This is a genomic window from Kaistella montana (assembly GCF_024436175.1).
GTDB lineage: Bacteria > Bacteroidota > Bacteroidia > Flavobacteriales > Weeksellaceae > Kaistella > Kaistella montana.
Genome location: NZ_JANFQP010000002.1, coordinates 115,344 through 346,029, shown reverse-complemented (window position 1 = coordinate 346,029; position 230,686 = coordinate 115,344). Strand labels below are relative to the sequence as shown.

General features: G+C 37.3%; 210 protein-coding genes, 2 tRNA genes and 1 other RNA gene (2 of these 213 only partly in view). 114 read left to right on the top strand and 99 right to left on the bottom strand.

Annotation, left to right across the window (positions count from 1 at the left end; translation table 11 throughout):
• A protein-coding gene (lon, locus tag NOV28_RS07760) for an endopeptidase La (protein WP_255929400.1) crosses the window boundary here: on the bottom strand, nucleotides 1-1,941 show its 5' portion. 465 nt of this gene lie to the left of the window's left edge; only the first 1,941 of its 2,406 coding nucleotides appear in the window; its start codon is at nucleotides 1,939-1,941; the stop codon falls past the left edge of the window.
• Nucleotides 1,942-2,178: 237 nt separating this feature from the next.
• On the opposite strand from lon, the gene NOV28_RS07755 reads away from it, so the two are divergent.
• The 10 genes from NOV28_RS07755 (at nucleotide 2,179) to serS (ending at nucleotide 13,616) form a co-directional block, all read left to right on the top strand.
• Nucleotides 2,179-4,326, top strand: a complete 2,148-nt coding sequence (locus NOV28_RS07755; protein ID WP_255929398.1) for a peptidylprolyl isomerase — start codon at nucleotides 2,179-2,181, stop codon at nucleotides 4,324-4,326.
• 132 nt (nucleotides 4,327-4,458) lie between these two features.
• Complete coding sequence (locus NOV28_RS07750; RefSeq protein ID WP_255929396.1) at nucleotides 4,459-5,409, top strand: MlaD family protein; 951 nt, start codon at nucleotides 4,459-4,461, stop codon at nucleotides 5,407-5,409.
• Between the two features lie 19 nt (nucleotides 5,410-5,428).
• On the top strand, nucleotides 5,429-6,760 hold the full coding sequence (locus tag NOV28_RS07745) for a 4Fe-4S dicluster domain-containing protein (RefSeq protein ID WP_255929394.1): 1,332 nt from the start codon (nucleotides 5,429-5,431) through the stop codon (nucleotides 6,758-6,760).
• Between the two features lie 69 nt (nucleotides 6,761-6,829).
• On the top strand, nucleotides 6,830-7,615 hold the full coding sequence (locus tag NOV28_RS07740; protein ID WP_255929392.1) for a (Fe-S)-binding protein: 786 nt from the start codon (nucleotides 6,830-6,832) through the stop codon (nucleotides 7,613-7,615).
• Between the two features lie 45 nt (nucleotides 7,616-7,660).
• Nucleotides 7,661-8,788: a hypothetical protein gene (locus NOV28_RS07735; RefSeq protein ID WP_255929390.1), complete on the top strand. Its 1,128-nt coding sequence runs from the start codon at nucleotides 7,661-7,663 to the stop codon at nucleotides 8,786-8,788.
• A 22-nt stretch (nucleotides 8,789-8,810) separates the two neighbouring features.
• Complete coding sequence (locus NOV28_RS07730; RefSeq protein ID WP_255929388.1) at nucleotides 8,811-9,302, top strand: hypothetical protein; 492 nt, start codon at nucleotides 8,811-8,813, stop codon at nucleotides 9,300-9,302.
• 44 nt (nucleotides 9,303-9,346) lie between these two features.
• Complete coding sequence (locus NOV28_RS07725; protein ID WP_255929386.1) at nucleotides 9,347-10,477, top strand: glycosyltransferase; 1,131 nt, start codon at nucleotides 9,347-9,349, stop codon at nucleotides 10,475-10,477.
• Nucleotides 10,478-11,755 (top strand): MATE family efflux transporter, encoded by a 1,278-nt coding sequence (locus NOV28_RS07720; RefSeq protein WP_255929384.1) that lies wholly within the window; start codon nucleotides 10,478-10,480, stop codon nucleotides 11,753-11,755. It begins immediately after the preceding gene.
• Nucleotides 11,756-11,770: 15 nt separating this feature from the next.
• Nucleotides 11,771-12,268, top strand: coding sequence for a hypothetical protein (locus NOV28_RS07715; protein ID WP_255929382.1), 498 nt, complete (start codon nucleotides 11,771-11,773; stop codon nucleotides 12,266-12,268).
• A gap of 79 nt (nucleotides 12,269-12,347) precedes the next feature.
• The gene (gene serS / locus NOV28_RS07710) at nucleotides 12,348-13,616 is read left to right on the top strand and encodes a serine--tRNA ligase (protein WP_255929380.1); all 1,269 of its coding nucleotides are present in this window, start codon (nucleotides 12,348-12,350) and stop codon (nucleotides 13,614-13,616) included.
• A 48-nt stretch (nucleotides 13,617-13,664) separates the two neighbouring features.
• Here the strand turns inward: serS and NOV28_RS07705 are convergent, their stop codons facing one another.
• From NOV28_RS07705 to NOV28_RS07665, 9 genes are all read right to left on the bottom strand, one after another.
• Nucleotides 13,665-14,453 (bottom strand): hypothetical protein, encoded by a 789-nt coding sequence (locus NOV28_RS07705; protein ID WP_255929378.1) that lies wholly within the window; start codon nucleotides 14,451-14,453, stop codon nucleotides 13,665-13,667.
• Nucleotides 14,454-14,531: 78 nt separating this feature from the next.
• Entirely contained in the window at nucleotides 14,532-15,275 is a 744-nt protein-coding gene (locus NOV28_RS07700) for a sulfite exporter TauE/SafE family protein (protein ID WP_255929376.1), read from the bottom strand.
• Nucleotides 15,266-15,721, bottom strand: coding sequence for a FixH family protein (locus NOV28_RS07695; protein WP_255929374.1), 456 nt, complete (start codon nucleotides 15,719-15,721; stop codon nucleotides 15,266-15,268). Before NOV28_RS07695 ends, NOV28_RS07700 begins: the two co-directional genes overlap by 10 nt.
• Nucleotides 15,722-15,725: 4 nt before the next feature.
• A complete protein-coding gene (ccoG, locus tag NOV28_RS07690; protein ID WP_255929372.1) occupies nucleotides 15,726-17,174 on the bottom strand; it encodes a cytochrome c oxidase accessory protein CcoG in 1,449 nt (482 codons plus the stop codon).
• Between the two features lie 96 nt (nucleotides 17,175-17,270).
• Nucleotides 17,271-18,149 (bottom strand): c-type cytochrome, encoded by an 879-nt coding sequence (locus NOV28_RS07685; protein ID WP_255929370.1) that lies wholly within the window; start codon nucleotides 18,147-18,149, stop codon nucleotides 17,271-17,273.
• Between the two features lie 19 nt (nucleotides 18,150-18,168).
• Nucleotides 18,169-18,363 carry a cbb3-type cytochrome c oxidase subunit 3 gene (locus NOV28_RS07680; RefSeq protein WP_255929368.1) on the bottom strand — a complete coding sequence of 65 codons (195 nt, stop codon included), beginning with the start codon at nucleotides 18,361-18,363 and terminating at the stop codon, nucleotides 18,169-18,171.
• Between the two features lie 18 nt (nucleotides 18,364-18,381).
• On the bottom strand, nucleotides 18,382-20,661 hold the full coding sequence (ccoN, locus tag NOV28_RS07675) for a cytochrome-c oxidase, cbb3-type subunit I (RefSeq protein ID WP_255929366.1): 2,280 nt from the start codon (nucleotides 20,659-20,661) through the stop codon (nucleotides 18,382-18,384).
• A gap of 31 nt (nucleotides 20,662-20,692) precedes the next feature.
• Nucleotides 20,693-20,869, bottom strand: a complete 177-nt coding sequence (gene ccoS, locus NOV28_RS07670) for a cbb3-type cytochrome oxidase assembly protein CcoS (protein ID WP_255929364.1) — start codon at nucleotides 20,867-20,869, stop codon at nucleotides 20,693-20,695.
• Nucleotides 20,870-20,984: 115 nt separating this feature from the next.
• A complete protein-coding gene (locus tag NOV28_RS07665; RefSeq protein ID WP_255929362.1) occupies nucleotides 20,985-23,375 on the bottom strand; it encodes a heavy metal translocating P-type ATPase in 2,391 nt (796 codons plus the stop codon).
• A 91-nt stretch (nucleotides 23,376-23,466) separates the two neighbouring features.
• On the opposite strand from NOV28_RS07665, the gene NOV28_RS07660 reads away from it, so the two are divergent.
• From NOV28_RS07660 to NOV28_RS07650, 3 genes are read left to right on the top strand one after another with little or no spacing between them, the layout of a single operon-like run.
• Nucleotides 23,467-24,183: a Crp/Fnr family transcriptional regulator gene (locus NOV28_RS07660; RefSeq protein WP_255929360.1), complete on the top strand. Its 717-nt coding sequence runs from the start codon at nucleotides 23,467-23,469 to the stop codon at nucleotides 24,181-24,183.
• A gap of 37 nt (nucleotides 24,184-24,220) precedes the next feature.
• Nucleotides 24,221-25,036 (top strand): 3-methyl-2-oxobutanoate hydroxymethyltransferase, encoded by an 816-nt coding sequence (panB, locus tag NOV28_RS07655; RefSeq protein WP_255929358.1) that lies wholly within the window; start codon nucleotides 24,221-24,223, stop codon nucleotides 25,034-25,036.
• The gene (locus NOV28_RS07650) at nucleotides 25,037-25,366 is read left to right on the top strand and encodes a hypothetical protein (protein WP_255929356.1); all 330 of its coding nucleotides are present in this window, start codon (nucleotides 25,037-25,039) and stop codon (nucleotides 25,364-25,366) included.
• A gap of 3 nt (nucleotides 25,367-25,369) precedes the next feature.
• Here NOV28_RS07650 and NOV28_RS07645 read toward each other — a convergent pair whose 3' ends face one another.
• The 7 genes from NOV28_RS07645 to NOV28_RS07615 form a co-directional block, all read right to left on the bottom strand.
• Nucleotides 25,370-25,828, bottom strand: a complete 459-nt coding sequence (locus NOV28_RS07645; RefSeq protein WP_255929354.1) for a heme-binding domain-containing protein — start codon at nucleotides 25,826-25,828, stop codon at nucleotides 25,370-25,372.
• Nucleotides 25,828-27,516, bottom strand: coding sequence for an Ig-like domain-containing domain (locus NOV28_RS07640; RefSeq protein WP_255929352.1), 1,689 nt, complete (start codon nucleotides 27,514-27,516; stop codon nucleotides 25,828-25,830). The genes NOV28_RS07645 and NOV28_RS07640 overlap by 1 nt, the downstream gene beginning before the upstream one ends.
• 28 nt (nucleotides 27,517-27,544) lie before the next feature.
• Nucleotides 27,545-28,825 carry a serine hydrolase domain-containing protein gene (locus NOV28_RS07635; protein WP_255929349.1) on the bottom strand — a complete coding sequence of 427 codons (1,281 nt, stop codon included), beginning with the start codon at nucleotides 28,823-28,825 and terminating at the stop codon, nucleotides 27,545-27,547.
• Between the two features lie 88 nt (nucleotides 28,826-28,913).
• Nucleotides 28,914-29,843, bottom strand: a complete 930-nt coding sequence (locus NOV28_RS07630) for a 2-hydroxyacid dehydrogenase (protein WP_255929347.1) — start codon at nucleotides 29,841-29,843, stop codon at nucleotides 28,914-28,916.
• A gap of 1 nt (nucleotide 29,844) precedes the next feature.
• Nucleotides 29,845-30,360 carry an acyl-CoA thioesterase gene (locus NOV28_RS07625; protein WP_255929345.1) on the bottom strand — a complete coding sequence of 172 codons (516 nt, stop codon included), beginning with the start codon at nucleotides 30,358-30,360 and terminating at the stop codon, nucleotides 29,845-29,847.
• Nucleotides 30,327-31,094, bottom strand: a complete 768-nt coding sequence (locus NOV28_RS07620; RefSeq protein ID WP_255929343.1) for an HU domain-containing protein — start codon at nucleotides 31,092-31,094, stop codon at nucleotides 30,327-30,329. Before NOV28_RS07620 ends, NOV28_RS07625 begins: the two co-directional genes overlap by 34 nt.
• 310 nt (nucleotides 31,095-31,404) lie before the next feature.
• Nucleotides 31,405-31,836: a hypothetical protein gene (locus NOV28_RS07615; protein WP_255929341.1), complete on the bottom strand. Its 432-nt coding sequence runs from the start codon at nucleotides 31,834-31,836 to the stop codon at nucleotides 31,405-31,407.
• A gap of 2 nt (nucleotides 31,837-31,838) precedes the next feature.
• On the opposite strand from NOV28_RS07615, the gene NOV28_RS07610 reads away from it, so the two are divergent.
• On the top strand, nucleotides 31,839-32,030 hold the full coding sequence (locus NOV28_RS07610; protein ID WP_255929339.1) for a hypothetical protein: 192 nt from the start codon (nucleotides 31,839-31,841) through the stop codon (nucleotides 32,028-32,030).
• Nucleotides 32,031-32,223: 193 nt separating this feature from the next.
• Here the strand turns inward: NOV28_RS07610 and NOV28_RS07605 are convergent, their stop codons facing one another.
• The 5 genes from NOV28_RS07605 to NOV28_RS07585 form a co-directional block, all read right to left on the bottom strand.
• Nucleotides 32,224-32,520: a S41 family peptidase gene (locus NOV28_RS07605; RefSeq protein ID WP_369413219.1), complete on the bottom strand. Its 297-nt coding sequence runs from the start codon at nucleotides 32,518-32,520 to the stop codon at nucleotides 32,224-32,226.
• Between the two features lie 53 nt (nucleotides 32,521-32,573).
• Nucleotides 32,574-32,714 (bottom strand): hypothetical protein, encoded by a 141-nt coding sequence (locus NOV28_RS07600; RefSeq protein WP_255929337.1) that lies wholly within the window; start codon nucleotides 32,712-32,714, stop codon nucleotides 32,574-32,576.
• Between the two features lie 560 nt (nucleotides 32,715-33,274).
• Complete coding sequence (locus tag NOV28_RS07595) at nucleotides 33,275-35,386, bottom strand: TonB-dependent receptor (RefSeq protein WP_255929335.1); 2,112 nt, start codon at nucleotides 35,384-35,386, stop codon at nucleotides 33,275-33,277.
• A 223-nt stretch (nucleotides 35,387-35,609) separates the two neighbouring features.
• Nucleotides 35,610-36,353 carry a WG repeat-containing protein gene (locus NOV28_RS07590; RefSeq protein WP_255929333.1) on the bottom strand — a complete coding sequence of 248 codons (744 nt, stop codon included), beginning with the start codon at nucleotides 36,351-36,353 and terminating at the stop codon, nucleotides 35,610-35,612.
• 38 nt (nucleotides 36,354-36,391) lie between these two features.
• Nucleotides 36,392-36,763, bottom strand: coding sequence for a DUF2752 domain-containing protein (locus tag NOV28_RS07585; RefSeq protein WP_255929331.1), 372 nt, complete (start codon nucleotides 36,761-36,763; stop codon nucleotides 36,392-36,394).
• 195 nt (nucleotides 36,764-36,958) lie between these two features.
• Here NOV28_RS07585 and NOV28_RS07580 point away from each other — a divergent pair, with 195 nt between their 5' ends.
• Entirely contained in the window at nucleotides 36,959-39,235 is a 2,277-nt protein-coding gene (locus NOV28_RS07580; RefSeq protein WP_255929329.1) for an aconitate hydratase, read from the top strand.
• A 54-nt stretch (nucleotides 39,236-39,289) separates the two neighbouring features.
• On the opposite strand, the gene NOV28_RS07575 is transcribed toward NOV28_RS07580, so the two are convergent.
• From NOV28_RS07575 to NOV28_RS07550, 6 genes are all read right to left on the bottom strand, one after another.
• Nucleotides 39,290-39,991, bottom strand: a complete 702-nt coding sequence (locus NOV28_RS07575) for an RluA family pseudouridine synthase (protein WP_255929327.1) — start codon at nucleotides 39,989-39,991, stop codon at nucleotides 39,290-39,292.
• A 69-nt stretch (nucleotides 39,992-40,060) separates the two neighbouring features.
• On the bottom strand, nucleotides 40,061-40,570 hold the full coding sequence (locus tag NOV28_RS07570) for an NUDIX hydrolase (protein ID WP_255929325.1): 510 nt from the start codon (nucleotides 40,568-40,570) through the stop codon (nucleotides 40,061-40,063).
• Entirely contained in the window at nucleotides 40,571-41,476 is a 906-nt protein-coding gene (gene xerD, locus NOV28_RS07565) for a site-specific tyrosine recombinase XerD (RefSeq protein WP_255929323.1), read from the bottom strand.
• Between the two features lie 23 nt (nucleotides 41,477-41,499).
• The gene (locus tag NOV28_RS07560) at nucleotides 41,500-41,922 is read right to left on the bottom strand and encodes a deoxycytidylate deaminase (RefSeq protein ID WP_255929321.1); all 423 of its coding nucleotides are present in this window, start codon (nucleotides 41,920-41,922) and stop codon (nucleotides 41,500-41,502) included.
• A 29-nt stretch (nucleotides 41,923-41,951) separates the two neighbouring features.
• Complete coding sequence (locus NOV28_RS07555; protein WP_255929319.1) at nucleotides 41,952-42,719, bottom strand: enoyl-CoA hydratase/isomerase family protein; 768 nt, start codon at nucleotides 42,717-42,719, stop codon at nucleotides 41,952-41,954.
• A gap of 110 nt (nucleotides 42,720-42,829) precedes the next feature.
• The gene (locus tag NOV28_RS07550) at nucleotides 42,830-44,329 is read right to left on the bottom strand and encodes a catalase (RefSeq protein ID WP_255929317.1); all 1,500 of its coding nucleotides are present in this window, start codon (nucleotides 44,327-44,329) and stop codon (nucleotides 42,830-42,832) included.
• 109 nt (nucleotides 44,330-44,438) lie between these two features.
• On the opposite strand from NOV28_RS07550, the gene NOV28_RS07545 reads away from it, so the two are divergent.
• From NOV28_RS07545 to NOV28_RS07520, 6 genes are all read left to right on the top strand, one after another.
• Nucleotides 44,439-45,383: a hydrogen peroxide-inducible genes activator gene (locus NOV28_RS07545; RefSeq protein ID WP_255929315.1), complete on the top strand. Its 945-nt coding sequence runs from the start codon at nucleotides 44,439-44,441 to the stop codon at nucleotides 45,381-45,383.
• Between the two features lie 189 nt (nucleotides 45,384-45,572).
• Nucleotides 45,573-46,853: a methionine adenosyltransferase gene (gene metK, locus NOV28_RS07540; RefSeq protein WP_255929313.1), complete on the top strand. Its 1,281-nt coding sequence runs from the start codon at nucleotides 45,573-45,575 to the stop codon at nucleotides 46,851-46,853.
• 82 nt (nucleotides 46,854-46,935) lie between these two features.
• The gene (locus NOV28_RS07535) at nucleotides 46,936-47,424 is read left to right on the top strand and encodes a hypothetical protein (protein ID WP_255929311.1); all 489 of its coding nucleotides are present in this window, start codon (nucleotides 46,936-46,938) and stop codon (nucleotides 47,422-47,424) included.
• Nucleotides 47,425-47,600: 176 nt separating this feature from the next.
• A complete protein-coding gene (locus NOV28_RS07530; RefSeq protein WP_255929309.1) occupies nucleotides 47,601-48,194 on the top strand; it encodes an RNA polymerase sigma factor in 594 nt (197 codons plus the stop codon).
• Nucleotides 48,195-48,240: 46 nt separating this feature from the next.
• Nucleotides 48,241-48,375 (top strand): hypothetical protein, encoded by a 135-nt coding sequence (locus NOV28_RS07525; RefSeq protein ID WP_255929307.1) that lies wholly within the window; start codon nucleotides 48,241-48,243, stop codon nucleotides 48,373-48,375.
• Nucleotides 48,376-48,401: 26 nt separating this feature from the next.
• Entirely contained in the window at nucleotides 48,402-49,097 is a 696-nt protein-coding gene (locus NOV28_RS07520) for a YjjG family noncanonical pyrimidine nucleotidase (protein WP_255929305.1), read from the top strand.
• 83 nt (nucleotides 49,098-49,180) lie between these two features.
• Here NOV28_RS07520 and trpS read toward each other — a convergent pair whose 3' ends face one another.
• The 5 genes from trpS to ileS all read right to left on the bottom strand — a co-directional run bounded on the left by trpS (nucleotide 49,181) and on the right by ileS (nucleotide 55,123).
• Nucleotides 49,181-50,149 (bottom strand): tryptophan--tRNA ligase, encoded by a 969-nt coding sequence (gene trpS, locus NOV28_RS07515; RefSeq protein WP_255929303.1) that lies wholly within the window; start codon nucleotides 50,147-50,149, stop codon nucleotides 49,181-49,183.
• Between the two features lie 121 nt (nucleotides 50,150-50,270).
• On the bottom strand, nucleotides 50,271-50,909 hold the full coding sequence (locus tag NOV28_RS07510; protein ID WP_255929301.1) for a lipoprotein signal peptidase: 639 nt from the start codon (nucleotides 50,907-50,909) through the stop codon (nucleotides 50,271-50,273).
• A complete protein-coding gene (locus tag NOV28_RS07505) occupies nucleotides 50,909-51,109 on the bottom strand; it encodes a DUF2683 family protein (RefSeq protein WP_255929299.1) in 201 nt (66 codons plus the stop codon). Before NOV28_RS07505 ends, NOV28_RS07510 begins: the two co-directional genes overlap by 1 nt.
• 93 nt (nucleotides 51,110-51,202) lie before the next feature.
• Nucleotides 51,203-51,583 (bottom strand): TraR/DksA family transcriptional regulator, encoded by a 381-nt coding sequence (locus NOV28_RS07500; protein ID WP_255929297.1) that lies wholly within the window; start codon nucleotides 51,581-51,583, stop codon nucleotides 51,203-51,205.
• Between the two features lie 66 nt (nucleotides 51,584-51,649).
• Nucleotides 51,650-55,123 carry an isoleucine--tRNA ligase gene (ileS, locus tag NOV28_RS07495; RefSeq protein ID WP_255929295.1) on the bottom strand — a complete coding sequence of 1,158 codons (3,474 nt, stop codon included), beginning with the start codon at nucleotides 55,121-55,123 and terminating at the stop codon, nucleotides 51,650-51,652.
• Between the two features lie 179 nt (nucleotides 55,124-55,302).
• Between ileS and topA the strand changes: the two genes are divergently transcribed.
• The 12 genes from topA to NOV28_RS07435 all read left to right on the top strand — a co-directional run bounded on the left by topA (nucleotide 55,303) and on the right by NOV28_RS07435 (nucleotide 67,613).
• A complete protein-coding gene (topA, locus tag NOV28_RS07490; RefSeq protein WP_255929285.1) occupies nucleotides 55,303-57,846 on the top strand; it encodes a type I DNA topoisomerase in 2,544 nt (847 codons plus the stop codon).
• A gap of 130 nt (nucleotides 57,847-57,976) precedes the next feature.
• Nucleotides 57,977-59,053 carry a formimidoylglutamase gene (locus tag NOV28_RS07485; RefSeq protein ID WP_255929283.1) on the top strand — a complete coding sequence of 359 codons (1,077 nt, stop codon included), beginning with the start codon at nucleotides 57,977-57,979 and terminating at the stop codon, nucleotides 59,051-59,053.
• A gap of 182 nt (nucleotides 59,054-59,235) precedes the next feature.
• Nucleotides 59,236-60,147 carry a type IX secretion system protein PorG gene (gene porG, locus NOV28_RS07480; RefSeq protein WP_255929281.1) on the top strand — a complete coding sequence of 304 codons (912 nt, stop codon included), beginning with the start codon at nucleotides 59,236-59,238 and terminating at the stop codon, nucleotides 60,145-60,147.
• A gap of 1 nt (nucleotide 60,148) precedes the next feature.
• Nucleotides 60,149-60,901 (top strand): undecaprenyl pyrophosphate synthase, encoded by a 753-nt coding sequence (uppS, locus tag NOV28_RS07475; RefSeq protein ID WP_255929279.1) that lies wholly within the window; start codon nucleotides 60,149-60,151, stop codon nucleotides 60,899-60,901.
• A 24-nt stretch (nucleotides 60,902-60,925) separates the two neighbouring features.
• The gene (gene bamA, locus NOV28_RS07470) at nucleotides 60,926-63,463 is read left to right on the top strand and encodes an outer membrane protein assembly factor BamA (RefSeq protein ID WP_255929277.1); all 2,538 of its coding nucleotides are present in this window, start codon (nucleotides 60,926-60,928) and stop codon (nucleotides 63,461-63,463) included.
• Nucleotides 63,464-63,473: 10 nt separating this feature from the next.
• On the top strand, nucleotides 63,474-64,112 hold the full coding sequence (locus NOV28_RS07465; protein ID WP_255929275.1) for an OmpH/Skp family outer membrane protein: 639 nt from the start codon (nucleotides 63,474-63,476) through the stop codon (nucleotides 64,110-64,112).
• Nucleotides 64,113-64,151: 39 nt separating this feature from the next.
• A complete protein-coding gene (locus NOV28_RS07460; protein WP_255929273.1) occupies nucleotides 64,152-64,646 on the top strand; it encodes an OmpH/Skp family outer membrane protein in 495 nt (164 codons plus the stop codon).
• A gap of 60 nt (nucleotides 64,647-64,706) precedes the next feature.
• Entirely contained in the window at nucleotides 64,707-65,195 is a 489-nt protein-coding gene (locus NOV28_RS07455; RefSeq protein WP_255929271.1) for an acyl-CoA thioesterase, read from the top strand.
• Nucleotides 65,195-66,058, top strand: coding sequence for a dTDP-4-dehydrorhamnose reductase (gene rfbD, locus NOV28_RS07450; protein ID WP_255930381.1), 864 nt, complete (start codon nucleotides 65,195-65,197; stop codon nucleotides 66,056-66,058). The genes NOV28_RS07455 and rfbD overlap by 1 nt, the downstream gene beginning before the upstream one ends.
• Complete coding sequence (locus NOV28_RS07445) at nucleotides 66,055-66,735, top strand: hypothetical protein (RefSeq protein ID WP_255929269.1); 681 nt, start codon at nucleotides 66,055-66,057, stop codon at nucleotides 66,733-66,735. Before rfbD ends, NOV28_RS07445 begins: the two co-directional genes overlap by 4 nt.
• Before the next feature lie 45 nt (nucleotides 66,736-66,780).
• The gene (gene bshB1, locus NOV28_RS07440; RefSeq protein WP_255929267.1) at nucleotides 66,781-67,503 is read left to right on the top strand and encodes a bacillithiol biosynthesis deacetylase BshB1; all 723 of its coding nucleotides are present in this window, start codon (nucleotides 66,781-66,783) and stop codon (nucleotides 67,501-67,503) included.
• Between the two features lie 34 nt (nucleotides 67,504-67,537).
• Nucleotides 67,538-67,613, top strand: a tRNA-His gene (locus NOV28_RS07435).
• A 136-nt stretch (nucleotides 67,614-67,749) separates the two neighbouring features.
• Here the strand turns inward: NOV28_RS07435 and NOV28_RS07430 are convergent.
• Nucleotides 67,750-68,085, bottom strand: coding sequence for a DUF3276 family protein (locus tag NOV28_RS07430; protein ID WP_255929265.1), 336 nt, complete (start codon nucleotides 68,083-68,085; stop codon nucleotides 67,750-67,752).
• Between the two features lie 134 nt (nucleotides 68,086-68,219).
• Nucleotides 68,220-69,863: an ABC transporter ATP-binding protein gene (locus tag NOV28_RS07425; RefSeq protein WP_255929263.1), complete on the bottom strand. Its 1,644-nt coding sequence runs from the start codon at nucleotides 69,861-69,863 to the stop codon at nucleotides 68,220-68,222.
• A 158-nt stretch (nucleotides 69,864-70,021) separates the two neighbouring features.
• Between NOV28_RS07425 and nusB the strand changes: the two genes are divergently transcribed.
• From nusB to yajC, 3 genes are read left to right on the top strand one after another with little or no spacing between them, the layout of a single operon-like run.
• Nucleotides 70,022-70,927, top strand: coding sequence for a transcription antitermination factor NusB (gene nusB / locus NOV28_RS07420; RefSeq protein ID WP_255929261.1), 906 nt, complete (start codon nucleotides 70,022-70,024; stop codon nucleotides 70,925-70,927).
• A 10-nt stretch (nucleotides 70,928-70,937) separates the two neighbouring features.
• Nucleotides 70,938-71,411: a DUF1573 domain-containing protein gene (locus NOV28_RS07415; protein ID WP_255929259.1), complete on the top strand. Its 474-nt coding sequence runs from the start codon at nucleotides 70,938-70,940 to the stop codon at nucleotides 71,409-71,411.
• 19 nt (nucleotides 71,412-71,430) lie between these two features.
• A complete protein-coding gene (gene yajC, locus NOV28_RS07410) occupies nucleotides 71,431-71,763 on the top strand; it encodes a preprotein translocase subunit YajC (protein WP_123249527.1) in 333 nt (110 codons plus the stop codon).
• 55 nt (nucleotides 71,764-71,818) lie between these two features.
• On the opposite strand, the gene NOV28_RS07405 is transcribed toward yajC, so the two are convergent.
• The 4 genes from NOV28_RS07405 to NOV28_RS07390 all read right to left on the bottom strand — a co-directional run bounded on the left by NOV28_RS07405 (nucleotide 71,819) and on the right by NOV28_RS07390 (nucleotide 77,784).
• Complete coding sequence (locus tag NOV28_RS07405; protein WP_255929255.1) at nucleotides 71,819-73,507, bottom strand: putative transporter; 1,689 nt, start codon at nucleotides 73,505-73,507, stop codon at nucleotides 71,819-71,821.
• A 79-nt stretch (nucleotides 73,508-73,586) separates the two neighbouring features.
• Nucleotides 73,587-74,867 (bottom strand): DUF2851 family protein, encoded by a 1,281-nt coding sequence (locus NOV28_RS07400; protein WP_255929245.1) that lies wholly within the window; start codon nucleotides 74,865-74,867, stop codon nucleotides 73,587-73,589.
• A gap of 25 nt (nucleotides 74,868-74,892) precedes the next feature.
• Nucleotides 74,893-76,050 carry an N-acetyl-alpha-D-glucosaminyl L-malate synthase BshA gene (bshA, locus tag NOV28_RS07395; RefSeq protein WP_255929243.1) on the bottom strand — a complete coding sequence of 386 codons (1,158 nt, stop codon included), beginning with the start codon at nucleotides 76,048-76,050 and terminating at the stop codon, nucleotides 74,893-74,895.
• 6 nt (nucleotides 76,051-76,056) lie between these two features.
• On the bottom strand, nucleotides 76,057-77,784 hold the full coding sequence (locus tag NOV28_RS07390) for a glycoside hydrolase family 3 protein (RefSeq protein WP_255929241.1): 1,728 nt from the start codon (nucleotides 77,782-77,784) through the stop codon (nucleotides 76,057-76,059).
• 105 nt (nucleotides 77,785-77,889) lie between these two features.
• On the opposite strand from NOV28_RS07390, the gene NOV28_RS07385 reads away from it, so the two are divergent.
• Entirely contained in the window at nucleotides 77,890-78,393 is a 504-nt protein-coding gene (locus NOV28_RS07385) for a hypothetical protein (protein ID WP_255929239.1), read from the top strand.
• Between the two features lie 142 nt (nucleotides 78,394-78,535).
• Nucleotides 78,536-79,243 carry a purine-nucleoside phosphorylase gene (gene deoD, locus NOV28_RS07380; protein ID WP_255929237.1) on the top strand — a complete coding sequence of 236 codons (708 nt, stop codon included), beginning with the start codon at nucleotides 78,536-78,538 and terminating at the stop codon, nucleotides 79,241-79,243.
• Between the two features lie 39 nt (nucleotides 79,244-79,282).
• Here the strand turns inward: deoD and ribA are convergent, their stop codons facing one another.
• From ribA to NOV28_RS07335, 9 genes are all read right to left on the bottom strand, one after another.
• Nucleotides 79,283-79,897 (bottom strand): GTP cyclohydrolase II, encoded by a 615-nt coding sequence (gene ribA / locus NOV28_RS07375; RefSeq protein ID WP_255929235.1) that lies wholly within the window; start codon nucleotides 79,895-79,897, stop codon nucleotides 79,283-79,285.
• 7 nt (nucleotides 79,898-79,904) lie between these two features.
• Nucleotides 79,905-80,375: a hypothetical protein gene (locus tag NOV28_RS07370; protein ID WP_255929233.1), complete on the bottom strand. Its 471-nt coding sequence runs from the start codon at nucleotides 80,373-80,375 to the stop codon at nucleotides 79,905-79,907.
• Complete coding sequence (locus tag NOV28_RS07365) at nucleotides 80,356-80,982, bottom strand: DUF4254 domain-containing protein (protein WP_255930379.1); 627 nt, start codon at nucleotides 80,980-80,982, stop codon at nucleotides 80,356-80,358. Before NOV28_RS07365 ends, NOV28_RS07370 begins: the two co-directional genes overlap by 20 nt.
• 12 nt (nucleotides 80,983-80,994) lie before the next feature.
• Nucleotides 80,995-81,198 (bottom strand): Sec-independent protein translocase subunit TatA/TatB, encoded by a 204-nt coding sequence (locus NOV28_RS07360; RefSeq protein WP_255929231.1) that lies wholly within the window; start codon nucleotides 81,196-81,198, stop codon nucleotides 80,995-80,997.
• 34 nt (nucleotides 81,199-81,232) lie between these two features.
• Nucleotides 81,233-82,816, bottom strand: a complete 1,584-nt coding sequence (locus tag NOV28_RS07355) for a murein hydrolase activator EnvC family protein (protein ID WP_255929229.1) — start codon at nucleotides 82,814-82,816, stop codon at nucleotides 81,233-81,235.
• Entirely contained in the window at nucleotides 82,813-83,607 is a 795-nt protein-coding gene (lolB1, locus tag NOV28_RS07350; protein WP_255929227.1) for a lipoprotein insertase outer membrane protein LolB1, read from the bottom strand. Before lolB1 ends, NOV28_RS07355 begins: the two co-directional genes overlap by 4 nt.
• Nucleotides 83,608-83,698: 91 nt before the next feature.
• Complete coding sequence (locus tag NOV28_RS07345; protein ID WP_255929225.1) at nucleotides 83,699-84,727, bottom strand: sugar phosphate nucleotidyltransferase; 1,029 nt, start codon at nucleotides 84,725-84,727, stop codon at nucleotides 83,699-83,701.
• A gap of 40 nt (nucleotides 84,728-84,767) precedes the next feature.
• A complete protein-coding gene (gene dut, locus NOV28_RS07340) occupies nucleotides 84,768-85,199 on the bottom strand; it encodes a dUTP diphosphatase (RefSeq protein ID WP_255929223.1) in 432 nt (143 codons plus the stop codon).
• 6 nt (nucleotides 85,200-85,205) lie between these two features.
• Nucleotides 85,206-86,624, bottom strand: a complete 1,419-nt coding sequence (locus NOV28_RS07335) for an oligosaccharide flippase family protein (RefSeq protein WP_255929221.1) — start codon at nucleotides 86,622-86,624, stop codon at nucleotides 85,206-85,208.
• 125 nt (nucleotides 86,625-86,749) lie between these two features.
• Between NOV28_RS07335 and NOV28_RS07330 the strand changes: the two genes are divergently transcribed.
• On the top strand, nucleotides 86,750-88,087 hold the full coding sequence (locus NOV28_RS07330; protein ID WP_255929219.1) for a dihydroorotase: 1,338 nt from the start codon (nucleotides 86,750-86,752) through the stop codon (nucleotides 88,085-88,087).
• Between the two features lie 101 nt (nucleotides 88,088-88,188).
• Nucleotides 88,189-89,070: an SDR family oxidoreductase gene (locus NOV28_RS07325; RefSeq protein WP_255929217.1), complete on the top strand. Its 882-nt coding sequence runs from the start codon at nucleotides 88,189-88,191 to the stop codon at nucleotides 89,068-89,070.
• A gap of 539 nt (nucleotides 89,071-89,609) precedes the next feature.
• Here the strand turns inward: NOV28_RS07325 and NOV28_RS07320 are convergent.
• A tRNA-Gln gene (locus tag NOV28_RS07320) sits at nucleotides 89,610-89,680 on the bottom strand.
• 149 nt (nucleotides 89,681-89,829) lie between these two features.
• On the opposite strand from NOV28_RS07320, the gene recA reads away from it, so the two are divergent.
• Nucleotides 89,830-90,831 carry a recombinase RecA gene (gene recA / locus NOV28_RS07315; RefSeq protein WP_255929215.1) on the top strand — a complete coding sequence of 334 codons (1,002 nt, stop codon included), beginning with the start codon at nucleotides 89,830-89,832 and terminating at the stop codon, nucleotides 90,829-90,831.
• 140 nt (nucleotides 90,832-90,971) lie between these two features.
• Nucleotides 90,972-92,864, top strand: a complete 1,893-nt coding sequence (gene htpG, locus NOV28_RS07310; protein ID WP_255929213.1) for a molecular chaperone HtpG — start codon at nucleotides 90,972-90,974, stop codon at nucleotides 92,862-92,864.
• A 55-nt stretch (nucleotides 92,865-92,919) separates the two neighbouring features.
• Here the strand turns inward: htpG and NOV28_RS07305 are convergent, their stop codons facing one another.
• From NOV28_RS07305 to NOV28_RS07255, 11 genes are all read right to left on the bottom strand, one after another.
• The gene (locus NOV28_RS07305) at nucleotides 92,920-93,225 is read right to left on the bottom strand and encodes an MGMT family protein (protein WP_255929211.1); all 306 of its coding nucleotides are present in this window, start codon (nucleotides 93,223-93,225) and stop codon (nucleotides 92,920-92,922) included.
• Between the two features lie 10 nt (nucleotides 93,226-93,235).
• Entirely contained in the window at nucleotides 93,236-94,468 is a 1,233-nt protein-coding gene (locus NOV28_RS07300) for an S-adenosylmethionine:tRNA ribosyltransferase-isomerase (protein ID WP_255929209.1), read from the bottom strand.
• A gap of 154 nt (nucleotides 94,469-94,622) precedes the next feature.
• Complete coding sequence (locus NOV28_RS07295) at nucleotides 94,623-97,028, bottom strand: S9 family peptidase (RefSeq protein ID WP_255929207.1); 2,406 nt, start codon at nucleotides 97,026-97,028, stop codon at nucleotides 94,623-94,625.
• 662 nt (nucleotides 97,029-97,690) lie between these two features.
• Nucleotides 97,691-98,665, bottom strand: coding sequence for a deoxyhypusine synthase family protein (locus tag NOV28_RS07290; RefSeq protein ID WP_255929204.1), 975 nt, complete (start codon nucleotides 98,663-98,665; stop codon nucleotides 97,691-97,693).
• 147 nt (nucleotides 98,666-98,812) lie between these two features.
• Nucleotides 98,813-99,193, bottom strand: coding sequence for a GreA/GreB family elongation factor (locus tag NOV28_RS07285; protein WP_255929202.1), 381 nt, complete (start codon nucleotides 99,191-99,193; stop codon nucleotides 98,813-98,815).
• Nucleotides 99,194-99,590: 397 nt separating this feature from the next.
• Entirely contained in the window at nucleotides 99,591-99,983 is a 393-nt protein-coding gene (gene arfB, locus NOV28_RS07280) for an alternative ribosome rescue aminoacyl-tRNA hydrolase ArfB (protein WP_255929200.1), read from the bottom strand.
• Nucleotides 99,984-100,001: 18 nt separating this feature from the next.
• Nucleotides 100,002-101,042, bottom strand: coding sequence for an AMP-binding protein (locus tag NOV28_RS07275; RefSeq protein ID WP_255929198.1), 1,041 nt, complete (start codon nucleotides 101,040-101,042; stop codon nucleotides 100,002-100,004).
• On the bottom strand, nucleotides 101,042-102,820 hold the full coding sequence (gene argS / locus NOV28_RS07270) for an arginine--tRNA ligase (protein ID WP_255929196.1): 1,779 nt from the start codon (nucleotides 102,818-102,820) through the stop codon (nucleotides 101,042-101,044). The genes NOV28_RS07275 and argS overlap by 1 nt, the downstream gene beginning before the upstream one ends.
• 83 nt (nucleotides 102,821-102,903) lie before the next feature.
• Nucleotides 102,904-103,401: a DUF4251 domain-containing protein gene (locus tag NOV28_RS07265; RefSeq protein ID WP_255929193.1), complete on the bottom strand. Its 498-nt coding sequence runs from the start codon at nucleotides 103,399-103,401 to the stop codon at nucleotides 102,904-102,906.
• 72 nt (nucleotides 103,402-103,473) lie between these two features.
• On the bottom strand, nucleotides 103,474-104,925 hold the full coding sequence (locus NOV28_RS07260; RefSeq protein WP_255929191.1) for a SusD/RagB family nutrient-binding outer membrane lipoprotein: 1,452 nt from the start codon (nucleotides 104,923-104,925) through the stop codon (nucleotides 103,474-103,476).
• Nucleotides 104,926-104,934: 9 nt separating this feature from the next.
• A complete protein-coding gene (locus NOV28_RS07255; protein ID WP_255929189.1) occupies nucleotides 104,935-107,895 on the bottom strand; it encodes a SusC/RagA family TonB-linked outer membrane protein in 2,961 nt (986 codons plus the stop codon).
• Between the two features lie 507 nt (nucleotides 107,896-108,402).
• Between NOV28_RS07255 and rnhB the strand changes: the two genes are divergently transcribed.
• Nucleotides 108,403-109,002 (top strand): ribonuclease HII, encoded by a 600-nt coding sequence (gene rnhB, locus NOV28_RS07250; RefSeq protein ID WP_255929181.1) that lies wholly within the window; start codon nucleotides 108,403-108,405, stop codon nucleotides 109,000-109,002.
• A gap of 389 nt (nucleotides 109,003-109,391) precedes the next feature.
• On the opposite strand, the gene NOV28_RS07245 is transcribed toward rnhB, so the two are convergent.
• The 3 genes from NOV28_RS07245 to pyrG form a co-directional block, all read right to left on the bottom strand.
• Nucleotides 109,392-110,132: a hypothetical protein gene (locus tag NOV28_RS07245; protein ID WP_255929179.1), complete on the bottom strand. Its 741-nt coding sequence runs from the start codon at nucleotides 110,130-110,132 to the stop codon at nucleotides 109,392-109,394.
• Nucleotides 110,133-110,419: 287 nt separating this feature from the next.
• On the bottom strand, nucleotides 110,420-112,237 hold the full coding sequence (gene yidC, locus NOV28_RS07240; protein WP_255929178.1) for a membrane protein insertase YidC: 1,818 nt from the start codon (nucleotides 112,235-112,237) through the stop codon (nucleotides 110,420-110,422).
• 165 nt (nucleotides 112,238-112,402) lie between these two features.
• The gene (pyrG, locus tag NOV28_RS07235) at nucleotides 112,403-114,010 is read right to left on the bottom strand and encodes a CTP synthase (RefSeq protein ID WP_255929176.1); all 1,608 of its coding nucleotides are present in this window, start codon (nucleotides 114,008-114,010) and stop codon (nucleotides 112,403-112,405) included.
• A gap of 317 nt (nucleotides 114,011-114,327) precedes the next feature.
• Here pyrG and radA point away from each other — a divergent pair, with 317 nt between their 5' ends.
• The 3 genes from radA to NOV28_RS07220 all read left to right on the top strand — a co-directional run bounded on the left by radA (nucleotide 114,328) and on the right by NOV28_RS07220 (nucleotide 116,786).
• A complete protein-coding gene (gene radA, locus NOV28_RS07230; RefSeq protein ID WP_255929174.1) occupies nucleotides 114,328-115,674 on the top strand; it encodes a DNA repair protein RadA in 1,347 nt (448 codons plus the stop codon).
• A 116-nt stretch (nucleotides 115,675-115,790) separates the two neighbouring features.
• Entirely contained in the window at nucleotides 115,791-116,144 is a 354-nt protein-coding gene (locus NOV28_RS07225; RefSeq protein WP_255929171.1) for a four helix bundle protein, read from the top strand.
• Nucleotides 116,145-116,207: 63 nt separating this feature from the next.
• Nucleotides 116,208-116,786 carry an acyl carrier protein phosphodiesterase gene (locus NOV28_RS07220; protein ID WP_255929169.1) on the top strand — a complete coding sequence of 193 codons (579 nt, stop codon included), beginning with the start codon at nucleotides 116,208-116,210 and terminating at the stop codon, nucleotides 116,784-116,786.
• On the opposite strand, the gene NOV28_RS07215 is transcribed toward NOV28_RS07220, so the two are convergent.
• The 3 genes from NOV28_RS07215 to NOV28_RS07205 all read right to left on the bottom strand — a co-directional run bounded on the left by NOV28_RS07215 (nucleotide 116,783) and on the right by NOV28_RS07205 (nucleotide 117,815).
• Nucleotides 116,783-117,298, bottom strand: a complete 516-nt coding sequence (locus NOV28_RS07215) for a DUF6702 family protein (RefSeq protein ID WP_255929167.1) — start codon at nucleotides 117,296-117,298, stop codon at nucleotides 116,783-116,785. The genes NOV28_RS07220 and NOV28_RS07215 overlap by 4 nt on opposite strands.
• 62 nt (nucleotides 117,299-117,360) lie before the next feature.
• The gene (locus tag NOV28_RS07210) at nucleotides 117,361-117,597 is read right to left on the bottom strand and encodes a hypothetical protein (protein WP_255929165.1); all 237 of its coding nucleotides are present in this window, start codon (nucleotides 117,595-117,597) and stop codon (nucleotides 117,361-117,363) included.
• Nucleotides 117,573-117,815 (bottom strand): hypothetical protein, encoded by a 243-nt coding sequence (locus tag NOV28_RS07205; RefSeq protein WP_255929163.1) that lies wholly within the window; start codon nucleotides 117,813-117,815, stop codon nucleotides 117,573-117,575. Before NOV28_RS07205 ends, NOV28_RS07210 begins: the two co-directional genes overlap by 25 nt.
• 66 nt (nucleotides 117,816-117,881) lie before the next feature.
• Between NOV28_RS07205 and NOV28_RS07200 the strand changes: the two genes are divergently transcribed.
• The 4 genes from NOV28_RS07200 (at nucleotide 117,882) to groL (ending at nucleotide 123,080) form a co-directional block, all read left to right on the top strand.
• Nucleotides 117,882-118,460, top strand: a complete 579-nt coding sequence (locus NOV28_RS07200; RefSeq protein ID WP_255929161.1) for a HupE/UreJ family protein — start codon at nucleotides 117,882-117,884, stop codon at nucleotides 118,458-118,460.
• 82 nt (nucleotides 118,461-118,542) lie between these two features.
• On the top strand, nucleotides 118,543-120,915 hold the full coding sequence (locus NOV28_RS07195) for a M1 family metallopeptidase (protein WP_255929159.1): 2,373 nt from the start codon (nucleotides 118,543-118,545) through the stop codon (nucleotides 120,913-120,915).
• Between the two features lie 157 nt (nucleotides 120,916-121,072).
• Entirely contained in the window at nucleotides 121,073-121,351 is a 279-nt protein-coding gene (locus NOV28_RS07190) for a co-chaperone GroES (RefSeq protein WP_255929157.1), read from the top strand.
• A 103-nt stretch (nucleotides 121,352-121,454) separates the two neighbouring features.
• Nucleotides 121,455-123,080 carry a chaperonin GroEL gene (gene groL, locus NOV28_RS07185; RefSeq protein ID WP_255929155.1) on the top strand — a complete coding sequence of 542 codons (1,626 nt, stop codon included), beginning with the start codon at nucleotides 121,455-121,457 and terminating at the stop codon, nucleotides 123,078-123,080.
• 401 nt (nucleotides 123,081-123,481) lie between these two features.
• Here groL and pyk read toward each other — a convergent pair whose 3' ends face one another.
• The 9 genes from pyk to NOV28_RS07140 form a co-directional block, all read right to left on the bottom strand.
• Nucleotides 123,482-124,927, bottom strand: a complete 1,446-nt coding sequence (gene pyk, locus NOV28_RS07180; protein ID WP_255929153.1) for a pyruvate kinase — start codon at nucleotides 124,925-124,927, stop codon at nucleotides 123,482-123,484.
• Nucleotides 124,920-125,393 carry an IPExxxVDY family protein gene (locus NOV28_RS07175; protein WP_255929151.1) on the bottom strand — a complete coding sequence of 158 codons (474 nt, stop codon included), beginning with the start codon at nucleotides 125,391-125,393 and terminating at the stop codon, nucleotides 124,920-124,922. Before NOV28_RS07175 ends, pyk begins: the two co-directional genes overlap by 8 nt.
• Nucleotides 125,368-126,129, bottom strand: a complete 762-nt coding sequence (gene rnc, locus NOV28_RS07170) for a ribonuclease III (protein WP_255929149.1) — start codon at nucleotides 126,127-126,129, stop codon at nucleotides 125,368-125,370. Before rnc ends, NOV28_RS07175 begins: the two co-directional genes overlap by 26 nt.
• Before the next feature lie 12 nt (nucleotides 126,130-126,141).
• The gene (gene fabF / locus NOV28_RS07165) at nucleotides 126,142-127,386 is read right to left on the bottom strand and encodes a beta-ketoacyl-ACP synthase II (protein WP_255929147.1); all 1,245 of its coding nucleotides are present in this window, start codon (nucleotides 127,384-127,386) and stop codon (nucleotides 126,142-126,144) included.
• Nucleotides 127,387-127,415: 29 nt separating this feature from the next.
• Entirely contained in the window at nucleotides 127,416-127,655 is a 240-nt protein-coding gene (locus NOV28_RS07160; protein WP_015807007.1) for an acyl carrier protein, read from the bottom strand.
• Between the two features lie 264 nt (nucleotides 127,656-127,919).
• Nucleotides 127,920-128,834 (bottom strand): formimidoylglutamase, encoded by a 915-nt coding sequence (gene hutG, locus NOV28_RS07155; RefSeq protein WP_255929141.1) that lies wholly within the window; start codon nucleotides 128,832-128,834, stop codon nucleotides 127,920-127,922.
• A gap of 40 nt (nucleotides 128,835-128,874) precedes the next feature.
• Nucleotides 128,875-129,828, bottom strand: a complete 954-nt coding sequence (gene paaA, locus NOV28_RS07150; RefSeq protein ID WP_255929139.1) for a 1,2-phenylacetyl-CoA epoxidase subunit PaaA — start codon at nucleotides 129,826-129,828, stop codon at nucleotides 128,875-128,877.
• Nucleotides 129,829-129,867: 39 nt separating this feature from the next.
• Complete coding sequence (locus tag NOV28_RS07145; protein ID WP_255929137.1) at nucleotides 129,868-130,125, bottom strand: hypothetical protein; 258 nt, start codon at nucleotides 130,123-130,125, stop codon at nucleotides 129,868-129,870.
• 32 nt (nucleotides 130,126-130,157) lie between these two features.
• Nucleotides 130,158-131,246, bottom strand: a complete 1,089-nt coding sequence (locus NOV28_RS07140) for an FAD-binding oxidoreductase (protein WP_255929135.1) — start codon at nucleotides 131,244-131,246, stop codon at nucleotides 130,158-130,160.
• Nucleotides 131,247-131,599: 353 nt separating this feature from the next.
• Here NOV28_RS07140 and clpB point away from each other — a divergent pair, with 353 nt between their 5' ends.
• Both clpB and NOV28_RS07130 read left to right on the top strand, forming a co-directional pair.
• Nucleotides 131,600-134,191: an ATP-dependent chaperone ClpB gene (gene clpB, locus NOV28_RS07135; RefSeq protein WP_255929133.1), complete on the top strand. Its 2,592-nt coding sequence runs from the start codon at nucleotides 131,600-131,602 to the stop codon at nucleotides 134,189-134,191.
• A 313-nt stretch (nucleotides 134,192-134,504) separates the two neighbouring features.
• Nucleotides 134,505-135,500 carry a zinc metalloprotease gene (locus NOV28_RS07130; RefSeq protein ID WP_255929130.1) on the top strand — a complete coding sequence of 332 codons (996 nt, stop codon included), beginning with the start codon at nucleotides 134,505-134,507 and terminating at the stop codon, nucleotides 135,498-135,500.
• Between the two features lie 320 nt (nucleotides 135,501-135,820).
• Here NOV28_RS07130 and NOV28_RS07125 read toward each other — a convergent pair whose 3' ends face one another.
• A complete protein-coding gene (locus tag NOV28_RS07125) occupies nucleotides 135,821-136,651 on the bottom strand; it encodes an endonuclease/exonuclease/phosphatase family protein (RefSeq protein ID WP_255929128.1) in 831 nt (276 codons plus the stop codon).
• A gap of 143 nt (nucleotides 136,652-136,794) precedes the next feature.
• On the opposite strand from NOV28_RS07125, the gene NOV28_RS07120 reads away from it, so the two are divergent.
• The 6 genes from NOV28_RS07120 (at nucleotide 136,795) to sucC (ending at nucleotide 142,305) form a co-directional block, all read left to right on the top strand.
• Nucleotides 136,795-138,717 (top strand): ABC-F family ATP-binding cassette domain-containing protein, encoded by a 1,923-nt coding sequence (locus tag NOV28_RS07120; RefSeq protein WP_255929126.1) that lies wholly within the window; start codon nucleotides 136,795-136,797, stop codon nucleotides 138,715-138,717.
• A gap of 137 nt (nucleotides 138,718-138,854) precedes the next feature.
• Entirely contained in the window at nucleotides 138,855-140,183 is a 1,329-nt protein-coding gene (locus tag NOV28_RS07115) for a hydroxymethylglutaryl-CoA reductase, degradative (protein ID WP_255929116.1), read from the top strand.
• 7 nt (nucleotides 140,184-140,190) lie between these two features.
• Nucleotides 140,191-140,361, top strand: a complete 171-nt coding sequence (locus NOV28_RS07110; protein ID WP_255929114.1) for a hypothetical protein — start codon at nucleotides 140,191-140,193, stop codon at nucleotides 140,359-140,361.
• Between the two features lies 1 nt (nucleotide 140,362).
• Nucleotides 140,363-140,749 (top strand): DUF423 domain-containing protein, encoded by a 387-nt coding sequence (locus tag NOV28_RS07105; protein WP_255929112.1) that lies wholly within the window; start codon nucleotides 140,363-140,365, stop codon nucleotides 140,747-140,749.
• Nucleotides 140,750-140,763: 14 nt separating this feature from the next.
• The gene (locus NOV28_RS07100) at nucleotides 140,764-141,024 is read left to right on the top strand and encodes a zinc ribbon domain-containing protein (RefSeq protein WP_255929110.1); all 261 of its coding nucleotides are present in this window, start codon (nucleotides 140,764-140,766) and stop codon (nucleotides 141,022-141,024) included.
• An 84-nt stretch (nucleotides 141,025-141,108) separates the two neighbouring features.
• On the top strand, nucleotides 141,109-142,305 hold the full coding sequence (gene sucC / locus NOV28_RS07095; RefSeq protein WP_255929108.1) for an ADP-forming succinate--CoA ligase subunit beta: 1,197 nt from the start codon (nucleotides 141,109-141,111) through the stop codon (nucleotides 142,303-142,305).
• 52 nt (nucleotides 142,306-142,357) lie between these two features.
• On the opposite strand, the gene NOV28_RS07090 is transcribed toward sucC, so the two are convergent.
• Entirely contained in the window at nucleotides 142,358-143,221 is an 864-nt protein-coding gene (locus NOV28_RS07090; protein ID WP_255929106.1) for a mechanosensitive ion channel family protein, read from the bottom strand.
• An 89-nt stretch (nucleotides 143,222-143,310) separates the two neighbouring features.
• Between NOV28_RS07090 and rnpB the strand changes: the two genes are divergently transcribed.
• Nucleotides 143,311-143,637: RNase P RNA component class A (gene rnpB, locus NOV28_RS07085), an RNA gene on the top strand.
• Between the two features lie 14 nt (nucleotides 143,638-143,651).
• Here the strand turns inward: rnpB and NOV28_RS07080 are convergent.
• Nucleotides 143,652-144,521, bottom strand: a complete 870-nt coding sequence (locus tag NOV28_RS07080) for a polyphosphate kinase 2 family protein (RefSeq protein ID WP_255929104.1) — start codon at nucleotides 144,519-144,521, stop codon at nucleotides 143,652-143,654.
• 73 nt (nucleotides 144,522-144,594) lie between these two features.
• Nucleotides 144,595-145,044, bottom strand: a complete 450-nt coding sequence (locus NOV28_RS07075; protein WP_255929095.1) for a DUF1573 domain-containing protein — start codon at nucleotides 145,042-145,044, stop codon at nucleotides 144,595-144,597.
• A gap of 124 nt (nucleotides 145,045-145,168) precedes the next feature.
• Between NOV28_RS07075 and NOV28_RS07070 the strand changes: the two genes are divergently transcribed.
• From NOV28_RS07070 to NOV28_RS07040, 7 genes are all read left to right on the top strand, one after another.
• The gene (locus NOV28_RS07070; RefSeq protein ID WP_255929093.1) at nucleotides 145,169-147,787 is read left to right on the top strand and encodes a valine--tRNA ligase; all 2,619 of its coding nucleotides are present in this window, start codon (nucleotides 145,169-145,171) and stop codon (nucleotides 147,785-147,787) included.
• Nucleotides 147,788-147,811: 24 nt separating this feature from the next.
• A complete protein-coding gene (locus NOV28_RS07065; protein ID WP_255929085.1) occupies nucleotides 147,812-148,450 on the top strand; it encodes a DUF4241 domain-containing protein in 639 nt (212 codons plus the stop codon).
• Nucleotides 148,451-148,562: 112 nt separating this feature from the next.
• Entirely contained in the window at nucleotides 148,563-149,459 is an 897-nt protein-coding gene (locus NOV28_RS07060) for a ribokinase (protein WP_255929083.1), read from the top strand.
• A gap of 101 nt (nucleotides 149,460-149,560) precedes the next feature.
• The gene (locus NOV28_RS07055) at nucleotides 149,561-150,412 is read left to right on the top strand and encodes an alpha/beta hydrolase family protein (RefSeq protein ID WP_255929081.1); all 852 of its coding nucleotides are present in this window, start codon (nucleotides 149,561-149,563) and stop codon (nucleotides 150,410-150,412) included.
• Between the two features lie 80 nt (nucleotides 150,413-150,492).
• On the top strand, nucleotides 150,493-151,062 hold the full coding sequence (locus tag NOV28_RS07050; protein WP_255929078.1) for a cob(I)yrinic acid a,c-diamide adenosyltransferase: 570 nt from the start codon (nucleotides 150,493-150,495) through the stop codon (nucleotides 151,060-151,062).
• A gap of 5 nt (nucleotides 151,063-151,067) precedes the next feature.
• Nucleotides 151,068-151,685: a thiamine diphosphokinase gene (locus tag NOV28_RS07045; protein WP_255929076.1), complete on the top strand. Its 618-nt coding sequence runs from the start codon at nucleotides 151,068-151,070 to the stop codon at nucleotides 151,683-151,685.
• A gap of 137 nt (nucleotides 151,686-151,822) precedes the next feature.
• Nucleotides 151,823-153,214 carry a type III PLP-dependent enzyme domain-containing protein gene (locus NOV28_RS07040; protein ID WP_255929073.1) on the top strand — a complete coding sequence of 464 codons (1,392 nt, stop codon included), beginning with the start codon at nucleotides 151,823-151,825 and terminating at the stop codon, nucleotides 153,212-153,214.
• Nucleotides 153,215-153,277: 63 nt separating this feature from the next.
• Here NOV28_RS07040 and NOV28_RS07035 read toward each other — a convergent pair whose 3' ends face one another.
• Nucleotides 153,278-153,937 (bottom strand): HAD family hydrolase, encoded by a 660-nt coding sequence (locus NOV28_RS07035; protein WP_255929071.1) that lies wholly within the window; start codon nucleotides 153,935-153,937, stop codon nucleotides 153,278-153,280.
• Nucleotides 153,938-154,060: 123 nt separating this feature from the next.
• Between NOV28_RS07035 and speB the strand changes: the two genes are divergently transcribed.
• Nucleotides 154,061-154,912: an agmatinase gene (speB, locus tag NOV28_RS07030; protein ID WP_255929068.1), complete on the top strand. Its 852-nt coding sequence runs from the start codon at nucleotides 154,061-154,063 to the stop codon at nucleotides 154,910-154,912.
• A 126-nt stretch (nucleotides 154,913-155,038) separates the two neighbouring features.
• Here the strand turns inward: speB and NOV28_RS07025 are convergent, their stop codons facing one another.
• Complete coding sequence (locus NOV28_RS07025) at nucleotides 155,039-156,895, bottom strand: CocE/NonD family hydrolase (RefSeq protein WP_255929066.1); 1,857 nt, start codon at nucleotides 156,893-156,895, stop codon at nucleotides 155,039-155,041.
• A gap of 64 nt (nucleotides 156,896-156,959) precedes the next feature.
• Here NOV28_RS07025 and NOV28_RS07020 point away from each other — a divergent pair, with 64 nt between their 5' ends.
• From NOV28_RS07020 to brnQ, 5 genes are all read left to right on the top strand, one after another.
• Entirely contained in the window at nucleotides 156,960-157,571 is a 612-nt protein-coding gene (locus tag NOV28_RS07020) for an alpha-ketoglutarate-dependent dioxygenase AlkB family protein (RefSeq protein ID WP_255929064.1), read from the top strand.
• Between the two features lie 171 nt (nucleotides 157,572-157,742).
• Entirely contained in the window at nucleotides 157,743-158,222 is a 480-nt protein-coding gene (locus tag NOV28_RS07015; protein ID WP_255929062.1) for a BON domain-containing protein, read from the top strand.
• 6 nt (nucleotides 158,223-158,228) lie between these two features.
• Nucleotides 158,229-158,648 (top strand): SH3 domain-containing protein, encoded by a 420-nt coding sequence (locus tag NOV28_RS07010; protein WP_255929060.1) that lies wholly within the window; start codon nucleotides 158,229-158,231, stop codon nucleotides 158,646-158,648.
• 351 nt (nucleotides 158,649-158,999) lie between these two features.
• The gene (locus NOV28_RS07005) at nucleotides 159,000-160,250 is read left to right on the top strand and encodes a dicarboxylate/amino acid:cation symporter (RefSeq protein WP_255929058.1); all 1,251 of its coding nucleotides are present in this window, start codon (nucleotides 159,000-159,002) and stop codon (nucleotides 160,248-160,250) included.
• Nucleotides 160,251-160,312: 62 nt separating this feature from the next.
• Entirely contained in the window at nucleotides 160,313-161,629 is a 1,317-nt protein-coding gene (brnQ, locus tag NOV28_RS07000) for a branched-chain amino acid transport system II carrier protein (RefSeq protein ID WP_255929047.1), read from the top strand.
• Nucleotides 161,630-161,706: 77 nt separating this feature from the next.
• Here brnQ and aqpZ read toward each other — a convergent pair whose 3' ends face one another.
• A complete protein-coding gene (aqpZ, locus tag NOV28_RS06995) occupies nucleotides 161,707-162,429 on the bottom strand; it encodes an aquaporin Z (RefSeq protein ID WP_255929045.1) in 723 nt (240 codons plus the stop codon).
• Nucleotides 162,430-162,722: 293 nt separating this feature from the next.
• Between aqpZ and NOV28_RS06990 the strand changes: the two genes are divergently transcribed.
• The 9 genes from NOV28_RS06990 (at nucleotide 162,723) to NOV28_RS06950 (ending at nucleotide 173,156) form a co-directional block, all read left to right on the top strand.
• Nucleotides 162,723-163,826 (top strand): Mrp/NBP35 family ATP-binding protein, encoded by a 1,104-nt coding sequence (locus NOV28_RS06990; RefSeq protein WP_255929043.1) that lies wholly within the window; start codon nucleotides 162,723-162,725, stop codon nucleotides 163,824-163,826.
• Nucleotides 163,827-163,877: 51 nt separating this feature from the next.
• On the top strand, nucleotides 163,878-164,108 hold the full coding sequence (locus tag NOV28_RS06985) for a NifU family protein (RefSeq protein WP_255929034.1): 231 nt from the start codon (nucleotides 163,878-163,880) through the stop codon (nucleotides 164,106-164,108).
• Nucleotides 164,109-164,298: 190 nt separating this feature from the next.
• Nucleotides 164,299-165,159: a BadF/BadG/BcrA/BcrD ATPase family protein gene (locus NOV28_RS06980; protein WP_255929031.1), complete on the top strand. Its 861-nt coding sequence runs from the start codon at nucleotides 164,299-164,301 to the stop codon at nucleotides 165,157-165,159.
• A 60-nt stretch (nucleotides 165,160-165,219) separates the two neighbouring features.
• On the top strand, nucleotides 165,220-167,511 hold the full coding sequence (locus NOV28_RS06975; protein ID WP_255929029.1) for an NADP-dependent malic enzyme: 2,292 nt from the start codon (nucleotides 165,220-165,222) through the stop codon (nucleotides 167,509-167,511).
• 623 nt (nucleotides 167,512-168,134) lie between these two features.
• Nucleotides 168,135-169,352 (top strand): site-specific integrase, encoded by a 1,218-nt coding sequence (locus tag NOV28_RS06970; protein ID WP_255929027.1) that lies wholly within the window; start codon nucleotides 168,135-168,137, stop codon nucleotides 169,350-169,352.
• A 249-nt stretch (nucleotides 169,353-169,601) separates the two neighbouring features.
• Nucleotides 169,602-169,928, top strand: coding sequence for a hypothetical protein (locus tag NOV28_RS06965; protein WP_255929025.1), 327 nt, complete (start codon nucleotides 169,602-169,604; stop codon nucleotides 169,926-169,928).
• A gap of 144 nt (nucleotides 169,929-170,072) precedes the next feature.
• Nucleotides 170,073-170,510, top strand: a complete 438-nt coding sequence (locus NOV28_RS06960; RefSeq protein WP_255929023.1) for a hypothetical protein — start codon at nucleotides 170,073-170,075, stop codon at nucleotides 170,508-170,510.
• 89 nt (nucleotides 170,511-170,599) lie between these two features.
• Complete coding sequence (locus NOV28_RS06955; RefSeq protein ID WP_255929021.1) at nucleotides 170,600-170,881, top strand: helix-turn-helix domain-containing protein; 282 nt, start codon at nucleotides 170,600-170,602, stop codon at nucleotides 170,879-170,881.
• Nucleotides 170,882-170,975: 94 nt separating this feature from the next.
• Complete coding sequence (locus tag NOV28_RS06950) at nucleotides 170,976-173,156, top strand: VapE domain-containing protein (RefSeq protein ID WP_255929019.1); 2,181 nt, start codon at nucleotides 170,976-170,978, stop codon at nucleotides 173,154-173,156.
• 34 nt (nucleotides 173,157-173,190) lie between these two features.
• Here NOV28_RS06950 and NOV28_RS06945 read toward each other — a convergent pair whose 3' ends face one another.
• Entirely contained in the window at nucleotides 173,191-173,373 is a 183-nt protein-coding gene (locus tag NOV28_RS06945; protein ID WP_255929017.1) for a transporter associated domain-containing protein, read from the bottom strand.
• On the bottom strand, nucleotides 173,374-174,450 hold the full coding sequence (locus NOV28_RS06940; protein ID WP_255929015.1) for a hemolysin family protein: 1,077 nt from the start codon (nucleotides 174,448-174,450) through the stop codon (nucleotides 173,374-173,376).
• 232 nt (nucleotides 174,451-174,682) lie between these two features.
• Here NOV28_RS06940 and NOV28_RS06935 point away from each other — a divergent pair, with 232 nt between their 5' ends.
• From NOV28_RS06935 to NOV28_RS06890, 10 genes are all read left to right on the top strand, one after another.
• Nucleotides 174,683-175,588 (top strand): universal stress protein, encoded by a 906-nt coding sequence (locus tag NOV28_RS06935; protein ID WP_255929013.1) that lies wholly within the window; start codon nucleotides 174,683-174,685, stop codon nucleotides 175,586-175,588.
• Between the two features lie 15 nt (nucleotides 175,589-175,603).
• A complete protein-coding gene (locus tag NOV28_RS06930) occupies nucleotides 175,604-176,065 on the top strand; it encodes a GNAT family N-acetyltransferase (RefSeq protein WP_255929011.1) in 462 nt (153 codons plus the stop codon).
• The gene (locus NOV28_RS06925; RefSeq protein ID WP_255929009.1) at nucleotides 176,043-177,167 is read left to right on the top strand and encodes an alanine racemase; all 1,125 of its coding nucleotides are present in this window, start codon (nucleotides 176,043-176,045) and stop codon (nucleotides 177,165-177,167) included. Before NOV28_RS06930 ends, NOV28_RS06925 begins: the two co-directional genes overlap by 23 nt.
• Nucleotides 177,168-177,278: 111 nt before the next feature.
• Nucleotides 177,279-178,160, top strand: coding sequence for a helix-turn-helix domain-containing protein (locus NOV28_RS06920; RefSeq protein WP_255929007.1), 882 nt, complete (start codon nucleotides 177,279-177,281; stop codon nucleotides 178,158-178,160).
• Between the two features lie 83 nt (nucleotides 178,161-178,243).
• A complete protein-coding gene (locus tag NOV28_RS06915; RefSeq protein WP_255929005.1) occupies nucleotides 178,244-179,953 on the top strand; it encodes a carbon-nitrogen hydrolase family protein in 1,710 nt (569 codons plus the stop codon).
• On the top strand, nucleotides 179,934-181,673 hold the full coding sequence (locus NOV28_RS06910) for an APC family permease (protein WP_255929003.1): 1,740 nt from the start codon (nucleotides 179,934-179,936) through the stop codon (nucleotides 181,671-181,673). The genes NOV28_RS06915 and NOV28_RS06910 overlap by 20 nt, the downstream gene beginning before the upstream one ends.
• A 5-nt stretch (nucleotides 181,674-181,678) precedes the next feature.
• Nucleotides 181,679-182,509: a mechanosensitive ion channel family protein gene (locus NOV28_RS06905; protein ID WP_255929001.1), complete on the top strand. Its 831-nt coding sequence runs from the start codon at nucleotides 181,679-181,681 to the stop codon at nucleotides 182,507-182,509.
• 30 nt (nucleotides 182,510-182,539) lie between these two features.
• Complete coding sequence (locus tag NOV28_RS06900) at nucleotides 182,540-183,385, top strand: mechanosensitive ion channel family protein (protein ID WP_255928999.1); 846 nt, start codon at nucleotides 182,540-182,542, stop codon at nucleotides 183,383-183,385.
• 33 nt (nucleotides 183,386-183,418) lie between these two features.
• Entirely contained in the window at nucleotides 183,419-184,699 is a 1,281-nt protein-coding gene (locus tag NOV28_RS06895) for a DUF389 domain-containing protein (protein WP_255928997.1), read from the top strand.
• Entirely contained in the window at nucleotides 184,699-185,940 is a 1,242-nt protein-coding gene (locus tag NOV28_RS06890; RefSeq protein WP_255928995.1) for a cation:proton antiporter, read from the top strand. The genes NOV28_RS06895 and NOV28_RS06890 overlap by 1 nt, the downstream gene beginning before the upstream one ends.
• A 48-nt stretch (nucleotides 185,941-185,988) precedes the next feature.
• Here the strand turns inward: NOV28_RS06890 and NOV28_RS06885 are convergent, their stop codons facing one another.
• From NOV28_RS06885 to NOV28_RS06870, 4 genes are all read right to left on the bottom strand, one after another.
• A complete protein-coding gene (locus tag NOV28_RS06885) occupies nucleotides 185,989-186,738 on the bottom strand; it encodes a COG4705 family protein (protein ID WP_255928993.1) in 750 nt (249 codons plus the stop codon).
• Nucleotides 186,739-186,805: 67 nt separating this feature from the next.
• Nucleotides 186,806-187,252 (bottom strand): PepSY-like domain-containing protein, encoded by a 447-nt coding sequence (locus NOV28_RS06880; protein WP_255928991.1) that lies wholly within the window; start codon nucleotides 187,250-187,252, stop codon nucleotides 186,806-186,808.
• A 129-nt stretch (nucleotides 187,253-187,381) separates the two neighbouring features.
• Nucleotides 187,382-188,626 carry a sensor histidine kinase gene (locus NOV28_RS06875; protein ID WP_255928989.1) on the bottom strand — a complete coding sequence of 415 codons (1,245 nt, stop codon included), beginning with the start codon at nucleotides 188,624-188,626 and terminating at the stop codon, nucleotides 187,382-187,384.
• On the bottom strand, nucleotides 188,623-189,297 hold the full coding sequence (locus tag NOV28_RS06870; RefSeq protein WP_255928987.1) for a response regulator transcription factor: 675 nt from the start codon (nucleotides 189,295-189,297) through the stop codon (nucleotides 188,623-188,625). The genes NOV28_RS06875 and NOV28_RS06870 overlap by 4 nt, the downstream gene beginning before the upstream one ends.
• Before the next feature lie 431 nt (nucleotides 189,298-189,728).
• Between NOV28_RS06870 and NOV28_RS06865 the strand changes: the two genes are divergently transcribed.
• From NOV28_RS06865 to NOV28_RS06840, 6 genes are all read left to right on the top strand, one after another.
• On the top strand, nucleotides 189,729-192,626 hold the full coding sequence (locus NOV28_RS06865; RefSeq protein ID WP_255928985.1) for an Eco57I restriction-modification methylase domain-containing protein: 2,898 nt from the start codon (nucleotides 189,729-189,731) through the stop codon (nucleotides 192,624-192,626).
• A gap of 14 nt (nucleotides 192,627-192,640) precedes the next feature.
• Nucleotides 192,641-193,672 carry a DUF6414 family protein gene (locus tag NOV28_RS06860; RefSeq protein WP_255928983.1) on the top strand — a complete coding sequence of 344 codons (1,032 nt, stop codon included), beginning with the start codon at nucleotides 192,641-192,643 and terminating at the stop codon, nucleotides 193,670-193,672.
• Between the two features lie 32 nt (nucleotides 193,673-193,704).
• A complete protein-coding gene (locus tag NOV28_RS06855; protein ID WP_255928981.1) occupies nucleotides 193,705-194,586 on the top strand; it encodes a hypothetical protein in 882 nt (293 codons plus the stop codon).
• Between the two features lie 32 nt (nucleotides 194,587-194,618).
• Nucleotides 194,619-194,972: an STAS-like domain-containing protein gene (locus tag NOV28_RS06850; RefSeq protein ID WP_255928979.1), complete on the top strand. Its 354-nt coding sequence runs from the start codon at nucleotides 194,619-194,621 to the stop codon at nucleotides 194,970-194,972.
• Nucleotides 194,932-195,498 carry a PIN domain-containing protein gene (locus tag NOV28_RS06845; protein WP_255928977.1) on the top strand — a complete coding sequence of 189 codons (567 nt, stop codon included), beginning with the start codon at nucleotides 194,932-194,934 and terminating at the stop codon, nucleotides 195,496-195,498. Before NOV28_RS06850 ends, NOV28_RS06845 begins: the two co-directional genes overlap by 41 nt.
• A gap of 1,139 nt (nucleotides 195,499-196,637) precedes the next feature.
• Nucleotides 196,638-197,063 (top strand): DUF6943 family protein, encoded by a 426-nt coding sequence (locus tag NOV28_RS06840; protein ID WP_255928975.1) that lies wholly within the window; start codon nucleotides 196,638-196,640, stop codon nucleotides 197,061-197,063.
• A 258-nt stretch (nucleotides 197,064-197,321) separates the two neighbouring features.
• Here the strand turns inward: NOV28_RS06840 and NOV28_RS06835 are convergent, their stop codons facing one another.
• The 4 genes from NOV28_RS06835 to NOV28_RS06820 form a co-directional block, all read right to left on the bottom strand.
• Complete coding sequence (locus NOV28_RS06835) at nucleotides 197,322-197,594, bottom strand: hypothetical protein (protein ID WP_255928973.1); 273 nt, start codon at nucleotides 197,592-197,594, stop codon at nucleotides 197,322-197,324.
• A 13-nt stretch (nucleotides 197,595-197,607) separates the two neighbouring features.
• The gene (locus tag NOV28_RS06830; RefSeq protein ID WP_209389773.1) at nucleotides 197,608-197,871 is read right to left on the bottom strand and encodes a hypothetical protein; all 264 of its coding nucleotides are present in this window, start codon (nucleotides 197,869-197,871) and stop codon (nucleotides 197,608-197,610) included.
• A gap of 12 nt (nucleotides 197,872-197,883) precedes the next feature.
• The gene (locus NOV28_RS06825; protein ID WP_255928969.1) at nucleotides 197,884-198,336 is read right to left on the bottom strand and encodes a DUF5675 family protein; all 453 of its coding nucleotides are present in this window, start codon (nucleotides 198,334-198,336) and stop codon (nucleotides 197,884-197,886) included.
• Nucleotides 198,337-198,404: 68 nt separating this feature from the next.
• Nucleotides 198,405-199,208 carry a hypothetical protein gene (locus tag NOV28_RS06820; RefSeq protein ID WP_255928967.1) on the bottom strand — a complete coding sequence of 268 codons (804 nt, stop codon included), beginning with the start codon at nucleotides 199,206-199,208 and terminating at the stop codon, nucleotides 198,405-198,407.
• Nucleotides 199,209-199,316: 108 nt separating this feature from the next.
• Here NOV28_RS06820 and NOV28_RS06815 point away from each other — a divergent pair, with 108 nt between their 5' ends.
• The gene (locus tag NOV28_RS06815) at nucleotides 199,317-199,874 is read left to right on the top strand and encodes a thermonuclease family protein (RefSeq protein WP_255928965.1); all 558 of its coding nucleotides are present in this window, start codon (nucleotides 199,317-199,319) and stop codon (nucleotides 199,872-199,874) included.
• A gap of 115 nt (nucleotides 199,875-199,989) precedes the next feature.
• Nucleotides 199,990-200,583 carry an LIM domain-containing protein gene (locus tag NOV28_RS06810; RefSeq protein WP_255928963.1) on the top strand — a complete coding sequence of 198 codons (594 nt, stop codon included), beginning with the start codon at nucleotides 199,990-199,992 and terminating at the stop codon, nucleotides 200,581-200,583.
• A gap of 194 nt (nucleotides 200,584-200,777) precedes the next feature.
• Here NOV28_RS06810 and NOV28_RS06805 read toward each other — a convergent pair.
• A protein-coding gene (locus NOV28_RS06805) for an IS3 family transposase (protein ID WP_380265301.1) occupies nucleotides 200,778-202,138 on the bottom strand; the annotation gives its coding sequence in 2 pieces (ribosomal slippage) (nucleotides 200,778-201,797 and nucleotides 201,800-202,138; 1,359 coding nt in all).
• Nucleotides 202,139-202,595: 457 nt separating this feature from the next.
• Between NOV28_RS06805 and NOV28_RS06800 the strand changes: the two genes are divergently transcribed.
• Nucleotides 202,596-203,420 (top strand): carboxypeptidase-like regulatory domain-containing protein, encoded by an 825-nt coding sequence (locus NOV28_RS06800; protein WP_255928961.1) that lies wholly within the window; start codon nucleotides 202,596-202,598, stop codon nucleotides 203,418-203,420.
• A gap of 153 nt (nucleotides 203,421-203,573) precedes the next feature.
• On the opposite strand, the gene NOV28_RS06795 is transcribed toward NOV28_RS06800, so the two are convergent.
• The 5 genes from NOV28_RS06795 to NOV28_RS06775 form a co-directional block, all read right to left on the bottom strand.
• On the bottom strand, nucleotides 203,574-204,485 hold the full coding sequence (locus tag NOV28_RS06795) for a hypothetical protein (RefSeq protein WP_255928959.1): 912 nt from the start codon (nucleotides 204,483-204,485) through the stop codon (nucleotides 203,574-203,576).
• 86 nt (nucleotides 204,486-204,571) lie between these two features.
• Nucleotides 204,572-205,111 carry a helix-turn-helix domain-containing protein gene (locus NOV28_RS06790; RefSeq protein WP_255928957.1) on the bottom strand — a complete coding sequence of 180 codons (540 nt, stop codon included), beginning with the start codon at nucleotides 205,109-205,111 and terminating at the stop codon, nucleotides 204,572-204,574.
• A gap of 525 nt (nucleotides 205,112-205,636) precedes the next feature.
• Nucleotides 205,637-206,110: a hypothetical protein gene (locus NOV28_RS06785; protein ID WP_255928955.1), complete on the bottom strand. Its 474-nt coding sequence runs from the start codon at nucleotides 206,108-206,110 to the stop codon at nucleotides 205,637-205,639.
• 361 nt (nucleotides 206,111-206,471) lie between these two features.
• Nucleotides 206,472-206,681 (bottom strand): hypothetical protein, encoded by a 210-nt coding sequence (locus NOV28_RS06780; protein ID WP_255928953.1) that lies wholly within the window; start codon nucleotides 206,679-206,681, stop codon nucleotides 206,472-206,474.
• A gap of 186 nt (nucleotides 206,682-206,867) precedes the next feature.
• On the bottom strand, nucleotides 206,868-207,656 hold the full coding sequence (locus NOV28_RS06775) for a response regulator transcription factor (protein WP_255928951.1): 789 nt from the start codon (nucleotides 207,654-207,656) through the stop codon (nucleotides 206,868-206,870).
• Nucleotides 207,657-207,809: 153 nt separating this feature from the next.
• Between NOV28_RS06775 and NOV28_RS06770 the strand changes: the two genes are divergently transcribed.
• From NOV28_RS06770 to NOV28_RS06705, 14 genes are all read left to right on the top strand, one after another.
• Nucleotides 207,810-208,112, top strand: coding sequence for a hypothetical protein (locus NOV28_RS06770; RefSeq protein WP_255928949.1), 303 nt, complete (start codon nucleotides 207,810-207,812; stop codon nucleotides 208,110-208,112).
• A complete protein-coding gene (locus NOV28_RS06765) occupies nucleotides 208,109-208,693 on the top strand; it encodes a hypothetical protein (RefSeq protein WP_255928947.1) in 585 nt (194 codons plus the stop codon). Before NOV28_RS06770 ends, NOV28_RS06765 begins: the two co-directional genes overlap by 4 nt.
• Nucleotides 208,694-208,850: 157 nt before the next feature.
• Nucleotides 208,851-209,435: a toxin-antitoxin system YwqK family antitoxin gene (locus NOV28_RS06760; RefSeq protein WP_255928945.1), complete on the top strand. Its 585-nt coding sequence runs from the start codon at nucleotides 208,851-208,853 to the stop codon at nucleotides 209,433-209,435.
• Between the two features lie 483 nt (nucleotides 209,436-209,918).
• Complete coding sequence (locus NOV28_RS06755; protein WP_255928943.1) at nucleotides 209,919-210,122, top strand: hypothetical protein; 204 nt, start codon at nucleotides 209,919-209,921, stop codon at nucleotides 210,120-210,122.
• Nucleotides 210,123-211,237: 1,115 nt separating this feature from the next.
• On the top strand, nucleotides 211,238-211,822 hold the full coding sequence (ruvA, locus tag NOV28_RS06750) for a Holliday junction branch migration protein RuvA (protein WP_255928941.1): 585 nt from the start codon (nucleotides 211,238-211,240) through the stop codon (nucleotides 211,820-211,822).
• Between the two features lie 3 nt (nucleotides 211,823-211,825).
• Nucleotides 211,826-218,893, top strand: a complete 7,068-nt coding sequence (sov, locus tag NOV28_RS06745; RefSeq protein WP_305119999.1) for a T9SS outer membrane translocon Sov/SprA — start codon at nucleotides 211,826-211,828, stop codon at nucleotides 218,891-218,893.
• A gap of 120 nt (nucleotides 218,894-219,013) precedes the next feature.
• Nucleotides 219,014-219,679 carry a GTP cyclohydrolase I FolE gene (gene folE, locus NOV28_RS06740; protein ID WP_255928939.1) on the top strand — a complete coding sequence of 222 codons (666 nt, stop codon included), beginning with the start codon at nucleotides 219,014-219,016 and terminating at the stop codon, nucleotides 219,677-219,679.
• Nucleotides 219,680-219,760: 81 nt separating this feature from the next.
• Nucleotides 219,761-221,227: a cysteine--tRNA ligase gene (gene cysS / locus NOV28_RS06735; protein ID WP_255928937.1), complete on the top strand. Its 1,467-nt coding sequence runs from the start codon at nucleotides 219,761-219,763 to the stop codon at nucleotides 221,225-221,227.
• Nucleotides 221,228-221,419: 192 nt separating this feature from the next.
• Nucleotides 221,420-224,077, top strand: coding sequence for a 4-alpha-glucanotransferase (locus NOV28_RS06730; RefSeq protein ID WP_255928935.1), 2,658 nt, complete (start codon nucleotides 221,420-221,422; stop codon nucleotides 224,075-224,077).
• 282 nt (nucleotides 224,078-224,359) lie between these two features.
• Nucleotides 224,360-225,298 carry a hypothetical protein gene (locus NOV28_RS06725; protein WP_255928933.1) on the top strand — a complete coding sequence of 313 codons (939 nt, stop codon included), beginning with the start codon at nucleotides 224,360-224,362 and terminating at the stop codon, nucleotides 225,296-225,298.
• A gap of 112 nt (nucleotides 225,299-225,410) precedes the next feature.
• On the top strand, nucleotides 225,411-225,911 hold the full coding sequence (locus NOV28_RS06720; protein WP_255928931.1) for a hypothetical protein: 501 nt from the start codon (nucleotides 225,411-225,413) through the stop codon (nucleotides 225,909-225,911).
• Nucleotides 225,912-226,018: 107 nt separating this feature from the next.
• Complete coding sequence (locus NOV28_RS06715) at nucleotides 226,019-226,999, top strand: glycosyltransferase family protein (protein ID WP_255928929.1); 981 nt, start codon at nucleotides 226,019-226,021, stop codon at nucleotides 226,997-226,999.
• A gap of 93 nt (nucleotides 227,000-227,092) precedes the next feature.
• The gene (locus NOV28_RS06710) at nucleotides 227,093-227,500 is read left to right on the top strand and encodes a DUF4890 domain-containing protein (protein WP_255928927.1); all 408 of its coding nucleotides are present in this window, start codon (nucleotides 227,093-227,095) and stop codon (nucleotides 227,498-227,500) included.
• 99 nt (nucleotides 227,501-227,599) lie between these two features.
• Nucleotides 227,600-228,109 (top strand): ferritin, encoded by a 510-nt coding sequence (locus NOV28_RS06705; protein WP_255928924.1) that lies wholly within the window; start codon nucleotides 227,600-227,602, stop codon nucleotides 228,107-228,109.
• A 53-nt stretch (nucleotides 228,110-228,162) separates the two neighbouring features.
• Here the strand turns inward: NOV28_RS06705 and NOV28_RS06700 are convergent, their stop codons facing one another.
• Nucleotides 228,163-230,686, bottom strand: partial view of a UvrD-helicase domain-containing protein gene (locus NOV28_RS06700; RefSeq protein WP_255928922.1) — the 3' portion only. The gene runs 629 nt beyond the window's last position; 2,524 of the gene's 3,153 nt are visible here — the last part of the coding sequence; its start codon lies off the right edge, out of view; the stop codon is at nucleotides 228,163-228,165.

Here is a 230,686-nt window from a genome sequence, read left to right as displayed (position 1 = left end):
TTCACTTAGAATACTTTCGATAAAAAGAATATCTCCACCAACTTGAGTCCATGCCAAACCGGTTACTACACCGGGAACGCCGGTGATTTCGGATAAACTTTTTGGTCTCGGAACACCCAAAATTTCATCAATTTTATCTATAGTGATTTTCGGATTGTATTCATTTTCCAAAGCAGTTTGCAAAGCCACCCATCTCGCGACGGAAGCAATTTGCTTTTCCAAACCGCGCACGCCACTTTCGGAGGTGTGGGCATCAATAATATGTTTCAGTTCTGGATTTCCGAGTTTGAAAGATTTTGTGTCAAGTCCGTTTTCTTCCTGTTGTTTTTTAATCAAATGCCTTTTGGCAATTTCTACTTTTTCTTCCAAAGTATAACCAGCTATTTCAATGATTTCCATTCGATCCAGCAAAGGTCTTTGTACGGTTGAAAGCGAGTTTGCAGTTGCGATAAACATTACTTTAGAAAGATCGTAACCCATCTCCAAGAAATTGTCGTAGAACGAATTATTCTGTTCAGGATCGAGAACTTCGAGCAATGCGGAACTTGGATCTCCGTGAATTCCCTGTCCGATTTTATCAATTTCATCCAAAACAATCACCGGATTGGAGGTGCCGGCTTTTTTTATGGATTGCAAAATTCTACCCGCCATCGCTCCGATATAAGTTTTTCTGTGTCCTCGGATTTCGGATTCATCATGCAAACCACCTAAAGAAACTCTTACATATTTTCTCCCAAGTGCGTCTGCAACGGATTTTCCGAGTGAAGTTTTACCAACTCCCGGAGGACCTACCAAACATAAAATTGGAGATTTCATGTTGTTTTTGAGTTTCAGAACAGCCATGTGTTCTAAAATTCTTTTCTTAATATCTTCTAATCCAAAATGTGCTTTGTCGAGAACTTTTTCGGCTTTACTAATGTCGAAAATGTCTTTCGAATAAGATTCCCAAGGAAGTTCGGTGAAAAAATCGAGGTAATTTCGCTGAACATTATAGTCGGGCGAATTCGGATTTTGTCGCTGAAGGCGGTTGATTTCTTTTTGGAAATGATTTTCGACTTCTTCGCTCCAATTTAATTTTTTTGCTTTTTGCAAAAGTTCTTCAACATCGGATTCTGGTCCGCCGCCAAGTTCTTCCTGAATGGCGCGCATTTGCTGGTTTAGGAAATATTCTCTTTGGCTTTTGTCCAGTTCTCGATTGGTTTTCTGATGAATTTGGTTGCGAAGTTCCAGTTTTCTGAAATCATTATGCATCAGTTCGTAGCATTTCTGCGCGCGATTCATCAAGTGTTTTTCTTCCAGAAGTTTTTGCTTTTCTGCGGGAGAAAAATTCGCATTTGTGCAGATAAAGTTGAGCAAATCTTCGTTGTCGCTCATGTTTTTGATGGCGAAATTTGCTGCATTTGGGATATTTGGATCCAAATCCACAATTTTTAAAGCTAAATCTTTAATGTTTTCTAAAAGCGCAGCATATTCTTCAGTTTTTTTAGAATTAACCTCTTTAAGTTTGGAGATTTCCGCTTTAAAATAAGGTTTGGATTCAGTGAATTTTTTAACGGTAAATCTCTGGAATCCACGAGTAATTGCTGTGACATTACCTTCAGGAAGTTTAATGATTTTGATAATCTTTGCTAAAGTACCGGTTTTGTACAGATCATTCTCTGTAGGATTTTCAATGCTTGAATTATTCTGGCTGATAATCCCGATCAATTCATTGTTTTTCTGGGCATCTTCCAAGAGTTTTATCGATTTTTCGCGGCCTGCAGTGATGGGAATAACCACTTTTGGGAACATCACCATATTTCTTACCGGTAAAATCGGGAAAATTTTTTGTTCTGTATTCTGGGAGGCTTCCATCACATCAGCGATATTTATTTCCTCAGCTACAATACTGAAACCATCATCCATCATTTCATCAAAATTGAGGTCGTCAAATTCTGTCATAATATTAGTAAATGACAAATTGTCATTTTATTTTAATCGATTAATAAGCAAATTAAAAGTTTTGCTCTGAAACTCCCTAAAATAATTAGGTGCATGTAATTTCACAAGCATTGTGCCATTAGATAATTTGGACAAAATTTCCTTTTTTGGTAAAAATTATTTTTAAAAGGATTAATTTTTTTCTTAATCTGTTAAAAATGTGTATTTTCGCACACTGATAAAAATTATATAAATAAAATGGCAGTTTTAGGACAGATTAGAAACAGACCTTGGCTTTTGATGGGAATTATCGCATTGGCGATGTTGGCTTTCGTAGTAAATCCAGATAGTTTAGAGAAGCTGTTTGGTGCAAATCCAGGTGTTTTCGGAAAAGTAAATGGAGAAGAAATTTCAAAAGAAGATTTTGATGATCAACTTTTCATGCTTCAGCAACAGGCTCAACAACAAGGCCAACCAACCAAAGGTTTGGAAGAGCAAGCTTGGCAAATGTTGGTGCAATCCAAATTAATCAAACAACAGTTTGAAAAAATGGGTCTTACATTGACTGATGAAATGTTCTGGAATCAGCTTCAGTATGATCCTATGTTTGCACAAAATCCTGATAACTTTGATGCTAAAGGCAATTTTAAAAGTCAGGAAATAAAAAAACAAATCGAAGAACTGAAAAACAGCGGAAATGTGGAAATGTATAACAATTGGTTGAAAACAAAAAAATCAATTGAATACAGAATGATGGCGAGACAGCTTTTTGCAAACGTTTCTACCGGAATTACCGTGAGCAAAAAAGAAGCGGAGGAAATGATGAAGCAAAGAGATCAGCTTGCTAATATCGATTATGTAAAAGTTGATTATAACGCTTACGCACAGAAAAATCCAATAAAAGTTTCTACACAGGATTTGGAAAATTATATCAAAGCACACCCGATCATGTTCAAAAGAGATGCGAGCAGAAACATAGGTGTTGTATATTTCCCAGCTGCAGCAAGCGCGACTGACGATGCTGCGACTCTTGCAGAAATCAACAAACTTTATGCACAAGGAACCGAAATGAGTGGAGGAAAAGAAAATTTCCAAAACACAGCTAACGATTCAATGTTTGTGGCGTTAAATTCGGATATGCCTTTCAATCCTCAGTATTTTTCTGCAAACCAACTTCCTGCAGGAATTAAAGACAAAGTAGCAACGGCAAGTCCTGGAACAACTTTCGGACCTTATAAAGAACAAAATTTCTATGTTGTTTCTAAATTATTAGACAAAAAAACTTCAGATTCTACGCTTTCAAAACATATTTTGATTGCTTACAAAGGAGCTGAGCGTTCTACCGCAACCAGAACTCAAGCTGAAGCGAAAAAAATCGCAGAAGATTTATTGGCTCAAATCAAAGCAAATCCAGCAAAATTTGCTGAAGGTTTAAAACTTTCTGACGAACCCAACGCAGTAGAAAGAAACGGAAGTGTAGGTTGGACAACTCCTGAAACTCCTTTCGCTCCAGGATATTTACAGTTCCTTGCTTCTAACGCAAAAGGGACTACAGGAATAGCAGAAACGCCTTTCGGTTATCATATCATCAATATTGAAGATAAAAAATCGGGAGCGATGACTTATAAAATTGCCAACCTTGTGAAAGCAATTAAAGCATCCGACAAGACAGAAAATGAAGTTTATACAAAAGCAACCAAATTCATTCAGCAAGTACAAGGAAAATCCTTTAATGATTTTGCTAATGTCGCTAAGAAAAACAACTATCAATTCTTCAATCCGAAAGAAGTTGGCCGTTTCCAAGGACAATTGCCAGGTTTAGGAACTGATAAAGATGAAGAAATCATCGCTTGGGCTTTTGACAAAAAACGTAAAAAAGGAGATACTGATATTTTCACTGTAGACGGAACTGGTGACAGAGTCATTGTATATCTAAATGGAGTACAAGATGCAGGAACTGCCGATGCAGAAGCGGTAAGAGAGCAAATTGAACCGATGGTGATGAATAAATTAATCGCTAAACAAATTTCAGATAAAATCGTTGCTGCGAAAGCTACTTCACTAGATCAAATTGCGAAATTGTTTTCAACTGGGAAACAATCTGCACAAGTGAATATGTTGAGCCCACAACTTGCGGGAGCTATGGAACCTAAAGTTGCCGGAGCAGCATTCGGTGTTGCAAAAGGAAAACTTTCGAATCCTGTAGAAGGTGCAACCGGAGTTTATGTTTTGGTGAAAAAATCTGAAACTATCAATAAACAACAGGGAGACATTAAACAAATTGCTCAATCTATTGCTGGTCAAAACGCACAACAATTTGGTCAGGCTTTACTGAAAAGTCTTCAGGATAACGCCAAAATCAAAGACTACCGAATTGAAGTTTACAATAAGGCAGCACAACAGTAATTCATTTACTTAATCAATTATACCAAAAAGCGACCTCAAAACGGGTCGCTTTTTGGTATCTATAAGCAGAGGCACAGAAATTGTGTTTCATTAAAATGTATTATATTTGTTCATTAAAAAAAATAAAGCAGAGTGAAGTTCTCAAAAGAAATAAAAGCAGGATTAATCGCACTTTTGGCGATCGTAGGGTTTGTAGTTTTATTCCAATTTATGAAAGGCAAAAGCCTTTTTACTACCGATAATATATTTTATGCAAAATTTGACAATGTAGAAGGTTTGGAAGCTTCTAATCCATTGTCAATCAACGGTTTAAAAGTTGGTCAAGTAGATCAGATTATTCCTGTTACCGAAAAAGATGGTAAAATCCATTTTGTCGTAAAGGTTACTGTTGACGATAATTTTGAATTTGCAAAAAAATCAACTCTCGAAATTTTCGAGCCGGGATTAATGTCAGGAAAACAAATGCGTGTGAATCTCGCTTATGGTGGGGAAATGGCAAAAGATGGTGATACTTTAGCAGGCGCTTTCACCTTATCGATGATGAATAATATCTCTTCTCAAGTAGGTCCGGTTAAAGATCAATTGCAAGTTGTTTTAAAACGTGTAGATTCTCTAACCAATAATGCAAATCAGATCTTAAATGATCAAAACAAAGCTGAAATAAGAGCTTTGCTACTAAATCTCAACCGAACTGTAGCCTCTTTCGAAGGAACATCTCGACAAACTAATGCTTTGCTAGCTAACAATGATCCACGTGTTCAGAAAGTTCTCGATAATGCCAATTTAGCAACAATTAGTGCTAAAACCACGATTGATAAATACGGAAAGGTTGCAGAACAAGTGGATGTACAAAAGCTGAATAATACTATTGATAAGCTCAGTTTGACTGCAGACAAATTAAATGGTGTTATTTCCGGCATACAGAATGGCGAAGGATCGCTTGGTAAATTGACAAAAGATGAAGAACTTTACAGAAATCTAAACGAATCCTCACAAAATTTGAATAAATTGATTCTTGATTTAAAAGAAAACCCGAAGAGATACCTCAATTTCTCAGTTTTTGGGAAAAACAATTCCAACTAAAGACTAAAAACCTTTCAATATGCAATATATTGACAATATCATCTTCCTTATTGCCCTCATCGCAGGTTTTGGACTTTTTTTTAAAAGTTTAAAAGAAATTTACCGCAACATCAAACTCGGAAGAGCCATCGACCGTACTGATAATCCGTCCGAAAGATGGAAAACCATGGGAAAAGTTGCGCTCGGACAGAGCAAAATGACAAAACGCCCAATTGCAGGGTTTTTACACATTTTGGTTTATGTGGGTTTTGTGATCATTAATATTGAATTATTAGAAATTATTGTCGACGGAATTTTCGGTACACACCGTTTTCTTTCCTCTATTTTAGGACATTCTTTATACGCAGTTTTCACTTCAATTTTGGAAGTTTTAGCACTTTTAGTTGTGTTTGCTGTTGTTGTGTTTTTTATTCGAAGAAATTTCTATGGCGTGAAAAGACTCAATATGAAAGAGCTTTTCGGTTGGCCAAAAAATGACGCAAACTGGATTTTGATTATCGAATTTGCCTTAATGATGGCTTTCTTTAAAATGAATGCTGCCGATTGGGTTCTTCAACAAAGAGGTGTTCTTGCTGAACACGGAAGTTTCCCGATTTCATCAAATATTTTAGGTCCAATTTTCGAAAATTTCAGCGATAATACTTTACTTTTTACTGAAAGAGCAGCTTGGTGGTTTCACTTTATCGGAATTCTTTTCTTCATGAATTACCTTTATTATTCGAAACATTTGCACATTATTTTAGCTTTTCCAAATACTTGGTTTGCTAATTTAAAACCAAAAGGGCAGTTTAATAATCTGGATTCTGTGACCAAAGAAATTAAGTTGATGATGGATCCCAACGCCGATCCTTATGCCACTCCTGCAGAAGCCGATCCGAACGCTGTCCCCGATAAATTCGGAGCTGATGATATTTTTGATTTGAATCAGGTTCAGTTGCTGAATGCTTATTCTTGCACCGAATGCGGAAGATGTACAGCGGTTTGTCCGGCAAATATTACAGGTAAAAAACTTTCTCCAAGAAAAATCATGATGGCGACCCGCGATAGAATTGAAGAGGTAGGCAAAAACATCAATAAGAACGGAAAATATGTAGATGATGGCAAAAAATTGCTTGATAATCATATCTCCAGAGAAGAACTTTGGGCGTGTACAACTTGTAATGCATGTGTAGAAGCTTGTCCGGTTTTGATCGATCCGTTATCGATTATTTTTGAAATGCGCAGATTCTTGGTGATGGAACAGTCTTCAGCTCCGCAGGAATTAAACCTGATGATGACCAATATTGAAAACAATGCTGCACCATGGCAATACAACCAATCCGATAGATTAAATTGGGCAAAAGAGAATTAATGTAACAATGTAAAAATATAACAATGTAACAACTATTGCTAGACTGGTACATCGTTAAATTATTAAATTATGGATTTCACAATAAAAACAATGGCAGAATATGCTGCCGAAGGAAAAGCACCAGAAGTTTTATTTTTCGTTGGTTGCGCAGGAAGTTTTGATGATAGAGCAAAGAAAATCACCAAAGCATTCTGCAAAATTTTAAATAAAGTAGGGGTGGAGTTTGCTGTTCTTGGGCAAGAGGAATCCTGCAACGGTGATCCTGCAAAACGTGCCGGAAACGAGTTCATTTTCCAAATGATGGCGCTTACCAATATCGAAATCATGAATGCTTATGAGGTGAAAAGAATCGTAACTTCGTGTCCGCATTGTTTCAATATTATTAAAAATGAATATCCAAGTTTAGGTGGTAAATATGAAGTGATGCACCACACCCAATTCCTTAAAAAATTGATGGAAGAAGGTAGATTAAAAATCGAAGGTGGCAGTTTTAAAGGTAAAAAAATCACTTTCCACGATCCTTGCTATCTCGGAAGAGGCAATGGCGAATATGAAGCACCAAGAATGCTCCTCGAAAAATTGGATGCAGAATTGGTAGAAATGAAGCGTTGTAAATCCAACGGACTTTGTTGTGGAGCAGGTGGAGCGCAGATGTTCAAAGAACCCGAAAAAGGCAATAAAGATATCAACGTAGAACGTACCGAAGAAGCATTAACTGAAAGTCCTAACATCATCGCAACTGGTTGCCCATTCTGCAACACCATGATGACCGATGGAGTGAAACATTTCAACAAAAACAATGAAGTTGCTGTAAAAGATATTGTGGAACTACTTACGGAAGCTGAGGATTTGTAAGGTTGTACTCACTTTTGGAATAAAAACATTTACAATTACTCAAACGTGAACATAAAGTACATTGTATCTTATCTGTTTCTCTTTGTACTCGGCGTTTTAACGTTTTCTTGTTACCAAAACAGAGTTTACGATTGGGATATGCCTGGTTATTTGGGGAGTATTTATACTTGGGATTACCCGAAAAACCCCGAATATGTTCATGAATTGGTTTATAGTTCAATAAAAAAAGAAGCGTCTCCAGAAGAATATCATGATATCATTGCTTATAATGAAGCCAATAAGGTTTTCGAGAAAAACTATAAAGCTTTTAGTGAGCAATTGCCTTATTATCAAATCAAAATAGGATACAATACGGTTGTTTATTTTTTCTATAAATTAGGGGTTTCTGGGCCCCACGCAGTGTTTTTACTCAATATTTTTTCTTTCTTTTTTTGTGGAGTTCTGCTCTTTTATTTATTTCGTTATTTCTTTCCGAAAAATCAGCTTTTAGCAGCGTTTTTGAGCCTTTTTTTGATGTGGTTTCCGGCTGTGAGAAGTATGGCAGAGAACCCAACACCAGATATTTTTCTATTGGTTTTCATGCTTTTATTTGTCATCAATGTTATCCAAAATAGAAATCAGGTTTGGAGATATATTTTTTTGCTTTGTTGCGTTTTAATTCGGCCAGATTTTATTTTATTCGCTCTTACTTACCTTTTCGTGGCTTTCGTGTATGATTATTTGAAACAAGATAAAAAAATAGGATTCCATTTTGTTGTACAAGGTTTTTTATTAATAATGATTTACTTTTTTATCATAAAATTTTATCATTATCCGGGTTGGAAAGATGTGTTTTATGACACTTTTATTTACAGACGACCAATAATTTCCGCTCAAAAAGCAGAGTTTACTTTCGCGGAATATCGTGATTTCATTATTCTGAAATTAATCAATTTTAAAAAAGTTACCCTTATTTCACTCTTCCTTTTAGGAGCGATTTTTTATTTTTCAAAAGATTTGTGGATAAGGATTTTTGCAACATTGATTTTTGTAAATATTTACATTAAGTTTATATTTTTTCCACAAGGCGGAACTTTAAGGTTTTTTATTGGGTTTGTGATGATTCTATTTATTGTTTTCTTATATGCGATGAGCAAAAAATCTGAAGAAAACAAACTCAAGAAAATTGCGTAATTTTATCCTTTAAAAAAAAAGAATGAAAATAGAAGAATCAAATATAGTAGAAACCAGTGATTATAGAGTAATTATTTACCCTGCATCACGACCTTTCACTCCGAAAGAAAGCAAAATAATCACCGAAAAATTATACGATTTTCTTGCGACTTGGGCAGCACACGGAAAACCACTTTCTTCATCTTTTAAAATTGAAAAAAATCAATTTATCGTAATTTGTGTTGACGAAGAAAAAGAAGCCGCTTCTGGATGCAGTATTGATGCTTTAGGACAAGTAATGAGAGAATTGGATTCGGAATTTGAATTGGGATTATTTGATAGAATGAAAGCCAGTTTCGTTGAAAATGGTGAAATTAAGACTATGAAATTACAAGATTTCCGAAAAGGCTTAAAAGAAAAAACAATTTCCACCGATATTGAAGTGTTCGACTTTTCGAAGAATTCTTATGTGGCATTTTTAAGCGATTTTCTATTACCATTACACCGGAGCTGGGCGGGAATTTATATTGATTAGTTAGAATTATCATAAAAATTTTTCAACGAATCAAATGAAGACTTATGTCAAAAATTCTATTTCTTACTTCTTCGCATCGGTTTGATGATGACAGAATATTTTTTCACCAAGCGAAAGAGCTTCTAAAACAAGGTTTTTCGATAAAAATATGCAGTCTAAGTGCGGAGTTTTCCGGTGAAAAAGAAGGAATCCAAATCGAATCTTTTTCCATCCTCGAAACTTCGATTCAGAATAAAATTCAAACATTTAAGAAGGTTATAAATTCATTTGATCCGGATCTAATAATATGCTCAGAACCGATTGCGGTAATTGCAACAAAAGATTTCGCGAAAAGGAAAAACATTCATGTAGTTTATGATATTACTGAGTGGTATCCTTCGATGAGGATGGTAGAAAGATTTTCTTTCCCGATGAATTTGGTGCACGCGGTGAAGTTTTTTTTAGTACAATTGTATGCCGGATTTTTGAGTTCTCATTATATTTTTGGTGAGGAAACCAAGAAGTTTCCGTTGGCTTATTTTTTTCCTTTCAAAAAGAAATTAATTTCTCCTTATTATCCTGATGATGTTTATATTCATCAGAATATCAAAAAGTTAGATCCGAATAAAATTACACTTTGCTATACCGGACAATTTTCTGAAGAAAAAGGAATTGGAAATTTCTTCGAAGTAATTGATAGTTTAAGTGAAAAAAAGACGGAATTAGAGATTTCAATTTTGTTAGTTGGTGGTGCTAGAAAGGAAAAAGACGAACAATATTTCCAGAAACTCTTATCAAAATATCAATTTCCGAACATTACCATTACAAAGTCAACTTCTTTTGAAAGTTTCACGTCATCGTATGCTGATGCTGATATTTGTTTTGATTTAAGAAGTTTAAATTTCGAGAATCATCACTGTCTTCCCATCAAGATTTTTTATTATATCGCATCTGGAAAACCGGTGATTTATACTGATTTGAAGGCCACTAGAATACACATGGATGTTTCTAAATTTGGGCATTTAGTTGATCCAAAAGATGCAAACGCCATTTCGGATTATATTATAAAATATATAGAAAATCCTGAGATTTATTCTACTCACGCACATCAAGCAAGAGTGGAATATGAGAAGAGATATAATTGGAATGCGATAAAAAATGATTTTGTAGATTTCATTAAAAAGGCAATTAAATAAATGAAGCAATATGCGGTTTTGAAGACTTTTTTGTCTCGCCTTTTTATTCTGTTGCTTAATTTCGGTTTGGTGATTTACAGCACCAATATGTGGGGCAGCGAAGGAAAAGGAGTGATTTCTATTGTCGTAGCCGACCTTACCATCATCAGTTTTTTTGCTAATATTTTCGTTGGAAGCAGCGTTTCTTACTTTGCTTCAAAATACAAAACCGAAGAAATTCTGCCATTTGCTTATTTATGGTCAATCGTTATTGGGCTTTTGGTTCCGATTATTATTGGATTTTATCATACCATTGAATATTCCAATTATTTAATAGCTCTCAGTGTTTTGTCGTCGCTTTTAGCTACGAATGTCAATTTATTTGTAGGGCAAAAAAACATCCAACTTTTCAATATATACACAGTTTTACAGCAGGTTTGCCATGTTTTATTCATCATTATCATTGTCTATTTCGTCAAAATAACTTCTGTTGACGCGTATTTTATTGGACAAATTATCTGTTTCGGTGTTTTATTTTTGGCAAGTACCATACAGGTTCTGAAGAAATGTAACATTTCGCAGATTAAATTTTCCAAGGAAGTTCGCAATAAATTATTTGATTATGGTTGGAAATCACAGCTGAGCGCTTTTCTTCAATTTCTGAATTACCGGCTTTCGTTTTATTTTCTTGAGTTTTTCAAAGGAATGACCAGTGTGGGAATTTTTTCAGTCGGGATTGCATTGTCAGAAGCAATTTGGATGGTTAGCAGAAGCCTTTCCATCGTGCTTTATGCAGATTTGGTTAATAATGATAATCACAATGAAGCCATCGAAAAAACAAAAGTAAATCTGAAAATCAGCTTTTTAATTACATTATTATTTTTAGTAATTATTCTTTTGATTCCGGCTAGTGTTTTTTCTTTTATTTTTGGTAAAGATTTTACTCAAACTAAAGAAATTATGATTCTTCTTTCACCGGGAATTTTGGCTATTGCTGTAAGTAATATTATTGGATATTATTTTGCGGGAATTAATAAACTGAAAATTTTGAATATTAAATCTTTGGTTGGGCTGGTTTTTACGATTGTTGCTTCGTTTTATGTAATTCCAAGATGGGGAATTCGAGGAGCATGTATTGTTACAACGATTTCTTATTGTTTATCTTCAGGACTTTTATTTTGGCGGTTTTATCAGATAACAGAGTTTCATTTTATTGATTTTTTGTTCTCTAAAAAAGAAATTAATTTACTTTTCAATCATTTTTTTAAAACCAATTCTAGTACTAAGCTCTCAAAATAATTTACCTTTGTCTTCATGAAAAATTTTTTTTTCTTATCTGTAGTTGCTTTTTTTGCGTTTCTTTCTTGTCGGAGCGACGATGTCGAAGTGCAGCAAATTGATCAGATTATTCAGCTTTATATTGATTCTGCGGGACAAGATATGTTGAATACCAATCTGAAAAATGGCTATACCAACATCAAAATGAATGATGTGTACGGAATTACCGATAGTGCACCGGTGAGTTTTAACCAGAAAAAAGACACGGATACAATAAATTATATCGAATATTTAGCCGGTGCAAAGAGAATTGCTATTGATTCTACGGCTTCTAATAAAATTTACGAGTCTAAAATTGCTTTGTCGATGACAAAAAAAATCAACGATTCTGTCAATTATTCAATAAATGACACGATGGTTGTGCAGTATAATTCCTCGCCACAGCTTTTTCAGGTGGCCAAAGTTTGGTACAACGGTGAACTTAAATTTACCAAAGTACAAGATCAGCCGAACATCGTAAAAATCGTGAAATAATCACTAAATTTGTGCTCAATCGATAATTAGGTCATCCGACCGGTTATTAAAATCATAATCATCCAATTTTCAACCCGATATGTTACAGGTTAATTTTTTGCGCGAAAACAAAGAACGCGTTTTGCAAGGTTTACAGAAAAGAAATTTCAAACAATTAGATTTGGTTGATGAAGCCATTTCTACCGATGACGAAAGAAAAAAAATCCAGTTCGAGCTCGATCAAAACTTGGCCGAGATGAACAAAATTTCGAAAGAAATTGGAATTCTCATGAAAGAAGGAACAAAAGAAGAAGCCGAAGTCGCGAAATCTAAAACCGCAGCATTCAAAGAAAATTCGCAAAACCTTCAACAGAAACTAAAAGAATCGGAGACCAAACTTCAGGATATTTTATACTTAATTCCCAATATTCCTTACGAAAAAGTAGTTGCAGGAACTTCTGCGGATGACAACGAAATCGTTTACCAATCTCATGATGTGGAAGGTTTGGGAGAAGGTGCAATTCCGCATTGGGAACTTGCAAAAAAATACAATTTAATTGACTTTGAACTCGGTGTGAAAATTGCCGGAGCAGGTTTCCCTGTTTATTTTGGGAAAGGAGCAAGACTGCAGAGATCTTTGGTGCAATATTTTTTAGATAAAAATACCGATGCCGGTTATTTGGAAGTGAATCCGCCTCATGTAGTGAACGAAGCTTCAGGTTACGGAACAGGGCAACTTCCTGATAAAGAAGGGCAAATGTATTTCGTGAACGAAGATAATTTATATTTAATTCCAACGGCTGAGGTTCCGGTAACCAATTTGTACCGTGATGTTTTGTTGGATGAGAAAGATTTACCAATAAAAAATACCGCATTTTCACAATGTTACCGAAGAGAAGCTGGAAGCTACGGCGCTCATGTTCGTGGTTTGAACCGTTTGCATCAATTCGAAAAAGTGGAAATCGTACGTTTGGAAAAACCTGAAAATTCCTATGCAGCTTTGGAAGAAATGGTGGAACATGTAAAATCAATTTTGATTGATTTAGAATTGCCATTTAGAATTTTGAGACTTTGTGGCGGCGATATGGGATTCACTTCAGCGATGACTTACGATTTTGAAGTGTGGAGTGCAGCACAAGAAAAATGGTTGGAAGTTTCTTCTGTTACCAATTTTGAAACTTTCCAAGCAAATCGTTTGAAATGCCGTTTCAAAAGAGAAGGAAAAACCCAGTTGGTTCATACTCTGAATGGTTCTGCGATGGCTTTACCGAGAATTATGGCAGCACTTTTGGAAAATAACCAAACTGAAAACGGAATTCGTATTCCTGAAAAAATTGCTGCTTATACCAGATTTGAGTTAATTGATTAACTTACTGAATGAAGAATTAAAAAAGCCGCCAAAACAGGTGGCTTTTCCTTATTCGGTAGTAATGATGATTTTCTTGTCTTTATAAGTAAGATTTTTTCCATTATCCAACAACTCATTGCTTCTTACATTGATTTGGATTGTTTTATCATCGATCTGTTTTACAAAATCATGTTTTCCAACAATTGATTTTATGGGCTTCTGAAATTTTAAAGTATTCGTAAGATTCATATTAAACATTTTCATCATCCCAATCATCCCTTGTGTCATTTGTTTGCCATACGCAGCTATAGAATCGCTTTTCGTTTTTGGTGCAGAGTCTTGGGAGTTTGCAGTGTTTTTACTTATCTCATTTAAAAATTCAGTAGCGTTCAGCTTTTCAGTATCAATGGTTAGAATATTGCCGTTCCAATTTGCAAAATTCTGAAGAGGAAGGCTTTTTAGTTGTTTGCTTTGCGAAAGAAGAGAAGCTATTTCACCGGGCAATAGTTTGTCATATTTCAATGAAAGTCCATATACTTCTCCTTTATCTTTATTAAGCTTCAGAAAAAGTTTTTTCAACACTTTTGCAGAGTCTTGGTTTACAGTAATTTTTCCTGTTTTCTGTAGATCGTATAGGCTTTTCCAATCTGTGGTAAGACTACTTAGTTCCTTAGAATTTTGTAATATTTGGGTTTTATCGCCCATCGTATTCATCATTCCCAGCATTGCTTGATCCAATAAAATATTAGATTCCATACTGGTGGCTGCGTCTTTATAATAAGTAGTTTCAGTATTTACGGAACATGATTGTATTGTCCCAATTGCGACTGCACATAACCAAACCTTAATTGTGTTCATATTTGTTGTTTTGAATTCTTTTTGTGGTATTTAAGATTCAAAACTGAGACCAAAGTTAAACTTTAAAAAAAGGTTGTTTTAATGACAGGTCGCATGATTTCCTTGCTGATGATCTTTAGAATTATTGTGAATAACCTGCAAAGCTTCTTTTTTAGGAGAAACATAAGGAATTCCTATTTCCAAACCGCGAAGGATGAAAAGTCCACCCAAAATAATCATCATTACCGGAACAAATTTTAAAATTTTGATTCTGAATGCGGTAGTCATCAAATTTCCAAGAAGAACAACGGAAAACATGAAAGGTAAAGTTCCCAAGCCAAAAAGCGCCATGAAAACTGAACTTTGCCAAATTCCACCTGCTGCCAAACTTGCTGTCAAAGCCATATAAACCATTCCACAAGGTAAAAATCCATTGAGAATTCCGGTGGTGAAACGAGATCGGTAATCGGCTTTTTGAAGGAGTTTGCCTAAATTCATTTTTACAGTAAAAAGAAATTTAGAGAGAAAAGGAATTTTGGAGGCAAAATCTTTTCCACCAAAAGAAAAAATCGCCATCAAAATCAATAAAACTCCAACGATAATGGTTAAATATTGCTGAAAGCCAGCCATCTGAAAACCTTGTCCTACGATTCCTAATATCGCTCCTAGAAAGGCATAAGTTGCAATTCTCCCGAACTGATAAGTAAGATTTTGGAGGTAATAATTGGTAGCTTGTTTTTTGGTTAATCCCATTGAAAGTGCTATAGGACCGCACATTCCGATACAATGAAATCCGGATGCGAAACCTAAACCTAATGCCGAAATGATGAGAGCTATTTCCATTGAACGTCGTAATCGAGTTGGTAAGGTTTTTTGTTTTCCTTCCAAGTTAATTTTAAGGTGTATGAACCTGCTGAAAGCACTTTCGATGGAATTACAAATTGTTTATTCGCATCCAAAATGAGTTCCTTTTTCACATCAAGATTTCCATCGTCGGTACGAAATAGCGTGAAATTCACTTTAGAATCATCTACGCTAATATTTTGAGGAAATACGATTTTTATACCGTTTTTATCTTGGCTGTAACTCGGTTTTTGCGACAATGATGTAGCGTTATTTTTAGCATCGATTACTTGTTGATAGGTGAGCTCATCTTGATAATAATCATCAGAAATGAGTTCGGAATTCTTCATTCCATTCGAATAAACGAAGATTAAAAAAAGAATAAATATGATGAAAGAACCGAGCGCTATTGCAACACCGTGTCCCCAATTGAGTTTTTTTAGCATTTGATTAAAATTGTAATTTAAATGGACCTTCAAAATAAGTTTCGAAGGAATCAAGAAGTTCGCCTTTTTGGTTGTAAACTCCGATTTTTACATTTTGTTTTGATAGCTTCATTTCCTTTTCCGGAAAGCTGATGTTTACCGTTCCCTTAGTCATCTGATCTTTTTTCAAAGTGATTTTATCGGTATCGCTTAAAGTTACTTTTCCATGGGTCGGTTCCATAATTTTGATGGTTACTACCTGGTCTTTGTTGGATTTATTAAGGAAAGTGTAATTGTAGGTATTGGTAATTTGTCCGTCGCGTACAAAGTAGGAAGAACCAGCAGGTTTGATGAATTTCGCTTCCATTGTACCGCGATTACTGAGCAGGAATCCTAAGAAACCAAGCATAAGCAGTAAAACAACAGAGTATGCCTTCATTCTACCGGTAAATTTGAAAGGAACTTCTTTTTCGATTTCGTCTTCGGTAGCGTATCGAATTAAACCTTTTGGTAAGCCAACCTTCACCATTACTTCATCACAAGCATCGATACAGGCAGTACAATTCACACACTCGAGTTGTTGTCCGTTTCGGATATCGATTCCTGTTGGACAAACTACGACGCATTGGTTACAGTCGATACAGTCGCCTTTTCCTTCTGCTTTTCTATCTTCACCTTTTCTCCATTTAGAACGATTTTCTCCTCTTTTGAAATCGTAATATACGTTGATGGTTTGTTTATCGATTAACACTCCTTGTAGTCTTCCGTAAGGACAAACTAAGGTACAAACTTGCTCTCTGAACCAAGCAAAAGTAAAATAGAAAGCCGCAGTAAAGACAATCATCACTAGAAAGCTGGTGAAATTGTTGAAAGGACCTTCCTGAATCATGTTGAAAACTTCTTGGTATCCAACAATATACATAAACATCCAGTGAGTGATGATTAATGAAATGATGATGAAAATAGACCATTTCAAGGATCGTTTCCAGATTTTCTCTGAATTCCATTCTTGTCGGTCGAGTTTCATTTGTTTGTTTCGGTCTCCTTCAATTAAATAATCTATTTTTCGAAAGATCATTTCAAGGAAAATAGTTTGCGGACAAATCCATCCACAGAAAATTCTTCCAAAAACTACCGTAAATAAAATGATAAAGACGATTGAAGTAATTGCTCCTAAAGCTAAAATAAAGAAATCTTGAGGGTAAAAAGGTTGCCCAAAAATGAAAAACTGTCTTTCGACCACATTGATAAGAAGTAGGGGATTACCATTGATTTTCAAAAAAGGAATTACGAAAAACAATGCTAGAAGAAAATAAGCTACTAAAGTTCGATAATTGGTGTATTTACCACTTGGCTTTCTAGGAAAAACCCATTTTCTTTTCCCTGCATTATCCATAGTTCCTACCGAATCTCTGAAAGTTTCGGGATCTACTACCTGTCCTTGTCCGCCTCTAAAATTTTGATCTTCTGCCATTGTTATTTATTTTTTAAATAAAAAAACATAATTCGTTATTTTATTTTACAAAAATAACGAATTATGTTTTCAAAAGCTATTGTTTTATACGATTACTTACTTTTCCCAATTGGCAGGTGTGCCTTGTGGTGCTGCACCGCCTTCAGCTGGAGTAATAGGTTTTTGTTCTTGGTTGATATGATATACATATGCAGCTACGTTCTGGATGTCGAAACCGGTAAGAACTCCGTTTTTACCCCATGCTTGCATGGTTGGGTTGTTTTGACTTCCATTTTCAACCATGTGGAAAACATTTTTGAAAAGTGTTTTTTCTGGTTGATTGATCCAGGTGTTATCAGTTAAATTAGGTCCGATTCCTCCTTTCCCACCGTCTCCGTGGCAAGATACACAGTTGGTTTTGAAAACCTCTTCTCCGGCTGCAATATTATCAGGAGAATATACCGCATTATCAATGGTTGGTGGCGGAGTATTTTTCATATATTCTGCAATACTTGCTGTTTGCGCTTTGTACTCTTCATCATACTCTGGAGTTTGGTGAGCAAAATCGGTGAAAGCATAAGAAAGCATATAAACGAGACAATACGAAACCCCGAACCAGAATAGACCAAGCCACCATTTTGGCAATTGGTTATCTAGCTCCATAATTCCGTCGAAACCATGATCGATAAGTAGATCTTTTTCTTCTGTTGCTGATTGTTTTTTGAAGGCGCTTTCGTAAAGGCTTTTAAAGTAAGGCACTTTTTTAAATGCTAAATATGCCTTTTTTTCTTCCTCTGAAAGTGCTTTGAACTTTGCATTTTCAATTAAATCTCCAATTGAATTGTGAATGAGAGCAATAATTCCTGCGATTACTGCTGTCCCCCAAAAGTAAGGAGAGGTAAGAAAAGAGGCATTTTGAACGAACATGTAAAATACAATGTATAGAATACAGAGTATTATAAGTAGGGTAATGTATACCGGCGTTCTTTGTTTCATTTTTAGGTTAATTTAAAAATTAAAATTTTTTGTCTTCAGTAATGTCATCTTGCAAAGGCGCGTTTGCTTCCTCATCATAATGTCTTTTCGGACGGGTAAAAACATAATAGACAATACCCAAAAAGAAGACAAGGAAAAATAACATGGCTACGGTTTGTAAGAAACCAACATTTTCACTGTTTCCGAGGATGTCTTTTATGTTTTGAGGAATCATTGAATACGATTATTAAGATTAATTGTTACTAGCTGTTTTTATTTCAGTGGTTTTGATATCTGTTCCTAATCTTTGCAGATAAGCGATAAGCGCGACAATTTCTTTTTTCTCTAGAGGAGTAAAGTTTGCTCCTTCGTCCGCTTTTCTTTTTTCGTAAGCTACTTTTACATCGGCAGCTTCAGAATAGATTTGCTTTACGATATGTGCAGCTTGGTTATCTGCCCACTGATTAGCCGTATCAATTTGAGCTTTGGTATATGGTACATCGAAAGTATTTTTCATCAATTCGAGTTTAGATACCATTTTACTTCTGTCCAAATCATTAGCAATTAACCAAGGATAACGTGGCATGATAGAACCTGCAGAGGTTACTCTAGGGTTCAGCATGTGTTTATAATGCCAAGAACTTGGGTTTTTACCACCTTCTCTGTGCAAATCCGGACCGGTTCTTTTAGATCCCCAAAGGAATGGTCTATCGTAGATAAATTCGCCAGCTTTGGAATACTGTCCGTTTTTACCGTTGAATCTTACTACTTCATCACGGAAAGGTCTTATCATTTGGCTATGACAAGCGTTACAGCCTTCTCTGATATATAAATCTCTACCTTCTAATTCCAGCGGTGAATATGGTTTTACTGCTGCAATTGTCGGTACATTTTCTTTAATAAGTAGGGTAGGTACAATTTCAATAAATCCACCAATTGCTACTGCTACGAATGATAATACTGTTAATAAAAGTGGAGTTCTTTCCAACCAAAGGTGGAAACCTTCGCCTTCTTTTCTTTTCTTGGTTACATCAGCAAGTGCTGGAGCTTCTGCAGGTACTTCTTTTTGGAAAGATCCGCTTCTTACTGTAGCAATTACGTTTACAACCATTAAAATAGCTCCGGAAATATAAAGCACACCACCTACAAATCTCATTTGGTAATAAGGAATAATTGCAGTTACAGTATCCAACCAGTTTTTGTAAACTAAAGTTCCATCTGGGTTAAATTGTTTCCACATCAACCCTTGGGTGAATCCGGAGATATAAAGAGGAACGGCATAGAAAATAACACCCAATGTTCCTAACCAGAAATGCCAGTTAGCCAATTTTACAGACCAAAGTTTGGTTCTCCAAAGGATTGGCAATAAATAATAGATCATACCAAAAGTCATGAATCCGTTCCATCCTAATGCTCCGATATGAACGTGACCAATAACCCAATCGGTATAGTGACCAATTTTATTTAATGTTTTAGTTGCCAATAATGGCCCTTCAAATGTAGCCATACCGTAACAAGTTACCGCTACTACAAAGAATTTAAGTACAGGATTTTCTCTTACTTTATCCCATGCACCTCTTAAGGTAAGAAGTCCATTCAACATTCCACCCCAAGATGGAGCGATTAGCATGATAGAGAATCCTGTAGCCAATGCCTGTGCCCAACCTGGTACCGCAGTATATTGCAAGTGGTGTGGACCAGCCCAAATATAAACAAAGATTAATGACCAGAAGTGGATAATTGATAATTTATAAGAAAATACTGGTCTGTCAGCTGCTTTTGGTAAGAAATAATACATCAAACCAAGGATTGGCGTTGTCAATACAAACGCAACCGCATTATGACCATACCACCATTGTACTAAAGCATCTTTTACCCCTGCATAAGCTGAATAAGATTTCCAACCTGTGAAAGATAAAGGAACTTCTAAGTTATTGAAAATATGCAACATTGCTACTGCTACCCAAGTTCCTAAATAGAACCAAATGGCAACATAAAGGTGACGAACTCTTCTAATAGCAATCGTTCCGATCATATTGATACCAAAAATCACCCAAATTACCGTGATTAAAATATCAATAGGCCATTCATGTTCTGCATATTCTTTGGAAGTGTTGATTCCCATTAAGAAAGTGATTACTACTGCAACAATCATCAGTTGCCATCCCCAGAAATGAATCCAAGAAAGGGTATCGCTCCACATTCTTGTTTTTAATAATCTCTGCATTGAATAGTATGCACCGGCAAAAAAACCATTGGCTACAAACGCGAAAATTACCGCACTGGTGTGAAGCATTCGGATTCTTCCAAAACCAAAGGCACCATGTGTGTTAATCAATCCTTGAAGATTACCGCTCTGCAAACTTTTGATGGTGGCATCATCTGTCCCAAAGAAAAATTCAGGAAGTTCCGGATAGAAAAGCATTAATGCCGCAGTAAGACCCAATAAGAAACCTACAAGTCCGAAAACTATGGTTGCATAGAGAAACGCCCGCACAATGCTGTTGTCATAACTAAATTTTTGTGTTTCCATATAAACTAATCACTTTTTTCTGCTATATTTTTTATTTTTTGTCCTCTTTTTCTGGCTCATCCTGTATGATCTCGGAATCCAATAGAATTCTCACTGCAGGAGATTCATCATCTTCAAACTGACCTCTTTTTGCATTGACAATAAAAATGATCAAAAAGATAACAGCTAAGGTCACGCTGCAAAGAATCATTAAATATAAGATGTCCATTTTTATGCAAAATTAACGTTTAAAACGCCCCCAAATTTAGCGAAAAATAATGATAATAATCATTAAATGTTAAATTTAGTTAATTTAAAACATTTCTAAATAAAATTTACCTATTTTACTTCCTGATTTTGAAATACTTGGTGCTTCTTGCCCAAGTCGAAACGGATGTGAACGCAACAACACTGATCGAGCTTATCGGCATCAATATCGCGGCAAATAGAGGTGACATGTGACCACTGATCGCAAATCCCAATCCGATAATGTTGTACATGAAACTAATTCCAAAGGTAATTTTCACAATCGTCATCGCATCTTTAGAAAACAGCAAATATTTTTTTAAATCTGTCAGTTTTTCGCCTGCCATAATCACATCCGATGAAGGGGTGAAAGAATTGGTGTCATCAGCAATCGCAATTCCTACGTTGCTTTGTTTCAGCGCTCCCGCATCATTTAATCCGTCACCCAGCATCATTACCTTTTGTTGGTGATCCTGAAGTTTTTTGATGTAATTGAGTTTATCTTCCGGACTTTGATTGAAAGCCATGCCTGAAACATTAGGAATCATTGCTCTTAGTTGGTTTTCCTCAGAAGAATTGTCGCCACTTAAAATATGAACTTGGTAATGATCGAGGGTTGTAAATAATGAATTTAAATTGTTGCGGTATTCATTTTTAAAAACATATTTTCCTAAAAATTCGTCATTTTTGCTGATGTAAACGGCAGTTTCAAGGTTTTCGGAATTTTGTCCGATCAGTTTTGCTGATCCTATTTTGTAGTGATGGCCTCGAACAGTGGCTTCATAACCTTTACCAGGAATTTCCCGGAAGGTTTCAATAGGAAAATATTCATCATTTACTTCCAAAAATTCATAAATCGATTTCGATAATGGATGATTGGAGTTTTTAAATAAACTTTTAATATTTTTTAAGTCAAATTCCTGAATTTCAGAACCTTCAAATTTGATATTCGATTTTTTATGATGAGTAATCGTTCCGGTTTTATCGAAAACCAGAGTGTCGATTTTCGAGAGTTTTTCAATCGTGAGAGTGTCTTTTACATAGAATTTATTTCTTCCCAAAATTCGCATCACATGCCCAAAAGTAAACGGAGCCGAAAGCGCTAAAGCACAAGGACAGGCAATGATGAGAATCGCTGCAACTACCTGAAACATCTTTTCGAAATCAATTCTTCCCCAATAAATTCCGGCAACTAAAGTGATTCCTAAAATAATGAAAGTAAAATATTTAGAGATTTCATTGGTCAATGTGTCTAGTCCGGTTTCATGTTTTTTGAAAGCTTCTTTGTTCCAAAGTTGGGTCAGATAACTTTGATTAACCGTTTTGATGACTTCGAGTTCCAGAACAGATCCTAGTTGTTTTCCACCAGCAAAGATTTTATCGCCAGGCTTTTTCGGGATTGATGCACTTTCACCAGTGATAAAACTGTTGTCGATATTGCCTTCACCATTAATCAAAATACCATCAACAGGAATGATTTCCTGATTTCTTACCATAATTCTATCACCAATTTTCAGTTCGGAGAGCAAAATATTTTCTTGTTTACCATCGAAATCGACTTTGGTTACGGCAATCGGGTAAAAAGATTTGTAATCTCTGTCGTAGGCCAGTGCGCTATAAGTTCGTTTTTGGAAAACTTTTCCGAGCAACATAAAAAATAAAAGTCCGCATAAAGTATCGAAATATCCTGCTCCATAATCCGTGAGAGCCTCATAAATACTGCGTCCGTAGAGCATGATAATTCCCAATACAATCGGTACATCAATGTTGACGATTTTATTTTTCAGGCCATACCAAGCAGATTTGAAATAATCTGAAGCTGAATAAAATACTACTGGAGTTGCTAAAAGAAACATGATGAATCGGAACAGATTTTTGTAAGTTTCCATCCAATAATCAGTGGTTCCGGACCATTGACTTGTATATTCAGGCAAACTGAAAAACATCCCATTGCCGAAAGCGAAACCAGCGATTGCCAATTTGATGAGCAAAGTTTTATCAAGAAATTCTTCCTTTTTATCGGCAGTTTCTAGGTTTACAACAGGTTTATAACCTAAATTGGTAAGGAATTTGGCGAGTTCGCTCAATTTCAGTTCTTCGTGATTGAAAGAAATCTGCACGTTTTTTCGGGTAAAATTGACCTGAGAATAATTGATATTTCGGTTGATGGTATGCAGGCTTTCTAATAGCCAAATGCAGGAAGAGCAATGAATCACCGGAATTTTGAAGGTGACCAAACTGGTTTTTCCTTCAGAGAAATCGGTTACAGTGCTGAAAACCTCTGGAGAATCTAGGTAATCGAATTGTGAGGTGTGCTCGTCATCGGGGCGAATTCCTGAACGTTTATTGAGCTCGTAGAAATTACTTAAATTATTGATATTCAGTATTTCGTATACCGATTTGCACCCGTTGCAACAGAAGATTTTATCATCAAATGCAATGCGCTCTTTCTCAATATCCTGGCCACAATGAAAACAGTTTTCAGACACTTTCCTTAAAATTTGACTTGCAAAATTATGATAAATAAATTTGTGACTGGGTTTTAAAAACCCTATTTTTGCTGATAAATGTCATAAAAACATGTCTTTACGAAAACAAACACTTATTGAGGAAAGCTTACGGGAAATTTTCAGCGAAGATTCTTTCAAAGAAATGCTCTCTCCCGAAGATTATGCTACATACCTCTCAGCCAAACAAGTTCTGAAATTTCATAAAGGTGAAACCATCTTCGAGGATGGGGGAACACCAAGTGGAGTTTATTTTTTAAGCAAGGGAACTGCAAAGCTATCAAAACAAGGAGTTTATGGTAAAGAGCAAATCCTCCGTTTCATCAAAGAAGGAGATTTGATTGGCTATAGATCATTGCTTTGTGGGGAAGATTTCCAAGCGAAAGCAGAAGCGATGACCGAAGTAGAAGCTAAGTTTTTACCGTCTTCTATCTTTCTCCATTTGTTGGAAGTGGCGCCCAAACTCTCTTTTGTTATGCTACAGAAAATCGCTTTCGAATTGGGAGAATCTTCGAATACCGTTACTTTTCTTGCACAAAAAACCGTTCGAGAAAGACTTGCGGAAATCTTATTGTTATTGGAGCAGAAATTAGGGACAGATCCTGAAGGCTTCATCAAAATCTCTTTAACACGCGAAGAAATTGCCAACATCATCGGTACAGCTACCGAAAGCGCAATCCGCCTGATTTCTGAGTTTAAACAAGATGAATTGATCGAGGTAGAGGGAAGAAACATTAAAATCTTAAACCACGAAAAGCTCATTAAATTAGGTCATGTTACTTTATTATAAAAGTAACTTTTTTATTAATTGCTTATACCACAACAATATGTCTGTACATTCTGAAATAAAAAAAATCACCACCGAAACTTTGCGAAAAATGAAATTCGACAAAGAAAAAATCACAATGCTCACAGCATATGATTATACCACAGCAAGAATGGTGGATGCAGGTGGTGTAGATTCTATCCTGATTGGAGATTCTGCTGCAAATGTGATGGCGGGTCACGAAACTACTTTGCCTATTACCCTTGATCAAATGATTTATCATACCCAATGTGTGGTTCGAGGCGTAGAAAGAGCACTGATTGTTGCAGATTTACCATTTGGTTCCTATCAAAGCAATTCTGAGAAAGCTTTGGAATCTGCAGTGAGAATGATGAAAGAAGGTGGTGCTCATGCCATCAAAATTGAAGGTGGACTAGAGATTCAAAAATCCATTAAGAAGATCGTTAATGCCGGAATTCCTGTGATGGGGCATTTGGGTTTAACTCCGCAATCTATTTATCAATTCGGAACCTATAAAGTGAGAGCCAAAGAAGATGCAGAAGCTGAAAAATTGCTCTCTGATGCCAAGCTTTTAGAAGAACTTGGGTGTTTTGCTTTGGTTTTAGAGAAAATTCCTGCCGAGTTGGCGAAGAAAGTTTCTGAAAGCATTTCTATTCCTACCATCGGAATTGGAGCTGGGCCAGATTGTGACGGACAAGTGCTTGTATACCACGATATGGTGGGGATGAATCAAGGTTTCTCTCCGAAATTTTTAAGAAGATATCTCGATTTATACACCGAAATTACAGGTGCCGTTTCTCAATATGTAAAAGATGTGAAAGCCATCGATTTTCCTAACAAAACTGAAAGCTACTAAATGAATACCAATACCCAAACCATACAAGGAATACTTTCTATCGCGGCATTACTTTGCCTGATCGTAGGTTTTTTCAATCTTTTCTCCCCGGAAATTAATAATTTGCTTTACAACAAAATATTTTATGTTTTGATTGGAGCGAGTTTCTTTTTGCAGGCTCCAACTTTGGTGAACAAAAATTTCGTTTATCCGATGTATGCTGCAGCAGCGATATGTGTTATCGGTGCCTTTTTACCTCAAGATTCCCAGTTTTCTGGGCTTAAAACGATTGGACTTTTTGCCGGAGTAATTCTGTCGATTTTCAACAGACCAAGACAGGTAAGAAAGTAAGAATCAGTATTTTCCGGATTTCAAGATTCCTTCAAAATAATCTACAAGCAAAACTCGTTCTGCCTTGGTGAGATTTGCTTCCGGATGTTGTGAAATATAGCCGGGAAAAGGCATTGAATAATCTTTCACAGAACGTGCACTGTTTTCCAGCATGTTCTTCTTTAAATCTTGATTGAATTTTCCCCATTCAGAAAAATTCAAATGTTCTCGCCCTTCATTGATGTGGTGCTGAATTGACCATGAAATTGGCGCAACATATGCATATTTTGGATAAACTGTCTCGTTGCTATGGCAATCGTAGCAGGCTTTTTCTAAGATTTGCTCTACATTTTTAGGTGTGTTAAAAACCACCACGAAATTCTCTTTCTGATTGATGGGTTTTAAGGTTCTGTCCACCGGAATGAACTGAATTAATGCGAGAATGATCAACGACCAATAAACAATTTTCTTGAAGGTTTTCATTAAGGTTTACTTGGATTTTGGGGAGTTGTCATAGGTTTTTCTGTGGATTCTTCTGTTGGAATTTTAGATTTTTCCTCAGTTTTTTTCAAATCCCAAGTTTCGCGTACTTCCCATAACGGACGGATTTCTACCGGTTTTTCAAATACGAAAACATCTTCCGCAAATTCTAATTTTCCGAAATCTGCTGAATCCCAAATTCCGTTTTCGTTATTATCAACTAAAATCCGTAGTTTATATTTTCCGGGTTTTAAGGAATTTAATGTTAAAACATTCTCTTTTCCATATCTGGAATAAGCTATATTACCGTTTTCGCTCAGCATTTGAAGCCAGAATCTTTGTGCCGGAGCATTGTTGATGGTCAATAGAAATGTTCCGTAATTTTCAATTTTATCTACCTCAAAATCAAATCGATAAGATTTTCCGATGGTCTCATAGAAAGATGAAACGGTTTCTTTCGGAACGGTTAATGAATATTTTTTTCCTTCTTTAAAATTGGATTTAATGTGGATTTCATAAGGATTATTCTCAGAAATTTTTGCCGTAAATTCCTGTTGAATACTATCCGAAGCCAGCGACCATTTCTCTGGTTGAATTTGATCAATAAAATAATTGGAACTAATCACAAAATCCTGATTGGGCGGCAGCAAATTTCCTTTCGAATTCGAAATCGACATTTCATTTTTCACGTTATAGCGATAGAAAACAGAAACGGTATCTTGTTTTTTGCCATCATCATAGCTGAACTTCAAGTTTTCACTATTTTCATTGCCGAGGTTTTGTTTTTTAGCATCAAACCAAATGTTAATTGAATCCGATTTTGGCGAATGAGTAACTTTGTAATCTTTCAGTTTCTCATTTAATGAAAGAACTTTTACGCTTTCAGGATTGCCTTCGAAAGTCATCAGAATTCCGCCCGCAGTTTCTTTCATTTCGGTATATTTCTGCTCTTTTCGAGACGGATAAAGATTGATTTTAAGACCGGAAATATTTTGATCTAAAGTCACTTTTTCCTTTAAAAACCCTATTTTTTCTTTTCCTGAATCGAATACAGAATTGGAATTGACATCTTCAAAAGCGACTACATGGTAATTTCCAGGTGACAAATAATTCAGTTCGAAATAGCCATCAGGATCAGCTTTGGTGATGTAGTAAGGCTTCTGGCGATAATCCATTGTGTCTTTTTCTTGGTAAAGTCCAACAACCAAGTTCGATTCTTCCGATTTCTTTTCTTTATCTTCAAATAAACTTTTTATTTCCCCACTGATATATAAATCATTGATTTCTTCCCCGGTGGAAAAAGCGAAATTATAGTATTGAAGAGGGTTTCCTTCGTTATTATCTACAATCGCGTTTCCGAAATTGAAATTATACGTGGTGTTGGCTTGCAAAGTATCTTCCCACTTAATCAGCAAATATTTATTGGCCATTCCGGAAGGAATTACTTTGGTCATTTTCTTCAGCGGTGGCGAAATAATCAATTGTTTGTTGATGTCTTTCAGCGTGATATATTCGTCAAAATCGATGCGCAATTCTTTGATGTCACGCGGTACATTTACACGGGTTGTGTCAATATTGGAGCCGACTACTTTTGGGGGAATTGAATCTTTTGCACCTCCAACCGGCGAACCAACTCGCGCGCAGGAAAGCAGAATAAAATTGATAATGAAAAGAAAACACAATTTCTTCATTGAAATGTTTTGAGCAAAATTAAGAAAATTATTCGCTGTACGACTCATTATTAGTGCTTAGCGAATCTTTAGTGCTCTGAATTTTCCAAGTTTCCGTGTCATTCACGATTTTCTGGAATTTTTCTTTCTCTACAGGGAAATTTTCAAACAGCCCGGAAAGCGCCAACGAAGTGTAAACACGGTTCGAATATTTGTTCCCAATCGCGATAATCGTAACATTCGATTTCAGCAAATGCGCAAAAACAGAATTCGTTCCGTGCCACCAACCGTTATGATAAGTGAGTTTTTCGTTATTGTCGAAAACTTTCATTCGGAAACCGAGTCCGTAGTTGTTCACGCCCGGTTTTTCGTTGCTATGTGGTTCGAAAACCATGTTTTTTAAATCTTTACGAAGGAAGTTTTCAGCGAACATTCCTTTAGAAAAATTCAGCAAATCTCTCGGTGTGGTAAATACATTTTTGTCTCCGTAAATCAAATCGAGGCGGTCATAAGGATAAACGCTCGGACCTCTTTGGTAAAAGGATTTCGCAGATCTTTCCATGTCTTTTTGCTGGAGAATATAGGTGTTTTTCATCTTCAACGGACGGAAAACAATTTGCTGCATCGCCTCCGGAAATGGAGTTTTTGTAATTTTTTCTATAATTAAAGCCAACAATGCGTAATTGGTGTTGCAATACATAAAACCAGTATTGGTCGGTCTTGCAAGTTCCGGCTGATAACGAATCAGAAGATTCAGTACATCCTGATTGGTGATGTATTTTTTGGTAAGTTCTGCAGGTTGTGGTTGAATTTTTTCAATGAAATATTCATATTTCGGCAAACCACTTCTTTGCGAAAGCAGGGTGAAAACCGTCACTTCCGGATATGGGAATTTCGGGAAGAATTTAGTCAATGGATCATTCAGATTTAGTTTTCCGGCTTCCACTAACTTCATCGTAGCCATCGCAGTAATCGATTTCGAAATGGAAGCGACGTGAAGTGCAACAGTGTCATTGATCGGTTCTTGCTGGTTGTCTTGCGCAAAACCGCGGTAGCTTTCGTAGAGAATTTGGTCGCCTTTTGCAACTAAAAATCCGCCCCACAAATCGCCTTTTTCCCAGACTTTTTTGTAGTAATCATCAATCACCGAAACGATTGAATCTTTGTTTTTGAGGCGATTGTCTTTATTTTTGAAAACATCATCCAAATCGACGTTTCCGTAGTTGGGCAATGTGGTTTTTTGTTGGATTTCTGTGGAATTTTCTTTTTTACATGAAATAAGAGAACAGCCAAGAATAAACAGGAAAAGTAAGTTGCGGGATAAATTCATCGATACATTTTATGGAAAAAAAATCTCCGCAAGATAAGGGATTTTGCTAAAATTTTAGAGCGGAAAACTCATAAAGAATTGTTAAGAATTACGAAAATTGGGCAAGTATCTTATCTACAATTATTTGCGCCAGTTTTTCTTTGCTTTGTACAGTCCATCCGGCGATATGTGGCGTTACGATGGCGTTTTCCGATTGCAAAAGGTATTCTAAATCTTCGTTTTTAGCATCGAGATTTTCGAAAGAAGGTTTCTCAAATTCCAAAACATCGAGGCAAGCCGCTTTTATTTTCCCGGATTTCATTGCTTCAACCAAATCTTTAGTATTCACATTTTCACCTCGCGCGGTATTGACGAAATAGAAGTTTTTCTTCATTCCTGAAATCAGTTTTGTATTGAAAATATAACGCGTTTCGGGAGTGATTGGAAGGTGCAGACTCAAAATATCGGCTTCTTCCTGAAGTTGTTCCAATGAAACTTGAGTTGCAAACTCGTCGGAAAGATTGGGTAAAATATCGTGGAAAATTACCTGCACACCAAAACCTGAAAGTCTTTTCGCTACGGCTTTTCCCATATTTCCGTAGCCGATGATGCCGAAGGTTTTCCCCAGAAGTTCGTCGCCACGGTTTTCTTCGCGTTTCCAGATACCATTTTTCACTTCGTTGGAAGCGATGAACAATCGATTCATTAAAATCAGAAGCATTCCCAGAACGTGTTCCGCAACGGAATCACGGTTTCCTTCGGGCGAGCTGATCAATGAAATCCCCGATTTGGTAGCAAATTCTCCATCAATATTTTCCATTCCGGCGCCTACTCGGGCAATGAATTTCAAGTTCTTGCCGTGTTCGATGAAGTTGCGGTCAATCGGGATTCTGCTGCGGAGAATAATGCCGTCGTACGCATCTATTTTTTTTAAAACTTCATCGTAAGACGAGCTGAAATCATCATCAATATGGAAACCTTTGGCAGAAAGCTGTTCGGTAATCAGCGGATGATTTTTATCCAGTTGAAGGATTTTCATTTTATTCTGAAAATAGTTTTTTCAATTCGATGGACTCTGAAGGTTTCATTCTTCCGGAAAGGATTAATGAAAGTTCTTTTCTTCGCATAGCCGCATCAAATCGTAGTTTTTCTTCTTCCGTTTCGGGTTCTATTTTAGGAATTGGGATAGGGCGGTTGAATTCATCTACCGCTACAAAAGTGTAAATCCCTTCGTTCGTATGCGTTTTTGTTTGATTAATGGGATCATCCAACCACACATCTACATAAATTTCCATTGAGGTTGAAAATGCGCGGGAAACCTTGGATTCCAACACCACAATTCCGCCTTCCGGAATCGGATGATTGAACGAAACATGGTTTACAGAAGCGGTTACCACACGTCTTTCGCAGTGTCTAGCTGCTGAGATCGACGCGCAACGGTCCATTCTTGCGAGCAGTTCGCCACCAAAAAGATTTCTGAGAGAGTTCGTTTCGTTGGGTAAAACGATATTCGTCATGATGGTTAATGATTCCGACGCTTTTTTGATTTTTTCCATTTAGAATTATATTTTTTTTTCGAACTCCATTTTTTTACTGGAGCGATGGTGGTTGCGATTGAATCTGATTTTATAGTGTCTAAAGCCAAATTTTTGGCAACGACTGAATTGGTTTTTGCTGAATCTTTCTTTGCTTTTTTTGCGGTGGTTTTGCCAAATCCGTTTCCGAAAGATTTTTCACCGAAAATAGTTTCCGGTTGCGCAATTCCAAGGTAGGTGATAGCGCCGATTCCCAATAGAATCGGGACGAGCCAGAAAACAGTTTTGCTGAAACGGTAAGGTTTTGCAGCATTTCTTGCACTTTCTATCGGTTGTGGATTCTTGATTTGGGAAAGATTAATTTCTTCCAAACCATAAAAATCCGGAGATAAATTTTCGGTTCTTTCACCGGTGAAATGCAGTTTGCTGTCATCAAGGAAGAATATTCCTATATTTTCAATCGCGATTTTTCCGTCTTTTTCAAGGGTAGAATTCCAGAAATTGGTTAGTTTTTTGACTTCAATTTCGGCTTCTATTCGGGAAAGACTGCTTTGTTGAGCGACAATATCTACAAGATTGCTATCTTTTTCAGAGAGTTCTGTGCGGAAAGCAACTTCTTTTCCCGGCGGTAGAATATGACCACTTTCGTTGTCCACTGCTGCATTGGAGTTCTTTAAATAGAAAACCCCAAAACCCGGAATATTCACCTGGCCTTGTTTGTTGAGAAACTCGAGAATGAGAGCGGAAAAATTCATATTTCGCAAATTTATGTTTTTTGAGCGATTTAATCAAAAATAAAAAGACTGCTTCCGGAAAAGCAGTCGTTATCGCGATAAAATATAGTCTTTCATTTGCTTACGGAATTTCTACCACAAGACATTACTTATACTTTCCTTTGACATTCCTTTGCCTGCTTTTTTAAACTGACTAAATCTTGCTCACATTGGGTTTGTAGATTTTTCTCTCAGCATTCTTAATTTACTTAATTCCTAATTGTTTTATGCTTTTGCAAATTATTTTGATAGAATGGTAGTTGTGCAAAAGCTACCTCTGTTACCTGTAGCATCATTTGGGTGCATTTATTGTGAATTTTTCTGTAATATTTTTATCAATATTGATTAAACCCCTAAAGTAACATCTCCCACCTCCCTTTGGTTGAAACAAATTTTTTTCAAAATTCTCATTCATTTTGCAATTCAGATTTACAAATATCATTTTGTCTCCTCTTATTTTTAAACCGACGTAATTTCTATAATAACTTTCATATTCAATTTTAGGAGATAGATCCGATTTAAATATGGAATCAGCACGTTTTAAATCATCTACAGTCGGAGTAAAACGCAGTGATGAATTCAATGAGTCATAATCAATATAGACCTCACTTTCCTTATTAAAAACATATTGTCTTTCAGAAATTCTATTTTGAGCAAAAATGATATTGGAAATCAGCATGATACAAAATGATATTTTTAAATTCACAGCTTTTTTTAATTTCATTTATGTCGAAATCTTTGTTTAGTATTTTTGCTAATGGCTTAGCAGCTTTGCGAAGTCCAAGCAATGGTTTTGTTTTTATCAAAGATAATAAATTTATTATTTGGCTTAAAGTTAGAAGATTTTGCAACGATGAATTCTTCTTTATCATCAAAAAAAGACCGCTTCCGAAAAAGCAGTCTGTAATGATGAAGTAAAGGTTTTAATTTGCTTTCGCCGAACCTTCGGTTTCTTGTCTTGAAAACAAAACGATCAGAGGCAAAGATCAATCGAGCGAAGGTAAAGGTTAGTTATCAACTCTAATCTTTTTATTCATTTGCGATTAATTCGATTGCTTTTTCTAAAAGTTCGTCTCTTCCCTCTCTAATTCCTTTTATAGTTGGTTTTACTTCAATATCGGGGACAATTCCAACTCTTTGAGTTTCCGTTTGGATAATAAACTCCTATTCCCGATATCATAGTTCGAAGTCCGCCAGGAAGCAAAATAGTCGAAACGTTTCCATCAGCTCCCGCAGTTGTACTTCCAATTATTGTTGTATTTTCTCCCGCTCTAAAAGCCATTGCAGTATATTCTGCTTGACTTTGCGACAACTCGTTAACCAAAACGATTAGCTTTCCTGTGTAGGTCTTTCCTTGGTTTGGTATTTCTATATTTTTAGTGAACGTGAATTCACCTGGGTTTTCCATATTACCATTAGTGAACTTTACAAATGGGGTTGATGTAGAAACAAAATAAGAACCTAAACCACAACAAACCAACCATCAGCAAGCATCATTTCATCTTTTTGACTTTCAAAACCTAAATTGTATTTGTCAACCTTCTGGGCTTGACAGTACAACGAGATAATTGCTAGAAGTACTACCAATAGTGTTTTGTTCATTGTTTGTTTTTTTAACTTGCATCACTCAAATATATGCATCTTTCCTAAACCTCAAAACCATTTGTGCCGAAAATGACTTTTTGTGCCGGAAACAACCTTTTTTGCCGAAAAAGACTGTTTTTGCCGTTAGGAGGTTAGTGCCTTTATGGTGGGCTAGGACTGGGCTTTGCCTAGGCTTTACCTAGGCTTTACCTAGGGGAATACTAGGCATGGGAAAAAGCGCTTTTGTACTAAATCAACCATCTATTTTATACGCTATCTTTTCGTCACTATTTAAGAAAGTCTCCATCCAAAAATAACCTTATTCACATCCACAGCGCACCTAATAGGCACTGAACTCGCACTGAAAGGATATAGAAACGCACTGAAATACTCACCTTTTCAATACCAAAATGGAAAATTTCGGAAACTTTCAGTTATTCTTGCGCCTAATAAATTCTTGTTTTTTAAGATAGAAACAATCAAATATAGCACACCTAACTACAGAAGACGAAGCTTTCTTCGTAAACAAAAAAGACCGCTTCCGAAAAAGCAGCCTTTAATGAGGAATATATCAATTCTTATTGAAATTTAATGCTCATTCCAAACATAAAATTCATTCCCGCTTGCGAGAAATAAACCGGTCCGTCGTACACATAGCCGTTATTCACATATTTCTTATTGAAAATATTATTCAGCAAGAATTTAAAATCCACTTCGGTATTTTTGAGGTTTAAAGTGTATTTGGCATTAAAATCTGTCAAGAAATAATCCTTCAATTGTAAATTTTCATTGTTCGTGTTGTCCAAAAACTGGCTTCCAACATATTGATTTTGAACTCCTAAGCTTAGTTTTTTATTGGGATTGTAATTCAACAAAACATTTCCAATCACGTTCGGCGAAAAAGAAATCGGTGTATCTCCCAGATTTACAATTCCTTCGGAAGTTTCGTTCTTGAAGTTCTTGTTTTCGTTTTGGCTTAAAGTCAAATTCCCAGAAAGATTTACTTTTTCAGAAATTGGAACAAGAGCGCCCAATTCCACGCCCATTCGGTAACTTTTCCCAGAATTCACGCGAATAAATTCCCCGATATTATTGATCTGCCCGTTCAAAACCAGTTGATTCACATAATTCATATAATATAGGTTCCCGGTAAAGGATACTTTCCCGACCTTTTTCTCTATTCCAGCTTCGAAATCGTAGAGCTTTTCGGCTTCTGTTTCTGGGTTGGCGAAGAGATCGTCGCGGTTGGGTTCTCGATGTGCAATGGCTGCGGAAATAAAGATTTTCCCTGCCGGAATTTTATAATTAATTCCTGCTTTTGGGTTAAAGAAAGTCCATTTCTTATCGATACTGGCGCCTTCATCATCGCCTTGTTGCAAGATTTTGGTGTCGTAGGTGATGTTTCTGAGTTGCAAATCTCCGAAAAACTCGAAACGGTTTTTGGTAACGATGAACTTCGCAAAACCCGCTACTTCATTTTTCACAGAGCGGTTTCTGTAATATTCGTGTTCATCGATTTCCGGGTAAACAACTCCGGTCACATTCCCAAAATGTCTTCCATAGTATTGATTTCCAACCAAACCAAAATTCAAATCAAGATTATCAAATTTGCCATATAAAGTTGAAACTACGCCATAGAAATCGTTATCCAACCATTTTTTTCGGATGAAGTCACTTTTTTTAATTTCCGTTCCGTTTTCGAAAATATTGGGAAGGTTGTATTTTGAAAATTTGGCGTCTTGCTTGTAGTTTTCATAATAACCTTTTCCTTGGGTGTAGTGGAACGTAGTTTCTAGATTCCAACGGTCATCCAGACCTTGTTCCCACAAAAGTTGATAGTGATTTTGTCGGTAATTATCGGTTTCGTTGTCGTAAAATTCAACAATATTTTCCCAGTTGGCATCATAAATAGCACCGGAATAATTGAATTTTGGGTTGGTTTCCCAAGTCGCTTTGTCGATGCCGTTCCACGCTTGGTAGGTTTTTTCTTTTCCACCAAAAGCCATTACCCGAAGTCTTGTTTTTCCCTCTTCAAAAAGCGCAGTTAAATTATAAGAGTCTAAATCCGAAAACGCACGGTCGATATAACCATCGGAATGAATCTTAGTGTATCGTCCCATCAATGACAGTCGATCTTTCCAGAATTTTCCCGAACCGATCTCCGCGGAATATTTGTAAGTGTTACACGATCCGTAACTGTTATCCGATTTCACATAAAATTTCTTCTCCGGATTCTTGGAAATCACATTCACACTCGCTCCAAAAGCAGAAACTCCATTCGAAGAAGTTCCCACACCGCGTTGAATGATGATTTGTGAAGCCGAACTGGTTAAATCCGGAACGTCCACGAAAAAAGTTCCCTGCGATTCCGAATCGTTGTACGGAACGCCGTTCATCATCACATTAATTCCGTTTCCGCCCACACCACGAATCCTAAAACCGGTGTATCCAACACCATTTCCGGCATCTGAAGTGGAAATAACCGAAGTTTGGTTTTTCAGCAAAATGGGTAAATCCTGACCGAGGTTTTTGTTCTCTAAATCTTTTTCTACGTTGATGATTTCTTTGGAAACAGGTAGTCTTTTTGTGAAATTCACACTTTCGATTTGGTGAACTTTCAAGGTGTCTTGCGAACTTTGTGCAAGGTAAAAAGAACCAGCGAACAGTCCTAAAAAAATAAATCCTTTCATTCTTTTAATTTTGAAGATTAATTGAATAAAAGGGGGAGATAAATTAATGTAACAATTGGGTCAATGTAACAGTGTACCAATCATTGGTCAACTGTTATATTTTCACATTGCTACATTTGCAACGCGTCCCTAAACAGCATTACCTGTTCCAGGTTCATTGGGTATAATCTCAGCTTTTTACAGCACCCCTTTAATTTCAGTGGCGAAAATACAAAATATTTAATTAATATGCTTTATTATTGATATCAATATAAAAATAATTTTTTCCGTCTTTGGTCACTTCGAATAACCGAGCGAGTTTCCAACTGAAATTTCGTTTGATATCGCTGTATTCAAAAGGAATGATGGTTTTGTTGTTCACATCAATCACCCCGAATTGATTATTCTTTACCGCGATAATCATTGGTTTTTTCAAATCGTCACCTTCCATAATGTGGAGGTAATCGTATTGCGGATAAATCGAGAATTGTCGGTAATCTCCGGGGTTTTCAAACTTTGAATCTTCAATAATTCCATAGTAATTGTTGAGGATATAGGCGTGGAAAAGTTGGGTAACGAACGGTAAATTACACTTTCCCAAGTCGCTGTCTTTGAATTGATAAACACGTTTTCCGCCCATGTCTATTCTGAAATCCAAATTGTTGATTCGAACCGATGCGTATTTGCTAGAACCGTATTTTCTAACTTTTTCGTTGGGAGAATTCAGCAGGTTGCAATCTTCGGTAAAAAAGCCAACATTGCTGTATTGATGAGGTATTATCACTTTCCCTTTTTGATTGATGAAACCATATTTTCCATTGGTTTTTTGAGGAATCAACGCGGGAATTGAATCATTAATCTTTATAAGATCCGGATTGGGTTTTACTGAAACCTTTTTTTTAACCGTTGTTTTTTTTGCAACGTTTTGTTTTTGTGCCGATAAAATAAGTGCGATACTGATGAGAATCAAACTTAAAACTTTCTTCATGATTTTCTTTTTGCAAACTTAAAGCCAAAAATAAGCTTTTAAATATTTCTATAAACGGAAAACACCACCGCGATGCCCAAAAGAATGAGGATTGCCTTCGGATGAAAGAGGAATTTCCGAGTTTTAGGAAATCGATCACTCAATGGTTGGGTATTCAATGCAATTGCCGAAATGAGGTACGGAATCGAAGCTACAAACAGGGCATTGTACTCGAATGCTTTCCTGAAATTCAAATGTAATAACTCATGAATCGCGCGCTGCGAACCACATCCGGGACAAAGATATCCGGTGAAGTAATGAATCGGACACTTCAAAAAATAGCTGCTGTTTTGAGGATTAAAGCTATAATAAACCACGCCCAAACCAATGAAAATTAGAACAAATATTGCTAATTTTAAATGCTTTTTCATCATCATGAGTGTTGTTCTTTATTCGTAAAAACCTTCGTTTTCAGTTATTTTAATTGATTTTTTTTCTAAAAATAATAAAAAATAGATTGTAAGCATCATATTTATATTAAATCTAAATGATTTTAGTCATCTTTAAATTTAAAATTTCGTATTTTTGAACTCCTTAATTTTTCAATTAAAAAAAAATATACGAATATGACTTTTGACATTGATATGATCAGAAAAGTGTATGAGCGTTACCCAGAAAGAGTTGCGAAAGCTCGTGAAGTAGTGGGGAAACCTCTTACATTATCAGAAAAAATTCTTTACACTCACCTTTGGGAAGGGAATGCTACCCAAAGTTACGAAAGAGGAAACTCTTATGTAGATTTTGCTCCGGATCGTGTGGCGATGCAGGATGCAACTGCCCAAATGGCGCTTCTACAGTTCATGCAAGCTGGTAAATCCAAAGTAGCGGTTCCTTCTACTGCTCACGCGGATCACCTTATTCAAGCGAGAGTAGGTGCTGAAGCGGATTTGCAAGAAGGTATCAACAAAAACTCTGAGGTATTCAATTTCTTAAGTTCAGTTTGTGATAAATACGGAATCGGTTTCTGGAAACCAGGAGCAGGGATTATTCACCAAGTGGTTTTAGAAAACTATGCTTTCCCTGGAGGAATGATGATCGGTACCGATTCTCACACTGTAAACGCAGGTGGATTAGGAATGGTAGCTATCGGTGTTGGTGGTGCTGATGCTGTTGACGTAATGGCAGGAATGGCATGGGAACTTAAAATGCCTAAACTAATCGGGGTAAAATTAACAGGTAAGCTCAACGGATGGACTTCTGCAAAAGATGTCATCTTGAAAGTTGCTGGAATCTTAACCGTAAAAGGTGGAACAGGATGCATCGTTGAATATTTCGGTGAAGGTGCTCAAAACCTTTCTGCTACAGGAAAAGGAACTATCTGTAACATGGGTGCAGAAATCGGTGCTACTACTTCTACTTTCGGATATGATGATTCGATGAGAAGATATTTGGCAGCTACCGGAAGACAAGATGTTGTAGATGCAGCTGATAAAATCGCAGAACATTTAACAGGAGATGCAGAAGTTTATGCAAATCCAGAACAATATTTCGATCAAGTTATTGAGATTAATTTAGATGAATTGGCGCCTCACTTAAACGGTCCTTTCACCCCAGATTTGGCGACTCCGGTTTCTGAATTCAGAGCAAAAGCTGAAGCAAACGGATGGCCACTTGATGTAGAATGGGCGTTGATCGGTTCTTGTACCAACTCTTCTTATGAAGATCTTTCAAGAGCAGCTTCTATCGTAGAAGATGCTGTTGCTAAAGGTGTAAAACCAAAAGCAATCTTAGGAATCAACCCTGGTTCTGAGCAAGTTAAATTCACTGCAGAAAGAGATGGTTTCTTAGATTCATTCAGAAAATTCGAATCTGCAAGAATCTTTACCAACGCTTGTGGACCATGTATCGGACAGTGGGATAGAGAAGGTGCTGACAAAGGCGAGAAAAACTCCATCATCCACTCTTTCAACAGAAACTTCGCAAAAAGAGCTGATGGTAACCCAAATACTCACGCTTTCGTAGCTTCACCTGAAATGGTTGCTGCTGTTGCAATTTCTGGTCGATTAGATTTTAACCCAATTACAGATACTTTAACCAACCAAAACGGTGAACAAATCAAATTGGATGAACCGAAAGGATCTGAACTTCCTGCTAAAGGATTTGCAGTTGATGATAACGGTTACCAAGCACCATCAGAAGATGGTTCTGGAGTTCAGGTAGTTGTTAATCCTGATTCGGATAGACTTCAGTTGTTGGAGCCTTTCCAACCTTGGGACGGGAAAAATATTTCTGGGGCTAAAGTTTTGATTAAAGCTTTCGGAAAATGTACTACTGACCATATTTCTATGGCAGGTCCTTGGTTGAAATACAGAGGTCACCTTGATAATATTTCAAACAACATGTTGATCGGAGCTGTAAATGCTTACAACATGGAAACCAACAAAGTGAAAAATGAATTAACCGGAGAATACGGCGAAGTTCCTGCAGTAGCAAGAGCGTACAAAGCAGCCGGAGTTCCTTCCATCGTTGTGGGTGACCAAAATTATGGTGAAGGTTCTTCAAGAGAACATGCGGCAATGGAGCCAAGACATCTTGGAGTAAAAGCAGTTTTAGTGAAATCTTTCGCAAGAATCCACGAAACCAACTTGAAGAAACAAGGGATGTTAGGTCTTACCTTCGTTAATGCTGAAGAATATGACAAAATCCGTGAGGATGATACGGTAAACTTCTTAGATTTAGATCAGTTTGCACCAGCTCGTCCATTGCAATTGGAATTTGTTCATGCTGATGGAACCAAAGATATCATCTTGGCAAATCATACTTATAATGAGCAACAAATCGGTTGGTTCAAAGCAGGTTCTGCTCTGAATTTGATCGCTGAAGAAGCTAGAAAGAATGCGTAATTCTTTTTAATATCAAAAAAAAACCGTTCAAGAAATTGAGCGGTTTTTTTATTTTTAAGAATTTTCACAGGCTTTCCACACCGCATCATTTTGCGGTACAGGAGCTGTGATTTCTAAGTTTTCCTTCGTTACAGGATGTATGAATTCCAACTTTCTTGCATGAAGATGAATTCCACCATCGGGATTGGATCGGGCAGCTCCGTATTTTAAATCGCCTTTTATCGGTGTGCCTATTTTAGACAGTTGAGCGCGAATTTGATGATGTCTTCCCGTTTCGAGATCGATTTCCAGAAGTTGAAAATTATCGAGAACTTTAATGATTTGGTAATTGAGGATTGACTCTTTTGCGTTATCTGTTGGTTTAATGAAAACCGTTGCCTTGTTGGTTTTCTCGTTTTTTTGAAGATAATGTACGAGTCTTTGGCTCTGCGGAATCATTTCTTTTGCAACAACAGCCCAATATGTTTTCTTGATTTCGCGGTTTTTCACCATTTGCGTAAGTCTCGTCAAAGCTTTCGAAGTTTTCGCATAAATCACCAATCCAGAAGTCGGTCGGTCGATTCGGTGAACCAATCCTAGGAAAACATTTCCAGGTTTTTGGTCTCTTTTTTTAATGAAATCTTTGATCAGATCGAGTAGTGAGGCATCACCGGTTTTGTCGCCTTGTACGAGCTGGCCGGCTTTTTTGTTGATGATTAATAGATGATTGTCTTCAAAAACAATTTGTTGATCGAGATTATTTTCAGATTCGCGCATGTGTGAATTTTCGAATTCCAAAATTACAATAAAAAAAGGGAATTAAAATTCGTGGCGATTTAGGGTAAATTACTTCAAATATTTTTCTAAAAATATCTTTTGAGAATCAAATGCGATATCTTCCAAATTGATATTTTCCTTTTTAAGCCAAACTGCTTCTGAGATTTCAGAAGTTTCTAGATTTACTTCGAATTTTTCACCAACTTGATATTCGTAAAATAGGTCTAAAGTATTGTAAAGAATGTTTTTATACTCGTAAATGTTGGGTAAAGAAGCCAAATATTTCAACTGGGAAATATCAACTTTAAGTTTCATTTCCTCAAAAAGTTCTCGTACACAAGTTTCCTCGGCGCTTTCTTTCGGATCCACAAATCCGCCCGCTAAATCGAGTTTTCCTTTCTTTGGATCTTGGTTTCTGCGCGTGAAAAGGATTTCATCGTCCCATTTTATCAGCACAGCAACTGCACCTGCAACATTATGAAAAAGCACATAATCGCATTCGGAGCAGTTCCATTTTTTTTCGCCGTCCCATTTTAGGCTTTGTTGCCCGCATTTTGGACAGAATTTAAGGTCTTTCATTTAAACTTTATTTCTCGGATGAAAATTGAGAATCACATCCCGAAGTTCTTCGTTTTTCAGATGCGTATAAATTTCGGTGGTTGTAATGCTGGAATGTCCAAGCATTTCCTGAATATAACGTAAATCCGCTCCATTTTGTAATAGATGTGTCGCAAATGAGTGTCGAAAAGTATGTGGTGAGATCTTTTTGTTTATGCCTGCTTTTTCGGTAAGTTCTTTAATGATGATGAAGACAATCACCCGCGACATGGCTGATCCGCGGCTGTTGAGGAAGAGGATATCTTCACATTTTTTATTGATTTTATATTTCGAACGAACTTCGTTGATGTAATCTTTGATCAGGTGGGCAGTGTAATTTGCCAGAGGAACAAAACGGGATTTGTCGCCTTTTCCGTCTACCTTCAGATAAGATTCTTTGAAATTGATATTCGAAATTTTAAGGTCGATTAATTCGGATACACGTAAGCCGCAACCATACAAAACTTCGATCATGCATTGGTTTCTTCTGCCCAAATCGCTAGAAAGATCTATTGCTTTGATGATTCTGTTTACATCATCGAAACTTAAAGTATCCGGAAGATAAAGCCCAAGTTTAGGTCCTTCTATCAGTGTTGCGGGATTATCGGCGCGCACCTCGTCGTCTAAAAGGTATTTGAAAAAAGCTTTGATCGAAGAAATCCAACGGGCTTGAGAGCGTTCACTGAATTTTTGCTTGGAAAGCTGAAAAATATATTCCTGAATATTTTCGTAAGTAATCTCAAGCGGACCGGTATTTTCGAGTTCGAATTCGCTGTAATCACGAAGTTTCCGGACATCCCGAAGATAGGCATCCAATGTGTTTTCTGAAAAATTTCTTTCAAACCTTAGAAAGTTTTCAAAATCTTTAATTTTTTCATCCCAGGTCATTGTGTTATGGTGTTTTAGTTTTTTTATAAATTTTCTTTTGAAATTTTTAAAATTTCAATACCATGGTTTTTTAAAAAATCAATACCATCATTATCGGAATAATCATCCATAAAAACGACTTTTTTAATGCCCGCTTGCAAGACCAATTTGCTACATTCTTTGCACGGAGAAAGCGTAAGATAAAGGGTTGCATCCTTTGCAGATTGGGTAGAACCGGCTAATTTTAGGATCGCATTGGCTTCGGCATGCAAGACAAACCAATGGGTTTTTCCGGCACCATCTTCGCAGCAGTTTTCAAAACCGGAAGGTGTGCCGTTGTATCCGTCGGAAATAATCATTCGATCTTTCACAATCAGTGCACCCACTTTTTTGCGTTCACAATACGATAGTTTAGCCCATTCCAAGGCCATTTTCAGATAGGCTTTATCAAATTTTGTAGATTCCAAATTGTGTTTTCTAAAGATTATTTATTTAATTAAAAAGAAGGTTTTCTTTTTTCTAAAAATGCGGCTACCCCTTCTTTTTTGTCCTCCATTTCAAATAATTCTCCGAAAGATTTTATTTCAGTTTCAAAACCATTTTCATTCTCAGATTGATTCACTGCAGCAATCGCTTTAGCAATTCCTAAAGGTGAATTTTGTGAAATCAAAGTGGCTAATTCCTTGGTTTTTGGTAAAAGCTCTTCTAAACTAAAAACCTCGTTTACAAGCCCAATCTCTTTTGCTCTTTGTGACGGAATCATTTTAGCGGAGAAAATTAACTCATTGGCAAGACCTTTTCCGACTAATTTTGGTAATCTTTGGGTGCCGCCATAACCTGGAATTAATCCTAAAGTAACTTCTGGCAATCCCAATCGTGCATTTTCTGATGCGTATCGGATGTGGCAAGCCATCGCAAGCTCTAAACCACCACCAAGTGCAAAACCATTTACAGCTGCAATGACTGGTTTGGAAAGGTTTTCGATTTTATTAAACAAAATATTTTGCCCATTTCTTGCGAGTTCTTCAGCAGCGGCAGTTCCGAAATCTGAGAATTCTTTGATGTCGGCACCCGCTACGAAAGATTTTTCTCCACTTCCTGTAAGAATGATAGCTCGAATATTTGTGTCTGCTTCTAATTCAGAAAACGCATCGCTTAATTCCTGAATGGTTTGCGAATTAAGTGCATTAAGGCTTTGTGGGCGGTTGATAGTGATGGTTGCGACTTTGCTGTCGGTTTCTATGATAATCGTGTTGTAATTCATAATGTTTGTGAAAATTCTTTTCTGAATGTGCAAATTAGCATTTTTTTCTTTAAAAGTAAAAAAGGAGAAATCCTGATGATTTCTCCAGATAAAATAAGGAATGCTGAGGTTTATGAATCACCGTTTTTGCTATGATTCATCATGTTCATATCGATATTCACTTGTAGTCCCATCGCTACTTTCATTCCGAGTTCAATATTGGCTCTGAAAAAATGGCAAAGTTGTCGGTTGATGATTTCATCTCTTTTAGGACCACTGATTCCTTTCATTGCTCCGATAATATTTGAAACCAAATTTTCGCGATCCTGAGGATTCATAGCTTTGGTGTACAATAATCCGGGTTGGGTGTAGTGATCGTCATCGTTTTCGTTTCGGTTGAAATGAGCGACTGATGAGTTATCTAAATCATATTCGAAACTCTTGTAAGCCGAATCTGGTTTGATTTCATCGAAGCTATTTGGATAATAGTTGGGTGCATCTTTATAAATGCTCGAGTCTGCCATGAAACCATCTCTTTGATAATTATTTACCGCAAACGGGCAACGATTTACTTCGAGTTGATGTGAATTTACGCCAACTCTATATCGGTGAGCATCGGGATAGGAGAATAATCTTCCTTGTAACATTTTGTCGGGTGAAAAACTAATTCCGTTGATCAAATTGCTTGGTGAAAAAGTAGATTGTTCCACATGAGCAAAATAATTATTTGGAATTTTGTTGAGTTCCATTTCGCCCACTTCTATCAATGGAAATTCGTCTTGAAACCAAACTTTCGTCACATCAAAAGGATTCCAACGGAATTCTTTGGCTTGTTCTTCGGTCATCACTTGGATATACATCGTCCATTTCGGGAAGTCGCCGTTTTCGATGGCATTTACCAAATCTTCTTGTGCGAAATCGGGGTTTTCACCTTTCATTTTCACTGCTTCATCATTGGTGAAATTTTTAATTTGTTGCTGTGTTTTGAAATGGAATTTTACCCAAACTCTTTCGTTTTCAGTATTAATCATGGAGAAAGTATGGGATCCAAAACCATGCATGTGTCTATATCCATAAGGTGTTCCACGGTCCGACATTAGAATAAGAACTTGGTGAAGCGATTCCGGATTTAAACTCCAGAAATCCCACATCATGGTTGCGCTTTTCAGGTTGGTTTTCGGTACTCTTTTTTGGGTATGAATAAAATCTGGGAATTTTTTAGCGTCTTTAATGAAAAAAACTGGCGTGTTATTTCCAACAAGATCCCAATTTCCGTCTTCGGTATAGAATTTTAAGGCAAAACCTCGTGGATCTCTTTCCGTATCTGCGCTTCCTTTTTCGCCACCAACTGTTGAGAATCGGGCAAACATTTTACACTGGTTTCCCACTTTAGAAAATAATTTTGCTTTTGTGTATTTAGAAATATCGTGTGTAACGGTAAATTTTCCGTAAGCACCGCTTCCTTTGGCGTGAACTATTCTTTCTGGGATTCTTTCGCGTACGAAATGCGCCAAATTTTCTTGTAAAATAAAATCTTGTAGTAAAACTGGGCCTCTTGCTCCCACGGTTTGGGAATCTTCGTGTTCGAAATAAGGGGCGCCGGAACTGGAGGTAAGTTTTTTAGAGTCCATGAGTCTGTATTTAGGTTAACAAATTTATGAAATTCCCCACAGGAATCTCTTGTTTTTTGGTTAAATTAAGGAAAACATAAGTATCTTTGTAATAGATAAAATTAATCAGATGAACATTCAGCAATTAGAATATCTTATCGCAGTTGATAAATATAAACATTTCGGTAAGGCAGCACAGGCCTGCTTTATTACTCAGCCCACGCTCAGCGCAATGATCCAGAAGTTTGAAGATGAGTTGGATGTGAAGGTTTTTGATCGTACTACTCACCCTATTCGTACCACTGATGTTGGTATTCAGATCATCGAAGAATCCAAAAGAGTGATTGATGCTGTGAATGAACTGAAAAATAAAGCCAACCTTCTTAATAATGTTTTGGCCGGAAAATTAAACCTCGGAATCATCCCAACGATTTCAAGTTTTATTCTCCCTTCAGAAATTTTTGATTTCTTAAAACTTAACCCTAAAATTGAGTTGAATGTAAAAGAAATGACTACCGACAGCATCATCAAAGCATTGAAATCTGGTGAGCTGGACGCAGGAATTATCGCTACTCCTTACGATGCAGCAGGCGAATTTTACCAACAGCATCTTTTTAATGAAGAATTGATGATTTATTCGTCGGAAGATTTGAAGAAAGATTCTTTCGTAGTTCCGGAAGATATTGACAGCAATAAAGTTTGGTTACTCGAGGAAGGAAACTGTTTGAGAACCCAGTTCGAGAACATTTGCATGCTCAAAGAAAACTCATTGAAACCTAAAAACCTTGATTTTTTGGCTTCCAATATCAATACTTTAATTCAAATGGTAGATAAAGTGGGCGGAATTACCATTCTTCCAGAGTTGGCGATTCCCCAATTATCGGATGAACAGAAATCTAAAATTGTCAGATTCCGAAAGCCATTTCCTTTTAGAGAAATCAGTTTGATTTATTACAAACCTACCTATAAACAGAAAATTTTGGATGAAATGACGCAGTCTATTCAAAATTCACTTCATGCAAAACTCAGTTATAACAAAAATCCGGAGGATTTTGTTAGTGTAAAACCTCAATAGGTTTATTCCATGAAATAAATTTTGCGGTTCAACAAATACTCTTTAAATTTGCAGACGAATAATTTCATGAGGAAAAATTTGAACTGATTGCAACCTCCATAAAAAATGCTAAAACAGAATTTCTATTTTAGTTTCTTTTGTAATCACTTCCTATTTTCTTTATTTTTTAATTAATAAAATACAAAAGAAATGTCATATTTATTTACGTCTGAATCCGTTTCGGAAGGACATCCTGATAAAGTAGCAGATCAGATTTCTGATGCTCTAATCGATAATTTTCTAGCCTACGATCCCAAATCGAAAGTTGCTTGCGAAACATTGGTAACAACCGGACAAGTGGTTTTGGCGGGAGAAGTAAAATCGGAAGCTTATCTTGACGTACAGGATATCGCCAGAAAAGTAATCAACGAAATTGGCTATACCAAAGGCGAATATATGTTCAATGGTGATTCTTGTGGAGTAATTTCCGCTATTCATGAGCAGTCACCGGATATCAACCAAGGTGTTGACAGAGCTGGTGAAAATGCAGATTTCGAAACGAAAGCCAACGCGCAAGGTGCAGGAGATCAAGGTATGATGTTCGGATATGCCACCAACGAAACTGAAAATTATATGCCGCTTGCATTGGATTTGGCACATACTATTTTACGAGAACTTTCAGCACTTAGAAGAGCAGGGGATGCGATACCTTATCTTCGTCCCGATGCAAAATCACAGGTTACCATTGAGTATTCTGATGATCACAAGCCAATCAGAATAGATTCTATTGTGGTTTCTACTCAACATGATGATTTCGGAAGCGAAGATACGATGCTTGCCAAAATTAAAAAAGATATCATCGAAATTCTTATTCCGAAAGTGAAAGCTGCTCAAAAATTAGAAATACAGGAGCTTTTCAATGATCAAATTAAATATCATATCAATCCGACCGGTAAATTTGTAATCGGCGGACCTCACGGTGATACAGGTTTGACAGGAAGAAAAATCATCGTAGATACTTACGGAGGAAAAGGAGCTCATGGTGGAGGTGCATTTTCAGGGAAAGATCCATCGAAAGTAGATAGAAGTGCGGCATACGCAACTAGACATATCGCTAAGAATTTAGTTGCTGCAGGAGTTGCAGATGAGGTTTTGGTACAGGTTTCTTACGCAATTGGTGTGGCGGAACCTTGTGGACTTTTTATTAATACTTACGGGACTTCCAAAGTGGGAATTTCTGATGGAGATTTAGCAAAAAGAGTCCAAAAATTATTTGATTTAAGACCTTATGCAATCGAGCAGAACTTAAAATTGAGAAATCCAATTTACCAGGAAACCGCTGCTTATGGCCACATGGGAAGAGATTATTATGTTGGAAGCAAAACTTTTAATAAAGGAAAAAGCAACGAACTTAAGATTGATAATTTAGAATTTTTCACTTGGGAAAAACTCGACAAAGTTGAGGAAATCAAAAAAGAATTCGGAATATAATTTTTTTAAAAATATTTAAACTGCTTTATCCAAAACGATAAAGCAGTTTTTTTTAACTTTACCGCAGCGATAAATGGAACTTATGAAGAAAATTTTGGTTTTTTCAATTTTAATGATGATTCTTTCGACAACTTCAGCGAAAGCACAAATGACGGTGCATAAAATGATTCATGCCGGATATGTTTACCAAAACCAAAGCTTCGGAGAAATTGGTGGAAGACTGCTTTTTTTGAATAATGATGATATGATTTACCGTTTAGGAGCATCTGCATTGATGGGAGTTGCTAACAGCGATTTTGCAATCATGCCGAAAGTTCAAGGGGATATTTTGATCAATTTTGAAAGAAATGTAGATCTTTATCACTCTTATTACTTCCTTGCAGGTGCGGAAATCACTACCAAATACGCAGCTCCTAAGATCGGAGCCTCCTTATTCGGAATTATCGATCTTACCGGCGGATACGCTTTTCCTATTGACCAATCGGGTATTAATGGGAAAGAATTGAAAGGATTGAATTTCAATTTCACCATCAATTTGCCATTAGTCATGTTACATGATTTATTGAAATAGGTAGTTTTCAGTAAATATTTCAATCTTTTTGATAAAGTATTAACTTTTTTACTATTTTTACAATCCTTTACAAAACCAGAATTATCAAACAAAACTCTACTTCTTATTCTCCACCAAAATTGTAAAAACCTGATTATAACAATTGGGAATAAAGTTTAGGTAAAAACAGAAGAGTTATGAATTATAAAACTGATAGCTGGTTGATCACGGAATATCGGGAGGGAAACGAAAGAGCCCTCCATGTATTGATTGAAAGACACCAAAAAGATCTTTTTTCTTTTATCTATTATAAATTAATGGATGAAGATTTGGCCAACGATATTTTCCAGGATACTTTCATGAAAATTATCATTACCCTGAAAGAAGGCCGCTACAACGAAGAAGGCAAATTTATTCTCTGGGCTAAAAGAATTGCTCATAATCTCATCATCGATCACTTCCGTCTGAAATCGAAGCACATTAAAGTTTCTGAAACTTCTTATGATTATGAAGAATATTCGATTTTCGACCTTATTGCAGGGAAAGAAGAAAACATCGAAGAAAAAATGGTGAGTCAACAAATTGAAAGTGATCTGATGAAAATGCTCGTTTACCTTCCTGAAAACCAACAAGAAGTCATCAGATTAAGGTTTTTCGATGGACTTAGTTTTAAGGAAATTGCCGATCAAACTAATACCAGCATCAACACAACACTAGGAAGAGTAAGATATGCTCTAATCAACTTAAGAAAAATAATGGATGAACATAAGATTATTTTAACAAGATCATAATATTTTAAATAAACTTTCGTTTTTAGGGAAATAACTTTTTTCGCCTATGAAAAAAAATGACATTTTAAACGAAAAACTTTTGAAACCAAAAAAACAAACCATCGATTTCTTATTGAGTTACTCTAAAAGTATGGCGGTTTTGAAAACCAAAACCAAAAATCAAATTGTTTCCAAGAACTAATCTTAATTTACTTAAATTTGTGCTGTATGAAAATTCAGCACATTTTTTTTGATCTCGACAATACCCTTTGGGATCACCGCCGCAATGCCTATCTTACCCTAAAAGATATTTTCGCAAGAAAAAACGTAAGCGATAAATACAACCTCAATTTCGAAGATTTTCACCGAGAGTATTTCACTATTAATGAAAGACTTTGGGAGCAAATTCGAGACGGAGAAATCGATAAAGAATACCTCAGAAAACATCGATTCTACGATTCTTTCCTGTTTTTTGGGATTGATGATTTTGAATTGGCGCAACTTTTTGAAGACAATTTCCTCGATGAAATCCTCAATTACAATGATCTTGTAGAAGGTGCATTCGATTTGTTAGAATATCTTTTGGGGAAAAATTATCAACTTCATATTCTTTCTAATGGTTTCAAAGAAGTTACCGCCCGAAAATGTGAACTTTCCGGCATTCAAAATTATTTTAAAACCATCACCAGTGCCGATGAAATTAATGTTCGAAAACCTCACCCAGAAGTTTACGAATACGCTTTGAACAAAGCCGGTGCGAAAAAAGAAGAAAGCATGATGATCGGCGACGATTGGATTGCGGACGTCGAAGGTGGAAAATCTTTCGGTTTGAAGGTTGTTTTCTTTGATGTTTTTAATGATAATTACCAAGCAGAAGAGGTGGAAGTCATCAAAAAATTATCCGAACTCAAAGATTTATTATAAAAACAAAAACCCTTTCAGAATCAATGTTCGAAAGGGTTTTTAATTCGTGAAATTCGAAAAAATTCGCGTAATTCGTATAGAAATTACATGCCTAGACTTTCTCTTGCTTTTTTCAAAGTATCTGAAGCAATTTTTCTAGTTTTTTCAGCGCCTTGCTGCAGTTTTTCTTCAAGTTCGTTCAGGTTATTCATGTAATAACTGAAGAGTTCTCTTTCCTTTGCGTATTTGGTGAGAATTAAGCTTAAAAGTTCATTTTTAGCATGTCCGTAACCAAAATTTCCGACAAGATATTTTTGTCTTAAAACTTCGGTTTCTTCAGGACTTGCGATCAGTTCATACAAAGCAAAAACTTTGTCGGTTTCAGGATCTTTTGGCTCTTCCAAAGATTTGGAATCGGTTTCAATTCCCATTACCTGTTTTTTTAGTTCTTTTTCCGGAAGGAAAATATTGATGATGTTCCCTCTCGATTTGCTCATTTTATTGCCATCGGTTCCGGGAACGTATTTCGTGTCTTCTTGCAGCTCGGCTTTCGGCAACACGAAAACTTCTCCCATTTGGTGATTAAATCTCGCTCCCATATCTCTCGCCATTTCCAAATGTTGGAGTTGGTCTTTTCCTACGGGAACAATTTCCGCATCATAAAGCAAAATATCTGCAGCCATCAGAACCGGATAAGTGAAAAGTCCGGCATTCACATCCTCCAAACGATCGGCTTTATCTTTAAATGAATGCGCCAAAGTAAGTCTTTGATAAGGGAAAAAACACGAAAGATACCAAGAAAGTTCGCAAACTTCCGGAATGTCGCTTTGACGGTAGAAATAGGTTTTTTCAGTATCTAAACCACAAGCAAGCCACGCTGCAGCGATTTCGTAAGTGTTTTTCTTTAGTTCTTCTGCATTTTTTATTTGGGTTAAAGAATGCATGTTGGCGATGAACAAAAACGATTCGTTTTCAGATTGTTTGGAGAGTTCTATTGCAGGGATAATTGCTCCCAAAAGGTTTCCCAAATGTGGTGTTCCTGTTGCCTGTATTCCGGTAAGTATTCTTGACATGTTGTGTATTTCAGGGATAAATTTCTGTTAATTGGTTTTCATTAAAAAACTCAACAAAAATAGGGAATTAAAAAACTCCAGACAATTGGCTGAAGTTTCAAATATTGGTGAATGATTTTATTTAAAGTTCAAATCCGTCAGGGAAAGCTTTCTTTCTGAAAATAAGTAAAAGCAAAGCGCCTACTGTAATTGCAGAATCTGCAACATTGAAAATGTATTTGAAAAACTCGATATGTTTACCACCGATCAGTGGCCAACTTTCCGGTACATTCCAATTTACAAGCGGAAAATGCAGCATATCAACTACGCAACCTTTCATGAAAGTAGAGTAACCGTTGCCGAATTCCACCACTTTCGAAACGCCGCCGTAATCAATCCATCTTCCTACACTTTCGTCGAAAACGGTTCCGCTGTCGAAAATCATTCCGTAGAACATTCCGTCAATCAGATTCCCGATAGCGCCGGCGAAAATTATTGCCATAGGAATGATGAGGTAGTTGGAAGCGCCTTCTTTCAACCATTTTATGAAGAGATAAACCATTCCGCCGATTAAAAATATCCTTACAATCACAAGGAAATATTTCCCGATCAATCCACCGAAATGAAATCCGTAAGCCATTCCCGGATTTTCTACGAAAGTCAGTTTAAAACCAGGGAAAACATCCACACTTTCACCCAATTGGAAATGGGTTTTGATGTAGAATTTGGAGATCTGATCGATTAATAAGATGATTAAAGTGATGAATGCTATTTTCTTCATTACAAATCCGTCTTTGGTTTTTCTTTAAAATTTCTCGCAGGTTTCGATTCTTTTCTCGGAGCGGCTTTCGGGTCTTGCTTTGGAGCAGTTTTGGTATTTCTGGTATGAAATTTTTCAAATCGGATTCCCATTTCCTTCAGCGTACTTTTCAGTGCGTTGAGCTCCATTTGATTTTTTGGGTGAACTACTAATGATTCCATTTTTCAGTTTTTATGACATATAAAATGTACAAGGTACAATGTTCTTTGAAAAACATGGCGCCTTGCACAATTTAGTGGGTACGATGTACAATATTATCTTTGTAAATTCTTTGCTTCAATGCTTAATGTTGCGTGAGGAACCGCTCTCAATCTATCTTTTCCGATTAGTTTTCCGGTTACTCTGCAGATTCCGTAAGTTTTATTTTCGATGCGGATTAGCGCATTTTTTAGGTCGCGGACAAACTTTTCTTGTCTTCCTGCTAAAATGGCGTTTTGTTCTTTGCTCAATGTTTCTGCACCTTCCTCAAACGCTTTGAAGGTAGGCGAAGTATCATCAGTCCCATTATTTTGGTCGTTGATAAAACTTTCTCGGATCAGCATTAAATCTCTTTCTGCTTTTTCTATTTTTTGCTGAATAAGTTCTTTGAACTCTTTCAAATCTTCGTCACTATAACGTTGTCTTTCGTCTGCCATAATTTTAATGTGTTTATTGGAGGATCATATTGCGCTATTTTCATCACGCCATCACATTTTACCCCGTCATATTTTATTAATATTTATTTTGAATTTTTCATCATCGATTTCAATTTCGTCAAAAATCGATAGTGAATTTACAATTTCTATTTTATCTGACAATACTTCTTCCGAAATATATGCATTATTGTTAATAAGTTCTGTTTCGAAAGGAGAATTTGCCTCTATTTCAATGGAAATTCTGTCGGTTAAATCGAAATTCTTGTCTTTTCTTAAATTCTGAATTCGGTTGATGAATTCTCTTGCGATTCCTTCAGCTTTCAGTTCGGCAGTTATTGTCAAATCTAATGCCACAGTCATTTTTCCTTCGTTGGCAACTGTCCATCCCGGAATATCTTTGGTGAAGATTTCTACATCATCTGTCGTGATTTCGTAACCTTGAATGGTTATTTTTCCTTCTTTTTCTAAAGTAGAAATTTGCGCTGAATCCAAATTGGAAATTTCCGCACCAACGGTTTTCATGTCTTTTCCGAGTCGGGAACCTAAAGTTTTGAAATTCGGTTTAATTTGTTTTACGATCAAGTGCGAAGCTTCATCAGCATTGATGAGAACGAGTTCTTTTACGTTTACTTCTTGTTTAATCAATTCAGAAACCGCCAAAATTTGAGTTTCCGTTTTCGCATCCAAAACAGGAATCATCACTTTTTGCAATGGTTGACGAACTTTGATGTTTTCTTTCTTTCTTAAAGAGAACACCATCGAAGTGATTTGTTGTGCCAAATGCGTTTTTTCTACCAAATCTTGATCGATTAAACTTTCATCAGCAATCGGGAAATTGGTTAAATGCACAGATTCTGCCGCATCTTTCCCTGTAATTTTGTTTAAATCTTGGAAAAGTTGATCCATGAAAAACGGAGCAATCGGCGCCGAAATTTTCGCAATTGTTTCAAGGCAAGTATATAAAGTTTGGTAAGCCGAAATTTTATCATCAGTATATTCGCCTTTCCAGAAGCGTCTTCTGCAAAGTCTTACATACCAATTGCTTAAGTTATCGTTCACGAAATTATTGATCGCTCTTGCTACTTTCGTCGGTTCGTAATCATTGTAAAATTCAGTAACTTCTTTTACCAAAAGATTGAGTTCAGAAAGAATCCAACGGTCGATTTCCGGGCGGTTCTCAACTTCTTTTTCCGAATAATTAAATCCGTCAACGTTCGCATAAAGCGCGAAAAACGAATACGTGTTGTATAAAGTTCCGAAGAATTTTCTTCTCACTTCATCGATTCCTTCCACATCGAATTTCAGGTTTTCCCAAGGATTAGCGTTCGAAATCATGTACCAACGCGTTGCATCAGGACCATATTTTTCTATAGTGGTGAACGGATCCACGGCATTTCCTAAACGTTTGGACATTTTCTGTCCGTTTTTGTCCAAAACCAAACCGTTCGACATCACATTTTTATAAGCTACAGAATCGAAAACTGCAGTTCCAATCGCGTGAAGCGTGTAAAACCAACCTCTTGTTTGGTCAACTCCTTCCGCAATAAAATCGGCCGGGAAGGCTTTTTTGTTGTCGATAAGTTCCTTGTTTTCAAACGGATAATGCAATTGCGCATAAGGCATTGAACCAGAATCGAACCAAACATCGATTAGATCAGATTCGCGTTTCATTGCTTTTCCTGAATCTGAAACCAAAGTAATTTCATCCACAATATTTTTATGCAAATCAATTTTCGCATAATTTTCTTTGGACATATTTCCGATTTCGAATCCTTCAAAAGGATTTTTGCTCATCAAACCTGCGGAAATCGATTTTTCAATTTCTTTCATCAATTCTTCTACAGATCCAATGATTTTTTCTTCTTTTAAATCCTCGCTACGCCAAATTGGCAACGGAATTCCCCAATATCTTGAACGGGAAAGATTCCAGTCATTCACGTTTTCCAACCAATTTGCAAATCTTCCTTCTCCGGTAGATTTTGGTTTCCAATTGATGGTTTCGTTGAGTTCTACCAAACGGTTTTTCACCGCGGTCATCTTCACAAACCAAGAATCCAAAGGATAATACAAAACTGGTTTATCGGTTCTCCAGCAATGTGGGTAGCTGTGAACGTATTTTTCAACCTTAAATGCTTTGTTTTCGGTTTTTAAAAGGATTGCGAGTTCCACATCCCAAGATTTTTCGGGAGCGGTTCCGGCGTCGTAATATTCATTTTTGATGTATTTTCCGGCAAATAATTCCGGTGTGTTCCCTCCTGTAATGAATTTTCCTTGCAGATCAACCAACGGAACGAGATTGTCGTTTTCGTCTTTGATGAGCATTGGCGAAATTCCATTTTCCTTGGCAACACGCGCATCGTCTGCACCAAAAGTTGGAGCGATGTGTACAATTCCGGTTCCGTCTTCGGTGGTTACGAAATCTCCGATAATTACTTTGAAAGCATTTTCAGGATTTTCCGCCGGTAAAAACCACGGAATCAATTGCTCGTATTCAGTTCCGGCAAGATCCTCCCCGGTGAATTCGGCTAAGATTTGATATGGAATAACTTTGGATTCCGAAGTGTAATTTTGGAAATCTTCATCCGTCCCCAATGCATATTTTTTACCAAAATTTTTCTGCAAAAGAACTTTCGCAAGAATAATAGTAATCGGCTCGAAAGTGTATTGATTAAAGGTTTTTACCAAAACATATTCAATATCTCGTCCAACTGCCAAAGCAGTGTTGGAAGGTAAAGTCCAAGGAGTTGTGGTCCATGCTAAAATGTGAATTGGTTGTTGGTTTTCCTGATCAAATTCTGCCCAATGAAGTGCGCCGCCACAAGTAGCACCGGCAATTTCATCAGTATTGATGCTTCCGCTTTTCAGTTTTTCGTTTAAAGCGTTTGATAATTTTTTCACTTTAAACTGCGCAACAACAGTGGTGTCGGAAACATCGCGATAGGTTCCCGGTTGGTTGAGTTCGTGGGAGCTCAAACCGGTTCCTGCAGCGGGAGAATAAGGCTGGATAGTGTACCCTTTGTACAATAATTTTTTGTCGTAAAGTTGCTTCAGAAGCCACCAAACGGTTTCCATATATTTTGGTTCGTAGGTAATATAAGGATCGTCGAGATCTACCCAATAACCAATTTTTTCAGTTAAATCATTCCAAACATCGGTGTAGCGCATGACCGCATTTCTACAAGCTTGGTTATAATCTTCCACCGAAATTTTCTTTCCAATATCTTCTTTGGTGATTCCCAATTCTTTCTCAACGCCCAATTCTATTGGTAAACCGTGAGTGTCCCAACCTGCTTTTCGGAAAACTTGTTTTCCGTTTTGAGTTTGGTATCTGCAGAAAATATCTTTCAGCGCTCTCGCCATCACGTGGTGAATTCCCGGCATTCCGTTGGCGGAAGGCGGTCCTTCGTAGAAAACGTATTCCGGTTTTCCGGCGCGCGTTTCCACGGATTTTTTAAAGGTTTCGTGCTCATTCCAGAATTTTGAAACCTGGTCGGCAACAGCGGTAAGGTCTAGATTTTTATATTCGTTAAACTTCTTCATTGTCAGTCGGTTCAATAAGAGTTGTCCTAATTATTTAAGTTTGCGAATATAATGAATTTTAAAGAAAAAACAGGAAGAATAACAGGAGGAATATACAAAAAACGGCTTCATGAAAAACCTAAAACTTTAGCAAAATTCTATTATAACTAAAAATTCCTACTTTTGCAAAAATTTTCTTGATGTCAAAAAATTTAGTTATCGTCGAATCTCCGGCAAAAGCAAAGACCATCCAAAAGTATTTAGGTAAAGATTTTGAAGTGAAATCCAGCTTCGGACACATCCGAGATTTACCTAAAAAAGGAATGGGAATCGACTTGGCCACTTTCACTCCGGATTATGAAGTTTCTGCTGATAAAAAGAAATTGGTTTCCGAACTGAAAGCAGCAGTGAAAAAAGCCGATATGGTATGGCTCGCTTCCGATGAGGACCGCGAAGGAGAGGCAATTGCATGGCATCTTGCTCAAGAATTAAAACTTAAAGAAGAGAATACCAAAAGAATCGTTTTCCACGAAATTACCAAAAATGCCATCTTAAAAGCCGTTGAAAATCCAAGAAAAATCGACCAGAATTTAGTGGATGCTCAGCAAGCGAGAAGAATTTTGGATCGAGTTGTAGGTTTCGAAATGTCGCCGGTTCTTTGGAAAAAAGTGAAAACCGGACTTTCCGCAGGTCGTGTACAATCAGTTGCGGTACGTTTGGTGGTAGAACGTGAGCTGGAAATCAGAGCGTTCGAACCTAAATCGAGTTTTAAAGTTGATGGTGTTTTCTTAAATGAAAATCAACAGGAAATTGCCGCAAAACTGAAAAAAGATTTTGCTAAAGAAAACGAAGCGGAAGATTTTCTTACGCAATCTCAAAATACAGAATTCAAAGTTCTGAATGTAGAAAAAAAGCCCGGAACTCGTTCTGCTTCAGCGCCTTTTACGACTTCTACTTTGCAACAGGAAGCGAGTAATCGCCTCGGATACGGAGTGACCACTACAATGCGTGTTGCGCAAAGATTGTACGAAGAAGGATACATTACTTATATGAGAACCGATTCCGTGAACCTTTCTCAGGAAGCGATCAACGCTGCGAAATCTCATATTGTTACGGAATTCGGTGATGAATATTCAAACCCACGAAATTTCACCACGAAATCTGCATCTGCACAGGAAGCTCACGAGGCGATTCGTCCGACTGATTTTTCAGTGAAAAGAATTGGAGATGAACAACTTAATAAATTATATCAATTAATTTATAAAAGAACTTTGGCAAGTCAAATGGCGAATGCCAAAATTGAAAAAACCGTCATTGAAATCGGAAATCCTAAACTTCCACAGCATTTTGAAGCGCAAGGTGAAGTAATTGTTTTCGATGGTTTCCTTAAAGTTTACGGAATTGCCAAAACCGAGGATGACGATGAAGAAAACAACGAAAAACTTTTGCCGAAAGTAACAATTGGTGAAGTTTTAAATTATAAAAAAATCGAAGCCACAGAAAAATTCACCAAACCTTCCGCTCGATATACCGAAGCCGGATTGGTGAAAAAACTGGAGGAATTGGGAATTGGACGACCTTCAACTTATGCGCCGACCATTCAGACGATTCAGAACCGCGAATATGTGGATAAAAAAGAAATTCAGCCGCAGGAAAGAGAAATCATGAAGATTTCTTTGAGTAAAAGCGGTGTGAAAAAACAAGTTGTAGTAGAAAAATTTGGAGGCGATAAAAATAAATTTGTTCCAACCGATATTGGCGAAGTGGTGAATGAATTTTTAACCCAAAATTTTGCAGAAATTTTAGATTACGGATTTACGGCCAAAGTAGAGCAAGATTTTGATGATATTGCTAACGGTTCCGAAAAATGGAAAGAAGTTTTGCAAGGTTTTTACAAGGATTTCCACCCGAAAATTGAAGATGTAGAAGAAAATGCAGAACGCGCCAATGGTGAAAGAATATTAGGAGTAGATCCAAAAACAGGTAAAAATGTGCTCGCCAGAATTGGAAGATTCGGTCCGATGGTACAAATTGGAGAGCAAGATGATGAGGAAAAACCGATTTTCGCAAGTTTGATGACATCTCAAAATATCGCGACCATTACTTTGGAAGAAGCTTTGGAGTTGTTTAAAGTTCCGTTTGATTTAAAGGAATTCGAAGGACAGCCGGTTTCTGTGGGAGTCGGAAGATTCGGACCTTATGTGAAATGGGGTGATACTTTCATCAGTATTCCTAGAGGCGAAGAACCGCTTTCGATTACTCAAGAAAGAGCAGAAGAAATCATTAATGAGAAGAAAATTGCGGATGCTCCAATTGCCACTTACAAAGGCGAACCTGTAACAAAAGGAACCGGTAGATTTGGGCCGTTCATTAAATATCAGTCGCTTTTCATCAATGTTCCTAAGCGTTACGATTTCGATAATTTGTCGCAAAACGACATCAACGAACTCATCGATGCAAAGTTGGAAAAAGAAGCCAACCGCTACATTCAGCAATGGGAAAAAGAAAAAATTTCTATTGAAAATGGGCGATGGGGACCTTTCATCAAATTCGGGAAAGCGATGTTTAAAATTCCAAAAAACAAGAAAGATGAAAAATATACCGCCGAAGAACTTGCTGAAGTAAGTTTAGATGAAGTGAAAAAATGGATTTCGGCTCAGGATAAAAATGCTTTCAAAGAAAAACCGAAAAAAGCTGCTGCTAAGAAAGTTACAGCCAAAAAAACGGTTGCGAAGAAGAAATAATTAGGGTGAACTTTTTTACTAAGTAGGAAAAGGAATTAATATTTACCTCATAGCACAGCCTTTTGGTTGTGCTTTTTTTGTTACTTTTGTTACTTTCGCATCTTAACTAGTACAAACCTCTTTTTCAAATATGAACATAGAAGATATAATGATCCCTCCTAAAGAAATCAAAACTGAAAATTGGCAACTCGGCAACCTCATTTCCCACGAAATTAAAGAAAATGGGATTGTGCTTATTTTTTGTTCAGATTATCGAGGAGTAAAAAACGGAAACGCCGAAATCCAAGATTTTGCTAACATCAGAAAAGAGTTGTACAAGCTTTCCAAGCTCGATTTTGATGTTCCGGTTTGTGATTTTGGCGACCTTGTTTCGGGGCGTTCACATCAGGATACGCACTATGTTTTGCAGGAATTGCTTTCGACTTGTCATTACAAAAATGCAATTCCCGTTATCATCGGTGGAAGCAACGACCTTTCCTTTTCGCTGTTTTCTGCTTTAAATTTTCATCAGAAAAACATTAATTATACTCAGATTTCGAATATCATTTCTTTGATTAATGAAGGTGAGAATATTTCAGATCTGAATTTCTTGTCTAAAATTTTAAGTTCTAAAAATTTCAGCATTAAAAATTATCACCATCTCGGTTATCAAAAGCATTTGAACGAATTGGATTCGGTGAAATTGATGAAAGAAGTAGAGTTTGAAATCATCCGACTTGCCGAAATGATGAATTCTACCGAGAAAACGGAACCTTTTTTCCGTCGTGCGGATTTGGTGACGGTAAATTGCGATGCGGTGGAAAGTATCGGTGATGGTTTTTCTATAAATCCTCAAGTAAATGGGCTGAATAAAAGGGAAATTTGCGCTTACATGAAAGAAATTGGCCTGAGCGAAAACCTAAAATCAGTCGGGATTTTTAATTTCAATGTGTATTCGCAAGAGTTTTTGAATCACCAACTTCTGGCGCAAATGATTTGGCATTTAATTGAAGGTATCAATATTCAGAAATCGCATCCAAAAGAGCGACAATTTGAAACATTTTGGGTAATGATTGATGATGGCGAATATGCGTTTCAGCGAGATAGTTTCAGCGGATTATGGTATTTCGGTGAAGGAGATAATCTCCAAAATCTCATTCCGTGTTCTCGATTAGAATACGAAGAAGCAAAACGCGGCCGACTCGATAGGCGTTTTATGAAAAATTGATTGTATTTAATGAGTTGAGCTTTTCTGTTTATTATCTTTTTTGTATGATTGAGTTTGGATTTTATTTAGAAATGCCAATAATTTAATTTATTAGATAAAAAAATTATGCTTTTTTGAGGGTATTTAACTAAAAATTAAGAATTTCCTTAAAGCAAAAATGTTTTATATTTGCAAAATTATATATGAATATTGATGTTCAGTCATTCATGCAGAAAAAGATTATTTATTGTCTATTTACTCTGTTTTTGATGTCGGTTTCCTTCAAGGGACAACGACACGAAATAGGGGTGAAATTTGGGATGAGTAATTTAGTTGGAGATATTGGAAGAACTAATTATATTTTGCAAAAACCATTCCGAAATAGGTCCGATTATGGAATTCCGTTCTACGGAGGAGTTTTGTACCGGATGAATTTTAATCCTTATCAAACGATAAGGTTTAATCTTGGTTATAGCCATATTCAGTTTGCGGACGGGGGTGCAAAAGAGCAATACCGAAGAAACAGAAAATTGTCGGGAACCAACTCAGTGTTCGAAGCAGATGTAATTTTTGAATACAACTTTTTTCCAGTAAATGATGAACAGAAAAACCTATTGAGTCCTTATGTTTTCGGTGGTGTAGGAGCAATGTTGATGAATGTTGAAAAATTAGTTGTAGTACATGATTTTAATAGATTTGGTGGAAATGCAATTGCACCGACCAATAATCAAGATTTTGTAACTACTCCAACATATGAAAACGGTAATAAAATGACCATGGCTATTCCGTTTGGGGCAGGTTTGAAGTATAAATTCAATTACAATTGGGCGCTGTTTGGAGAAATCATGTTCAGACCTACATTCTCTGATTCTGTGGATTATAGCGTGATTGATGATAAAAATGTGAAAGTAACTTATAATAAAGAGATACCGGTGGCGGGAGGAACCAAATCGATTTTGCAGGAAAGCCCTTATTTGCAGGTTGCAGAGCAAAGAGTAGCAGATTTCTTACAAAACCGACAAATCGGAAATATCAACTCGAAGGATTGGGTAAACTCAGTGACACTGGGACTTTCCTATTCATTCGGAAGACCACCTTGTTATTGTGAACAGTAAAATGCAGTCGTTTAAAGATAAATTAAATCAGGAAAAGCTCCCAAAACATGTAGCAATAATCATGGATGGGAACGGAAGATGGGCAAAATCCCGAGGTGAAAAACGCACTTTCGGTCACAAACACGCCATCAAAGCAGTGCGTGATGTGGTAAACGCGTGTAATGAAATCAATATTCCTTATCTTACCCTTTATACTTTTTCTTCAGAAAACTGGAACAGACCTCAGGAAGAAGTCGGCACTTTGATGAGCCTGATTTCCGAGACATTATTGCTGGAAGCTGAAGATATTTTTTCTAAAGGTTTGAGGATGCATGTAATCGGTGATATCGAAAAATTACCACCGTTGGTACAAGAGCAGATGATGCATCTGGTTGATATTACCAAGGATAACAAAAGAGGAAATCTGATCTTAGCATTAAGTTACGGCTCCCAACATGAAATCCTTAACGCGGTAAAGCAAATCAGTCATAAAGTAAAAACCGGCGAGCTGAAAGAAGAGGAAATTACAGAAAAGGTTTTTGAAAATCACTTATACACAAAGGATTTGCCACCAGTAGATTTATTGGTAAGAACCAGTGGAGAAGTAAGAATAAGCAACTTTCTGCTTTGGCAGATTGCTTATGCAGAATTGCAGTTTTTAGATATCTTATGGCCCGATTTCGGAAAAGAAGATTTCTTCGAATGCATCTACAATTATCAAAACAAAGAAAGAAGATTCGGTAAAACAAGCGAGCAGCTTGACGAACATTTATAAAAAGAAAAGTTAGCAAGATAAAAAATGAAGTTTAAATTCTTACCCATCATCATGTTTGTGGCTTCGGCACATTTCTATGGTCAAATCACTCCCGAGCAACCTACAAAGGATAATAATCCGGTATACGCTCAAAACGAAGCAGGAACCTATATCTTAAAAGATATTGTGGTAGATGGCGTAAAAAAATATACACCAGCGCAAATCCTTCGTTTTACCGGCCTTAATAAAAATGAAAGCGTAGAAATACCTGGACAAAAAATAAGCAATGCCATCAAAAAACTTTGGGAAACTCAATCTTTTTCGGAAGTGGAGGTTTACGTTCAAAGTATTGAAGGTGATCAAGTTATATTGAGATTTAATCTACAAGATCTCAAAGATTTAGGCGAAGTAAAATTTACAGGAAAAGGAATAGGAAAGTCGAAAAGCGAAAAACTCGCTAAAGACAACGGCTTGAAACCAGGAACCAAAATTACCCAAAACCTGATTTCTACCTTAAAAACCAATATTCCGAAAGAATATATCAAAAAAGGGTTTGCTGATGCTAAAGTGACCATTCAGGACAAAGTGAACGCTAAAGATCCGGAATTGGTTGACTGGACGATCAATGTAGAGAAAGGGAAAAAAGTGAAAATCAGCCATATCGAATTTGAAGGAAATGAGAATGTTTCCGACAGTAAACTTCGAAATAAGGCTTTTAAAGACACCAAACAAAAAAGATTTGGTATCAAAGGAATTTTGAAACCTTCCAAATTTATCCAAGAAAAATATGAGGAAGACAAAGGTAATTTGATCAATTATTACCGTTCTTTAGGTTTTAGAGATGCGCAAATCGTATCCGATTCTGTATGGAGAAACCCTAAGAATCAATATGAAATCAATGTAAAACTTAACGAAGGGAAAAAATATTACATTGGTGATGTCAATTTCCTAGGTAATACAGCGTTTTCAACAGATTATTTGCAAAAAGTTTTAGGATATAAAACCGGCGACATCTACGACGCAGTCGGTTTCAACAAAAAAGTTGGTGAAGATGGCGGTAAAGAAGACGATTCCGACATCAAATCAATTTATATGAACAATGGTTACTTGTTCTCCAACGTGACTCCAATTGAAAAATCGGTTGAAGGCGATTCAATCAATTTGGAAATCCGTATCAACGAAGGTGAAAAAGCAACTTGGAACAGAGTAACTTGGAGCGGAAACACTACGACTCATGACCACGTAATTCTGCGTTCATTAAGAACAAAACCAGGAAGTTTATTTGCTAAAAGTGATATTAAGAGAACTTATTTCGATTTGGCAGGAATGCAATTCTTCGATCCACAACAAGTTGGACAAAATTTAACTCCAAATCCACAAGATAATACCGTTGATATTCATTGGACTTTGGTGGAAAAAGGTTCTTCACAAGTGCAGCTTCAAGCAGGTTATGGTGGAGGTTCTTTCATCGGAACTTTGGGACTTACTTTCAACAACTTCTCTTTGAGAAATTTCTTGAAATTTAAAGATTTCAAACCTGTTCCACAAGGTGATGGGCAAACCTTCTCCATTCAAGCACAAGCAGGACAATATTATCAAAATTATGGGATTTCATTCACCGAGCCATGGTTGTTCGGAACAAGACCTACCGCACTTTCGGTTGGGGTGAACCAATCTTTGGTTAGATATACCGATCAATATGGTGCCACACAAAAATTGAATATTTTCTCCGCAAGTGTTGGTTTAAATAGATTATTGAGATGGCCAGATGATTATTTCTCGCTTTATACTGGAATCCAGTACCAGAGCTACGATTTTAGCAATTATCCGTTCCAGTTTGGTAATACAACGGAGTACAATGGTTCGGCAAAGAACTTTAGTTTTAATGTAGGCTTAAGCAGAAATTCTGCTGGTTTAGATCCTATTTTCCCAACTCAAGGTTCAAACTTGGAAGCTTCAGTGAAGTTTACACCGCCATATTCATTGTTTAGTGATAAGGACTATTCCAGCATGACAGCCATTGAGAAATACAAATGGTTGGAATTCTATAAAGTGAAATTAAAAGCGGATGTTTACAATACGATTGTAGGAAAACTAGTGCTTAGAAACACTGCCGAAATGGGCTTCCTCAATGGTTATAACAAAGAATTGGGAGCACCGCCTTTCGAAAGATTTTACGTAGGTGGAACCGGACTTATGGGTGGAAGATATGACGGACGTGAATTAGTGCCACTTAGAGGTTACGAAAACTCCTCATCTGCTGGTGGTGAAATCGATGACGTTACGCCTTATGGTGGAGCAACTATCTACAACCGTTTTGCAATGGAGCTTCGTTATCCAATTTCTATGAACCAAACTGCTAAAATTTATGCACTTTCTTTCTTGGAAGGAGGGAATGCATGGAATTCCTTTGGAAGTTACAATCCTTTCCAATTGAAACGTTCAGCTGGTGTAGGGATTAGAGTTTACATGGGAGCATTTGGATTAATTGGTTTTGATTTTGCTTATGGATTCGATAAAACAATCCAAGGAACAGAACCAGCAGGTTGGAAAACGCACTTCTTGATGAATCAATCTTTATAAAAGTAAAAAAATGAAACAGATTAAATTATTCGCGGCACTTTTCATTTTGTTTTCAGGCTTTATCAATGCCCAGAAAATCGGAGTGGTGGATACGAATTATATTCTCAGCAAGCTTCCTCAGTACAAAGATGCTGAAGACCGCCTGAATGAGCAAATCAATAATTGGCAAACCGAAATCCAGACTTTGCAAACGGAGCTTGATAAAAAGAAAGCACTTCTGGAAAACGAACGCGTACTTTTAATCGGTGATCAATTGAAGCAAAGACAAAAAGAAGTTGACGATCTTGACAAGAAAATCAAAGGAATGGTGAATAACCGTTTTGGTTCGATGGGAGAACTCAATAATGCAAGAGCAAATCTCACCAAACCTTTTCAGGATCAAATTTGGAATGCAATAAAAACTGTTTCAGAGAAAAATAGTTTAGGCATCATTCTTGATAAAAGTAACAACATCAGTGTAATTTTTCTTGAAAAAAGATATGACTATACAGATAAAGTATTAGATTTGTTGCTGAAAAATTCAGGCAAAAAAACAACGGAGCAACCAGCCAAATCTTCAAATAACGCAAGAGACGAAAGGGACCGAAAGCTGAAAAATGCACAAATAAAAAAAGAGGCTCCGGCCGAGATGAGAAACAAAACAAATTAAATTTAAAACAACAACAAAAATTATTCAATTATTCCTATTATGAAAAAATTAAGCGTATTATTTGCAGCAGTAATGATGTTTGTAACCGTCGGAACGGTTAGTGCACAGAAAGTTGCATCTATGGATTATGAAGCAGTTTTATCTGCTATGCCAGAAACTAAAAAAATGACCACAGATCTAGATACTTTCAGTAAAACTAAAGGTGATGAACTAAACAAACAAGCAGAAGCTTTCCAAAAAGAAGTTCAACAATACCAAGCTGAAGGCGCAAAATTAACTGAAGCTCAAAGAACAGCTAAAGAAGGTGAATTGCAAAAAAAACAACAAAACTTGCAACAACTTCAGCAAACTGCTCAAAAAGATTTAGCTGAGAAAAGAGATGCTGCTGTAAAACCAATTATCGAAAAACTAAACAACGCAGTGAATAAAGTGGCTAAAGCAAACGGTTTCGATTTTATCATCGATTCTACAGCATTGATTTACAAAGCTGGTCCGGATGCAACTCCATTAGTTAAAAAAGAATTAGGACTTTAAAATCCTTTTCATATAACCTAAACCATCCTCTATTCGGGATGGTTTTTTTAATTTTGTAAGATGCAAAAAGAACTTTCATCCATAGAAAAAGTAAGATTCAGTGACTGCGACCCGATTGGGCATCTCAACAATGTGAAATATCTCGAATACATGTTGAATGCAAGGGAAGATCATGTAGAAAGCGGATATGGTTTTACCTATGAAGAATACACCAAACGAACCGGATGTACCTGGGTAACCATACAAAACGAAATCGCCTATCTGAAAGAAGTACGATACAATGCAAAAGTGATTATTTCCAGCAAAACGATTGATTTGGGCGACCGACTTTCGAAAGTGGAAATCCTCATGAAAAGCGAAGACGGGAAAACCATTCACAGTGTGCTTTGGCTTACAGTAATTTATTTCAACATGAAAACCCGCTCCTCCGAATCGCATCCGGAAGATACCAAAGCGCTTTTCCAGAAATTTTTGGTAAATTTAGAGGAGAAAGATTTCCAAAGCAGAGTCGCAAACCTCAGAAAACAAAATAAAGCAGCATCAAAATGATAAAGAAAATACTCGTCATCGGTGGAAACGGACAATTAGGAAACTGTTTCAGAAAGTTGGCACCGGATTTTGAATTGGAATTTGAATTTAATTTCACCGATTCTTCAACCATCGATATTACCAACGAAGATCAGGTTTCTGAGTTTTTTAATGACTATAAACCAGATTTTTGCATCAATGCTTCGGCTTACACCGCGGTTGATTTGGCAGAATCTGAACCCGAAAAAGCGTATGCGGTAAATGCAGACGGTGTTGCCAATTTAGCACAGTCTTGCAAGGAAAATAATGCAGTACTCATTCATATTTCCACTGATTATGTTTTCGACGGTGAAAGCAATATTTCATATTCAGAAGATAATTTCACCAATCCACAAGGTGTTTACGGAGCTTCAAAATTGAAAGGTGAAGAACTCGCACTCGACATTCATCCAAAAACGATTGTAGTTCGCACATCTTGGTTGTATTCAGAGTTTAATAAAAATTTCGTGAAAACCATGCTCAATTTGTTCTCAACCAAAGACGAATTGGGAATAGTGGCAGATCAGTTTGGGCAACCAACCAATGCTAACGATTTGGCGGAAGCGGTAATGAAAATCATCAAAACCGAACCGAAAACTTATGGAGTTTACCATTTTTCCAACTATCCGGAAACGAGTTGGTTTGGTTTTGCCGAGAAAATTGCTGAATTTTCAGGTTCTTCCATTAAATTGAATGCGATTGCTACAAAACAATTTCCAACGCCCGCAAAAAGGCCTAAAAGAAGCACAATGGCTTTAGATAAAATTGAAAAAAACTACGGAATCGAACCCAAACATTGGGAAAATTCATTGCAAGAATGTATCGAAATTCTTAAAAACTCATGAAAAAAACAATAGCAATTTTAACGATCATTTTTAGTCAAATTCTTTTTGGCCAAAATGTAATTCTTAATAAAGTGGTGAAAACCCATTCCAATTCTGATAAGTTTTTTTATAAAATAAATCCGAAATCTACTAACTCAGAATACCTCGCTGAGATTGAAATTCAAGGCTTTTCGGATGATGATGCAAAAGTTTTCGGAATGATTTATAAAAAAGCCAAAGAAGTAGGTGCCAACGCATTTTCTTACCAACCTTTCGAAACCATCGAAGAAGTTGGAACGCAAAAATTAGATCCGGTACATTATAAATTGAATTTGTATTATGTAAATCCTGAAAATTTTCCCAAGGAAAATAATGTGGTTTATTTCTTTGCATCGCCTTTTAAAAAACAAAACATCGCTCTGAATAATGAAAGTTTTGTTTTTGAGCCGAGAACTTTTACCAAAAAAACACTCAATTTAGGAGAAACTTATACTGTTTCTACTAAAAAACTTTTGGGATCTTCTATCAAACTTTCTGGGCAAGAGAATCAGCCGGTTCAGTATTTTCAATTTTCAACTTTTTCGGTAAATTCAAATCCTTACGGAACCGCCGGAATCAATCTGAAATCCGGTGATATCACGAAGCTTGAGCGTTCTTATGCTGATTTTTTAGCAACAATTTACCAACCGCTTCAGTAATCGTTTTATTTAAATTAAAAAATTCAATTTTCGTATCTTTGCATCATGAAAAAAGTAGATGTTTTAGCAATAGGAGCGCATCCCGATGACGTAGAATTGGGTTGTGGCGGAACTTTGGCTAAACTTATTTCCGAAGGAAAAAAAGTAGCTATTGTAGATCTTACTCAAGGCGAACTCGGAACTCGCGGAACCAATTTTACCCGTGCCGAAGAAGCAGCCGAAGCTTCGAAAATTTTAGGAATTTCATTTCGTGAAAACCTGAAAATGAAAGATGGTTTTCTCCAAAATTCAGAAGAATATCAGATGCAAATCGTGAAAATGATTCGCAAATATCAACCGGAAATTGTGCTTTCAAATGCCATCGACGATCGTCATCCTGATCATGCTAAAGCTTCTAAATTGGTTTCCGATGCTTGTTTTCTTTCCGGTTTGGTGAAAATAGAAACCGTCTCGGAAGGTGAAAACCAACAAACTTGGCGTCCAAAACATATTTTCAACTACATTCAATGGAAGAATATCACTCCGGATTTTGTGGTAGATGTAACCGATTTTATGCAGAAAAAAATTGATGCTTGCTTGGCTTATAAAACGCAATTTTACGATCCGAAATCAACGGAACCAATGACTCCCATTGCAACGAAGGATTTCTTGGAAAGTCTTACTTACCGCGCCCAGGATTTGGGAAGATTGTCCGGAGTGGACTTTGCAGAGGGCTTTACAACAGAAAAATTAATTGCACTGAAAAATTTTGACGGAATAATTTTGTAATTTCTCGAAAAGCTTTATATTTGCAACCTCAAACGGTGATTGTAGCTCAGTTGGTTAGAGCGCCGGATTGTGGTTCCGGAGGTCGGGGGTTCGAGACCCCTCATTCACCCACTTTAAAACGCATTGATTATCAATGCGTTTTTCTTTTTTTACGAAATAGGAAACTCTATCTCCTCTATTTTTATGAGATTTTTGATGACTTAAATAAAAAAAAAGCACCCGACATTGGGTGCTTTTGTGATTTATTTAAACTTCGTCGTCCGATTCTATTGTAAAAGATTTGCTTTTGAAATCTTTATCGTGTCTTTCAGAGATCACGTCTTCGCCTTTTTGACTGATGATAAAGTCTGTAGATTCTTTAAACATTTCTTCAAAACTCTTGAAATCTTCTTTATAAAGATAAATTTTATGCTTTTCGAAAGTCGCTTCACCGTTTTCGCCAAAGTTTTTTTTGCTCTCGGTGATCGTAAGATAGTAATCTCCTGCTTTGGTCTCGCGCACATCAAAGAAATATGTTCTTCTTCCTGCTTTTAACACCTTTGTGAAAATTTCGTTTTCATGGCGTTCCTTGTAATCACTCATTTGTATATATTTTTTGAAATCTTAGTGTAACAAATATAAAAGATTTCTTTTAAATGCAAAATAAATTTTTATCTTTTTCTTATGAAAATTGTATTATCAATAACGATTTTACAATTTTAAGCCGAGATTTCATTTTATATATCGGTGAGATTCAGGATTTTATCAGCGCGTTTTGCGCTGCTTTCGCGATGGGTAATGATGATCGAGCTGCTTTTCTGGATTTCATTTTCGATATTTTGAAGGATATTTTCCTCGGTTTCGGTATCTAAAGCTGAAAGTGAGTCATCAAAAATAAGAATCTTCGGCTCCTTAATCAAAGCTCTGGCAATGCAAATTCTTTGTTTTTGCCCGCCGGAAAGCATCACCCCTCGTTCGCCAACCAAGGTTTTGTATTGGTCTTTAAATTCGACAATATTTTTATGAACATCTGCTTTTTTTGCAAATTCTTCAACCAATTTTAAGGAAGGTTTGTCGATCGCGAAACCGATGTTATTCTCGATCGTATCCGAGAAAAGGAAACTTTCCTGAGGAATATAGCCAATGTGTTTTCTGTAATTTTCTAAGTTGTGATCTTTCAGATTTTTCCCATCAATAAGGATTTCGCCTTCTGTAGGATCAATCAATCGGCAGAGCAAAAGAGCGATGGTGGATTTTCCGCTTCCGGTTTTTCCCATGATTGCGAGCGATTTTCCTGTTTCAATTTTGAAACTTAAATTATCAAGAGCTTTAATTCCGGTATTTGGATAAACATAAGAAACGTTGCGGAACTCGATTTCACCGTAAATAGGATAGTTTTCGTGATTGGTATTGATGATATCGGTTTTCATGTCCAAAAACTCATTAATTCTCGCCATCGAAGCTTCCGCACGTTGATTCACCGAAGTTACCCAACCGACCATTGAAAATGGCCAAATTAAAATATTAATGTAAAGAAAGAAATCCGCGATTTTCCCTACTGAAAGTTCGTTGTTCATGTATTTTTGTCCACCAATAAAGAGGATTACAACATTAAGCAGACCAATTACAAAAAGGATGATGGTGAAGAAATAGGCTTCAGTTTTCGCTAAATCCAAGGCTTTGTCTTGATAATCTTTTACTTTAATGCCATAATTTTTCTCAATATATTTTTCTTTAGCAAAAAACTTTACCACCCGAATTCCCGAAAAACTGTCTTGTACGAAAGTTGAAATCGCGGATTGGCTTTTTTGCATAATTTTCGATTTCTGATTGATAATTGAGCTTACCTTATAAATTACAAATGAAAGTATAGGAAGCGGAAGCAGCGACCACAAAGTCATCGAAACATCCGTTTTCAGCATATAAATACTAGTGATGATGAGTAGAATCAGGAGATTCACCACATACATAACGCCGGGTCCCAGATACATTCTCACCGCTACTACATCTTCGCTCAAGCGGTTCATCAAGTCGCCGATGGTGGTTTTTTTGAAGTCGGTAAGCGATAATTCTTGGTAATGATTGTAAATTTTATTTTTCAGTTCATACTCGATTCTTCGGGAAGCTACAATGATGGTTTGGCGCATCATAAACGTAAAAAAACCCGTCAGTAATGAGGAAACAACGATAATCGCTACATAAAATAAAACCTGTTTATTAAAGCCTAAATTGGTGGTTTTTGATATTTCATCAACCGATTTTCCTACAAACTGAACTTTGTAAATGCTAAAAAAATTACTGGCTATGATGAAAAGAAAACCCCAAAACAAGAGTGTTTTGTGTTTCCAGAAATAGGGGTTCAAGGTTTTTAGTGCATTCATATTGGGCTTTCTACATTACTTTTTCGGAACAAGCGAGTTCGGATACAAAAGTAATAAATTGCGAACGGATTCTTTGTATTTAATTCATCAGAATATAAGTTGTAAGGGAAGAGTTTGCAAAAAAATACTATCTTTGCACCCATATAAAGCTCTTTGAAATGTTAGGAAGAAGACAAATTCGTGAAAAAGTTGTAGAATCAGTATATTCTTATTATCAAAATCCTATAAAATTTGATGTTTTAGAGAAAAATATGTTTTCCGAAATCGAGAAGATATATCATCTTTACATTTATCAACTCAATTTTTTGGTTGCACTGAAACATTTGGCAGAAAAACAAATTGAAATTGGGAAAAATAAGTATATCAAAACGGAAGACAACATCAACCCCAACCAAAAATTTATTAATAATCAGGTTCTGAATAAAATTGAGGAAAACACTGAAAGACTTTCTTTCACCTCGAAACATCAGGAATTGAAATGGGAGCTTCATGATGACTTGCTGGTAAAAACTTTCCAAAGGATGACTGCCGGAAAAAGATATCAGGATTTCATGAAAGAAGAAGGATATTCCTTCGAAGAAGACCAAAAATTCATTGGGAAATTATTCCTCCGTTATATCGCTGAAAATGAAGATTTTCATGAGCATTTGGAAGAAAAAGAAATGAGCTGGGCAGATGATTTCCATATTTCTAATTCGATGATTCAGAAAACCATTGGTTTTTTCAAAGAAAATGAGCCAAGTCATACTTTAATTAAAATGATTAAAGATGAAGCTGATAGCGAATTTGCTCAGAAATTACTCAAGCAAACCCTAAATCATTGGGAAGAATCCGAAAAGAAACTCAAGGATAAACTTGAAAACTGGGATCTTGAAAGGGTTTCTTTAATGGACAAAATCATTTTGATTATTGCCATCAGCGAACTCGATTATTTTCCACTTACTCCGGCTCGAGTAGTTATCAATGAATATATCGAAATATCCAAAGTATTTTCTACGGATCGTTCCAACATATTTATCAATGGGATTTTAGATAAATACACCAAAGAATTGAACAGAAATTAATAAAATATTTATGAAAAATTTAGTAAAAATATTACCGCTTGTAGCTGTATTAGGAATTACTTCTTGCAAGAAAGATCAAAAAGCAGATCAATTAATCGTTGAAGATCAAACTGCCGCCGCAGCTGCAGCTCCAACTCAGGAAGATTTGGTGAAAGAAGCTCAGGCAAAACCTTTAACTACAGTTGCTCTTTCTGAATCTGATTTCGAATTCGGAAAAATTAAAAAAGGAGAACATGTAGAACATGTTTATGAAGTGACCAACACTGGTACCAATCCTTTAATTATTTCTCAGGTAAAACCAGGTTGCGGTTGCACGGTTCCAGATTACACCAAAGATCCAATTTTACCAGGACAAAAAGGTCAAATCACTTTGAAATTCGATTCTTCTAATTTCGATGGATTAGTAAACAAGCAAGCTGAAGTATATGCCAATGTAGAAAAAGCTCCAATTGTGTTGACTTTCTCGGCAGATATTCAGCGATAATTTTTTAAGCAAAACAAATATGATTACAATATTTTTACAGGCAGCTGCTTCTCCGGAAGGTTCAATGATGCCTACAATGATCATGATGGGACTGATGTTCGTCGGATTTTATTTTCTGATGATTCGTCCACAAATGAAAAAAGCAAAACAAGAAAAGAGTTTTCAAGAAACTTTAAAAGTAGGAAGCAGAGTAGTAACCACCTCAGGAATGCACGGCAGAATCGCACAAATTCAAGAAGATGGTGTGGTAATCGAAACGCTTTCAGGAAAGTTGAAGTTCGAAAAAGCTGCAATTTCAAGAGAATTTACACAACAACGTTTCCCGGATTCAGCGCCGGACGACAAAAAATAATTCTTTGAATTTAAAATAGAAAAGCAACCAGAAATGGTTGCTTTTTTTGTTTAAATTAACTGAAAATTAGAATCAAAAGACTGGCCACAAAAATTCTGAAAATCGTCACCAATGGATAAACCTGTGCATAACTTTGAATAGGAATGTCAGAATCTAAATAGTTGGTACTGAACGATAGTGCAGCCGGATCGGTATAACTTCCGCTCATGATTCCTGCAAGTTGCAAATAATTGATTTTCATAAAGAAACGTCCGATAATCACCATGAAAATAAGCGGAATAAAAGTAATTGCAGAACCAAAAAACATCCAGTTCCAGCCGTTGTACTGAATAAAATTTTCGTAAAAACCGTCGCCGGCGTGGATTCCGACTGCGGCAAAAAACAAACAAATTCCAAAGTCTTTCATGAAATAAATCGCTCCATTATTGATATACGAATGAATGAAAGAAATTCCGCCGTATCTCGATATCAAAAGTGCTACGATAAGCGGACCTGCTGCAAATCCTAGTTTGATAGGAACGGGTAAACTAGGAACCACAATAGGAATGGAACCCAAAATAATTCCCAAAAGCAATCCTCCGAAAAGTGATAGAAAATCGGGTTCAAGGAGTTTTTTCTCGGAATTTCCGATGATTTTTTCAACTTCTTCGATCGCTTCCAAAGAACCAATTACCCTTAATTTATCGCCATAAAAAAGCTCCAACGAAGGACGCGGCAATATTTCCCTACCTGCCCGAAAAACGCGGGTAACTTTCAAATCATAAGTGTTGTATAAATCGAGTTGCGAAAGTTTTTTATGAATGGCAGAAGGTTTGGTAACGAAAATGTTTTTCTGATGAATATGCGAATCGGTTTCGATAAATAGATCGGTTGAAGGACGTCCGATTTTAGCAATAAATTCATCCAAATCGCTTTCTAAACCTACAATCATCAATACATCTCTGTCCTGAACATGAGTGTCTAAAGTTGGCGATTGTACCGCTTCGCTGCCGCTGTGTTTCAAGCGGGAAACTACGATGTCGCGACCGAATTCTTTAATGATTTGATGCAAAGTTTTTCCGAAATATTCAGGATTCGTCACCCGCATTTTTTTATGAATTAAAGGCAACTCTCGATTAATTTTTGATTTCCTGAATTTTTTCATTTCATCTTCAGGATCTATTTTCAACAATAATTTAGAAAGAATAATCGCGCTGATAATCCCGAAAACGCCCAATGGATAAGTAATCGCGTAGCCAATTGCCGGATCGTTGAAATCCCGGTCGGGAAAGGTGTTTTTAATCTCTTCAATCGTATTTTTAGCAGCTCCTAAACCCGGGGTGTTGGTCACGGAACCACTCATGATTCCTACTAAATCTTCAATTTTTAATCCGGTAAATTTGAAAAGAATAATCGTAATAATTCCACCGAAAAGAACGGTAGAAACCGCAAGAAGATTGAATTTTAAACCTTCATTTCTAAACGAGGAAAAGAACGAAGGACCAACTTGTAAACCAATGCCATAAACGAAAATAATCAAACCAAAATCTCGGATGAAATCTAAAATTCCGGGTTGTATTCGGTAGCCAAAATGCCCCATCAACAAACCGGTAAACATCACGGCTGAAACACCGAAAGTTATTTTGCCCAACTTTATTCGCCCAAAGAAAATCCCGGCTCCAATGGCAAGCATAATCGCAACGATAGATTGGGTGACATTCGGATTTTCAATGGGTAGGAGAAGCGTTTTTAACCAGTCGAACATATCATTTATTTTATACAAAATTATTACTAAATTTCTCGATAAACAGAGGTGTTGAAGTGAAGTTTATCACATTTTAAATTTATTTAATATCATCGGATTCCGCTTTCAGAAGTTGAAATCCGATTCCGCAATTTAAGCAGTTTTTCCTTTCACAAAAATTCTTGTGATGATACAGCATTGCTTGGCTTTCGAGTGCGTTTTCGATCTTGATGTTAAAAGATTTCCAACCATCGACAATGGAGTTTTTTTCTGCTGGAATCGTTCGGTAAAACTCAAGAATTTCATCGGCTATACCTTCGTCGAAATGCTTGTGATAGGTGTATTTTAAAGGTAAAACGGCATTGAGCAAAATAATATTTTTGAAATCTTCTGTCAAAAATTTCTCACCGGAAACGGAAGATGTTTTCCCAAAATTGAAACGAGTGTTCCAATATTCGCTGGCTTTTACGGGCTTAAAAACCGCATTGATTTCTTTGCTATTTTTTGCAGAAATCAGTTTTGAGAAAAGATTTTGATTCAGATGATACAATGAAGCGAGTTGCGAAAGACGAATTGTAGGAAAATTCGGAGGCCGAAGTCGTGAAAATTTAGGAAAACTGCGAAGATCGGAAAGTGTAAATTTTGACTTCAGAAAATCGAATTCGCGTTTCCATAATTTTGTTTGTTCATCTTCCGGATTTTCCAGCCAGCCGCACATTCCGAAAAAAAGAGCTTCCAACTGAAGCGGATTTTGACGGATCTTGTTGATGATAGAAAAGTCGATATTTTCCGCCAATTGACGAAAAATTGGAGCGTTTACTTTCAATCCAAAAGCGTAAGACAAATTTTGAAAAAGAACAGCTTCGTAATTGTTTTTGTTAATTTGCAGCGAATCTTCTATTTCAACAGATTTTTCATTAAGCTTTTTCAGAAGCGTTTCTTCTGCAAAATAAAACGGAATTTTTTCAGGTGAAATGAGCGCTTCACACGGAATAAATTGGTTTTCTTTCAGCAAAGCTTCATATTTCCACAGCAAATTTTCATCAATGTAGTCCTTTAAAACCAGAGTGGGAATATTTTTTTTATTAAGTTCTTCAACTTCCACATCATGCATGAAAACGACATGTAGAATAAGATTTTCAAACTCGGGATTTCCAGAGTGTTGGTGGAAAATGTAGTCGGAAGATTTTACATGAAGTTCAATATTTCCTGCTAAAACTAAATCTTTGGTTTTAATTTTCCCACACAAAAAGTCCGGCCCAGAATTGAAATTCCAAGTTCCGAAATCGAGAATTTCCAAAGGGTTTCCTTCCACATCTTTGAAATCAAAATTCTTGAAAATCTTGAAATTCCAAAGATATTGAAGGAGCTTTTCGTTCATGATTTATGGAAATTTTGACAGGAACTTATTCTAGAACATCAACTTTCTGTTTGTTTTTAAACTCAAGAAGTGTTTCTTGATACATATGTTCGTAGATAGGCAAAATATTTTTTAAATCGAATTTAATGGCTTGTTGCTTGGCATTAATTTTCATCTGAGCGAGCAGTTTTTCATCACCCAACAACTTTATCGTGTAATTACTCATGGCTTCTACATTCCCGATTTCAGCCAAGTAACCGGTTTCTCCCTGAATGTTAACTTCCGGGATTCCACCTGCGTTTGAACTGATTACCGGAGTGTTTGCTGCCATCGCTTCCAACGCTGCCAAACCGAAACTTTCTTGCTCGGAAGGAAGCAAAAAGACATCTGAAAGTTGAAGAATTTTGTACAAATCGTTCACCTTTCCTAAAAGCCTGATTTCACCAATCAAATCAGGATTTTCTTCCAAAAACTGATTGATTTTTTCCATATCTGGACCTTCGCCGATAATCACCAGTTTGGATTTTATTTTTTTATTGACATTTTTAAAAATCTGCAAAACATCTTCAACTCGTTTTACCGGACGAAGATTGGAAACATGAATTAGAATTTTTTCATCAGCATTTGCAAATTGTTTTCTTTCGCAATTCATGCACTCATCAAACTCCGAATTATCAATAAAATTGGTGATGACTTGTATTTCCTTTTTTATATTGAAAAATTGCAGTGTGTCTTTTTTTAAACTTTCAGAAACAGAAGTAATCGTATCTGATTGATTGATAGAGAATTCTACCGCATGTTTGTAACTTGGATGTTGACCAACTAGTGTAATGTCGGTTCCGTGAAGCGTGGTGACCAATGGAATATCTTTGCCTTCTTCTTTCAACATTTGTTTTGCTGTAAAAGCCGCATAAGCGTAAGGAATCGCGTAATGAGCATGCAAAATATCGAGTTTGTATAAATTGACAACCCTATAAATCATGGATGAAAGTGCAATATCATACGGCTGATACTGGAAAAGCGGATAGGTTTGCACATTTACTTTATGGAAAAAAATATTTGGATTGGTAATATCGAGCCGGGCCGGAAGTGCAGAACTAATAAAATGCACTTCGTAACCTTTGTTGGCGAGCGACATTCCTAATTCTGTGGCAACAATTCCACTACCACCGTAGGTTGGATAGCACAGGATTCCTATTTTCATTGGTTTTTATTTAATTTTTTTATGAGATTGAGTTTCTGCTGAAAAATTCAGGTCGATTCCTGCTCCAGCTTTAAGTTGATTGTTCACCAAAACGGGCAATCTGCCCAAAATTGGCGTCTTTCCACTGAGGGAATTTGCAGTTGCTTTCATCGAATCATCGTTGTTTTCATAAGCGACCAAAACGGTAGAAATGTTTGCAATATCAAGATCTTTTAAAGCATAAGCCGAACCAAAAATATTGAGAATGATTTTTTGATTTTTACTTAATTCTGCCAAAATTTTCTTGCTATTTTCTGAGATTTTATAAGGTTTATACGCGGTTGAATTGTCTTTATGTAAACCTACAATTATCTTGGAATTTGCAGGGATTGTAGCAATTTCAGTAGCTTTTTTTACAATAACGGTTGTATTTAAATTCAATTGATTGGCGAAAGTTTCATACGGAGCTTCTTCCAATGGAACATAATAATAAGTCTCTTTGCAATTTAACGGAAGCAGTTTTTGCTCATCTTTAATTAGTGTTAAAGCGTTGCTGTAAAGCTTTTGAACGAGTTTTTGATGAGATTCGTTATTGAGATCGTCGTTGATATTTTCCGGATTTCGAGGTTGATATTCATACAATCCCAAGAAATATTTGGTCAAAAGAATTTTTTTCACGCTTTCTTCCACGCGGTTTTGCGAGATTTCTTTATTATCAATTGCCAACTGAATCAATCGTTTTCCTTCTTTCACGCCATCAGAAAAAAGCATGATGTCATTTCCTGCTTTGAAGGCGAGTGCGTCCAATTCTCCCGGTTTATAGCGTTTTGCAACAGCGCCCATGTTCAGTGCATCGGTGATGATTAAACCTTTATAGCCCAATTTTTCTTTTAAAAGTCCGGTTATGATATTTTTGGAAACCGAAGCAGGAATCCCTTTGCCTTTTTCTAACGCAGGAACGTATAAATGAGCAACCATCACGCCACCAATTCCTTTATCCATCAATGCTTTGAACGGAGCAAGTTCCACGGAATTGAGTCGATTGAGATCGTGGGAAACCACCGGCAAATCGAGATGAGAATCGGTATTGGTATCGCCGTGTCCGGGAAAATGTTTGATCGCCGCTAAAATTTTATTGTCTTGCAACCCATTGGAATAGGCTAAAGCAGAATTAACCACATTTTGTACTTCTGAGCCGAAGCTTCTGTTCCCAATAATGGGATTTTCCGGATTCGTATTCACATCAACAACCGGTGCGAAATCCCAATTGATGCCCATTCTTTTGCAGTCTTCCGCGACTTTTGCAGACATTTCTTTAATTAAATTTTTATCTTGAATGGCTCCTAAAGTCATCGCCCATGGAAATTTATGTGCCGTAGCAATTCTTTGGAAAAGGCCCCATTCCGCATCCATTCCGATCATTAAAGGAACTTTTGCGGTTTTCTGAAATTCATTGACGAGATTAATTTCTCTCGCGGCATCGTCTTGCATCAAAATCAAACCTCCGATTTTCTCGTTGGTTACGATATTTCTTACATTATTGATGTAATCTTCGCCTTTGTTGGTATAAAGCGCGACGATGAACAATTGTCCCAGTTTTTCGTCTTGTGACAGGGAATTATAAGTGTTGTTTACCCATTCGTTGGCTTTTTTCAAGTCTTCAGTGCTGAGATTTTTCGGTTGGTACTGAGCTGAGATTTTTAAAGAAAAAACCAAAATTATGATGCAGGTGATTTTACTTTTTATATTTTTCATTATCTAAACTATGATGTAGAACAAAAATACAATTTTTAAAACTTACGTTTTTAAATTTATTGGCATACATATTGAGATATTTAAAATAATTTAAAATTAAATAAAATGAAAAAGTATTTTACAATATTGCTTTTGGCAATTTTCGGATTTGTAGTAGTAAGCTGTGATGATAACAGAAATGACAATGTAGTTGGTGATGGCGACACCTATTCAGTGATGAAAGATGTTACCGGAACTTTGAGCAGTGGAAATAACTATACACTTTCTCAAGGAATTAATATTGCAAGCAGCGATGTGGTGCTTGTTTATCGTAATGTCAACTCAAATACTTCTGAATCTGCAGTTTGGCAACTTCTTCCAAAAACCGAGTATTTATCCGGAGGTAGAGAATTGGATTACAATTTCCTTTTTGACGCTGCGAATGTAGAAATCTATACCGAAGCTAACTTTGATCAAGCCACTTTTACCAGTGCAGAAGCGAATACGTATTTGAATAATCAAAGATTCCGAATTGTTTTGGTTCCAGCTTCGACAGGCAAAAACGCAAATGTTAACTATAATGATTACCAAAGTGTAATTAAATATTACAATATTCCGGATCGAGATTAAGAAATATCTTTAGCAAACGAATAAGCCACCTTTTGGTGGTTTTTTTATGATTTATCTTCTAAACTTGTAAATATATGGTTCGAAAATTTCGGGTTTGTAGAGAATTTCTTACTTTTAAAATTCAATTCAAAAAACAAAAATTATGAGTGTTCATATTGCAGCGAAAAAAGGAGAAATTGCTAAAACGGTACTGCAACCTGGTGATCCTTTGCGAGCAAAATATATTGCCGATAACTTTCTGAATGACGTAAAGTTGGTGAGCCAGACGAGAAATATTTTCTATTATACAGGTCTTTATAAAGGCAAAGAAATTTCGGTAGGTGCGAGTGGAATGGGAATTCCGAGTATTGGGATTTATTCTTTTGAATTGTACACCGAATACGAAGTGGATACCATCATCAGAATAGGGACTTGTGGCGCTTACACAACCGATTTGAAACTTTTCGATCTGCTGAATGTTGAAAATTCTGCGAGTGAATCTACTTATGCGAAATTCGCGTGGGGAATTGAAGAAGAGTTGCTAAAAAGCCAAGGGAATGTTTTCGAAACTATTAATCAAACTGCCAAAAATCTATCATTGAATCTTCAACCAACCAATATTCATACAAGTGATATTTTTTATAGAAAAGACGAAAAAATTCCTGCGATTGCAACCAAATACAATTGTTCGGCAGTGGAAATGGAGGCTTTTGCATTGTTTGCCAATGCACAGCATTTTGGGAAAAACGCGGCAACAATTCTTACCGTATCAGATATAATCCCAACGAGAGAGCAAATCTCGGCTGATCAAAGAGAAAAAGCATTGAAACCGATGATCGAATTGGCTTTAGAAACTGCTTTTCAGTTATAATAATTGAATTTTTAATAAACAAAAACCTCTTTGAAAAAATCAAAGCGGTTTTTTATTTTGGGATGTTTCGTCAGTTAATAGATGACCGAAATAATCTTTCTTTACTTTCAGATAGCTTTCGCTTTCTTTCGTAGCGGTCATTTGCAAAGGGATGCGTTTATTTAAAATGATATTGCTGTTTTCTACAATTTTCATTTTTTCAGGGTTGTTGGTGAGCAGATTTACTTCTTTCACGTCCAACATTTTTAGGATTTCAATTGCTGCAGCAAAATCTCGATCATCAGCGGGAAGTCCTAGTTTCAAATTGGCTTCTACAGTGTCGAAACCTTTTTCTTGCAAAGCGTAAGCTTTTAGTTTATTGATGATTCCGATATTTCTTCCTTCTTGTCTTAGGTAAATGATGATTCCGCCATTTTCGTGCATGAATTTCATTGCAGCATCCAGTTGCTGTCCGCATTCGCATTTTTTTGAATGAAAAACTTCACCGGTAATACATTCTGAATGGAAACGAACGTTGATGGGTTTTGTGAAATCAGTGTTTTCGGCGATAATCGCCATGTGTGGCATCCAGTCGCTTTCTTCTTCAGAAAATGCAATCATCCGAAAATTCCCGTATTCTGTGGGAACATTGGCCTCTGCTTGAATTTTTAACATGGAAATATTAGTTTTTTATAATAATAGTAGTAGAATCCTGAGGAATGTTACCGTGGATAAAGGTCATATTGGTTTTTATTCTCACCAAATATCTGTTCAAAACCTCGTCTTCATCTTTATTTAAGTATTTTCTTAATTTCTGAAGTTTCTTATATGACTTTTCGAACTTTCTGTGAGATGCGGATAGGTTCGTCAAATTATAGGATTGCATTGCAAAAATATATTCTTTAAGATTGAATTTAAGCAAAGAAACTTCGGAATTCACAGCGTCGTTTCTAAATTTAGGGAAAGAACTTATTAAATTGGTGATTTCAGAAGAATATACAATGAGCTGTTTTTTTTGATCAAAAGAGTAAGATGGACTCTGTTCGTTTATAGCCGAAACGTTATCACCTATCGGTGAAAGATTTATTTTCTCTACTGAACAGGAACTAATTAGGAATAATAATAAAATGAAACTAAAGTTTAGTTTGGTCATTTCTCACATTTTGATATAAAATCGGATTAAGGCTTTCATCATTATACATTTTCATTTGTTTGTAAACTTTCATCTTCATTTTACCGTTTTCTATATCATAAAGCAATTGGTCTATCGCTTCAAAAAGATCTTCTTTCTGCTCTAGTAGCACATTGAGCTTTGCAGTACATGCTGTTCTATGCTCTTCACTAGCTGATTCTCTATGAGCTTCTAAAAACATGTGATATACTTTAAGAGACAAAATTGAAAGGCGATCTATTGCCCAAGCTGGTGTTTCGCTATTAATCCTTGCATCCGAAGCGGGAACAATATTTTGATATTTTTGTAAAAACCAACTGTCGATAAACTCCACTAAATCAGTTCTTTGCTGGTTAGAAGAATCTATTCTGCGTTTTAGTTTCAATGCCTCGGTGGGATCTATATTTTCATCTCGAATTATATCCTCTAAATGCCATTGAACGGTATCAATCCAATTCTTAGCATACAAAAGTCGTTCCAAACTGTCCTTTTGGAAGGGGTTATTTATCGGTGTATCTACATGATCAGCGATATGATAATCGTTGATAGATTGGTTGAAAATCTCCCAAGCATTTTTCGAAAAACTCATCATTCCAAAGATTTATTGCGCAGAATTGGAATTGTTTTTTGTGTCTTCGGATGGTTTTTTGTCCTCTTCCTTTACCGCATCTTTAAATTCTTTAATTCCGGAACCTAAACCTCTCATCATTTCTGGGATTTTTTTTCCTCCAAAAAGAATTAATAAGATTACGGCAACGATTAACAAATGTTGCCAGGAAAGAGCCATTATCGTAAGTGTGTTCATGTTCTAAATTTTGTGCAAAGTTAATTTATATTTTTCAATTTACCCAACCCATAGGATCTACCGGATTGGTGCCGTTCCAAATCTGGAAATCGAGGGTGTAAGTGCCATCGAAATCTGCTCCAACGGTTCCGATAGAAGTTCCCGCAGACACTTGTTGATTAGCCGATACCATCGTGTTGGCTAAGTTGGCATAGATTGTAAAATAGTCACCGTGTTTCACAAAAACCATTTTGGATCCATCTCCTGATGCAACCACTCTCGAAACTGTTCCTGGAGCTACGCATTTCGCAACGGTTCCTTTTGCAACGGCAATTTTTATCCCGTTATTTTCTTCGATAATATTTTTGAAAACAGGGTGTGGTTGTCTCCCGAATCGGTGGGTGATGGTTCCGTAAGCAGGCATTCCCATTTTTCCGCGGTTGGCGGCGAAGTTGTTTCCAACGGTGCTCGTCACACCATAATTGGTCATTGCTTTGGTTTCGGCTGCCTTTTTATCTGCTTCGTTTTTTTTGGTAAGTGATGCTTCTGCGGCTTTTGCATTGGCAGCTTTATCTGCTGCTACTTTTGCATTTGCAGCTGCAATTTCAGCTTCCTTGGCCGCAGCTAGTCTTCGGCTTTCAGCTTTTTCGGCTTCCGCAGCTCTTTTCGCATCTTCGTTTTTCTTAGCGTCTGCAGCAGCGGCAATTTTAGATTTTTCAGCTTCTTCTGCAGCTTTTCTATCTGCGATATCCTTCAGCCTTTTGGCTTCTTCATCAGCACGCTTCTTTTCTAATGCTAATGCTTCTAACCTTGCTTTATTTTCTGCTTCAATTCTTGCTTTTTCTCTTTCAGCAGCAATTTTTGCCAGCCGAATTTTTTCGGCTTCCGCTTTTTTACGTTCTTCTTCTTTTGCTTTAGCAATTCTTATTTCTTCAGCAATAATGGAACGAATTTGTCCTTCTAGTTTCTTAGATTCTGTTTGTTTTTGCTTGAGTTCAACGGTGAGTTGAGCTTCGTTTTTCTTAAACTCTTGAAGAAGGAATTCTTTCTGTTTTTTTTCAGCTTCTATGGTGAGCAAGTCTTTTTGCTGATTGGTAAGGATGGTTTGTTTGTCCTTTACTGATTTTTGTTTTAGACTGATATTTTGGAGCAGTTTTTTTGCTGCATCAGAAATTTCTGCCGCTTTTTTGTCTTGGTAATCAGAATAATCTTTTAAATATTGTACTCTTCGCAAAGCTTCTCCCAAATTTTTGGAAGATAAAATAAAGGTTACTTTATTTTGTACGCCTTTGTTTTTATAAGCTTTTACTAAAACCTCTGCGTAGTTTTTTCTTAAAACGGCTAATTCGCGGTTTTGTCTGTTGATTTCTAATTGACGAAGATAGATGTCATCTTCAATGAGGCGTTTTTCTTTTTGAGTATTGGTATAAACTTTTTCGCGCAGTTGGATTTTCTTTTGTACTTCGGTGAGGTAAGCTACTGAAAGTTTTGATTGCTGCTGGGTTTTAGCCAAATTTGCGTTGATCGAGGCAATCTGTTTTTTAAGTTCAGCATTTTGCTTTTGAAGTTGTTCCTTTTTCTGGGAAAATACCATCCCGAACAAAAAAAGTCCTATTAAAAAGCTTAGTTTCTTAATCATTTGATCTCTGTTTTCGTATAATTATTGGGAACGGAATACGGAGTATCCATTTTCGAACTTTCAAATTTCGTGTTTTCAAGTAGAATTTGACTTGTTTTTGAACCTTTTATAATTATTTTAACATTTTTTGGGAATCTTGTTCCTTCAACATCAACCCAATCAGAATAGGTAAGTTCCAAGTTGTCGGAAGTTTTTATATTCTTTAAATTGACTTTGGATAAATCGAAATCATTGGTGTAATCCATCGAAACGGCATATTCTGAAACCTTTCCTTCATTGGTGAACTTTAGGTTTTTAGATGAACTTAAGTTGTAGCCCTGCATATTTTTCGTCAAAACAAAATCTTTTTCATTGACCGGAATAAAAGTTTTTCCTGTCAATAAATTTTGCAATGAATGATAATCAATGAAATTAACGTTGAGTAAATTATTTAGGTAAGAAAAATCCGATTCAATATAGGTTTTGTTCCATTTTTCATAGCCTTTTATTCCTTCAGGAGTGGCGATTCCACGTCCAACATTCAAGAAAACTGCAATCATATTCATCCAAACTTTTTGCCCATTTTCGATATAAATAGTTGCATCCAAAGTGGGGATGAAACTTCCTGTTTCCACATTTACTTTGGAATTGATTTTTACTTGTTCAAACTTTGGTTTTTCAGTTATTTTATTGAAAAACGCAGCATTGGAAGAGATTGGAGTTGTTGTGCTTGTCGGTTGGTTAAGAACAGTTTTGGTTTTACAAGAAACCATAAATATTGCACTTAGTAAGACTATTATGTATTTTTTCATTTTAAAATTTTACTTGAAACTTTGCAATATTAACGCCAAACCACACAAATTGTTTTGTGTGGTTTGTTCGGTAATTGTATTATTGCTGTTTTTAATAGCTTTCGTTTTTCGATAAGAAATCGAGAACAGAGTAATCTCCCAAAGAAATTTCGCGCGCAACTCCGAAGTATTGTGCAGAATTTCCGATCATGGAATTGCTCAAATTTCCGTGGTCAATTAAGGTGTTTTCCTGAATTAATGAATTGTCGATATTCGAATTGATAATTTTTGTATTATTTCCCAAAGACACGCAAGGTCCAATTTTGGAATTATAAATTTCAACATTTTCACCAATAAAACATGGTGGAATAATCATGCAATTTTCAATTTTTGCAGAAGCAGGATAATTGGAAACATTGTCTTTTTCGTAGTTGAGAACTTTTCCGTTGGTTTCTACGGTGGCATTTTTGTTTCCGCAATCCATCCAATCATCTACTTTTCCAAGCGAGAATTTTGCTCCTTTCTGACGAAGATTTTCTAAAGCGGTAGTCAATTGATATTCACCACCAACTTTGATGTCATTTTCCATGATATAATTGATTTCCGACATCAATTTTTCGGCAGAATTGAAGTAATAAATCCCAATAATCGCCAAGTCGGAAACAAAAGTTTTTGGTTTTTCAACAAAATCAGTGATGAAACCATAATCATCCAATTTAACCACACCAAATGCGGACGGATCTTCTACTTTTTTCACCCAAATTACGCCATCAGAATTTTTATCTAAAATAAAATCAGCTTTAAATAAAGTATCGGCAAATGCGACTACAACATCTCCTTGCATGGAAGCTTCTGCACATTTGATCGCGTGAGCAGTCCCTAGAGGTTCGTCTTGAACATACACACTTCCTTTTGCACCGAGCTTTTCAGCAATTTGAATCAAAGATTCTTCTACTTCCGGCCCGAAATCACCAATAATGAAAGCGATTTCATCAATTTTTTCACCGGCTACTTTCGCAATATCTTCTACCAATCGTTGTACAATGGGTTTTCCAGCGATAGGAATTAGCGGTTTTGGAACGGTGAGCGTGTGAGGTCTTAATCTGGAGCCTCTTCCGGCCATAGGAACTATAATTTTCATACGAATGTTTTTTACTACTTATATTAATATTGTGTGGTTTTTATTTTGAGGTGCTTCCGAATCCACCAGCACCGCGATCTGTTTCGGTAAGTTGTTGAGCTTCATCCCAAATGGCAGTTTCGTGTTTTGCAATCACCATTTGAGCGATTCTGTCGCCATCATTGATCACAAACTCGTCGGTTGACAAATTTACTAAAATAACTCCTATTTCACCTCGGTAATCAGCGTCAATTGTTCCGGGAGAATTCAATACGGTAATTCCGTTTTTTAAGGCGAGGCCGCTTCTTGGGCGTACCTGTGCTTCAAAACCTTCTGGAAGTTCCAAGAATAATCCAGTTGGAATCAGTTTTCTTTCAAGGCTTTTTAAAACAATGGATTCTTCAATATTGGCATACAAATCCATTCCGGCAGAAAGTGCGGTTTGGTATTTCGGCAAAGGATGTCGAGATTGGTTGATGATCTTTATTTTCATTAAATTTTATCTTTTGATTTTGTTTAAAACAAATTTTCTTTCGCTGTAAAGAATTATTCCCGTAAAGATGAGAAATAATAAATTCCCGATCCAAAAATTTGCATTAAATAATTCATAAGAAATATAACTGAAAACCGTCAAAAGTACCAAACAAAGCGAAATATTCTTGATTCGATAAGGTATCGGATAATATTTTTGACCAAGAAAATAAGACAAAACCATCATCGTAAAATAAGCAGCTAAAGTAGTCCATGCCGAAACCATAAAACCGAATTTTTTCAATAAAACCAAGTTTAAAACAATGGTAATCAGCGCTCCTGTCCATGAAATTACGGTGCCGATTTTCGTTCGGTCCGTCACTTTATACCAAGTGGAAAGGTTGTAATAAATCCCGAAACACAAATTTGCAATCACGATAATTGGGATAATATCAATCGCGGTCCAGTACGATTTATTGGGGATGAAAAGCGTTTTGAGCCACGAAATATTGGCAATAATTCCCATCGCAACAATCGAAGCGAAAAAAGTAAAATATTCGGTTACTTTGGCGTAAGTGATTTTGGCGTTCTCATTTTGCATTTGTTTAAAGAAAAATGGCTCAATCCCCATTCGGTAAGCGGTGACGAAAAGTGTCATCAAAACAGCAAGTTTGTAGCAACCGCCATAAGCTCCGGCGTCGCCTTCGTCTATGAAATAATATTGAATCGCTTTGTCGAAATTTTCATTCACCATAAATGCAAATCCGGCAACCATAATCGGCCACGAATAAGAAATCATCCTCACAAAAAGGTCTTTTACAAACTGAAATTTAACCTTAAAAATGATCGGTAAAAGCATTAAAACGCCCAAAAAACTGCCCATCAAATTACTCCAAAACGGGTAAGAAACTTTCTCGTTCATTCCCAATTTCTTGGAGAATTCTGCCGGAATCCATAAAAAAAGCAACACCACAATAACGGTTTGTGCCAAAGATTGCAGCACGCGGATGAGTGAATATTTGATAGGTTTATTGTGGTAACGAAGCCACGCAAATGGAATTACGCAAATCGTATCGAAAAATGCAATCCACGCAAACCATCGGATGAATTCGGGGTTTTTGTTGTAACCCATCGCATCAGCAAGTGGTTGATTGAAAAGCAAACAGAGCGCCAAAAACAACGTGGAAGTTCCTGCCAGAAACCAAAACGATGTGTTGAAAGTTTTATCTTTATTTTCTTCTTCCGCCGAAAAACGGAAAAATGCGGTTTCAAATCCGAAAGTTAAAATGATATTCACAAACGAAATGAGTGCATACAAATTGGTAAACTGTGCAAATTCATCCTTGTTGATGTGATGAATGTACAGCGGATTCAGAATGAAAATAATAATTCTGGGTAAAATGGCGCCAATTCCGTAGATAATGGTTTCGTTCAGAAGTTTTTTCAAAACAAAGTTTATTTTCTGCAAATGTAATTAATTAGATTTGAGATTGAAAAATTTGGTTTTAAGTATTAATTTTGTGAAAATTCAATTCTGCACTTCAAATTTTCCCTTTTATAAATTTCAATGCCATGAAAATCCTTATTAAAAATGCCAAAATCGTCAATGAAAATCAAATTTTTGAAAGCGATTTGCTGATCGAAAACGATATCTTTTCCAAAATCGAGAAAAATATTTCCGATGAAGGTGTTGAAAAAATAATTGATGCTTCCGGAAAGTATATTTTACCCGGAATCATCGATGATCAGGTGCATTTTCGTGAACCGGGTTTGACGCATAAAGGCGATATTGAAAGTGAATCCAGAGCTGCAGTTGCAGGTGGTGTGACGAGTTTTATCGAGCAGCCGAATACCGTTCCGAATGCCGTTACCCAAGAACTTCTGGAGGATAAATACAAAATCGCTTCCGAGAAATCTTTCGCAAATTATTCATTTATGATGGGCGGAACGAATGATAATTTGGAAGAAGTTTTAAAAACAAATCCTCGAAATGTGGCCGGAATTAAGCTTTTTCTTGGTTCTTCAACTGGAAATATGCTCGTTGATAATCCTGAAACTTTAGAAAATATTTTTAGCAAAACCAAAATGCTCATCGCCGTTCATTGCGAAGATGAAGCGACAATAAAAGCCAACACAGAAAAATATAAAGCCGAATTTGGCGACGATATTCCGATGAAGTTTCACCATTTAATTCGAAGTGAAGAAGCTTGCTATATTTCATCTTCAAAAGCGGTGGAACTTGCGGAAAAAACTGGAGCGCGACTGCATGTTTTTCATCTTTCAACGGCGAAAGAAACTTCGCTTTTCCGAAACGATATTCCTTTAAAAGATAAAAAAATCACAGCGGAAGTTTGCGTTCATCACCTCACTTTCACGGATTCGGATTATGAAACGAAAGGAACTTTAATTAAATGGAATCCGGCGGTGAAAACGCAAAAAGATAAAGATGGACTTTGGGAAGCGCTTTTGGATGATCGAATTGATGTGATTGCCACCGATCACGCGCCACACACTTTGGAAGAAAAACAAAATGTGTATACCAAAGCGCCTTCTGGTGGACCTTTGGTGCAACATTCTTTGCAAGTAATGCTCGAGAATTTTAAAAATAATAGAATTTCTCTGGAAAAAATCGTGGAGAAAATGTGTCATAATCCCGCAATTCTATTTCAAATCGAGAAACGTGGGTTTATTAAAGAAGGTTTTAAGGCAGATTTAGTTTTGGTTGATTTGAATGAAACTTACACGGTCTCCAAAGAAAATTTGCTTTACAAATGTGGTTGGAGTCCGCTGGAAGGAACAACTTTCCACTCCAAAATTACCCACACTTTTGTCAATGGAAATCTGGCTTTCGAGAACGGAAAAGTTGTTGAAAAGAAACATGGAGAAAGATTGCTTTTTGATAGAAAATAGAAACTATTTTGGTGGAAATTCCACAATATCCTGTATTTTCCGCATAGCAATTCCTATTTTCCGCTCATAAATTTGTTTAAATTTACCAAAAAACCAACAATATGAATCTTTATACCCAACCAATGCTCAAAGAAGGAGCTTTAAAAGATAAAGTAGCAATAGTAACCGGCGGCGGAAGCGGTCTTGGCAAGGCGATGACTAAATATTTCCTCCAACTCGGAGCCAAGGTGGTCATCACTTCTCGAAATATTGAAAAACTACAAACTACCGCGAAAGAATTGGAAGATGAAACAGGCGGAAAAGTTCTTTGCGTAGCTTGTGATGTCCGAAATTGGGACGAAGTGGAAGCGATGAAAGAAGCCGCGATCAAAGAATTTGGGCAAATTGATATTTTGCTGAACAATGCTGCGGGAAATTTCATTTCTCCAACCGAAAGATTGACGCACTCGGCATTTGATTCTATTTTGGATATTGTTTTAAAAGGAACAAAAAATTGCACCTTATCCATCGGTAAATATTGGATTGATCAAAAAATCCCAGGAACGGTTTTAAATATTGTCACGACTTATGCGTGGACGGGTTCTGCTTATGTAGTTCCTTCCGCTTGCGCAAAAGCCGGAGTTTTGGCAATGACCAGAAGTTTAGCCGTAGAATGGGCAAAATATGGAATTCGTTTTAATGCCATCGCGCCGGGACCTTTCCCTACAAAAGGTGCGTGGGATCGTTTGTTGCCTGGAAACTTGCAGGAAAAATTCGATATGAGGAAAAAAGTTCCATTAAGAAGAGTGGGTGAACATCAGGAATTGGCCAATCTTGCCGCTTACTTAGTTTCCGATTATTCCGCATACATGAACGGAGAAGTAGTCACCATCGATGGTGGCGAATGGCTTCAAGGAGCGGGAGAATTCAATATGCTCGAAGAAATTCCTCAAGAAATGTGGGACATGCTCGAAGCGATGATTAAAGCAAAGAAATCGAGTTGAGAATTGGATTGAAGTAAGATTTTGTTAGCAAAAATTTCTAATTAATTGCTGAAACTTAAATATTTGAACCGCTGTAAATCTAGATTTATAGCGGTTTTTTTTGTTTTTGTATTTGGGCTTTATGAAGGAAAATTTACCCAAATCCGAGGTTATTTCGCTATTATTTTAGGAAAATAGTATATTTATACTTTTAAAATTATAATAAATTAAACACTCACACTGAAATTAAAACAATAAATGAAATTCTTAATTATTTTATTTTCGTTTGTATTGTTTTTAAAAGATAAACAATCAAAAGTATTTATTTGTAAAGGGAAAAGTAGCGAGAGGTACCATCTTAAAAAATCGTGTAGAGGTTTAAGTAATTGCTCAACAGATATCTACTCAGTCAGCATTGTTGAAGCAAGAGAAATAGGGAGAACATTATGTAAATGGGAAGATTAATAAAGTGATTTTTAAGTCTTTTTGTTTTAAAAAGACTAACTGTGTCCTAAAATAAAAAAAACGCCCTGAAAATCAGAGCGTTAATTAAAAAAATGTAGACCCACAGGGATTCGAACCCCGACAGGCGGTACCAAAAACCGAAGTGCTACCGTTACACCATGGGTCTGTCCTTATTTTGGTGGTGCAAATCTAAAAAATATTTTCTTATCGAGCAAAACTTTTTTAAAAATAATTTTAAATATTTTCAATTTTTCATTTTCCCTTTGGCTTTTATAATATTTTAATTCCGTATTTTTGGACAAATAATTTTTACACATGAGCAGTATTGACGATAAGAAAAAAGCACTCGCATTGGTGCTGGAAAAACTAGATAAAACCTACGGAAAAGGAACCGTAATGACTTTGGGAGATGCTTCTGTGGATACTTCCATTGAAGTGATTCCTTCCGGTTCTTTGGGTCTCGACCTTGCTTTGGGCGTGGGTGGTTATCCAAGAGGAAGAGTAATCGAAATCTACGGACCGGAATCTTCTGGTAAAACAACTTTAACCCTGCACGCTATTGCAGAAGCTCAAAAAACGGGCGGTATTGCAGCATTCATCGATGCGGAACACGCTTTCGACAGACATTATGCTTCGAAATTGGGAATCAATTTGGATGATTTAATCATTTCCCAACCGGATAACGGGGAACAGGCTTTGGAAATCGCGGATAATTTAATCCGTTCCGGAGCTGTCGATATCGTAGTAATCGACTCTGTGGCTGCATTGACTCCAAAAGCTGAAATCGAAGGCGAAATGGGAGATTCCAAAATGGGATTGCACGCAAGATTGATGTCTCAAGCTTTAAGAAAATTAACCGCGACTATTTCTAAAACTAAATGTACCGTGATTTTCATTAACCAATTAAGAGAAAAAATCGGGGTAATGTTCGGAAATCCGGAAACTACAACCGGTGGAAATGCGCTTAAATTCTACGCTTCTGTGAGAATCGATATCAGAAAAGCCAGTGCGCCGATCAAAACCGGTGACGAAGCTGTTGGTAGCCGCGTGAAAGTGAAAATCGTGAAAAATAAAGTGGCTCCTCCATTTAAAATGGCGGAATTCGATATCATGTATGGTGAAGGTGTTTCGAAAGTAGGAGAGATTTTGGATATGGCGGTAGAAACCGGAGTGGTGAAGAAAAGCGGCTCTTGGTTCAGCTATGAAGATACCAAACTCGGACAAGGTCGCGATGCAGTTCGCGATATGTTGAAAGACAATCCGGAACTTGCCGATGAACTGGAAGCGAAAATTAAAGAAGCTTTGCTTAATAAATAATCGACCCAAAATAGGATCAAAGGCAGCCATAGTGTTGCCTTTTTTTATATCTGAATTTCATGAAAAATGCCAAATTGTCATTGAATGAATGATGGTATTTTTTTTGAAAAAATCTTTTCAAAATTTAAATCTAAAAAATTATGACTACAGGAAAAATTAATGTTTCGGTAGAGAATATTTTTCCGCTGATCAAGAAGTTTTTGTATAGCGACCACGAAATATTCCTCCGCGAGCTGATCTCCAACGCAACCGATGCTACTTTGAAATTGAAACACTTAACCAATATCGGGGAAGCCAAAGTAGATTACGGAAACCCAAAAATTGAAGTGAAAATCGATAAAGAAAACAAGAAAATTCACATTATCGACCAAGGAATCGGGATGACGGCGGATGAAGTTGAAAAATACATCAATCAGGTTGCGTTCTCAGGTGCAGAAGAATTTCTCGATAAATACAAAGACAGCGCGAAAGATGCCGGAATTATCGGGCACTTTGGTTTAGGTTTTTATTCTGCTTTTATGGTGGCAGAAAAAGTGGAGATTCTAACCAAATCTTACAAAGACGAACCTGCCGTAAGATGGGTTTGTGACGGAAGCCCGGAGTTTTCTCTCGAAGAAACCACCGAAAAAACAGACCGTGGGACTGAAATTATCCTCCACATTGCGGAAGATTCAACCGAATTTTTAGAAGAAGCTAAAATCCGCGAATTGCTCTTAAAATACAACAAATTCATGCCGGTTCCGATTAAATTCGGTACCAAAACTGAAACTTTGCCTCTTCCGGAAGATGCAGCTGAAGATGCAAAACCAGAAACTCAGGAAGTTGATAACATCATCAACAATCCGGAACCAGCGTGGACAAAAGCGCCATCAGAACTGAAAGATGAAGATTATTTGAATTTCTATCGCGAGTTATATCCGATGCAGTTTGAGGATCCTTTGTTCCACATTCATTTGAATGTTGATTATCCGTTTAACCTCACAGGGATTCTTTTCTTCCCGAAATTGGCGAATAATCTAAACATTGAAAAAGATAAAATTCAACTCTACCAAAACCAAGTCTTCGTAACCGATGAGGTGAAAGGAATTGTTCCCGATTTCTTGATGTTGCTTCGTGGAGTGATCGATTCGCCGGATATTCCGTTGAATGTTTCGCGTTCTTATCTTCAAGCGGACGGAGCGGTGAAGAAAATTTCTTCTTACATCACCAAAAAAGTGGCCGATAAAATGGCTTCTTTAATCAACGAAAACCGTGAAGATTACGAGAAGAAATGGAATGACATCAAAATCGTTATCGAATACGGAATGATTTCTGAAGAGAAATTCTACGAAAAATCCGACAAGTTTGCGCTTTATCCAAATGTGGACGGAAAATATTTCCTTTGGAATGAACTTCAAGATAAAATTAAAGCCAACCAAACCGACAAGAACGGCAATTTGGTGATCTTGTACGCGACCAACGAACACGATCAGCACAGCTACATCAAAGCAGCTCAGGATAAAGGGTATGAGGTATTATTGCTCGATTCGCCGATTGTTCCACATTTGATCCAAAAATTGGAATCTTCTAAAGAGAAAATCCAGTTTGCGCGTGTAGATGCCGATCACATCAATAATTTGATTAAAAAAGATGAGCCGGTAATTTCTAAATTAAACGAAACCGAAAAAGAAACCTTGAAAAAAAGCATTGAAGAAGGGATTTCTGACTCGAAATTCACTGTTCAGCTTGAAGATTTGGAAAGTTCTGACGCACCATTTGTGATTACCCAACCGGAATTTATGCGAAGAATGAAAGATATGCAAGCAACCGGTGGTGGAGGAATGTTCGCGATGGGCGGTTTCCCGGAAATGTACAATTTGGTGGTGAATACCAACAGCGATTTGGCCTTAAAAATCTTAAAAACAGAAGATACGGAAGACAAAACTGCGCAAATTAAACACGCTTTAGATTTGGCGAAATTGTCTCAAAATCTTTTGAAAGGAAAGGAATTGACCGATTTTATTCAAAGAAGTTATCAGGATTTAGCGAAATAATTTTGTAATTTTCTTGATGAAATAGTAACGGCGGAATTTTGTTTCCGCCGTTTTTTTATAATTCTTCCAAAGGATTCCAAAACAAATTCTTGTAATTCAAAATCTTATTTTCCTGAACTTCAGTGCCTTCTTTCGCTAGTTTTTCTGTGAATTTTTCAAGACAACTTGCCGTAATGTGGCCGGAAGAATTGCAAACTCGGTGCGCCGGAAAATCTTCATCATAATTCCTCAACGCATTTCCCACATGTCGCGAATGATTCGGGTAACCGACCGCTTTTGCAATTGCGCCATAACTCGTAACGCGACCTTCCGGAATAAGTCGAATGATCTCGAAAACCTGTTGGGTGAATAATGAATCCATGGTTTTTTAATTAAAAATCGTTGTTGGGAAAAAGCAAACTTCCGTCACCATAACTCAGAAATCGGAAATTATTTTCCAAAGCGTACTGATAAATATTTTTCCACTGATCACCGATTAATGCAGAAACCAACAGCAAAAGCGTAGATTGAGGTTGATGAAAATTGGTGACCAAACCTTTTACCATTTTGTAAGAATATCCTGGAGCGATAATAATCTCCGTTTCGATGGAAAGATGGTCTTGTTGCGTGTTTTTAATCCATTTTAAAAGAGCATTAATCGCTTCTTCAGTAGTACAAATCGCATCGGTTTCGTAGGGTTGCCATTGAGTGACTTTCAATGCTTCGTAACCAATTTTCGGATTTTGTACAATCTTATTTCCCATCCAATAAATGCTTTCCAAAGTTCGGGTAGAAGTAGTTCCAACGGTGATAATCGGTTGATGGATTTTTGTCGCTAAATCTTCTAAAAATCCGATCGTGATATTGAGATATTCCGCATGCATCAAGTGATCTTCCATCACTTCGGATTTTACGGGTTTAAAGGTTCCTGCTCCGACATGAAGTGTCGTAAACAGCGATGAAATGCCTTTTTGCTTTAAATCATCCAAAACATTTTGGGTAAAATGAAGTCCCGCAGTTGGTGCCGCAACCGATCCTTCGTTTTCTGAATAAACGGTTTGGTAGGAATCTTCATCCACTTTCTCAGCAATTCTTTTGATATAAGGCGGAAGTGGCGTAACGCCCGCTGCATCCATGATTTTCCCAAATGGAATTTCCGGAGGCAACCAAGTGAAAGTGACGAGATAAGCATCTTCCAATTTTCCGGTGATTTCAGCCGAAAGTTCGACAGAAAGTCCTTCAACATCAATTGTTTTCTTAAGTTGATTTTCTCGCCATTTGGAAGCTTTTCCGATAAAACAAATCCAAGTAACGGAATTTTGCTCGGCGAAATGTTTCTCATAATCAATCGCTTCACCGTAAGGTTCCAAACAGAAAACTTCGATGGTGGCGCCGTTTTCGTTCTTGAAAAAGATGCGCGATTTCACCACTTTGGTATCATTGAAAACCAAAACCGCATTTTCAGGGAGATATTCGCTGATATTTCGGTAGGTATCTTCGGATAAAATATTGTTTTTAAAGACTAATAATTTGGATTGATCTCGTGGATTTACCGGGTTGTACGCTATTTTTTCCGCGGGCAAATCATATGTGAAATCTTCAATTCTTAAATATTTCGGATGCATGCCGCAAATTTCTGAAAATCTTTAGCTTTTTCGGTCATAAATATAAAAATGTTGTGTTTTTTTTCATCTGAAACAAATACTGGGTGAAAAAACAATCATGCTTAGAATTTCTAAATAAAAAACCGCCTTTTTTAGGAGGCGGTTTGTAGTGTGTTTATTTTCCTTTCAGGCATTTATCGAGAAATTGCTCTTGTTCCCATAAGGTGTGGAGAATGCTTTCTTTTGCAGCGTATCCATGAGATTCTTTCGGGAGTAGAACCATTCGAACAGGTGCTCCTAAATTTTTAAGTGCCTGAAAATATCGTTCGGTTTGTAAAGTGAAAGTTCCAGGGTTATTATCCGCATCTCCATGAATCAACAACATTGGTGTTTTCATCTTGTCGGCGTGCATAAAAGGGGACATGGTGTTGTATACTTCGGGGACGTCCCAATAGTTTCGTTGCTCTGATTGGAAACCAAATGGAGTCAAGGTTCTATTATAGGCGCCGCTTCGAGCTATTCCGCAAGCAAAATCATTACCATGTGTGAGCAGATTAGCAGTCATAAATGCCCCATATGAATGACCACCGACCGCAACTTTCTTGCGATCAATATATCCTAGTTGATCTACTGCATCAATCGCAGCTTTTCCGTTGGCTAGAAGTTGAGGGATAAAGGTGTCGTTTGGTTCGGCTTTTCCTTCACCGATGATTGGGAAGGCGGCATCATCTAAAACAGCATAGCCTTTTGTTACCCAATAAATGAACGATCCATAACTTGGAAATGTAAAATCATTGGGATTTTGGGTGTTCATTCCAGCCGTACTTTTGTCTTTAAACTCTGTCGGATAAGCCCAAATTAGTAGGGGTAATTTTTCTTTTTTGCTTTTTCTATCGTACCCGGCAGGTAGATATAAGGTTCCGGTGAGATCTACCCCGTCATTTCTTTTGTATTTGATCACTTCTTTATATACTTTTCCCAAGCTAGCAAAAGGATTTTCGAAGTTGGTTAATACTTCAACCTTTCCGGTTTTAATATTTTTTTTGTAGGAGTTGGGGTATTGGGTTGCAGATTCTTGGCGCACCAAAATTTCACCCTTTTCAATGTCCATGATATCGATGATGCTTTCTTTCACTCCGCTTACTTGGGCGGTGTACAGTCTTTTCTTTGCTAATGATTTTAAATTGTGCTCATCAATAAAAGGTTTTTGCCCATCTTTCGTGAAGCCCTCTCCGATGAGGTATGCTATGTCCTTCTTTACATCGATTACATTTCTTCCGTATTCATTTTTAGTTTCAAAAAATTGCCCAGGATCATTATACACATCTTGAAAATTCCGATCTTCTATCATTCGTGAATTTCCGCTATTCAAATCTAAAAGAAATGATTTGGTATTCCGTGAATCATACCAGCTTTCGGAAATTACTGCGTAATTGGAATTGGACCATTCTGTCCCTGAATAACGCTGTTTAGTCCGGAAAAGGCTTTTCGGATCGGTGGTAAATGGAGCTTCCCATGTGAAAATTTCGTCTCTATACTCCGCTGTTTTATTTTGATCGCCTCCGTCCAATGCTTCTGCGTACACCAAAGTTGCCGGCTGATCATCGCGCCATGTCATGTTTCTTTTTCCGGTTCTAACAGAAGAAAAACCTTTCGGCATAATTTCAGTAAGCGGTACCTCATTAACAGTCCTTACCAAATTGCCAGCTTGGTCGTAAATGGTCGTGGTCATTGGAAATCGACTAAGCGGAACGATGTAAGAAAATGGCTTCTTAATGGTGGTAAGCATTAAATATTTACCGTCGGGAGAGAAACTCATTCCTGTATAGATATCGGCAGTTTTTTCCTCGGTTATTTCTCCATTGAGATTTACTTTTTTCAGATCGGCTTTAGTCAAAGTTTCAAAATTAATTTCATCCTGCGGATTTTTTAGCAAATCCTGATAGGTTCTGTTTTGTGAAACTTTGCCGTCAGATGTTGAAACAATTGGTCCTGTAGGCAGATCTTTGCTGGAATCAATTAACTTGGGTTTGTCTTTAGGAATTGTTTTGACTAATAGATTCTTGGAGTCTTTGTACCAAAGGTAAGGCATGCCGAGATTGGCATTAAGTTGGTCAGCGGTGAGGCGAGTAGCCAATGCGCTAGCTAAATCAATCACCCAAAGTTCTACACCTTTTTCGGTAGTATTCGTAAATGCCAATTTCTTTTCATCTGGTGATAGCGTAGTATAAGCAATTTTAGCTCCTTTTGGCAGTCCCTTCACCTGAGTTTCATCTTTATCCTTTACCTTTTTTATTTTCAGATTGGTGATGTAGGTCATTGAGCTTGAAATATTGGTAATGGGATTGATTCGCAATCCACCCAATCGCATTTCTTGTTGGTTCAGTTCTTCTAAAGATTTATAGGTGTCTCGGTAAGAGAAAATCATCCATTCTCGTTTGCTGTCCATAGATACCGATGGTGGTCTTTGGTAATCTGCTAATTTCAGAATTTCTCCAGATGGCTGTTGGTAATTTAAATTTTCTTGGCCGTTGATCAATCCAATCATTGCCAAAAATACCATTGTAATTGTTTTTTTCATTTAGTATCAGCTTTAATCACGAAAATAAGAAAATTTAATGAAGAACTGCCGTTGAAATATAAAATTCATTTTACTTATCTGGGGCTTGTGGAAAAGCTGACCACCGCTTTCGAGCTATTAATGCATCTTAGTCTTACATAGCAAACTAATACTTATCCAAATAATTATTTCTCAACCTAAATTTGGGTCTTTATTTTAAAATATCAGAGCCTTTAAATTCAAACTTCTAAAATCAACTTTTAAATAATTGACCAAGGAGGCGGAGACGTTAAGAAAATAAATAGGAAGTCCGTAAAAAAATTCCCACTGTTTGAGTGGCGGCAATAATCTAATTAGTATACAAAGCTTACTTCCGCCCGAGTTTTGGGAATTTTAGGACTTGCTATTTATTTTTAGTCGAGCTTCCAGTCTTGATTTTTTGGTACTTTTGCATTAAGGCAAAAGTACAGAAGAAAAAATGTTGATAAGAAATGTTCATTCTACAAAATTAGCTCTATAACCCTCACTAGCTCTATATTCTTATAGTCTATATATTGATTTTTGTTATGGAATTAAACATCAATATTTTTTATAATCTCCACAAGAAAAGATTTACCAAATCAACTCAAAAAAAACTCCCGCAACAAAATTGCGGGAGTTTTTTATGGTAAAAGAAAATACGATTAAGAATTCTCTAAAATATAAGTAAACATCAGTGGTGCACAAATAGTGGCATCACTTTCAACAATGTATTTTGGAGTGTCAACATCGAGTTTTCCCCATGTAATTTTCTCGTTCGGTACAGCTCCGGAATAGGAACCATAAGAAGTCGTAGAATCGGAAATCTGGCAGAAATAAGCCCAGAAAGGCACATCTTCCCATTCCAAATCCTGATACATCATCGGTACAACACAAATCGGGAAATCTCCAGCAATTCCTCCTCCAATCTGGAAGAAACCTACGCCTTTTCCTCCTGAATTCGCACGATACCATTCGGTCAAATAAATCATATATTCAATCCCGGATTTTACAGTGTGAACGTTTAATTTTCCTTTAATCACATTGGAAGTAAAGATATTTCCAGTGGTAGAATCTTCCCAACCTGGACAAACAATCGGAAGGTTTTTCTCGGCTGCAGCCACAATCCATGAATCTTTTGGATCGATTTCATAATATTGCTCCAAAACTCCGGAATTTACAACCTGATACAAAAATTCATGCGGGAAATAACGTTCTCCTTTTTCTTCTGCTGCGTGCCAAACATCTTCCAAATGTTTTTGAAGACGACGAAACGCTTCCTCTTCCGGAATACAAGTATCGGTTACACGGTTGAAATGCTGATCGAGAAGCTCTCTTTCTTGTTCTGGAGTCAAATCTCTATAGTTGGGAACTCTTTTGTAGTGGGAATGCGCAACCAAATTCATTACATCTTCTTCAAGGTTGGCGCCGGTACACGAAATAATCGCTACTTTGTCCTGACGAATCATTTCAGCCAAAATCTTTCCTAATTCTGCTGTTGACATTGCTCCGGCCAAGGTAATCATCATTTTACCGCCGTCTTTCAGGTGCGCTACATAACCTTTCGATGCATCCACCAACGCTGCTGCATTGAAATGGAGATAATATTTTTCTAGAAATTCTGTAATCGGTTTATTCATTGCTCTAATTGTTTTTGCAAAGATAATATTTTAGGTTGGAATCGGAATCTGCTAAATTTAAAAGCTTTTTCTTTCGATAAAAAAAGTACAGCCCTGTTCAAAGACTGTACTTTTTAATTTGATTTATTTGAAATGAAGAAATGTATATTAATTCTGCCAATGTTCTACCTTCAAGATTTCGATTCTTCTTTCTCCATCTCGGAAAGGCCATTCAATTACATCACCTACTTTATATCCTACTGTTGCTAATGCCATATCCGACAAAATAGAGTGTTTGTTTTTCTTCGGTCTGGCCTCAGCGATTCCCACAAAAATATATTCTTCTTCCTTGTTTTGGCTCAGATCTTTGATCGTTACTTTTCGGTTCACGGTCACCACATCTTCCGGCAAAGCTCTTCTACGAACTTGTTGCGCATTTCGGAGTTCGGAAGTCAATCGTACTTCTTCATTTATACTTACTTTTTTTCTTCTTAAATGATCTTTTATTGCGTCGTAAATTCCTGTTGTTAAAATGATTTTATTGGACATTATTCTTATTTTTTAAATGAATGAAATGGGATTCGAAATTAGGTTCAAAGCAATTTTGCAAAACATCAATAGATATCTTGTCTGCCAAAAGCACACCTCGAATTGGTTGGTTAAAAAATGAAGGTTTCCCCCGTCTTGAACCTGACAGGGATTAATGGATAAAGTCCTTGGAACTTTTCAGAAATGAATCGGTATGAAGATACATCAATGACTGCAGAAGTCCTGATAAACGATCGTGGTCGGATAAAAAGAGCGTTAAAGCCATGATGATTTAAGATTTTTACGAAGATAACAAATAACTTTCTGAAAAGCAAATATTTAACATCGATTAACAAATGAAAAAAAGAATCAAGAGCTAATCTGAAATCTGACATCTGAAATCTGACATCTTGAATCTTTAAAACCTGAATCTCCTATTCTCCTTCTTTTCAGAAATCTGCTTTTTCGCGGTAATCCGTTTTTCGATCTGTCTTTTGGAAGGTTTTGTAGCTTTTCGAGGTTTGGGTTTAATGAGAGATTTCTCTACCAATTCCAAGATCTTTTCGGTCGCTATTTTTTTATTCTGAAGCTGTGTGCGGCTTTCCGAAACAGTAAGTTGAAGAATTCCATCCAGATTGATGCGGTTTTTGAGTTTGGCCAAAATCAACTCCACCTCTTCACTGCTGAAAAACTCGGTGTCGGCAACGTTCCACATCACCGTTACGGAAGTTTCCACTTTATTCACGTTTTGTCCGCCTGCGCCGCTGCTGCGAGAGGTTTTGTACGCAAGTTCTTTCGTGAAATTTCTCATGGTAAAAGGGAACGGGTTTTAAAACAAAGTTAGCAATTCTTTCCGATTGATTTTCCCGTTCGGAAGTCGGGGAAATTTGTCAAGGAAAAAAGTCTGCTTCGGAACATGGTTTTTCGTAAAAGTTTCAGAAAGTTCCTGTAAAATAGGGGAGAGCTGAGATTTCAGTTCGTCGGTTTCTTCTCCTTCGATCACTGCAACCAGCTTTTGACCGTAAGTTTCATCTTTTAAACCTAAAAAAACAACCTCATTGGAGAGTTTTTGTTTAATGAAATGTTCCAATTGTTCCGGATAGATTTTTAAACCTGCGGAATTGATCACATTATCAAACCTTCCTAAAAACTTAAATTGTTGAGTGTTTTTCAATTCAACTAAATCGTTCGTTTGAAGAATTTCGGGGTTAAGTTGTGGAGCTTTAATGGTTAAACAAGCTCTTTCATCCAAAGAAATCTCAACGCCTTCAAATAAAGTAAAATATTCTTCCGAAACTGGATAAATTTGCTTTAATGCAATGTGGGAAAGGGTTTCACTCATTCCATAAGTTTCGTAAATCGTAGTTTCATAAGCGGTGTTTTGCAATGCGTCGGCGATTTTTTGCTTTAAAGATTCCGAAACTTGAGCACCACCGATGATGATTTTTTTAATGAAATGAAGCTGTTCCAATGAATTTTCAACCTGAAGCGGCGACATCGCACAGAAATCAATTTCCTGATTGAGTTGGGAAAGGGGCTTTGCCGATGGACTTTCAATAAAAAGTTTCAGATTTCTCTGAATAGAGCGTACCATCATCATTTTCCCGGAAATATATTCTACAGGAAGGCAGATCAACGCGGTGTCTCCTTCTTTTAAACCAAGAAAATCACAAGTCATCTTTGCAGAACTTTGCATCCGCGATTTTTCGATTTCAAAAACCTTCGGAACGCCGGTGGAACCTGATGTTTGTACCGAAACCGTCTTCGTGTCGGAAAACCAGTTTTCTAAAAAAGAAATCACTTTCTCCTCAAATTCAGTCTGAGGAAAAAGTGATTTTATTTGTATATCTTTTGAAAAATCGAGTTCCATTACATTCTATCCACAGTTCCGATTCCAAGAAGTTCTAGGCCTTTGCTGATCGTTTTTCCAGTAAGAGCCGAGAGTTGAAGACGGAAGTTTTTCGTGTTTTCGTTTTCTTGATTCAGGATCGGATTGTTTTGGTAGAAGGAGTTGTACGACTTCACCAATTCATAAACGTAGTTGGCAACCAACGCCGGAGAAAGGGTTTCCGCAGCTTTGGCAATCACTTCTTTGAAGTTGGAAAGATTCATCACCAATTCCTTTTCAGAATCGTTCATTTCATACTCGGCAATCGCTTGTTCCGAGTAGTTGGCTTTGTTCAACAACGATTGAATTCGTGCATAAGTATATTGAATGAAAGGCCCTGTATTTCCATTAAAATCGATACTTTCTTTTGGATTGAAAAGCATTTTTTTCTTTGGATCTACTTTCAACATGAAATATTTCAAAGCACCTAAACCTACCGTTTCATAAGACTTTTCTTTGTCCTCATCGGAAAGATTTTCCAATTTTCCCAATTCTTCTGCTTTTTCTTTGGCGGTTTCTACCATTTCTTGCATCAAATCATCGGCATCAACTACCGTTCCTTCGCGGGATTTCATTTTCCCTTCTGGCAATTCTACCATTCCGTATGATAGGTGGAAAAGATTTTCTGCCCATTGGTAACCCAATTTTTTAAGGATTTTAAACAGAACATCGAAGTGGTAATCTTGCTCGTTTCCTACGGTATAAATTAATTTCTGAATATTGTTTTCTTTAAAACGCTGAACGGCAGTTCCTAAATCCTGAGTCATATAAACCGAAGTTCCGTCGGAGCGAAGCAATAATTTCTGATCCAAACCTTCGTCGGTTAAGTCGCACCAAACCGAGCCGTCGTCTTTGCGATAAAGCACTCCGCTGAGTAAACCTTCCTGAATAAGGTCTTTTCCTAGAAGATAAGTGTTGCTTTCATACTGAACCTGATCGAAATCCACGCCTAATCTTTGGTAAGTCGCGCCGAAACCTTCGTACACCCAGCTGTTCATTTCTTTCCAGAGTGTACGTACTTTTTCGTCGCCTTTCTCCCAATCGAGGAGCATTTTTTGAGCATCCTGAATAATGGGCGCTTGCTTTTTGGCAACTTCCTCATCGTAGCCTTGCTCTTTTAGTTCAGCAATTTCTTTTTTATAGTGTTGGTCGAATTCTACATAATAATTACCTACGAACTTGTCGCCTTTAATTTGGGTAGATTGTGGAGTTTCACCATTTCCATAACGTTCCCAAGCGAGCATCGATTTACAGATGTGGATTCCACGATCGTTGATGATTTGGGTTTTGATCACATCATAACCATCTGCTTTTAGGATTTGAGCTACCGAATAACCCAATAAATTATTTCGGATATGTCCTAGGTGAAGAGGTTTGTTGGTGTTGGGAGAAGAATATTCTACCATGACGGTTTCGTTCTTTGGAGCTACTTTGTCGAAGTTTTCTTGAGTAGATTTAAAATTCTCTGAAAAGAAACTTTTTTTAATAGAGAGATTCAAGAAACCTTTCACCACATTGAAGCTTTCCACAAAATCGGATTGCGTGGAAAGGGCATCACCAAGTTCCATTGCGATAAGGTCTGGACTTTTCTTCAAAACCTTTACGAGAGGGAAGGTCACGATGGTAAAATCGCCTTCAAACTCAGATTTGTTTTGCTGTACCTCAACCTTGATCGAGTTTTGCTGATTCACATCATCAATCTGAAAAACCGATGCAATGACCTCCGCAATTTTATGCTCAATAATATCTTTAATATTCATGTTACAATTTTGAATGGCAAATATACGGAAATAAAAAAACCACTCCGAGGAGTGGTAATGTTTTATACAATGAATTGAGTGTGTTACATCTTTAAATACCCTGTATATAAAAGTGGCTTTTGATTGGGACCTTCAAGGGAACAATCTATTTTTCCATTTTTTTCTACTTCCATCTTAATAAGGTTAAGATCTTTCACATCGTTTAAGAAAAAATTAATCAGAATGTTTCCATTGTCTAAATCTTTACGAGCTACAGTAAAATCTTCGGATGTCGTATTGAGCGAATATTTATTAATAGTTGTCTCCTGATCTGTAGATGGAAGATTTATGATTAATTTATCGTGGGTTACTTGGATGCCGATGGTTTCATCAGGTTGAGCAGGAAGGTTAGTTTGTGTCATTCTACCGGTACCTGCTGGAACGGTATAGGAGGTATTATTTTCGAAATTCTTCGCAACAAAAGTAAAGTTGTTGCTATAAATCTTGTTTTGAATCTCCTCAAAAGAGACTTTGGATGAGGTACATGTAATTGTAATCAGCATCATACTAATTAGCCATCCGGTTAAATTGATTTTTCTCATAATATTTGTATAATTTTTGGTGTGATAAAAAAAACCACTCCGAAGAGTGGTTGAAGTTTAGGCTATATTTTATTAAAATTTATCCCAGAATAATTTAGTTGTATACTTATCACCACCAATTGCAGATGCAGCAGCTTCTACATTTGTTTTATTGGTGCTGTATTCGTTTAGAGAATAAGGCATTCTGTAAACCAATCCATCAGCTACACCTGGTACTTCAAGTACTGGATAATCCAATCTTCTGAAGAAATACCAAGATTCATATCCTCTGTTGTGTAATGCAACCCAAGCTTCCATACCAATAGACTGTTTCCAGTTAGCAGCATTAAATGGATGTGCAAGCAAATAAGCAGCAGCATCTGCAGTACTTACTCCAGAATCGGTCATTGACTGATTTACTGCGCTTGCGTACAATGTTGCAGCATCACCACCTACATTAAATCCTCTTGCAGCAGCTTCGGCTAACATCAATTTTACATACAATACATCAAATATTTTTCCAGCATTCGCAGCACCTGTGTAAGTAGAACTGATATGAGAAAAGTTATTAAAAGTAGCTGTTTCTCCATAAGGACCTCCAACATATGTTCCATTTGCTAATGGTGTAAAGTATTTAGATAGTCTTGGATCCGCTTTTGCAATCAAATTATTGATATAAACATCTGAAGGCAAAAAGTCATCACGCCCACTCGCTACTAGGTTTTGATAAATTGGATTTGCAAATTGACCCGCTACAAATGGATGGTTGTAGCTATCCGCAGCTGCTAAGATTACACCTCCAGCATAAGCAGACTCTACCAAAGACTTGGCAGCAGCCGGTTGAACATCAGCAAGGTTTAACCCCATTTGAAGTTTTAGGGTGTTTGCAAATTTAACCCACTTGCTCATATTCCCTTTGTAAACAACATCAGTTGAATAACCAGGTAGACTAGGAGTAATAGTTCCTAAAACAGCATTTAATCTGGTTTGCAAATCCGCATAAATTGCAGCTGCATCATCATATTTAGGCTGAAGAACTAAGTTATCTGTAGTGTTTTGTAATGCTTCTGTATAAGGTACATTTCCAAAAGTATCTACCAAGTTTGCCCAAGCAAAAATTGATAAAAGTTCAATAGTAGCTTTCTTGTTTGTTTTGATCTTTGCTTGATCAGCACTACTGTAGGTAGTAGCTTCTGCTTCAGAATCAAGGAAAACGCTAGCTTGCTTCAATGGTCCTAGAACATCTCTCATCAGAGTATTATAATGATTTTGAGGTTGGTTTCTAGTTACGAAGTTATAGTTGGTTTCGTCAACATATTGTGTTTCAGTCCATTGCTGGGTAAAGAAACGGCTAATGTTTGAATTCACGCTCGGTGTAACCCATAGTGTAGCAAGATAGTTCTGCGAAGATGCTACCAAGTTTTGTGATGGTACTACTTCGGGTTGCTTGGGATTGACATTCAGACTCGATATGTCTCTCTCACAAGAAATTGTTGTCGCTGCAGCTACAAATAAACTACATGCTATAAAAATTATCTTTTTCATTGTTTGTAATTAAAATTTAATATTAACATTAAAACCAAAATCCCTAGTTGTTGGTAAAATACCAATAGAGTTACCTCTTGATCTTAGACCACCACCAACTCCTGCTTCAGGATCTGCATATGGTAAGTTTTTATGGATAATCCATAAGTTTCTTCCTACTAGTGATAAGCTTACATCCTGTACGAATGTTCCTGCTAATATACTTTTAGGTAGAGAGTAAGAAATACTTGCTTCTCTTAATTTTACATAAGAAGCGTCATAAACGAACTCACTGTTAGGTGCGTTTCCATAACCTTTTGCTTGGTAGCCGTAATAGCTGTGAGAATCTAATGCTCCATTACCAATTTCTGTGGTGTTAGGATTTCCATTTGCATTAACACCAGGTAATACTACTCCAGATGGATCTCTGAACTCATCACCTGCGGTATCTGCATAAAGTCCACCTGCATATCCATACCATAAGTCGGTTGAGAATGTATCACCTCCATGTTGAACATCGATAAGGAAACTCAAGCTAAGACCTTTGTAGCTGAAAGAGTTTCTTACACCGCCGGTCCAGTCTGGAGTAATATTTCCAATAACTTTGATTGGAGATTTTTGCCATAAACCGTTAGCTCTTACAATTCTTTGTCCATTTTCATGGTAAGTGTAATCTGTACCTCTTAAAGTACCCATTGCTTCACCAACTGTAGCATTAAGGGTTACCCCACCTTGATAAGCACCTAATTGGTAGTTATCAACACCGTTTAAATCAATAACTTCATTGACGTTTTTCGCCCAGTTTAGGTTTACATCCCAAGAGAAGTCCTGAGATTTCAATGGTGTAGCATTTAATGAAACTTCGATACCTTTGTTATCGATTCTACCTGCGTTAAATACAGTAGCTGCATATCCTGTACCAGAAGAAACTGGAAGACTGATAATCTGATCAGTTGTTTTAGTTTGATAAGCGGTTACATCAAAACCTAATCTTCTTTTGAAGAATTGCATTTCCATACCAACCTCAACTTCTTTTGATCTTTCAGGCTTAAGTTCACTGTTTGCTCTTGTATTAGGAGAATCAAAAAGTACAACTCCAGCAAAATTACCTAAAGTACCATAGGTATTTTTTAGCTGATATGGAGAAGCAGTACCCCCTACTACAGCATAGTTACCTCTAATTTTCCAGAAGCTTAACCAATCTTGTTTCAATAGATTTGAAAGTACGATAGATCCTGCAACAGAACCGTATCCGTAAGTATTGGTTTCTTTTGGTAAAGTTGAAGATTTATCTACTCTATAAGTTCCATCGATGAAATAAGTATCCATATAGCCTAATGATGCAGTAGCGAAAAGACTCGCGGTTGCGCTCTTATTAAGCGTCTCTGAAGTTGGTAATACTGTTCCTAAAGAGTTCGATAATGAATATAAACCAGGAATTACTAGCCCACCTTCTGTAGAAGCATAGTCTGATTCATATTGATTTCTTCTAACGTTTCCTCCTACAAGACCGGAAATATCAAGGTTGTCAGTTAAATCAAAGTTATAATTTGCGAACAAATCGAAATTAGTTTCTTGTTGCTTAATGTTTTGTTTAGAATATCCGGATGTTACGTTGGTATTTCCAGCACCGAATGTACGTGGTACAGAACCTTGAGCTACTCTCTGCTCTATAAGCATACTTAATAAGTCATAAGACAATTTTGCTGTTGCACTTACATTCTTACTGAATTTGTATGTGGTAGATGCATAACTGAATGTTCTTGTACGGTCATCAGACTGATAACTTTGGTATCTTTGGAAATATGGGTTGTCCCAATATGCAGGTGTTGCATTAGTTGGTGACTTTCTGTTCCAAGAAATATTCTGGTCAGTTCTCATGTATGCATCCCTTAGTTGTAGAATGTCAACATCGGTGTTCCACCATTGTCTGAAGTTAGACATCAAGTTGTCTGAATATCCAGTTTCGTTACGACCTTTAGTATCTTGCAAAGTCAAACTTGAGTAGATGCTTGCTGATAATTTGTCAGTAAAGTCAAAATTAAATTTCGTTGAAAGGGTGTTTTTTCTCAAATCAGAGTTAGGCATGATACCACTTAACATCTGATTGGTATAACTCAATAAAATGTTAGATCTGTCTCCTCCTTTTTCTAAGGAAATGGTATTGGCATAATTACTAGAGGTGTCAAAAAACTCAATAGGAGTATTAGCACCTGCTACGTAAGGTCTAGTTTTTCCATAGTTTGGAGACGAAGGATCAAATGAATCCCAGTGGTAAACTTGGTGACCGTCGTACTTTGGCCCTAAAGAAGCATCATCATTGTAGTTAGTGTACTGATTTCCAAAATTGTAATCGTCACCAGCATATCCACCACCATATTTAGTTTGGTATTCAGGGAACGTAGACTTGTCAATAACACCAAAGTTAGCACTTGAACTCAAGGTTACTCCCCAAGTCTCATCATTCTTACCTCTACCATTTTTTGTTGTAATAACAATAACACCATTTAAACCTCTTTCACCATATAGAGCAGAAGCCGCAGCACCTTTCAATACGTTGATGGACTCAATATCCTCTTGGTTGATGTCTGATAAAAAGTTACCATAATCGTAGAACCCTGATAAGGAGCTGTTGCTCACTGGAGATCCATCAATTACGATTAAAGGAGAACCTCCGTTAAGTGATTTGTATCCTCTAATTACTAGGTTGGTAGAACCCCCAAAGTTGTTGTTGGTGTTTACCTGTAAACCTGCAACTTTACCAGATAACTGAGAAGCTACGTTACCAGTGTTCGTAGTTCCTTTAGTAATTTGGTCTGCTTTTACTTCTTGTGAGGAATAAGTAAGCGACTTTTTCTCTCTTTTAATACCAAGGGCCGTTACTACAACGCCTTCGATATCTTGCGTTTTTGTGGTGTCAACCTGTGCATTCACTAGTGCAAATGACGAAGTCAAAACTACCGCTAAAACGCTTGTTGTTAGTTTCTTCATATCAAATTAAATTTTTTCATTGGAGCAAAAGTGCAAAACTTTCTTAATATAACCAAACTTTTTGTTAATTATTTCTTAATTATCTAACAAATGGTTTTTTTGAATGTGTTTTTATTAACAAATTGGCTTTTTGTGTTAATTTATCAAAATTGGGGGTGGTTTTTTGCTGATTTTCTTTTAAATTTTAACATATGTTAAGGTATCAATTTTTTTTAACCTCTTTTTTTTTCAATATTGTAATGTTTTTTAGGTTAAATTAAGTTAATTTCAATTTGCGTATTTTTTATTTTTGGGCTATTGTTTTTCTCAAAACTAAATAACCGAGACCGAATTCTTTCTTTTTTTAATTTTTTCTTGCCCCTTTTTTTGTGATTATTCTCATGCTCGTTGTTTTGCATTATGAAGCGCAAAAAAAATGTTTCAATTTTTATTCATCACCGCATTATTAGGGAAAGTTTGTACTTTTACCACACAATTTTTAGTCAAAAAGTATCATTATAGCAGTTTATGGAATTACTCAAAAGTTGGTCTCAGCAATATATAGAAGCAGGGTGTGATGAAGTGGGGAGGGGTTGCTTATGCGGCCCGGTAGTAGCTGCTGCGGTGATTATTGATGAGGGTTTTCAACAAAATTTAATCAATGATTCCAAGAAACTCACCTTCAAAACCCGCCTGCATTTAGACGAGTACATCCGAAATAATGTGTTAGATTATGCCATTGCGGAGGTCGCTCCGGATTTTATCGATCAACATAATATTTTGAATGCGAGCATCCACGCCATGCATTTGGCTTTGGATCAATTGAAAACTCGCCCTGAATTGATTTTAGTTGATGGTAATAAATTTCACCCTTACCCTTTTATTCCTCATCAGTGCATCATTAAAGGTGATTCTAAATTTCTTTCGATTGCGGCGGCTTCTATTTTGGCTAAAAATTATCGAGACCAACTGATGATCAAGCTTCATCAAGAATTCCCACAATATGGTTGGGACAAAAACATGGGTTACGCTACCAAAAAACACCGCGATGCCCTCAATGAATTCGGCCCCACCATCCATCACCGAAAATCTTTCCGCCTCGATTATACCACCGATATCATCGAGTAGCTTTATCATGGGGTTGACTTTTTTATGCTTTTAATTTAATTTTGGATGTTATGTGATTAGGAAGAGCAATCAGCATTGTAAGCAATTACTTGATTACGACTTAGGAAACGGAGGCGTTAAGAAATTTTAAAGAATTTCCGTAAAAAAATTCCCACTGTTTGAGTGGCGGCAAAAATCTCATTTTATGAAAATATTATGTTTCCGCCCGAGTTATAGGAATTTTAGGAAATACTTTAAAATTTTAGCCGGAGTTTCCAGTCTTGAACTTTTGGTTCTTTTGTTTCAAGACAAAAGAACATATAATAATCTAGTTATCAATTAATTTGTTGAATACACAACATGTTGAAATTGTTTTTTACAGAATTGTTTAGATGCTTCCGAAGCTTTTTTTATTCTCTTTTCTCAATCTTCCCACCCCAAAGATAGCTGTTGGCCGCACAAAGTAACGGCGATATTTGCTGAATGCGCGTCTGCTGAAACCGAATTTCTCCGATGACAAACAACAATTGCCCCTCAGGAATATCCGTTAGGGTGAAATGGGTTTCCTCAATTCCCTTTCCTGAACCGATCTCCAAATCAACTTCTTGCAATAATTCGATATTCTGGTAATTCTCCTGATCGGGGAGTGCAGCGATGCATATCAGTCGCACGGTCGCACTGCTCATCTTTTTTGGAGGTTTCACTTCGCGGTTCCACACCAGCTCGGGAATGGTAATAGACAAGGTGCGCGCTTCCTCATCCAATTGTATTTCCGGGAAAAACCGACAAATTTTTTGCCACTCGGTATGCCTGTTAAACCCGAATCCTTCCATCATTTTCGGTTCGCCTTCCACAATCGAAACGGGGCCTTCCAAAGTTTGCCTGTGACTCGTTGCCATTTTATAAAACTGACTTCGATGTCGGTAGGCGTAGCGATCATCGGTTACGAGTTTACACAATTGCATCAGCTTTCGGCGGTACTGCGCATCTCGCTTGCTGATGTAGCCAAAAATACTTGCCGCTTTTTTGGTATTCGCGCTTTGTCTAACCTGATCTGGTTTGCTCCGAAGAATATTCCTATCCCCCTGATTCACATAAACCAGATGGGCAATTCCACCACTAATTAATCCGTTTTTATTCACTCGTGCCATAATAAAAGTATTTTTTAATGAAACAAATAATTGCCTAATCATTCATCAGCAAACCCTATCAACTTCCTATTATCTTCCACGAATATACAAATTTTTAAAATAGATAATCAGTAGTAAATCAATATTTTATATAGTTGGTCTATGGACTTACTATGGACTTACTATAGAGTAATATTGAAGTTAATAGCAATAAAATAGGTCTTAAAAGGTAATTATAGGTTAAGTAAAACCACAAAAAAAGCGGAAAATTACTTTCCGCTTTGTATAGAGTTTTGGTTTAAGAAAGGTTATTTTTTTTTGTCGGTTTGTTGTTGCTGTTGAAGTTTTTGTTGTTCCTGCGCTTTTTCCATCATTTCTCGCATTCTTTTTTGGAACTTTCCTTCTTTTTTCGGCTCTTTTTGTTTGTTGGCTTGAATTTGAGCATGGATTTTTTCCTCGTCAAGAATCCAGTATTTAATGACTAAGATGATGAGGATGTTGATTGCATTTGAAACGAAGTAATACCATGAAAGTCCGGATGCTGAAGTGTTCAAGAAGAAGAGGAAGGTAATTGGGAAGATGTACATAAGTACCTTCATATTCGGCATACCTTCTTGTTGTGGCTGTTGGATATTGCCAGAAGTCATAACGGTATAGATGAGGATTACCACGGTACAAGCAATCGCAAAGATGCTTAAATGCTCCCCTAAAAAAGGAATATTGAAAGGCAATTTGATGACATCATCATAAGCGGTTAGGTCTTTTGCGAACCAGAAGCTTTTTCCTCTTAAATCAATCATGTTCGGGAAGAAACGGAAGAGGGCGTAGAAAATCGGGATCTGAAGCAATGCCGGTAAACAGCCTGCCATTTGGTTAACCCCTGCTTTTCGGTAGATGGCCATGGTTTCTTGTTGTTTTTTCATAGGATCTGCATCCTTGAATTTGGCATTTACCTCATCGATTTCCGGGCGGATTACTTTCATCATCGCGCTCAGTTTATGTTGCTTGAACATGACTGGAGACAAAATAATCTTCACGATAATCGTCATTAAGAAGATCACCCAACCTGCTGCTAAGCCCCAACTGGAGATCAAGTTGTACATCGGGATAAAGAACCATCTGTTCAAACTTCCGATAAACGACCAGCCTAGTGGTAACAATTCATCGAAGTTTTTATTATATGATTTCAATAATGGTAAATCTAATGGCATAAAATACCATTTGAAGTCTTGGTTCAATTCGTTTCCAGCCAAATCTACTTGTCCATTAAAGTTGAATTTTTTAAGGAATTCGCCTTCTTCGATCATTTCCTGAGAGCCTTTGGAATTTTTGAATCCGTGCTGTGGTTCAATTACGGCTGAGAAAAACTGTTGTTTCACGGCAAGCCAATTCAGGGTTTCATCGGGTTCGTCCATGGTGGTTCTGCCATCATAATCGAAACTCTTGTAATCGTCGAAACTATAATTAAATTCGGTGTGGGTTTGCTCCTGAGCACGGCCTTTTTCCATTTCTCTTACGTTGTAATCCCAAACAAAATCAGCTTTGGAATCGGAAACTAAACGTGACAAACCTTGGGTTTTCACATTGAAATCAACCGTATATTTATCTAGCAAAGTATAGATGAACTGGATAATCGCCCCATTGGCATTAGCCTGCATGGTTACGGTGTTTCCGTTCTGAATTGGGGTAAAAACTAAATCTTTAGTATTAAAAGTTTTTCCGGTTTTATCTTTGAACTGAAATCCGTAGCTGGAGTTGTTTTTATCAAAAATTAAAAGCTCCTTATCGTTTTTGTCGGTATTTTTATTGTAAGCTTTATACTCGTTGAGCTGTACCGTGGTAATTTGACCACCCAAAGTAGAAATTCCTAAACTTAATTCCTTATTTTTCAGCTGTACTTGCTGAATAGAAGTGGTTTTCACGCTATCATTCAGGTTGGTCACCAAAGCGGGTTTGGTGGCGTTTTGTACGGCGGTTTGCGTAGTTTTAGCTTTGTTTTGAGCATCTAATAATGCCTGTTCTTTGGCTTGCTTGTTTTGAAAATAAAACATGGCACCGATAAGAATGAGTGAAAACAGTGCGAAACTGATCAGTTGATTTTTATCTAAACCGTTATTTTGCTGCATCTTTTTTTTATTGAATTTTTGATGATGTTGCTGATTTTTAGTTCAATCAGCGGGGTTTAATTTTGGCTGACAAAAATACAGATTTTTTTGGCAATCAAGAATTTTTTGTCAACTCATTTAAAAACAAAGAGATAAAAAACGGGGTGTCTTTTATCTCTCGGTAAATTATTTTTTGGTTGCTGCTTTAATGAGGGCTTTAAACAAAGGATGTGGCGAGGCAACCGTACTTTTGTATTCCGGATGGTACTGAACACCGATGTAGAATGGGTGGTTTTTCAGCTCCAGGGTCTCTACCAATCCTGTTTCGGGATTGAAGCCGGAAGGAGTTAATCCGTTTTTCTCGAATTCTTCTTGGTAATCAGAGTTGAATTCGTAGCGATGGCGGTGTCTCTCAGAGATGTTTTTGGCTCCGTAGATATCATAAAGTTTGGAGTTAGGTTTCAAGCTGCATTTCCATGCACCTAATCTCATGGTTCCACCCTTGTGAACTACGTTTTTCTGTTCTTCCATTAATGAAATTACTGGATCAGGAGTTGATGTATCGAATTCCATGGAGTTGGCTTTTGCGTATCCTAAAATGTTTCTTGCAAATTCGATGGTCATGATTTGCATTCCTAAACAGATTCCTAATAATGGGATGTTGTTTTCTCTGGCGTATTTTGCTGCAGAAATTTTACCTTCAATACCTCTGTCTCCAAATCCTGGTGCGATGAGCATTCCATCGATTCCTTTCAAGGTTTCCTGAACATTGGCTTCGGTAATGTCGCCACTATAAACCCAACGTACTTTCACTTCGGTTTCCAAATCGGCTCCTGCGTGGATGAACGCTTCTGCAATAGATTTGTAAGAATCTTGAAGAGAAACATATTTACCTACCAATGCAATCTCCACAGTTTTCTTAGGGTTCTGGTATCTTTTGAGGAAGCCTTTCCAGTCTTTCAGATCGGCAACTTTATCGGATTTCAGGTTGAGTTCTTTTAACACTACATCGTCGAAGTTTTGTTTCTGCAAATAAAGCGGAACTTCGTAAATGGTATCTAGGTCTCTGCATTCGATGACGTTATCTAAAGATACGTTACAAAACTGAGCAAGTTTTGCGCGTTGTTCTTTTGGAATTTTATGCTCGGTGCGGCATACCAAAACGTCGGCTTGGATACCACTTTCCATCAATTGACGAACGGAGTGTTGCGAAGGTTTTGTCTTCAGTTCACCGCTGGATGCAAGGTAAGGAAGCAGCGTAAGGTGGATTACCATAGAGTTGCTTTCGCCAAGTTCCCATTTCAGCTGTCTTACACTTTCGATATAAGGAAGCGATTCGATATCGCCGACAGTTCCACCGATTTCGGTGATGATGATATCGTAGTTTTGCTTGGCAAGAATTTTTATTCTTCGCTTGATTTCGTTGGTGATATGAGGAATTACCTGTACCGTTTTACCTAGGAAATCACCTTTTCTTTCTTTTTCGATAACGGTTTGGTAGATTTTCCCGGTCGTTACGTTGTTGTTTTGCGAAGTGGCAGAATTGAGGAATCTTTCGTAATGACCTAAATCCAAATCGGTTTCTGCGCCATCTTCGGTTACATAGCATTCGCCGTGTTCATAAGGGTTTAAGGTTCCTGGGTCGATGTTGATATAAGGATCAAGCTTTTGAATGGTGACATTGAATCCGCGGGATTTTAGCAGAAGTCCCAAAGAAGCGGAAACAATTCCTTTTCCCAAAGACGAAGTTACACCCCCCGTTACGAAGATGTATTTGGTGTTCTTTTTACTCATTAGATTAGGTTTGTGCAAAGTTAGGGTAAAAAATAATACAGTACAATTCCACAGTTTTAATTTACCGAATGAATGTTATGATAACAAATGGAAGTTTTTTTAGAATAAACCTTAGTGTATGATCTAGTAGGCCTTCAAAAATTAAAGGAATAGGTGATTTTTAATTGTGTATGGAAATAAAAAAAAATTGTTAATGTCGAAATTATAAAAACCGCGTAATTAAAGTTTGTATTTTAACTTTTAATGCCGGTTTATTTTTGGTGTCGTTTTTTGGAGGAGTTGATGTGTAATAAATATTTGTTCCGTATTTTTACCCCATGGCAAAAGTGAAAAAAGCATATTTCTGTCAGAACTGCGGTTCCCAATATCCGCAGTGGCTAGGACAATGCAAAAATTGTGGCGAATGGAATACTTTGGTAGAAGAAATTGTTGTAAAATCCCCTGCTAAAAGCTACTCCGAAAGATCGAAACAGCATATCATTAACATAATTGAAGTAGAAACTTACGAGGAACCGAGAATTAAAACGCCTTCCGAAGAACTCAATCGTGTTTTGGGTGGTGGAATCGTTTTAGGTTCCGTGACTTTAATTGGTGGCGAACCGGGCATTGGAAAATCTACATTGCTTCTTCAATTAGCTTTGAAAATGAAGAAAAAAATTCTTTATGTTTCCGGTGAAGAAAGTGCCTCGCAAATTAAAATGCGTGCCGATCGGTTGACGGAACTTCAGAATCCACATTGCTACCTTTTCACTGAAACTTCATTAGAAAAAATCCTTCATGAAGCCAAAAAATTAGCTCCCGATTTTGTTATTATAGACTCCATTCAAACCCTTCAAAGCCAGTTGATTGAAAGTTCTCCCGGAACCGTTTCCCAGATTCGGGAATGTTCGAACGAAATCATCAAATTCGCGAAAGAAACCAATACGCCGGTTTTTCTGGTTGGTCATATCACCAAAGACGGACAAATTGCCGGTCCGAAAGTTCTGGAACACATGGTCGATGTCGTTTTAAATTTTGATGGCGACCGAAATCACTTGTTCCGTTTATTGCGAGCGAACAAAAACCGTTTTGGTTCCACCGCCGAAATCGGAATTTATGAAATGGTTTCACAAGGTTTGAAAGAGATTAAAAACCCATCTGAAATATTGATTACCAAGAAGTTTGAGGAACTTTCCGGGAACTCGGTTGCGGTAACTTTGGAGGGAAATCGACCAATGCTCATCGAGATTCAAGCACTGGTAAGTACCGCCGTTTATGGTACGCCGCAAAGAAGCTGTACCGGTTTCGATTCGAAGCGGTTGAATATGCTTTTGGCGGTTCTCGAGAAGCGAGCCGGTTTTCAATTGGGCGCGAAAGACGTTTTCCTGAACATCACAGGAGGAATTAAAACCGATGATCCAGCTTTGGATTTGGCCGTGGTTGCCTCGGTTTTGTCGAGCAATGAGGATATTGCGATTTCAGAACATTTTTGTTTTGCCGGCGAAATTGGGTTGAGCGGCGAAATTCGTCCGGTTTCCCAAATCGAGCAACGAATTTCTGAGGCCGAAAAACTTGGTTACGAGAAGATTTTTGTTTCGAACTTAAATAAAATTCCGAAGAAGAAATTTGGAATCAACATTGTGGAAGTAAGCAAGATTGAGGATTTTCACGAGCATCTATTTTAGAAGTAGGAAGGATGGAGTATGAAGAATGGAGTATGAAGAATGGAATATGGAGTAGGGAGTAGGGAGTTTGAAGTAGTGTTTATTGGATAGAAGTTAATTTATAAAAATATAAAGTAATGAGTGATATAGTGCGTGAATTGAGTTTCCAATTTGCTTTGGATATCATTGAACTTTATAAATATTTGGTTTCCGAAAAGAAAGAATTGGTGATGAGTAAGCAGTTGTTGCGCTCTGGAACTTCTGTAGGAGCAAATCTTCGCGAAGCTAAAAACGCACAATCATCTGCAGATTTCATCCATAAAAATGCTATCGCTCAGAAAGAATGTGATGAATCCCTCTACTGGCTGGAACTTTTGAAAGTATCAGGATATATTTCTGAAAGTAAATTTCAAGAACTGAATGAAAAAGCAACTTCATTATTAAAGATCATTAAAAGCATCATCCTCACCAAAAAACAAAATTTAAAATAAATATACCTTCAAACCAAAACTCCAAACATCATCCTTCATCCTCCATACCTCATCCTTCAAATCATGAATTTCCTCGCCCATTCTTATCTCTCGTTTTCCGATGAACAGATTGTCGGGCAGTTTTTGGAAGATTTCATCCGAAATAAAGACCGTTTTTCTTTCCCAGAAAAAATCGGGCAGGGAATTACTTTGCATCGCGCGATCGATACTTTTACCGATGCGCATCCGGAAATTCATGAAGCCAAGAAAGTATTCAGCCCTTTGGTGAGGCTTTATGCAGGTGCTTTTGTGGATGTTTCTTTTGATTATTTTTTGGCTAATTCTTTACCTGATAAAACTTTGAAATCACATTCCGAAAAAGTGTATCGAGTTTTGAGAAATCATGAAAGGTTTTTGCCTGAAAACTTCCTCAGAATGCTTGATCGCATGGAAAAAGACAATTGGTTGTACAATTATCGGGAAGATTGGGGGATTAAGTTTTCCATTCAAAATGTGCTCAATAAAGCGAAATATTTAGAAAAAGATACTGCTGTTTTTGATGCTTTTCTGAAAAACAAAGCGCAGTTACAGATTCATTTTGATGCCTTTTTTCCTGATCTTTTGGAAGAAGCGAGAAGAGTGAATGAAACTTTCAGCAATTAAAAATTTTGATATAAATACCGATCCGGGTAATTTAATCGCTGACTTTTCCGCGTTCCGTTGACGATGATGTGGATGATATTCATTTGGTCATCAAAAAAATTGTAGAGCATGCTCACTGCAGTTTCCACTTTTTTCGGTGGATTTGTTTTTTCAGATTCTAGGTAAATGTTCACTGATTCGCTATCTTCTTCGTAGCCTATATAGTTGATTTTTAGGAATTTATTGTCCGATTTTAGTTTTAAATATTCTTCACAATATTGAACCAAGTAAGCATTGATTTGGTTTTTGTAATTTTCATCATTAAAATGAACGGCTTTTCCGTATTTTTCTTTCAAAGCATTTTCTAAATCATCTAAGAAAAACTTTCCACTGATTTCAAATGTTTTGGTTTTTGAATTATAATTAAATTCAACAGAACCAACATGATACGGATGTAAATCTTCGGTTGGCAATGACTTGGAAAAAGCTGTCGTAAATAAAAAAGCGAAAAGGATAAGGAGGAATTTTTTCATTTTAAAAGTTCGAGTATTTTTTTAGGATCTTGGCGAAGGTCGAAAAACAAAAGAATTTTGATTTAATTTTCGTCTTCTTTTCGGAAAAATATTCTGATGTGTTTTTTGCCAATCAGAGCGCTTCGGGTTTTAGATTGAGATTTTTGGTATTGTTCTATTTTTACTTCAATGAGGGAGTTTAGCACAACTTCTACATCATCCAAAAAAATAGCAATTTCTTTTGGAGTCCAGTTATTTTCTAGAAACTCTAAAATTTCCAGGAAAGTAGAGTTGGCTATTTCGGAGTATTTAATCTGCATCTTGCATCATCGATAATCTTCATAAAATCCTCATGGGAAATCATATCTTTTTCCTTTAGGTTTTCTCCATATTTATCGATGGCTTCAAAGATATGAGCCGGAACTCCTTCGATCATTTCGTAGGGTTGTGGTACGACTTTAACGCCTTTTAAACGCCCCAGAAGTTGCTTGATAAAAGCGTAGTCTTCCTTGTTTTCTATTTCTATCGTGAGATTCATCTTCGTAATTTTAAACAAAGTTAAAATAAATTTTGTATTATCGTGCCTCTAAAAATTATACGACAGATGCAGGATTTTATTCTTTATTTAAAGTTAGGTTGGGAACATATTGTTTCTTTGGATGCACTTGATCATCAGCTTTTTGTTTTGGTTTTGATGGCTATTTTTGTTTTCAAAGATTGGAAAAAAATCCTTTGGGTGGTTACCGCGTTTACCATTGGCCATTCGATTACTTTGGCGCTGAGCGTGTTTGATATTTTGCGCGCACCGGCGAAATGGGTGGAGTTTTTAATCCCTTTAACCATTGTGATCACGGCTTTAGATAATATTCTGATGCGTAATAAACCACAGAATTTGATGAAAATGAATTATTATTTAGCTCTGTTTTTTGGGTTGGTTCATGGGATGGGATTTGCCAACACCGCTAGAATGATGATGTCGAAAGAACAAAGTATTTTTGTTCCACTTTTGGGATTCAATATTGGGTTGGAAGTTGGACAAATTGCTGTAGTCATTGTCATTATGACACTTCATTTTGTGATGCTCACTTTGTTTAAAGTCAACAGAAAAGAATGGGTGATGTTCGTTTCATCCGCCGTTTTTGCATTGGCTTTGAAAATGACTTTAGAAAGAATTCCTTTTTAAACTGTTAAAATCGTTATTTATCATTCATTTTTTGTAACGATTTCGTAGTTTTGAAGACTCTTAATTAAAACAACAACATTCCATGAAGTTTAAATCCATCATTTTGTCTTTTTTTATTCCATTAGGAATTTATGCTCAGGATATTCAAAACAATCCGAAAAGCAATCATGGCAACAAATTCGAGCAATTGGGTACCATTTTGCCAACTCCCAATGTTTATAGAACTGCTTCCGGAGCTCCCGGACAAGGTTATTGGCAAAACCGAGCAGATTATCAAATTGATGCTTATCTGGATGAAGATAAAAGAAATTTGAAGGGGTCAGAAACGGTAACTTATTACAATAATTCTCCCGACGATTTAGAATATCTTTGGTTGCAATTGGATGAAAATGAACAATCATCTGTAAAAAATGCAGGCTATGATTCTGAATCCAAAATTCCTAGACAAACGACTACGGAACATCTCAAAACAAGTGAGTTGCCAGCAAATGACAATGGTTATGGCGTGAATTTGGAGAAAGTAACCGATGCTTCCGGCAATCCTTTGAAATACATCGTGAATAAAACCATGATGAGAATTGATTTGCCTAAAATACTGAAGAAAGGCGAAAAATTTGTTTTTAAAATCAATTGGAATTATAACATCCCGAACCGTATCGTGATGGGCGGAAGAGGTGGTTATGAAAACTTTGCGGAAGATGGAAACGATCTTTACACCATTACCCAATGGTTTCCAAGAATGTGTGTGTATAGTGATTTCAAAGGTTGGCAAAATAATCAGTTCACTGGAAGAGGAGAGTTTGCTTTGGTTTTCGGAAATTATAAAGTGACGATGAATGTTCCAGCAGATCATATTGTGGCTTCAACAGGAGTTGGAAAAAATTATGATCAAGTGCTTTCTTCAGCGCAATTGGCAAGATGGAAGCAAGCTCAAAGTTCTTCTGAACCTATAGAAATTGTAACTTTAGATGAAGCTAAAAAAGCGGAAAAGAATAAATCAAAACAAAGAAAAACTTGGGTTTTCGAAGCAGAAAATGTAAGAGATTTTGCATGGACTTCTTCCAGAAAATTTGTTTGGGATGCTATGAAAGTCGTAATTCCTGAAAACAACAATCAGGTGATGGCGATGAGTTTGTATCCGAAAGAAGCCTACAATCTTTACAGAAAATTCTCAACAAGAGCAGTTGCACATACCATCAAAACCTATTCAGAATTTACCGTTCCTTATCCTTATCCCGTTGCGCAATCCATCGAAGCTGCGAACGGAATGGAATATCCGATGATTTGCTTTAATTACGGAAGAACCGAAAAAGACGGAACTTATTCCGAAGGAATTAAAAACGGAATGATCGGCGTGATCATTCACGAAGTTGGACATAATTTCTTCCCAATGATCATCAACTCTGACGAAAGACAATGGAGCTGGATGGATGAAGGGTTGAACACTTTTGTGGAATATTTAACGGAAGAAAAATGGGACAACAAATTCCCTTCAAGAAGAGGACCAGCTCACACGATTGTTGATTATATGAAATTGCCAAAAGATCAGCTGGAACCGATTATGACCAACTCAGAAAATATCATTCAATTTGGTCCGAATGCCTATTCAAAACCAGCTACAGGGTTGAATATTTTGAGAGAAACCATTATGGGACGTGAACTTTTCGATAAAGCATTTAAAACCTATGCGAAAAGATGGGCGTTCAAACATCCGGAACCTGCAGATTTCTTCAGAACGATGAATGATGCAAGTGCCGAAAACCTCGATTGGTTCTGGAGAGGTTGGTTCTACGGAATCGATCCAGTGGATATTTCTATCGATAAAGTGACCGTGGCTTCACCAAATTTGGATATCGAACCTAAAACCCGCGAGATTAGTTATACTGTAGATCAACCACAGCAAAATGACTTCGAAGATATCTCGAAAATCCGAAATAAAAACGATAAAAATATTCAGTTTTATACCGATAAAGACAAAGAAACTCAAGATTTTTATTGGAGATACAACCGTGGAATGGAAAAGGTAGATGATGCCAAAAAATACACTTTGAAAGTGGATAATTTGGAAAAAATACCTGCCAGCGAGAAGTCGAAATTACAGAATATTTATGCTTATCAAATTGATTTCAGCAACAAAGGAGGTTTGGTGATGCCGATTATTCTTGAATTTACTTTTGAAGATGGTACCAAATTGAATGATAAATCTTCCGCGCAAATTTGGAGAAAAAATGAACAAAACATTTCAAAAACTTATTATTTTGATAAGAAGTTGAAATCCATCCAACTCGATCCGATGAGAGAAACCGCGGATATCGATACTTCCAACAATTTCTGGGGTGAAATTCCTGAACCGACTTCTAAATTTGAAGTTTTCAAACAGAAAAAAGGAGAAGCTGCACGAGGAGCTGCACAAGGAAAAGTAAACCCGATGCAGGCCGCTGGAAAGAAAAATTAAAACAATAAATGAAAGTCATTCAAATTACTGAATGACTTTTTTTTCTGCCAAAATTGCACAACCTTTATTTTTTAAATGACAGTTTTGCAGTTTGCTTTCGTTGGCATCGTTTTGGAGAAAAGACGGTTGTACATTAATAATTTAAACCCTAAAAAATATGTCAGTAAATTTCAAACCATTAGCAGACCGAGTTCTTGTTGAACCGAATGTTGCAGAAACTACCACCGCTTCAGGAATCATCATTCCAGATACAGCAAAAGAAAAACCACAAGAAGGAACAGTAGTCGCTGTCGGAAACGGAAAAGCAGACGAGCCAATGACTGTAAAAGTGGGCGATAAAGTTCTTTACGGAAAATATGCAGGAACCGAATTGAAATTAGATGGAAAAGATTATTTAATCGTAAAAGAAAACGACTTATTCGGAATTTTGGGGTAAGTTTTTGTGCGAATTCCACTAATTTTTTACGAATTTCTCGAACAAATTAAATTTAAAAAATAGTACATATTACTTTGTACATCATACATTAATACAGCAAAAAATGGCAAAAGAAATAAAATTCGATATCGAATCAAGAGACGCACTGAAAAGAGGTGTTGATGCATTAGCGAATGCAGTAAAAGTGACTTTAGGTCCTAAAGGTCGTAACGTTGTGATCGAAAAATCTTTCGGTGCACCACACGTTACTAAAGATGGAGTTTCCGTAGCAAAAGAAATTGAGTTAGAAGATCGTGTTGAAAACATGGGTGCTCAAATGGTGAAAGAAGTTGCTTCTAAAACCAATGATATTGCCGGTGACGGTACTACAACTGCGACAGTTCTTGCACAAGCAATCGTTCGTGAAGGATTGAAAAACGTTGCTGCAGGAGCAAATCCAATGGATTTGAAAAGAGGTATCGACAAAGCAGTTATTGCAGTAGTTGAAAATCTTAAATCTCAGTCTCAGGCAGTTGGAGATTCTTCTGAAAAAATTAAGCAAGTAGCTTCGATTTCTGCAAACAACGACGATACTATCGGGACATTAATCGCTGAAGCTTTCGGAAAAGTTGGAAAAGAAGGTGTAATCACCGTTGAAGAAGCGAAAGGTACTGATACTACTGTAGATGTAGTAGAAGGAATGCAATTCGACAGAGGTTACCAATCACCTTACTTCGTTACCAATCCTGAGAAAATGATTGCTGAACTTGAAAATCCATATATTCTTTTGGTTGAGAAAAAAATCTCATCAATGAAAGAATTGTTGCCAGTTTTAGAGCCCGTTGCACAAGCAGGAAAATCTCTATTAATTATTTCTGAAGAAGTAGAAGGTGAAGCTTTAGCAACTTTGGTAGTAAACAAACTAAGAGGTTCATTGAAAATCGCTGCGGTAAAAGCTCCAGGATTTGGTGACAGAAGAAAAGCAATGTTGGAAGACATCGCCATTTTAACAGGAGGTCAAGTAATTTCTGAAGAAAGAGGTTTCACTATGGAAAACGCTACTTTGGAAATGCTAGGAACTGCAGAAAAAATCGTTATTGATAAAGACAATACAACCATCGTAAACGGTGCTGGTGATGATGCTCAAATCAAAGGTAGAGTAGCACAAATCAAAGCACAAATGGAATCTACAACTTCTGATTACGATAAAGAAAAACTTCAAGAAAGATTGGCGAAATTGGCCGGTGGAGTTGCTGTACTTTATGTAGGAGCTGCGTCTGAAGTGGAAATGAAAGAGAAAAAAGACCGTGTTGATGATGCATTGCACGCTACAAGAGCAGCAGTAGAAGAAGGAATCGTTGCTGGTGGTGGTGTTGCTTTGGTTAGAGCAATTTCTGCATTAGAAAACCTTACAGGAGCTAATCAAGATGAATCTACTGGGATTAAAATCGTTAAAAGAGCGATCGAAGAACCATTAAGACAAATCGTAGCCAACGCAGGTGGCGAAGGTTCTGTAATTGTAGCGAAAGTTGCTGAAGGAACTGGAGATTTTGGTTTCAATGCAAAAACTGATGAGTATGTAAACATGCTTGAAGCTGGAATTATCGACCCAACTAAAGTAACCAGAGTGGCTTTAGAAAACGCAGCTTCCGTTTCCGGAATGTTGTTGACTACAGAATGTGTTATCACTGAGGTGAAAAAAGACGAACCAGCAATGCCAATGGGAGGCGGAATGCCGGGAATGATGTAAATCATCGCGCGCTAAGCTATAGGCAGTAGGCGCTAAGCTTACGGCGTACAGCATAAAGCGTATTGCAATAAAAAAATCCGTTCAGAGTTTTCTGAGCGGATTTTTTTGTGGAAAATTGAGGTTCTCGACCCCAAAATTGCGGTTCTGAAGTGCGATGATGAGGTCCCAAGCCCCAAAAATGAGGCTTTGAACCTCAAAGATGAGGCTCGGAACCCCAAAAATGAGGTTCAAAGCCTCATTTTTGGGGCTTGGAACCTCAAAAATGAGGTCTGGAACCCCAAAAATGGAGGATAGAACCGCATCGATGGATTATTTTAATGCATTGCTTGGGTAGAGGACCACAACCGACCATAAAAAAAGCCCACCAAATAGGCGGGCTCAATTATCTTTACCGATTTTTATTAAATCGTTGTCAATCTTAAAGTATTGGTTTTACCACCTTCATAAGCCGGTGTTGCGTTGAGGTTGATCACGAAATCACCTTGTTCCACGTAACCTTTTGTATGAGTCAGCATATTCACCTGAATAATCGTTTCGTCGGTAGATTTCTGCATATCATAGTGGAATGCACGAACTCCCCAAAGTAAGTTCAACATCGTAAGCACTCGTTTGTTTGAAGAGAATACGATGATGTTGGAATTAGGTCTGTGCGCTGAAATTTGAAAAGCCGTATATCCTGAGTAGGTCAACGTGATAATTGCTTCTACATTGGTTGTTTTTGCGATTCTCACTGCTGCCAAACATACACGGTTGGTAATGAAACGCTCGTCAACACAATTGAATTCGTGCTCAATTGGAGCGTTTTTGTTTTGGTAAAAATGAGTTTGCTCGATATTTTTTACGATTTTCGACATGTTGGCTACTACATCTACAGGATATTTTCCAACAGAAGTTTCCCCAGAAAGCATTACTGCATCCGCACCGTCGAGTACCGAGTTTGCCACGTCATTCACCTCCGCTCTGGTTGGCGTAAGGCTATTAATCATGGTTTCCATCATTTGAGTAGCGATAATTACCGGTTTTGCATATTTTCTTGCAATTGCTACTAAATTTTTCTGAATTGCCGGAACTTCTTCCATCGGAACTTCCACACCCAAGTCTCCTCTAGCAACCATCAAGCCGTCACATTCTAGCAAGATTTGCTCGATATTTTTCACCCCTTCCGGTTTTTCAATTTTCGCAATAATTGGGGTTTTGTGTTTGTTGGTTGGGTGTTTTTTCATCAATTCTTTCAAATCGATGATGTCTTGTGCGTGTCTAACGAACGAAAGAGCGATCCAGTCGAGTTCTAAATCGAGCATGAAGTTCGCATCTTCAATATCTTTTTCGGTAAGTGCAGGCAACGAAACATTGGTGTTCGGAAGGTTTACTCCTTTCTTAGAACTCAAAGGTCCCCCTTGAATGGTTTTCGCTTTTACGGTATCAACGTTGTTGGTTTCGATTACTTCCAAAACCAGTTTACCATCGTCGATGAGAATTCTTTCACCAGCTTTCACATCTTGTGGAAACTGCTGATAAGTCATGTAAACTCTAGTAGAATCTCCTTCGATTTTTTCGTTGGTGAAGGTTAGGATATCACCAGGATTGAGGTAAGAACCTTCCTTTACAACTCCAACACGAAGTTTCGGACCTTGTAAATCCCCGAGAATACCAACTGAATAACCATATTCTTGGTTAAGTTCGCGGATGGCATTTACATTTTTCTTTACTAAATCGTAATCTGCGTGCGAGAAATTTATTCTGAAAACATCTACACCTGCCTGTATCAGTTGCAACATTGTTTCTTTATCGGATGAAGCAGGGCCTAAGGTGGCAATGATTTTTGTCTTTTTTAAATATTTATTCATAATATTGAAATATGTGGTAAAGTTCCTCTTCGGAACTGAGGGTAAAATCTTGTATTTGAAACATAAGATTTTCCGGGAGCAAAATTAAGGAAAAATCATCAAATGGCTCCGATGTTTTGATGATATAATCAACATCTTGAAAATGATCGAGCAGATATTTATTTTCGAGCTCTTCTGAGAAGAGTTCTGTGGAGATTTTCTTCTGCTTGGAATTGCAGCATTTATTGGCAATAAAGTGAATACAAATCTTGGAATCAGAGTGAAAAGCCTGAAATCTCGGAAAGTGATATTCAAAATAATTTCCGTGGTAAACAAGGTCATCGATGCGGCTGAAATTAAAAGAATTGATTGTATTGAGGTGATAGAAAAGCTCGTGTTGCGGGATTTCTTTAGCCAGCCTTACCAGACCTAACGAGATGTTTTCATCATCGTTTTCAATATCAAGCAGTATCTTTTGGGTTTTCAATGATGCTTTGTTTTTTGTTTAAAATATAGAATGCTCTTTGAGCGGCTTTTTCTTCTGCCTTTTTCTTGGAAGTTTCGGTAGCGTTTGAAATTTTCTCATTATCCAACCATACATGACTGCGGAATACAAGGCTTTTATTGGGCTGCATTTCTTCGCAAGTTTCGTATCTTAGGATGAGTTTTTTCTTTTGGCTCCATTCCAGTAGCAAGCCTTTGTAACTCACTATTTTATTTTCCAATTTATTAATTTCAGAAGGTGTTAAAAGCCTTTCCAAAACTACCTTTTTACAGGTTTCGTAATCCACATCCAAATACAGCGCACCAATTAAAGCCTCGAAAAGATTTCCTGCGATGTTTTCGCTGAGTGTAGTGGCCGTTTCATTCTGTAGAAATTTTGTCAACGAAAGTTCTTCCCCAAGTTTATTAAGGTTTTTTCTGTTCACAATTTTCGATTTCATCTGTGTGAGATAGCCTTCGTTGGCTTCCGGATAAGTTGAAAATAAGTGACAAGAGATAATTGCTCCCAAAACCGAATCCCCTAAAAACTCTAGCCTTTCATAATTTTTGGCTTGTTTTTTAGAAGCATTTTTTAAAGAGAAAGCTTCGCGGTAAAGGCTGATATTCTGTACATTGCAACCAGTAATCTTACTGATTTCATTGCTCAGATAATAATCTTTTTCCGAAAGGTTTTTTTTTCTGTTGACTAGGAAGTTAGGAAAATATTTCTTTAACTCCATTGTATTTCTACTTTAGATTTTGGAGAAAAGTACACAAGCGTTGTGTCCACCAAAGCCGAAAGTATTGCTCATAGCAACTTTCACTTCTTTTTTCACTGCATGATGGAAAGTGAAATTGAGACGGCTGTCGATTTTTTCATCATCAGTAAAATGATTGATGGTAGGAGGAACAATGTCGTGGATAATAGTGTTTATGGCAGCAATTGCTTCGATTACTCCAGCAGCACCTAATAGGTGACCGGTCATCGATTTGGTAGAGTTAATCTGGATGTCATACGCATGATCGCCCAATAATTTGGAAATTGCATTAGATTCAGCGATGTCGCCCAATGGAGTAGAAGTACCATGCATATTGATGTGATCTACTTCGTTGGTCGTTACACCTGCGTCTTCTAAACAATTTTTCATTACCAAGTAAGCACCCAAACCTTCAGGGTGTGGAGCCGTCATGTGATACGCATCAGCGCTCATTCCACCGCCTTTCAACTCGGCATAGATTGTTGCACCGCGTTTTTTTGCGTGTTCATATTCTTCCAAGATAATTGATCCTGCACCTTCGCCTAGTACAAAACCATCACGGTCTTTATCGAAAGGTCTTGAAGCGGTTTTAGGATCATCATTTCTGGTAGAAAGTGCCATCATGGCATTGAAACCACCTACGCCACTTGCAGTAACTGCTGCCTCGGAACCTCCGCAAACGATCACATCAGCTTTACCTAATTGGATAAGCATTTTGGCGTCGATAAGTGCGTTGGCAGAAGAAGCACATGCAGAAACGGTGGTGTAGTTCGGACCATGGAAGCCGTATTCAATAGAAATTTGCCCTCCGGTAATGTCCGCAATCATTTTAGGAATAAAGAAAGGGTTGAAACGGGGAATTTCAGTATTTGCCCAACCCAAGACTTCGGTTTCGAAAGTTTCTAGACCTCCAATACCTGAACCCCAAATTACTCCGACTCTGTTTTTGTCTAGATCATCCGAAATAATTCCGGAATGTTCTACAGCTTCACGAGCGGCCACGATTCCCAATTGGGTATTTCGATCCATTTTTTTAGCTTCTTTTTTATCGAAGTGATCTAGAGGATTGAAATTTTTTACTTCGCAGGCGAATTTGGTTTTGAAGTTTGTGGCATCAAAAAGAGTAATAGGAGCAGCACCGCTCTCACCTTTTACAAGGTTTTCCCAGTAATCCTTAGCATTATTTCCGATTGGTGTAATGGCTCCGAAACCAGTAACTACTACTCTTTTTAATTCCATAAATTTTTCTGATTCTTGTTAATAGAATATTATTTGTTCACTACTTCTTCGATGTAAGTAATAGCGTGTCCTACAGTTGTAATTTTTTCTGCTTGATCATCAGGGATTTGAATGTTAAATTCTTTTTCAAATTCCATGATTAATTCTACAGTATCCAAAGAATCTGCTCCTAGATCGTTTGTGAAGCTTGCTTCTGGAGTTACTTCTGTTTCCTCAACGTCGAGTTTATCAGCGATAATAGCTTTTACTCTTGATGCAATGTCTGACATAGTAATTTATTTTTAATTAATTGTTAATTGGTGCAAATATATAAAATTCTTTATCATCTATGATTTTTTTTACCATTTTTAATAAATAATTATTCGCAGGTCTCACTCTTTTCAGAAGAATTTTATATGCTAATATAATATATTTTATTGAAGTGGTTGCTGTTGTAAATTATTTATGCTTCGTTGTGTGTTGGCTAATTTATTAGAAAAGTAAGAATAATGTTCTGATTGTATTAGAAATGTGATTTTTACTAAAATCATATTTTAAATCATCAACCATTCATTCCCTAAGCTTGCAGCCAATCTAGCGGTTCTTTCGGCGATGTCTAGGCTTGGATTTACTTCCGCAATATCCATTGCGATGAGTTTTTTGTTTTTTAGAATGTGTCTGAACCAGTGTATAAAAGTTGGATCCACCATTATTCCGTTGTAAGCGGTGGCTGAAACTCCCGGAGCGATAGCTGCGTTGAAAACATCCATACAAATGGTAAGATATAAAACATCCGCTTCGGCAATAAAATCATCGATTTTTTGGTAAATATTGGGAAGGTTTTCAAAGAAGAGTTCGTCTGCCAATAGATATTTCATTCCAAATTGATGGGCTGTATCGAAAAGTTTTAGCGTATTTGAATTTCTCTGGATTCCGATATGGAGCGAATGAATTTTCCCTTCTTGTGCAATTTGCCAGAATCCGGTTCCAGAACTTGCGCCCACTTTGGGATCGATATCTCGATTATCGAAATGCGCATCAATATTAATGATTCCTATTTTTTTATCAGAAAAAACCCTTTTAATTCCGGAATAGTGTGCGAAAGTTACTTCGTGACCACCACCGAAAACAATAGATTTTCCTTTTCTTTTTAAAACTTCCGCGACTTTATTGGCAAGTTCTGTTTGTGATTGCTCTAAATTTCCATCTTCACAAGTGACATTCCCAAAATCTTTTAAAATAAATTCAGGATTGACCACCGGAAAATTGGCAGCGTTTTTTCTGATGATATCGGGAGCGTCTTTTGCGCCGACTCTTCCTTTGTTTCTTTTCACGCCCTCGTCAACGGCAAAGCCGTGGAGAATAAAATCGTTTTCCGAAATATTGTTGTAATTATCTTCCAAAGAAACTCTTTGAAAAACCCGGTGATATAGCGGATCATCACCGTCGAAACGTCCTTGCCAAATCATATTTTTAATTTGAGAATTTGGGAATGTGTTAATTTGAGAATTAATTATTATTATTTATAGGCTCATTCTTCATTTTAGAAGCATACGCCATTGCCGCTTCTTTTACCCATGAATGTTCGCGCTGTGCTTTTCTTTTCGTTTCCAAGCGTTTTTTGTTGCAAGGACCGTTTCCTTTCAAAACTTCCATGAATTCATCCCAAGGTAATTCGCCGAAATCATAATGTTGTGTTTCTTCATTCCATTTTAAATTTTCATCAGGGACTTTTAAACCTAAAAATTCTGCTTGAGGAACGGTCACATCGATGAATCTTTGTCTTAAAGAATCGTTGCTTTCGCGTTTCACTCGGTAATTCATTGATTTTTGTGAGTTTGGAGAAGCGTCGTCATTCGGGCCGAACATCATCAAAGCCGGCCACCAGAAACGGTTTAAGGCTTCTTGTGCTAAATCTTTCTGCTCTTTGGTTCCGCGACAAAGTGTCATCAAGATTTCATAACCTTGTCTTTGGTGGAAAGATTCTTCTTTGCAAATCCTCACCATTGCTCTGGAATATGGACCGTAAGAATTTCCCATCAACATGACTTGGTTCATAATCGCTGCGCCATCAACCAACCAGCCGATTGCGCCGATATCTGCCCAAGAAAGCGCCGGATAATTGAAAATACTAGAATATTTTGCCTTTCCGGAAAGCATGTCGTTATAAGTAGAATCGCGGTCTGCAGCGATTTCTCCATTATTTAAAGTTTCGGTAGCGGCATATAAATAAAGTCCGTGTCCGGCTTCATCTTGAATTTTTGCCAAAAGTGCCATTTTTCTTCTCAAAGAAGGCGCTCTCGTGATCCAGTTGGCTTCTGGAAGCATTCCCACAATTTCGGAATGGGCGTGTTGAGAAATTTGCCGAACTAAAAGTTTTCGGTAATCATCGGGCATCACGTCTTTCGGTTCTACCTTGTTTTCTGCCTGTACGTAGGCTAAAAATTTTTCTAAATGTTCCATATTTCACCGCGGATGCGTGTTTTTTAATTAAATTTTAAATCAAAGTTTGGTGTCGCTCAAATCATCTTTAAGATAAATTCCCACTTTGGAATCGATGAATTCTCCTGCAACAAAATTGATGGTTTTGTCGTTGCTTTCGATTTGGTATTCTTTGAAGAAATAAACATTTCCTTCGTAAGGTCCTTTTACTTCTACTTTTTTGTCAACGCAATGCCAATAATGGTTCCAGATGTTGATTCCGTCAATCTTGAATTCTTCATTTTCGTTGATTGCTTTAGCAAATTTCCATTGTGCCATAATGAGTATTTTTTAATCCGTTACGGATTGTGTTAAACGTCGTAATTCAGCATCACCACATTCGTTGTTGGGTGACATTGGCAAGTCAGTACAAAGCCTCTTGCTACTTCGTCTTCGGTTAGCGCGAAATTTTTCTCCATGAAAACTTCACCTTCCATCACTTGCGCTTTGCAAGTACAGCAAACTCCGCCTTTGCAAGCGAACGGAACTGGTAATTTGTCATTCAGCGCCTGATCTAAAATGCTTTTTTTCTTTGAATTCAGGTGGAAAGAATATTCGTCGTCATCGATGATTAAAGTTACCATGCTTTCGATATTCGGAATTGATTTGAATTCATCGCTCATTTCGGCATTTTCATCGTCATCTGGAGCAGCGTAATATTCGTACATGATTTGCAACGAGGGAACTTTTTTGCCTTTTTTTAGAAATTCGGCAACGTCCTTGATCATTTCTGCGGGTCCACAAATAAAATAGGTTGCTTCCTGAGTTGGAATATCCGTGAATTTTTCTAGTAAAAGATTCAGTTTTTCTGAGGAGATTCTTCCTTCAAAAAGCTCATCTTCAAAGTGTTTTTCGCGCGAAAGCAAATAAATAACTTTTAGTCTTCCTTCGAATTTTTGTACCAGTTCGTCAATTTCTTTTTTGAAAATAATGTCGTTCACACTTTTATTGCTGAAAAATAAAAATGCTTTGCTTTTCGGTTCTTGGTAAAGAGCTTCCTTTAAGTTAGACAGCACCGGTGATATCCCGCTACCTGCTGCGATTCCCACATATGTTTTTTCATTAGAAGGATGATAATGCGTGTAAAAATGTCCCATTGGTGCGGAAACTTCTACCGTATCACCGGATTTTAATTCTTGGTTGAGAAAAGTGGAAACTTTACCATTTTCCAAATGTTTTACGAGAATTTCCAAGGTAGTGTTTCCTTCGGTGGGAGCGTTCACAATTGAATACGAACGGCGCAAATCTTCTTCCCCAAAAACAAATCTTACATTCAAATATTGTCCTTGTTTGAACGAAAATTCGTGTCTTAGATTCTGTGGAATTTCGAAAGCGATATTCACCGAATCATTCGTTTTCTTCGCTACTTTGGTGGTTTTTAATTGATGAAAATGATGCATATTTTAGTCTAAAACTTAAAAAAATCTGATTTAAACAAATATACTTAATTTTTAATGGTAAAAAAGACGTTTTGAAAATTGCGGGTTTCAAATGAAATTGAAGTGAAATTCAAAATAAAGAACTTTTTGTCTACAATTGAATTTCGTTTTCCTGTGTTTTCGGAAATTTTGACTTAAATACTTAGTTTTCAAATGTTTGTTTCGGAAAATTTGTCTTTAAAAATAAGAAAATTTGGTTTGAGAATGGTTTTTGCGATTTGTGTTTCGATTAAAAAAATGATTGATAACGATATTAAGAATTCGTAAATTTGTATGGGTTCTTAATATCTTTTAAACGAAAAAAAAATATTAAGATGAACTTAAATCAATATACTGTAAAATCACAGGAAGCCATTCAGAAAGCGCAACAAATCGCGATGGAATTTGGCAACCAGAGTATTGAACCTCAACATTTACTTGAAGGAATTTTTCAGGTAGATGAAAATATTTCTGAATTTTTATTGAAAAAATCAGAAGCGGAACTTGCTTTAGTAAGAGAAAGAAACCGCGAAAATCTTGAAAAACTGCCTAAAGTTGAAGGCGGAAACATTTATCTTTCGCAATCGGCGAACCGTGTTTTGCTCGATGCGCCGAATGTTGCTAAAAAAATGGGTGACGAATTTGTGACCATTGAGCATCTTTGGCTTTCGTTATTCGACGTGAATTCGGATGTTTCGAAAATGCTGAAAGATATGGGAGTTACCAAAAAAGGCTTGGAAATGGCGATCGGTGAAATCCGAAAAGGTTCTAAAGCAACTTCCGCAAGTTCTGAAGAAACCTATCAAAGTTTGAATAAATATGCGAAAAACTTCAACGAACTCGCAGCGGAAGGAAAGCTCGATCCGGTAATTGGTCGTGATGAAGAAATCCGAAGAGTTTTGCAGATTTTATCGCGAAGAACCAAGAATAATCCGATCCTGATTGGTGAACCAGGTGTTGGTAAAACCGCGATTGCTGAAGGGATTGCTCATCGAATTATTTCCGGAGATATCCCTGAAAATCTTCAAGATAAAACTTTATATTCTTTGGATATGGGAGCATTAATTGCTGGCGCAAAATACAAAGGTGAATTCGAGGAAAGATTAAAATCTGTGGTGAATGAAGTGATCAAATCCGACGGACAAATCATTCTTTTTATTGATGAAATTCATACTTTAGTCGGAGCTGGTGGCGGAGAAGGAGCGATGGATGCTGCAAATATTCTGAAACCTGCATTGGCGAGAGGTGAATTGAGAGCGATTGGCGCAACGACTTTAAATGAATATCAAAAATATTTTGAAAAAGATAAAGCCCTCGAAAGACGTTTCCAAAAGGTGATGGTGGAAGAACCGGATACCGAATCTGCAATTTCGATTTTGCGTGGAATTAAAGATAAATATGAAGCGCATCATAAAGTTCGAATCAAAGATGAGGCGATTATTGCTGCGGTAGAGCAATCTCAGCGCTATATTTCCGATCGTTTTCTTCCGGATAAAGCGATTGACCTGATTGATGAAGCTTCCGCGAAGCTCCGAATGGAAATCAATTCAAAACCTGAAGAACTTGATGTTCTCGACCGAAAATTGATGCAAATGGAAATTGAACTTGCTGCAATTTCGAGAGAAGGAAATGAAATAAAAGTAAACCATTTAAAAGAAGATATTTCCAAAATCCAGGAGCAACGAAACGAAATTAATGCAAAATGGCTGAAAGAAAAACAAAAATCTGAGGATTTAACTCATATTAAAAAAGACATTGAAGCTTTAAAATTAGAAGCCGAAAGAGCTTCTAGAGTGGGTGATTATGCTAAAGTTGCTGAAATTCAGTACGGAAAACTCCGCGAAAAAGAAGAGGAGCTTCAGAAGTTGGAACTTGAGATGCAAAATAATGAAAATGAGTTGATTAAAGAAGAGGTTACGGCGGAAAATATATCGGAAGTTATTTCAAAATGGACTGGAATTCCGGTGACGAAACTTCTGCAATCTGAGAGAGAAAAACTCCTTCATTTGGAAGATGAACTTCATAAAAGAGTTGTTGGTCAAGAAGAAGCGATTACCTCCGTCGCGGATGCGATTCGTAGAAACAGAGCGGGTCTTAATGATGAAAAAAAACCAATCGGAAGTTTCTTGTTTTTAGGAACTACCGGAGTTGGGAAAACCGAATTGGCGAAGGCTTTGGCAGAGTTTCTTTTTGATGATGAAAATAATATGACCCGAATTGATATGAGCGAGTATCAGGAAAGACATTCTGTTTCCCGTTTGGTGGGTGCTCCTCCGGGATATGTGGGTTACGATGAAGGTGGTCAATTGACCGAAGCGGTTCGCAGAAGACCTTATTCTGTGGTGCTTTTAGATGAAATCGAGAAAGCGCATCCGGATGTTTTCAATACTTTGTTGCAGGTTTTGGATGATGGAAGATTGACGGATAACAAAGGAAGAGTGGTGAATTTCAAGAATTCAATTATTATCATGACTTCCAATTTAGGATCGCATTTGATTCAGGAAAATTTTGAAAATATTACCGATGATAATGTTGAAGAAATCGTAGATAAAACCAAAGACGAAGTTTTCACGCTCTTGAAACAAACTTTAAGACCGGAATTCCTGAACAGGATTGATGAGACCGTGCTTTTCCAGCCTTTGAACAAAAAAGAAATTGGAAAAATCGTACATTTTCAACTTCGTGGTTTCAATGAAATGCTTGAGAGGCGTGGCATTTATATGACCGCAACTGAGGATGCTATTGATTATATCACCAATAAGGGTTATGACCCAAGTTTCGGTGCGAGACCGCTGAAAAGAGTGTTGCAGCAAGAGGTTTTAAATAAATTGTCTAAAGAAATTCTTGCCGGAACCGTAAATGATGGTGACCGAATTACCCTTGATTATTTTGAGGAAACAGGGCTTGTTTTCAGGCCAATTGAATAAATTTTTAAATATTGATAGTAAAAAGAAGCAATCGGAAACGGTTGCTTTTTTTTTATTGAATTTTTAGTAATGTTTGGTATTTATTAGGTTATTTTAATGTAAATTTTAATATTAATAAGTTTTATGTAATTATTTTTAAGTGTTCAAATTGATTATAATTAATACAAATAACATATTTGTTTAAAAATTAATAATCTGTAATTCATTTATTTAAATATTTTTTACCAAAATAATTGATTTGTTTGTTGAAAATCTATTGCACAGTAATTTTCAACTCTATAAATTCGCTTCTTCAAAATTAAAATTTTAGACTATGAAAAAATTGTTAATGGGAGCATTTGCTTTGTCAATGCTTGCTGCGTGTAATGCAGGTGATGATCAGCTGCTCAACCAAGAAGGAAATGATGGTTTAACTGCAAGTTCTAATGGAGCGATTGCCTTAAGAGGTTGTCCTTCGGAAGATATTAGAAAAGAAGCTTTGGCGACAAATCCTGAGTTGATGGCGAAATTTACCGAAAACGAAAGATTTACCAAGCAATTTGCTACTGACTTGTCGCTTGGAAAAGTATTGGCAGACGGAACTGTAGAAATTCCTGTGGTGGTGAATGTCTTGTACAGAACTTCTGCTGAGAATATTTCTGATGCACAAATCGCTTCTCAAATTGCTACTTTAAATAAAGATTACGGCGGAACCAATGCAGATGTTACCAACATTCCTGCGGAGTTTGCTTCTGTTGCAGCTGGTGATACCAAAATCAGATTCAGATTGGATCGTGTTGTACGTAAATCGACCACAGTTAGATCTTGGAGAACCAATGATGCGATGAAAAAATCTTCATCTAAAGGTCAAGATGCTTATCAACCAGCTAGTTATTTTAATATTTGGGTTGTTGGAGACATGGGAGGTGTTTTGGGTTATGCAACATTTCCAGAATCTGCGGGGCTTTGGAACGATGGGGTAGTAATTGCTGCTAAATACTTTGGTAATACTTCTTCTGCACCATATAACTTAGGAAGAACTGCTACTCACGAAGTAGGACATTATCTGAATTTGCGTCACATTTGGGGCGATGGAAACTGTGCTACCGATTATGTAGATGATACTCCAACACAACAGGACAAAAACTTCGGAAAACCAACTTATCCTCAGTATGACCTTTGTGGAGGTGTAAACAGATCAATCCAATTCATGAACTATATGGATTATGTGGATGATGCTGCAATGTATATGTTCTCTGCAGGTCAGAAAGCAAGAATGCAAGCAATTACCAGTACTTCTGGACCAAGAGCTGGGCTTAGAGTGTACTAGATTATGTTGTTATATAAAGAGAAGGTCTGTCGGTTTTTCCGGCAGATCTTTTTTTTATTATTATTTGATTTCCTAAGAATGTTAAATTACTAAAAAATGTTAGAGTTTCTCTTGGAATTTAAGATTAAATTAGAAAGAGACTATTTTTATTGGTCTGATTATCAGTGCAAATGCGTTATTTTGAGAAAATAAGAAGGATTAGATTTTGCTATGTCAATTATATTATTTTTCTTTGCTTTATTCTTGATCCATTTATGGCTGAAGAATAATTTTTTTTTCATCATTTGTGTTTATCCATCGGAGTCATCTGATGGATTTTTTTATCTAAATTTCAGTTCAGCCAGAACCGGAAAATGATCCGAAGGATACAACAAGTTTTCCCGTCTGTCATTGATGGTGCGAAGTGTTTCGCAATCGAAGTTTTTCACGAAAATATAATCAATCCTTTCTTTAGGAATGCTATTGGTATCGAATGCAGTGAAAGTTCCGTTAGGGCCGTAATGTGGCTTTTTGGAATGATAATACGTGTTGGAAAGCTGCTCAGAAAGTATTTTTATTGGGGTGGTTTCATCCGTTAAATTAAAATCTCCGGTAAGAACAACAGGAAGATTTTTGGTATTAAACTGATTTATTTTTTCCAGAATTAATTTCGCCGAATTCGCTCTTGCCACATTTCCCACGTGATCGAAATGAACATTAAACGCCCAGAATTTTTTACTGCCTTTTTTCATTTTAAATAAAGCATAAGTGCAAACTCTATTGTAAGCCGCATCCCAACCTTTCGATGGCTTTTCCGGGGTTTCACTCAACCAAAAAGTTCCTGATTGCAGAACTTGAAGTTGGGTTTCGTCATAAAAAATTGCAGAATATTCGCCTTTATTGGCGCCGTCATCACGACCCACTCCTACAGAATTATAGTTTTTTAAACCGTTTTTCAAGTCGGTCATTTGTTGCGGAACAGCCTCTTGAACCCCGAAAATATCAGGATGATAATAGTCGAGCAGTTGTAAAACATCATTTTTTCGGTTATTCCAAGAATTTTCTTGATCAGATTCTACAGAAAGCCGGATGTTGAAAGTCATCACATTCAATTGTTGCGCATGAATCCATAAATTCATTAGCAATAAAAGGAAGGCAGAAATTTTTTTCATTTTAATGATTTTAAAGCGCATTAAAGTTAAAAAAAATGCTTCATCCTTCGACAATATTTCTCTGGCGTCGAAAAATAGAGCAATTCAATAAGTTTCCGTACTTTTGCCGCTCGAAAATACTCATTTCTAATTGCTTAATATATATGTTGTCAGTTCAGGGCTTAGGTCTTCATCACTCAGGGAATTATCTCTTTCAAAATGTGAATTTTACCATTAAAAAAGACGATAAAATCGGTTTGGTTGGTAAAAACGGAGCCGGAAAATCTACTTTGTTGAAAATGCTTACCGGAGAAATCAATTTCTACGAAGGTAGCATTGTTCCAGAAGGAAATATCACCATCGGATTTCTAAAACAAGATCTTGATTTTGTGAAAGGTCGAACCGTGTGGGACGAAACTTTGCAGGCTTTTGAGCAAATTAATGCCATGAAAAATGAGCTTGATGAGGTGAATCATCAATTGGTGACCAGAACCGACTACGAAAGCGATTCCTATGAAAATCTGATCCACAGAATGACCGAGTTGAATGATCTTTTGATGCATCATGACGCTTATAATTTGGAAGGCGATGTAGAAAAAGTATTGCTGGGATTAGGTTTTAAAGCAGATGATTTCCGAAAAATCACTGACGAGTTTTCCGGAGGTTGGCGAATGAGAATTGAATTGGCCAAACTTCTTCTTCAGAAAAACGATTTGATGCTTCTCGATGAGCCGACCAACCACCTCGATATGGAATCGATCATCTGGTTAGAAGAATTTTTGAAGGATTATCCTGGTGCAATCGTTTTGGTGAGTCACGATAAGCAATTCATGACCTCAGTTTGTAACCGAACTTTCGATATTAATAATAAAAAAGTTGACGATTATAAAGCCAATTATACCAAATATTTGGAGTTAAGTAAAGAGCGTAAAGAAAAACTAACCCAAGCCAAGAAAAACCAAGATGCCGAAATCAAACAGATGGAAGATAACATCAACCGGTTCCGGGCGAGTGCTACGAAGGCTTCTTTTGCACAGTCTTTAATTAAAAAACTCGATAAGATCGAACGAATTGAAATCGATAACGAAGACGTTTCCAAATTCAATATTCGTTTCGTACAATCTATTGTTCCTGGAAAAGTGATTTTCGAGGCAAAAAATTTAGGTAAATCCTATGGCAATAAGCAGGTTTTCGATAAAGTAGATTTCTTTGTAGAACGTGGCGATCGTATCGCTTTGTTGGGACAAAACGGACAGGGGAAAACCACCTTGGCAAAAATTCTATCCGGAGAAATCAAAGATTATTCCGGCCAGTGGGAATTAGGACATAACGTGAATATTGGCTATTTTGCCCAAAACCAGGAAGAGGTTTTAACGCCTAATAAAACAGTTCTGGAAGAAGCAGAAGATGCTGCAACCGAAGAAACTCGACCGAGAGTGAGAGATTTGCTAGGAAGTTTCCTTTTCCAAGGAGAAGATGTGCAGAAAAAAACCAAAGTGCTTTCCGGAGGGGAAAGAAACCGTTTGGCTTTGTGTAAATTGTTGCTGCGTCCGTTCAATACTTTGATTATGGATGAGCCGACGAACCACCTTGATATTCAATCGAAGGAAATTATCAAATTGGCTTTGCAGAAATTCGAAGGAACGCTGATTGTGATTTCCCACGACAGGGAATTCTTACAAGGATTGAGCGATAAGATCTTTGAATTCCGTGATGGAAGAATGAAAGAATTTTTAGGTGATGTGAATGAATATCTGGATTTCCGCCAGAAAGAAAGCATCAGAGAAGTTTCTGCTGAGAAATCGAAATTGCAGGAAATGAGAAACGAGCCTGTAGTTGAAAAAATCGTAGAAAAACCAGTAGAAAAGAAACCGGTAATTGTTTCGAAAGATCAAAAAAATATTCAGAATAAAATCAAAAAAATCGAAGAGAAAATCTCTGAATTAGAGTTGAAAATTGAAGAAATGGAAGCGGGTTTTGCTAAAGAAAATCCGTCTGAAGAAACTTTAGAAATATATAAAGCTAAAAAAGAGGAACTCGATTTGGCGTTGCAGGAATGGGAATTCCTCGGAACTCAGCTGGATTAAAAGTCTTTTAAAACCAAAACATAAGGTCACCGAAAAAACTCGGTGACTTTTTTGTTTGAAGAGGATGATAAAACTTCCGTTCTGCAACTTCCTCTTCCGACTAAAAATCGCTATCTTTGAAACTTAATTAAATTGCTATGAATCATCAGCCGGTAGAAGGCTTTTCCAAGCTATCAAAACAAGGAAAAATTGATTGGATTGTCAACGAATATTTAGAAGGAGACCAATCTTACGAAAACGTACTCAAACAATATTGGAACGAAAATCCGGAACTTCAGAAGCTCCACGACGAGTTTTCGGAGAACACGATTTCCAATTTTTATATGCCTTACGGAATTGCTCCGAATTTCTTGATTGATGGGAAATTATTGGCTTTGCCAATGGCGGTAGAAGAAAGTTCGGTGGTGGCAGCAGCATCAAAATCTGCTAAATTCTGGATCGACAAAGGAGGTTTTAAAACCACCATCATTAATACTAAAAAGCTCGGTCACACCCATTTTATTTTAAATGTAGAACCTCATAAAGTGCTTCATTTTTTTAATTTTAAATTAAAGAAAAAACTCTTTGAAGCGACTGAAGATATCACCAAAAACATGCGCAATCGCGGCGGTGGTATTCTCAATATTCGTTTGATCGACAAAACCGCGGATATGGAAAATTATTTCCAGTTGAAAGCTAGTTTTGACACGGTAGATTCAATGGGTGCAAATTTCATCAACTCTTGCTTGGAGCAGTTTGGAAAAACTTTGAAGGAAGAAGTTGCGAATGAAGAAACCTTTTCCCAAGAGGAAAAAGATTCTTTGCAAATTGTGATGAATATTCTGTCGAATTTCACTCCGGACTGTATCGTAAGAGCGGAGGTTTCTTGTAAAATTGAGGATTTGAATGATGACAGCGGAATTTCTAATGAAGAATTTGCTACCAAATTCAAACGCGCCGTAACCATTGCCGAAATCGAACCTTTCCGCGCAACTACACACAACAAAGGAATTATGAACGGCGTAGATGCGGTAGTAATCGCAACTGGAAACGATTTCCGTGCAACAGAAGCTTGTGCGCATGCCTACGCAGCAAAAGACGGAAAATACTCGAGTTTGACGCATTGCACGATTGATAACGGGGTTTTTAGGTTTTGGATCGATCTGCCGATTTCCGTGGGCGTTGTCGGTGGTTTGACGAATCTTCATCCTTTGGTGAAATTTTCTTTAGCGCTTTTAGGAAAACCTTCCGCACAGGAATTGATGAGTATTTTGGCGGTTTCCGGATTGGCGCAGAATTTTGCGGCTTTACGATCATTGACCACCACTGGAATCCAGAAAGGTCACATGAAAATGCACCTTCTCAATATCCTGAACCAGTTGGGTGCAACAGAAGAAGAGAAACAGTATTTTGTGAATTACTTTAAAGACAAAACCGTGACGCATCACGAAGTGATTAATGAATTTAACAATTTAAGAAATAAATAAACCGACGATGTTTCAACTATTTTTAGGGCTATTGCTTTTAATTTTCGGAGTGTTTCTGAAACTCACCAAAGAACAAGGATTTTCAAAATCGAAGCGATTTTGGTGGATGTTTGTTTTAATCGGCATTTTATCGGTCGTGGCACAAATTTTTATCATGTATCAAAAAGGAGAATTTTAATATGAAAACATTTACATTAGTTGTTGGCGCGGTTTACGGACTGCTTTCTGTGATTTTAGGAGCGTTTGGAGCGCATGCTTTTCGGAAAATATTATCGGTAGAAAAACTCGAAACTTTCGAAACAGGTGTTAGATATCAAATGTATTCCGCGTTGTTTTTGCTGATTGTCGGATATATTTTAAAGTTTGAAACGCCTTCAGAAAAATGGATTTCTATTTTAATGATTGTTGGAACATTTCTGTTCTCGGTGAGCATTTACTTCTTGAGTTTCAGCGAAGTTTGGAATGCCAATTTGAAATTTCTCGGCCCAATTACGCCACTTGGAGGACTTTTGATGATTATTTCCTGGGCGATGTTGATTTTTTATTTTTTAAAACATAAAATCTAAAATCACTTCCGAATATGTTCTTTTTCATAGCGGGAAATACCAAAAAATTAGTCGGACAAGAAACCCGAAAAATCAATAAAAATGGTTTTATGGTGAATGCTGAGATTAAAATTTTCAAAAGCTATATCACTTTATTTTTTATTCCGCTGATTCCTATTGGGAAATCGTATAGTATTTATATTCCGCATTCCGATGAATATTATGAGAGCAATTATTTCTCGAGAATGCCCGAAGCGTATTTGGAAATCTGCAAAGAAGCCGCAAGAAATTATTAAAAATTAATGGGTTCTGGCATCAATCTTCTAACTTTTTCTTAAATTTGTCAATCTTATAAAAAAATTAAATCTAATTCAAATATTATGAATCTTCACGAGTATCAGTCAAAAGAGATTTTAGCAAAATACGGCGTAAATATCCAGCGCGGTTTTGTAGCAAACAATGTGGATGAAGCAGTAGATGCAGCCAATAAATTAAAAGAATTAACCGGCGGTGCGGACGGTTGGGTGGTAAAAGCTCAGGTTCACGCAGGTGGACGTGGTAAAGGTGGAGGTGTAAAGTTCTCACCAAACTTGGAGAAACTGAAAGAAAACGCACAAAACATCATCGGAATGCAGTTGGTAACTCCACAAACTTCTGCTGAAGGTAAAAAAGTAAACTTCGTATTGGTTGCAGAAGATGTGTACTATCCGGGAGCATCCGAAACCAAAGAATATTATGTTTCTATCCTTTTGGATAGAGCTTTAGGGAAAAATACCGTAGTATATTCTACCGAAGGAGGAATGGATATTGAGCACGTTGCTGAAGTAACGCCTCACTTGATTCATAAAGAAGTAATCGATCCGGCTTTAGGATTGCAAGGTTTCCAAACAAGAAAAATCGCTTTCAACCTTGGCTTATCTGGAAATGCTTTCAAAGAATTCACTAAATTCATCACCAATCTTTACAATGCTTACGTAGGAATTGATGCATCACTTTTCGAAATCAACCCGGTTTTGAAAACTTCTGATGATAAAATTATCGCGGTAGATGCAAAAGTAACTTTGGATGGTAATGCACTTTTCCGTCACAAAGATTTAGCAGCATTAAGAGATACAAGAGAAGAAGATCCTACCGATGTTGAAGCTGGTGAAGCTGGTTTGAACTTCGTGAAATTGGATGGTGATGTGGCTTGTATGGTAAACGGAGCTGGTTTGGCAATGGCAACTATGGATATCATTAAATTATCCGGAGGTAACCCAGCCAACTTCCTTGATGTAGGTGGAACTGCTGATGCAGAAAGAGTACAAAAAGCATTTGGAATCATCTTGAAAGATCCAAACGTGAAAGCAATCTTGATCAACATCTTCGGTGGAATCGTACGTTGCGACAGAGTTGCACAAGGTGTTGTAGATGCTTACAAAGCAATGGGAAGCCTTCCTGTTCCTTTGATCGTTCGTCTTCAAGGAACCAACGCGGTTGAAGCAAAACAATTGATTGATAACTCTGGTTTGCCAGTACATTCAGCAATTACTTTGGAAGAAGCTGCTAATAAAGTAAAAGAAGTTTTAGGTCACTAAAATTCTCATCTTATAAAAGAAAAACGCACCTTTATTTAGGTGCGTTTTTTTGTTATGAGTTGGTGTTGGTGGAATCAATTTGTGTTTGTGTGGCCAGTTGAATTCCGTTTTCGTCTAGTTTTTTCTTAATTTTCAATAGTGCTTCGCTTCGTACTTGAGCAATTTTTTCGCCGGCTTTCATTTGGAATCTCGCTTCCAGATAGAAAATACCGAGACTTTGTTTTAAGAAAATAACTTCAGATTGATCTGTATTATCAGCAAAATCGAAGGTTTTTATTTCGTCAATAATTACTTTTTTCGCTTTTTCTAAATCTTCGTTATTGGGAATTTCCAGGTCGATAAAAATCTTTCTTTGAGAAGAAGCGGAATAATTGATGAATGGTGCGCTGAAAATCAGCTGGTTCGGAATGTAAACTTTTTTACCTTCATCAGTAATTACTTTGGTTGTGAGAAACCCAATGGTTTCTACGGTGCCGGAAATCCCTTTAATAGAAACATAATCTCCTACAGCAAAGGCTTTATCGAAACCGATCAGCATGCCGGAAAACATCGAGGAAACCAAATCTTTCAGCGCAACCCCAGCGATAACACCGGCAACCCCTAAACTTCCGAGGAATTTCATTACAAATCCTCCCAATCCCATAATTTCGAATGCGATGAAGGCTCCCATTAGGATAATCAGGAATTTGAAAACCCCGATCAAGGTAACGATAGAGTTGTTTTTGCTTTTAGGAAAAAAACGATGAAAAATACTCACCGAGAGTTTACTCAGATAAGAACTCATCATTAAAATCAACACAAATACGATGATTCCGACCACCAGATTTGGGGTGATTTCAGCAAATTTGGTGTACCAACGTTCCAAAACCTGGTAAACTATATCAATATATTTTATTTGGGTTACATCTACTTCCATAGGGGTAAAATTATTTAAAAAAAAAGAGTTCACTGCAAATTTCTTTCCAAAAATACATACTCTGCAAAATTTGTTATCTTTGTCCGCCACAAGAAGAACGGCTTGTTGATTCCGGGAAACCGGGGTAGGAAAGTCCGGACACCACAGAGCAGCAAAGCGGGTAACACCCGTCGGTCGCGAGATCAGGACAAGTGCAACAGAAAGTATGTATATTAATTTATAGTGAAACCAGGTAAACTCTTTGCGGTGCAATGTTAAGTATATCGGATTTTTTCAGCAATGAAAATAGGAGTTGCTCGCTCCAAAAACCGAGGGGTAAACAGCTAAAGCTTTGCAGCAATGTAAAGCGCAGATAAATAACAGGCATTTTCGCTTCGGCGAATTTACAGAATCCGGCTTATAGTTTTTCTTGTGGTTTTTTAATGGGATTTTATTCGCTTTCCAGTTGTTTTCTTGCTCCTTCCAACTCTTTTTGATCTTCCGCTGAAAGTTTCGGGAATTTCAAATTCATTCCTTCCAAAGCATCGATGATGATTTGAATGGCCGCAACCCGCGCGAACCATTTGTCATCCGCAGGAATCACAAACCAAGGTGCGTAATCTTTTGATGTTTCGGTGATGGCTTTTTCATAAGCGTTCATGTAATCGTCCCACAGTGCGCGTTCCGGCAAATCGCCCATTGAGAATTTCCAGTTTTTTTCCTGTTCATCGATGCGATCCAGAAATCTTTTTTTCTGTTCTTTTTTAGAAATATTCAGGAAAATTTTAATGATTGTAGTTCCGTTATTGGCCAAGTGTTTTTCGAAATTGCGAATACTTTCGTAGCGGTTTTCCCAGAATTCATCATCAAATTCTTCCACTGAATCCCAAACTTTTTCGCTGAGGTTGTATTCTGGATGTACTTTGCAAACCAAAACACTTTCGTAGTGACTTCTGTTGAAAATTCCGATTTTTCCTTTCTCAGGCAGTGCAATATAATGTCTCCACAAAAAATCGTGGGAATATTCCTTAGAGCTAGGCGTTTTGAAACTGGTAACTTCGCAACCTTGTGGATTTACACCTCCGAAAACGTGTTCAATCAGAGAATCTTTTCCGGCACCGTCCATCGCTTGAAGAACAACCAGAAGCGACTTTCCGGAATCGGCGTACAATCTTTCCTGCAATTCCCGAAGCTTAATTTTTTCGTTTAAAAGCATTTTTTCGCCGGCTTCTTTATCTAAATCTCCTTTGTATTCGGTTTCTAAATCTTTGATTGAAAACTTTCCTTTTACAATGAAATTGTCGCTGAAATCTAAATCCATATTTTTTATTTTAGTTAAAAATAAAAAAATCACTCCAATGATGAAGTGATTTTAAAATATATTTTTTCTGCAATTACTTTGCAGCTACTTTTTTCACTGCTTTTTTAGCTTTAGCAGGGATAACGGTGTCTTTCATTTCAGTTTTTGTAGGAACTTCACCATTTTCTACAATGCCTTTAATATTGATTACTGATCTGCTATTTTCTGGATCGTTAGAATATACTTCGATGATTTTAGTGAAAGGACCAACAATCGTGGTGTTATAACCTACTTTAATTTGTGCTGTTTTTCCAGGCATAATGGGATCTTGGCTCCATTCTGGGGTTGTACATCCACAAGATGCTTGAACTTTAGAGATGATTAATGGTCTATCTCCTGTGTTTTTCACAACAAACACTCTATGACCGTCTGATCCGCTTTTCACAGTTCCATAATCAAAAGTAGTTTTATCGAAAGAAATCGTTTGTGCAGAGGCAAATGCGAAAGATGCAGTTAGAAATAAACCGGCTAATACTTTTTTCATATTTTTTTAAATGTTATTTAAATTTTTGATGAAATTATCGGGGCAAAGTTAAAAATTATTTCTGTAGGCGAATAATTTTTTTTATTTACCTATTTTTGCAACGATTAAGATAAAGTAAAGATTTATGCAGATTTCAGAAAAATACAATCCTCAGGATACCGAAAATAAATGGTACAGCTATTGGCTCGAAAATAAATATTTCCATTCAGAGCCCAACGAAAAACCACCATATACCATTGTGATTCCGCCACCAAACGTTACGGGGATTCTCCATATGGGACACATGCTGAACAATACCATCCAAGATGTTTTGGTGCGAAGAGCCAGAATGCAAGGTTTCAACGCATGTTGGGTTCCGGGAACCGATCATGCTTCTATTGCAACAGAAGCTAAAGTAGTAGCCAAACTGAAATCTGAAGGCATCAACAAATCCGAGATTTCTCGCGATGAGTTTCTGAAACATGCATGGGATTGGACCGATAAATACGGCGGAACCATCCTCGAACAGCTCAAAAAACTCGGTTGTTCTTGCGATTGGGACAGAACTCGCTTCACCATGGAGCCAAAACTTTCCCAGCAAGTCATCAAATCTTTCGTGGATTTGTACAACAAAGGCTTAATTTACCGCGGTTACCGAATGGTAAACTGGGATCCGGAAGCAAAAACTAATATTTCTGATGAAGAGGTGATCTTCAAAGAGCAAAACGGAAAATTATTTTATCTTAAATATAAAATTGAAGGCAGCGAAGAATTCCTTTCAGTAGCAACCACGCGTCCTGAAACCATTTTCGGCGATACTGCCATTTGTGTGAACCCGAATGATGAAAGATATGCCCATTTGAAAGGAAAAAAAGTAATCATCCCGATTGTAAATCGTGTAATTCCGATTATTGAAGACGATTATGTAGATATCGAATTCGGAACAGGAGCGCTCAAAATTACGCCGGCTCATGATACCAATGATTACGAAATCGGACAAAGACACGGTCTTCCGATGATTGATTCTTTGGATGATGATGCCAACTTAAACGACCACGGACAACACTATTCCGGGAAAAACAGATTCGAAGTTCGTAAACTGATTGCAAAAGAATTAGAAGAAAAAAATCTTTTGTTAAAAGCAGAAGATTACGTGAATAAAGTAGGAACTTCCGAAAGAACCGGCGCAGTGATTGAGCCGAAAGTTTCCGTGCAGTGGTTCTTGAAGATGAGTGAATTAGGCAAACCTGCTTTGGATGTGGTTATGAATGATGAAATTAAATTCCACCCAGAAAAATTCAAAAACACCTATAAACACTGGATGGAAAACATCCGCGACTGGAATATTTCCCGACAATTATGGTGGGGACAACAAATTCCTGCGTTTTTCTACGGTGATGGAGAAAACGATTTTGTAGTTGCCGAAACCATCGAAGAAGCTTTAGTTTTAGCAAAACAAAAAACCAACAACGATCAACTAAAAACGGACAACTTAAAGCAAGATGAAGACGCGCTCGACACTTGGTTTTCTTCGTGGTTGTGGCCGATTTCGGTATTCGACGGAATGTTGGATCCTGAAAATAAAGATATCAATTATTATTACCCAACCTCCGATTTGGTGACCGGTCCGGATATTATTTTCTTCTGGGTGGCGCGAATGATCATGGCAGGTTTGGAATATCGTAAAGAAGTTCCTTTCAAAAATGTTTATTTTACAGGAATTGTGCGGGATAAACAACGCAGAAAAATGTCGAAATCACTCGGAAATTCTCCGGATCCGATTGAACTGATTGAAAAATACGGTGCCGATAGTGTTCGTGTAGGAATTTTAATGAGTTCAGCGGCCGGAAACGACTTGCTTTTCGATGAAGAATTGATGTTGCAAGGAAGAAATTTCGCCACCAAAATCTGGAATGCTTACCGACTTGTTCAAGGTTGGAATAAGGATGAAAACATCAAAGCCAATGAAGCAGATCGACAAGCCATCGATTGGTTTGGTCAACAAATGGACAAAACAATTGCCGAAGTTGCCGATCAATTCGAGAAATTTAGAATTTCGGATGCGCTGCATTTGTTGTATAAATTGATTTGGGACGATTTCTGTTCTTGGTACCTCGAAGCCATCAAACCTGGTTATGGAGCGCCGGTTTCCAAAGAAGTTTATGATCAAACGATTCTTTATTTTGAGGAATTAATGAAACTGATTCACCCATTCATGCCGTTTTTGTCGGAAGAATTATGGCAGAATATAGCCGAAAGAACTCCGGAAAACGCTTTGGTAATCGCACAACAAAGAAAGCCGGAAGTCTTTAACCAAGATTTAATTAAACATTTCGATTCCGCGAAAGAATTGATTTCCGGAATTAGAAATTACCGCCAAAGCAAAGGGATTTCACCAAGAGAAAGCGTGGAAGTTTTCACCAATGCAACCGCTTTTGAGAATGAAAATTTAATTAAGAAATTAGCCAACGTTTCGGAAATTAATTTCGGACAAAAAACCGATAAACCAAGTTTTACTTTCTTGGTAGGTTCTGTTGAAATTTCAATTCCATTAAGCGAAAACCTCGATTTAGCCGAAGAAAAAGCGAAAACCGAAGAAGAAATTAAATACCTGAAAGGATTTTTGCTTTCGGTGGAAAAGAAACTTTCTAACGAGAAATTTGTGGCCAACGCAAAACCGGAAGTTGTAGAAGCTGAACGCAAAAAACAAAAAGATGCACAGGACAAAATTGCATTGTTGGAAGCCAAACTAAGTACGCTGTAAACCCTTATTAAACCCGCCAAAACCATGACGCATATCGAGAATATCTCCAAACTTTTCAGCAAAAACTTTGTCGAAAATCCTTTATTAGAAACCTTTGATGTTGGAAAAATCAATCTTCCAACGGGACAGATTGTCGCTTGTGATCCACTGATTACGAATGATATGAAGGCGTTTGAGAAAGCTTTTCCGAAAGGTGAATTTCCGGTTTTGGTACACAAAGAAAGAGAGAGCAATTGTATAGCTTATGTAGAAATTGTTTTCAAGGATGCTCCCGTTTCAGAATGGAAACTCGCCACTACCGAAGGTCAGGATATTGCGGAATTGAAAGGCGAAGAGATTTTTGGTTATCCGGTAGAAAGCGGAATGGGATGTTTGATGGATGCAGAAACCCAAGATTGCCTGAATCATCTGGAAAAAAGATTGTTTCATCGCAAAGGAGCCGATTTTATGGGGATTTACGAAGAGTTTTTCCATGAACATTTTTTTGATGAAAACGGAGCCATCGATCAGTTTGCTTTCCTAAAGCCGGATGAAGAAAAGTCGGGAAATATTTTCGCTTTTGAGACCGGTTATGGAGAGGGATTTTATGCAAGTTATATCGGTTTCGCCAACGATAGTGAACCCGTAAAAATTATTACAGAATTTATCGAAATTGGGAGTTAATTTAAGTTAAATAATTTCTTCAATTGTAATTAAAAGGATAAATTTGTTCAGCAGTCATAAGGCGCGATATATCGCGCCTTTGCTATTTAAAGCATAAATAATTTCAAATTTTATGAATATCACGTCAGAGCAACCCAAAATTATTGTTGTAGGCAGTTCTTCCATCGATTTGGTACTCAATACTGATCATCTTCCGCAGCCTAATGAAACGGTAATGGCCAATAAGTCGGAGAGTTTTTTCGGTGGAAAAGGCGCTAATCAAGCCGTTGGGACAGCAAGACTTGGAGCAAGTGTATATTTTATTGGCTGTGTTGGGATGGATCCTTTCGGGCAGCAGATTCTAAGAAATATGGTTGATGAGGGAATCAATGTAGGTTTTGTAGCAGAAAATCAAGAAAGCTCAACAGGAACGGCCTATGTTACTTCTTCCGCAGAAGGAATTAATTCCATCGTTGTAGTTCCCGCTTCTAATTATGCCTTAAAGACAAAACACGTAGCCAATGCAGAAAAATATTTTGCTACTGCAGATTTGGTTTTGCTACAGCTTGAAATTCCTATGGAAGTAGTGGAATTCACTGTTGATCTCGCTAAAAATAACCAGACACAAGTTGGAATTTACGCTTCTCCGGCCAAAAAATTGTCTCAGGAAGTGATCGAAAAAGCTGACTTTATCGTCGCAAAAAGCAATGAATTGTCCATCGTTTTCGGGGAAGATCAGCGAGAAGAAATTTTGAGAAAATATCCCAACAAACTTTTTGTGCGAGATGATACCAATTCTACTACATATTTTAATGGTTCCGAAATGAAATATTACCGAAACGATCACGATTCGATGCTTCATAAAATGGGAATGGGAGATGCCTTCACTTCTGGGTTTGCGGTGGCGCTTTGTCATCAAAATTCCATTGACCATTGTGTGCGTTTCGGGAATGAAGTTTCCTTAAAAGTAGCCAAAAACAGAGGTTCGCAGAGCGGTTTGCCTTATCTGAAAGACGTGATTGGTCAATAGAGTCCTATGTCGATCATTGTGAAAATTCTTTTTTATCAGTGATAAATTAAATACTTTTAAAAAATTAAAATCACTTTCTTATAAGTGATTTTTTTTGAGCCATGAAAGAATTATTTCTGAAAAACACAGAAGGTTTTGCTCTTTCTGTAAAGATTTTCGAGCCCGAAAACCCGATAGGGAAATTGTTGCTCATCAATTCCGCAACGGGAGTGAAGCAGCAGGTTTATTTTTCGTTTGCGAAATACATGAGTCAAAACGGATTTACAGTCATCACTTATGACTACAGCGGAATCGGTGAATCGAAACCTCAAAAAATGAAACATTTTCAAAGTTCAATGCGGATTTGGGGAACTTGTGATTACAAAACGCTCACCGATTTCATTAAAAAAAAATATCCCCACGAAAAGAAATTTGCTCTCGGACATTCCGTTGGTGCGCTGATTATGGGAATGAATTCAGATTCTGCAATCTTCCAAAAGTTTGTTTTTGTCGCTACTCAGGATGCATATTTTGGAAATTTAAATTTTAAAATTGGTGCAACTGCACTTCTCGGATTCGGAATTGCATTGCCGATTACCACCGCTTTGTTCGGTTACTTCCCGGCGCATTGGTTTGGTTTGGGCGAATCTTTGCCAAAAGGCGTCGCATTCGATTGGCAAACTTTAATTCTTCATCAAAAATCAACCAGCCGACTTTTTGAAAAAATTGAGGAAGATTATTCCAAAAAACTAACGCAGGAAACAATGATTATTCACGCTGAAGATGATCCATGGGTGACGAAGAAAGGAATGGAAAGCTTGATGAATAAGGCATATCCGAATTTAAAAAAGCGTTACAGAGAAATCAAAACCGAAGAATCTGATCAAAAAGAAATTGGACACATCAATTTTTTCAGAAGTTTTAATAAAAAATTATGGAAAATTGTTCTCGATGAACTCTCCGAAACTGTTTGAGAACTTAAATATTTTTTGGTAAAAAAGGGATAAGAAATTGCGCGAAAAAAAATCATTACTTTTACCTAAAAGAAAAATTCATGAAAATCTATACCAAAACCGGCGATAAAGGAGAAACTGCACTTTACGGCGGAACACGTGTTTCCAAAGCTTCCGCAAGGGTTGAATCTTACGGAAATATCGATGAGCTGAATTCTTTCATAGGATTTGCAAAAAGCGAAATTCACGACGAAAAAGTATTGGCACAACTCAAAAAAATACAGTTTGATTTGTTTACCGTGGGTTCAGAATCGGCTACACCGACCGATAAATTGACTTTGGCGAACGGAAAATCTCGACTTTCACTGATGATTTCCGAAACTGAAATCGAGGAACTCGAAAATTGGATGGACGAATTTGAAAAAGAATTGGAACCGCTTCAGTATTTCATTCTCCCTGGCGGTGGTAAAGCGGCAACATCGCTTCATATCTGCCGAACTGTTTGCCGAAGAGCCGAAAGAAGTTTGGTTTTCCTGAATGAATCCGAAGAAGTTCGTCCGGAACTCATTAAATATCTCAACCGATTGTCGGATTATTTGTTCGTATTGGCGCGTTATGTTTCAAAATTAAACCAAGAGACCGAAGAATATTGGAATCCCAACGAACGATAATTTCAATGGAGAAAGCCCTTTTATTTATCAACGGAATTCCGCCCGAAAAACTCCCCGAAACAGAAGGTTATTCATTGATTGCCTGTTCTGATGGGGCTTTTCATTATTTAAAAGAAAAGAACTTCCCACTCGATCAACTCGATTTTATTTCCGGAGATTTCGATTCGCACTTGGGAAAAGATGAGAATATTTATCACGAAAAATTTATTCATACTCCCGACCAAGATAAAACCGATTTTGAGAAATCTTTAGAAATTATTGCGGAGAAAGGATTCAGTAAAATAGATGTTTACGGAGGAAGCGGTGGCGAAATGGATCATTTTCTGGGCAATTTAACCGTTGTGTCGCGCTTTAAAAACCAAATGGAAATTACTTTTTACGATGAATTTTCAACCTATTTTTTTGCACCGAATCATTTAGTATTGGAAAATGTAAAAGGGAAAATGATTTCCTTGTTTCCATTTCCTTTGGCAGAATCGATTTCTACAAAAGGACTCAATTGGCCTTTAAATAAAGAAAATCTCAACATCACCGGGAAAATAGGAACCCGTAATTTTGCTTCAGAAGATCAAGTGATAATCGATTTTGAAAGAGGCGAATTGGTGGTTTTTGTCGCTCATTAAAAAGAAAGCTGCTGCTATAAAAGTTTCACCTTCTGTGGTTTTTTCTCGGAATTTATTTTTTGTGATAAATTTAAAATAAAAAACCAACTTTTTTCACCAAATTTGCACTCTCAACCCGTAAATATGACTCTTTAAAAATGAAAATTAAATATTCAGAATTGATCGACCAGACCCTGTATTTCCCGACTGAAGAATTCAATGTCTCGGAAAATACTTTGCAATTTCACGATATTCCGCTGATGGAGGTCGTCGAAAAGTTTGGTACTCCTTTGAAATTTAATTATCTCCCGAAAATTTCCACCAATATCCAACGCGCAAAAGCGTGGTTCAAAGAGGCCATTGAAAAAAACGATTACAAGAAAGGATATCGCTATTGTTATTGTACCAAGTCAAGCCATTTTGCATTTGTATTAGAAGAAGCACTGAAAAATGATATTTCACTAGAAACTTCGTCTGCTTATGACATGGATATCGTGAAATCGCTCTTCGATAAAGGAAAATTCGACAAGAACGTGGAGGTGATTTGCAACGGCTTCAAAACCGATGATTATTTGGCGAAAATTTCCGATTTAATCAACAGTGGCTTCGAAAACATCACCCCGATTCTCGATAATTACCGGGAACTCGATAAACTGACCGAAAGTATTGATACTACTTTCAATATCGGAATCCGAATCGCTTCTGAGGAAGAACCGAAATTTGAATTTTATACCTCAAGATTGGGAATTGGTTACAAAGACATTATTCCTTATTACTCACAAAAAATTGCGGAACATCCGAACGCGAGATTGAAAATGCTGCATTTCTTCATCAATACCGGAATTAAAGATACCGCGTATTATTGGAACGAATTGTACAAATGTCTTCGAGTTTATGCACGTTTGAAGAAAATTGCTCCTGAAGTGGATTCCTTGAATATCGGTGGCGGTTTCCCAATCAAAACTTCTTTGAATTTTGATTATGATTACCAATATATGGTGAACGAAATCGTTTCGCAGATCAAGAAATTCTGTGAGGAAGAAGGCGTAGAAGAACCTAATATTTATACCGAATTTGGTAGTTTTACCGTTGGTGAAAGTGGTGGACATTTATATAAAATTATTTCCCAAAAACGCCAGAACGACAGAGAAAAATGGAACATGATCGATTCTTCTTTCATGACGACTTTGCCGGATACATGGGCGATTTCGCGTCACTTTATCATGCTTCCTTTGAATCGTTGGGAAGATACCTACGAAAGGGTTTTCTTGGGCGGATTGACTTGCGATTCCGATGATTATTACAATTCCGAGCAGCACACGAACGCGATTTATTTGCCGGTTTTCAGCGATACCAAACCTTTGTACATCGGGTTTTTCCATACAGGAGCATATCAGGAAACGATTGCTGGTTATGGTGGTGTTCACCATTGCTTGATGCCGCAACCAAAACATATTCTCATTAATAAAGATGATGAAGGCAACTTCACTTACGAAGTTTTCCGGGAAGAACAGCAACCGGAAGATGTCTTGAAGCTTTTGGGATATTAAAAAAAATAAGGAGTAACAGAAATGTTGCTCCTTTTTATTTGAATTACTCTTAAAAAACTTCCGCTAAAAATAACGCCCGATTTTTTCAAAAGAAATATCGCCATAATCTGAGACCAACAAATTGGCTTTGTCGTAAACCTGACTTTTAGAATGAGCACTTTGATACGCCACACAGAAGATTTCAGCTGCTGATGCGGCTTCAATTCCGTTGGTAGAATCCTCAATCACCATGCAATGTTCTTTGGGTTCGCCGGCGATTTCGGAAGCCAGAATGAAAATTTCCGGATGAGGTTTAGATTCCTGGAGATCGGCGCCGCTTATTTTTCCTACAAAATGTTTTTCGAGGTCAAATTTTTCGAACACCCAGTTAATCGTATTCATGTGAGCGGAAGAAGCCAAAACGAGTTTGATGCCGTTTTCATAGTAATTTTCGATCAAATTTCTCACTCCGGATATTAAATCGAAATCCGGATCATGATCAAAATAATGTTTGAAATAATTCCTTTTGATGGCGGCGAGGTCTTCGTGAGATTCCTCCAGATTGAATTTTTCAACCAAAGTGGTGCAAACTCTTTTCGTTGACGAGCCGGTGAAACTGGTGTAAAGCTCTTCGGAAACCTCGATTCCCAAATCGTCAAACATTTTGAAATAAGCTTTTCGGTGAAGCGGTTCGGTATCCACAATCACCCCGTCCATATCGAATAAAACAGCTTTTAATGGCATTTTAAATTTTTTACAAATTTAAGCATTCATTAAAGAAAAATGAGAAAAAGCCATAAGAGGAAATAGGATAGAAATAATTATCTTTGAAAATCCAAAATTTATAATTCAAAATCTATCATTTTTATGAAAACATACGCAGGAATTCCCGAGGAAAATGCACAGTTGGAAACCTCAAAAGTAATGCTCGTAACCGTTCCTTACGATGGAACTTCAACTTGGGGAAAAGGTGCCGACAAAGGTCCGGAACTTTTTCTTGACGCTTCTGAAAACATGGAGCTTTATGACATTGAAACCGGAACTGAGCCGTATTTGGAAGGTGTTTATTTGGCCGGCGAAATCACTGAAAACGCTTCACCGGAATCGATGACAGAAGCAGTTTACCAAAAAACCAAAGAATTGCTGAACGAGGAAGGGAAACTTTTCACGCTTTTCGGTGGGGAACATTCCGTTTCGATTGGTTCGATTCGTGCGGTGGGAGAAAAATATGAAAACCTGACCGTTTTACAACTCGATGCGCATACCGATTTACGTCCGGATTTTCACGGAAGTACTTCCAATCATGCTTGTGCGGTTTTTGAAGCGAGTCAGAAACATAATTTGGTACAAGTCGGAATTCGTTCTGGAGATATAGAGGAAATGCAATATGTACAAGATGGAAATTGTTTTTGGGCACATGAAATCGCGGTTAATCCAACTTGGATCGACGATGTTTTAGAAAAAGTTTCAGGAAATGTTTATATCACCATCGATTTGGATGCGTTTGATCCATCGATTGCTCCTTCTACAGGAACTCCGGAACCGGGCGGTTTGCAGTGGTATCCAACTTTGGAACTATTGAGAAAAGTCTTCGAAAAATGCAATGTAGTTGCATTTGATATTGTAGAATTAATGGATTCTGCGATGCCGAAACCAACAGCTTTCCTTGCTGCGAAATTGTATTACAAAATGTTGGCGTATTATCATATTTCGAAGTAGAAGAAAGAAGAAAGAATCAAGATGATTTACTTAAACACAAACATTAATTAGTGCGTTTTGTGGTAAAAAATAAAAATCTCTTTCAACAATTCGTTGAAAGAGATTTTTTTATGTTTTAAAAGGAAATTATTTTAAAATATCGGCTTCAATAGAGCTGTCTCCGAAGATTTTAATGAATGCTTTCGTATAATCTTCTTTGGTTGCAAAATTAGGATTTTCCATAAATTTTTGAGGATTCACAGCAAACAGAGGAAACCAAGTGCTGGAAATCTGAATCTGAATGCGGTGTCCTTTTTTGAAAGTGTGCATCACATCTTGAAGACGGAAATTCACCGCCGTTTTTTGATTGGGAACCAAAGCTTCCCCTTTTTCTCGTGAATTTCTGAATCTTGCAGGCATAATTTCGCTACGCACCATTTGATGGTAGTTGCCATAAATCACGCCGTCCTTTTTTTCTTTCGGAACAAAATCTTCCGGATAAACATCGATTAATTTTACCGCAAAATCCGCATCTGTGGAAGTTGAAGCGATGTTGAGTTTCGCCATAATTTCACCACCAAAAGTCAAATCTTCCATGAGCGGATCGGTCGTGAAAGTGAGAACATCAGGTCTGCCTTCTGCGAAACGCTGGTCTTCACTCATGTAATTTCTTGGTGTAAATCCGTTGAAATCTTTAAGATTATCCGAACTTAAAACCGGATTATTCGGATCGCTGTAATATTCGGAAACGCCTGTTGATGGACCGTTTTTCAAAGTTCCATCGGCAAGATAGAAGTTAACTTTCTGTGCGTTTTTCGGTGGATAATTAGCAAATTCTTTCCATTCTTTGCTTCCGGTGTCATACATTACGGCTTCGGGCAATCCGGCGTCGGTTTTGGCATTTTCTTTTAAATAATGATGAAAGAATTTAGTTTCTAAATTTTTCTGATAATACGTCGCAATACTGTCTCCAAAATAGATGTCATTGTGAAAACCTTTTCCTGTTTCTCTCGCCCAAGCGCCATGAGAAAATGGTCCCATCACGATGGTGTTTTTGGCTTTCGGACTGGTTTTTTCAATAGTTTTATAAATATTCAGCGGACCGGATAAATCTTCTGCATCGAACCAACCTCCAACGGTCATTACCGCATGGTTGACGTTTTTCAGGTGCGGAAGCAGACTTCTTTTTTGCCAGTATTCATCATAGTTTGGGTGATTCATAATCTCGGTCATGAAGAAATTGTCTTTGTAATATTTTTCATAGCCGTCTTTCAAAGTCCCCATTTCGCGGTAGAATTTCAAACCGTCTTCGGAAGTGGGTTTTACGAAAGAATCCATATACCAACCTTCCTTCTCAGCTTTGGTTTTTTGCACTCCGAAAACAGGAAAAGTGCGGAAATAGCCGAGCATAAATCTTCCGTTGTGCAAGAAATCATCATTCCAGAAATCGGAAATGGGCGCTTGAGGAGAAGATGCTGCCAAAGCAGGATGATCTGCTAAAATTCCAGCTGCAGTATAAAATCCCGGATAAGAAGTTCCGTATTGTCCTACTTTTCCGTTGTTGTTGGCGATGTTTTTCAGCAACCATTCGATGGTGTCGTAGGTATCGGTACTTTCGTCAACGTCTTTTTTAGTTTTCCTCTCAACTTGCGGCGTCATGTTGGTGAAAGTTCCCTCGCTCATGTATCTCCCGCGAACATCCTGATAAACGAAAACGAATTTCTCGTTCATCAAATATTTGTTAGGTCCCAAAGCAGAACGATATTCATTTTCCCCATAAGGAGCCACGCTGTAGCAGGTTCGCTGCATCAAAAAAGGATATTTTTTGGTTTTAGAAATATCTTTCGGAATGTAAATGGAGGTGAACAATTTTACCCCATCTCGCATCGGGATGTACACTTCTTTTTTGGTGAAGTTTTCTTTTACAAAAGTATTATCGGGCGCTTTTTGAGCAATCGCCATTACCCAACAAAAGAGAAGGATAAAAGGGAGGTGTTTTTTCATTGAAATTAATTTTAAACGAATTTATAAAAAAAATAAAGAAATTTGGGTTTTAAAAATTGAAGGAATGGATTTATTCGGAAACCTTGCAGACGCGAATAAGAACTTGCTGCCCAAAGATGGTACGGTGAATTATTATGGCAAAATTCTCAATCAAGAAGAAGCGGATGCGTTCTATCATCAACTTTTGGAAGATATCGAATGGAAAAACGATGAAGCCGTGATTTTCGGGAAGAAAATTCTAACCAAAAGAAAAGTGGCTTGGTACGGCGACGAAAATTTCGAATATACCTATTCCAATTCTACCAAAAAAGCCATTCCGTGGACACGCGAACTGCTCGAGTTGAAAGCTTTAGCAGAAGAAAAAACTGGGGAAGAATTTAATTCCTGTTTGCTGAACCTTTACCATAACGGGGAAGAAGGCATGGCATACCATAGTGATGGCGAAAAAGATCTGAAGAAAAACGGTGCCATTGCTTCACTGAGTTTCGGGGCAGAAAGAAAGTTTTCATTCAAACATAAATTTACTAAAGAGAAGGTAGAATTGCTTTTGGAACACGGAAGTCTGCTGGTGATGAGAGACCAAACCCAAAGTTTTTGGTTGCACCGTTTGCCGCCGACAAAGAAAATTCATACTCCGAGAATTAATCTGACTTTCCGGACGATTGTGAAGGGTTAAATGATTGGAAATCAATAATTATGTATGGCGTTTTTGATAAAGAATTACAACTATTTTGGATGAGGAAATAGAAAAAATTAAGAAAAATTTATCATAAATAATTGCTTCGGCATCCTTTTTATTGTTTAAATTTGGTAGTATAATATTTTATAACATTAAATAAATTCAACTATGAAAAAAACATTTGCAATGGCTGCTTTGGCGCTAGCTGTGTCATTCGGTTCAATCTCTTGTAAAAAGAAAGTTACAGATGCTGAACTTCAAACCCAAGCTACCACGGTAGTTACTTCTAATCCTACTGCTTCTGTGGAAGTGAAAGATGGTACTGCTCACCTTAGTGGAACTTTTAAAGATCAAGCGTCTAAAGATGCGATGATTGCTTCATTAAAAGCGATTCCTGGAGTTAAAGATGTTATGGATATGGCCACCATCGAAGCACCGGTAGTGGTAGAAACTGTTTCTGCAGTTGATCCTGCTGTTCAACAAAAAGTGACTGATGCGGTGAAAGATTTCCCTTCAGTGAAAGTAGAAGTTGTAAACGGAGAGCTTACTCTTACCGGAAATGTTTCTCCAGAGCAAGCAAGAAAAATCAAAATGTCTGTGGACGCTTTGAAAGCTGGAAAAGTTAACTATAATTACACTGTTAAATAATTTACTATGAGTGCATTACAAGATAAATACGCAGGAGTAATCTCCGCAGCTCAATCGGCAGGAGTTTCTAATCTTCAAGTAACCGAACAAGACGGAATTCTTTATGTTTCAGGAAACGCAGGTTCTACCGCAGCGAAAGATGCAGTATGGAACGCACTTGGAGCAATCGATTCTACTTATTCCGCATCTGATATCAACGTGGATGTTCAGGTAGTTGGTTTAGCAGCTGGTGCAGCATTAACTGTAGCTACAGAAGATTCAAACCTTAATATCAGACAAGAACCTTCAACTGACGCAGCAATCGTTGGGAAAGCAGCAAAAGGTGAATCAGTAACTTTGGTAGAACAAACTTCCGAAGATTGGTGGAAAGTAAAAACTGCTGATGGAGAAGAAGGTTACGCTTACGCAAGATATTTGCAAGCTTAATTCATCCTCTTTAAAATAATTCAACCTCCGGATTTTCCGGAGGTTTTTTTATGCTTTTTCGGGAAACATAAGACTGGATCAATCTTTCCGTTAAAAACAAAATCATCTTTTCTGTTTTTTCCCTTTTTTTAATAAATAAGAAATAGTATTTTTAATTAAAGGTAAATTTTTGAAAATCAGAATGATAATCCGTTACTGGTGAAATTTATCAAAGAAATGCGATGAAATCATGAACAAATTTGCCTCATCATGCATAAAAAACAAAAAAACATATATTTGTAAATCTTTGAAAAATTAATTGGAAACCACATTGTTTCACACGGTTTCATTTGAACATACAATACAAAAACTATGAAAGGTCAAAACAAACTCTTCTTTGCCATCATTATTGCACTGATTTTAGGGGTTATTATGGGCGGCATTGTTCACACCCAATATCCTGAAAGTGCGGAAGGATTTTCCAAAAACATCAAACTTCTCGGGACCATCTTTATCCGATTGGTTCAGATGATCATCGCGCCGTTGGTATTCACTACTTTAGTCGTGGGAATTGCCAAAATGAGTGATATCAAAATGATTGGAAGGGTAGGAACCAAGGCGATGCTGTGGTTTATCACTGCTTCTTTGGTTTCGCTGTTTATCGGTTTGGTTTTGGTCAATTGGCTAGAGCCGGGACACGTTACCAAACTCCCAATACAAGATGTTTCTTCGGCGGATGAACTCCTGAAGTCGAGCAAAGGTTTCTCGATGGAAGATTTTGTAAAACACATCATTCCAAAGAGTTTATTTGAAGCATTTGCCACCAACGAAGTCTTGCAGATTGTGGTATTTTCCATCATGTTTGGCGTGGCTTTGGCGAATATGGGCGAAGAGTATGTAAAACCGATCATTAAGGCATTCGATATTTGCGCACACGCCATCCTGAAAATGGTAGGCTACATCATGTGGTTTGCACCGTTTGGAGTTTTGGGAGCCATTGCTGCTGTAGTAGCAACCAACGGTTTTGAAATCTTTAAAGTATATGCCATTTACCTTCGCGATTTCTTCTTTGCATTGGGAATTTTATGGTTGGTTTTGCTTTTGGTAGGTTATTTTATCTTAGGAAACCGACTTTTCGAATTGTTGAGAAGAATTAAAGAACCATTGTTGATTGCATTTTCTACCACCAGTTCAGAAGCAGTATTCCCGAAACTGGTAGAAGAACTCGAAAGATTCGGCTGCAACAACAGAATTGTTTCTTTCATTTTGCCTTTAGGATATTCCTTCAACCTCGATGGAAGTATGATGTACATGACCTTCGCTTCTATCTTTATCGCGCAGATTTACGGCATCGAAATGTCTGTTGGTCAACAAATCACCATGCTTTTGGTGTTGATGCTTACTTCCAAAGGAATTGCAGGAGTTCCGAGAGCCAGTTTGGTGATTATTGTGGCCACTTGTACCATGTTTGGGATTCCGCCGGAAGGTATTGCACTCATTCTCCCAATCGACCATTTCTGCGATATGGGACGAAGCATGACCAATGTATTGGGGAATGCGTTGGCTACTTCTTCTGTTTCCAAATGGGAAGGGCAGCTTGAAGACCATGGTGGAACGTTGTAATATTTTTTAATAGGGCTATTTTCGATTCAAAAATAGAATGATGTTGTTGAAGGGTGAGAAAAATGAAAAATAAATTAGGTACTGCGGTCACTTTAGGATTTGCACTTTTTGCCATGTTTTTTGGAGCAGGAAATTTAATTCTGCCTCCTTTTATCGGACTGAAAACTGGAGATGAATGGTTTTCTGCCATTGCCGGTTTTTTTACCACAGGGATTGTTTCTCCGTTTTTAGGAGTACTTACCGTGGTGCTTTTCGGAACATCCTTTACCGATCTAGGCCGAAAAGTAAATCCCGTGGTTGTCACAGTTTTGGCAGTGCTGATTATGCTTTGTATTGGTCCGTTGGTGGCGATTCCAAGAACAGCTGCTGCTACTTTCGAAATAGGGGTGAAGCCTTTGTTGCCGGAATTCAACAATATTCTTTTTTCCTTAATCTTCTTTGCAATCGTGTTGGCTTTATCGGTTTCCGAGTCTAAAATTGTCGATATTATTGGAAATTTCCTCACACCATTCCTTATTCTCAGTTTGGGAATTTTGGTGACCATAGGCATCATGAATCCTACTGCAGCTGCGGAATCTACCGGTGTTACCACGCAACAGTCTTTTGTTTTTGCGTTTCATGAAGGGTATCAGACTTTAGATGTGTTGGCTTCGGTGATTTTTGCAGGAATTATTATTTCTGCAGCAATTGATAAAGGATATACCAATGCGAAAGACCGTTTTAAAATTACCATTGCGGCGGGATTGATTTCTATGGTGGCGTTGCTTTTCATTTATGGAGGATTGATTTATCTTGGTGCCCATTCCGGTTATGAATTCTCTGAAAAAGTTTCGCGTACCGAATTGCTTTTGAATATTTCACACAACCTCATGGGTGAAAGCGGAACGTTGGTGATTTCTGTTGCAGTGGCTTTGGCTTGTCTTACGACTGCAATTGCGCTCACATCTGCGATGGGAAGTTTCTTGCAGGAATTTTCAAAAGGAAAAATAGGTTACAAAGTCGGGGTATTGCTTACTTGTTTGGTCTCTGCATTTTTTTCCGTTAAAAGTGTCGATGAGATTATAGAATATGCAGTGGTAATTCTTGGTTTTGTGTATCCAATCACCTTTGCGCTGATTCTTACCGTCTTGTTTTTTGGGAAAATCATCTTTTCCAGAACGCCTTATGTAGCTGCGGTAACCACGGCAGGAGTTGTTGCATCGCTCTCTGTACTTCAGCAATTGAATGTCTTGGTGGAACCTATTGAAACGCTAAAAAGTTGGTTGCCATTTTCGGAACATCATTTAGAATGGCTTTTGCCATCTTTTGCAGCTTTCTTTATTGCTGCAGGATTCAACAGTGGAAGAAAAGCGCATCGGGAAGCGAATGCGGCTGATTGATGAGGTCAATAATTCTTTACATCAATAAAAAATTCCTGCTTTTTAGGGCAGAAATTTTTTTATGGTTTTAATGAACTTTATTCTGTAAAGTTTTTGGGATTTTCAATTAAAAATCCATGAATGAAAGCAGCTGCGATGCCTCCTAAAACTGGCGCAACCAAAAATAGCCAAAGCTGAGATAATGCTTCTCCACCTGCAAAAACAGCTGGTCCGATACTTCTTGCTGGGTTTACTGAAACACCGGTCACTTTAATCCCAACAATATGAATCAAGGTTAAAGACAAACCAATCGCCAATCCGGCAAAACCGCCGTTGATATTTTTGGTGGAGGTGGAACCTAGGATGACCAACAGGAAAATAAAAGTGAAGATGAATTCAGCGACAAAAGCAGCAGTCGTATTGTATTCTCCCAAATATCCTGTTCCCCAGCCGTTCGCTCCTAATGCCCAAGGCTTCATCTCAAAACCGGGATGATTGCTGAAAATAAGGTATAAAACTCCGGCACCGATGATGGCACCAATCACTTGTGCAACAATATAAATCAGGGCTTCTTTGGCTTTCATCCTGCCGGCAACCACCATCGAAATGGAAATCGCAGGGTTGATGTGGCAACCCGAAATGTGACCAATAGCATACGCCATTGACACGACACTTAATCCGAAAGCAAAAGCAATTCCTAACAATCCAACGCCCGTAGTTCCGTCGGCTCCTGCGATTACGGCACTCCCACAGCCCATAAGTACCAAGACCATGGTTCCCAGCATTTCTGCAATAAATTTTGCGTTTAAAGTAACATTCATCTTTTTAAATTTTTAATTAATTTTTTTTAATGGATCTTAAATGTTTCATTTCCATTGAATACCAATGTAAATTTATTCATAATTTTATAATAAAAACAGCTTTTAGTCATAAAAATGCATATTTATTTAATATATGATGATGAAAATATTAATATTTGGCTTAAATAATAGATGAACCGGATTTTCAATTAAGATCAAGATCCTTCATTTCAAACCAACAATTATCATTAATTTTACTTATTCTAAATAATTTAAAAATCGTAAATTTGTAAACTAATTTATTACATACAATAATGTTGACGAAAGAAAAAGTTCAGGCATTTCTGAAAGAAATAGAAGTAGATGATTTGGTACACAATTTCCAGTTGATGGGAAATGATGTTTATATTGATATGACGGCGCATTCCCCGGCGATGCACGAGAAAAAGAAACTCGAAGCAGCGATGAAGCAGGCTTTCGCCTCCGAATTTGGGGAAGATATCGTTTTGAAACTAAAAATTGCTTCTCCGGAACCTTCCGAAGTACAGCAAAATTTAATCAAAGGAAAACAAATTCCTGGAATCCAGAATATTATCGCAGTAGCTTCCGGTAAAGGTGGGGTTGGAAAATCTACCGTAGCGGCGAATCTTGCGGTGACTTTATCCAAAATGGGTTTCAAAGTAGGAATTCTGGATGCTGATATCTACGGACCATCCGTTCCTACCATGTTTGATACCGAAGGCGCAAAACCTATTTCGGTGGAAGTGGACGGAAGAAACTTGATGAAGCCAATTGAAAATTACGGCGTGAAAATGCTTTCTATCGGATATTTCTCAGGAGCCAACCAAGCAGTAGTATGGCGTGGACCTATGGCGAGCAAAGCTTTGAATCAAATGATCCGCGATGCAGCATGGGGAGAACTCGATTTCCTTTTAATCGACTTGCCACCGGGAACTGGGGATATTCACTTGTCCATTATTCAAGAAGTTCCGGTAACCGGAGCGGTGATTGTAAGTACTCCACAGCATATTGCACTTGCCGACGTAAGAAAAGGAATTGCAATGTTCCAAATGGAAAGCATCAACATTCCTGTTTTAGGATTGATTGAAAACATGGCGTATTTCACTCCGGAAGAATTACCGGATAACAAATATTATATCTTCGGAAACCAAGGTGCTCAATACCTTGCTGAAGATTTGGGAATCCCAGTATTGGGAGAAATTCCATTGATCCAAAGCATCCGCGAAGCGGGAGATGTCGGAAGACCTGCCTCTTTGCAAGAAGGTTCTAAGATTGCGGAAATCTATACCAAAACTGCCCAAAACATGATTGAAAGTTTGGTGGAAAGAAACAAAAACCTTCCGCCGACTGAAGCCGTAAAAATTACAACCATGGCGGGTTGCTCACCTAAAAAGTAATACCGAAAGGATCAGCTTATTCAACATAAATAGAAAAACATGCAAACTAAAATGGAAGAAATCACCGCCAAAGTTCTCGGAGCACTGGAAAGCATTCGGCCGTTTCTCAATAAAGATGGCGGCGATATCGAACTGATCGACATCAAAGACCACAAGGTTTATGTGAAACTGCAAGGCAATTGCAACGGATGTCCGATGAGTTTCTCAACCATGAAACTGGGGGTGGAAAATACCATCAAGCAGTTTGCCCCTGAAATTTCGGAGGTGATCAGTGTGGAATAATATCAAAATTCCTTCAGACTATAGTAAATTAACGGGCTTTAGCCCGTTTTTTTAGTCCCTTGTTTTTCCGAAAAAATTTTAGGTGAAGATGCAATTGGTTCAATGCTTCCTGCATTGCATAAAATAAATGCTTCTTTCGGAAAAGGTTTAAAATTAAATTAATATTTTAGCAGATTAAACTGTACAACGTATGATTGCTATTATCGACGGTGGGTCCACGAAATGTGACTGGGTTATTCTGGAAAACTCCGGAAAACTAAAAACAAGAACTACCACTTTGGGGTTCAATCCTAACATCATCAATCCTGATTTTATCATGCAGGAAATCGATAAAAATCAGGAACTCTTCACACTTAAAAGCCAGATCGAAAAAGTGTTTTTTTATGGATCCGGCTGCGGAACTCCCGATAACGCCCAAAAAGTGGCGGATGAATTCCAAAAAACCTTTCCTACGGCTGAAATCAACGTCAAAGAAGATATGACTGCTGCGGCTTATGCGGCCTATAACGGGAAGCCTGCTATCATTTGCATACTCGGAACCGGCTCCAATTCTTGCTATTTCGACGGGAATAAAATCCGAACCGATTTGCCGTCTTTGGGATTCCTTATCGGCGACGAAGGCAGCGGAAGCGCGTTGGGAAAACATCTGCTGAGAAGATTCTTCATGAAAAAACTTCCGAAAGATCTCGAAGCCGATTTCATTGAAACCTATCATTTAACCATCGAAGAGGCAATCCGAAGCATGTACCACAATCCGCGTGCGAATGCGTATTTGGGCGAGTTCAACAAGTTTGTGGCAGAAAGAAAGAAACATCCGTATTTTCAGAACATGGTGTTCGACGAGATGAAGAACTTCCTCGATTATCAGGTACTTCCTTATCCGGAAGTGGGCGAATCGGAAATCAATTTCATTGGCTATATCGCCTATATTTATGAAGATATTTTAAGAGCAGCAGCAGCAGAACTCAACCTGCAAATCGGAAAAGTGGTACAAAAACCTATCGAAAGTTTGGTAGAATACCACAAGAAATACATCCTCAATTTAGAATAAATCGTGCCCATCGAGGCTCGATCAATCATACACTTGCAATTTGCAAAAAACCGTAATATTATGTCAAGCAAAAACAACCGAGACGAAAAAAACTTCAACCAGGCAGCACTCGATTATCACAGCATCGAGCCGAAGGGAAAAATTGAAGTCATCCCTTCCAAACCCCATTCCTCACAGAGAGATTTATCTCTGGCGTATTCACCGGGAGTGGCAATTCCGTGTCTCGAAATTGAGAAAGATCCTAAAACCGTTTACGATTATACCGGAAAAGGTAATTTGGTAGCCGTGATTTCTAACGGTACCGCAGTTTTAGGTCTAGGAAATATTGGTGCCGAAGCATCCAAACCAGTAATGGAAGGTAAAGGATTGTTATTCAAAATTTTCGCAGACATCAATGTTTTTGATATCGAAATTAATGAAACTGATCCTGATAAATTCATAGAAATCGTTAAAGGAATTTCACCGACATTCGGGGGCATTAACCTTGAAGACATCAAAGCACCCGAAGCTTTCTATATCGAACAAAAACTTAAGGAAGAACTCAATATTCCTTTGATGCACGATGATCAGCACGGAACAGCGATTATTTCTGCGGCAGCGTTAATCAATGCTTTGGAAATTGCCAACAAGAAAATCGATGAGGTGAAAATCGTGGTGAATGGAGCCGGTGCTGCAGCGATTGCCTGTACCAAACTCTATGTAGAATTGGGATTGAAGAAAGAAAATATCCTCATGTGCGATTCCAAAGGAGTCATCAACCAAAAAAGAGAGAATTTAACGCCTGAAAAACTCGATTTCGTTGCACAAACGGAATTGGAAACTTTGGAAGATGCGTTGAAAGGTGCTGACGTTTTCATAGGATTGTCTAAAGGGAATGTGATGACTCCGGAAATGTTGCTTTCAATGGCTGAGAATCCAATTGTTTTTGGACTCGCGAATCCAGATCCGGAAATTGAATACAACTTGGCCATGAAAACCCGAAAAGATACCATCATGGCGACCGGACGAAGCGATTATCCTAACCAGGTGAACAATGTTTTGGGATTCCCTTACATTTTCCGTGGAGCGCTTGATGTGCAAGCAACGGGAATTAACGAAGCCATGAAACTCGCAGCGGTACACGCGATTGCAAATCTTGCGAAAGAACCTGTTCCGGAAGCGGTGATTTTGGCTTATAATTTAAAGAACTTAAGTTTCGGTAGAGAATATTTCATCCCGAAACCTTTCGATAATCGTTTGATTACCAATGTTTCGATAGCTGTGGCGAAAGCAGCGATGGAAAGCGGAATTGCCGGAAAACCAATTGAGAATTTCGAGGATTACGAAAACGCATTGCTCGACAGAATGGGCCGCGACGAAAAACTCATCCGAATGATGCAGAACCGCGCCAAAGCCAATCCGAAAAGGGTAACTCTCGGGAATGCTGAAGAATACAACGTATTGAAAGCTGCGCAAATCCTTTACGAAGAAGGAATTGCACAACCGATCCTTCTCGGAGAGAAAAAATACATCAAAGAACAGATGAAGAAATTCGGCATCGAGCTCGATGTACAGATTGTTGATCCTGCCGATGATGATCAAGAAGAAAACCGCAAAATCTACCGCGAATCTTTGTGGAAACTTCGCCAGCGAAAAGGAATGAACGAGTACAAATCGAAACGATATGTTCGCCAGAGAGATTATTTCGGTCCGCTGATGCTTAAAAACGGCGACACCGATGCTTTGATCGTAGGATTCTCCAAAAACTATTCTTCTACTTTGAGACCGGTTCTTGAAGTGATTGAAAAAGAAAAAGGCGTGGACAAAGTAGCGTCGATGATGATGATCCTTACCGAGAAAAAACCAATCTTCTTCTCAGATGCTTCGATCATCCAGAACCCGACTTCTGACGACTTGGTCAATATTGCTAAAATGTCGGAAATGGTGGTGAAATCTTTTGCCATCGAGCCGAGAATTGCGATGTTGTCTTTCGAAAACTTCGCGGCGATTTCGGAGACTTCCAAGAAAGTAGCGAAAGCAGTTTCTATCCTTCATGAAAAGTACCCAAAAATGATTGTGGATGGAGAAATACAACCCGATTTTGCGATGGATGCGGATCACCTTTCCGATTATCCGTTCTCGAAACTCGGTACCACTCCGGCGAATGTATTTGTATTCCCGAACCTCGAAAGTGCCAATCTTTCCTACAAAATCATCCGTGGAATGAAGGTCGCACAAGTCGTAGGACCAATTCTAATGGGACTGAAACAACCGGTTCACGTTCTCCAGATGCGCGCAAGTGTAGACGAAATCGTCAACCTCGCTACCATCGCAGTACTGGATGCTCAAAGAAGAGAGGCTGCAAAAAAATAGTTTTATCAATACCTTATCAAACAACTGCATTTTCTGGATTTGCAGTTGTTTTTTTAGAAACACTAGTCGTAATCCGATTGTATTTTCATATTTCAAAAAATGTAGTGCTTTTATTTTGAATTCAATAATAAGAGTAGGTATAAGGTTTGTATAAGGTAGCCTTATCAAACTTTCATTACGAATAATTTAAAATATTCACGAATAAATGAGAATTACGCAATGGAATTGCCAAGTTGGATGAATATATTGTGTGGTTTTGAAAAATGTTCAAAAGAGTTTTGTGGGATTTTCAGATAGGTTGAACTGCACCAAAATGTTTCGTTTTTTTATGCGTTTTTTGTAATAAAAACTTTGTCTTTTCGAAAAGATACGTAAATTTATGTGTTGTACGATATATTCAAATCAATGTTTCAAAATACTTCTAAATGCCTATTAATAGGCTACATTTGTTTTTTAACTGTTAAATTAAAAGCATAAAAAAGCAACGGAAAATAGAATTTGTTGTACTAAATGTTGTACCTTTGTATCAGGTTGCATCCATTTGAATATACAGTATTTCAGCGGTTTGCGTTCCTTTTCAAAAAACAGAATTTTTAGTACAACATCGAAAATATATTTTGCTTATGGCCTCAGTGAAATTTATCCTCAGAACGCAGCAGCCTGATAAGGAAGGCAAATGCCCGCTTTACATCCGGCTTATTCATGACCGACAGTCAAAGTTTATCAGCACCGGCCTAAAGGTTCACCCGTCCCAATGGGATGACGACAATAAGAAAGTCCGCAAGAGTTTCCCCAACAGTGCCCGGATGAATGCGATGCTTATGGCAAAACTTGCCGAAGCTTCAGCAACTATTGCCGATTCCGAAAGAAAATCAAAATCTGTTACTGCCAGAAAATTAAAGGAAGCCATCAAGGGAAAAGACCATGTAAAATTCTTTGAATATTCCGAGAAAAAGCTGAAAAAGCTGGAACACATCTACTCTCCGCAAACTTACAAAGTTTACGCATCGCAACTAAAAAAATTCAAAAGCTTCGTCAATGACGACAGTATTATGTTTGATGATATTACAGTTGGCCTTCTAAAAGACTATATGCTGTATGCCGGAAATGTTCTGAAAAACAATAAGACTTCCCAAAAGTTAAGTATGATTGTTCTTTCTATGATGTTCAAGCACGCCCAGGAAGAGGAAATCATTGATGAAAGCTTGTATCCATTCAAGAAACTCAAGTTGGAGACGGAACCCAGCAAAAGAAACTTCTTGACAGAAGAGCAGTTTGAAAAACTAAAGAAGCATAAGTTTGAAGGACGGTCTAAGGCAGAACTATACCGGGACCTGTTTATGTTTTCGGTTTCTGCGGGAGGTTTAAGATTTTCAGATGTTGTAACGCTTACGGTATATGAATACGATCCAGAAACACACATGATTCGTAAAGAGGTCGAAAAAACCGGGCGTGTACACCATTTCAAAATTGGCGAAACCGCGCAGAAAATCATCAAAAAATACAGAAACCATCCCGACAATCTGGGGGAATTTCTTTTTCCTGCAATTACGGAAAAAAATTATTTTTCGATTGATGCAGAAGGAAGGAGAAGAGCTGTTTCAAACCAAAACGGACTGTGCAATGTCTATCTCCGTAAATTAGGTAAGGATTTGGAATTCCCCTTTACACTCCATTTCCATTTAAGCCGTCATACATTTGCCACAATGGCTTTAAATAAGGGCATGAGGATTGAGCACGTTTCAAAACTTTTAGATCATAAAGATATTTCCACCACGCAGATTTATGCCAAAATCGTAAATGAAGAACTTTCAAAAGCGGTCGATCAGTTTGTAATTTAATTTCTATTCTGTTGATAACCTAAAAAGTAGATATTCAAAGCCTTAAAATCTTTTTTTAAGGTTTTTTTTATTTCAGAAAATTTCTTTTTTAAAAGTTTGCATCCAATTTCCTAAATTTACATTTAGTCGCTAAAAGTGAAAATCTTAATGTTTTCGGTTATGATTTTAAAAGATTTTTGCTTAAAAACCAAACAATGCAGTTAAAAGCAAACAATACTTTCATAAAAGAAAGTCTAATATATCATAGCCATGGCTTCCAGGTATCTCATAAAGGAAACTGCACCCTTCGTGCAATTTTCGTCTGTAAAGGTTACGGACGCGTTCAACGCCTTATTTGATATTGAAAAAATCCCGGAGGAAACCCTCGAAACATACTGCCAGGCACTCTTCACAAAGGCCTTCAACCAAAACAATTCCAACATTCCCGACTTTCTGAACCACCATTGTAGCCTGGTCAAAGATCCCATGTTTTGGCTCAACAAGTTTGAGAAGCTCATTTCCGAGAATGAGGAAATCTTCCATGAGGCAAAGCGTGATTCTAAACTGATGAAATTTCAGACCTGCATTGAACTGTAAAGGCAGGAACTCAAAATTGAAAAATCAAAAGAAAAAACTAAGAGACCACCGGCAAGAGAAATAAACGCACAGTCAGAGGAAAGATATTTCAGTTTTAAGGAATCGAAATTAAAATGCCATTCACTCCCTACGATACAGGAAAAGGTGTTCTTTCTCACAACCGAAATTTTTGAATACAGTACAGCAGAACTGGAATTGATAAATAACAAATTGCCGGACTTTGAACAGGAATGCCAGAAACTCATTGGAAAACTTCAAAGTTATGCCAAAGCAAAAGCAGAAATGCAGAATGCTCTGCCTTCCACCCCGGAAGGTTTATTGCCATATTCCAAACTAAGGATCAACTGCAATGTAAATCAGATTGTTGATGTGTTTTTCCAGTTGAATCGTGAGATGTTTGAGGATGGAAAGCCTTTTATTGACGGTTCAGTGCAGGATATTGTTGCGGTTATCGTAAATTCATTTGAAGATCGAGCGGGACTTTCATTAAGTCCCGCTACAGTTGAAACTATTTTGCGCCCTTCAAAAAATGATAAACGACCTAACTCTCACAAACGCATAGACTTAGATAAACTGTTGTAAAAAGAATAGTCCCGGCGAGACCATTTCGGGACTTCCGGACTTTTTTCTTTCCCACAACTTTGCTTCATAATCTTAAACCCAAAAATATTATGGAAGCAATTATTTTATCAAAAGAGCAATTTGATGGTCTAATCTCAAAAATTAATGAGATTCACGAAAAACTTAACGCTAAGACAGCAGCAAAACAGGAAGTATTCCTGGACAATGAAGAATTAATCGCAATGCTGAAAATCTCACGCAGAACAGCACAGACCTGGCGCGATGAAGGGAAGATTTCTTTTTCCCAGGTAGGCAGTAAAATCTACTACAAACTGTCTGATGTTGAAAAGACCATGCAGGATCACTACAACAAGTCTTTCGCGAAAAAGTGACTGACAATGTTCCAAGCGCTGAAACCTTTAAGCCCTCAAATTCAGTGAGGGCTTTTCTCTAAAATCTAACTTCTAAAATCTAACTTCTAACAAAATGAAATCCACCATATTTAAAAACTTCAACGAAGTAACCGAACAAAAAGATATTCTGAAAATCCTTTCCGATATTAAAACCGGAGTATATCAAAACGCTATCACTTATTTAAGAAAATCTCTTGCCGACGACAAGAAAGAAGCCGCAGAAAGAGCAAAAAAATCCCTTCCGGCATTTACGCCCAGTGCAACATTTAACGGCGGCAGAAAAATGGAATTCCTTACCAATTACAACGGATTAATGGTATTGGATATAGACAAACTCGAAAAAGAAAAACTCCAGCAATGCAGGACTAAAATAAGAATGGATGATTTTGTATTTGCTTCATTCGTAAGTCCTTCAGGAAATGGACTGAAAATTTTCGTGAAAGTTTCGACGGATAAAGAACAGCACAAAGAAACCTTCTTGGAATTACAGCGATATTTCGAAGAATTATTGGAGGTAGAAATCGATAAATCAGGAAAAGACATTACAAGACTTTGCTTTATGTCCTTTGATCCCGAATTATACCTGAACGAAAATTCCGAAATCTTTGCTGATAATCCGAAAATAGAAGATTGTCATTCCGCGCAAAAGCGAGGAATCTCAAAACATCAAAATAATCCGCAAGCGGATTATGATGTTTTGTATGAGCATGCTGTCCGCTTCACCGAAAAGAAAATCCAGTTCACTGAAGGCAACCGTAATAACTTCGTTTTTGCTTTAGCCAACAATCTGAACCGTAAAGGAATTTCGGAAGCAATGGCATTGGGCTATATTTTAGCGGATTATGGCTATGATGCAAGAGAAGTTACAACAGCAGTCCAGAGTGCCTACCAAAACACCGCAGAACATAACACAGATACTTTTACACCAACAAAAAAATCTGCGAAATCCGATCGATTGACGAGTAATAGAAAAAATTCCGGTGAACCGTTCGCGACAAAAACCGAAGACGGAAATTTCTCTGATGACGATGAAGAACAACCGTCCTACATTGACAAACTGGAAATGTTTCTCAACAACCGTTACAACTTTCGTTACAACACTGTTTTAGGGAAATTAGAATTTAAAACGTTAAAAGCATACAAATACAAACCAATGACCGACTTCACCGAAAACTCAATCCTTCGCGAAATCTTAAAAGCCAAAGTGAAATGCAGCATCAATTCCTTACGGAATCTCCTGCATTCCGACTACTGCGAAATGTACGATCCGTTTGAAGATTATTTCAACAATCTGCAGGCAAACACTGATGAAACCGACTATATAGAACTGCTTGCAGATACTATAACCACCACAAAACAAGATTTATGGAGAGTGTGTTTCAAAAAATGGTTTGTGGCTATGGTGGCTTGTGTACTCGATGAAAAGCAAGTCAATCAAACAGTAATTGTTTTTAGTGGAAAGCAAGGTTTAGGAAAAACAACGTGGATAGAAAAACTGATGCCTAAACCTTTGAAAGAATATATCTTTTCCGGGACTATAAACCCAAGCAATAAAGACACTTTAATTCACTTAGCAGAATGTATGTTAATCAATTTGGACGAATTGGAAAACTTAAATAAAACTGAAATAGGTTCCCTTAAAGAAATCATCACTAAAACCCACATCAGAATGCGAAAAGCCTACGGACACAACAATGAAAATATGCCAAGACGTGCATCATTCGCAGGTTCTGTAAACACCGCCCAATTTTTAAATGATACAACCGGCTCACGCCGTTTCCTTTGCTTCGAAGTAGAAAATATCGAATACACCCATAATATTGATATCAACAAAGTGTATGCTCAGGCAGTATCACTCTACAAATCAGAATTCCGCCATTGGTTCAATCAGGAAGAAATCAAAGAGATTAACGCCAACAACGAACAGTATCAGTTAAGAAGTCCGGAAGAGGAATTGCTTTTAACTTGGTTTGAAAGTGCAGAAAAAGAAACCGCCCAGTACTTTTTAAACACCACACAAATTCTGCAAATGATAACAAGCCGGGCAAATCTAAATATATCGGATGCTTCTGTAAACAAATTGGGAAAAGCGTTACGAAAACATGGTTACAACCGGGTGATGAAAAATAACTCCTATGTGTACGCAGTTAATTTTTTGGAACCAGAAATAGTAGATGCTAAAAATAAAGAGGGTTCAGAGGTTAAGAAGGTATGTGCTGTGCAGCAGGAAATTCCGTTCCGCTTTAAATCGTAATTTTTAAATATGTTAAAATAGGGATGTTTTTGTACTAAGTCTGTTCTGCTGCAGGCTTTACGCTCACTTTTTCAATCCTTTTCTTATCAGTTTTAAGAATGGTGAAAATATAATCGTTCCAAAAAACTTCTTCTCGCTCTTTTGGGAAATGTTGCAGTTGGGAGATGAGGAAACCATCCACGGTGTTATAGTCACCGGGTTCATACTCATCTTCCAATTATAATTTTTGCAATAGTTCGTAGTAGGAAAATTGACCGTCCAATATAAAACTCCCGTCAGTATTTTCAGAAATCTGCATTTCTCTTTGTCCATAATCGGTTGCATCACCTATTAAGGCATCCATTAAGTCATCCATCGCAATCAATCCTTCCAGGAAGCCATATTCGTCAACAACAAATGCGTAGTAAATTCTTTTAGTTTTAAACTGTTCCAAAACCCGGTAAGCAGCAGTGTTTTCATGCACAAATAGTGGTTCGCTTATAAATGACCTAAGTTGAAATTCTTCAGAATCAGTAACTTGAGAAAAAAGCTCTTTTACAGATACATATCCTATCAAATTATCCAGGTTCTTATCTACCACAGGATAAATGGAATGGGATTCTATATTGCTTTTTTCTTTTATCATCTGCAACCCGTCGGTAATGTCGAAATAAATTAGGTCTTTCCTTGGCGTAATCAGTTCGCGCACACGTCGGTCTCCCAATGCGAATACACGCTCAACAATATTGTGCTCTATTATTTTCACATCACCACCTTCCACACTTTGGTGCAGCATGGCTTTTATTTCTTCTTCGGTTACCAGTCCGTCATTTTTTTCTTTTATACCGAAAATACCAAGGACAAAATTATTGGTGCTGGTAAGCAGCCAGATAAACGGCTTTGCAATGGTGGAAAGCAATATCATGGGTTTTGCCATCATCACGGCGATTTTTTCCGGAAAAATCAGGCCCATTCTTTTCGGAATGAGTTCCCCAAAAACAATGGAAAAAAATGTTAATATAACAAGTACCAACACCACGGAGATTGAATCAGAATATTGCTGCAGTGACTCGAACCTCGAAAGGAATACTTTTACATCTTCAGTAATTTTATCGCCGCTGTAAACACTTGTAAATATGCCGATTAAGGTAATGCCAATCTGTACGGTGGATAAAAATGTATTCGGTTTTTCGGCGGGTGGTATTACTTTTTTAGCATTGGCACTTCCTTTTGTAGCCAAATTTTCAAATTTGAATTTCTTTGCAGATACCAATGCGATTTCACTCATTGAGAAAATGCCGTTTAATAATATCATTAAGAATAGAACCAATATTTCTATGTAATACATTTAGTGCTTCCTGAGGAACGAATTTGCTATGAAAAATATAATTAACCTAAATAATAATATAATTTCTAAAGGTTTTGATTATATTCCAGTAGATAGCAAGCCTCTAGTATTCACGAATGTAAATTGTACCACCATCCGCCTAAATCTTCCCACACTGAAAGTATGGTATATTTTACCTTTGCACTAAACTTTTATGAAGATGAATAATGCAATAAAAAATATACTGATTCCCCTAGACTTTACCCGTAGAAATGAAAAATTTCTGAACATCGCTGCAGCAGTAGCTAACCGTCACGGTGCTAAGGTGCATGTGCTTAATGTGATCCCTATCTCATTGTTGGGAACAGGAAGTGTATCGAGCGGAAAATTTTTTTTCCACGGAAACGCAATGATTGAGTCTGCGGAAAAACAATTAGCAACTTACAAAATGGTGATGAGGAAAATTACAAATGAAGATGTTATCGCCCAACACGCCATTGGATCTGTCGCTACACAAGTTCTGAAATACAGCAAGCAGAAAAACATAGACCTCATTTTGATGCCTGTGCAATATCCAAAAAGAAGACCGGGCTTTATCAGTTCGAATACCTATGAGATTATCGCAAACAGTGCGGTACCGGTCATGACGATTCCTGAAAATTTCAATAAGGAAAAGTTTGAAAAAATCCTTTTTCCGATTCGCAATGTAAAGGCGGTGGAAGATAAACTGCAGTCTGTAATGCCAATCGCCAAAAAGAATAAAGCCAATGTTCGTCTTGTGGCTATCGACGCTTTCGATCGCAAGAGTAACATCCGGAATTTAGGAAATAAAGTACAAATTTTTAGTGAAAAATTACACAATTCTGAAATTTCTACTATTAAAGAGGATTTAAAATTTTCTTTGGAACCTCACAACGATATTTTGGCAATCGGAGACGAAAATAATTCGGATTTGATTGCGGTAAATGTTTCTACGGAAAAATCTTTTACCCAACTATTCAAAAATAATTTTACTGAAAATATAGTCTATAAATCCAAAAGACCGGTTTTGTTCTTCCCTAAAGAAGAAGAGGCTACGCCTGCCCAGGAGTATGTGGCTATGCCTTATCCAATGATGCCGGTTTAAAAATAACGAACACAAATGCAAATTATAAAGTTTTCCAATACACACATTCCGCTGTCTTACCGTCACGAAGTTGCTAATTTTCTTTTCGAACATTTGCAAGAATTTGGTGACCCGAAAGACGATATTATGCTTGCCTTAAACTACGTTTCCGAAAATGAAAACGGAAAAGGCGGTTATCTGCTTGTCGCTACAGACAAAGAAATGATTGTGGGTGCAGTCGTAGTCAATAAAACAGGGATGCAGAAATACATTCCCGAAAATATTTTAGTTTACATTGCTACCCACGAAAAATACAGAGGCAGAGGAATTGGAAAAAAACTGATGCAGGAAACAATCAAGGTTTGCGATGGTGCTATTGCGCTGCATTGCGAACCTGATAATCCCGCAAAATATCTTTACGAAAAATTAGGCTTTACTTCGAAGTATCTCGAAATGCGCCTACCAAACGAAAAAAATGTCAATAGTAACACTCAATAGAAGAAAACTAAGGGAGAATTTCAATTATCTTAATCGTTTTTTTTCTAAAAAAAATATAGAATGGAGCGTGGTAACCAAAGTGCTGTGCGGTAACGATACATTTCTGTATGAAGTGCTTTCGTTGCCTATTGGCGAATTCTGCGATTCCAGAATTTCAAATTTAAAAACAATAAAAGCCCTAAACCCGGACGTACAGACCGTCTATATTAAGCCCGTCCCTTTAACTTTTGTGGATGATGTTGTAAAATATGCTGATGTGAGTTTTAATACAGAAGTTGAAACCTTGTCCTTATTGTCCAGTAAAGCAGTCTCGCTGAATAAATTTCATAAAGTTGTTATAATGATTGAAATGGGTGAATTGCGGGAAGGTGTCGTTCGGGAAAAGCTTTTAGATTTTTTTGGTAAAATATTGAAACTTCCTAACATAGAAATAGTGGGTATCGGAACCAATCTTTGCTGCATGAACGGCGTGTTGCCCGATTACGACAAAATGAAACTGCTTCACGAGTCGAAACAAGAAATTGAAAAGACCTTCAATATTCGTATTCCCTATATTTCAGGAGGTGCATCTGTTTCGATACCGTTGGTGTTGAACGACGAAATGCCACCGTATATCAACCACTTCCGGATTGGCGAAACTTTGTTCTTTGGAACCAATGTTTACGACGATACCTTTATTGAAGGCATGCATCACGATGTCTTTAAACTGAACGCCGAAATTATTGAGATTAAAGAAAAACCCAATATTCCCGAAGGAAAATTAGGAACAAATCTCACCGGAGAGAAAAAAGATTTTAATAACCTGAAAAAAATAAAAAATACCACAAGGGCGATTGTGGATATTGGTCTGTTAGATTTGTCACCCAAAAATATTAAGCCCGTCAATAAAAATCTCGAAATCGTGGGGCAAAGCAGTGATATGTTGGTCTTGGACCTGCAAAATTCCTACAAGAATTATAAAGTGGGAGACACGGTTGCTTTTGAGCTGAACTATATGAGCTTGTTGAGTGTGATGAACTCTTCTTATGTGGAAAAGAAAGTCATTTCGGATATTGGCTATCAAATAAAAAAAAGAAAAAACCATTTCGTGAAACGCATTTGATAAATAACTATTTCATAATTTAAACTTATAAATTGTTCCATGACAGTGTTAAAATATACCATAATTTATTTTATGGTATATTTTATCTTTGTGGTATATTTTAAATCGCTTATGGAAGATTTTGACACACTGATAAAATATACTGTTAAAAATATAAAAGAGCATGATGCGGACGTGGTAGATTTTGACTTTTACCGCTTTGCCCACTTCTTAAAGGATGCCCCGCATCTTTCGGAACCACACCGCCACGATTTTTACGCTTTAATTTACACCGTTGAGGGTAATGGCTCGCACAGCATCGATTTTGAAGAATACCCAATCGCACCCAACCGACTTTTTTTTATCAATTACGACCAGATACATTCTTGGAATATTGCTTCCCATGTCGAAGGCTACATCCTGCTTTTTTCAAAATCCTTTTACAATCTTATATTTACCGGTAATGATTTGGTGCAAAGCGATACGGCGGTAGAAAGTCTGCCGGTATATATTGACATACCCGAACGCGAGAAAAATTTTTGGCTGAACATTTTTGAAAACATCAAACTCGAATTCCAAAAAAAGAATGGCTATTCTCGGGAAGTCATCTGTTTGTTGCTGAAAACCTGCGTGTTGAAGATGTCCTCGGCGTCAGAGAATTCTAAATTCGAGGCTTCTGTTTCAGACCATAAGGGTTTATTGGTTTCCGAGTTCCGTACTTTGGTCAATCTGCACTTTCGGGAGAAAAAAATGCCTAAGGAATACGCTGCTCAATTGTCCGTAACGCCTAATTACCTTAATGCAGTGGTAAAAGAATATCTTGGCAAACCGGCAGGTAACGTCATTAAAAACCGTATTGTATTGGAAGCCAAACGGCTGCTTTCGCACACAAAACTTTCCGTGAGGCAGATTTCTTTGGAATTGGGTTTTAGCGACAATTCTCATTTTGGGAAATATTTCAAAAATTCTACAGGTCAAACACCCGAAACGTTCCGTAAAAATCTTCAGCATTAAAATTTTCCTTACTCCGAACCGTTTTCTTAAACTTCAGGAAAACAACATTTAACATTTAAAATCTAAAATTTAAAATCAGTAATATGATGAATTCAACACAACATATAGAAATTTGTGCTCTAAAACCTGAACAGTATTCAGAATTATTGACCGTCATGAAGAAGGCATATCCCAATTGGCAGGGCAGTTATTGGAGTGAAAAATCCATTCAAAAATTAACAGAAATTTTTCCGGAAGGGCAGTTGGTTGTCCTTATTGACGGAAAAGTTGCCGGATGCGCACTCTCGCTAATTGTAGATTACGATACATTCGGAGACAGGCATACCTACGAACAAATCACCGGAAATTACACTTTTTCTTCCTTTGATGAAAACGGAAAAACGCTTTACGGTATAGAAGTCTTTATCCACCCGGATTACAGAGGGTTAAGATTAGGAAGAAGATTGTATGACGCGCGAAAAGAACTTGCCGAAAAACTGAACCTTAAGAATATTATTTTCGGTGGCAGAATTCCTTTTTATCATAAATACGCCGATGAACTTTCACCAAAACAGTATCTTGAAAAAGTAAAACACAAGGAAATTTATGACCCCGTGCTGAGTTTTCAGATGAGCAACGATTTCCATGTGAGAAAAATTATTAAAAACTATATTCCGGAAGATGTGCAGAGCAAGGAATTTGCAACGCTTTTAGAATGGAACAATGTCTTTTATGAAGAGGAAGATTCCGACAGAAAAACACCAAAGAAAAACGTCCGTATCGGCTTGGTGCAGTGGAAGATGAGGATGTATAAAAATTTGGATGATTTGTTTACGCAGGCAGAATATTTTGTGGACGCTATTTCCGGTTACAAATCCGATTTTGCCTTATTTCCGGAATATTTCAACACCTCGCTGATGGCGGAATTCAAAAATGTTTCTGAAGCCGAAGCCATGCGTTTGCTTTCCAAATACACGCTTAAAATCCGGGATAAATTTAGTGAATTGGCTGTTGCTTACAATGTAAATATCATTGCCGGAAGTATGCCTTTCTACGAAAACGGCGAACTGAAAAACACGGGTTTCCTGTGTCACAGAAACGGGAAAATAGACCGTTACGACAAAATTCATATTACGCCCGACGAAACCAAATATTGGGGCTTGAAAGGTGGAGATACTATTAAAACTTTTGACACCGATGCCGGAAAAGTGGGCGTTTTGATCTGTTACGATGTTGAATTTCCGGAACTTCCCAGAATCTTGGCAGACCAGGGCATGCAGATTTTGTTTGTGCCTTACCTTACCGATACGCAGAATGCCTATATGCGTGTAAGAAAATGTGCCGAAGCCAGAGCCATAGAAAACGAATGTTACGTGGCAATTACAGGAAATGTGGGCAATCTTCCGCAGGTGGAAAATCTCGATATTCATTATTCGCAAAGTGCGGTTTTCACGCCAAGCGATTTTGCCTTTCCGAGTAACGCCGTGAAAAGTGAATCCACACCAAACACTGAAATGATTTTGATTGCTGATGTAGATTTAAAATTATTGGACGAGCTCCACGAATATGGCAGCGTAAGAAACCTGAAAGACCGCAGAAGTGATCTTTATAACATTATGTCCTGCACCAAGGAGTTTGAAGTGAAAGAAATTGCTTCGGACCGAAAATTGCCTGTAGAAGTGGAGGCGCGTTATACCAGCCTCAGAAACCGTGTTGATATGCCGGTGGGAACTATAGGAATGATTGGCATCAACGAAATTATGCAGGAAAAAACTAAAGAAAAAAATGTAAGAAATGGAAAAGTCCGTTCATAAAAAACTCAACGAGCTACAGTCCACTGCAATCAGCGGAAACGACATTAGTTCAAGTTGTCTGTATGTTTCAGCGCTTACCGTGATGTATGCCGGTCAGTTTGCCTGGATTTCACTTTTGGTAGTTGCTGTGGTCTTGTTTCTATTCAGGAAAATATATGGAGAAGTTGTGGGTGCTTTGCCATTAAACGGCGGTGCTTACAATGTATTGCTCAATACGTCCTCAAAAAAAGTGGCTTCAGTTGCGGCGGCTTTAACGGTGCTGTCTTATATGGCAACGGCGGTAATCTCCGCTTCGGAAGCCATGCATTATCTCGACCATTTAATTCCGGTGAATGTAATGTTGGCAACAGTAGTGGTTTTAGGCATTTTTACGCTGTTAACCATTATAGGAATTTCGGAATCGGCAATTGTTGCGGTGGTAATCTTTATTACCCATTTAGCCGCTTTAAGTTTATTGCTTATTACGGGAATTGTGTTTGTTTTGGGAAATGGTTTAGATGTTTTCGAACTCAATTGGAGTTTGCCGGTGAAGGGCGGAAATTTACTCACGGCACTTTTCTTAGGATTTTCTGCAGCAATGTTGGGGATTTCAGGCTTTGAAAGTTCAGCCAATTTTGTGGAAGAACAGAAGCACGGCGTCTTCCCGAAAACATTAAGAAATATGTGGGCGGTCGTTAGTTTTTTCAATCCTGTGATGGCGCTTTTGGTGATTTTTATAATTCCTGTGGCCGATGTTCAGGAGCACAGTTCGGCATTATTGGCTTACCTTGGCAGCAAAACCGGCGGAAGTTGGCTTGCAACCATTATTTCCATTGATGCGGTTTTGGTGCTTTGTGGTGCAGTTCTTACGTCTTTCGTGGGTGTTTTGGGTTTGGTAAACCGTATGACTTTAGATAGAATCTTGCCCAATTATTTTCTGAAAACCAACAAAAAAGGCTCTTTTTACAGAATTGCAATAGGTTTTCTAATTCTGTGTGTTTCCGTATTGTTTGCTACAAAAGGCGATTTGGCTTCGCTTGCAGGGGTTTATACCTTTTCATTTCTTTCGGTAATGGCACTTTTCGGAATAGGGAATTTACTGCTGAAAATCAAGCGGCGAAAACTTCCGCGTCCCGAAAGAGCAACTGTTTTGAATGTTTTGATTGCGGTTTCATTTGTAGTTTTAGCATTTTTTGGTAACATTTTGCTTAACAAAGCGGCTTTTTATACGTTTTTGCAATATTTAATTCCGGCATTATTGGTGGTGGGCGTTATGCTGAACCGAACCATCATTATTTCGGCTTTAATTTCGGGTTTAGAAGCATTTTCCAGACCTTTCAGGAAATTTTTCGTCGGGTCAAACAGATATTTACGGCGTTTAAACCGCAATATTCATTCGCAGGAGTTCGTGTTTTTTACAAAAAAAGATGATGTGGCCATTATGAATAAGGTGATGCAGTATGTGCAGAATAACGAGACCACCAAAAAACTTAAAGTGGTAAATGTTTTCCGAGCAGGTGATGACAACGGAGATTTAAAATCGGACCTTCGTGTTTTGGACCGTGCCTATCCGGAAATTGATATCGAGTTTGTAGAAATTCCCGGCGAGTTTACACCACAACTGATCGATGAGCTTTCCCGCCATTGGAATATACCGAAAAACTTTATGTTCATAGCCTCGCCAAGCGACCGGTTTAGTTATCGTGTGGCAGATTTGGGTGGTGTAAGATTAATTATGTAGAAATTATGAAAAATATAGAATTTACGTTCAGAGAACTCTTGAACTTCAAACTTTTTACCATTGGTAAAGCCGATATTTCGGTTTCTTCGCTGATATTTTTAGTCATTTTTATTTTGGCTTTGAATTTTATTATAAAACTCATTCGGAAACTGATTTACCGCTCTCATAAACTTGACGAATCTAAAAAGTTCACCATTTTCAGTCTGATTAAATACGTTCTTTATGTTGTTGGTTTCATTCTCGGGATGGATATGATCGGCATAAATGTTTCTGTTTTGATGGGCGCTTCCGCAGCTTTATTGGTGGGTATTGGTTTGGGTTTGCAGAATATTTTCAGCGACTTTGTTTCAGGAATTGTGTTGCTGTTGGATTCGAGCATTAAAGTGGGCGATATTATTGAAGTGGATAACCTGGTGTGTCAGGTGAAGGAAATTAATTTGAGAACCACCACCGTTTTAACGCGGGACGACAAATATGTGATTCTGCCGAACACTTTTCTCACCAAAAACAATCTGTTCAATTGGACGCACAGCAATCTCAATTCACGGTTTGATATTCAGGTGGGTGTTGCTTACAGTTCAGATGTTCAGACTGTTATGGATATTATAAAATCTGTAACTGCCGCTAATCCGAAAGTGGCAAAAACACCGGAACCGTTCGTTAGATTTAATGATTATGCAGATTCTGCCTTGATTTTTAATGTTTATTTCTGGTCAAGTGATCCGTTCAGGGTAGAAAATCTCAAAAGTGAATTGAGAGTTAAATATTTTGAGGCGTTCAGACAGCACGATATTGAAATTCCTTTTCCTCAGAGAGTTGTTCACCAGGCAAATTGATGAGGGTATATTAATTAATATGAAATATAAATGGAAACCGGAAAATTAATACAGTCATTTCAGGACAGTTGGAACAGTTTTGTAGAACAGATTCCCAGTCTCCTTGCCGCAATTTTGGTAATTGCATTGGGCATTTTTATAGCCAATAAACTCACGGACCTTTCACGGAAGTTTATAGCAGGCAAATCGACAGACCCGTTGATGACCAATTTTTTGATCAAAGCCATTAAAACCGTATTTGTCATTATCGTTATTATGTTCGGACTGAAAGTTGCCGGCTTGGACGGAATTGCTACAGGAGTTTTAACAGCCGCAGGTGCTTCTGCCGTGATTTTGGGATTTGCCTTTAAGGATATCGGAGAAAATTTTATTTCAGGAATTATTCTGTCGTTCAACAGGCCTTTCAACATTAATGATACGGTGAGTATCGGCGATATATTCGGCAGGGTAAAATCCATGGAGTTCCGCTACACCAAACTGAAGACTTTTGACGGCAAAGATGTCTATATTCCGAACAGCGACGTGATAAAAAAACCGGTGTTCAACTTTACTGAAGACGGCTATTTCCGGATGGATTTTATGGTAGGTATTGCTTACGAAAATGATATTGACCAAGCCAAAAAAATCATTTTGAACACGATGAACAGTCATCCGCTTTCTTTAAAAGATGAAGACCGCGAACCTTTCGTAATGACGGACGAATTGGGTGTAAATTCCGTCAATATAAAGGTATTTTTCTGGGTGGCAGCCGAAGATTACCGTCGCGATGCCCTGATGATCCGCAGCGAAATGATTGATCAGGTGAAAATCAATCTGCTTACCAACGGTATTTCTATGCCGGCTAATATTCAGGAACTGAAATGGTATAAAGAATAAAATTGTAATTTTAGGGGCTAAATTATCCTGTAAATGAACAAACTTTTCAACCTTCACAACGGCGAAGAGAACAAGGAAAAAGTATTAGAAAATGTAAAGAACAGTATTTCCTTTTCGGGTTCCAATTTCTGGATTTTGGCTTGTGCCATTATGGTGGCTTCCGTTGGTCTGAATGTCAATTCAACAGCGGTGGTTATCGGTGCAATGTTAATTTCACCTCTAATGGGACCAATTGTGGGTGCGGGTTTCGCACTGGGAATTTACGATTTCACGTTGTTAAGAAAATCCCTCAAAAATCTGCTGATTTCTACTTTAGTGGGTTTAATAGTCTCATTTTTATACTTTTTACTTTCGCCTTTCAAGGAAGCGCAGTCTGAGATTTTAGCGAGAACAGCACCTAATATTTATGATGTTCTCATTGCATTTTTTGGTGGTTTGGTTGGCGTAATTGCCGTAACGAGAGTTGAAAAAGGAAACCCGATTCCGGGTGTGGCTATTGCTACGGCCTTAATGCCACCGCTCTGCACGGCAGGTTATGGATTGGCAACCGGAAACTTCGGGTATTTTGCCGGGGCGATGTTTCTCTATACCATCAACTGCGTTTTTATCTGTATTGCGACGTTCATTATTGTGAAATACCTCAATTATCCGGCAGCAAGTTTGGTGGATAACAAAAAAGCAAGTTCCGTAAGAAACTGGATTACGGGAATCACCTTGCTGATGATTATTCCAAGTGTATATTTTGCTTATCGCTTTATTCAGCAGCAGAGGTTTTATGACAAGGTTTCGCAGTATATCACCAAAGAATTTGAAGATAAGGGAAATACTATTGTTTATCGCAAAACTTATTATTCTACAGACCCGCGCAGAGTGGAATTGGCGTTTCTTACACGACGCTTTACGGCGGCTCAAATTGCTGAAGAAAACCAAAAAATGGCAGACTTCGGTTTGGAAAATACGAAACTCATCATTCGTCAGGACAGCGCTTTTTTGGCTAAAGCCAATAAAATTCAGAATAATGAGGCAGCCAATGATGCTTCCAAAATTGCAGCCGAACTGAATGCTAAAATCAACCGCTATACTTTTAACACCGATAATCTTTATAAAGAAGCCAAAGCATTTTTTCCGGAACTAAAATCGCTTTCCGCTTCCAAACAGGAAGTTTTAACCGAGGCAGATAGTGCTTCCGTAATTCCGGTGGCCATTTATGATGCAGATGGCGAACTGTCTGCACAGGAACGGGAGAAACTGCAAAAATGGCTTAAAGTGCGCCTGAAAGTAGATACACTCGAACTTTACAACAGAGAAAAATAATGATACCGTATTACTATTTAATACTTCTTATTTCGTTGTCTGCGGGTTTGGCGTATGTCAATCAGCGGTTTATCAAACTGCCTTTCGTTATTGGTTTGTTTTTTCTCTCTGTGGTTTTGTCGCTTGTGGTAATAATCACCAAAAATTTTTATGCGGAACCTTTTCTTCAGATTCGTGATTTGGTGGTAAAATCCGATATCAGCAGTTCGGTATTAAATATCTTTTTGGGTTTTCTGCTCTTTGCCGGCGCGCTTCATACCAATTGGTTTGCGCTGAAAAATCATTTGAAAAATATCAGCGTTTTGGCGGTTGGCGGTGTTTTGTTTTCCACGGTTTTCATTGCGTTTGTCTTTCATTATGTGGCTTTGCTTTTAGGATTGGATATTCCGATGCTGTATTGCTTTATTTTCGGGGCGCTCATTTCGCCAACAGACCCTATTGCAGTTTTGAGTATTTTGAAAGAAGCCAAGGTTCCCGAAAAAGTGGAAATTACGATTGTGGGCGAATCGCTCTTTAATGATGGTATTGGCGTGGTTTTATTTATTGCGCTAACGGAAATGATTGGCGTAAATGCGGTAGGTTTTGATGCCGGTCATTTTGCGTGGCTCTTCGTTCAGGAAGCCGTGGGCGGAGTTATTTTTGGCTTAATTATCGGTTACATTTTGCATTATTTACTTTCCACGATAGACCATTACGAAACGGAAGTTTTATTAACGCTTGCGTTTGTGATGTTGGGCTATTTTATTTCTTCCACTTTGCATATTTCCGGGGCTTTGGCGATGGTTATTATGGGTTTGATGGTCGGAAATTTCAGGAAAGGACAGGCCATGAGCGACAGAACTGAAGAATACGTCGCCAAATTTTGGGAATTGGTGGATGTCATTCTGAACGCACTTTTATTTATCTTAATCGCCTTGGTTTTGGTAGTCATTGATTTCGATATTAAATATTTGATTTTGGGCGTTTTATCCGTCCTTATCCTCATATTTTCACGTTTTTTGGCGGTAAGTGTACCGAGGAGGCTATTCCCAAGAATTTTAGACATCCGAAAAGATGAAGCAAAAGTCATCATTTGGGGCGGTTTGCGTGGTGGTTTGTCGTTGGCGTTGGTGCTGTCGCTTCCCGATAATGAAACCCGCGATATTTTGTTGGTCGTTACCTATATTGCGGTGGTGTTCAGTATTCTTATTCAGGGAATTACCATTGGCAGATTTTCTAAAAGAGTCTTGAGGGAAAAATAAAATTTTATTCATCTTTCCAACCATAGAACTAAGTTTTTAACATTAAAATCAGGCATCTTCCTGTAGATGTTTTCTGTGGGCAATAAAAATTAAGACAGCCATAATTCCGACGGAAACCAGTGAAGCATTCAAAGTTCCCAAATCCAAACCTCCCTTTGCAAGTGGTTTTGTAAGGAAATCGCCGAAAGTTGCACCAAAAGGACGGGTGAAAATAAAGGCAATCCAAAACAACAGAATATGATTAATTTTCGTAAAGTAGTGCAGTAAGACAACAATCAAAATAATGCCGCCGCAAATCACCGCGCCCTGAAAATAGGAGAGGCCCAAACTATCGCCCAAAAAATCACCAAAAGCGGTACCCAAAGAATTTGAGAAAAGAACCGCCACCCAAAAATAAACTTCTTTGGTACGTTCCGTGATTGGGTACACTTCCAAGTTTTTATACTTTTTGTACCACAACAACAGGGAAATCGCAAGTCCGGACAGGAGAATTATTGTTCCGCCCGTATAGCCGACCTTCAAAGTTCTGTCAATAAAATCTGAAATTTCTGTGCCGAAAGTGGTGGTTCCGATAATCACGAACCAAAAAATCCACGGAACATATTTTTTGGCATTCAATTGAAGAAGAAGTGCCACTAGAAAAATTCCGGCCGTCACCGCTAAACCGACATAATAACCGAGATTTAAGGTTTGTGAAATAAAATCCCCGAAAGTTTCGCCGAGGGTGGTCGCCACAATTTTCATGAGCCAAAAAATCAGCGTGATTTTCGCGACTTTGCTAAAGGTTTCTGTGTTCATAATTTTTGGTTTTTATGTGATAAAACTCTTTCAGCGTTTGGAACGCTGAAAGAGTTGGGAAAAAATTTTAATCTTTATCCTGATTGATTTTCAGGAAATTGCCGTTTTGGTCAAAAATGGCGTCTCCGTTTTTCACTTCCGCTTCGTAAGTGGTTGAACCGTCTGCATTTACAATTTTGGATGCCTCTTTTATTTTGCCCAGATTTTTTTTTTGTGCGTAGGCTTGTATATTCGCAGGAAGTTCACTAAGCGCAATCTCAGTTTCGGTTTCCTGCTTTTGGCCGGTTGCAGAGTAAGTTACAGAAATTTCCTGTTTGTTGAGGTCAAATTCTGCTTCAAACGCGCCGTCTTCAGCATCCCAATCTACATCTTTCACATTGGGGTAATCCCTCTGAAAAGCCTTCAGAACTGCTTGCGGAACTTCACCCTCTGATTTTTTTTGATTTTGCTGTGCGAAAAGGGCACCGCCTGCTAAAACTGCTACTACACTTGGAATTAAAATTGTCTTTTTCATTTTGTTAAATTTTTAGGTTAGACATTTACTTTGTTTTTACAGGACAAAATTGCCAACCAAATCTGTATGAAAACTGAATTTTGAAGTTAAGTAAAAAGTTTAACGAAATTTTAACAAAACCTATGGTTTTTAGAAATCAATTTTGAAAAAATGCCGTGCGTTCCTGAAATCATAAGTAAGATTCCAACCATACATCTCGCAGATTTTTTTAGAAATTTCCAAGCCTAATCCATTGCCGGAGCCATCAGGATTCTGCTTCTGAAATCTTTTGAAAAGCCGGTTTGTATCTAATTCTTGAGGTTTTCCCACATTAGAGATTTGAAAATACCTCTCATCCAAATCCACATCTATTTCTGAATTTGGTGCTGCGTACTTTATCGCGTTGGAAATCAGATTTCCCAGAAGCGTACGCACTAAATTTTCATCAGCGGAAACCGTCTTTTGAGTCTTAAAATTTTCGACGAAAATTAGATTTTTCTGCGGATAAAATGCTTTAAATTCCTCGATAATCATTTCCGCCAATCGAGAAAGTTGGATTTCCTTACGCTCCTGAAATTGTCCGTTATCCAGTTTAGAAAGCAACAGCATACTTTTATTCAAACGTGAAAGCCGGTTGTTGGTCTCATAAATCTGTCCGATAATCTTCATTTGTTCTTCAGATAGGTTTTCGGTTTGCAACAGCAGTTCGGTTTTATTTTGGATGATGGCCAGTGGTGTCTGCAGTTCGTGCGAAGCATTTTCGGTAAATTCTTTCTGCGCGAGAAACTGTTTTTTATTTCGCGTCACCAAATCGGCAACCGAGGTGTTCAGACTTTGCATTTCTGCAATTTTAGTTTGTTGAAGATAAATTTCCGAATCTTTCTCAATGCGGTACAACTTCAGAATTTCAAGCATTTTGTAGAAGGGTTTCCACACGTTTTTTTCCACATTGCGGTTGATGAGCAACAGCGAAGCCGACATTAAAACAAACAGCAGAAACTGAAGAAGTGCAATGGTTTTCAGGATGTCTTCAGATTCCACCAACGAACGGTGCAGAACGATTTCGTAGTTTTTTTTGTCTTGGGTTTTATAAAAAATCAGGCTTCGCGTTTTGACGTTTTCCTGTTCTCCTTCATCGTAAATATTAGCGGTAGAAAAAGTTTCTTTTCCGGTATTTTGAACTTCGCTTACCTGAATATTTTTATTGAAAGCGGGCAAATTTCTTACATCTAAATGGTGCTGATTTTCAATCCAGTGTTTTTGTTCCTTCAGGTTATCATCCACATTTTTCAGCATAATGTGTTGCAGGGCAAAATAAAATGCAGGAATTGAGGCCAGCAAAATAACCATTGCCAAACCGATGTAACGAAGCGATATGTAGTGGGAAAGTTTCAAAAAACCTCGTATTTATAGCCCATTCCGTAAACGGATTTCAAAAAATCTCGGGCTCCGGAATTGGTAATTTTCTTTTTCAAATTTTTGATGTGGGCGTAGATAAAATCAAAATTATCGAAAAATTCGGCTTGGTCTCCCGAAATATGTTCCGCAATGGCACTTTTTGAAACCACTTTGTTTTTGTTTGAAATTAAAAAAGCGAGCAAATCAAATTCAGTCCTCGTCAAATCAAGAAATTGATGCTTAAACTTCACGGTTTTGGCAACAGCATCAATATCTAAATCATTAATTTTCAATACATTATTTCCGTCGAAATTTCGCCTTCGGATGACGGAAGAAATTCTTGCAGAAAGTTCGGAAAGGTGAAAAGGTTTGGGAAGATAATCGTCTGCACCCAGTTCCAGACCCAAAATTTTGTCGTCCAGCGAATTTTTTGCGGAAATGATGATGATGCCTTCGGTTTTATTTTCCTCTTTTAAAATTTTCAGAATATTCAGGCCGTTTCCGTCGGGAAGCGTGATGTCCAGCAAAATGCAGTCGTAATCGTAATTCAGCACTTTTTCTTTTGCAGATTCAAAATCCTGTGCAATTTCGGTTTGATACTGCTTCTTCAGATATTCCTGAATGCTTTCGGCAAGAAATTTTTCGTCTTCTACAATAAGGATTTTCATTTTGCTAAGTTGAATTTGAAATCTGTACGAATTCTGAATTTACAAAAAATATTTCATATTCCGAATAACCACAAAGGTAAATAACATCACTTTTGTCTGTTAGAAAGTTGGTTTTATTTGTTGCGTATCACCTATTTTAATTGAGATAAGAAACTGACATTTCCTCAAAGTAAGTAAAGTAACCAAAGTTCGCCAAAACAAAATTTTTATTTTTTCTCTCAGAAAAAAAATGCTGAAACAGAAACTTTCAGCGCAAACGGCGCTTAGCACTTCCTTATTTTTCGCTTTTCTTCATTGTTTTAAATAGTTTTTTTCGCAGTCATTTTTTATAAAAAGTTTTTGTTTCTAAACTTACTTACTTTACTTACTTTTTTTTTACTTCATTGCTTTTCTGTAAATTGCATTATCCTTTTTTTAACCATAAAAACTATATGCTCCAAAACGCCTATCTTAAAACAAGAGAACTCATTGAAACTTTCAAAGCCAATGAAGCGCATTATCTTTCGCCGTCTTATGTGGAAGCCCGTGTTCGTCAGGATTTTATCGATAAACTGTTTATGGCTTTAGACTGGGATGTTCTGCATGACATTCAGAAAAACCCTTTCGAGCAGGAAGTTAAGGTGGAAAAGCCGCAAAGGCAGGAAGGACATCAGGCGCAGAAACGCGCAGATTATGCGTTTTATCTCGCTCCAGATTTCAAAAAAGTGCAGTTCTTTGTGGAAGCCAAAAAACCATCCCGTACTTTAAGACAAAACCGTGACGATTATTTTCAAACGGCAAAATATGGATGGAACTCGCAAACTGGTATCTCAATACTTACTGATTTTGAGGAAATTGTTTTGATTGACTGTCGGTTTAAACCCGATTTTGATACCATTCTTTCCAATGAAATCAAATACTACAAATATTTGGATTTGTTGGACGAGGAGAAGTTTTCAGAATTCTATTGGCTCTTTTCCCGCGAAGCCGTCGACGCAGGCAATCTTACCAAATTTGTCGAAAATCTTCCGCAGCCAAAAGGAAAGGCAAAACAACTCAAACTTTTCGGAGGACGCTACCAAAGTATCGACGACAGTTTCCTCGATTATATCGACGATATCCGTCTGCAAATGGCACAGGCATTTTATCAAAACAATCCTACGCTCGACCATTACGACCTTACTGAAGCCACACAAAGAACCATAGACCGTTTGGTGTTTATCCGTTTCCTCGAAGACAAGCAGATTGAACCCGAAGATTTAATGCATGGCATTTCAACTTCCGAACATCCTTGGCGCAAGTTTATAGAACTGTCCAAAAGGTTGGATGCCAAATACAACGGAGTGGTTTTTAAGGAACATTTTATCGATAAAAACGCTTTCCTCGGTGCCAACGAAGAACTCTTCAAAAACATAGCGCAGGATCTTGACCATACCAATACACCTTACGATTTCAATTACATTCCCATCCACATTCTTGGGAATATTTACGAAAGATTTTTAGGGAAGATTATTGTGGTGGAAGACGGTAAGGCGCGCATAGAACTGAAACCCGAAGTGCGTAAAGCAGGCGGTGTGTTTTATACGCCGAAATACATTGTAGATTATATCGTAGAAAATACCGTTGGCAAAAAAATAGCCGACAAAAAGCCAAAGGAAATCGCCAAACTGAAATTTGCGGATATTGCCTGCGGTAGCGGTTCCTTCCTCATTGGTGTGTATGATTTTTTGTTGGATTATTATAAAAAATATTACAACCAAAACTCCGACGACGCCAAAAAGGACGGTTGTATATTCGATACCGAAAACCAGATTTGGGTATTGAGCATCAGGCAGAAACAGCAGATTTTGCTCGATAATGTTTTTGGGGTAGATATCGATTTGCAGGCAACCGAAGTATCGCAGGTTTCCCTGTTTCTGAAATTGTTGGAAGATGAAACAATGGCAACGGCAAATGATATGAATGTGTTGTTTGCCGAAAAAATTCTGCCCGATTTATCCGGAAATATCAAATGTGGAAACTCGCTGATTGGTTACGAAATTATGGACGGCGTTTTGGAGTTTGGAAAAGAAGAAATGCGCAAACTCAACCCGTTCGATTTTGAACAGGCATTTCCAATGGTGTTTTCATCTGCACGAGGAACGAAGCAATCCGGTTTTGATGCGATTGTGGGAAATCCACCGTATGTGAAAGTTTTAGATAAGTTTATTTTGAAGTTTTTTCAGCAGAATTATCAGCACCAAAACTATCAGTATGATTTGTATTTATTGTTTTTGGAACGCTACCACCATTTGCTGAACAAAACAGGTTTGTTAGGCGTAATTATCCCTAATACTTGGTTGCAGAGTGTTACGTTTACCAATATTAGAAAACATCTACTAAATGCTTATAGTTGGAAAAAAATTCTGCATAGTAAAAAACATATTTTCGATGCTGTTGTAGATACACACGTCATTATTTTTGAGAATGGAAATGCAGGAAAAGAAAACTACTTTGATGTGGATTTGGTGCAAGATGAAAAAGCAATTCCTTATCAGCAATTAGACCAAAATGCTTTTGAAAAAAATGGTGAAATCGTCAATGTTTTGGCAAGACCGGAAGAAACGCAGTTGTATAAGAAAATTTTGGCAAATTCTATCTTTTTGAAAGAATGTTCTATTTCGACAGTTGGTGTGAAACCTTTTCAAGTTGGCAAAGGTGTTCCAAAACAAACTCGTGAAATTGTTGATGAAAAACCTTTTGTAAAAGAAAATCAGCATAAACCGGAAGGTGAAAATTGGTTGCCTTTACTTCGCGGAAGTTTAATGAACAAATATGTTAATTTTTGGAATGAAAACAGTTGGATACAATATGGTGAATGGTTGGCAGAACCTAGAAAACCGGAAATTTTCCAAGCCGAAGAAAAAATCATTATTCGTCAAACTGCAGACAGAATCATTGCGACAATTATTGGTAGAAATATAATAGCACGTGATAATCTTAATATTGTAATTCCTCAGTATATTAATGGAAATTTTGTTTTAGGAAATTTAAATTCAAAACTTACTGATTTTTATTATCAGCAATTAAATCCCGAAAAGGGTGAAGTTTTGGCGCAGGTTAAGAAAACACACGTAGAACAACTACCCATCCCCAAAATCACGCCCGAAAACCAACCGCTCCACGACGCTTTGGTAAAATTGGTAGAGCAAATGCTTCAAGCCAAAAAAGATGAGCAAAAAGCCGTTTCAGACCATGATAGAAATTTCTACCGAAACCTTATTCAGTCTTTAGATAATCGAATTAATAAAACCGTTTACCAACTCTACAACCTTACCGACGAGGAAATTGCTTTGGTGGAGGGAGCGTAACAATTACAGATATAATGGAAACAATAAAAGATTTAATTTATTTTGATTTTGAAAAGGTAAAATCAATCAGTAGTCAAATTTCAGGTGGTTTCTTACAAGAAGTTTCACGTGCATTTGAAGATGAAAGTAATTTTGAAGGTGGTATAGGTTTTAACCTTCAAATTGTCAAAGGGAATACAGGAGGAAAAACTACAGAGAAAACTATAAAAACTGAAAAAGTTGAATTATTTCACGAGGTATTAAACCAACTTGAACGAGATTTATCGGAGAAAAATATTCTGACAAATATTAATGAAACATTTAGAAATGGTAATATTTCTTTTTCTGACTTCACTAAAAAATTTGAAGAATTATCTTTTGTGAAAGCAAGCGGTTGGTCAAAATTTGAGGACTTTAAGAAATTGAAGTTGATATCTTCGAACATTAATGATATATCGAGATTTATAAATTACGACAATCTTAAAAATAATCCTGAACTTAACAGTTTAAGAATTCAGGTAAATGATAAGAAAAAAGAAATTTCTAAAAATAAAAGTGCGCACCATAAAGATTTTATAGCCCTTTCAAATATAGAGAAGAAATTAGATAAAATGATTGAGGATAATCTTGGTGTTACTCTTTTTGATGAAAAGTGGATTGAGGGTATGAAGACTTTTTTAGATACTTTTTCACCCGATAGATTAAACTTTAGATTATTACCATTTGATGAATTTTCAGATTTTCAAATACTTGCTTCCTTAGAAGAAAAAAACTTAACAATTGGCGACTACAACAGGCTCATATACACATATGGTTCTAGGCCAAATTTAAAACTAACCGTTCTTGGGATTTTGACTTCAAGCCCTGCAGAAGAAGATAAGAGAAAGCACACAGACGACGAATTTATACTGTTAGATGATGAAAAGTTAAATGAAACAATGGCTTTTGAAAAAGCATTTAGGAATATGTTTTCAACATTTGAAAATTTAGATAAATTCTTTTTCGTACCAACTTATCCAAAAATTGGTATTTATCCATTGGCAATTTATAGAGAAATCACATATTAGAAATTATCCAACCTTTTTAGATTATTATTTTAATGATTTTCCTTAAAATCCCCAACGACATAAAAAGCGATTATGAAGGTTATAATTTCTTTGTAAACCTGTTCCATTCTGTGAAAGATTTAAAAGAACAGGAAATTATTTTTGATTTTAAGGAAGTATCTTTTTTTGAAGCCAACTTGTCCGCGGTTTTTGGCGTAATGCTCGAAATGCTCTTTTACAATAATAATAAGGTGAAATTTCATAACGTAATTAACAGGGTTGAAACCATACTTAGAAAAAATGAATTTCTTACGCAATTAGGTTATGCACCGGTTCATGATGACTATGACACTTCGCTACGATATATGAGGTTCGAACCGGCAGACGATGAGGGATTTAACAACTATATCAAGAATCAGTTGTTGGGCAAGAGAGATTTTCCTGCAATTTCAAAAATGCTCTCTAAAGAAATTTTGCGTAATATTTTCGAGATTTATGAAAATGCAAGAACTCACGGCAAATGCGACTTTATACACACCTGCGGCCAGTTTTTTCCAAGAAAACCAAATAAACCTTTACATTTTACCGTCGTAGATAAGGGTTTGAACATCAAAGAGAATGTTTCTTCATTTCGTGGTAAGGAAATTGATGCACGTGAAGCAATAGAGTGGGCCATGGTAAAAGGAAATACAACGAAATTGCAGACTTCAGGTGGTTTAGGTTTGGCACTCATTTTTGAGTTTATTAAACTGAACAGAGGAAAAATTCAGATTGTTTCCGCAAATGGATTTTATGAATACAGAAATGGCTTGGTTACAACAGAGATTTTAGACAATTATTTTGAGGGAACCATCGTGAATATTACATTTAACTTTAATGACACAAGTTTTTATAGTTTAAATGACGAAAAAGAAGATTTAAGCAATTTATTTTAAAATGATTACATTTGTCATCCACAGATATCTTTATGATACATTTAAAAGTTATTGACGTTATCGGGACCGATTTGGCTGTTTCCACTGAAAACGGCAACTTGGTTTATGAGCAAATCCAAAGGCATTTGGAGAAAGATGAATCTGTAAACCTTGATTTTGAAGGTATTTCATTAATTATTACAGCATTTCTTAACGCAGCAATTGGTTCTCTTTTTAAGGATCAAAAATATTCGGGAGATTTTTTAAATAGCAAAGTCTTTCTATCTAATGTTGATTCCAATGATGTTTCACTTTTCAGAGACGTTATTAATAGAGCAAAAGAATATTTTGCCAATAAGGATTTCTTTGAAAAAAATAATAACGAGTCCATTTATGGCGGTAGTTAATATTGATAATCACAAAATTAGTTTTTCAGACCAATATTTTTTTGATACAAATATTTGGTTGCTGTTATTTGGAACAGTAGCCAATTTTCAAATTAAAGAACAGAAAATTTATTCTGCGCTTTTTGCGGATATCCTACAGCGAAATAACTCTATTTATTCTACATCATTAGTATTTTCTGAATTTTCTAACGTTCTCCTCCGCAGAGATTTTAATCAATGGAAAGAAAGCAATAACTTTTATGGAAAAGATTTTAAGAAAGATTTTGTAGGCACTGCTGAGTATAAAAATTCCGTGAACTCGATCAAACTTCTTTTAAACAAAATACTTGCACTGCCAAATTTGATTAGAGTTGGTGACAGTTTTCATAATTTGGATTTCACGAATATTTACCAGGATTTTGAGAATATTGATTTTAACGACAGTTATTTTACCGAAGTTTGCCGTTTGAATAACTACAAAATGGTGTCTAACGACGGAGATTTAAAGACGGTTGCTCAAAAAATTGATGTGATTACAATTGTTTAAAATTGTTATCAATTATCCCCGCTCTGCCACAGCAAGTTACATAATCGAAATTATACGCACTTGCCAACCGCTACAACGTTGCCCTCCAGTCCGCAGGCTCCCTTACGTGCAAACCAGCATCATATGTGCCTATAATTTGAGATTATGTAAAATGCTTTCCTTTCCTTCGGGCAAGCCCTCAGGAGCCACCGCCTTCCAGCCGCCAGTGCAGTTATAATTTACACGGGCAGTTTCCCAATCGAAAACCTACATTATCCCCGCCACCCATTCAAGGATGCAGAAAAATGGTGCAGAGAGTTTGGGGATTTAGCCAGTTCCTTCAGCCACTGTATTGCTTTTTTTTAGCGGAAAAGTTTAGTGGCAATACAGTCGCTTTCGTCACCGCGCACAGTCGTATTCCATACTGAAGAAAATGCATTAGCATTTCGCGAATTCCATTAAAAAGAATAAACAAGGTCATTCGCAAAATTGCTTTTTCCATTCCATTATTTTCATCACACACCAAAAACACTTTGGTTTCATAGGCAAAGGTTTGTATTGTGTTTGTGGCGCGTGCTGAAAATTCCCAAGCAAAGCATTTTCTTTCAGCATTCCATACCACAGTCTTTGCAGCCGCTTGTTACCATTCCGTCTTGAGTTTCGGTTCTCGTATCTTGCCTCTGATGTAAAGCACCATTTTCCTGCGAGTGTTTTTCCCCGTTTTGCCAACACCTTCCCAAGTTCCTCCAGTCTATAGCCGCCTTTCCCTTCGCGGACTTGATGGGCCGTTTCATTCCAGGCGTCTATACACTTCCGTCACCGCGCACAGGAGCATAGCACTGTTCCAAGTATTCACAGCACTATGCACCTGTCTTTTCCCATTCTTCCCACAGCCTTGATTGCGCCTCAATCGAGGATCAGGCACCAAGAAAAAATAAAAAAAAAGAAAGTAAAGTTCTGTTGTCAGGAAAATGTGCTGACAATATCAAGCCGTAAACGGTTTTTTGCAAAAACTATTTCCGTGAAATAAAATACGGCAATACTTTTTGCAAAAAAATATTGCATCGCATTTTCCTTCCACGAGGGTGGAGCACTTTCTTTTTTTTCTTTTTTTTCTTTTGAAAAATTTTTCGCGGAGCAAAATTTTTTAAACCAAAATTATGCTTCAACACAAAGTACGCACTTACTCAGTTCACAGTCCAGCCCCGAAAACGGCTCTTTACATCCTTTCAAGAGGGAGAAACGCAGGAAAACCAATGTTTGAACCCTGCCCGAACTGCTTTATTTTTTATTGCAGCAGTCCCGAAGAAATTGAAACCGTTTACTGGACCTTTTACGCCCTCTGGAAAAACGGTTTCTTTCACCCGCACCTTTGCGGCTCAGTCATTGAAATGCTTCGCCTTTCAGACTTGAAAAAACTGCTTTTGCAATGGATTCAACCCGGCATTGAAAAAGCAACTAGAAACCCGGAAATGGTTAACAAAATCAAATCCACCTGGGAACTGGAGCAGAAGATCCAAGAGCAGTCCAAAGCCATTCAGGAACTGCGGCATTCGTTAGTTCGCAGGTATTATTTAACAATGTAAAATTCAAAAACTTCCTTCGGGAAGTTTTTTATTTGCCCGGCTTCCCAAATTTTAACGCGCCGACCAGCCGCCGGATGCCCTCGCTAATTTTTCCACACCCTGACTTTGACTTGATTCACCCTGATTTAACCGATAAGCGCAACATAAAGCATACATATTTCGCCCCTTTATAGCAAACAGTGCAAACTGAGGAAAGCAAATAATAAAGCCGGTCTTTTGAACCGGCCTGAATAATTTTCGTTGAAGTTAAGCACCTGACTATGGCTGATTTCCTGACTCACCTGGTGAATTTTCCGATGAATTTTCCCGGGATTTCCAGTTTCTGTCGCCATATTCTTCCTGGCTTATTGCTGTCTGACTAACCGCGCCAATAATCGTTCCGCTCAGAAGCAAATACCCACCGACGGAAACGACTGCTGCAGGAAGAGCCACCGGAGCAGCCACAAGAACACCGCCAACTGCTGATAAAGCCAGTCCAAGATTTCTAACAATTCTGAACCATTTTGGCGTTGGTTCCAATACGCGATCCACTAAGTTTAAATTTCTATTTTTCATTGTCTTGATTTTTAATTTGATTCAACTCGATTTTATTGATTCTTTGTTCCAAATATTCAACCTTCTGATTGAGAAGATCGTAACTGTTCTTAAACTCGGTTTTGATGACCAGTGCCATTGTCTTGACTTCCGACATATCCTTTTCCATACTTTTAAAGTCGGTGTGCAGTTGCCGTATAAAGTATGCGACTACCGCCAAAAGAACACTACTGATAAAACCAAAGAACACGCTCACTGTGATTTCATTTTCCATTAGTGCCATTTTTTAGAATTGAAAATTGTTACTGATTTCAATCTGATTATCCTTTTCGGTTGCCACTTCATACAGTTTTCTGTAAACCTGTTTGTAAGCGTCCACGCTCTGCAGAACCTGATAATCGCCGTCCTTCCTGATATAGGAAAGTCCGACAAGCGGACATCCTGCCGTATGTTCAATCGTATTTCCAACGTGAATGTAAACCGAGCTGAATGTTGGAAGATCGGCAATTTCAATCATTCCTTTATGGATTGGTCCATATTTCGGAAAATAGGTCTTGTTCATTCCTCCCCAGGTATTAAGACGGAGTTTAAAAACACCTTCCGGAATGGCAGTTTGCTTCATTATCTTAACGGCTCTGATTTTATCTTCAAGCAGAAAGCACTGAAAAATGCCGTCAATGTAGAGATGGGAAAGCGTAGAGTTTTTGCCCTGTGCAACCCTGATTATTTTTGCTTTCATTTTTTGTAAGATTTGGAGATTAAACAAAAAAGCCTTCCCGGTTTGGGAAGGCCTTAGAAGTTGTTTTCCTAAAAAACTTCCTCGATTTTGAGACAGTTTCCACTCGCGAACGGATAGTGGTTTCCGTTGACTTCCTGGAAAAACTCAATTCCGATACACTGAACCACCGAAACTTTATTGTCCAAAACAGGAGCACCCGGAAATGTTGCTGTAATGGTATCACCTGCATAAGGAACATCCAACGGAATGTACGGCGAATAAGCGATGTTGGTCAGCTCATTGTTCACCATGTCATCAGGTTCGTATGTTCCTGTGGTCGGATTGTAAGAAAAATCAGAAAGAACCGAAATCGCGTTAATCAGTCTGAAATGAGTTGCACCTGACGGAGCAGTAATCAGATCAGCAGGATTAAAAGCTGCAACGATAAAATCTGAAGAAGTTCTTCCTGCATCCGGCTCGATGTCGTAAGGAGCATTAAAAATACCGGAGATAGAAAGGTTTTTGTTGAATTCAAATCCAAGCAGATAATTCCTCTGAGTGGACACTTCAACTTTTCGGTAACCTCTGGCTTCGGTACCGTCCTCCAGATTGATTTTCTTCATGATAGAAGTTAAACGACCGGTTACCTGTGGATCCGTAAATTTTCCCATAAGAGCGGAGAGAGCCGTTCTTAACGATTTACCGACCTTGGCGCAACCGCCAAATTCGTTCATATTTTCGCGTGTTCTTTCGAACTCCGGTGCAGAGTGCACCTGCTGTGCAGTTGGACCGCCGACCATACCGGCGAAAAATCCTTCCTGACCTTTGATTTTAAAATGCCTAACGTCACCGATTGTTCCGACGTATTTCATAAGGCCTTTTTGTCTTGCCATTGTTTTAAATTTTAAAAATTAGAAAAGAGAGAAAAACACTGTTGTCTAGACAGATACAAATTTCATTTATTAACTTTGAAAAAACAATAGTTAAAATACTGTAAATCAATGAAATACAATGCAATTAGTGTAAGCCTTAACGAAATGGAAGGCAGCACAACAGGAAATCCGTCCGCAAAATATTTTCAGATTAAAAACATCCATGTCCAGCCATTTTGGATTGTGGAAGAAGTCTTGGACGGAGACAGTTTAAAAGTGAAACAGGAATTCACACAGCAAAGGCGTGAAATAAGACTTTATGGTTTGGATGCACCGGAAGTTCATTTATCAAGAAAGATGCGCGAGGATGAAGCGAAAAGCGGTGCGCCTGCCTCCATACTGCAAAACCTCGGACTGCAATCCCTGGACTATGTTTTGAATGTATGTCCGCCAGGCACACGAATCACCTTGCTCACCGAACCAAAGAACCGCACAGATTTTTGGCTAAGGGATCTGGCGTATGTTATTCTGCCTTCCGGCGAATGTCTGAATGAACTAATATTACTAAACGGATGGGCAAAAGCAGCAAATTCATATTTTTGCGCTCAATTACCTTATTTTCAGTATATTTGTTTCCAAGCCCAAAAGCAAAAGAAAGTTATTTACAGTTTTATAGAACATTTTTAATTTGTTGTACTTATGTTGTACTTAGCCGCCAATAAATCTACTATTAAGCCCTGTTTAAAGCACCTCTCAAATGAATTACATGTATTTGAGTGTTACCTGCAATAGTACCAAGACAATGCTCACAACAAAAGAATTAACCGAAGCCTACCAGAAATTTAACGACCAAAAAATAGTTAATCTTGCGATGAATGAAAGCAAGAGTTTGCGTGGGGATGCTATTCCAATTCTTGAGTCTGAAATTTTAAGGCGGAATCTTGACAAAAACCTTCTTGACTGGATAAAACTAGAAAGAAACTTTTTCAAAGGCGCTGAATTACAAAAGTTGAAGAAAGAAATTCAAAACTCTGAATGCAGTGAATGTGGAAAAAAATTTAACAATGTGCAAGGTTTTAATATTCATTATCTTTCAGCACTTGATTCAACTTTCAATTCTGAAATAATTGTTTGTGAATCTTGCGGGAAACAACTTCGAAAAAAGAGTTATATCAAAACTGCAACTTTAGGATTTTTGTCTTTCCGAGGAATAATAAATGTCCCATTTTATTTTATAGGAGAATTAATTGCAAGTTTTTCACAACAAAAAAGAAGTGAAAAGATTATTGAGGAATTTATTTTCCAAAATACAGGATTAATTAGAGAGTATGGAATCGAAAAAGTTCACGTGTTAATTGCTCATCACAATATTCAGCAAGCCAAACAAAATGAATAAAACTACTGTGGGTAACAAAGTGTTTCTATTAGCGGGTTTGAAGTTTATGAGGCAAAGATTTCACGTTGTTCTTTTTATATTTATAAAGTCCAGTTTGTATGTCTTCAAAAGAAAGTGTACTATTTCTTAGAGAGTGTTTTCTGTTTCAAATATAGAATTTAAAGTTTAGTTTTTTGCTTTTAAAAAGAAAAAAATTAGGTTTCGATTAATTTTCTTTTGTAATATTCCTTTTTTCTTCTTTTTAGAGTTTCAGATTTTATCTGCTGTCTTATTTTCAACACTTCATCGGCTCTTCCAAAGTACACATCCGCTGGAGTGAGATTCTTCAAAGATTCGTGATAACGCTCATTTTTATAGCGGTTTACAAATACTTCCAAAGCCGATTTCAATTCCTCTGGACTGCAATAATGATGCAGTTTCACCACATTTTTCATCGTCCTGTGGTAGCGTTCAATCTTGCCTTGCGTCTGTGGATGAGCGGGCTTTCCGTGGATTTGCTTCATGCCGTGATTATCGTGTAAATACTCCTTTAATTCCTCGGTAATATAGCAAGAACCGTTGTCCGACAAAAGTTTCGGAACTTGCCCTTTTCTTAAACCTGCTTTCTTCACAGCTCGGTCAATGGTTCTTTGAACATCATTCACCTTCATATTTCGGCACAACTCCCAATGAACGATATAGCGGCTAAAATCGTCAATCACGGTGCTTAGATAGTACCAGCCCCAACCCAGAATTTTAAAGTAAGTAAAATCCGTCTGCCACATTTCGTGAACAAAATTGGTTTTATCTTTAAATTCATTCGAGGCAGAAATCAGGATGTGTGATGGAGCCGTTATCAGTCCTCTTTTCTTTAAAATACGGTAAACACTGGATTCTGATATAAATACGCCCTTCTCATCGGTGATTTTATGAGCCAGTTCTCTGCTGGAGAGTTCAGGATAATTCAAAGCGATTTCTACCACCAGATTTTTCTCTTCTTCAGGAATGCTGTTCCACTGCCTTCTGCCAGAAGAAGGGGAAGAATGAAATCCCGCTTCACCTTTCTCAAGGTACAGATTATACCACTTGTAGAAGGTGCTTTTGTGAATGCCAAGTTCCCTGAGTGTCCTGTTGACACCGATTTCACTACGGGTAACCATTTGGATGATTTCCAGTTTTTCTTCAGGTAACAACCTCATATACTTTCTGTATTTTTCGGTTATTCCAGAATTTCCAAACTTTTTTTTACGATGTCGTAGCGGATGACAAGGTCGGCAACCGTTTCTTTAAGCTTGCGATTCTCTTCCCGAAGCTGAGAGACTTCTTCGGCGGTTGCTTGGCGAACAGTATCTCCCGAGAGTTGTTTTTTACCAGCTTCAATGAATTCTTTGTTCCATTTGTAGAAGGTAGATTCCTGAATAGCGTGCTTGCGGCAGAGTTCGGCAATGGAAGTTTCTGCCCGAAGGGCTTCCATCACAATGAGGATCTTTTGTTCCGCCGTGAAAATCCTTCTGGTTTTGCGACGGATGTCTTTTAAATAATTTTCAGGATTGCTGATGGGTTTTTTGGCTGTCATAATAAATCAAATTTAATTATTTTTTTTGTTCTGTTTATTATGAAAACACTATCTTAGTTCTGAACTAAATCAGTACACTTTTTGCTGACGATTTACAAGTCAGGAGTAGAGAATCGAGAGTCAAGATGATAGAAGGGACAGGCACAGATGGTTAGCTATAAGTAATAGGCGATACGCTTTAATTTCTCGCAGATCCATCAAAACCCACAGTTGTCTTTTTGAAAGCGAAGTACCTTTGTACTGTTAATAAGAACGATATCAATAAAAAGTTTTTGCTTTTTTGGCGGTAGAAAAATTATATGCAGTACGCTTTAATAAGTAGTAGGAAGCTAAACTAAATGAATACAGCCTCCCCAATGGCTTTTTTTTAAAATTTAACAAAAACAAAAAGATATTTAACCTTTTTTTGAGAGATTTGACCCGAGAATTTTTAGTAGTTTGCAATCAAATTTAACCTATGAAAAAACTCAATTTTCTATTTGTCATTTTTGTATTCTTCACTTTTCAGGCACAAACCATTTCTGGAGTAGTCTTATCAAAAGAAGACCATCAACCGATTCCTTATGCTAAAATTGGAATTGTGGATGGTAATTTTGGAACTCAAGCTGATGAAAACGGGAAATTCCAAATTCAATTGGATGCGATTTCCAAAGACAAAGAACTGATGGTTGCGGTTCCCGGATACAAGCAATTCAGGACTACAGTGGGGGATTTTGTAAAGGAGAATCCTCATCCCATTTATCTGTATGAAAAAGTAACAAATATTCAGGAAGTTGTTCTTGTGCCCAATCAATACAAAGACAAAAATCTGGGAGTGAACACCAAGTCGAAATCGGTGATGTTTACCCCCAATATGGAAAAAGGAAATTCGGTAGTGGAAGAAACTGCGGTGGAATTCAGCTCAAGCAAAAAACTGAAACTCAGCAAAATCAACATCAACTTTTCAAGATTCGAAGCGACAACGCCCATCAAAGTTCGTTACACGATTTATGATGAAAAAGACGGAAAGCCCAACAATTTGCTTTTAAATAAAGACATTATCGCAACGATTACTCGAGATCAGTTACAAGATTCTACTTTTTCTGTGGATATAAGCAATGAAAAGATTTGGCTTCAAGGCAAATTCTTTGTAGGCATCCAGTTTATCGGTCAATCGGATGGAAAAGTGGCATTGAGTGGTGCGCTTTTCAGACCGGGATATTACCGTTCATTTTATGGAAATTGGGAAAAAATCGGAATAGCAGCACCAGCGATCAACATCGACGTGAAAGTGAAAAAGTGATTTAAGAAAGCTAGATGCGGGAAGATGGGAGATTGAAGTAGGAAGTAGAACGTAGGGAGTAGGAAGTAGGTGATTTTTTTTGGTCAACCTATATCGGGGAAGGACATCTTACTCCATCCTTTATCCTCCATCCTCCATCCTTAATTAGTAAGTCTAACGAATTCCCATTTCCAGATGTTCAGCGTCAATGAAGATTTCGTTGTTTAAAAACAATGCGTTTCCCAACATTCCCGACATTCCCGAAAATTTCATCAAAAGATATTGGGTTTTAGAATAGCCTTCCACATAGGTTACCTTATTCAGAGTGACTTTCGTGCCTCCGAAGTCGATTTGGTTTTCCGAAGTTGCCGTATAGGTCGTCAATATGTTTCCCCAAGAATTTCCGTGTTCCTTTTCAATTTTTGCATGTGGAGTTTTCAGTTGTTCCCAATTTTCTTTGTTGGTGAGCAATTCATAAGCGCTGCTGCCCGAATCGTATAGGTATTTTTCCTTTTTTCCATTGAGTAGAGCGGGGATGATGATTTTCCTTTTCTTCAATTCAAATCCGAAAGTTTTTCCACGGAAGTGGGAAGGAATTGTTTTCAGGTTGAGTTCAATGGTATTGTCTTTAAAATTAAGAACCGTTTTCCTGTTTTCCAAGACATCGGCGCCCAAAGTACCAATGATTTTAAATCTTGCGGAATCGTTTTCCTTTCCGAAATCCAGAATCTTTATTTTTTCAGATTGTATTTCAGTATTCCCGATGGTGAAAAGGCATTTTGCTGTATGGTCTTGAATCTGAATTTTAGGAATTTTTTGAATCGCTTTTTTATAGAAAACGGTTGAAGGACTTCCGGTATCCCATTGAAGATAATAAGTAACCGAATCTCCTTTAAAATGAATGGGCAGAAGCAATACGCTTTTGGATTCATCTACCCATTGAATAGGGATTTTTCCGCTTTCGTTTTTAAGAATCAATGTGTTTTCTTCGGGCGTAAATTTGCGGTCGAAATAGAAATAACCTGCCAATAGGGAAAGTACAAACACTGTGAAAATACCCACCATAATCTTTTTGATTGTTTTCATGCTTTTTTTTCTGCAATGTTCAGCAATTTAGGGATTAAAGAAGCAAAAAAACAGACGACAGTTTTACGACAATTGTATGATGGTATTTATAAGAAATTGGTTTTCAATCGAATATACAGATTGTTGTTTCTGTTTAAAGAAATTCCGTTGACGATCACTACAACTAGTTTGAGCAGTAGAAAAGCAACAATTGCGACCATAAAAAGGGAGAATTTCAACGTAAGATTTTTCTGAATAAATGGGATCATCATCAGCACAACAGAAAAGATTGCCGTTAAAATAATTTGGATTTCTACGATGCTATTGCCTAATTTTTTATTGGCAGTGTCTTTGGTTTTCGAAGTGAGGATTAAAGGGAAAATAATTCCGCCGAAAGGAATAATCAAACCCGTCAATACTGAAAGGTTGATCAATTTTGCTCTTTCCGTGTCGATTACTTGTTCTTGCTTCAGAAGCAGATTTTCGGGAGCAGTGTCCAGTGATTGAGCAATCGCATTCAAAGTAAAACCTTTCAGCGTGGCACCAGCCTCAATGCGCTGAATGGTTCTGAGAGAAATTCCTGAGCGTTCCGCAAGCTCAGCTTGCGTCATGTTTTTTCGTTCTCTTAGGATTTTTACTAGGTTCATTTTAATAGAAATGGTCTCGGGAAAAACATGTATTGCTTATTACCGAATCACTTCTGCCAATTTACAATAAATTCTCAATTCAAAAAAGAATGAGCTGCTTTAAACAGCAAGCAGTAGGCTTTATGCCTAATATTTATAAATTAAATAGGCTCAATCTACAAAATCAGCGAGAGTCTAAATCCTCAATCACTCAAAAACTCAAAACCTCACTCTCACCGATCTCTTTGCTAAGCGAAGCGGCTTTGTTCCACTAAAAAAGTTAAAAAGTTAGAGGGTTAAGAGGTTAGAAAAGCCAGAAACTAGAAGAAAGATTGTCTCGCTGATTGAGCGGATTCTATAGCACCCTTTTGAAAGCGAAGCGTCTTTGCACGACCAAATCTTTCCTCATTCTTCTTCCTTCTTTTCTCTAAAAAAAATCGCCATCTTTTGCGATGAAAAACAGAAGTTTATGTTCATTGCAAAGTCATACCCCAGGAAAGAATAATCTGTCATTTATTGCAAGTGGAAGGAATTGATTAATCGAAGCTATTCATTTCTCTGATCATAAAAGAAAAACAATGTTCCGTATTTGCCTTTTTCATTCGTGAAGGTCAAAAAGGTATATTTTGAGCCCGGCTTTTTCCACTCTTTCCTTTCCTCTTCCTTGTTGTCAGCATCGATAACCGATACAAATCCTTCTTCCTGCAGTTCCATTTCAATGAAAGCATTATTCATTGCACCGCCATAATTAAGGATAACCCCCATAATTTTACCCTCGGTGTTATACATCACTTCAACATCATGATACGTTTTATCAAAATAGAATACATCACCATTCTCTTCTGTTTCAACTTCAGGATCGCCGAAACCTTTGTCTTTCATAAATGAGCTGACTGTCTGCTTCGTGGTTTTATAAAAAATATCATTGACCAGGGCTAGTTTTTCGTTGCTGAATTTTGTTTGTCCAAAAAAAAGAGTTGCCTGTAGGCAAAAAATTAAAAGAAATAAATTTTTTATCATTTTGTTGTTTAAGGTTAATTTCCTTATCAAATGTACAACAAAAACAACCTCATTTACTTTTATTGACAATATATAATGAGGTGAATGAAGATAAACCTTCTGGTTTCCCACGCAAAATGAAATACGACGAAGTTAATCCTTTCATATAGCCATTATGTCTTTACGCTAAACCACTACATTATATTTTTCCCCTTCAGTCAGAAACACCTATCTTCTAAAAAAATGCCTTTGTGTTGAAAAACAGAAATTTACACTCATAAGCTATACCCGAAAGAAAGGATAGTCTGTCACTCATTACAAAAAGCGAGACATATTCATCATTAATTATTCCTCCTCCATCCTCCATCCTTAATCAGTAAGTCTAACGAATTCCCATTTCCATGTGTTCAGCGTCAATGAAGATTTCGTTGTTTAAAAACAATGCGTTTCCCCACATTCCCGACATCCCGGAAAATTTCATCAAAAGATATTGGGTTTTAGAATAACCTTCCACATAGGTTACCTTATTCAGAGTGACTTTCGTTCCTCCGAAGTCGATTTTGTTTTCCGAAGTTGCCGTATAGGTCGTCAATACGTTTCCCCAAGAATTTCCGTGTTCCTTTTCAATTTTTGCATGTGGAGTTTTCAGTTGTTCCCAATTTTCTTTGTTGGTGAATGGCGGCGTTTATCCTTTCTGCAACGAAATAATTTAACACTATTTTTCTAAATTCAACAATTCACCGAGCTTTTTAGGCGAAGCGCCTTTGCATTAATCTCATTATATAATACCTTGTTCTAGAGCCATCCGGGTTAATTCGGAGCTGTTCCTGCATTCCGTTTTTCCCAGAATCTTTTTGCGGTGAGTTTCCACGGTATAGTGGGAGATGTTCAGGAGTTCTGATATTTTTCGTGTATTGAAACCATTGGCAATTAGTTTTATGATTTCAATTTCACGTTTGGTGAATCTTTGAGCAAGTTGATTTCTATTGGGGCTTAGGAATTGTATTTGATAAAAATCGTCCCTTTCTCCGATGCCTGTAACGAGTGCAGTGTAATTGTTACAGGAGGTGATATGCTGGATGTTGGTGTGGATATTGATAGTCTGCGCCACCTTGATTTCTTCGGTGATATGGGTGTGTATGGCCTGATGGTGGAACAGCTCGTACTTGTTTTTGTCTGTCTGCATCCTAAAGCAATAGCTGGTTTTTAATTGAAGCAGATGCTCTCTTCCTATTTCTTGTACTTTTTCATAACACATTCTTTCAGCTTCCAATACGAAATGAAGATCATCGGGATGGATGAGTGCTATGATTTCACTTAATGTATTGGGTATTTCTTGAATGCCGTGCATTTTCAAAATGTTTTCATGTACATTTCTTATTGTGCCACTTGCGACATCAATGGTGTAATGATAATATGGTCCAACAGCAATAAAATCGCTGAATACCTTTTTCAGTGGAGGACTTTTGAGCTTTGTAATTTCCCGGTGAAAAATCTGAGTGTGTTCCCATATTTCAATAAGCGGATGGAAACTTTGTGTTTGCAGAGGTAATTTTTTTGAGTCCATTTGTACAAGGGGTTAAAAAATTATTATAAAATACCGTTTTTTGGGTATTTTAAATGGCCATTGAAAAGTTTAATTTTGTTTAAAATTAATAAAATATTTAAATATTTATTGATTAATGAATAATTTTTATGTTAATCTTTTAAAAACACAACAATGATTAAAACGACCATGACTTCAATTTTTGCGCTCTTTGTTTTGTTGAGCGCGGAACAGTGTGATTTTTCGGAACTTTTTGGTTCAAGAGACACGGAGGAAGATGTTTCTCCAAGTACGCAAGATAATTCTACCTATACTTATAAGTATAAATGTCCAACAGGGGTAGAAAATACGATTCAAATTCCTAGTAGATTATCAGCGCAATGCAGAGCCAACTGGGAGTTTTATGCAAGAACTTATGGTTGTAATGATGCTGATAATTTTGAAAAAGCAGAATCACTTAAAAGACAATGCCCATGAAAACTTTTTTATTTTTAATGAGCCTTCTTTATAGCACTTTATTTCTTTCTCAAAATCAATTTCAAAAAGGAATATTTGTAATGGAGGGAGGAAATTATTCTATACAAGCACAACTTGAGGCTGGAAAATTTACTGTAGTAGAGCCAAATCGAACTACTCCTTATACCCTGATGAGTGGCAATACCTATCAGTATTACCATTCTGGTTTTAATAAAACTTATTATGTAGAGATAGTGGATAATAATACCCTGAATTTTACTTCTTCAAATACTGGAAATGCAACTGTTTTTCATCGCGAAAGTTCCGCATCAGCATCGGATGAAGTAAATACCCATTATATGGAAGTTGCCAATAAATATAAAAAGTTGGCAGAAGATGGGGCTGATCAAGAAGTTCAGGCCTGGGCATTCTGCTCAGCTACGGCCTTAGCAGGTGCTATGAAAACAAATAAAGAATATAGGGATTATGCAAAACAGGCTTCACAATCTTTAAAACTCATCATTGTGAATCCAAACCAGAATCCATGTTCTGACGCAATACCCGATGATATATGGAATGCAACCGGTGGAAATGATAATTAAACAATGATGGAAAAACAGGAAAGGATCCGTCTTACCAATAAGACGGAATCTTTTCTTGTGTTCCTGCCTAAATCATAGGTTTAATACCGTCAATCTTTCAGATGAGCATTATGAAAATTATTTTAATCCTAGCTTCAACCATTAAAATTATTGGAAAATGAAAGTAATAACCTTTATAATCACAGTAATTTTACTCCTGTATCCTGTATTCATTTTTTCACAAAATAAGGAGCATAAAACGTATTATCCGAATGGGAATGTGGAACAAACCGGCAACTATGATTCCGAAGGGAAATCTATCGGAGAATGGAAATTTTATCATGAAAACGGAAAATTACAAACTACAGCCTACTACAATTCCAATGGGAAGCCATTTGGAGAATGGAAATTTTATCATGCAAACGGAAAATTAGATGGAATTTTAAATTATACCTCTCCTACAGAAGTGACAGAAACATTATTTTATGAAAATGGAAATGTTTATTCCGAAACACACTTATGGTTGCCAGATACAGATGTGGCCAAACTGATGTATGGAAACCAAGTCGAAAGAGGGCCCTTTAAATCCTACTTTGAGAATGGAAAATTAAATAAAGTAGGAAGTTACAATAATGGAAATCCTGATGGAGAATGGAAAATATATGATGAAAACGGCATTCTAAGAGAAGTTTATTCTAGTTTTATCGGAATGACTCCTCTCAAAAGTCAAAAATATGACGAAAAAGGAAACCTGATTCAGTAAAATTGGGTATCACTATAGGTTATATATTGCTAAATTAGTAGTTTCATTAACCTTATGCTACAATCGTGGCGAAGCAAGTCAGGAAAGTAGTGCTAGGCGTCTTTTCACCTTTCGCAAGCTATGAAAATGGAGTTTAGTGTCGAAAATTTCAGGTTGGGTTGCCTAAAATAAATTTTTTTCAGATTGAAACATTGATGGTCTTTGGCACGAACAAAAGAATATTAAAAGGTACATTTCGTAACAACAATCTTGGGATGTTTTTTCTTGAACTTAGCACGACGAGCATTATAAGAAAATGAAATGATCTTTAATTGATGTTAAATTATACCCTAAAAGAGGTATTGTATGTTTTTTATTTATTATTCACATTTGTAATTGATCAGTGCATATTGAAATAGGGGGAGAGATTATTCATAATAGCTTTTGTAGATGGAATGATACCCTGGATGAGAGAAAGAAAAAGGATCTACTAAAAAAATAAATATGAAAAATTTATTAGGATTAATTATGAATAACAAAAACAGCAGAAAGTGGGTTCCTCTTGCAGTGGCATCAGCTCTGATGTGTGCTGCACTTTTTACATTCAGTTCTTGCGAACGCGCTGAGGGAAATGCAGTGAAAGAGGTCGCTAAGCCGTATTGTTACTACGAAAACGGACAGACCGTTTGCTACGAGAGTCCGAAATAGAGGAGTTCCGAAATTCAGGGATACTAGTAAAAGACCAAGCGTAAATCATAAAAAAATCTTCTTTTACCTGTAAGGCCTAACGGTTATTTACTTTCTGTACTTAACCTAATCTCTGCAAAGTTGGCCGCCGACAATTCATAACCTGTTGCGTGAGAGTGGCCTATTCTGAACCTATGGCTCATTTATATTTGTGCAATTGTTTCAATTTTCTGCTGATCAATTCCCAATTCGGATACATGGAATTTTTGGCAGACAATCTTTATGTTTTAATGGCTATCTCATATCTAATATCTCTGCCTGGTATGTGAAAGCATACTACGTAAGGCGTACTGTTTATTGTTTACTGCTAATTTTTTTATTACCGCGATTCACAATTCTAATCATAGTCTGATATCTAAAATCTCCAATCTCAAAGCCTAGTTTTCTCCCAGTCAAAGCCCAGTCCTAGCCCACCATAAAGGCACTAACCTCCTAACGGCAAAAAGCTCCCTTTTCGGCAAAAAAAGTCATTTTCGGCAAAAACGGTCGTAACCGGAACTTACACTTGACTATTTTAATTTTTTTTGCTAATATGTACGTCTCGCTGATTATGCAGATTCAACCGAACTCATTGAACGATTTAATTAGAAACACACCGCTGAAAATTCTGCCGATATTTCATTTAAATCCGAAAAATCCTGTGATTTCTTCTTAAAATGCTCCGTAGGGATAACACCTTAATAGAAAAATAAATAGTGACGCACACAAATCCCATAGGGACGATATCATAATCATCCATTTCTTTTAATTTCTTAATGGTTAAAATGAGTTAGAAAGTTAAGAAGTTAGAGGGTTAAAAGGTTGGAAAATTCAGAAGCGGGAAGATGGGAACAGAACAAAGACTGCCTAGCTGATTAAGCAGATTCTACAGCAACCTTTTGAACGCGATGCATCTTTGTACCGCTAAAAAACATACTCCATACATCATACTCCATACTCCAAAAAATCTTTCTTCTTTTCTCTAAACAAAAACTTTTGTGGTTAAAAACACAACATCACTCTGTTGAGTAAAATCTTCAAAATCCTAAGGATTAAAATTTTAAAAATCCTATATTTGGATTCTTCAAAAATAACTCATGATTTACTCTTTAAAGGGAACCGTTCAGGAACTCAATCCAACTTCGGTAGTGATCGATGTACACGACGTTGGTTACTATGTGGGAATCAGCCTTCAAACCTCCGAAAAACTTCATTTAGGGCAACCTGCTTTTCTCAATATTCAGCAAATTATCCGCGAAGATGCACACTTGCTCTTCGGTTTTAACACAATTTTAGAAAAAGAAATGTTCAATCTGTTAATAAGTGTTAATGGAGTAGGACCTGTTTCAGCCATTATTATGCTCTCTTCTTTGAGTTTGGACGAGATTGCTTCAGCCATCCTTTCAAACAACAGTGCGTTGCTTCAAAAGGTAAAGGGAATCGGTACCAAAACCGCCGAAAGAATCATTGTCGATTTGCGTGATAAAGTCCAAAAATTCAACAACTCTGAGGAAAATATTTCTTCGGTGGTGAATAATAAAGTGAAGGAAGAAGCGTTATCTGCATTAGAGGTTTTGGGAATTGCCAAAAAGATTAGTGAGAAGATCGCAGACCGGTTTCTGAAGCAAAATCCGGAACTCTCTGTCGAAGATTTAGTGAAGCAAATTTTAAAAAATATTTAACATTTGGAGAAGAATAATTTTTTTCAGAATCAATTTATACTTTTAGTAATCCTGTGTTTTTCATTTGCCAGCATCAGTGCACAGGTAAAACCTGCTGATAGTTCCTCTGTAAGAGAAGATTATTCCTTGCCCAATCCTATCCGATATGATGCCTTCTATGACGTGGCTAGCGGAAGGTATTTTCTTTACCCCAAAGTAGGAAATATAGTGGTGGGAAATCCCATATCTATGTCGGTTGCAGCATATCATCAATATATGCTCACCAACCAATTGAGTGAATATTACAAAGAAAAATCGGCTATCAATAATATCGGCTACCGAAAAGACCAAACGGATGCCCTGAAAAAAGGACTTCTACCCAGTGTAAACATCAAAAACAAACTCTTCGAATCCATTTTTGGTGGGAATAAAATTGAAATTATTCCTCAAGGTTTCGCCTCTTTCGACATTGGCGGATTATACCAAAAAATAGATAATCCACTGATTTTACCGCAAAACAGAACCAGTTTTGCGATTGATATTCAACAAAGAATTCAATTGGGATTATTGGGTAAAGTAGGTGAAAATCTGCAACTTAAAGCCAACTATGACACTCAAAGTGGTTTTGCCTTTGAAAACCGGATGAATTTAGTTTGGCAAGCAAAAGGAACGTGGAAAGACTTGCAAACCAAAGGTTTAAATGATAAAACAACCGGTGGCGAAGACAAAATCATCAAAAGGGTAGAGTTCGGTAACGTGAATATGCCGCTTTCTACCAGTTTAATCCGAGGTTCAGAATCGCTTTTTGGTTTGAAAACTGAATTTCAATTAGGGAAAACGACCGGTACTTTGGTATTCTCACAACAACAAGGGGAATCCCGAACTATAGTTGCACAAGGCGGTGGCGTGATGAACACATTCAAACTCAACGCGATTGATTACGAAGACAACCAACACTACTATCTCGGTCATTACTTCCTCAATTCTTATGACAATGCGCTGCTCAATTATCCTCAGATTAATTCCAGAGTCAGCATCACAAGAATTGAAGCGTGGGTGCTTGATCAGGGTTCTGGGAATCTTCAGGACCAGAAAGGAATTCTCGGAATCCGAGATTTGGGAGAAGGAATTTCCGGATATCCGGACAACTCGCAAAATAGTTTGTATCAAGGGATTACAGGTCTTGGAGCGGGAATCAGAGATGTCAATACGGCGTATAATGCCATCAACGGACAATCGTTTCCCAACGCGAATGGTTCTCCTGAAAATTATTCCGATGGCGAACAATTCATCTTCAACAGAAAAGCCAGAAAACTTACCCAAAGCGAATTTACCTATCATCCACAGTTAGGGTATATTTCATTGAACCAAAGATTGAATGATAACCAACTTTTGTTGGTCGCTTATACCTATACCTTGAACGGAGATAGCAAAGTGTATAAAGTTGGGGAGTTCTCCGAAGAAAGCCCGGTTTTGATTACTAAATTATTGAAATCGAATACCAAAACTACGACCACGACGCCGATGTGGGATTTGATGATGAAGAATATTTATTCTTTGAATTCGAACCAGATCAATCAGGACGGATTTTTATTAAATGTCTATTTAAGAGATGCCCAAAACGGAAAGGTGAATTACCTTCCGGGAACGGCGGTGCAGGACACCAATCTCCTTAAATTATTCAACTGGGATCGCCTGAATATGAATAACGATTTACAGCAAAATGGCGCTTCCACCGGAGACGGTATTTTCGATTTTGTGAACAAGATTACCATCGATCCTGAAAACGGAAAAATTATTTTCACCAAAGCGAAACCTTTTGGAGTGTATCTGCAAAACGTTTTGGGAAGCAGCGATCCTAAATTTGTCTTCAATGATTTGTATGATAAATTCAAAAACGTAGCTTCGGAAAACCGTTTGGCTTTGGCTTATACCTTAGAAGGTCGTTTTAAAGGCTCGCAAGGAACCGGAATTTCTCTTGGGGCAATCAATGTTCCTCAAGGTTCTGTGAAAGTAACCGCCAATGGAGTTCAACTTCAGGAAGGAGTCGATTTTACTGTAGATTATATGCTCGGAACGGTGAATATCATCAATGAAGCAGTGAAACAATCCGGACAAGCCATCAATATTTCTCTTGAAAATCAATTAACCTTCAATACCCAAAGAAAAAGATTCTTGGGATTGAATTTAGAAAGAAAATTTAATGAGCATTTGACGGTCGGTGGTACTGTGGTTAATTATTCTGAAACTCCTTTAACTCAAAAAGTAAATTTCGGACAAGAGGCGGTGAACAATACCATGGCGGGTTTTAATATTCTATATAATAACGAGCTGCCTTTCCTTACCCGATTGACGGATAAAATCCCATTAGTGAATACCGAAGCGCCTTCCAACCTAAGTTTTATGGCAGAAGGAGCCTATCTGATTCCGGGACAAAACAAAGGAATCGGTGACCAATCTTATATCGACGATTTCGAACAGAGCACCTCGAAAATTTCTTTGAAAGAACCTGCAATGTGGAGCTTAGCTTCCAAGCCGGAACACAATCCCGAACCTGTTTTCTCGAATGCCAATGCCAATGACGACTTGTCTCACGGCAACGGAAGAGGTTTGCTGACTTGGTACAATATCGATCCAAGGTTTTATGGAATTGGAGGAAAAGCACCGAACGGAATTAATGCTGAAGCGTTATCCAACCACGCTTCCCGCAGAGTGCAAACCAAGGAACTCTACAATTCCAGAGATTTCGTGGCGGGCGAACAACTTTATACCAATACTTTCGACATTACCTATTTCCCAAATGAAAGAGGTCCGTACAATGTGAATCCGAACAATGAAACCACCCAAGAAAGATGGGCAGGTTTGATGAGACCTATCACCGTATCCAATTTCGTAAATTCAAATATTGAATACGTTGAATTTTGGATGATGGATCCGTATGCTGATGGTAAAAACTTAGGTGCCAATCCGAAATTATTGCTGCAATTAGGAAATGTTTCCGAAGATGTGTTGAAAGATGGAAAATTACAGTACGAAAATGGATTGCCAACTCCAAATATACCGGCAAATACTACGACGACCAACTGGGGAACTCAGCCGAACCAATTCCCAATTTTGTATGCTTTTTCTACGGAAAATGAAGAAAGAGCCGCACAAGATTTAGGGTATGACGGCCTTGATGCACAAGGTGAAAGTGCAAAATTCGGAACTAATTTTATCAATCCGGTGACAAATACGCCAGATCCTGCATCCGATGATTTTGTGTTTTACCTTTCAGATCAGTTCCAAGGTGCGCAAGCTTCATCACTTTTGGAGCGCTACAAATATTTCCGTGGTCCCGAAGGCAATTCCCAAAGCAATTCATTGGAAGTAGCCACCCAAACTCCGGATGCGGAAGATGTAAACCGCGACTACAACCTGGACCAAAGTGAAAACTATAACCAATACAACATCAATCTGGATAAAACTAGTCTTACTTTAGGACAGAACTTCATCGTGGATGAAAAAGTAGTAGAAGCAAAATTCCAAAATGGGCAGACTTCATCCAACAAATGGTATCTTTTCCGTGTTCCGGTTTCTCAATTTGTTACCGATGCCGGAGATCACGATCCTGCGGTTCTTAACAATGTTCGTTTTGCCAGAATTTTATTAACAGGTTTTGATCAAACTTCAACCCTGCGTTTCGGAACATTGGATTTGGTAAGAAGTGATTGGAGAAAATACACCAAAGATATTGCAACAATCAACACTGATACAGAAGGCGTGAACGTGGTCAACAATGACAACCTGGATGTTGGAAGTGTAAACCTTGAAGAAAACGGACTGAACAAACCGCCATATGTATTGCCACCGGGAATCGAGAGACAAGTTCTTAGCGGAAATGCTGGTGCGCAAAGACAAAATGAAGCATCTCTATACATGAAAACCGCACCAATTGAACCTAAATCTTCAAGAGGAGTTTTCAAAAATGTAGCATTGGATATGCGCAGATACAAAAAATTAGAACTTTTCGTACATGCTGAAGATGTAAGAGCTGGAGCACAAAGCAATGGCTTGGATGCGGATGCGAAATTCTTTATCCGTTTTGGTAGCGACGCAACCGATAACTACTATGAATACGAAACTTCATTAACCTATACGCCGAAAAATGCAACTTCACCACTCGAAATCTGGCCGACAGACAATACCGTGAATTTGGAGGTTCAGAATTTCATTGATGCAAAACTTAGAAGAGACCAGAATTCTTCTGTAACCATCGATCAGAGAACTGAAGACTTGGATTATGGAACTTTGGATCCTAATAAAAAAATCTTTATCAAAGGTAGACCGAGTTTAGGAAATGTGACCACCATTATGTTAGGGGTTCGCAACAAAAGTGTTTCCACGACTAAAGAGTTGGTACTTTGGGTGAATGAAATCCGACTTTCGGAAATTGAAAACAAAGGCGGTTATGCCGGAAATGCAAGTGTCAACTTCAACCTCGGAGATTTTGCTACCGTTAACGCGAATGGATCATATTCTACCATCGGTTTCGGCGGAATTACCCAGAAACCTTCCGAGAGAGCACAGTCTACACTTTCAGCATTCACCATCAATACGACCGTAAATGCGGATAAATTATTGCCTGAAAAAGCGGGAATGAAGATTCCTGTCAACTATTCCTATACCCAAACCATCGAAGATCCTAAATACAATCCGCTGGATAATGATGTAACTTTCGAAGAGGCTCCGAATAAAGCGGAACTGAAAAAAGTAACCAGAACTTATACCCAGCAAAGAAGCATCGGAGTGGTAAACATGCGAAAAGACCGTATGAATCCTGACAAAAAACCGAAGTTCTATGATGTAGAAAACCTTTCTCTTACTGCGGTGTATAATGATGATTATTATCGCGATGTATACACCAAGAAAAACTACCGCCAATATTTGAGAGGATATATTGATTACAATTATTCATTCAAACCGTGGGTGTTGAGACCGTTCAACAAAATCGTGAGCGATACCGCAAAATCTTATAAGTATTTAAGATTCATCAAAGAAGTTAATTTTAATCCAATTCCTACCAGATTATCGTTCCGAACTGAAATCGATAGAAATTACAACGAACTTGAATTCCGAAATATCGAAGCGATTCTTAATGGAAATTCCAACCAGAATTTTGATGTCATCAGAAACCGAAACTTCTATTTTGGGTGGCAATATGGTTTAACATTCAATTTTACCAAATCATTGAAGTTGGAAATCAATTCCGCAATGAGAACTCTGAATGATAATTTGAACGTCAACGAGATGAACAACAAGTCGATTTTCGCTAATCCATTGCGAGCGGGAAGACCGGTTTTATACAACCATCGCGTACAGCTGAATTATAAATTCCCGTTCGAGTATCTCCCATACCTTGATTTCATCAACGCGGAACTTGGGTACGGATTTACTTATAATTGGAACGCGAGAAGTACTGTGATGACAAGCTTCGTCAATCCAGAAACCAACGCGGCCGAAAGTTTGGGAAGTATCGGACAAAACACCAACAATATCGTGGCGACTTCTACTGTGGATGTTCCGAAATTCTTCAGCAAGTTTAAGTATTTCCAGAAAATCAATACCACAATGCAAAAACGCAAAAGGGAAATTGATTCCCTGAATAATGCATACAACTTGGTATGGCAGAAAAAAAACTCTAAGAAAACGTTTAAAAGCTATAAATTTAAAAACAAACTGAATCCGTTGCAAAGTATTGCTTTCGCTTTAACCTCGGTGAAGCAACTCGATATTTCTTACAATGAAAACAATGGAACGGTGCTTCCAGGTTTGCTCTCTGCGCCGAATTGGTACGGATATGGACAGACTTTAGGTGGACCAACTTATGGATTCCTTTTAGGTTCTCAAGCGGATATCAGAAGAACTGTTATCGAAAACGGCTGGCTTTCGAATTCTGCTTATATGAACGATGCCTACACCCAGATGAAGAACCAAAACTTCCTGGCCAACGTACAAATTATGCCGGTTAATGATTTCAGAATTGATCTGAACGTGTTGAAAAACTACAACAGCAATTTTGTACAAGGTGGTTATAATGTGGATGCTGATTCTAACCCAGCCAATGGATTCCAACTTTCATTCGGTACCGATATGATTACCTATTCGAAAACCGCATGGACTTTCAATACTGCTTTTGTTGATGGGAAAACCATTTATGATAACATGTACGAAAATGCCAAGCAGATTTATCTTCAGTCCGGCGGTGTTTATAATGAAGCCGATTTCGCCAGCGGAAAAGGTTTGGGAGATGCGTATGTATTAATTCCGGCGTTTCAAGCAGCGGTAGAAGGGAAATCGGTTAACGGTAAACTTTCAGATCCTAAAAAATCAGGGTTCCCACTTCCGAACTGGAGAGTGACCTATTCAGGACTCAAAAATATCCCGATCGTCAACAGCCAGTTCTCGAAATTTGATATTCTGCATTCTTACAGTTCTACTTATACCGCATCGGGAATTCAATCGAGTGTAGATTTCTATAACATGCAGAACAATGCTACGGCTCCGCAAACTGATGCTTTCGGAAATGAATTCAATCGTTATACATTCTCACAAGTAGGCTATGTGGAAGCTTTTGCGCCGTTGATTGGTGCTGATGTTACCATGAGAAACAATATGCAGTTCCGGGCGCAATACAACCGCGACAGAATGTTTATGCTTGGATTGGTAAACCATACCTTAACCGAAGATGTGGGTAAAGAATACATTCTCGGATTTGGATATATCATCAAAGATTTAAAACTGAAAATGAATTTCAAAGGAAAAGCAAAAACCATCAAAAGTGACCTTAATATCCGCGGTGATTTCTCCTTGAGAGACAGCCAAACCAGAATCACTAATATTTTACAGAACGATTCGCAGGTTACTGGTGGACAAAAAATGATGAGCATTAAGCTTTCCGCAGATTATAACATGTCGCAGAATTTCAGTTTAAGATTCTTCTACGATCAGTTGCTCACCAAATACAAAATTTCTACCGCGTTTCCGCTCTCTACCATTCGGGCGGGACTCACAGCGACCTTTACTTTCGCTGGAAGTGGCGGCGGATTTTAAAAATAAAAAACTCAGGATTTCGGTTCTGAGTTTTTTTTTGTGGCAAAGATGCGCTCACCTCTTAATTCTTTATCATTTTAAAAAATTAAATCCCTAATTTTGTCTTTTTATTAAAGAGATATGAATCAAGAGATTGATAACGACGACGATCTGTTCACCGGAAAAGACCATACTCCGCTCCGAGCTGATGCTTTCGAGAAAACGCCTCAGGAAAAAATTGAAATTATCCAACAACATTTTCATCAGATTATGGAAACTTTAGGGATGGATATGACCGACGATTCCCTGAAAGATTCCCCGAAAAGAGTGGCGAAAATGTATGTGAACGAAATTTTCGGAGGGCTTCTTCCAGAAAATAAACCCGGAATTTCCACGTTTTCCAATAAATACAAATACCGCCAAATGCTGGTGGAAAAAGACATCACCGTCTATTCTTTCTGCGAACATCATTTCCTACCGATTATCGGGAAAGCGCATGTAGCTTATATTTCTAATGGCGAAGTGATCGGACTTTCCAAAATCAACCGATTGGTCGATTATTACGCAAAACGTCCTCAAGTTCAGGAAAGATTGACGATGCAGATTGTGGATGCGCTGAAACAAGCGTTGGGAACCAAAGATGTGGCCTGTATCATCGATGCGAAACATCTCTGCGTGAATTGTCGCGGCATCAAGGATACCGCAAGCTCAACAATTACCGCAGAACTCAGTGGCATTTTCAGAACGAATCCTATTACCAGACAAGAATTTTTGCATTACGTAGGAAGCCACGCTAAATTCGACTAAGCGACAAGGATTCAATTAAAAAATAAGAGCTAAGATTCTATTTTTTTAATCCTTCAATTTTTAATCTTTTAATTTTAAATAATGGAACTCAAAATATACAACTCGCTTTCCGGCGAAAAGGAAATCTTCAAACCCATTCACGAAAAAAATGTCGGGATGTATGTTTGTGGACCTACCGTTTACAGCAATGTACACCTCGGAAACGTGCGTACTTTTATGTCTTTTGATTTTATTTATCGTACGCTCATGCATTTGGGTTACAAAGTACGCTACGTAAGAAACATCACCGATGCTGGTCACCTCACCGATGATGGCGATGTGGATAACGACCGTTTTGTGAAGCAATCGCGCCTCGAAAAGCTGGAGCCAATGGAGATTGTACAAAAATATACCGTCGATTTTCATAAGGTTTTGGATACTTTCAACCTACTTCCTCCAACCATCGAACCTACAGCGACCGGACATATCCTCGAACAAATCGAACTTACCCAAAAATTACTCGATAAAGGTTTTGCCTATGAAAGCAATGGTTCCGTGTATTTCGATGTGTTGGAATACAACAATAAAGGCTTGAATTACGGAGAACTTTCCCGAAGAAATATCGAAGAACTTTTCGCCAATACTCGCGATCTCGATGGACAAAACGAGAAGAAAAATCCACAAGATTTTGCACTTTGGAAGGCGGCTTCTCCGGCTCATATCATGCGTTGGAACTCGCCTTGGGGTGAAGGTTTTCCTGGTTGGCATTTGGAATGTACCGCGATGAGCACGAAATATTTAGGTGAAAAATTCGATATCCACGGCGGTGGAATGGATTTGAAATTTCCACATCACGAATGTGAAGTGGCTCAAGGTAAAGCATGCAACGGTACCGAACCCGTAAATTATTGGTTACACGCGAATATGCTCACCATGAACGGACAAAGAATGAGCAAATCTACCGGAAATTATATCCTTCCGATGGAGCTCGTTTCTGGAAACAACGATTTTTTTGAAAAACCTTTTCATCCAACGATTGTGCGATTTAATTTTCTGCAAGCGCATTACCGCAGTGTTCTCGACATTTCGAATGAAGCGATGGTTGCAAGTGAAAAAGGTTTTCAACGATTGATGGAAGCGATGAAGATTTTAAGCCAAATTGTGCCTTCAGGTGCGCAAGAATCTTCATTTAATATTAATGATTGGAAAGAGAAATGTTATGCCGCATTAACCGATGATTTCAATTCTCCGATCTTGATTGCGCATCTTTTCGAAGCGGTGAATTTTATCTTTAAATTAAAAGATGGAAAAGAACAAATTTCTGCTTCGGATTTGGAACTTCTGAAATCTCAGATGGAAAGTTTTGTGTATGAGGTTTTAGGGCTTCAAAATATTGAAGAAAACAATAATGAAAAACTCGACCAAACTTTGCAAGTATTGATTGAACTGAGAAATCAGGCGAGAAAAGCAAAGAATTTCGAACTTTCAGATCAAATTCGTGATCGCTTGTTGGCCGAAGGAATCGAACTGAAAGATGGCCGAGACGGAACGACGTATTCTTTGAACTAAATTTCGTTTTTATCCTATTTTAAAACCTTTTCAGCGCTTCGCTGGAAAGGTTTTTTTGTGTCCAGAGCGTTCGGGTTCGTAAATATTTGTAAATCAACAAATAAGCTATTGAAATAAATTTCACTTTTAACGGTTTAATTGGTTTTAAAAACATAGAATTTTCCTAAATTGCAACTCAAATTAAAGCCTTTTATGAAACTTTATTTCAATATTAATTTCAGAACGAACCTGGGCGAAAAAATTCAGGTTCTCATCATGGAAGAAGGAAGCGAAGATAAAATCCATCTTTTGCAATACATAGATAACGGAAATTGGCAAGCTGAGGTTGATTATTTTTCGAAATCGATCAGCTACAAATATCAAATGGTGAATGAATACGGCGATATTCTTCAAGAGGAATTTTCACTTCACCACCTGAATTTTCCGCATCAATACACCGAATTTGCGATTTATGATGCTTGGAATTCCAAAAATTTCCCTGAAAATTATTTGAACAATAAAATCCTTAAAAATAAATTAAGCGGTTTCAAAGCGGAGAAAGCTTCGGTATTGAAGAAACACACGCATTTGTTCCGTCTGGAAGCTCCGATTTACCAAAAAAACTGGCAAGTGGTTTTGCTCGGAAATTGTGAAGCTTTGGGAAATTGGGAATACCCGAATGCGGTTCATATGCTTCAAACCGATTTCGGAATCTGGGAGGCAGCGGTAGAATTACCTGCAGACCAATTGATTCAGTATAAATACGCGCTTCTGGATATTGAAAAAGGAGAGGTTTTCGACATTGAATATGGTGCAAACCGATGGGCGGTTTCTAATCCGGATAAAAATACTTTGCAAATTAAGGCGGATCATTATTTCCGTTTCAAAGGTTTCGAAATGTACCACGCGGCGGGTGTTGCTGTTCCGGTTTTCGCATTGAGATCGGAAAATGGTTTTGGAGTGGGAGAGTTTTCTGATTTGAAAATGCTTGCCGATTGGGCGAAAGAAACTCAACTTTCTATTCTTCAGATTTTACCGATTAATGATACCACTGCAAATTATTCATGGACAGATTCCTATCCTTATGCTGCGATTTCGGTGTATGCACTTCACCCGCAATATCTATCGATTGCTCAATTGGAATATTCATTACCGAGCGATTTAGTTGAAGAGTATAATGCGCAAAAAGACGCGCTTAATGCATTAAGTTTAATCGATTACGAACAAATGATTTCCGGTAAATGGAAATTTGTGAAAGCTGTTTTCGATGCGCATCAAAGCGAAATTTTGAAAGACAGAAACTTCAAAAAATTCATTAAAGATAACGAAGAATGGCTTTTGCCTTATTCCGCTTTCTGTGTACTTCGCGATAAATACAATACGCCAAACTTCAACGATTGGAAAACTCATAAAAAATATATTGCTGGTAAAATTGCCTCTTTTTTCTCGTCGAGCAGTAAAGATTTTGCTCCCGCGATGTTGCATGCGTGGGTTCAGTATCAACTTCATTTGCAACTGAAAGAAGCGATTGATTATACACACGGTTTAGGAATTTCAGTGAAAGGAGATTTACCAATCGGGATTTACCGTTATTCTGTGGAAGCTTGGACCGAACCTGAACTTTTCGGAATGGATTTCCAAGCTGGTGCACCGCCTGATCAGTTCACCGATTTGGGACAAAACTGGGAATTCCCGACCTACAATTGGGAAGCGATGAAAGAAGATGGTTACCGCTGGTGGAAAAACCGTTTCAAAGCATTGGAACAATATTTCGATGCGATGAGAATTGATCATATTTTAGGTTTCTTCAGAATTTGGAGAATGCCGATGAGCGCTACACAAGGGATTTTGGGATATTTCTATCCTGCAGTTCCTGTAAGAACCGAAGAGTTTTACCACCGACATATTCCGTTTGATGACTACAGATATTGCAAACCTTTTATTAATGATCAAATTCTTTGGGATTTCTTCGGTGATGAAAGAGATGCGATCCAGCATCAATTTATGAACAATCATTTCAATGGGACTTATTCCTTTAAAGAAGAATTCGATACCCAACGAAAATTGGTTGATTATTTTAAAGAAAATCCTCATCCTTGGGCAGAAAATCAATTGATTTCTTTGGCCGCAAACGTGCTTTTCTTGAAAGAAGAGACTGAAAACGGCGAAACAGTGTATCACCCAAGATTTAATATTGATAAAACTTCTTCATTCAAATATCTTGCAGATTGGGAGCAGCGTGCGATTTATGATTTGTATGTTGATTATTTCTTCAAGCGACAAGACGGACTTTGGTACCAAAAAGCAATGGAAAAACTTCCGATGATTTTGAACGCAACTGATATGCTGATTTGTGGCGAAGACCTAGGTTTGGTACCCGATTCGGTTCCTGTGGTGATGGATCAACTCGCGATTACCGCATTGAAAGTTCAGCGAATGCCGTCGGATGATATCTTATGGTACAACCCGAAAGACGCAGGTTATATGAATGTAGTGACGGCAAGTTCGCACGATAGTTCAACCCTTCGCCAATGGTGGCATGAGGACAGAAACCTCACTCAGCAATATTTTAATCAGCAATTGGGACAACAAGGAGGAGCTCCTCAAAATTTGGAACCTCACTTAGCTGAAATTATTATGAAGCAACATCTTTATAATGATGCGATGTTAGCGATTTTCCCGATTCAGGAGTTTTTGGCGACGGATAGTGAGTTGGCGAATCCGAATATGGATGAAGAAAGAATCAACAATCCGGCAGTTTTTCCACATTATTGGAGATATCGAATACATTTGAACCTAGAAAGCCTGATGTCGAAAGATGAATTTAACCAAAAAATTGCAGGTTGGGTAACCGATTCGAACAGAGCATAAAGAATTTTGAAAATTTTTATGAAATAAATAAATCTTTTTTTTTTAAATTATTGAAAAAAAGAAGTTCATAGAGCAAAATTTATATTTACTGAAAATCAGTGATTTACATATTTTTAAAAGGAAGTTGAAACTGAGGTTTTAACTTCCTTTTTATTTTAGCATCAAAGAAACAGAAATCTTATGTAGTCCTTTTGTAGAAGGGGTTTCGGGGGATTTTAAAATTAAAATTTGGCACACTTTTCTAATGTTCTTTATTGAACAATTAAAATAAGTTTAAATAAAATGAAAAAAATACTTTTTGGAGTTTCGGTGTTTTTTGCAACATTGATTTCCGCTCAGAACTATCCGGATTATTATCCAACCAATGGTAACAATGGTTACTATGGTGATTATGATGACGAATATTACTTCCCGGATGATTATTATTACCAATATCCAGCTGATTATTATACCAGTGATTTGTATCAAAACTATTATAATGATTATCAAAAAAGCATTTATGATGTAAACTGGAACCGTTTTTTTTCAGCGTACAGGCTTTCACCATGGCAGATTCAGCAAATTGTGATGTTGAATGATCGCTTTCCAAGTTATTCTGCATGGAGTTCCTATTACCGCTACAACCCGGATCGTTGGTATTATGACCGATTCTATGAATTGGAAAGAATCTTAGGGTCAAGAGTTTATGTGATTTTTCAGAATAATTATTACAATGGTTACAACCCTGTGAATTACTGGCGAAACTACAGAAGACAACATTATGTGAATTATGTTTACATCGTTCCGAAATACCGAAATATCAACATCAACCGATATAAAGTGGATAGAAAGGTGTATCATCAAAACAATCCGAGAAGCAATTTCGGATTTAAAGATACTCCAAGAACAGGAAACGGAAATTGGAACGCTACTCCTAGAAACAATAATGTGAGAAACGAAGGTTCTTTACAAAACAACAATGGAAATAAAGGTTTGCGTGAGGGAACAACTCTTGGAAATACGCCAAGAACCCAAAACAGCGGTACAAGAAATGAAGTAAGAACCAATTCGAACAGCCAATCCAATTCCGGTGGTTTTAGAAATAATGATGCTGAATTGAGAAATTCCGCTCCAGAAAGAAAAATAGAAAGCAATAACAAGGGTTTTAGAAACCAAGCTCCAGCAACCTCTGCACCGAGAAGTTCGACCAGAATTTCAGGACAGAGATTTACCTCTCAATAATATAGTTTTTTTAGTGTTAGTAATGAAAGGAGTGGCTTCGAAGGAAGTCGCTCTTTTCTTTTTGGCACGATTATGGGAAATATAACAACGTAACAACTTTAAAAAAAATAAAATGAAAAAGTTAATCACCATATTAAGTTTAGGAATGTTTTCCTTAGGTTTTTCGCAATCAGCGTATTATAACGATTATCAAAGAAGTATCACTGATGTCAATTGGCAAACTGTTGCAGCGAATTTATTATTAAGCAACCAGCAAAAGGCAGATTTGTTTGCATTAAATAACCAATATCCTGATTATTATTCATGGAACAGAGTATATGCAAATAATCCTGACCAATGGAGAACCGATCGATATACTTCCATCCAAAGAATTATGGGAACTGAAAAGTACACCAAATTCAAAAACAAGTATTACAAAGGACAAAATCCGGTAGCAGTTTATAATCGAAATAAAAACAATTATAAAAGCACCCAAGCTAAAAAATACAAAACCATTCAGACCAAAAAAAATGCACAAAATAGCAAATCAATGTCTGAATATAACAGAAGAAAACAAGCGGGTGACCAAAGCCACCTTCATATAAAAGGAAACAACGGTAAAAATAAAAAATAACCGATCGAAAGGAGTTCATTCAAATGAGCTCCTTTTTTGTTTTACATTTATGTTAATTTTAATTGGAAAATAAGCAAAGGAAAGCTATAAACTGTAATTTTGGAAGGATGAAAATTCTATACGCACTCCAAGGAACCGGAAATGGGCATGTAAGCCGAGCCAGAGAAATACTTCCGTATCTGAAACAGCACGGTGAAGTTGACATTCTCATCAGTGGAACTCAAGCTGAAGTGGGACTTCAGTATGAAATTCAATATCAATTTAACGGTTTTGGATTTGTTTTTGGCAACAAAGGTGGTGTCGATTTTGGGGAATCCTGGAATCGGTTTCACATGAAGCAGTTTTTTAATGATGTTAAAAATCTCCCCGTGCATCAATATGATTTGGTGATTAATGATTTCGAACCGGTTTGTGCATGGAGTTGTAAGTTGCGCGGCAAAAAATCAGTAGCAATGAGCCATCAGTCGGCTTATCTTTCACCGAAAACACCACAGCTGAAAGGATTCCATTGGGGGAAATTCATCATGAATCATTATGCTCCTGCGCAAAATCATGTAGCTTTTCATTTTGAAAAATACGACGATTTCATCCATACACCGGTGATCCGAAGCGAGATCCGCCAACAAATTACCGAAAACAAAGGTCATTATACCGTCTATCTTCCCGCATATTCGGATGAATTTATTTTACAGCAAATCAGGAAAATTCCTCATGTGCAATGGCATGTTTTTTCGAAACATTCTTCCCAGCATTACCAAAAATTCAACGCAGAAGTTTTTCCAATTGACAATACACTTTTCCAAAAATCATTAGCAAGTTGCGAAGGTTTCCTCACCGGTGGTGGCTTCGAAGGTCCTGCTGAAGCGCTTTTTATGAGGAAAAAAGTTTTAGCAGTTCCTATGCATCATCAATATGAACAGCAATGTAATGCTTTATCCCTCGAAAAAATGGGAGCTCCTGTAATCTGGAAAGAAGCAGATTTTTCAAAAAAACTGAAAGATTGGGTGGATTCCGACCATCAAATCATTGTAGATTTCCCTAATGAAACTGAGGAAATTGTAAGAAACATGATCCGAAAATACCGTTGATTTCTTTTTTAACATAAGTTTATGATTGCAAAATTTAACATGTAACCGTTATTGGTATCAAAAAACCAAATAACAACATATAAATATTTACACATGAAAAAAATTGTTTTAAGCGCAGCTTTTGCTGTAATAGGAACTTTCGCGATGGCTCAACAATCCCCACAAATGCATAAAAAAGATCCTGCACAAATGGAACAAAAAAGAGCAGAAAAAATGCAAGAATTGAAAACAGAACTGAACCTTACGGATGCACAGGTAGCACAAATCAAATCTTTGCACGAAAAGAGAATGGCGGAAAGAAAAGAAAATGCTCCAAAAATTCAGGCAGAAAGAAAAGCTAAAATGGAGCAAATGAAAGCGAAAAAAGAGCAATGGAACGCTGAAATGAAGCAAATTCTATCTCCTGAACAGTTTCAAAAATGGCAAACCAAGCAAAAAGAAAGAATGCAAAATATGCATCACAAACAAATGAAAAAAATGCCTGCAAAGGCCGATTCATAATTTTAGTTTTTTTTTAAAGAGAGCGGAGAATTTATTTTTCCGCTTTTTTTTGTGCACTATCCCCGAATTAATTATATTTGATAAAAAGACAACTTAATTATGATTAGTACAAAAATTGGAGATTTGATTAACGAACAAATCGCTAAAGAACAATACGCAGCACATTACTATCTTTCTATGTCCGCATGGTTTTCTGCCAGAGATTTGGATGGAATTGCCAATTATTTCCGGATTCAAAGCAAAGAAGAGTTGATGCACGCCGATAAAATGTTTGATTACTTGAATGATGTAGGCGGAGACATTATAATTGGGGAAATCCCGAAACCACCTCATGAATTTGCGAATGCGATAGATGTTTTCGAGAAAGCACTAGCACACGAAAAAATTGTAACAAAAAGTATTTTCAATATCCTTAAAAATGCTAATGAAGAAGGCGATTTTGCTACCGTTTCTTTCTTGCAGTGGTTTGTAAATGAGCAAGTTGAAGAAGAAGCCAGCGCGTCTCAACTCGTAAGCAAAATTAAAATGGTTTCCGACAATCCTTCCGCACTATACCTCTTCGATCAGGAGCTCGCACAAAGGGTTTTTAACCCAAATCCGGCGAATTAATAGAAAGGAAAATTATAAAAAATCCTGCTGCAACTCCTTCGCAGCAGGATTTTTTATACATATACAATTTCTGTTTTCAGAACTTTTTTGCCGAGTTTTTCCAGAACGGTTTGGTACTCGTCGATTTGGATTTGGTGTTTTTCCTTCTCGTCGCCAGTCTTGAAATCGAGGATAATGAAGCCGTTTCCGGTGTCGATTAATCGGTCGGGTCTATAGATTTTGGAGTCGCCGTTTTCGGAAATCATGAGGTCTTTTTCATTAATCACGACTTGATTTTCTACAAAATATGCTGAGTATTTTTCGTTTCTGATGATTCCAAAAATTCTTTCGCTGATTGCAGTTTTCTCTTCATTCGTGATGATTCCATCCAAAAGATAAGCTTCCAGAGTTTTCTCAACATCTTTTTCGGAGTTTATTTGGGCTAAAATTTCATGGGTGAAAATTCCGATTCTCACTTTTTCCATTCGGTTTTGATAATTTTTCGATGGTGTAGCAATTTTCACGGCTTCTGGATTGGCTTTTTTTCCGGTTTTAAAAACAATCGGTTGAGTCAGTAGGTTTTTCTTCTCGTCCTTTTTTTGTTTTTTTAAACTTTCTTCAGAAACTTCGTACCAATCGAAAGAAGAAATTTCTTCCCCAGATTCATCTTTCGGAATTTTAGGCTCTATAAAATCATAAATTTCCAAATGATTTGCTGTTTTATTAGGCTTTTCAATATAGAAAAACAGTTGTTCCACCGCCCGCGTCGTCGCTACATATTGCAAACAAAACCGATCGATTTTATTTTGGTAGATATTTTCTTGATTAAATTTGGCCATATCTTCATCATAAACTTCCAGTTCTTTGCTGAAAGAATCAATGTTCACCGCTGCAAGTCCATTTTCAGGATCAATATCGAGCCAGTTGGTGAATTTTCCGTCTTTATTTTCGTTTTCCATTGGAAGCATCACCACCGGAAATTCCAAACCTTTGGCTTTATGAATCGTCATTAAGCGTATCGCATCTAGGTTTTCCGATGCTTGAATGGTGTTTTTCTGCGCTTCTTCGTCCCAATATCTAATGAAATCTTTCAGGGTTGAACCGGCGTTTTGCGAATAAGCGTAAAGCATTTCCAAATAATTGAAAAGAAAATCGGTTTCTTTCTGCTGCACTGAAAATTCCTGAAGAAAATGTTCCACGAAATTGTACAGATTGAGCTGCAGCAAACCGTCGTTGCTCAGTTGCAGATCATATTTTTCGGCAAGAAGCACTTGTATTTCCTGCTTGTTTTTTAATGAAATAATTTCCATGATTTCCGAGCTGAAATCTTTCATTTCAATTCTGCCTAAAACTTTTAAATAATAAAGCATTTTCACCGGAAACTGAAGATTTTTAGGATCTTCTTCCCACCTTAAAAATTCCGTTAAAGCCAATAAAGTTGATGAAAGATTCAGTGTTAATCCCGATTCCGAGATGGTTTTGATGTAATCTTCTTTGCCTTGATAATTAATTTTCAAGTTACCAAGCAATTGGGAAAAATTAAAAATGTCAAAATTTCCGCGACAGAGAATGGTGATATCGGAAAGCCGGAAACCGTTATCCAGACAACTTTGAATATCTTTTTGCATTTTCTCAACCACTTCTTCGTAATAGATTTTTTTCGTTGCATTTTCAACCAAATTGATGCGAACTCGACCTTTAAGATTAGATTTTGCAATTTGATGTGAACCGATTCCAAAGATATTTCGGTGCGAATTATTGGTAAATTCGGAAAGATATAAATAGAGTTGGTTGTTGAAATCCACAATGTTCTTCGCGCTTCGCCAGTTGTGTTCTAGATTTTCGAGTTCGGCTTTAACCAGAGAATTTTCATTCTTATTAATTATATCGAGCATCAGTTGTGAATCTCCACCACGAAAACGATAAATACTTTGTTTTGGATCGCCGACCAACGTAAAACTCATTTCGTCCGAAGAAACGGCGTGATCTCGTAGCGGAATGAAATTTTGCCATTGAAGCGATGAAGTGTCCTGGAATTCATCAAAAAAGTAATGAGAAAATTTTGTCCCCACTTTTTCATAAATGAATGATGAAGGCTCCTCACGAAGGTTTTCATGAATTAAAATATTGAATTTGGAAAGCAAAACCAGATCATTTTCTTCCTCAATAATGGCGAGTTGATCTTGGATGTCTTTGTTTACTTTTAAAGGAAGAATGGCTCCTAAGATTTTTTTCTGTTTTTGTGATTTGATGTGATTTAGAATTATTTTCTTGCGACTTTCGAGCAAAAAATCGAGGATTTCGAGGATTTCTGATTGGCGTTTTTTGCCTTTTGCGGAAGCGCCTTTCAATATTTTATCCACTCGGGTTTCTTCTTGCTCGATGGTTTCGTAGATTAATGGAACTTTTTTGTCCATGAATTTTTTGAAAAAACCACCAATTCCGTTGATTCCATCTGCAAAATCACCAATTTCGAGATTTTTCTCGTCTAATAAATTCAAAACGGATTCTGCTATGTTGATGGAATCTTCACTCAAAAATTTAATGCTTTTGCGAAGGTTTTCCTTTGATTTTTCATAGACTTCCCAATTGAAACCT

What these genes read in the sequence shown, in the direction of transcription:
- NOV28_RS07755 (WP_255929398.1), top strand. Translation starts at nt 2,179, where the DNA reads ATGGCAGTTTTAGGACAGATTAGAAACAGACCTTGGCTTTTGATGGGA.
- NOV28_RS07745 (WP_255929394.1), top strand. Translation starts at nt 5,429, where the DNA reads ATGCAATATATTGACAATATCATCTTCCTTATTGCCCTCATCGCAGGT.
- NOV28_RS07740 (WP_255929392.1), top strand. Translation starts at nt 6,830, where the DNA reads ATGGATTTCACAATAAAAACAATGGCAGAATATGCTGCCGAAGGAAAA.
- NOV28_RS07730 (WP_255929388.1), top strand. Translation starts at nt 8,811, where the DNA reads ATGAAAATAGAAGAATCAAATATAGTAGAAACCAGTGATTATAGAGTA.
- NOV28_RS07725 (WP_255929386.1), top strand. Translation starts at nt 9,347, where the DNA reads ATGTCAAAAATTCTATTTCTTACTTCTTCGCATCGGTTTGATGATGAC.
- NOV28_RS07720 (WP_255929384.1), top strand. Translation starts at nt 10,478, where the DNA reads ATGAAGCAATATGCGGTTTTGAAGACTTTTTTGTCTCGCCTTTTTATT.
- NOV28_RS07715 (WP_255929382.1), top strand. Translation starts at nt 11,771, where the DNA reads ATGAAAAATTTTTTTTTCTTATCTGTAGTTGCTTTTTTTGCGTTTCTT.
- serS (WP_255929380.1), top strand. Translation starts at nt 12,348, where the DNA reads ATGTTACAGGTTAATTTTTTGCGCGAAAACAAAGAACGCGTTTTGCAA.
- NOV28_RS07705 (WP_255929378.1), bottom strand. Translation starts at nt 14,453, where the DNA reads ATGAACACAATTAAGGTTTGGTTATGTGCAGTCGCAATTGGGACAATA.
- NOV28_RS07700 (WP_255929376.1), bottom strand. Translation starts at nt 15,275, where the DNA reads ATGGAAATAGCTCTCATCATTTCGGCATTAGGTTTAGGTTTCGCATCC.
- NOV28_RS07695 (WP_255929374.1), bottom strand. Translation starts at nt 15,721, where the DNA reads ATGCTAAAAAAACTCAATTGGGGACACGGTGTTGCAATAGCGCTCGGT.
- ccoG (WP_255929372.1), bottom strand. Translation starts at nt 17,174, where the DNA reads ATGGCAGAAGATCAAAATTTTAGAGGCGGACAAGGACAGGTAGTAGAT.
- NOV28_RS07685 (WP_255929370.1), bottom strand. Translation starts at nt 18,149, where the DNA reads ATGAAACAAAGAACGCCGGTATACATTACCCTACTTATAATACTCTGT.
- NOV28_RS07680 (WP_255929368.1), bottom strand. Translation starts at nt 18,363, where the DNA reads ATGATTCCTCAAAACATAAAAGACATCCTCGGAAACAGTGAAAATGTT.
- ccoN (WP_255929366.1), bottom strand. Translation starts at nt 20,661, where the DNA reads ATGGAAACACAAAAATTTAGTTATGACAACAGCATTGTGCGGGCGTTT.
- ccoS (WP_255929364.1), bottom strand. Translation starts at nt 20,869, where the DNA reads ATGGACATCTTATATTTAATGATTCTTTGCAGCGTGACCTTAGCTGTT.
- NOV28_RS07660 (WP_255929360.1), top strand. Translation starts at nt 23,467, where the DNA reads ATGTCTTTACGAAAACAAACACTTATTGAGGAAAGCTTACGGGAAATT.
- panB (WP_255929358.1), top strand. Translation starts at nt 24,221, where the DNA reads ATGTCTGTACATTCTGAAATAAAAAAAATCACCACCGAAACTTTGCGA.
- NOV28_RS07650 (WP_255929356.1), top strand. Translation starts at nt 25,037, where the DNA reads ATGAATACCAATACCCAAACCATACAAGGAATACTTTCTATCGCGGCA.
- NOV28_RS07645 (WP_255929354.1), bottom strand. Translation starts at nt 25,828, where the DNA reads ATGAAAACCTTCAAGAAAATTGTTTATTGGTCGTTGATCATTCTCGCA.
- NOV28_RS07640 (WP_255929352.1), bottom strand. Translation starts at nt 27,516, where the DNA reads ATGAAGAAATTGTGTTTTCTTTTCATTATCAATTTTATTCTGCTTTCC.
- NOV28_RS07635 (WP_255929349.1), bottom strand. Translation starts at nt 28,825, where the DNA reads ATGAATTTATCCCGCAACTTACTTTTCCTGTTTATTCTTGGCTGTTCT.
- NOV28_RS07630 (WP_255929347.1), bottom strand. Translation starts at nt 29,843, where the DNA reads ATGAAAATCCTTCAACTGGATAAAAATCATCCGCTGATTACCGAACAG.
- NOV28_RS07625 (WP_255929345.1), bottom strand. Translation starts at nt 30,360, where the DNA reads ATGGAAAAAATCAAAAAAGCGTCGGAATCATTAACCATCATGACGAAT.
- NOV28_RS07620 (WP_255929343.1), bottom strand. Translation starts at nt 31,094, where the DNA reads ATGAATTTTTCCGCTCTCATTCTCGAGTTTCTCAACAAACAAGGCCAG.
- NOV28_RS07615 (WP_255929341.1), bottom strand. Translation starts at nt 31,836, where the DNA reads ATGAAATTAAAAAAAGCTGTGAATTTAAAAATATCATTTTGTATCATG.
- NOV28_RS07610 (WP_255929339.1), top strand. Translation starts at nt 31,839, where the DNA reads ATGTCGAAATCTTTGTTTAGTATTTTTGCTAATGGCTTAGCAGCTTTG.
- NOV28_RS07605 (WP_369413219.1), bottom strand. Translation starts at nt 32,520, where the DNA reads ATGGAAAACCCAGGTGAATTCACGTTCACTAAAAATATAGAAATACCA.
- NOV28_RS07600 (WP_255929337.1), bottom strand. Translation starts at nt 32,714, where the DNA reads ATGAACAAAACACTATTGGTAGTACTTCTAGCAATTATCTCGTTGTAC.
- NOV28_RS07595 (WP_255929335.1), bottom strand. Translation starts at nt 35,386, where the DNA reads ATGAAAGGATTTATTTTTTTAGGACTGTTCGCTGGTTCTTTTTACCTT.
- NOV28_RS07590 (WP_255929333.1), bottom strand. Translation starts at nt 36,353, where the DNA reads ATGAAGAAAGTTTTAAGTTTGATTCTCATCAGTATCGCACTTATTTTA.
- NOV28_RS07585 (WP_255929331.1), bottom strand. Translation starts at nt 36,763, where the DNA reads ATGAAAAAGCATTTAAAATTAGCAATATTTGTTCTAATTTTCATTGGT.
- NOV28_RS07580 (WP_255929329.1), top strand. Translation starts at nt 36,959, where the DNA reads ATGACTTTTGACATTGATATGATCAGAAAAGTGTATGAGCGTTACCCA.
- NOV28_RS07575 (WP_255929327.1), bottom strand. Translation starts at nt 39,991, where the DNA reads ATGCGCGAATCTGAAAATAATCTCGATCAACAAATTGTTTTTGAAGAC.
- NOV28_RS07570 (WP_255929325.1), bottom strand. Translation starts at nt 40,570, where the DNA reads ATGAAAGACCTTAAATTCTGTCCAAAATGCGGGCAACAAAGCCTAAAA.
- xerD (WP_255929323.1), bottom strand. Translation starts at nt 41,476, where the DNA reads ATGACCTGGGATGAAAAAATTAAAGATTTTGAAAACTTTCTAAGGTTT.
- NOV28_RS07555 (WP_255929319.1), bottom strand. Translation starts at nt 42,719, where the DNA reads ATGAATTACAACACGATTATCATAGAAACCGACAGCAAAGTCGCAACC.
- NOV28_RS07550 (WP_255929317.1), bottom strand. Translation starts at nt 44,329, where the DNA reads ATGGACTCTAAAAAACTTACCTCCAGTTCCGGCGCCCCTTATTTCGAA.
- NOV28_RS07545 (WP_255929315.1), top strand. Translation starts at nt 44,439, where the DNA reads ATGAACATTCAGCAATTAGAATATCTTATCGCAGTTGATAAATATAAA.
- metK (WP_255929313.1), top strand. Translation starts at nt 45,573, where the DNA reads ATGTCATATTTATTTACGTCTGAATCCGTTTCGGAAGGACATCCTGAT.
- NOV28_RS07535 (WP_255929311.1), top strand. Translation starts at nt 46,936, where the DNA reads ATGAAGAAAATTTTGGTTTTTTCAATTTTAATGATGATTCTTTCGACA.
- NOV28_RS07530 (WP_255929309.1), top strand. Translation starts at nt 47,601, where the DNA reads ATGAATTATAAAACTGATAGCTGGTTGATCACGGAATATCGGGAGGGA.
- NOV28_RS07525 (WP_255929307.1), top strand. Translation starts at nt 48,241, where the DNA reads ATGAAAAAAAATGACATTTTAAACGAAAAACTTTTGAAACCAAAAAAA.
- NOV28_RS07520 (WP_255929305.1), top strand. Translation starts at nt 48,402, where the DNA reads ATGAAAATTCAGCACATTTTTTTTGATCTCGACAATACCCTTTGGGAT.
- trpS (WP_255929303.1), bottom strand. Translation starts at nt 50,149, where the DNA reads ATGTCAAGAATACTTACCGGAATACAGGCAACAGGAACACCACATTTG.
- NOV28_RS07510 (WP_255929301.1), bottom strand. Translation starts at nt 50,909, where the DNA reads ATGAAGAAAATAGCATTCATCACTTTAATCATCTTATTAATCGATCAG.
- NOV28_RS07505 (WP_255929299.1), bottom strand. Translation starts at nt 51,109, where the DNA reads ATGGAATCATTAGTAGTTCACCCAAAAAATCAAATGGAGCTCAACGCA.
- NOV28_RS07500 (WP_255929297.1), bottom strand. Translation starts at nt 51,583, where the DNA reads ATGGCAGACGAAAGACAACGTTATAGTGACGAAGATTTGAAAGAGTTC.
- ileS (WP_255929295.1), bottom strand. Translation starts at nt 55,123, where the DNA reads ATGAAGAAGTTTAACGAATATAAAAATCTAGACCTTACCGCTGTTGCC.
- topA (WP_255929285.1), top strand. Translation starts at nt 55,303, where the DNA reads ATGTCAAAAAATTTAGTTATCGTCGAATCTCCGGCAAAAGCAAAGACC.
- NOV28_RS07485 (WP_255929283.1), top strand. Translation starts at nt 57,977, where the DNA reads ATGAACATAGAAGATATAATGATCCCTCCTAAAGAAATCAAAACTGAA.
- porG (WP_255929281.1), top strand. Translation starts at nt 59,236, where the DNA reads ATGAATATTGATGTTCAGTCATTCATGCAGAAAAAGATTATTTATTGT.
- uppS (WP_255929279.1), top strand. Translation starts at nt 60,149, where the DNA reads ATGCAGTCGTTTAAAGATAAATTAAATCAGGAAAAGCTCCCAAAACAT.
- bamA (WP_255929277.1), top strand. Translation starts at nt 60,926, where the DNA reads ATGAAGTTTAAATTCTTACCCATCATCATGTTTGTGGCTTCGGCACAT.
- NOV28_RS07465 (WP_255929275.1), top strand. Translation starts at nt 63,474, where the DNA reads ATGAAACAGATTAAATTATTCGCGGCACTTTTCATTTTGTTTTCAGGC.
- NOV28_RS07460 (WP_255929273.1), top strand. Translation starts at nt 64,152, where the DNA reads ATGAAAAAATTAAGCGTATTATTTGCAGCAGTAATGATGTTTGTAACC.
- NOV28_RS07455 (WP_255929271.1), top strand. Translation starts at nt 64,707, where the DNA reads ATGCAAAAAGAACTTTCATCCATAGAAAAAGTAAGATTCAGTGACTGC.
- NOV28_RS07445 (WP_255929269.1), top strand. Translation starts at nt 66,055, where the DNA reads ATGAAAAAAACAATAGCAATTTTAACGATCATTTTTAGTCAAATTCTT.
- bshB1 (WP_255929267.1), top strand. Translation starts at nt 66,781, where the DNA reads ATGAAAAAAGTAGATGTTTTAGCAATAGGAGCGCATCCCGATGACGTA.
- NOV28_RS07430 (WP_255929265.1), bottom strand. Translation starts at nt 68,085, where the DNA reads ATGAGTGATTACAAGGAACGCCATGAAAACGAAATTTTCACAAAGGTG.
- NOV28_RS07425 (WP_255929263.1), bottom strand. Translation starts at nt 69,863, where the DNA reads ATGAATGCACTAAAAACCTTGAACCCCTATTTCTGGAAACACAAAACA.
- nusB (WP_255929261.1), top strand. Translation starts at nt 70,022, where the DNA reads ATGTTAGGAAGAAGACAAATTCGTGAAAAAGTTGTAGAATCAGTATAT.
- NOV28_RS07415 (WP_255929259.1), top strand. Translation starts at nt 70,938, where the DNA reads ATGAAAAATTTAGTAAAAATATTACCGCTTGTAGCTGTATTAGGAATT.
- yajC (WP_123249527.1), top strand. Translation starts at nt 71,431, where the DNA reads ATGATTACAATATTTTTACAGGCAGCTGCTTCTCCGGAAGGTTCAATG.
- NOV28_RS07405 (WP_255929255.1), bottom strand. Translation starts at nt 73,507, where the DNA reads ATGTTCGACTGGTTAAAAACGCTTCTCCTACCCATTGAAAATCCGAAT.
- NOV28_RS07400 (WP_255929245.1), bottom strand. Translation starts at nt 74,867, where the DNA reads ATGAACGAAAAGCTCCTTCAATATCTTTGGAATTTCAAGATTTTCAAG.
- bshA (WP_255929243.1), bottom strand. Translation starts at nt 76,050, where the DNA reads ATGAAAATAGGAATCCTGTGCTATCCAACCTACGGTGGTAGTGGAATT.
- NOV28_RS07390 (WP_255929241.1), bottom strand. Translation starts at nt 77,784, where the DNA reads ATGAAAAATATAAAAAGTAAAATCACCTGCATCATAATTTTGGTTTTT.
- NOV28_RS07385 (WP_255929239.1), top strand. Translation starts at nt 77,890, where the DNA reads ATGAAAAAGTATTTTACAATATTGCTTTTGGCAATTTTCGGATTTGTA.
- deoD (WP_255929237.1), top strand. Translation starts at nt 78,536, where the DNA reads ATGAGTGTTCATATTGCAGCGAAAAAAGGAGAAATTGCTAAAACGGTA.
- ribA (WP_255929235.1), bottom strand. Translation starts at nt 79,897, where the DNA reads ATGTTAAAAATTCAAGCAGAGGCCAATGTTCCCACAGAATACGGGAAT.
- NOV28_RS07370 (WP_255929233.1), bottom strand. Translation starts at nt 80,375, where the DNA reads ATGACCAAACTAAACTTTAGTTTCATTTTATTATTATTCCTAATTAGT.
- NOV28_RS07365 (WP_255930379.1), bottom strand. Translation starts at nt 80,982, where the DNA reads ATGAGTTTTTCGAAAAATGCTTGGGAGATTTTCAACCAATCTATCAAC.
- NOV28_RS07360 (WP_255929231.1), bottom strand. Translation starts at nt 81,198, where the DNA reads ATGAACACACTTACGATAATGGCTCTTTCCTGGCAACATTTGTTAATC.
- NOV28_RS07355 (WP_255929229.1), bottom strand. Translation starts at nt 82,816, where the DNA reads ATGATTAAGAAACTAAGCTTTTTAATAGGACTTTTTTTGTTCGGGATG.
- lolB1 (WP_255929227.1), bottom strand. Translation starts at nt 83,607, where the DNA reads ATGAAAAAATACATAATAGTCTTACTAAGTGCAATATTTATGGTTTCT.
- NOV28_RS07345 (WP_255929225.1), bottom strand. Translation starts at nt 84,727, where the DNA reads ATGAAAATTATAGTTCCTATGGCCGGAAGAGGCTCCAGATTAAGACCT.
- dut (WP_255929223.1), bottom strand. Translation starts at nt 85,199, where the DNA reads ATGAAAATAAAGATCATCAACCAATCTCGACATCCTTTGCCGAAATAC.
- NOV28_RS07330 (WP_255929219.1), top strand. Translation starts at nt 86,750, where the DNA reads ATGAAAATCCTTATTAAAAATGCCAAAATCGTCAATGAAAATCAAATT.
- NOV28_RS07325 (WP_255929217.1), top strand. Translation starts at nt 88,189, where the DNA reads ATGAATCTTTATACCCAACCAATGCTCAAAGAAGGAGCTTTAAAAGAT.
- recA (WP_255929215.1), top strand. Translation starts at nt 89,830, where the DNA reads ATGAGCAGTATTGACGATAAGAAAAAAGCACTCGCATTGGTGCTGGAA.
- htpG (WP_255929213.1), top strand. Translation starts at nt 90,972, where the DNA reads ATGACTACAGGAAAAATTAATGTTTCGGTAGAGAATATTTTTCCGCTG.
- NOV28_RS07305 (WP_255929211.1), bottom strand. Translation starts at nt 93,225, where the DNA reads ATGGATTCATTATTCACCCAACAGGTTTTCGAGATCATTCGACTTATT.
- NOV28_RS07300 (WP_255929209.1), bottom strand. Translation starts at nt 94,468, where the DNA reads ATGCATCCGAAATATTTAAGAATTGAAGATTTCACATATGATTTGCCC.
- NOV28_RS07295 (WP_255929207.1), bottom strand. Translation starts at nt 97,028, where the DNA reads ATGAAAAAAACAATTACAATGGTATTTTTGGCAATGATTGGATTGATC.
- NOV28_RS07290 (WP_255929204.1), bottom strand. Translation starts at nt 98,665, where the DNA reads ATGAATAAACCGATTACAGAATTTCTAGAAAAATATTATCTCCATTTC.
- NOV28_RS07285 (WP_255929202.1), bottom strand. Translation starts at nt 99,193, where the DNA reads ATGTCCAATAAAATCATTTTAACAACAGGAATTTACGACGCAATAAAA.
- arfB (WP_255929200.1), bottom strand. Translation starts at nt 99,983, where the DNA reads ATGAGAAATTTCACGAAAGAACTTGCGTACAAAACCTCTCGCAGCAGC.
- NOV28_RS07275 (WP_255929198.1), bottom strand. Translation starts at nt 101,042, where the DNA reads ATGGAACTCGATTTTTCAAAAGATATACAAATAAAATCACTTTTTCCT.
- argS (WP_255929196.1), bottom strand. Translation starts at nt 102,820, where the DNA reads ATGAATATTAAAGATATTATTGAGCATAAAATTGCGGAGGTCATTGCA.
- NOV28_RS07265 (WP_255929193.1), bottom strand. Translation starts at nt 103,401, where the DNA reads ATGAGAAAAATCAATTTAACCGGATGGCTAATTAGTATGATGCTGATT.
- NOV28_RS07260 (WP_255929191.1), bottom strand. Translation starts at nt 104,925, where the DNA reads ATGAAAAAGATAATTTTTATAGCATGTAGTTTATTTGTAGCTGCAGCG.
- NOV28_RS07255 (WP_255929189.1), bottom strand. Translation starts at nt 107,895, where the DNA reads ATGAAGAAACTAACAACAAGCGTTTTAGCGGTAGTTTTGACTTCGTCA.
- rnhB (WP_255929181.1), top strand. Translation starts at nt 108,403, where the DNA reads ATGGAATTACTCAAAAGTTGGTCTCAGCAATATATAGAAGCAGGGTGT.
- NOV28_RS07245 (WP_255929179.1), bottom strand. Translation starts at nt 110,132, where the DNA reads ATGGCACGAGTGAATAAAAACGGATTAATTAGTGGTGGAATTGCCCAT.
- yidC (WP_255929178.1), bottom strand. Translation starts at nt 112,237, where the DNA reads ATGCAGCAAAATAACGGTTTAGATAAAAATCAACTGATCAGTTTCGCA.
- pyrG (WP_255929176.1), bottom strand. Translation starts at nt 114,010, where the DNA reads ATGAGTAAAAAGAACACCAAATACATCTTCGTAACGGGGGGTGTAACT.
- radA (WP_255929174.1), top strand. Translation starts at nt 114,328, where the DNA reads ATGGCAAAAGTGAAAAAAGCATATTTCTGTCAGAACTGCGGTTCCCAA.
- NOV28_RS07225 (WP_255929171.1), top strand. Translation starts at nt 115,791, where the DNA reads ATGAGTGATATAGTGCGTGAATTGAGTTTCCAATTTGCTTTGGATATC.
- NOV28_RS07220 (WP_255929169.1), top strand. Translation starts at nt 116,208, where the DNA reads ATGAATTTCCTCGCCCATTCTTATCTCTCGTTTTCCGATGAACAGATT.
- NOV28_RS07215 (WP_255929167.1), bottom strand. Translation starts at nt 117,298, where the DNA reads ATGAAAAAATTCCTCCTTATCCTTTTCGCTTTTTTATTTACGACAGCT.
- NOV28_RS07210 (WP_255929165.1), bottom strand. Translation starts at nt 117,597, where the DNA reads ATGCAGATTAAATACTCCGAAATAGCCAACTCTACTTTCCTGGAAATT.
- NOV28_RS07205 (WP_255929163.1), bottom strand. Translation starts at nt 117,815, where the DNA reads ATGAATCTCACGATAGAAATAGAAAACAAGGAAGACTACGCTTTTATC.
- NOV28_RS07200 (WP_255929161.1), top strand. Translation starts at nt 117,882, where the DNA reads ATGCAGGATTTTATTCTTTATTTAAAGTTAGGTTGGGAACATATTGTT.
- NOV28_RS07195 (WP_255929159.1), top strand. Translation starts at nt 118,543, where the DNA reads ATGAAGTTTAAATCCATCATTTTGTCTTTTTTTATTCCATTAGGAATT.
- NOV28_RS07190 (WP_255929157.1), top strand. Translation starts at nt 121,073, where the DNA reads ATGTCAGTAAATTTCAAACCATTAGCAGACCGAGTTCTTGTTGAACCG.
- groL (WP_255929155.1), top strand. Translation starts at nt 121,455, where the DNA reads ATGGCAAAAGAAATAAAATTCGATATCGAATCAAGAGACGCACTGAAA.
- pyk (WP_255929153.1), bottom strand. Translation starts at nt 124,927, where the DNA reads ATGAATAAATATTTAAAAAAGACAAAAATCATTGCCACCTTAGGCCCT.
- rnc (WP_255929149.1), bottom strand. Translation starts at nt 126,129, where the DNA reads ATGGAGTTAAAGAAATATTTTCCTAACTTCCTAGTCAACAGAAAAAAA.
- fabF (WP_255929147.1), bottom strand. Translation starts at nt 127,386, where the DNA reads ATGGAATTAAAAAGAGTAGTAGTTACTGGTTTCGGAGCCATTACACCA.
- NOV28_RS07160 (WP_015807007.1), bottom strand. Translation starts at nt 127,655, where the DNA reads ATGTCAGACATTGCATCAAGAGTAAAAGCTATTATCGCTGATAAACTC.
- hutG (WP_255929141.1), bottom strand. Translation starts at nt 128,834, where the DNA reads ATGATTTGGCAAGGACGTTTCGACGGTGATGATCCGCTATATCACCGG.
- paaA (WP_255929139.1), bottom strand. Translation starts at nt 129,828, where the DNA reads ATGGAACATTTAGAAAAATTTTTAGCCTACGTACAGGCAGAAAACAAG.
- NOV28_RS07145 (WP_255929137.1), bottom strand. Translation starts at nt 130,125, where the DNA reads ATGGCACAATGGAAATTTGCTAAAGCAATCAACGAAAATGAAGAATTC.
- NOV28_RS07140 (WP_255929135.1), bottom strand. Translation starts at nt 131,246, where the DNA reads ATGCATCATTTTCATCAATTAAAAACCACCAAAGTAGCGAAGAAAACG.
- clpB (WP_255929133.1), top strand. Translation starts at nt 131,600, where the DNA reads ATGAACTTAAATCAATATACTGTAAAATCACAGGAAGCCATTCAGAAA.
- NOV28_RS07130 (WP_255929130.1), top strand. Translation starts at nt 134,505, where the DNA reads ATGAAAAAATTGTTAATGGGAGCATTTGCTTTGTCAATGCTTGCTGCG.
- NOV28_RS07125 (WP_255929128.1), bottom strand. Translation starts at nt 136,651, where the DNA reads ATGAAAAAAATTTCTGCCTTCCTTTTATTGCTAATGAATTTATGGATT.
- NOV28_RS07120 (WP_255929126.1), top strand. Translation starts at nt 136,795, where the DNA reads ATGTTGTCAGTTCAGGGCTTAGGTCTTCATCACTCAGGGAATTATCTC.
- NOV28_RS07115 (WP_255929116.1), top strand. Translation starts at nt 138,855, where the DNA reads ATGAATCATCAGCCGGTAGAAGGCTTTTCCAAGCTATCAAAACAAGGA.
- NOV28_RS07110 (WP_255929114.1), top strand. Translation starts at nt 140,191, where the DNA reads ATGTTTCAACTATTTTTAGGGCTATTGCTTTTAATTTTCGGAGTGTTT.
- NOV28_RS07105 (WP_255929112.1), top strand. Translation starts at nt 140,363, where the DNA reads ATGAAAACATTTACATTAGTTGTTGGCGCGGTTTACGGACTGCTTTCT.
- NOV28_RS07100 (WP_255929110.1), top strand. Translation starts at nt 140,764, where the DNA reads ATGTTCTTTTTCATAGCGGGAAATACCAAAAAATTAGTCGGACAAGAA.
- sucC (WP_255929108.1), top strand. Translation starts at nt 141,109, where the DNA reads ATGAATCTTCACGAGTATCAGTCAAAAGAGATTTTAGCAAAATACGGC.
- NOV28_RS07090 (WP_255929106.1), bottom strand. Translation starts at nt 143,221, where the DNA reads ATGGAAGTAGATGTAACCCAAATAAAATATATTGATATAGTTTACCAG.
- NOV28_RS07080 (WP_255929104.1), bottom strand. Translation starts at nt 144,521, where the DNA reads ATGGATTTAGATTTCAGCGACAATTTCATTGTAAAAGGAAAGTTTTCA.
- NOV28_RS07075 (WP_255929095.1), bottom strand. Translation starts at nt 145,044, where the DNA reads ATGAAAAAAGTATTAGCCGGTTTATTTCTAACTGCATCTTTCGCATTT.
- NOV28_RS07070 (WP_255929093.1), top strand. Translation starts at nt 145,169, where the DNA reads ATGCAGATTTCAGAAAAATACAATCCTCAGGATACCGAAAATAAATGG.
- NOV28_RS07065 (WP_255929085.1), top strand. Translation starts at nt 147,812, where the DNA reads ATGACGCATATCGAGAATATCTCCAAACTTTTCAGCAAAAACTTTGTC.
- NOV28_RS07060 (WP_255929083.1), top strand. Translation starts at nt 148,563, where the DNA reads ATGAATATCACGTCAGAGCAACCCAAAATTATTGTTGTAGGCAGTTCT.
- NOV28_RS07055 (WP_255929081.1), top strand. Translation starts at nt 149,561, where the DNA reads ATGAAAGAATTATTTCTGAAAAACACAGAAGGTTTTGCTCTTTCTGTA.
- NOV28_RS07050 (WP_255929078.1), top strand. Translation starts at nt 150,493, where the DNA reads ATGAAAATCTATACCAAAACCGGCGATAAAGGAGAAACTGCACTTTAC.
- NOV28_RS07045 (WP_255929076.1), top strand. Translation starts at nt 151,068, where the DNA reads ATGGAGAAAGCCCTTTTATTTATCAACGGAATTCCGCCCGAAAAACTC.
- NOV28_RS07040 (WP_255929073.1), top strand. Translation starts at nt 151,823, where the DNA reads ATGAAAATTAAATATTCAGAATTGATCGACCAGACCCTGTATTTCCCG.
- NOV28_RS07035 (WP_255929071.1), bottom strand. Translation starts at nt 153,937, where the DNA reads ATGCCATTAAAAGCTGTTTTATTCGATATGGACGGGGTGATTGTGGAT.
- speB (WP_255929068.1), top strand. Translation starts at nt 154,061, where the DNA reads ATGAAAACATACGCAGGAATTCCCGAGGAAAATGCACAGTTGGAAACC.
- NOV28_RS07025 (WP_255929066.1), bottom strand. Translation starts at nt 156,895, where the DNA reads ATGAAAAAACACCTCCCTTTTATCCTTCTCTTTTGTTGGGTAATGGCG.
- NOV28_RS07020 (WP_255929064.1), top strand. Translation starts at nt 156,960, where the DNA reads ATGGATTTATTCGGAAACCTTGCAGACGCGAATAAGAACTTGCTGCCC.
- NOV28_RS07015 (WP_255929062.1), top strand. Translation starts at nt 157,743, where the DNA reads ATGAAAAAAACATTTGCAATGGCTGCTTTGGCGCTAGCTGTGTCATTC.
- NOV28_RS07010 (WP_255929060.1), top strand. Translation starts at nt 158,229, where the DNA reads ATGAGTGCATTACAAGATAAATACGCAGGAGTAATCTCCGCAGCTCAA.
- NOV28_RS07005 (WP_255929058.1), top strand. Translation starts at nt 159,000, where the DNA reads ATGAAAGGTCAAAACAAACTCTTCTTTGCCATCATTATTGCACTGATT.
- brnQ (WP_255929047.1), top strand. Translation starts at nt 160,313, where the DNA reads ATGAAAAATAAATTAGGTACTGCGGTCACTTTAGGATTTGCACTTTTT.
- aqpZ (WP_255929045.1), bottom strand. Translation starts at nt 162,429, where the DNA reads ATGAATGTTACTTTAAACGCAAAATTTATTGCAGAAATGCTGGGAACC.
- NOV28_RS06990 (WP_255929043.1), top strand. Translation starts at nt 162,723, where the DNA reads ATGTTGACGAAAGAAAAAGTTCAGGCATTTCTGAAAGAAATAGAAGTA.
- NOV28_RS06985 (WP_255929034.1), top strand. Translation starts at nt 163,878, where the DNA reads ATGGAAGAAATCACCGCCAAAGTTCTCGGAGCACTGGAAAGCATTCGG.
- NOV28_RS06980 (WP_255929031.1), top strand. Translation starts at nt 164,299, where the DNA reads ATGATTGCTATTATCGACGGTGGGTCCACGAAATGTGACTGGGTTATT.
- NOV28_RS06975 (WP_255929029.1), top strand. Translation starts at nt 165,220, where the DNA reads ATGTCAAGCAAAAACAACCGAGACGAAAAAAACTTCAACCAGGCAGCA.
- NOV28_RS06970 (WP_255929027.1), top strand. Translation starts at nt 168,135, where the DNA reads ATGGCCTCAGTGAAATTTATCCTCAGAACGCAGCAGCCTGATAAGGAA.
- NOV28_RS06965 (WP_255929025.1), top strand. Translation starts at nt 169,602, where the DNA reads ATGGCTTCCAGGTATCTCATAAAGGAAACTGCACCCTTCGTGCAATTT.
- NOV28_RS06955 (WP_255929021.1), top strand. Translation starts at nt 170,600, where the DNA reads ATGGAAGCAATTATTTTATCAAAAGAGCAATTTGATGGTCTAATCTCA.
- NOV28_RS06950 (WP_255929019.1), top strand. Translation starts at nt 170,976, where the DNA reads ATGAAATCCACCATATTTAAAAACTTCAACGAAGTAACCGAACAAAAA.
- NOV28_RS06940 (WP_255929015.1), bottom strand. Translation starts at nt 174,450, where the DNA reads ATGATATTATTAAACGGCATTTTCTCAATGAGTGAAATCGCATTGGTA.
- NOV28_RS06935 (WP_255929013.1), top strand. Translation starts at nt 174,683, where the DNA reads ATGAATAATGCAATAAAAAATATACTGATTCCCCTAGACTTTACCCGT.
- NOV28_RS06930 (WP_255929011.1), top strand. Translation starts at nt 175,604, where the DNA reads ATGCAAATTATAAAGTTTTCCAATACACACATTCCGCTGTCTTACCGT.
- NOV28_RS06925 (WP_255929009.1), top strand. Translation starts at nt 176,043, where the DNA reads ATGTCAATAGTAACACTCAATAGAAGAAAACTAAGGGAGAATTTCAAT.
- NOV28_RS06920 (WP_255929007.1), top strand. Translation starts at nt 177,279, where the DNA reads ATGGAAGATTTTGACACACTGATAAAATATACTGTTAAAAATATAAAA.
- NOV28_RS06915 (WP_255929005.1), top strand. Translation starts at nt 178,244, where the DNA reads ATGATGAATTCAACACAACATATAGAAATTTGTGCTCTAAAACCTGAA.
- NOV28_RS06910 (WP_255929003.1), top strand. Translation starts at nt 179,934, where the DNA reads ATGGAAAAGTCCGTTCATAAAAAACTCAACGAGCTACAGTCCACTGCA.
- NOV28_RS06905 (WP_255929001.1), top strand. Translation starts at nt 181,679, where the DNA reads ATGAAAAATATAGAATTTACGTTCAGAGAACTCTTGAACTTCAAACTT.
- NOV28_RS06900 (WP_255928999.1), top strand. Translation starts at nt 182,540, where the DNA reads ATGGAAACCGGAAAATTAATACAGTCATTTCAGGACAGTTGGAACAGT.
- NOV28_RS06895 (WP_255928997.1), top strand. Translation starts at nt 183,419, where the DNA reads ATGAACAAACTTTTCAACCTTCACAACGGCGAAGAGAACAAGGAAAAA.
- NOV28_RS06890 (WP_255928995.1), top strand. Translation starts at nt 184,699, where the DNA reads ATGATACCGTATTACTATTTAATACTTCTTATTTCGTTGTCTGCGGGT.
- NOV28_RS06885 (WP_255928993.1), bottom strand. Translation starts at nt 186,738, where the DNA reads ATGAACACAGAAACCTTTAGCAAAGTCGCGAAAATCACGCTGATTTTT.
- NOV28_RS06880 (WP_255928991.1), bottom strand. Translation starts at nt 187,252, where the DNA reads ATGAAAAAGACAATTTTAATTCCAAGTGTAGTAGCAGTTTTAGCAGGC.
- NOV28_RS06870 (WP_255928987.1), bottom strand. Translation starts at nt 189,297, where the DNA reads ATGAAAATCCTTATTGTAGAAGACGAAAAATTTCTTGCCGAAAGCATT.
- NOV28_RS06865 (WP_255928985.1), top strand. Translation starts at nt 189,729, where the DNA reads ATGCTCCAAAACGCCTATCTTAAAACAAGAGAACTCATTGAAACTTTC.
- NOV28_RS06860 (WP_255928983.1), top strand. Translation starts at nt 192,641, where the DNA reads ATGGAAACAATAAAAGATTTAATTTATTTTGATTTTGAAAAGGTAAAA.
- NOV28_RS06855 (WP_255928981.1), top strand. Translation starts at nt 193,705, where the DNA reads ATGATTTTCCTTAAAATCCCCAACGACATAAAAAGCGATTATGAAGGT.
- NOV28_RS06850 (WP_255928979.1), top strand. Translation starts at nt 194,619, where the DNA reads ATGATACATTTAAAAGTTATTGACGTTATCGGGACCGATTTGGCTGTT.
- NOV28_RS06840 (WP_255928975.1), top strand. Translation starts at nt 196,638, where the DNA reads ATGCTTCAACACAAAGTACGCACTTACTCAGTTCACAGTCCAGCCCCG.
- NOV28_RS06830 (WP_209389773.1), bottom strand. Translation starts at nt 197,871, where the DNA reads ATGGAAAATGAAATCACAGTGAGCGTGTTCTTTGGTTTTATCAGTAGT.
- NOV28_RS06825 (WP_255928969.1), bottom strand. Translation starts at nt 198,336, where the DNA reads ATGAAAGCAAAAATAATCAGGGTTGCACAGGGCAAAAACTCTACGCTT.
- NOV28_RS06820 (WP_255928967.1), bottom strand. Translation starts at nt 199,208, where the DNA reads ATGGCAAGACAAAAAGGCCTTATGAAATACGTCGGAACAATCGGTGAC.
- NOV28_RS06815 (WP_255928965.1), top strand. Translation starts at nt 199,317, where the DNA reads ATGAAATACAATGCAATTAGTGTAAGCCTTAACGAAATGGAAGGCAGC.
- NOV28_RS06810 (WP_255928963.1), top strand. Translation starts at nt 199,990, where the DNA reads ATGCTCACAACAAAAGAATTAACCGAAGCCTACCAGAAATTTAACGAC.
- NOV28_RS06800 (WP_255928961.1), top strand. Translation starts at nt 202,596, where the DNA reads ATGAAAAAACTCAATTTTCTATTTGTCATTTTTGTATTCTTCACTTTT.
- NOV28_RS06795 (WP_255928959.1), bottom strand. Translation starts at nt 204,485, where the DNA reads ATGAAAACAATCAAAAAGATTATGGTGGGTATTTTCACAGTGTTTGTA.
- NOV28_RS06790 (WP_255928957.1), bottom strand. Translation starts at nt 205,111, where the DNA reads ATGAACCTAGTAAAAATCCTAAGAGAACGAAAAAACATGACGCAAGCT.
- NOV28_RS06785 (WP_255928955.1), bottom strand. Translation starts at nt 206,110, where the DNA reads ATGATAAAAAATTTATTTCTTTTAATTTTTTGCCTACAGGCAACTCTT.
- NOV28_RS06775 (WP_255928951.1), bottom strand. Translation starts at nt 207,656, where the DNA reads ATGGACTCAAAAAAATTACCTCTGCAAACACAAAGTTTCCATCCGCTT.
- NOV28_RS06770 (WP_255928949.1), top strand. Translation starts at nt 207,810, where the DNA reads ATGATTAAAACGACCATGACTTCAATTTTTGCGCTCTTTGTTTTGTTG.
- NOV28_RS06765 (WP_255928947.1), top strand. Translation starts at nt 208,109, where the DNA reads ATGAAAACTTTTTTATTTTTAATGAGCCTTCTTTATAGCACTTTATTT.
- NOV28_RS06760 (WP_255928945.1), top strand. Translation starts at nt 208,851, where the DNA reads ATGAAAGTAATAACCTTTATAATCACAGTAATTTTACTCCTGTATCCT.
- NOV28_RS06755 (WP_255928943.1), top strand. Translation starts at nt 209,919, where the DNA reads ATGAAAAATTTATTAGGATTAATTATGAATAACAAAAACAGCAGAAAG.
- ruvA (WP_255928941.1), top strand. Translation starts at nt 211,238, where the DNA reads ATGATTTACTCTTTAAAGGGAACCGTTCAGGAACTCAATCCAACTTCG.
- folE (WP_255928939.1), top strand. Translation starts at nt 219,014, where the DNA reads ATGAATCAAGAGATTGATAACGACGACGATCTGTTCACCGGAAAAGAC.
- cysS (WP_255928937.1), top strand. Translation starts at nt 219,761, where the DNA reads ATGGAACTCAAAATATACAACTCGCTTTCCGGCGAAAAGGAAATCTTC.
- NOV28_RS06730 (WP_255928935.1), top strand. Translation starts at nt 221,420, where the DNA reads ATGAAACTTTATTTCAATATTAATTTCAGAACGAACCTGGGCGAAAAA.
- NOV28_RS06725 (WP_255928933.1), top strand. Translation starts at nt 224,360, where the DNA reads ATGAAAAAAATACTTTTTGGAGTTTCGGTGTTTTTTGCAACATTGATT.
- NOV28_RS06720 (WP_255928931.1), top strand. Translation starts at nt 225,411, where the DNA reads ATGAAAAAGTTAATCACCATATTAAGTTTAGGAATGTTTTCCTTAGGT.
- NOV28_RS06715 (WP_255928929.1), top strand. Translation starts at nt 226,019, where the DNA reads ATGAAAATTCTATACGCACTCCAAGGAACCGGAAATGGGCATGTAAGC.
- NOV28_RS06710 (WP_255928927.1), top strand. Translation starts at nt 227,093, where the DNA reads ATGAAAAAAATTGTTTTAAGCGCAGCTTTTGCTGTAATAGGAACTTTC.
- NOV28_RS06705 (WP_255928924.1), top strand. Translation starts at nt 227,600, where the DNA reads ATGATTAGTACAAAAATTGGAGATTTGATTAACGAACAAATCGCTAAA.